The 222,811-nt window shown below is 71.2% G+C and carries 216 protein-coding genes, 4 tRNA genes and 2 rRNA genes (1 of these 222 only partly in view); 144 read left to right on the top strand and 78 right to left on the bottom strand.

Features of this window, described 5'->3' with window-relative positions; all coding sequences use genetic code 11:
* The 9 genes from DTL70_RS21850 to DTL70_RS21810 form a co-directional block, all read left to right on the top strand.
* Window positions 1-86 (top strand): 23S ribosomal RNA (locus DTL70_RS21850); the annotation flags it as partial.
* 85 nt (window positions 87-171) lie between these two features.
* Window positions 172-288, top strand: a 5S ribosomal RNA gene (rrf, locus tag DTL70_RS21845).
* Window positions 289-387: 99 nt separating this feature from the next.
* A complete protein-coding gene (locus tag DTL70_RS21840) occupies window positions 388-1,665 on the top strand; it encodes an MFS transporter (RefSeq protein ID WP_114023641.1) in 1,278 nt (425 codons plus the stop codon).
* Window positions 1,634-2,815, top strand: a complete 1,182-nt coding sequence (locus DTL70_RS21835; RefSeq protein ID WP_114023640.1) for an acetoin utilization protein AcuC — start codon at window positions 1,634-1,636, stop codon at window positions 2,813-2,815. Before DTL70_RS21840 ends, DTL70_RS21835 begins: the two co-directional genes overlap by 32 nt.
* A gap of 738 nt (window positions 2,816-3,553) precedes the next feature.
* Complete coding sequence (locus DTL70_RS21830) at window positions 3,554-3,763, top strand: helix-turn-helix domain-containing protein (protein WP_157846443.1); 210 nt, start codon at window positions 3,554-3,556, stop codon at window positions 3,761-3,763.
* Between the two features lie 182 nt (window positions 3,764-3,945).
* A complete protein-coding gene (locus DTL70_RS21825; RefSeq protein ID WP_003948845.1) occupies window positions 3,946-4,044 on the top strand; it encodes a 30S ribosomal protein bS22 in 99 nt (32 codons plus the stop codon).
* Between the two features lie 168 nt (window positions 4,045-4,212).
* Window positions 4,213-5,310 (top strand): NAD-dependent epimerase/dehydratase family protein, encoded by a 1,098-nt coding sequence (locus tag DTL70_RS21820; RefSeq protein ID WP_114023639.1) that lies wholly within the window; start codon window positions 4,213-4,215, stop codon window positions 5,308-5,310.
* On the top strand, window positions 5,303-6,451 hold the full coding sequence (locus DTL70_RS21815; protein ID WP_114023638.1) for a lysophospholipid acyltransferase family protein: 1,149 nt from the start codon (window positions 5,303-5,305) through the stop codon (window positions 6,449-6,451). The genes DTL70_RS21820 and DTL70_RS21815 overlap by 8 nt, the downstream gene beginning before the upstream one ends.
* A gap of 149 nt (window positions 6,452-6,600) precedes the next feature.
* Window positions 6,601-6,933 (top strand): hypothetical protein, encoded by a 333-nt coding sequence (locus tag DTL70_RS21810; protein ID WP_245979505.1) that lies wholly within the window; start codon window positions 6,601-6,603, stop codon window positions 6,931-6,933.
* A gap of 74 nt (window positions 6,934-7,007) precedes the next feature.
* Here the strand turns inward: DTL70_RS21810 and DTL70_RS21805 are convergent, their stop codons facing one another.
* The 3 genes from DTL70_RS21805 to DTL70_RS21795 form a co-directional block, all read right to left on the bottom strand.
* On the bottom strand, window positions 7,008-8,393 hold the full coding sequence (locus tag DTL70_RS21805; RefSeq protein WP_114023637.1) for a DUF5667 domain-containing protein: 1,386 nt from the start codon (window positions 8,391-8,393) through the stop codon (window positions 7,008-7,010).
* A 304-nt stretch (window positions 8,394-8,697) separates the two neighbouring features.
* Entirely contained in the window at window positions 8,698-9,522 is an 825-nt protein-coding gene (locus DTL70_RS21800) for an ECF subfamily RNA polymerase sigma factor, BldN family (protein WP_114023636.1), read from the bottom strand.
* Window positions 9,523-9,944: 422 nt separating this feature from the next.
* Window positions 9,945-10,889 carry an HAD family hydrolase gene (locus DTL70_RS21795; RefSeq protein WP_114023635.1) on the bottom strand — a complete coding sequence of 315 codons (945 nt, stop codon included), beginning with the start codon at window positions 10,887-10,889 and terminating at the stop codon, window positions 9,945-9,947.
* Window positions 10,890-10,943: 54 nt separating this feature from the next.
* Between DTL70_RS21795 and DTL70_RS21790 the strand changes: the two genes are divergently transcribed.
* The 12 genes from DTL70_RS21790 to DTL70_RS21735 all read left to right on the top strand — a co-directional run bounded on the left by DTL70_RS21790 (window position 10,944) and on the right by DTL70_RS21735 (window position 22,321).
* The gene (locus DTL70_RS21790; protein WP_114023634.1) at window positions 10,944-11,180 is read left to right on the top strand and encodes a glutaredoxin family protein; all 237 of its coding nucleotides are present in this window, start codon (window positions 10,944-10,946) and stop codon (window positions 11,178-11,180) included.
* Window positions 11,181-11,766: 586 nt separating this feature from the next.
* Window positions 11,767-12,555, top strand: a complete 789-nt coding sequence (locus DTL70_RS21785; protein WP_114018766.1) for a redox-sensing transcriptional repressor Rex — start codon at window positions 11,767-11,769, stop codon at window positions 12,553-12,555.
* Window positions 12,552-13,865 carry a glutamyl-tRNA reductase gene (locus DTL70_RS21780; protein ID WP_114023633.1) on the top strand — a complete coding sequence of 438 codons (1,314 nt, stop codon included), beginning with the start codon at window positions 12,552-12,554 and terminating at the stop codon, window positions 13,863-13,865. The genes DTL70_RS21785 and DTL70_RS21780 overlap by 4 nt, the downstream gene beginning before the upstream one ends.
* Complete coding sequence (gene hemC, locus DTL70_RS21775; protein WP_114023632.1) at window positions 13,862-14,872, top strand: hydroxymethylbilane synthase; 1,011 nt, start codon at window positions 13,862-13,864, stop codon at window positions 14,870-14,872. The genes DTL70_RS21780 and hemC overlap by 4 nt, the downstream gene beginning before the upstream one ends.
* Before the next feature lie 62 nt (window positions 14,873-14,934).
* The gene (locus DTL70_RS21770) at window positions 14,935-16,572 is read left to right on the top strand and encodes a bifunctional uroporphyrinogen-III C-methyltransferase/uroporphyrinogen-III synthase (RefSeq protein WP_114023698.1); all 1,638 of its coding nucleotides are present in this window, start codon (window positions 14,935-14,937) and stop codon (window positions 16,570-16,572) included.
* Window positions 16,569-17,570: a porphobilinogen synthase gene (gene hemB, locus DTL70_RS21765; protein ID WP_114023631.1), complete on the top strand. Its 1,002-nt coding sequence runs from the start codon at window positions 16,569-16,571 to the stop codon at window positions 17,568-17,570. The genes DTL70_RS21770 and hemB overlap by 4 nt, the downstream gene beginning before the upstream one ends.
* A gap of 308 nt (window positions 17,571-17,878) precedes the next feature.
* Window positions 17,879-18,235, top strand: coding sequence for a cupin domain-containing protein (locus DTL70_RS33640; protein ID WP_181861016.1), 357 nt, complete (start codon window positions 17,879-17,881; stop codon window positions 18,233-18,235).
* A 250-nt stretch (window positions 18,236-18,485) separates the two neighbouring features.
* Window positions 18,486-20,342: an ATP-binding protein gene (locus DTL70_RS21755; RefSeq protein WP_147266802.1), complete on the top strand. Its 1,857-nt coding sequence runs from the start codon at window positions 18,486-18,488 to the stop codon at window positions 20,340-20,342.
* Window positions 20,343-20,407: 65 nt separating this feature from the next.
* Window positions 20,408-20,824 (top strand): roadblock/LC7 domain-containing protein, encoded by a 417-nt coding sequence (locus DTL70_RS21750; RefSeq protein ID WP_114023628.1) that lies wholly within the window; start codon window positions 20,408-20,410, stop codon window positions 20,822-20,824.
* A gap of 4 nt (window positions 20,825-20,828) precedes the next feature.
* Complete coding sequence (locus DTL70_RS21745) at window positions 20,829-21,206, top strand: DUF742 domain-containing protein (protein ID WP_114023627.1); 378 nt, start codon at window positions 20,829-20,831, stop codon at window positions 21,204-21,206.
* Complete coding sequence (locus tag DTL70_RS21740; protein ID WP_114023626.1) at window positions 21,184-21,774, top strand: GTP-binding protein; 591 nt, start codon at window positions 21,184-21,186, stop codon at window positions 21,772-21,774. Before DTL70_RS21745 ends, DTL70_RS21740 begins: the two co-directional genes overlap by 23 nt.
* On the top strand, window positions 21,755-22,321 hold the full coding sequence (locus DTL70_RS21735; protein ID WP_114023625.1) for a GAF domain-containing protein: 567 nt from the start codon (window positions 21,755-21,757) through the stop codon (window positions 22,319-22,321). Before DTL70_RS21740 ends, DTL70_RS21735 begins: the two co-directional genes overlap by 20 nt.
* A 75-nt stretch (window positions 22,322-22,396) precedes the next feature.
* On the opposite strand, the gene argS is transcribed toward DTL70_RS21735, so the two are convergent.
* Window positions 22,397-24,184 carry an arginine--tRNA ligase gene (gene argS / locus DTL70_RS21730; RefSeq protein WP_114023624.1) on the bottom strand — a complete coding sequence of 596 codons (1,788 nt, stop codon included), beginning with the start codon at window positions 24,182-24,184 and terminating at the stop codon, window positions 22,397-22,399.
* 138 nt (window positions 24,185-24,322) lie between these two features.
* On the opposite strand from argS, the gene lysS reads away from it, so the two are divergent.
* Window positions 24,323-26,068, top strand: coding sequence for a lysine--tRNA ligase (gene lysS, locus DTL70_RS21725; RefSeq protein WP_114023623.1), 1,746 nt, complete (start codon window positions 24,323-24,325; stop codon window positions 26,066-26,068).
* A 22-nt stretch (window positions 26,069-26,090) separates the two neighbouring features.
* Here the strand turns inward: lysS and DTL70_RS21720 are convergent, their stop codons facing one another.
* From DTL70_RS21720 to DTL70_RS21710, 3 genes are all read right to left on the bottom strand, one after another.
* Entirely contained in the window at window positions 26,091-27,635 is a 1,545-nt protein-coding gene (locus DTL70_RS21720) for a DUF2637 domain-containing protein (protein ID WP_181861015.1), read from the bottom strand.
* A gap of 139 nt (window positions 27,636-27,774) precedes the next feature.
* Window positions 27,775-28,491 carry a DUF3558 domain-containing protein gene (locus DTL70_RS21715; RefSeq protein ID WP_114023622.1) on the bottom strand — a complete coding sequence of 239 codons (717 nt, stop codon included), beginning with the start codon at window positions 28,489-28,491 and terminating at the stop codon, window positions 27,775-27,777.
* 224 nt (window positions 28,492-28,715) lie between these two features.
* Window positions 28,716-29,741 carry a hypothetical protein gene (locus tag DTL70_RS21710; RefSeq protein ID WP_114023621.1) on the bottom strand — a complete coding sequence of 342 codons (1,026 nt, stop codon included), beginning with the start codon at window positions 29,739-29,741 and terminating at the stop codon, window positions 28,716-28,718.
* Between the two features lie 494 nt (window positions 29,742-30,235).
* On the opposite strand from DTL70_RS21710, the gene DTL70_RS21700 reads away from it, so the two are divergent.
* Complete coding sequence (locus DTL70_RS21700; protein WP_114023619.1) at window positions 30,236-32,056, top strand: BCCT family transporter; 1,821 nt, start codon at window positions 30,236-30,238, stop codon at window positions 32,054-32,056.
* Between the two features lie 308 nt (window positions 32,057-32,364).
* Here the strand turns inward: DTL70_RS21700 and DTL70_RS21695 are convergent, their stop codons facing one another.
* On the bottom strand, window positions 32,365-32,955 hold the full coding sequence (locus DTL70_RS21695; RefSeq protein WP_245979503.1) for a hypothetical protein: 591 nt from the start codon (window positions 32,953-32,955) through the stop codon (window positions 32,365-32,367).
* Between the two features lie 332 nt (window positions 32,956-33,287).
* On the opposite strand from DTL70_RS21695, the gene hemL reads away from it, so the two are divergent.
* The 7 genes from hemL (at window position 33,288) to DTL70_RS21660 (ending at window position 40,459) form a co-directional block, all read left to right on the top strand.
* The gene (gene hemL, locus DTL70_RS21690; protein ID WP_114023696.1) at window positions 33,288-34,616 is read left to right on the top strand and encodes a glutamate-1-semialdehyde 2,1-aminomutase; all 1,329 of its coding nucleotides are present in this window, start codon (window positions 33,288-33,290) and stop codon (window positions 34,614-34,616) included.
* 101 nt (window positions 34,617-34,717) lie between these two features.
* Complete coding sequence (locus DTL70_RS21685) at window positions 34,718-35,377, top strand: histidine phosphatase family protein (RefSeq protein ID WP_181861027.1); 660 nt, start codon at window positions 34,718-34,720, stop codon at window positions 35,375-35,377.
* Window positions 35,378-35,515: 138 nt separating this feature from the next.
* A complete protein-coding gene (locus tag DTL70_RS21680; RefSeq protein ID WP_114023618.1) occupies window positions 35,516-36,118 on the top strand; it encodes a TlpA family protein disulfide reductase in 603 nt (200 codons plus the stop codon).
* 7 nt (window positions 36,119-36,125) lie between these two features.
* Window positions 36,126-36,920, top strand: coding sequence for a cytochrome c biogenesis CcdA family protein (locus DTL70_RS21675; protein ID WP_114023617.1), 795 nt, complete (start codon window positions 36,126-36,128; stop codon window positions 36,918-36,920).
* A gap of 3 nt (window positions 36,921-36,923) precedes the next feature.
* Window positions 36,924-38,726, top strand: a complete 1,803-nt coding sequence (gene resB / locus DTL70_RS21670; protein WP_114023616.1) for a cytochrome c biogenesis protein ResB — start codon at window positions 36,924-36,926, stop codon at window positions 38,724-38,726.
* Entirely contained in the window at window positions 38,723-39,850 is a 1,128-nt protein-coding gene (gene ccsB, locus DTL70_RS21665) for a c-type cytochrome biogenesis protein CcsB (protein ID WP_114023615.1), read from the top strand. Before resB ends, ccsB begins: the two co-directional genes overlap by 4 nt.
* 60 nt (window positions 39,851-39,910) lie before the next feature.
* The gene (locus tag DTL70_RS21660) at window positions 39,911-40,459 is read left to right on the top strand and encodes an SRPBCC family protein (protein ID WP_114023614.1); all 549 of its coding nucleotides are present in this window, start codon (window positions 39,911-39,913) and stop codon (window positions 40,457-40,459) included.
* A gap of 81 nt (window positions 40,460-40,540) precedes the next feature.
* Here the strand turns inward: DTL70_RS21660 and DTL70_RS21655 are convergent, their stop codons facing one another.
* Window positions 40,541-40,933, bottom strand: coding sequence for a PLD nuclease N-terminal domain-containing protein (locus DTL70_RS21655; protein WP_114023694.1), 393 nt, complete (start codon window positions 40,931-40,933; stop codon window positions 40,541-40,543).
* Window positions 40,934-41,077: 144 nt separating this feature from the next.
* Here DTL70_RS21655 and DTL70_RS21650 point away from each other — a divergent pair, with 144 nt between their 5' ends.
* From DTL70_RS21650 to DTL70_RS21640, 3 genes are read left to right on the top strand one after another with little or no spacing between them, the layout of a single operon-like run.
* On the top strand, window positions 41,078-42,529 hold the full coding sequence (locus DTL70_RS21650; RefSeq protein ID WP_114023613.1) for a menaquinone biosynthesis decarboxylase: 1,452 nt from the start codon (window positions 41,078-41,080) through the stop codon (window positions 42,527-42,529).
* Window positions 42,526-43,446, top strand: a complete 921-nt coding sequence (mqnP, locus tag DTL70_RS21645) for a menaquinone biosynthesis prenyltransferase MqnP (protein ID WP_114023612.1) — start codon at window positions 42,526-42,528, stop codon at window positions 43,444-43,446. The genes DTL70_RS21650 and mqnP overlap by 4 nt, the downstream gene beginning before the upstream one ends.
* Window positions 43,447-43,490: 44 nt before the next feature.
* Complete coding sequence (locus DTL70_RS21640) at window positions 43,491-44,072, top strand: Uma2 family endonuclease (RefSeq protein WP_114023611.1); 582 nt, start codon at window positions 43,491-43,493, stop codon at window positions 44,070-44,072.
* Window positions 44,073-44,090: 18 nt separating this feature from the next.
* Here the strand turns inward: DTL70_RS21640 and DTL70_RS21635 are convergent, their stop codons facing one another.
* Both DTL70_RS21635 and DTL70_RS21630 read right to left on the bottom strand, forming a co-directional pair.
* A complete protein-coding gene (locus DTL70_RS21635) occupies window positions 44,091-44,693 on the bottom strand; it encodes a rhomboid family intramembrane serine protease (RefSeq protein ID WP_114023610.1) in 603 nt (200 codons plus the stop codon).
* 198 nt (window positions 44,694-44,891) lie between these two features.
* Window positions 44,892-46,034 carry a hypothetical protein gene (locus DTL70_RS21630; protein WP_114023609.1) on the bottom strand — a complete coding sequence of 381 codons (1,143 nt, stop codon included), beginning with the start codon at window positions 46,032-46,034 and terminating at the stop codon, window positions 44,892-44,894.
* A gap of 111 nt (window positions 46,035-46,145) precedes the next feature.
* Here DTL70_RS21630 and DTL70_RS21625 point away from each other — a divergent pair, with 111 nt between their 5' ends.
* The 7 genes from DTL70_RS21625 to DTL70_RS21595 all read left to right on the top strand — a co-directional run bounded on the left by DTL70_RS21625 (window position 46,146) and on the right by DTL70_RS21595 (window position 52,241).
* Window positions 46,146-46,832 carry a UbiX family flavin prenyltransferase gene (locus DTL70_RS21625; RefSeq protein WP_114023608.1) on the top strand — a complete coding sequence of 229 codons (687 nt, stop codon included), beginning with the start codon at window positions 46,146-46,148 and terminating at the stop codon, window positions 46,830-46,832.
* A 40-nt stretch (window positions 46,833-46,872) separates the two neighbouring features.
* Entirely contained in the window at window positions 46,873-47,325 is a 453-nt protein-coding gene (locus DTL70_RS21620; protein WP_114018789.1) for an Lrp/AsnC family transcriptional regulator, read from the top strand.
* Between the two features lie 129 nt (window positions 47,326-47,454).
* Window positions 47,455-48,528: a hypothetical protein gene (locus DTL70_RS21615; RefSeq protein WP_114023607.1), complete on the top strand. Its 1,074-nt coding sequence runs from the start codon at window positions 47,455-47,457 to the stop codon at window positions 48,526-48,528.
* 50 nt (window positions 48,529-48,578) lie between these two features.
* On the top strand, window positions 48,579-49,274 hold the full coding sequence (locus DTL70_RS21610) for a UdgX family uracil-DNA binding protein (RefSeq protein WP_114023606.1): 696 nt from the start codon (window positions 48,579-48,581) through the stop codon (window positions 49,272-49,274).
* A gap of 131 nt (window positions 49,275-49,405) precedes the next feature.
* Complete coding sequence (locus tag DTL70_RS21605) at window positions 49,406-49,723, top strand: DUF4229 domain-containing protein (RefSeq protein WP_114023605.1); 318 nt, start codon at window positions 49,406-49,408, stop codon at window positions 49,721-49,723.
* 392 nt (window positions 49,724-50,115) lie between these two features.
* Window positions 50,116-51,465: a dicarboxylate/amino acid:cation symporter gene (locus DTL70_RS21600; protein WP_114023604.1), complete on the top strand. Its 1,350-nt coding sequence runs from the start codon at window positions 50,116-50,118 to the stop codon at window positions 51,463-51,465.
* Window positions 51,466-51,602: 137 nt separating this feature from the next.
* Window positions 51,603-52,241 carry a TetR/AcrR family transcriptional regulator gene (locus tag DTL70_RS21595; RefSeq protein ID WP_114023693.1) on the top strand — a complete coding sequence of 213 codons (639 nt, stop codon included), beginning with the start codon at window positions 51,603-51,605 and terminating at the stop codon, window positions 52,239-52,241.
* 4 nt (window positions 52,242-52,245) lie between these two features.
* Here the strand turns inward: DTL70_RS21595 and DTL70_RS21590 are convergent, their stop codons facing one another.
* The 3 genes from DTL70_RS21590 to DTL70_RS21580 all read right to left on the bottom strand — a co-directional run bounded on the left by DTL70_RS21590 (window position 52,246) and on the right by DTL70_RS21580 (window position 54,921).
* On the bottom strand, window positions 52,246-52,482 hold the full coding sequence (locus DTL70_RS21590; protein WP_114023603.1) for a hypothetical protein: 237 nt from the start codon (window positions 52,480-52,482) through the stop codon (window positions 52,246-52,248).
* 73 nt (window positions 52,483-52,555) lie between these two features.
* Window positions 52,556-53,500: a MaoC family dehydratase gene (locus DTL70_RS21585; protein ID WP_114023602.1), complete on the bottom strand. Its 945-nt coding sequence runs from the start codon at window positions 53,498-53,500 to the stop codon at window positions 52,556-52,558.
* Between the two features lie 26 nt (window positions 53,501-53,526).
* Window positions 53,527-54,921 carry a 3-oxoacyl-ACP reductase gene (locus DTL70_RS21580; protein WP_114023601.1) on the bottom strand — a complete coding sequence of 465 codons (1,395 nt, stop codon included), beginning with the start codon at window positions 54,919-54,921 and terminating at the stop codon, window positions 53,527-53,529.
* A gap of 72 nt (window positions 54,922-54,993) precedes the next feature.
* Here DTL70_RS21580 and DTL70_RS21575 point away from each other — a divergent pair, with 72 nt between their 5' ends.
* From DTL70_RS21575 to DTL70_RS21560, 4 genes are all read left to right on the top strand, one after another.
* A complete protein-coding gene (locus DTL70_RS21575) occupies window positions 54,994-56,313 on the top strand; it encodes an acetyl-CoA C-acetyltransferase (RefSeq protein ID WP_114023600.1) in 1,320 nt (439 codons plus the stop codon).
* Window positions 56,314-56,577: 264 nt separating this feature from the next.
* Window positions 56,578-58,464, top strand: a complete 1,887-nt coding sequence (locus DTL70_RS21570) for an AMP-dependent synthetase/ligase (RefSeq protein ID WP_114023599.1) — start codon at window positions 56,578-56,580, stop codon at window positions 58,462-58,464.
* Window positions 58,465-58,611: 147 nt separating this feature from the next.
* Window positions 58,612-59,604, top strand: a complete 993-nt coding sequence (locus tag DTL70_RS21565) for a hypothetical protein (protein WP_114023598.1) — start codon at window positions 58,612-58,614, stop codon at window positions 59,602-59,604.
* Window positions 59,605-59,725: 121 nt separating this feature from the next.
* Window positions 59,726-60,727 carry a zinc-binding dehydrogenase gene (locus DTL70_RS21560; protein WP_114023597.1) on the top strand — a complete coding sequence of 334 codons (1,002 nt, stop codon included), beginning with the start codon at window positions 59,726-59,728 and terminating at the stop codon, window positions 60,725-60,727.
* Window positions 60,728-60,794: 67 nt separating this feature from the next.
* On the opposite strand, the gene DTL70_RS21555 is transcribed toward DTL70_RS21560, so the two are convergent.
* The 10 genes from DTL70_RS21555 to DTL70_RS21510 all read right to left on the bottom strand — a co-directional run bounded on the left by DTL70_RS21555 (window position 60,795) and on the right by DTL70_RS21510 (window position 69,406).
* A complete protein-coding gene (locus tag DTL70_RS21555; protein ID WP_114023596.1) occupies window positions 60,795-62,084 on the bottom strand; it encodes a lipase family protein in 1,290 nt (429 codons plus the stop codon).
* 160 nt (window positions 62,085-62,244) lie between these two features.
* Entirely contained in the window at window positions 62,245-63,204 is a 960-nt protein-coding gene (locus DTL70_RS21550) for a TauD/TfdA dioxygenase family protein (protein ID WP_181861014.1), read from the bottom strand.
* 342 nt (window positions 63,205-63,546) lie between these two features.
* Window positions 63,547-64,089: a thioesterase family protein gene (locus DTL70_RS21545; protein WP_114023595.1), complete on the bottom strand. Its 543-nt coding sequence runs from the start codon at window positions 64,087-64,089 to the stop codon at window positions 63,547-63,549.
* Window positions 64,086-65,060, bottom strand: a complete 975-nt coding sequence (locus tag DTL70_RS21540) for a 3-hydroxyacyl-CoA dehydrogenase NAD-binding domain-containing protein (protein ID WP_114023594.1) — start codon at window positions 65,058-65,060, stop codon at window positions 64,086-64,088. The genes DTL70_RS21545 and DTL70_RS21540 overlap by 4 nt, the downstream gene beginning before the upstream one ends.
* Window positions 65,061-65,106: 46 nt before the next feature.
* Window positions 65,107-66,000 carry a beta-keto acid cleavage family enzyme gene (locus tag DTL70_RS21535; protein WP_114023593.1) on the bottom strand — a complete coding sequence of 298 codons (894 nt, stop codon included), beginning with the start codon at window positions 65,998-66,000 and terminating at the stop codon, window positions 65,107-65,109.
* An 86-nt stretch (window positions 66,001-66,086) separates the two neighbouring features.
* Window positions 66,087-67,175 (bottom strand): TetR/AcrR family transcriptional regulator, encoded by a 1,089-nt coding sequence (locus DTL70_RS21530; protein ID WP_114023592.1) that lies wholly within the window; start codon window positions 67,173-67,175, stop codon window positions 66,087-66,089.
* A 119-nt stretch (window positions 67,176-67,294) separates the two neighbouring features.
* On the bottom strand, window positions 67,295-67,549 hold the full coding sequence (locus DTL70_RS21525; protein ID WP_114023591.1) for a putative antibiotic biosynthesis monooxygenase: 255 nt from the start codon (window positions 67,547-67,549) through the stop codon (window positions 67,295-67,297).
* A 10-nt stretch (window positions 67,550-67,559) separates the two neighbouring features.
* On the bottom strand, window positions 67,560-67,754 hold the full coding sequence (locus DTL70_RS21520; RefSeq protein ID WP_342776505.1) for a DUF397 domain-containing protein: 195 nt from the start codon (window positions 67,752-67,754) through the stop codon (window positions 67,560-67,562).
* Complete coding sequence (locus DTL70_RS33635; RefSeq protein WP_181861028.1) at window positions 67,751-68,398, bottom strand: DUF5753 domain-containing protein; 648 nt, start codon at window positions 68,396-68,398, stop codon at window positions 67,751-67,753. The genes DTL70_RS21520 and DTL70_RS33635 overlap by 4 nt, the downstream gene beginning before the upstream one ends.
* 42 nt (window positions 68,399-68,440) lie before the next feature.
* Window positions 68,441-69,406 (bottom strand): helix-turn-helix transcriptional regulator, encoded by a 966-nt coding sequence (locus DTL70_RS21510; protein ID WP_114023589.1) that lies wholly within the window; start codon window positions 69,404-69,406, stop codon window positions 68,441-68,443.
* Window positions 69,407-69,506: 100 nt separating this feature from the next.
* Between DTL70_RS21510 and DTL70_RS21505 the strand changes: the two genes are divergently transcribed.
* Window positions 69,507-69,914, top strand: coding sequence for a DUF3224 domain-containing protein (locus tag DTL70_RS21505; protein ID WP_114023588.1), 408 nt, complete (start codon window positions 69,507-69,509; stop codon window positions 69,912-69,914).
* Window positions 69,915-69,970: 56 nt separating this feature from the next.
* On the opposite strand, the gene DTL70_RS21500 is transcribed toward DTL70_RS21505, so the two are convergent.
* The gene (locus DTL70_RS21500) at window positions 69,971-71,287 is read right to left on the bottom strand and encodes an MFS transporter (RefSeq protein ID WP_114023587.1); all 1,317 of its coding nucleotides are present in this window, start codon (window positions 71,285-71,287) and stop codon (window positions 69,971-69,973) included.
* A 116-nt stretch (window positions 71,288-71,403) separates the two neighbouring features.
* The gene (locus DTL70_RS21495) at window positions 71,404-72,189 is read right to left on the bottom strand and encodes a DeoR/GlpR family DNA-binding transcription regulator (protein ID WP_114023586.1); all 786 of its coding nucleotides are present in this window, start codon (window positions 72,187-72,189) and stop codon (window positions 71,404-71,406) included.
* 148 nt (window positions 72,190-72,337) lie between these two features.
* Here DTL70_RS21495 and DTL70_RS21490 point away from each other — a divergent pair, with 148 nt between their 5' ends.
* The 5 genes from DTL70_RS21490 (at window position 72,338) to DTL70_RS21470 (ending at window position 78,032) form a co-directional block, all read left to right on the top strand.
* Window positions 72,338-73,015 carry an HAD family hydrolase gene (locus DTL70_RS21490; RefSeq protein ID WP_114023585.1) on the top strand — a complete coding sequence of 226 codons (678 nt, stop codon included), beginning with the start codon at window positions 72,338-72,340 and terminating at the stop codon, window positions 73,013-73,015.
* The gene (locus tag DTL70_RS21485; protein WP_114023584.1) at window positions 73,012-74,100 is read left to right on the top strand and encodes a 2-hydroxyacid dehydrogenase; all 1,089 of its coding nucleotides are present in this window, start codon (window positions 73,012-73,014) and stop codon (window positions 74,098-74,100) included. Before DTL70_RS21490 ends, DTL70_RS21485 begins: the two co-directional genes overlap by 4 nt.
* Before the next feature lie 2 nt (window positions 74,101-74,102).
* Window positions 74,103-75,551 (top strand): FGGY-family carbohydrate kinase, encoded by a 1,449-nt coding sequence (locus DTL70_RS21480; RefSeq protein ID WP_114023583.1) that lies wholly within the window; start codon window positions 74,103-74,105, stop codon window positions 75,549-75,551.
* Window positions 75,552-75,633: 82 nt separating this feature from the next.
* On the top strand, window positions 75,634-77,430 hold the full coding sequence (locus tag DTL70_RS21475; RefSeq protein WP_114023582.1) for a dihydroxyacetone kinase family protein: 1,797 nt from the start codon (window positions 75,634-75,636) through the stop codon (window positions 77,428-77,430).
* A gap of 116 nt (window positions 77,431-77,546) precedes the next feature.
* A complete protein-coding gene (locus DTL70_RS21470) occupies window positions 77,547-78,032 on the top strand; it encodes a ribose-5-phosphate isomerase (RefSeq protein ID WP_114023581.1) in 486 nt (161 codons plus the stop codon).
* A 141-nt stretch (window positions 78,033-78,173) separates the two neighbouring features.
* On the opposite strand, the gene DTL70_RS21465 is transcribed toward DTL70_RS21470, so the two are convergent.
* On the bottom strand, window positions 78,174-78,377 hold the full coding sequence (locus tag DTL70_RS21465) for a cold-shock protein (protein WP_114023580.1): 204 nt from the start codon (window positions 78,375-78,377) through the stop codon (window positions 78,174-78,176).
* A 316-nt stretch (window positions 78,378-78,693) separates the two neighbouring features.
* On the opposite strand from DTL70_RS21465, the gene DTL70_RS21460 reads away from it, so the two are divergent.
* The 6 genes from DTL70_RS21460 to DTL70_RS21435 all read left to right on the top strand — a co-directional run bounded on the left by DTL70_RS21460 (window position 78,694) and on the right by DTL70_RS21435 (window position 87,216).
* A complete protein-coding gene (locus DTL70_RS21460) occupies window positions 78,694-79,533 on the top strand; it encodes a menaquinone biosynthetic enzyme MqnA/MqnD family protein (protein WP_114023579.1) in 840 nt (279 codons plus the stop codon).
* A gap of 240 nt (window positions 79,534-79,773) precedes the next feature.
* On the top strand, window positions 79,774-81,570 hold the full coding sequence (locus DTL70_RS21455) for a serine/threonine-protein kinase (RefSeq protein ID WP_114023578.1): 1,797 nt from the start codon (window positions 79,774-79,776) through the stop codon (window positions 81,568-81,570).
* Between the two features lie 98 nt (window positions 81,571-81,668).
* Entirely contained in the window at window positions 81,669-82,874 is a 1,206-nt protein-coding gene (gene mqnC / locus DTL70_RS21450; RefSeq protein WP_245979500.1) for a cyclic dehypoxanthinyl futalosine synthase, read from the top strand.
* 18 nt (window positions 82,875-82,892) lie between these two features.
* Window positions 82,893-83,591, top strand: coding sequence for a demethylmenaquinone methyltransferase (locus tag DTL70_RS21445; protein ID WP_114023576.1), 699 nt, complete (start codon window positions 82,893-82,895; stop codon window positions 83,589-83,591).
* 497 nt (window positions 83,592-84,088) lie between these two features.
* Complete coding sequence (locus DTL70_RS21440; RefSeq protein WP_114023575.1) at window positions 84,089-85,801, top strand: hypothetical protein; 1,713 nt, start codon at window positions 84,089-84,091, stop codon at window positions 85,799-85,801.
* A gap of 101 nt (window positions 85,802-85,902) precedes the next feature.
* Window positions 85,903-87,216, top strand: a complete 1,314-nt coding sequence (locus DTL70_RS21435; RefSeq protein WP_114023574.1) for a geranylgeranyl reductase family protein — start codon at window positions 85,903-85,905, stop codon at window positions 87,214-87,216.
* A 227-nt stretch (window positions 87,217-87,443) separates the two neighbouring features.
* Here the strand turns inward: DTL70_RS21435 and DTL70_RS21430 are convergent, their stop codons facing one another.
* On the bottom strand, window positions 87,444-88,247 hold the full coding sequence (locus tag DTL70_RS21430) for a C40 family peptidase (protein WP_114023573.1): 804 nt from the start codon (window positions 88,245-88,247) through the stop codon (window positions 87,444-87,446).
* Between the two features lie 838 nt (window positions 88,248-89,085).
* On the opposite strand from DTL70_RS21430, the gene DTL70_RS21425 reads away from it, so the two are divergent.
* From DTL70_RS21425 to DTL70_RS21355, 15 genes are all read left to right on the top strand, one after another.
* The gene (locus tag DTL70_RS21425) at window positions 89,086-89,445 is read left to right on the top strand and encodes an NADH-quinone oxidoreductase subunit A (protein WP_114023572.1); all 360 of its coding nucleotides are present in this window, start codon (window positions 89,086-89,088) and stop codon (window positions 89,443-89,445) included.
* A 16-nt stretch (window positions 89,446-89,461) separates the two neighbouring features.
* Window positions 89,462-90,016, top strand: a complete 555-nt coding sequence (locus tag DTL70_RS21420; RefSeq protein WP_027738848.1) for a NuoB/complex I 20 kDa subunit family protein — start codon at window positions 89,462-89,464, stop codon at window positions 90,014-90,016.
* Complete coding sequence (locus DTL70_RS21415) at window positions 90,013-90,750, top strand: NADH-quinone oxidoreductase subunit C (protein ID WP_114023571.1); 738 nt, start codon at window positions 90,013-90,015, stop codon at window positions 90,748-90,750. The genes DTL70_RS21420 and DTL70_RS21415 overlap by 4 nt, the downstream gene beginning before the upstream one ends.
* Window positions 90,750-92,078 carry an NADH-quinone oxidoreductase subunit D gene (locus tag DTL70_RS21410; protein ID WP_114023570.1) on the top strand — a complete coding sequence of 443 codons (1,329 nt, stop codon included), beginning with the start codon at window positions 90,750-90,752 and terminating at the stop codon, window positions 92,076-92,078. The genes DTL70_RS21415 and DTL70_RS21410 overlap by 1 nt, the downstream gene beginning before the upstream one ends.
* An 11-nt stretch (window positions 92,079-92,089) precedes the next feature.
* On the top strand, window positions 92,090-92,809 hold the full coding sequence (nuoE, locus tag DTL70_RS21405) for an NADH-quinone oxidoreductase subunit NuoE (protein ID WP_423835622.1): 720 nt from the start codon (window positions 92,090-92,092) through the stop codon (window positions 92,807-92,809).
* Window positions 92,809-94,206, top strand: coding sequence for an NADH-quinone oxidoreductase subunit NuoF (gene nuoF / locus DTL70_RS21400; RefSeq protein ID WP_114023568.1), 1,398 nt, complete (start codon window positions 92,809-92,811; stop codon window positions 94,204-94,206). The genes nuoE and nuoF overlap by 1 nt, the downstream gene beginning before the upstream one ends.
* A complete protein-coding gene (locus tag DTL70_RS21395) occupies window positions 94,203-96,716 on the top strand; it encodes an NADH-quinone oxidoreductase subunit G (RefSeq protein ID WP_114023567.1) in 2,514 nt (837 codons plus the stop codon). The genes nuoF and DTL70_RS21395 overlap by 4 nt, the downstream gene beginning before the upstream one ends.
* The gene (gene nuoH, locus DTL70_RS21390; protein ID WP_114023566.1) at window positions 96,713-98,110 is read left to right on the top strand and encodes an NADH-quinone oxidoreductase subunit NuoH; all 1,398 of its coding nucleotides are present in this window, start codon (window positions 96,713-96,715) and stop codon (window positions 98,108-98,110) included. Before DTL70_RS21395 ends, nuoH begins: the two co-directional genes overlap by 4 nt.
* A gap of 37 nt (window positions 98,111-98,147) precedes the next feature.
* The gene (gene nuoI / locus DTL70_RS21385; RefSeq protein WP_245979522.1) at window positions 98,148-98,774 is read left to right on the top strand and encodes an NADH-quinone oxidoreductase subunit NuoI; all 627 of its coding nucleotides are present in this window, start codon (window positions 98,148-98,150) and stop codon (window positions 98,772-98,774) included.
* The gene (locus DTL70_RS21380) at window positions 98,771-99,700 is read left to right on the top strand and encodes an NADH-quinone oxidoreductase subunit J (protein WP_114023564.1); all 930 of its coding nucleotides are present in this window, start codon (window positions 98,771-98,773) and stop codon (window positions 99,698-99,700) included. The genes nuoI and DTL70_RS21380 overlap by 4 nt, the downstream gene beginning before the upstream one ends.
* Entirely contained in the window at window positions 99,697-99,996 is a 300-nt protein-coding gene (nuoK, locus tag DTL70_RS21375) for an NADH-quinone oxidoreductase subunit NuoK (protein ID WP_114023563.1), read from the top strand. The genes DTL70_RS21380 and nuoK (DTL70_RS21375) overlap by 4 nt, the downstream gene beginning before the upstream one ends.
* A gap of 13 nt (window positions 99,997-100,009) precedes the next feature.
* Window positions 100,010-101,956, top strand: a complete 1,947-nt coding sequence (gene nuoL / locus DTL70_RS21370) for an NADH-quinone oxidoreductase subunit L (RefSeq protein WP_114023562.1) — start codon at window positions 100,010-100,012, stop codon at window positions 101,954-101,956.
* Between the two features lie 3 nt (window positions 101,957-101,959).
* A complete protein-coding gene (locus DTL70_RS21365; RefSeq protein WP_114023561.1) occupies window positions 101,960-103,618 on the top strand; it encodes an NADH-quinone oxidoreductase subunit M in 1,659 nt (552 codons plus the stop codon).
* Between the two features lie 5 nt (window positions 103,619-103,623).
* Window positions 103,624-105,294 (top strand): NADH-quinone oxidoreductase subunit NuoN, encoded by a 1,671-nt coding sequence (gene nuoN / locus DTL70_RS21360; protein ID WP_114023560.1) that lies wholly within the window; start codon window positions 103,624-103,626, stop codon window positions 105,292-105,294.
* Between the two features lie 146 nt (window positions 105,295-105,440).
* Complete coding sequence (locus tag DTL70_RS21355; RefSeq protein ID WP_114023559.1) at window positions 105,441-105,824, top strand: cupin domain-containing protein; 384 nt, start codon at window positions 105,441-105,443, stop codon at window positions 105,822-105,824.
* Between the two features lie 155 nt (window positions 105,825-105,979).
* Here DTL70_RS21355 and DTL70_RS21350 read toward each other — a convergent pair whose 3' ends face one another.
* Both DTL70_RS21350 and DTL70_RS34810 read right to left on the bottom strand, forming a co-directional pair.
* Window positions 105,980-106,591, bottom strand: a complete 612-nt coding sequence (locus tag DTL70_RS21350) for a hypothetical protein (protein ID WP_181861013.1) — start codon at window positions 106,589-106,591, stop codon at window positions 105,980-105,982.
* A 90-nt stretch (window positions 106,592-106,681) separates the two neighbouring features.
* Complete coding sequence (locus tag DTL70_RS34810; protein WP_114023558.1) at window positions 106,682-107,227, bottom strand: hypothetical protein; 546 nt, start codon at window positions 107,225-107,227, stop codon at window positions 106,682-106,684.
* A gap of 543 nt (window positions 107,228-107,770) precedes the next feature.
* Here DTL70_RS34810 and recQ point away from each other — a divergent pair.
* Window positions 107,771-109,891: a DNA helicase RecQ gene (gene recQ / locus DTL70_RS21340; protein WP_114023557.1), complete on the top strand. Its 2,121-nt coding sequence runs from the start codon at window positions 107,771-107,773 to the stop codon at window positions 109,889-109,891.
* Between the two features lie 87 nt (window positions 109,892-109,978).
* Here recQ and fahA read toward each other — a convergent pair whose 3' ends face one another.
* Window positions 109,979-111,181 carry a fumarylacetoacetase gene (gene fahA / locus DTL70_RS21335; RefSeq protein ID WP_114023556.1) on the bottom strand — a complete coding sequence of 401 codons (1,203 nt, stop codon included), beginning with the start codon at window positions 111,179-111,181 and terminating at the stop codon, window positions 109,979-109,981.
* Between the two features lie 124 nt (window positions 111,182-111,305).
* Between fahA and DTL70_RS21330 the strand changes: the two genes are divergently transcribed.
* Window positions 111,306-113,450: a hypothetical protein gene (locus DTL70_RS21330; RefSeq protein WP_114023555.1), complete on the top strand. Its 2,145-nt coding sequence runs from the start codon at window positions 111,306-111,308 to the stop codon at window positions 113,448-113,450.
* A gap of 25 nt (window positions 113,451-113,475) precedes the next feature.
* Window positions 113,476-114,825, top strand: a complete 1,350-nt coding sequence (locus DTL70_RS21325; protein WP_245979498.1) for a hypothetical protein — start codon at window positions 113,476-113,478, stop codon at window positions 114,823-114,825.
* A gap of 240 nt (window positions 114,826-115,065) precedes the next feature.
* Here the strand turns inward: DTL70_RS21325 and DTL70_RS21320 are convergent, their stop codons facing one another.
* Both DTL70_RS21320 and DTL70_RS21315 read right to left on the bottom strand, forming a co-directional pair.
* Window positions 115,066-117,093: a CocE/NonD family hydrolase gene (locus DTL70_RS21320; RefSeq protein WP_114023553.1), complete on the bottom strand. Its 2,028-nt coding sequence runs from the start codon at window positions 117,091-117,093 to the stop codon at window positions 115,066-115,068.
* Window positions 117,094-117,228: 135 nt separating this feature from the next.
* Window positions 117,229-118,665: a peptide MFS transporter gene (locus tag DTL70_RS21315; RefSeq protein ID WP_245979520.1), complete on the bottom strand. Its 1,437-nt coding sequence runs from the start codon at window positions 118,663-118,665 to the stop codon at window positions 117,229-117,231.
* Between the two features lie 432 nt (window positions 118,666-119,097).
* Here DTL70_RS21315 and DTL70_RS21310 point away from each other — a divergent pair, with 432 nt between their 5' ends.
* From DTL70_RS21310 to DTL70_RS21295, 4 genes are all read left to right on the top strand, one after another.
* The gene (locus DTL70_RS21310) at window positions 119,098-120,111 is read left to right on the top strand and encodes a polyprenyl synthetase family protein (RefSeq protein WP_114023551.1); all 1,014 of its coding nucleotides are present in this window, start codon (window positions 119,098-119,100) and stop codon (window positions 120,109-120,111) included.
* A 331-nt stretch (window positions 120,112-120,442) separates the two neighbouring features.
* Entirely contained in the window at window positions 120,443-121,702 is a 1,260-nt protein-coding gene (locus DTL70_RS21305; RefSeq protein ID WP_114023550.1) for a LolA family protein, read from the top strand.
* 56 nt (window positions 121,703-121,758) lie between these two features.
* Entirely contained in the window at window positions 121,759-122,724 is a 966-nt protein-coding gene (locus DTL70_RS21300) for an ABC transporter ATP-binding protein (protein WP_114023549.1), read from the top strand.
* Complete coding sequence (locus DTL70_RS21295; RefSeq protein ID WP_114023548.1) at window positions 122,711-123,607, top strand: ABC transporter permease; 897 nt, start codon at window positions 122,711-122,713, stop codon at window positions 123,605-123,607. Before DTL70_RS21300 ends, DTL70_RS21295 begins: the two co-directional genes overlap by 14 nt.
* Here the strand turns inward: DTL70_RS21295 and DTL70_RS21290 are convergent.
* The 6 genes from DTL70_RS21290 to DTL70_RS21260 form a co-directional block, all read right to left on the bottom strand.
* The gene (locus DTL70_RS21290) at window positions 123,604-124,596 is read right to left on the bottom strand and encodes a DUF6924 domain-containing protein (RefSeq protein ID WP_181861012.1); all 993 of its coding nucleotides are present in this window, start codon (window positions 124,594-124,596) and stop codon (window positions 123,604-123,606) included. The genes DTL70_RS21295 and DTL70_RS21290 overlap by 4 nt on opposite strands.
* 127 nt (window positions 124,597-124,723) lie before the next feature.
* Window positions 124,724-125,710 carry an EamA family transporter RarD gene (gene rarD, locus DTL70_RS21285; RefSeq protein WP_114023547.1) on the bottom strand — a complete coding sequence of 329 codons (987 nt, stop codon included), beginning with the start codon at window positions 125,708-125,710 and terminating at the stop codon, window positions 124,724-124,726.
* Between the two features lie 247 nt (window positions 125,711-125,957).
* Entirely contained in the window at window positions 125,958-127,088 is a 1,131-nt protein-coding gene (locus tag DTL70_RS21275; protein ID WP_425470389.1) for a 2-oxoacid:ferredoxin oxidoreductase subunit beta, read from the bottom strand.
* Complete coding sequence (locus DTL70_RS21270) at window positions 127,081-129,018, bottom strand: 2-oxoacid:acceptor oxidoreductase subunit alpha (protein ID WP_114023546.1); 1,938 nt, start codon at window positions 129,016-129,018, stop codon at window positions 127,081-127,083. The genes DTL70_RS21275 and DTL70_RS21270 overlap by 8 nt, the downstream gene beginning before the upstream one ends.
* 237 nt (window positions 129,019-129,255) lie before the next feature.
* Window positions 129,256-129,927: a response regulator transcription factor gene (locus DTL70_RS21265; RefSeq protein ID WP_114023688.1), complete on the bottom strand. Its 672-nt coding sequence runs from the start codon at window positions 129,925-129,927 to the stop codon at window positions 129,256-129,258.
* Between the two features lie 230 nt (window positions 129,928-130,157).
* The gene (locus DTL70_RS21260; RefSeq protein ID WP_114023545.1) at window positions 130,158-131,498 is read right to left on the bottom strand and encodes a sensor histidine kinase; all 1,341 of its coding nucleotides are present in this window, start codon (window positions 131,496-131,498) and stop codon (window positions 130,158-130,160) included.
* A gap of 317 nt (window positions 131,499-131,815) precedes the next feature.
* Between DTL70_RS21260 and DTL70_RS21255 the strand changes: the two genes are divergently transcribed.
* The 12 genes from DTL70_RS21255 (at window position 131,816) to DTL70_RS21200 (ending at window position 143,947) form a co-directional block, all read left to right on the top strand.
* A complete protein-coding gene (locus DTL70_RS21255; protein WP_114018848.1) occupies window positions 131,816-132,187 on the top strand; it encodes an NADH-quinone oxidoreductase subunit A in 372 nt (123 codons plus the stop codon).
* Window positions 132,178-132,894 (top strand): NADH-quinone oxidoreductase subunit B, encoded by a 717-nt coding sequence (locus DTL70_RS21250; RefSeq protein ID WP_114023544.1) that lies wholly within the window; start codon window positions 132,178-132,180, stop codon window positions 132,892-132,894. Before DTL70_RS21255 ends, DTL70_RS21250 begins: the two co-directional genes overlap by 10 nt.
* Window positions 132,891-134,153, top strand: coding sequence for an NADH-quinone oxidoreductase subunit C (locus DTL70_RS21245; protein WP_245979496.1), 1,263 nt, complete (start codon window positions 132,891-132,893; stop codon window positions 134,151-134,153). The genes DTL70_RS21250 and DTL70_RS21245 overlap by 4 nt, the downstream gene beginning before the upstream one ends.
* The gene (locus DTL70_RS21240) at window positions 134,153-135,109 is read left to right on the top strand and encodes a complex I subunit 1/NuoH family protein (protein WP_425470388.1); all 957 of its coding nucleotides are present in this window, start codon (window positions 134,153-134,155) and stop codon (window positions 135,107-135,109) included. The genes DTL70_RS21245 and DTL70_RS21240 overlap by 1 nt, the downstream gene beginning before the upstream one ends.
* A gap of 122 nt (window positions 135,110-135,231) precedes the next feature.
* Window positions 135,232-135,921: a 4Fe-4S binding protein gene (locus DTL70_RS21235; protein ID WP_114023686.1), complete on the top strand. Its 690-nt coding sequence runs from the start codon at window positions 135,232-135,234 to the stop codon at window positions 135,919-135,921.
* A gap of 62 nt (window positions 135,922-135,983) precedes the next feature.
* The gene (locus DTL70_RS21230) at window positions 135,984-136,595 is read left to right on the top strand and encodes an NADH-quinone oxidoreductase subunit J family protein (RefSeq protein ID WP_114023685.1); all 612 of its coding nucleotides are present in this window, start codon (window positions 135,984-135,986) and stop codon (window positions 136,593-136,595) included.
* On the top strand, window positions 136,595-137,062 hold the full coding sequence (gene nuoK, locus DTL70_RS21225; RefSeq protein WP_114023542.1) for an NADH-quinone oxidoreductase subunit NuoK: 468 nt from the start codon (window positions 136,595-136,597) through the stop codon (window positions 137,060-137,062). Before DTL70_RS21230 ends, nuoK (DTL70_RS21225) begins: the two co-directional genes overlap by 1 nt.
* Window positions 137,059-139,167 carry an NADH-quinone oxidoreductase subunit 5 family protein gene (locus DTL70_RS21220; protein ID WP_114023541.1) on the top strand — a complete coding sequence of 703 codons (2,109 nt, stop codon included), beginning with the start codon at window positions 137,059-137,061 and terminating at the stop codon, window positions 139,165-139,167. Before nuoK (DTL70_RS21225) ends, DTL70_RS21220 begins: the two co-directional genes overlap by 4 nt.
* A 1-nt stretch (window position 139,168) precedes the next feature.
* Window positions 139,169-140,803 carry a complex I subunit 4 family protein gene (locus tag DTL70_RS21215; protein WP_114023540.1) on the top strand — a complete coding sequence of 545 codons (1,635 nt, stop codon included), beginning with the start codon at window positions 139,169-139,171 and terminating at the stop codon, window positions 140,801-140,803.
* On the top strand, window positions 140,800-142,455 hold the full coding sequence (locus DTL70_RS21210) for an NADH-quinone oxidoreductase subunit N (RefSeq protein WP_114023539.1): 1,656 nt from the start codon (window positions 140,800-140,802) through the stop codon (window positions 142,453-142,455). Before DTL70_RS21215 ends, DTL70_RS21210 begins: the two co-directional genes overlap by 4 nt.
* A gap of 224 nt (window positions 142,456-142,679) precedes the next feature.
* Window positions 142,680-143,546, top strand: coding sequence for a zinc metalloprotease HtpX (htpX, locus tag DTL70_RS21205; protein WP_114023538.1), 867 nt, complete (start codon window positions 142,680-142,682; stop codon window positions 143,544-143,546).
* The gene (locus DTL70_RS21200; protein ID WP_114023537.1) at window positions 143,543-143,947 is read left to right on the top strand and encodes a YccF domain-containing protein; all 405 of its coding nucleotides are present in this window, start codon (window positions 143,543-143,545) and stop codon (window positions 143,945-143,947) included. Before htpX ends, DTL70_RS21200 begins: the two co-directional genes overlap by 4 nt.
* A 70-nt stretch (window positions 143,948-144,017) precedes the next feature.
* On the opposite strand, the gene DTL70_RS21195 is transcribed toward DTL70_RS21200, so the two are convergent.
* Entirely contained in the window at window positions 144,018-144,506 is a 489-nt protein-coding gene (locus DTL70_RS21195; protein WP_114023536.1) for a YajQ family cyclic di-GMP-binding protein, read from the bottom strand.
* A 233-nt stretch (window positions 144,507-144,739) separates the two neighbouring features.
* Between DTL70_RS21195 and DTL70_RS21190 the strand changes: the two genes are divergently transcribed.
* Window positions 144,740-144,821, top strand: a tRNA-Tyr gene (locus DTL70_RS21190).
* Between the two features lie 155 nt (window positions 144,822-144,976).
* Here DTL70_RS21190 and DTL70_RS21185 read toward each other — a convergent pair.
* From DTL70_RS21185 to DTL70_RS21095, 20 genes are all read right to left on the bottom strand, one after another.
* Window positions 144,977-146,353 carry a tyrosine-type recombinase/integrase gene (locus tag DTL70_RS21185; protein ID WP_114023535.1) on the bottom strand — a complete coding sequence of 459 codons (1,377 nt, stop codon included), beginning with the start codon at window positions 146,351-146,353 and terminating at the stop codon, window positions 144,977-144,979.
* Window positions 146,354-146,414: 61 nt separating this feature from the next.
* On the bottom strand, window positions 146,415-146,603 hold the full coding sequence (locus DTL70_RS21180) for a helix-turn-helix transcriptional regulator (protein WP_114023534.1): 189 nt from the start codon (window positions 146,601-146,603) through the stop codon (window positions 146,415-146,417).
* A gap of 166 nt (window positions 146,604-146,769) precedes the next feature.
* A complete protein-coding gene (locus DTL70_RS21175; RefSeq protein WP_114023533.1) occupies window positions 146,770-148,017 on the bottom strand; it encodes a DUF3631 domain-containing protein in 1,248 nt (415 codons plus the stop codon).
* Entirely contained in the window at window positions 148,014-148,379 is a 366-nt protein-coding gene (locus DTL70_RS34395; protein WP_245979495.1) for a hypothetical protein, read from the bottom strand. The genes DTL70_RS21175 and DTL70_RS34395 overlap by 4 nt, the downstream gene beginning before the upstream one ends.
* Entirely contained in the window at window positions 148,376-149,290 is a 915-nt protein-coding gene (locus DTL70_RS21165) for a bifunctional DNA primase/polymerase (protein WP_114023532.1), read from the bottom strand. The genes DTL70_RS34395 and DTL70_RS21165 overlap by 4 nt, the downstream gene beginning before the upstream one ends.
* The gene (locus tag DTL70_RS21160) at window positions 149,287-150,585 is read right to left on the bottom strand and encodes a DNA cytosine methyltransferase (RefSeq protein WP_114023531.1); all 1,299 of its coding nucleotides are present in this window, start codon (window positions 150,583-150,585) and stop codon (window positions 149,287-149,289) included. The genes DTL70_RS21165 and DTL70_RS21160 overlap by 4 nt, the downstream gene beginning before the upstream one ends.
* A gap of 94 nt (window positions 150,586-150,679) precedes the next feature.
* A complete protein-coding gene (ssb, locus tag DTL70_RS21155; RefSeq protein ID WP_114023530.1) occupies window positions 150,680-151,135 on the bottom strand; it encodes a single-stranded DNA-binding protein in 456 nt (151 codons plus the stop codon).
* A gap of 12 nt (window positions 151,136-151,147) precedes the next feature.
* The gene (locus tag DTL70_RS21150; RefSeq protein WP_114023529.1) at window positions 151,148-151,465 is read right to left on the bottom strand and encodes an LLM class flavin-dependent oxidoreductase; all 318 of its coding nucleotides are present in this window, start codon (window positions 151,463-151,465) and stop codon (window positions 151,148-151,150) included.
* 20 nt (window positions 151,466-151,485) lie between these two features.
* Window positions 151,486-151,674, bottom strand: coding sequence for a hypothetical protein (locus DTL70_RS33630; RefSeq protein WP_181861010.1), 189 nt, complete (start codon window positions 151,672-151,674; stop codon window positions 151,486-151,488).
* A gap of 10 nt (window positions 151,675-151,684) precedes the next feature.
* Window positions 151,685-152,155, bottom strand: a complete 471-nt coding sequence (locus DTL70_RS21140; protein ID WP_114023528.1) for a hypothetical protein — start codon at window positions 152,153-152,155, stop codon at window positions 151,685-151,687.
* A 207-nt stretch (window positions 152,156-152,362) separates the two neighbouring features.
* Complete coding sequence (locus DTL70_RS21135) at window positions 152,363-154,546, bottom strand: hypothetical protein (RefSeq protein WP_147266801.1); 2,184 nt, start codon at window positions 154,544-154,546, stop codon at window positions 152,363-152,365.
* 96 nt (window positions 154,547-154,642) lie between these two features.
* Window positions 154,643-156,421, bottom strand: coding sequence for a hypothetical protein (locus DTL70_RS34805; protein WP_147266800.1), 1,779 nt, complete (start codon window positions 156,419-156,421; stop codon window positions 154,643-154,645).
* A gap of 289 nt (window positions 156,422-156,710) precedes the next feature.
* Window positions 156,711-156,929, bottom strand: coding sequence for a hypothetical protein (locus DTL70_RS21125; protein ID WP_114023525.1), 219 nt, complete (start codon window positions 156,927-156,929; stop codon window positions 156,711-156,713).
* Window positions 156,930-156,947: 18 nt separating this feature from the next.
* Window positions 156,948-157,322, bottom strand: coding sequence for an RRQRL motif-containing zinc-binding protein (locus DTL70_RS21120; RefSeq protein WP_114023524.1), 375 nt, complete (start codon window positions 157,320-157,322; stop codon window positions 156,948-156,950).
* On the bottom strand, window positions 157,319-157,819 hold the full coding sequence (locus tag DTL70_RS21115) for a hypothetical protein (RefSeq protein WP_114023523.1): 501 nt from the start codon (window positions 157,817-157,819) through the stop codon (window positions 157,319-157,321). The genes DTL70_RS21120 and DTL70_RS21115 overlap by 4 nt, the downstream gene beginning before the upstream one ends.
* Entirely contained in the window at window positions 157,816-158,820 is a 1,005-nt protein-coding gene (locus tag DTL70_RS21110) for a DUF2637 domain-containing protein (protein ID WP_114023522.1), read from the bottom strand. The genes DTL70_RS21115 and DTL70_RS21110 overlap by 4 nt, the downstream gene beginning before the upstream one ends.
* Window positions 158,817-159,104, bottom strand: coding sequence for a hypothetical protein (locus tag DTL70_RS21105; protein WP_114023521.1), 288 nt, complete (start codon window positions 159,102-159,104; stop codon window positions 158,817-158,819). The genes DTL70_RS21110 and DTL70_RS21105 overlap by 4 nt, the downstream gene beginning before the upstream one ends.
* Window positions 159,104-159,358 (bottom strand): DUF6284 family protein, encoded by a 255-nt coding sequence (locus tag DTL70_RS21100; protein ID WP_114023520.1) that lies wholly within the window; start codon window positions 159,356-159,358, stop codon window positions 159,104-159,106. Before DTL70_RS21100 ends, DTL70_RS21105 begins: the two co-directional genes overlap by 1 nt.
* A 93-nt stretch (window positions 159,359-159,451) precedes the next feature.
* On the bottom strand, window positions 159,452-159,574 hold the full coding sequence (locus tag DTL70_RS34800; RefSeq protein WP_281278715.1) for a hypothetical protein: 123 nt from the start codon (window positions 159,572-159,574) through the stop codon (window positions 159,452-159,454).
* Window positions 159,571-159,888 (bottom strand): hypothetical protein, encoded by a 318-nt coding sequence (locus DTL70_RS21095; RefSeq protein ID WP_114023519.1) that lies wholly within the window; start codon window positions 159,886-159,888, stop codon window positions 159,571-159,573. Before DTL70_RS21095 ends, DTL70_RS34800 begins: the two co-directional genes overlap by 4 nt.
* An 832-nt stretch (window positions 159,889-160,720) precedes the next feature.
* Here DTL70_RS21095 and DTL70_RS21090 point away from each other — a divergent pair.
* On the top strand, window positions 160,721-161,731 hold the full coding sequence (locus DTL70_RS21090; RefSeq protein ID WP_114023518.1) for an NsdA family TPR-like regulatory protein: 1,011 nt from the start codon (window positions 160,721-160,723) through the stop codon (window positions 161,729-161,731).
* Here the strand turns inward: DTL70_RS21090 and DTL70_RS21085 are convergent.
* The gene (locus DTL70_RS21085) at window positions 161,715-162,503 is read right to left on the bottom strand and encodes a GntR family transcriptional regulator (RefSeq protein ID WP_114023517.1); all 789 of its coding nucleotides are present in this window, start codon (window positions 162,501-162,503) and stop codon (window positions 161,715-161,717) included. The two genes, DTL70_RS21090 and DTL70_RS21085, sit on opposite strands and share 17 nt — an antisense overlap.
* 429 nt (window positions 162,504-162,932) lie before the next feature.
* Between DTL70_RS21085 and DTL70_RS21080 the strand changes: the two genes are divergently transcribed.
* Together DTL70_RS21080 and DTL70_RS21075 are read left to right on the top strand one after the other, a co-directional pair.
* Window positions 162,933-163,721, top strand: a complete 789-nt coding sequence (locus DTL70_RS21080) for a GntR family transcriptional regulator (protein WP_114023516.1) — start codon at window positions 162,933-162,935, stop codon at window positions 163,719-163,721.
* 6 nt (window positions 163,722-163,727) lie between these two features.
* Window positions 163,728-164,489 (top strand): glycosyltransferase family A protein, encoded by a 762-nt coding sequence (locus tag DTL70_RS21075; RefSeq protein WP_114023515.1) that lies wholly within the window; start codon window positions 163,728-163,730, stop codon window positions 164,487-164,489.
* Window positions 164,490-164,621: 132 nt separating this feature from the next.
* Here the strand turns inward: DTL70_RS21075 and DTL70_RS21070 are convergent, their stop codons facing one another.
* From DTL70_RS21070 to DTL70_RS21055, 4 genes are all read right to left on the bottom strand, one after another.
* A complete protein-coding gene (locus DTL70_RS21070) occupies window positions 164,622-165,536 on the bottom strand; it encodes an FkbM family methyltransferase (RefSeq protein ID WP_114023514.1) in 915 nt (304 codons plus the stop codon).
* Between the two features lie 171 nt (window positions 165,537-165,707).
* Window positions 165,708-165,899 (bottom strand): hypothetical protein, encoded by a 192-nt coding sequence (locus tag DTL70_RS21065; RefSeq protein WP_114023513.1) that lies wholly within the window; start codon window positions 165,897-165,899, stop codon window positions 165,708-165,710.
* Window positions 165,900-166,104: 205 nt separating this feature from the next.
* Window positions 166,105-166,785 carry an SDR family oxidoreductase gene (locus DTL70_RS21060; RefSeq protein ID WP_114023512.1) on the bottom strand — a complete coding sequence of 227 codons (681 nt, stop codon included), beginning with the start codon at window positions 166,783-166,785 and terminating at the stop codon, window positions 166,105-166,107.
* 90 nt (window positions 166,786-166,875) lie between these two features.
* Window positions 166,876-168,264, bottom strand: a complete 1,389-nt coding sequence (locus DTL70_RS21055; RefSeq protein ID WP_114023511.1) for an amidohydrolase family protein — start codon at window positions 168,262-168,264, stop codon at window positions 166,876-166,878.
* Window positions 168,265-168,483: 219 nt separating this feature from the next.
* Here DTL70_RS21055 and DTL70_RS21050 point away from each other — a divergent pair.
* The 6 genes from DTL70_RS21050 to DTL70_RS21025 all read left to right on the top strand — a co-directional run bounded on the left by DTL70_RS21050 (window position 168,484) and on the right by DTL70_RS21025 (window position 171,236).
* Window positions 168,484-168,556: transfer RNA gene (locus DTL70_RS21050), tRNA-Thr, on the top strand.
* Window positions 168,557-168,596: 40 nt separating this feature from the next.
* Window positions 168,597-168,669: transfer RNA gene (locus tag DTL70_RS21045), tRNA-Met, on the top strand.
* Window positions 168,670-168,757: 88 nt separating this feature from the next.
* Window positions 168,758-168,922, top strand: a complete 165-nt coding sequence (gene rpmG / locus DTL70_RS21040; protein ID WP_019354206.1) for a 50S ribosomal protein L33 — start codon at window positions 168,758-168,760, stop codon at window positions 168,920-168,922.
* A 238-nt stretch (window positions 168,923-169,160) separates the two neighbouring features.
* The gene (locus DTL70_RS21035) at window positions 169,161-169,622 is read left to right on the top strand and encodes a MaoC family dehydratase N-terminal domain-containing protein (protein WP_114023510.1); all 462 of its coding nucleotides are present in this window, start codon (window positions 169,161-169,163) and stop codon (window positions 169,620-169,622) included.
* A 5-nt stretch (window positions 169,623-169,627) separates the two neighbouring features.
* Window positions 169,628-170,059 carry a MaoC family dehydratase gene (locus tag DTL70_RS21030; RefSeq protein ID WP_114023509.1) on the top strand — a complete coding sequence of 144 codons (432 nt, stop codon included), beginning with the start codon at window positions 169,628-169,630 and terminating at the stop codon, window positions 170,057-170,059.
* A gap of 103 nt (window positions 170,060-170,162) precedes the next feature.
* Window positions 170,163-171,236 (top strand): UDP-N-acetylmuramate dehydrogenase, encoded by a 1,074-nt coding sequence (locus tag DTL70_RS21025; protein WP_114023508.1) that lies wholly within the window; start codon window positions 170,163-170,165, stop codon window positions 171,234-171,236.
* A gap of 34 nt (window positions 171,237-171,270) precedes the next feature.
* Here the strand turns inward: DTL70_RS21025 and DTL70_RS21020 are convergent, their stop codons facing one another.
* A complete protein-coding gene (locus DTL70_RS21020) occupies window positions 171,271-171,930 on the bottom strand; it encodes an NAD(P)-dependent oxidoreductase (protein WP_114023507.1) in 660 nt (219 codons plus the stop codon).
* 79 nt (window positions 171,931-172,009) lie between these two features.
* Here DTL70_RS21020 and DTL70_RS21015 point away from each other — a divergent pair, with 79 nt between their 5' ends.
* On the top strand, window positions 172,010-172,600 hold the full coding sequence (locus DTL70_RS21015; protein WP_114023506.1) for a TetR/AcrR family transcriptional regulator: 591 nt from the start codon (window positions 172,010-172,012) through the stop codon (window positions 172,598-172,600).
* Window positions 172,601-172,640: 40 nt separating this feature from the next.
* Here the strand turns inward: DTL70_RS21015 and DTL70_RS21010 are convergent, their stop codons facing one another.
* Window positions 172,641-173,675 carry an adenosine deaminase gene (locus DTL70_RS21010; protein WP_114023505.1) on the bottom strand — a complete coding sequence of 345 codons (1,035 nt, stop codon included), beginning with the start codon at window positions 173,673-173,675 and terminating at the stop codon, window positions 172,641-172,643.
* Window positions 173,676-173,859: 184 nt separating this feature from the next.
* Complete coding sequence (locus DTL70_RS21005; protein WP_181861009.1) at window positions 173,860-175,098, bottom strand: pyridoxal phosphate-dependent aminotransferase; 1,239 nt, start codon at window positions 175,096-175,098, stop codon at window positions 173,860-173,862.
* A 215-nt stretch (window positions 175,099-175,313) separates the two neighbouring features.
* On the opposite strand from DTL70_RS21005, the gene DTL70_RS21000 reads away from it, so the two are divergent.
* From DTL70_RS21000 to tuf, 15 genes are all read left to right on the top strand, one after another.
* A tRNA-Trp gene (locus tag DTL70_RS21000) sits at window positions 175,314-175,386 on the top strand.
* A gap of 124 nt (window positions 175,387-175,510) precedes the next feature.
* Window positions 175,511-175,792: a preprotein translocase subunit SecE gene (gene secE, locus DTL70_RS20995; protein ID WP_114018869.1), complete on the top strand. Its 282-nt coding sequence runs from the start codon at window positions 175,511-175,513 to the stop codon at window positions 175,790-175,792.
* 74 nt (window positions 175,793-175,866) lie between these two features.
* Window positions 175,867-176,787 (top strand): transcription termination/antitermination protein NusG, encoded by a 921-nt coding sequence (nusG, locus tag DTL70_RS20990; RefSeq protein WP_114023503.1) that lies wholly within the window; start codon window positions 175,867-175,869, stop codon window positions 176,785-176,787.
* 186 nt (window positions 176,788-176,973) lie between these two features.
* The gene (gene rplK / locus DTL70_RS20985) at window positions 176,974-177,408 is read left to right on the top strand and encodes a 50S ribosomal protein L11 (RefSeq protein WP_114018871.1); all 435 of its coding nucleotides are present in this window, start codon (window positions 176,974-176,976) and stop codon (window positions 177,406-177,408) included.
* Window positions 177,409-177,481: 73 nt separating this feature from the next.
* Window positions 177,482-178,204, top strand: a complete 723-nt coding sequence (rplA, locus tag DTL70_RS20980; protein WP_114023502.1) for a 50S ribosomal protein L1 — start codon at window positions 177,482-177,484, stop codon at window positions 178,202-178,204.
* 219 nt (window positions 178,205-178,423) lie between these two features.
* Complete coding sequence (locus tag DTL70_RS20975) at window positions 178,424-179,281, top strand: SCO4651 family lipoprotein (RefSeq protein ID WP_114023501.1); 858 nt, start codon at window positions 178,424-178,426, stop codon at window positions 179,279-179,281.
* A gap of 333 nt (window positions 179,282-179,614) precedes the next feature.
* A complete protein-coding gene (gene rplJ / locus DTL70_RS20970) occupies window positions 179,615-180,187 on the top strand; it encodes a 50S ribosomal protein L10 (protein ID WP_114023500.1) in 573 nt (190 codons plus the stop codon).
* Between the two features lie 116 nt (window positions 180,188-180,303).
* The gene (rplL, locus tag DTL70_RS20965; RefSeq protein ID WP_114023499.1) at window positions 180,304-180,693 is read left to right on the top strand and encodes a 50S ribosomal protein L7/L12; all 390 of its coding nucleotides are present in this window, start codon (window positions 180,304-180,306) and stop codon (window positions 180,691-180,693) included.
* Window positions 180,694-181,225: 532 nt separating this feature from the next.
* On the top strand, window positions 181,226-184,708 hold the full coding sequence (gene rpoB, locus DTL70_RS20960) for a DNA-directed RNA polymerase subunit beta (protein ID WP_114023498.1): 3,483 nt from the start codon (window positions 181,226-181,228) through the stop codon (window positions 184,706-184,708).
* Between the two features lie 117 nt (window positions 184,709-184,825).
* On the top strand, window positions 184,826-188,740 hold the full coding sequence (locus DTL70_RS20955; RefSeq protein ID WP_114023497.1) for a DNA-directed RNA polymerase subunit beta': 3,915 nt from the start codon (window positions 184,826-184,828) through the stop codon (window positions 188,738-188,740).
* Window positions 188,741-188,963: 223 nt separating this feature from the next.
* Window positions 188,964-189,431 carry a DUF1707 and DUF4190 domain-containing protein gene (locus tag DTL70_RS20950; protein ID WP_114023683.1) on the top strand — a complete coding sequence of 156 codons (468 nt, stop codon included), beginning with the start codon at window positions 188,964-188,966 and terminating at the stop codon, window positions 189,429-189,431.
* Between the two features lie 355 nt (window positions 189,432-189,786).
* Window positions 189,787-190,158 (top strand): 30S ribosomal protein S12, encoded by a 372-nt coding sequence (gene rpsL / locus DTL70_RS20945; RefSeq protein ID WP_003948652.1) that lies wholly within the window; start codon window positions 189,787-189,789, stop codon window positions 190,156-190,158.
* A gap of 2 nt (window positions 190,159-190,160) precedes the next feature.
* Window positions 190,161-190,631, top strand: coding sequence for a 30S ribosomal protein S7 (rpsG, locus tag DTL70_RS20940; protein WP_114023496.1), 471 nt, complete (start codon window positions 190,161-190,163; stop codon window positions 190,629-190,631).
* 39 nt (window positions 190,632-190,670) lie between these two features.
* Window positions 190,671-192,794 (top strand): elongation factor G, encoded by a 2,124-nt coding sequence (gene fusA / locus DTL70_RS20935; protein WP_114023495.1) that lies wholly within the window; start codon window positions 190,671-190,673, stop codon window positions 192,792-192,794.
* A 256-nt stretch (window positions 192,795-193,050) separates the two neighbouring features.
* Window positions 193,051-194,244 carry an elongation factor Tu gene (gene tuf, locus DTL70_RS20930; protein ID WP_114023494.1) on the top strand — a complete coding sequence of 398 codons (1,194 nt, stop codon included), beginning with the start codon at window positions 193,051-193,053 and terminating at the stop codon, window positions 194,242-194,244.
* Between the two features lie 112 nt (window positions 194,245-194,356).
* Here the strand turns inward: tuf and DTL70_RS20925 are convergent, their stop codons facing one another.
* Entirely contained in the window at window positions 194,357-196,210 is a 1,854-nt protein-coding gene (locus DTL70_RS20925; protein ID WP_114023493.1) for a coagulation factor 5/8 type domain-containing protein, read from the bottom strand.
* A 442-nt stretch (window positions 196,211-196,652) separates the two neighbouring features.
* On the opposite strand from DTL70_RS20925, the gene panD reads away from it, so the two are divergent.
* The gene (gene panD / locus DTL70_RS20920) at window positions 196,653-197,078 is read left to right on the top strand and encodes an aspartate 1-decarboxylase (RefSeq protein WP_114023492.1); all 426 of its coding nucleotides are present in this window, start codon (window positions 196,653-196,655) and stop codon (window positions 197,076-197,078) included.
* Between the two features lie 151 nt (window positions 197,079-197,229).
* A complete protein-coding gene (locus tag DTL70_RS20915; RefSeq protein WP_114023491.1) occupies window positions 197,230-197,646 on the top strand; it encodes a PPOX class F420-dependent oxidoreductase in 417 nt (138 codons plus the stop codon).
* A gap of 118 nt (window positions 197,647-197,764) precedes the next feature.
* Here DTL70_RS20915 and DTL70_RS20910 read toward each other — a convergent pair whose 3' ends face one another.
* Window positions 197,765-199,291 carry an FG-GAP-like repeat-containing protein gene (locus DTL70_RS20910; protein ID WP_114023490.1) on the bottom strand — a complete coding sequence of 509 codons (1,527 nt, stop codon included), beginning with the start codon at window positions 199,289-199,291 and terminating at the stop codon, window positions 197,765-197,767.
* Window positions 199,292-199,393: 102 nt separating this feature from the next.
* Entirely contained in the window at window positions 199,394-199,867 is a 474-nt protein-coding gene (locus tag DTL70_RS20905) for an ATP-binding protein (RefSeq protein ID WP_114023489.1), read from the bottom strand.
* 190 nt (window positions 199,868-200,057) lie between these two features.
* On the opposite strand from DTL70_RS20905, the gene DTL70_RS20900 reads away from it, so the two are divergent.
* Together DTL70_RS20900 and DTL70_RS20895 are read left to right on the top strand one after the other, a co-directional pair.
* Window positions 200,058-200,909, top strand: coding sequence for a helix-turn-helix domain-containing protein (locus DTL70_RS20900; protein ID WP_114023488.1), 852 nt, complete (start codon window positions 200,058-200,060; stop codon window positions 200,907-200,909).
* Window positions 200,906-201,109, top strand: coding sequence for a DUF397 domain-containing protein (locus DTL70_RS20895; protein WP_114023487.1), 204 nt, complete (start codon window positions 200,906-200,908; stop codon window positions 201,107-201,109). The genes DTL70_RS20900 and DTL70_RS20895 overlap by 4 nt, the downstream gene beginning before the upstream one ends.
* Window positions 201,110-201,119: 10 nt before the next feature.
* Here DTL70_RS20895 and DTL70_RS20890 read toward each other — a convergent pair whose 3' ends face one another.
* From DTL70_RS20890 to DTL70_RS20860, 7 genes are all read right to left on the bottom strand, one after another.
* Entirely contained in the window at window positions 201,120-202,247 is a 1,128-nt protein-coding gene (locus DTL70_RS20890) for a hypothetical protein (protein WP_114023486.1), read from the bottom strand.
* The gene (locus DTL70_RS20885) at window positions 202,244-202,492 is read right to left on the bottom strand and encodes a hypothetical protein (RefSeq protein ID WP_114023485.1); all 249 of its coding nucleotides are present in this window, start codon (window positions 202,490-202,492) and stop codon (window positions 202,244-202,246) included. The genes DTL70_RS20890 and DTL70_RS20885 overlap by 4 nt, the downstream gene beginning before the upstream one ends.
* 421 nt (window positions 202,493-202,913) lie before the next feature.
* Window positions 202,914-203,435, bottom strand: a complete 522-nt coding sequence (locus DTL70_RS20880; protein WP_114023484.1) for a riboflavin biosynthesis intermediates N-glycosidase — start codon at window positions 203,433-203,435, stop codon at window positions 202,914-202,916.
* Between the two features lie 86 nt (window positions 203,436-203,521).
* Window positions 203,522-203,932, bottom strand: coding sequence for a hypothetical protein (locus tag DTL70_RS20875; protein WP_114023483.1), 411 nt, complete (start codon window positions 203,930-203,932; stop codon window positions 203,522-203,524).
* Between the two features lie 8 nt (window positions 203,933-203,940).
* Entirely contained in the window at window positions 203,941-208,473 is a 4,533-nt protein-coding gene (locus tag DTL70_RS20870; protein WP_114023482.1) for a putative T7SS-secreted protein, read from the bottom strand.
* Window positions 208,473-209,138, bottom strand: coding sequence for a hypothetical protein (locus tag DTL70_RS20865; RefSeq protein ID WP_114023481.1), 666 nt, complete (start codon window positions 209,136-209,138; stop codon window positions 208,473-208,475). The genes DTL70_RS20870 and DTL70_RS20865 overlap by 1 nt, the downstream gene beginning before the upstream one ends.
* Window positions 209,138-209,677: a hypothetical protein gene (locus tag DTL70_RS20860; RefSeq protein WP_114023480.1), complete on the bottom strand. Its 540-nt coding sequence runs from the start codon at window positions 209,675-209,677 to the stop codon at window positions 209,138-209,140. The genes DTL70_RS20865 and DTL70_RS20860 overlap by 1 nt, the downstream gene beginning before the upstream one ends.
* A gap of 604 nt (window positions 209,678-210,281) precedes the next feature.
* Between DTL70_RS20860 and rpsJ the strand changes: the two genes are divergently transcribed.
* The 24 genes from rpsJ to map form a co-directional block, all read left to right on the top strand.
* Window positions 210,282-210,590: a 30S ribosomal protein S10 gene (rpsJ, locus tag DTL70_RS20855; RefSeq protein ID WP_016909683.1), complete on the top strand. Its 309-nt coding sequence runs from the start codon at window positions 210,282-210,284 to the stop codon at window positions 210,588-210,590.
* 15 nt (window positions 210,591-210,605) lie between these two features.
* The gene (gene rplC, locus DTL70_RS20850; protein WP_114015360.1) at window positions 210,606-211,250 is read left to right on the top strand and encodes a 50S ribosomal protein L3; all 645 of its coding nucleotides are present in this window, start codon (window positions 210,606-210,608) and stop codon (window positions 211,248-211,250) included.
* A gap of 7 nt (window positions 211,251-211,257) precedes the next feature.
* On the top strand, window positions 211,258-211,914 hold the full coding sequence (rplD, locus tag DTL70_RS20845) for a 50S ribosomal protein L4 (protein WP_114023479.1): 657 nt from the start codon (window positions 211,258-211,260) through the stop codon (window positions 211,912-211,914).
* Complete coding sequence (gene rplW, locus DTL70_RS20840; RefSeq protein ID WP_114023478.1) at window positions 211,914-212,336, top strand: 50S ribosomal protein L23; 423 nt, start codon at window positions 211,914-211,916, stop codon at window positions 212,334-212,336. The genes rplD and rplW overlap by 1 nt, the downstream gene beginning before the upstream one ends.
* A 47-nt stretch (window positions 212,337-212,383) precedes the next feature.
* Window positions 212,384-213,220, top strand: a complete 837-nt coding sequence (gene rplB / locus DTL70_RS20835) for a 50S ribosomal protein L2 (RefSeq protein ID WP_114023477.1) — start codon at window positions 212,384-212,386, stop codon at window positions 213,218-213,220.
* Window positions 213,221-213,234: 14 nt separating this feature from the next.
* The gene (gene rpsS, locus DTL70_RS20830) at window positions 213,235-213,516 is read left to right on the top strand and encodes a 30S ribosomal protein S19 (RefSeq protein WP_114023476.1); all 282 of its coding nucleotides are present in this window, start codon (window positions 213,235-213,237) and stop codon (window positions 213,514-213,516) included.
* 43 nt (window positions 213,517-213,559) lie between these two features.
* Window positions 213,560-213,907: a 50S ribosomal protein L22 gene (rplV, locus tag DTL70_RS20825; protein ID WP_114015364.1), complete on the top strand. Its 348-nt coding sequence runs from the start codon at window positions 213,560-213,562 to the stop codon at window positions 213,905-213,907.
* Window positions 213,907-214,734, top strand: coding sequence for a 30S ribosomal protein S3 (gene rpsC, locus DTL70_RS20820; RefSeq protein WP_114023475.1), 828 nt, complete (start codon window positions 213,907-213,909; stop codon window positions 214,732-214,734). The genes rplV and rpsC overlap by 1 nt, the downstream gene beginning before the upstream one ends.
* 3 nt (window positions 214,735-214,737) lie before the next feature.
* Complete coding sequence (rplP, locus tag DTL70_RS20815) at window positions 214,738-215,157, top strand: 50S ribosomal protein L16 (RefSeq protein ID WP_114015366.1); 420 nt, start codon at window positions 214,738-214,740, stop codon at window positions 215,155-215,157.
* A complete protein-coding gene (gene rpmC, locus DTL70_RS20810) occupies window positions 215,157-215,381 on the top strand; it encodes a 50S ribosomal protein L29 (RefSeq protein ID WP_114015367.1) in 225 nt (74 codons plus the stop codon). Before rplP ends, rpmC begins: the two co-directional genes overlap by 1 nt.
* Window positions 215,381-215,665: a 30S ribosomal protein S17 gene (gene rpsQ, locus DTL70_RS20805; RefSeq protein ID WP_114023474.1), complete on the top strand. Its 285-nt coding sequence runs from the start codon at window positions 215,381-215,383 to the stop codon at window positions 215,663-215,665. The genes rpmC and rpsQ overlap by 1 nt, the downstream gene beginning before the upstream one ends.
* A 105-nt stretch (window positions 215,666-215,770) precedes the next feature.
* Window positions 215,771-216,139, top strand: coding sequence for a 50S ribosomal protein L14 (gene rplN, locus DTL70_RS20800; RefSeq protein ID WP_027738919.1), 369 nt, complete (start codon window positions 215,771-215,773; stop codon window positions 216,137-216,139).
* Window positions 216,140-216,141: 2 nt separating this feature from the next.
* Window positions 216,142-216,465: a 50S ribosomal protein L24 gene (rplX, locus tag DTL70_RS20795; protein ID WP_114023473.1), complete on the top strand. Its 324-nt coding sequence runs from the start codon at window positions 216,142-216,144 to the stop codon at window positions 216,463-216,465.
* A complete protein-coding gene (gene rplE, locus DTL70_RS20790; RefSeq protein WP_114015369.1) occupies window positions 216,465-217,028 on the top strand; it encodes a 50S ribosomal protein L5 in 564 nt (187 codons plus the stop codon). Before rplX ends, rplE begins: the two co-directional genes overlap by 1 nt.
* A gap of 2 nt (window positions 217,029-217,030) precedes the next feature.
* A complete protein-coding gene (locus tag DTL70_RS20785; RefSeq protein ID WP_016473415.1) occupies window positions 217,031-217,216 on the top strand; it encodes a type Z 30S ribosomal protein S14 in 186 nt (61 codons plus the stop codon).
* A gap of 164 nt (window positions 217,217-217,380) precedes the next feature.
* Window positions 217,381-217,779: a 30S ribosomal protein S8 gene (rpsH, locus tag DTL70_RS20775; RefSeq protein WP_114015370.1), complete on the top strand. Its 399-nt coding sequence runs from the start codon at window positions 217,381-217,383 to the stop codon at window positions 217,777-217,779.
* 23 nt (window positions 217,780-217,802) lie between these two features.
* Window positions 217,803-218,342, top strand: coding sequence for a 50S ribosomal protein L6 (rplF, locus tag DTL70_RS20770; protein WP_114023472.1), 540 nt, complete (start codon window positions 217,803-217,805; stop codon window positions 218,340-218,342).
* Window positions 218,343-218,345: 3 nt separating this feature from the next.
* Window positions 218,346-218,729, top strand: coding sequence for a 50S ribosomal protein L18 (rplR, locus tag DTL70_RS20765; protein ID WP_114015372.1), 384 nt, complete (start codon window positions 218,346-218,348; stop codon window positions 218,727-218,729).
* Between the two features lie 44 nt (window positions 218,730-218,773).
* Entirely contained in the window at window positions 218,774-219,376 is a 603-nt protein-coding gene (gene rpsE, locus DTL70_RS20760) for a 30S ribosomal protein S5 (protein WP_027738926.1), read from the top strand.
* Window positions 219,376-219,558, top strand: coding sequence for a 50S ribosomal protein L30 (gene rpmD / locus DTL70_RS20755; protein ID WP_114023471.1), 183 nt, complete (start codon window positions 219,376-219,378; stop codon window positions 219,556-219,558). The genes rpsE and rpmD overlap by 1 nt, the downstream gene beginning before the upstream one ends.
* A 1-nt stretch (window position 219,559) precedes the next feature.
* The gene (gene rplO, locus DTL70_RS20750) at window positions 219,560-220,012 is read left to right on the top strand and encodes a 50S ribosomal protein L15 (protein ID WP_114023470.1); all 453 of its coding nucleotides are present in this window, start codon (window positions 219,560-219,562) and stop codon (window positions 220,010-220,012) included.
* Window positions 220,013-220,213: 201 nt separating this feature from the next.
* Window positions 220,214-221,527 (top strand): preprotein translocase subunit SecY, encoded by a 1,314-nt coding sequence (gene secY / locus DTL70_RS20745; RefSeq protein WP_114023469.1) that lies wholly within the window; start codon window positions 220,214-220,216, stop codon window positions 221,525-221,527.
* Window positions 221,527-222,183: an adenylate kinase gene (locus DTL70_RS20740; RefSeq protein ID WP_114023468.1), complete on the top strand. Its 657-nt coding sequence runs from the start codon at window positions 221,527-221,529 to the stop codon at window positions 222,181-222,183. Before secY ends, DTL70_RS20740 begins: the two co-directional genes overlap by 1 nt.
* A gap of 349 nt (window positions 222,184-222,532) precedes the next feature.
* Window positions 222,533-222,811 carry the beginning of a type I methionyl aminopeptidase gene (gene map / locus DTL70_RS20735; RefSeq protein ID WP_114023467.1) on the top strand. 558 nt of this gene lie beyond the right edge of the window, so the window shows 279 of its 837 coding nt (coding positions 1-279); it begins with the start codon at window positions 222,533-222,535; its stop codon lies off the right edge, out of view.

Here is a 222,811-nt window from a genome sequence, read left to right as displayed (position 1 = left end):
TGGAGATGACGGGGTTGATAGGCCGGATCTGGAAGCCCAGTAATGGGTGGAGGTGACCGGTACTAATAGGCCGAGGGCTTGTCCATAGAGGCTCGCGTCCACTGTGTTGGTTCTGAGACAACAACTCGAGCACCCCCTAGGTGGGGTTGTGCCGGTTGTGTTTCATAGTGTTTCGGTGGTCATAGCGTGAGGGAAACGCCCGGTTACATTTCGAACCCGGAAGCTAAGCCTTTCAGCGCCGATGGTACTGCATGCGGGAGCGTGTGGGAGAGTAGGACGCCGCCGAACTATTCGTGAGGAAAGCCCCGTTGGCACACGCCAACGGGGCTTTCTTTTTTGCGTTCTACACCTACCCACGCGTAGCGGGGAGTTCTAGGCTCTGCGCCCATGACGCAGGCTCAGACGCGGCGCTCGCGTGGACGGTTGGCGCTGGCCGCCGCCTTCTTCGTGCAGGGTGCGGTGTTCGCGCTGCTGGTGACGCGCATCCCCGCGATCCAGGACCGGTACGGGGTGTCCGACGCGCTGCTTCCCGTCTTCCTCGCGGCCGTCCCCGTCGTGGCGGGGGTGGGCAGTGTTCTCGCCGAGCGCCTGGTGCGCGGCGTGCGGCCGAGCGGGGTGTTGCGGTGGTCGCAGGCCGCGACGTGCCTGGCCCTGGTCGGGGTGGGCGGCGGTCGCGGGCTCGCGCAACTGGCCTTGGCGCTGGTGGCGTTCGGGCTCGCCGTGGGCATGCTGGACGCGGCGATGAACATGCTCGGCGTCAGCCTGGAGAGGGCGTACGGGCGCAGCATCATGCTGGGTTTCCACGCCGCCTACAGTCTCGGCGGCATCGTCGGGGCGTCGCTCGCCTGGCTGGGGGCGCACGAGGACCTGTCCTTGCTGGTGCTGTACGGGCCGGTGGTGGCCGTGTTGCTGCCGGTGACGCTGGTGGCGAGCCGGTGGTACGTGGATGCCGGGAAGCATCGGGAGGGGCAGCGGCGTCCGGACGGGGAGGGGCACCCGGTCGGGGCGGAGCCGCCCACCGGTGAGGAGCATGCGGGTGCAGGCGCCGCCGGCGGCCCGGTCGAGGGCGCCGTGTCCTGGAGGCTGCTGTTGCCGCTCTGCCTCGTGATGGCCTTCGCCTACATCGGGGACTCGACCGTCTCCAACTGGAGCGCGAAGTATCTGCAGGACGTGCTCGGCAGCTCGGAGCAGTTGGCCACGGTGCCGTACAACGTCTACATGGTGACCACCCTGGTGGGTCGGACGGTCGGTGACCTGGTGGTGCGGCGGCTCGGAGCCGCGTTCGTCGTGCGGGCGGGGTCGGTGGTGGCGGCGCTGGGGTTCGCGGTGGTGACGGTGGCACCGGGGTCGTGGACCGGGATCGCCGGGTTCGCCGTGCTGGGGTTCGGGCTGTGTGTGATCGTGCCGCAGACGTTCGTGGCCGCGGGGCGGCTGTTCCCTGCGGCGTCCGAGGCGGCCGTGGCCCGGCTGAACGTCTTCAACTATGTCGGGTTCCTGGTGGGATCGCCGCTCGTCGGGGCGCTGGGGGGAGCCTGGGACTACCGGGGCGCGATGCTCGTCCCGATGGTGTTGGTGCTGGTGACACTGGCCTGCGCCGGCTCGTTCGCCGGGCGCGGCCGATACGGTGGCGGGCATGAGCGGCCGCGCGCAGTTGATGTGGGATGAGGGCGTCACCGGCTACGACTTCGGTCGTGGGCATCCGATGGACCCCGTACGGCTCGCGCTCACGAAGCGCCTGATCGAGTCGCTGGGGGTGGAGAGCTGTCCGGAGCTGCGTGTGGTCGCGGCCAAGCCGGTCGGGGAGTCGACGTTGCGGCTCGTCCACAGGCCGGACTACATCGAGGCCGTACGGCAGGCGTCCGCTGATCCGGCGTCGGCGGATGAGAGGTTCGGTCTGGGCACCGTCGACGATCCGGCGTTCGCCCGCATGCACGACGTCTCCGCGCTGATCGCCGGGCAGTCGGTGGGCGGGGCCGAGGCCGTCTGGCAGGGAAAGGCGCTGCACGCCGTGAACTTCGCCGGTGGGCTGCACCACGCCATGCCCGCGAGCGCGTCCGGTTTCTGCGTCTACAACGACCCGGCGCTCGCCATCGCCCGGCTTCTGGAGCAGGGTGCGGAACGGGTCGCGTACGTCGATCTGGACGTGCACCACGGTGACGGGGTCCAGGCGGCGTTCTGGGACGACCCACGGGTGCTGACGATCTCCCTGCACGAGCACCCCGGCACGCTGTTCCCCGGCACGGGCTGGCCGGAGGAGTGCGGCGGTGCGGACGCCGAGGGGAGCGCGGTGAACGTGGCGCTGCCGCCCGGCACGACCGACGAGGGGTGGCTGCGGGCCGTCCACGCGGTGGTGCCCGAGCTGCTGGAGGCGTTCCAGCCGCAGTTCCTGGTCTCGCAGCACGGCGCCGACACCCACATCGAGGACCCGCTGGCGCACTTGGCGGTGAGCGTCGACGCGCAGCGGCTGGCCGCGGAGGCCGCGCACGAGTGGGCGCACACGTACGCCCAGGGCCGGTGGCTGGCGCTCGGCGGCGGGGGTTACGCGGTGGTGGACGTGGTGCCGCGGACGTGGACGCACCTGGTGGCGATCGCGGCGGGTACGCCGGTGCCGCGGGAGGCCGAGGTGCCGGCCGAGTGGCGGCAGGAGGTCTTCGCGCGGACGGGCGGCGGAGGAGCCCCGCAGCGGATGACGGACGGGCTCGAACCGCGCTGGCGGGGCTGGGAGGAGGCCGGGTACGACCCGGCGGACCGGTTGGACCAAGCGGTCCGCGCCACCCGCCGTGCGGTGTTCCCGGCCCACGGGCTGCTGCCGTGAGCCGCGAGTCGCGAGGCTGGTTGAGGGGTGCCGGTTGCGGGGTATCGGCAGGTGCAAAGTGGCGCGCCCAGGCGCGTGGGCCCCGCGAAGCCGGGCCGCCCCCGTCGGCCGTCCCCGCCCCCTGGCCGACTCCTGGACAACTACGTCACATTGGCCCCACGCCTGTCGGCGTCTGGACGGCCCGCCTAGCACCGGCGTAGGGGGAACCTGTCGACATAGCGATGCGATTCGGGGTACGTCAGTGCGGCCTCTCCTACGTACGGGGAGTCGCGTCGCCTCGCGTAACCCGCGTGCGGGAAAACGCCCGCGAGCGGGGCGCACGCTCGCGCGCCCCACGCGGTCCCGGCCGTGCGGCAGGGGGGAGCCCCGCTGCCTTCCGGCGGTGACGAAGGGTGGGAAACGGGGGGACGGCTGAGGCGTCGGCGCAGGTCAGTGGCGCGGCGGGGGCGGCGGGCCGAGGGGGGCCGACGGGGTGGCACGCGAGGGCGCGGAGCGGTCGATGAACCCTGGAGGGAGGCCCGCAGGGGCGCTCCGGCGTGACGGTGCGCAGTCCGATTACTACCGCGCGCTTACTCGCTATGTACTCAATCGAGCGTGTCTGTCACGGTAGGCGAGCGAGAGCTACTCCTCTTCATCACTTGCATCACGCGCCCCTGATCCGGGGTAGAGCGCACATGCGAGCAGGAGTCACCGGAGGGGAAGCCGGTGCCCGACATGTGCGGAAGGTTCAGGTGTGACATGGCTGCTGACGAACGCCCTCTGAACGAGGTCGTGTTCCTGACCGTGGCGGAGGTCGCCGCGGTGATGCGAGTCTCCAAGATGACCGTGTACCGCCTGGTGCACAGCGGTCATCTGCCGGCGATCCGGGTGGGCAGGTCCTTCCGGGTCCCGGAGAAGGCCGTCCACGAGTACCTTGAGGAGTCCTACGTGGGGGTGGAGAGCGCTTAGGCCGAGGCCCGGCGCGGCCGCCACCGCGGATGAGGGCGGGCGGCACCCCTCGATTCACATCCACTGTCCGGTGCCGGGTAGGGTGGACCCATGTAGGTCGTGTGGGCTCGGACGCCCCGCACCGAGTATCGAAATGAGTTCGCCCCCACCCCGTGGGGGATGATCCGTGAGCGAGGGTAGTCGTGGGCTCTGTCATCAAGAAGCGGCGTAAGCGGATGGCGAAGAAGAAGCACCGCAAGCTGCTGAAGCGGACGCGTGTGCAGCGTCGCAACAAGAAGTGAGCGAGCGCACCGCACGCCACTGACCGCCGCCTTTCTCCCCGTGCGGGGAGAAAGGCGGCGGTTCTGCTTTGGGCACGCGTCGGAGCCGACGCCGGAGTTCACGTCGCGGCTCACGTCGGGGCTCACGTCGTGCGGGAGGCCGTACCGGGAGCGGCGCAGGGAGGGATCGTGGGCAAGGTCGTACTCGTCACCGGCGTGGGCAGGCCGCTCGGCGCCCGCCTCGTCCGCCGTGTGCGGCGAGAGCCGGGGGTCAGCCGGGTCATCGGGGTGGACACCCACCCGCCGGCCGACCCGCTGGGCGACGCGGAGTTCGTGCGGGCCGACATCCGGCAGCCCGCCATCGGCAAGGTGCTGGCCGAGCACGCGGTGCACACGGTCGTGCACATGGATCTGCACGGCACCGGGCTGACACCCGGCGGCGGTGGGCGCGGCGCGGTCAAGGAGACCAACGTCATAGGGGCCATGCAGCTGCTCGGTGCCTGCCAGCAGACGCCCACCGTCAGCCGGCTGGTGATCAAGTCGACGACGAACGTGTACGGTTCCGCGCCCCGCGACCCGGCCGTCTTCGACGAGGCGACCCCGGTGCGCTCCCTGCCGGGCGGTGGCTTCGCCAAGGACGCGGTCGAGGTGGAGGGCTACGTGCGCGGGTTCGCACGGCGGCGGCCGGACGTCGCCGTGACCGTGCTGCGCTTCGCCCACATCCTCGGTCCCGCCGCCGAGTCGCCGCTCGCCGCCTACTTCTCGCTGCCCGTCCTGCCGACCGTGCTCGGCTACGACCCCCGGCTGCAGTTCGTGCACGACGACGACGTGATCGAGGCGCTGCGCCTGGCGGCGGCCGAGCCCGGCGCCGGAACTCTTCGCGCGGGTACCTTCAACATCGCCGGGGAGGGGGTGCTGCCGCTCTCCCAGTGCGCCAGGCGGCTGGGGCGGCCGACGGTGCCGACGCTGCTGCCCGCCATCCGCTGGGGCGGCGGAGCGCTGCGCGCGGTCGGCCTGGCGGACTTCTCCCCCGAGCAGCTGCGGCTGCTCACGCACGGGCGGGTGGTGGCGACCGGGCACGCCCGCGACGTGCTGGGCTTCACACCGCGCCGTACGAGCGGGCAGACGGTGGAGGCCTTCGCGGGCAACCACCGTCCTGGACTGCTGCCGCCCGCGACCGTGTCGCGGGCCGTCGAGAGGGTCGCTGAGTTGTTGACGGGGAAACCCGTCCCGTCGGGACAGGCCGCCGGGGCGGGGAGCGAGGAGGAGGTGCGCCGGGATGGGTGACGCCAAGGTCATACCCTTCGACGACGACAGGGGCCGCCCGCGCGGCGCGTCCGCCGCCGGTTCGCCCGGCGGGCCGGGCCGGCGGGAGAAGGGTCCTGGCCGATCGTCCGCTGACCGTCCGCCCCGACGCCCGCCACTGACGACCGTCCCGGGCCAGGGGTCGGGAGAGGTCGCGGGGACCGTGCCGGACCAGGGACCGGGAACCGTGCCGGGCCGAGGACGGGGAGAGGCTGCGGGGACCGCGCAGGAGCCGGGCCCGGCGGGCGGTGACGGCGGTGGGCTGCTCCAGCGGGTGCTGGGAGCCGGCTGGGAGGAGCAGGCGGCGCGGGGGCTGGCGTTCCTGCGGCGCCGGGTCACCGGAGAGTACGAGGTCGACGACTTCGGCTACGACGAGGAACTGACTGACCAGGTCCTGATGTCGCTGCTGCGCCCCGTGTTCGAGAAGTACTTCCGCGTCGAGGTGCGGGGCGTGGAGAACATACCGGCCGACGGGGCCGCGCTGGTGGTCGCCAACCACTCGGGGACGCTGCCGCTCGACGGGCTGATGCTCCAGGTCGCCGTCCACGACCACCACCCCGCCGACCGCCACCTGCGGCTGCTCGGCGCCGACCTGGTGTTCATGCTGCCCGTCGTCAACGAGCTGGCCCGCAAGGCCGGACACACGCTCGCCTGTGCGGAGGACGCGCAGACGCTGCTGGAGCGCGGCGAGGTCGTCGGCGTGATGCCGGAGGGCTTCAAGGGGCTCGGCAAGCCGTTCGCCGACCGCTACAAGCTCCAGCGGTTCGGGCGGGGCGGCTTCGTCTCGACGGCGCTGCGGGCGGGCGCGCCCATCGTGCCGTGCTCGATCGTGGGGGCCGAGGAGATCTACCCGATGATCGGCAACTCGCGCACGGTGGCACGCCTGTTGGGTTTCCCGTACTTCCCCCTGACGCCCACCTTCCCCTGGCTCGGGCCGCTGGGCGCCGTGCCGCTGCCGACGAAGTGGACGATCCAGTTCGGCGAGCCGCTGCCCACCGACGGCCACCCGCCCGAGGCGGCGGACGACCCGATGCTGATGTTCAACCTGACCGACCAGGTACGGGAGACGATCCAGCACACCCTCTACAAGCTGCTCGTGCGGCGCCGCTCGGTCTTCTTCTGACGGCAGCGGGGGCAAGGCGGCAAGGCCCCGGCGCGGGCGGCGGACCCTGACGGGTGACAGGTGTGGACGTGCGCGGCGCGCTGATTGCGTGGAGACATCGGCCGGCGAGCAGAGCCGGCCGGGACGACGTCCATCGCTGAATGAGGGAGATGACCATGAAGCGCGTGCTCGCGGCGACCCTGATGGCCGGTGCGGCGACGGTGGTTCCGCTCGCCGGCACGGCGTCGGCTGCGGACGCCCCGCCCGTTTCCGCCGACAACGTGCTGGACTGCAACACCAAGACCACCGGGCGGCAGGGCTGGGCGGCCTGCCGCAACAACACCAGCCAGTCCGTCGCCTTCCGCGTCACCGTGGTGTGCGGGCGGGCTTTCGACGGAGCGGGCAACTGGGTCACGCTGAACCCCGGTGCCACCGGAACCTCGGGATTCGAGTGCGGCCCGGCCAGCACCGGCGCCGGCAGTGCGAGCTGGGAAGAGGGCTGAGCAGGGCGCGGCATGCGCGAGGGGGGCACCGACGAGCAGTCGGTGCCCCCCTCGTCGTGCGCCCGGCGTACGCCTCACTTCTCGCGGTCGTCCAGGCCCAGGCCCGGCAGCACCTCCGGCACGATCGGCGGGAGGGTGATCTCGGGCTCGCCGTCCGGCGTGGCGGAGTTCCCCGAGGCGGAACCCGAACGGGAGCCCGTGGGCTCGTCGCCGCGCTCGGGCTTCTCGGAGGGACCGAGCAGGCCGCCGCCGAGCAGACCCTCACCGTCGCGCCGCTGTGAGTCGGTGGGCGACGGCTCCTCGCTGCGGCGCTCCCGCTGCCCGTGCGTACCGTCCGAGGACGGCGTCGAGGGCTCCGTGGACGGCGACTCCTCGCCCGTACGGTCGCTCGTGCCCCGCTCGCGTTCCTGCGCCCCGTCCTGGGGCCCGCGCGGGAGAAGCGACCGCAGAGGGGTGACGTCCTCGTCCATGGCGTCGAAGACGGAGGTGACCTTCTCGCCCACGTCGCGCAGCTGTACCGGCAGCCGGTCGCGCAGCCGGCTCCAGCCGTCCCTGTGCTCCTTGGTGAAGCTGGACAGCGACCGGATCGGTGCCAGGTCGCCGTCCTGCCGGTAGACCGCGCTCAGCAGGCGGTGCCCCTCCGAGGCGTCGTGCTGCATGCCCGAGAGGGCCCTGCGGACCTCGGCCAGCGACTCGTGGTCGAGCGCGCCCGCGCGGTCCCGCTCCATGAGACGGCGGGCCTCCTTCATGCGGGTGGAGGCGTGGTCCAGCAGGAGGCTGCCGCGGTCGGCGTCGTCGCCGGCCAGGTCGAGCCTGAGGTCCTCCATGCCGCGCTTGAGGCCGTAGAGGTTGTCGCCCGGGAGAGCGTCGGTGCTGGCCGCCGCGGCGCCGCCCAGGGCTCCTGCCGCCACTCCGACGCTCAGGCCGCCCGCCGCCAGCCCCTTGCCCAGCCGGGACCTGGGGCGCAGCTTGCTCAGGGGGTTCGGCGCGCGGTGCGCGCCGCCCCTCCCGGACCGGGAGGAGGCCCGGCCGTCGCGCTGTTCGGGAAGCCGCGTGTCCGGCGCGGCCGTGCCGCCTTCGGCGAAGGCCGCCTCCATGGCGGCGATCAGCTGCGCCCGCTGCACCGTCTTGACCTCGGGGTCCAGCTGCGGCCTGGGCAGCGCGGCCAGTTCACCCGCCAGCGGCAGCAGCGGCCGGTCGGTGCCGCCCGCCCGGTGGCTGTGCGGGGGCGGTGGCGACGCGGAGGGCGGGGGCGGCGACGGGGGAGAGGCCGACGACCGGGACGGCGCGTGCCGTGCCCGTGTCCGCGGCGAAGCGCCCGGTGGGGCCGCTCCGCTTCTCCCCGGGTCCGCGGAGCCCTCGGACCCTGTGTCGGCCGCCGCGCCCGCGTCGCGCTCCTGCTCGTCCAGGGCCTGGGCGAAGGCGATGGCCCGTCGGCTGGTCGGCACGGATCCGATCACCGGCGGCACCTCCTCTCGTCAGCACGGTCGACTCCCCGCCGCACAGGAAGGGGTGCGTGACCGACCGCGTCCGTTCGAGCGTGAACGGGCCCCGGCCGGTCACGGCTGGGGGAGTCTGCAACCCCGACAACGAGCGCAAGCCAGTCGGGTTACGGAGTCCGATGTCACGATGATGTGACCGGTGTTCCGGTGCGCGACGCCCGCGGAAGTGTCCGGGCCCCGTGGGCGTGCCGGGCGCCCCGCGGGACTGCCGGGCGCACGCCGGGCTGCTGGGCGCACGCCCGAGTGCCGGGCGCACGCCGGGTCAGCGCGCGTCGTCGGGGAGGAGCCTGGCGAGGGTGCGCACGGCGCGGTACTGGAGGGTTTTGATCGCCCCCTCGTTCTTGCCCATGACCCGCGCCGTCTCGGCCACCGAGAGCCCCTGCAGAAATCGGAGCGTGACGCACTCCTGCTGTTGGGGGTTGAGCTTACGTACGGCCTCCAGCAGGGCGGCGTTGGAGAGGGACTCCAGAACCGACTCCTCGGGGGAGCGTTCCACCTCGTTGGCGTCGAGCATCTCGCCGGTGGTCACTTCGAGGCGGAAGCGGCTCGACTTGAAGTGGTCGGCGACGAGATTCCGGGCGATGGTCACCAGCCAGGCCCCGAAGTCGCGGCCCTGCCAGGTGAAGGTTCCGATGCGGCGAAGGGCGCGCAGGAAGGTCTCACTGGTCAGGTCCTCGGCGGTCGCCCGGCCGCCGACCCGGTAGTAGATGTAGCGGTAGACGGTGTCGCTGTACTGGTCGTAGAGCCGGCCGAACGCCTCGGCCTCACCGGCCTGGGCCGCTTCGACCAGGTCCATCATCCGGCGGCTGTCGGTGTCCGAGGCGGCGGGGCGCCGGGCGGTGGCGCCCGCTCCCCGGGCGCGTCGGTCACCGGCCGTGGTGGTGCGGGTCGTGGCGCCGGCGGCGCGGTGCGCGAGGGCGTGGCAGGGGCCTGCGGGGACAGGTGCGGCTCCTGCGGGGACAGTTACGGCTGTTGCGGCGAGGGCAGGGACGGCGTACGCGGTGGGGACGAACGCACGCAGTTGGTCGAAGACTGTCGTGCGCAGCGTAGCCAGGCCCGAGGCGTCAACCCCGACGTGTGGGTACACGGGACTCCCAGAGGCAGAGCTTCCATCACGTGCAGTGCGGGACCATTCACCCGGCGTAGGGACGGATGGGTACCGAATTGCGTCTGAGGAGAATAACGCTTCGTACAGGCGGCACTACACGTAGTTGCCAAAATCGTCGATTCGGTTCGCTCTGTTACGGAATGACGCCGCTTTCAGGCGCGATTCGGCCGCCAAGACTGATCATTTTGCTGGCTGGAAATGTCGCCTCGGCGATCATTTGTGACCGACTGAGGGCTGCGGGACTGGCGGGCGACAACGCCGGGTAACACTGCTGGATCGGGTTCCGGCAGGGGCGCACGGACACTTCCGCGCGCCGGAACGTGTCGGGCACGCGCCGCGGGCGTGCCGCGACGCGCGGACGGCCGCCCTCGTGACCAGGCCTACCGGCCCTCGTGGCAGGGCTACCGGCGCCGGCGCTGGACCGCGACGGCGGCCGCGGCGCCACCCGCCAGCGCGCCCACACCGGCAGCCGCCGGAATGCCCACCTTGGCCGCCTTCCGGCCCGTGCGGTAGTCCCGCAGCCGCCAGCCCATTTCCCGCGCGTGCGCCCGCAGTCGGCTGTCAGGATTGATCGCATACGGATGACCGACCAGCGACAGCATCGGAATGTCGTTCGCCGAATCGCTGTACGCGGCACACCGCTCCAGCTCGAGACCCTCCGCCGCGGCCAGCGCCCGCACCGCCTCCGCCTTCGCGGGCCCGTGCAGCGGCTCGCCGACCAGCCGCCCCGTGTAGATGCCGCCCACCGACTCGGCGACCGTCCCCAGCGCGCCGGTCAGCCCCAGGCGCCGCGCGATGATCGTGGCCGTCTCCACCGGCGCCGCCGTCACCAGCCACACCTTCTGGCCCGCGTCCAGGTGCGCCTGCGCCAGCGCGCGCGTCCCCGGCCAGATGCGGCCCGCCATGTACTCGTCGTAGATCTCCTCGCCGATCGCCATCAACTCGTGGACACGGTGGCCCTTGACGATCGACAGGGCGCTCTCGCGGGCGTCCTGCATGTGGTCGGCGTTCTCGGAGCCCGCGAGCCTGAAGTACGCCTGCTGCCAGGCGAACCGGGTCAGTTCGCGCTTGCGGAAGAACTTGCGCTTGTACAGGCCGCGGCCGAAGTGGAAGAGGGCCGCCCCCTGCATGACGGTGTTGTCGAGGTCGAAGAACGCCGCCGCGCGGACGTCCCCCACGACGGGGAACTCGGCCTCCTCGGCGCCCTCGTGCCCCTCGCGCTCGGCTGCCCTGGCCGCCGCTTCCTGCTCCTGCTTGCGCGCCGCCTCCGCGGCGGCCTCGCCGGCGAGCACGCTTCGCGCGGTCGCGGAGCGCTTGCGAGAGGTGAGCCATGCGGGAAGGGCCATGCCGCGAGCATAGCCAGTTTGTTCGGTGGGTCCGTTACGTGCGGAGAATGGGGCATGAAGACTGTGACCCTCATCGGGAAGCCCGGATGTCATCTGTGTGACGTGGCGCGCGACGTGATCGTGCGGGTGTGCGACGAGGTGGGTGCGGCCTGGGAGGAGAAGGACATCAACCAGGACCAGGAGCTCTACCGCGCCTACTGGGAACAGATCCCCGTCGTCCTCGTCGACGGGCACCAGCACGACTTCTGGCGCGTCGACCCCGAGCGCCTCCGCCGCGCGCTCACGGAGTGACCCGGGCGCCCGGACGCACCGGGTGCCCGCCCCGCCCGCGTACCTGACCGCCCACCCCCGTGCCTGGCCCGTCCGCGTGCCTGGCCACGTCCGCGTGCGACGCCGGCCCGGGAGCCTGGCCTGTTCCCGCCGCTCCGGTCCGACCCCGCGGTCCCTCCGGGCCGGACGCCCTCGCGGGGCCGGGGAAAGGGGTGGGCCGAGGGCGAGCCCGGGGCCCGGGCCCCCGGCTCCGCCGCCTGATCCGGCCGGGCCACGCCACCCCGGCGAGGGTGCCGGCTGCCCGCACGGGGCGCCGGTCGAAAACCGTGCAGAACCCGTCGTAAGCGGTCTCGGCGAGTGGGAATGTGGTCGGGGTTCGAGTTGCTTTCGATTAGTATCGAGGGCGTTTTGCCGTCCGGGGGCGTATTGGCGAGGAGTGTGACCGGTGTCCCCGTTGATGCCTGTGGCGCCGGTCACGTTGACCGGACAAAGCGGACACCATCTTTGTGCACGCGTTCACAAAGGCATAGCCTGGTCGGGACGGAGCGGTCCGCGAGGGCACCTCACGTTCGACCGCTCACCGCTTCGCGCAACCGGCAGGAGCACCGTGGCAACTGGCCGAAACCATCGTCCGGCGACGAGTCGGAGCCGAGGAATCCCCGAGGCTACCGTCGCCCGTCTTCCGCTGTACCTGCGGGCACTCACCGCGCTCTCCGAGCGCTCGGTGCCGACCGTGTCATCGGAGGAGCTGGCCTCGGCGGCCGGCGTCAACTCGGCCAAGCTCCGCAAGGACTTCTCCTACCTCGGCTCCTACGGCACCCGCGGTGTCGGCTACGACGTCGAGTACCTCGTCTACCAGATCTCACGCGAGCTCGGTCTCACGCAGGACTGGCCCGTCGTGATCGTCGGTATCGGCAACCTCGGTGCCGCCCTCGCCAACTACGGCGGTTTCGCCTCGCGCGGCTTCCGGGTCGCGGCGCTGATCGACGCCGACCCGGGGCTGTCGGGCAAGCCCGTCGCCGGGATCCCGGTCCAGCACACCGACGAGCTGGAGAAGATCATCGACGACAACGGGGTGTCCATCGGCGTGATCGCCACCCCGGCGGGCGCCGCCCAGCAGGTGTGCGACCGGCTGGTGGCCGCCGGGATCACCTCGATCCTCAACTTCGCGCCGACCGTGCTGTCCGTGCCCGAGGGCGTGGACGTGCGCAAGGTGGATCTGTCCATAGAGCTGCAGATCCTCGCCTTCCACGAGCAGCGCAAGGCGGGCGAGGAGCCCGCCTCGGCCCCCGAGGTGGACACCGCGCCGCCCGCTGCACCGCCCGCCGTGGCCGTCACCAAGCGGCCGCCCGAGTCCGGACCTGACGGGGACCTGCCCGCCGTGATGCCGGCATGAGTCTGCTGGTCGTCGGCCTGAGCCACCGCAGCGCGCCGGTCAGCGTGCTGGAGCGCGCGGCGCTGGAGCCCGGGGAGCGGGGCAAGCTGTTGCAGGACGCGGTGGGCGCCGAGCCCGCCGCCGAGGCGGCCGTGCTCTCCACCTGCAACCGGATCGAACTGTACGCGGACGTCGACAAGTTCCACGCCGGCGTCGCCGAGCTGTCGACCCTGCTGGCGCAGCACAGCGGCGTGAGCCTGGACGAGCTGACCCCTTATCTGTACGTGCACTACGAGGACCGTGCCGTGCACCACCTGTTCTCGGTGGCGTGCGGGCTGGACTCGATGGTGGTGGGCGAGGGCCAGATCCTCGGGCAGATCAAGGACGCGCTGGCCGTCGCGCAGGAGCAGCACACGGCGGGCCGGCTGCTGAACGACCTGTTCCAGCAGGCGCTGCGGGTGGGTAAGCGCGCGCACTCCGAGACGGGCATCGACAAGGCCGGGCAGTCGCTGGTGACGTTCGGTCTGGAGCAGCTCGCGGCCGGAGCGTCCGTTCAGGAGTGGGCGTACGGGAAGCGGGCGCTGGTGATCGGCGCCGGGTCCATGTCGTCGCTGGCCGCGACGGTGCTGGCACGCGCCGGTGCAGGCGAACTGGTGATCGCCAACCGGACGCTGGCCAGGGCGGAGCGGCTGGCCGAGAGCCTTCAGGGGCGTGCCGTGCCGATGGCTGCGGTCGCCGGTGAGCTGGCGGCGGCCGACGTGGTGGTCTCGTGCACGGGCGCGACGGGGCTCGTCCTGACGGCCTCCGACATCGAGGCCGCCGCCGGTGGCCGGCGGCGGGAGGCGGCGCTGGCGGTGCTCGACCTCGCCATGCCCCGTGACGTCGACGTGGCCGTGCACCGGATCGACGGGGTGCGGCTCGTGGACATCGAGTCGCTCGCCGACGCCGAGGCGGACGCGCCGATGGCCGGTGACGTGGAGGCCGTGCGTGCCATCGTCGCCGAGGAGGTGGCCGCTTTCGGCGCCGCCCAGCGGGCCGCGACGATCACGCCGACCGTGGTCGCGCTGCGCACCATGGCCGCCGATGTCGTCGCCGGGGAGCTGGCCCGCCTGGAGGGGCGGCTGCACGGCATGGACGACAAGCTGCGCGCGGAGGTCACGCAGACCGTGCGCCGTGTCGTGGACAAGCTGCTGCACGCGCCGACGGTGCGGGTCAAGCAGCTCGCGGGCGAGCCCGGCGGCGCCGGGTACGCAGACGCGTTGCGTGAACTCTTCGACCTCGACCCGCAGGCGGTCGCCGCTGTCAGCAACCCGGAACAGGAGCGGCAATGAACACCCATGCCACAGCCACCACCCCACTCAGGCTGGGCACCCGCCGCAGCAAACTGGCGATGGCGCAGTCCGGGCTGGTCGCCGAGGAGGTCCGCAGGGTCACCGGGCGTCCTGTCGAGCTGGTGGAGATCACCACGTACGGCGACGTCAGCAAGGAGCAGCTGGCGCAGATCGGCGGCACCGGGGTGTTCGTCAACGCGCTGCGGGACGCGTTGCTCAGCGGCGAGATCGACTTCGCCGTGCACTCGCTCAAGGACCTGCCGACGACGCAGCCCGAGCAGTTCGCGCTGGCCGCCGTGCCGGTGCGGGCGGACGCGCGGGACGTGCTGGTCGGCAGGGACGGGCTGGGCTTCGAGGCGCTGGCGCGCGCCGCCGCGCCGGGCAAGGCGCGGATCGGTACGGGCTCGCCGCGCCGGATGGCGCAGGTGCACGCCTGGGCGCGCGCGCTGGGCCTGGAGATCGAGACCGTTCCGATCCGGGGGAATATCGACACCCGGATCGGGTACGTGCGCTCCGGTGAGCTCGACGCGGTCGTCCTCGCCGCCGCCGGGCTCCAGCGCGTCGGCCGCCTCGCCGAGGAGGCCACCGAACTGATCAGCCCGGACCAGGTACTTCCCGCCCCCGGCCAGGGGGCACTGGCCGTCGAGTGCGCGGCATCCAACGCGCACCTGGCCGCACAGCTCGCGGAGCTGGACGACCCGCACACGCGGGCGGCCGTCACCGCCGAGCGAACCCTGCTCGCCGCCTTGGAGGCCGGCTGCAGCGCACCCGTGGGTGCGCTTGCCGACCTGCTTGTCGAGGGGCAGGTTGTCACCGAAATGCGCCTGCGCGGCGTCGTCGGCACCACCGACGGACGCACGCTGGTGCAGTTGTCCACCACCGGTCCCGTACCGGCGTCCGACGGTGAGATCGTCGACCATGCAGCCTTTGCCCGCATGGGTCAGGAGCTCGCCGACGAGATGCTCGCCAAGGGTGCGGCCGGTCTGATGGGGGAGCGAGCACTTTGAGCCCCACCGCCGCCGACAAGTCGAGCACCGCACGCACGACGGCATTCGCGAAGAGAGCGCACCTGCACGGTGCGCAGGGCCGCGTCACCTTCCTGGGCGCCGGGCCCGGAGATCCGGGTCTGCTGACGTTGCGCGCCGTCGAGGCGCTGGGGCAGGCCGACGTGCTCGTCGCCGACTCCCGCGTGCATGACGTCGTGCGCGTTCACACCCGCCCGGGTGTGGACACACCGCTCCAGCCGGTCACTGACGAGGCGTCAACTGCCTCCGCACCGGCGGGCGATGTGGCCATCGATGCGGGCGAGTCTGCCATAGCCGCCGCGCGCGCGGGCAAGCGGGTCGTCCGTGCGGTCGCGGGTGACCCGGGGATGGATTCGGACGCCGCCAGGGAGATGCTCGCGCTGGCGGGCGAGGGCATCCCGTTCGAGGTCGTGCCGGGCGTCGCCGCGGCCGTGGGCGTGCCGGCCTACGCCGGTGTGCCGCTGCGCGACGGGCAGGGTACGGACGTGCGGTTCGTCGACGCGGCCACGGCGGACGACCGCTGCTGGACCGAGCTGGGCGTCAGCGACGCGACCGTCGTCGTCTCCACGACGCTCCAGGAGGTCTCCGCGGCGGCGGGCGAGCTGGTGGCCGCGGGCCGCAAGCCGGACACCCCGATGACCGTCACGCTGGCGGGCACCACGACCCGGCAGCGCACCTTCGCCGCGACGCTCGGGGGGATCACGCAGACCCTCAAGCAGGCCAAGGTGCTGCCCTCGCCCGACGGCGGGCAGTCCGTCATAGCCGTGGTCGGCGAGCGCAGTGCCCCGGCGCAGCGCGACCAGCTGGCCTGGTTCGAGTCCAAGCCGCTGTTCGGCTGGCAGGTCCTGGTGCCGCGCACCAAGGAGCAGGCGGCCTCCCTCTCCGACCAGCTGCGCTCCTACGGCGCCGTGCCGGCCGAGGTGCCGACGATCGCCGTGGAGCCGCCGCGTACCCCGCAGCAGATGGAGCGCGCGGTCAAGGGTCTGGTCACGGGCCGCTACGAGTGGATCGCCTTCACCTCGGTCAACGCCGTCAAGGCGGTGCGCGAGAAGTTCGAGGAGTACGGGCTCGACGCCCGCGCGTTCGCCGGGATCAAGGTCGCGGCGGTGGGCGAGCAGACCGCGAGGGCGCTGGTCGAGTTCGGTGTGAAGCCGGACCTGGTGCCCAGCGGCGAGCAGTCGGCCGCCGGGCTGCTGGAGGACTGGCCGCCCTACGACCCGGTCTTCGACCCGATCGACCGGGTGTTCCTGCCGCGCGCCGACATCGCCACCGAGACGCTGGTGGCCGGGCTGATCGAGCTGGGCTGGGAGGTGGACGACGTGACCGCGTACCGCACCGTGCGCGCCTCGCCGCCGCCCGCCGAGACCCGGGAGGCCATCAAGGGCGGCGGGTTCGACGCGGTGCTGTTCACCTCGTCGTCCACCGTGCGCAACCTGGTCGGTATCGCCGGCAAGCCGCACAACGTCACCGTCATCGCCTGTATCGGCCCTGCCACGGCCAAGACGGCGGAGGAGCACGGGCTGCGGGTGGACGTGATGGCTCCCGAACCGTCCGTGCACAAGCTGGCCGAGACGCTCGCCGACTTCGGCGCCCAGCGCCGCGCCGCCGCGCTGGAGGCGGGCGAGCAGGTGAAGCGGCCGAGCGAGAAGCGCCCGGCCAGGAGGAGGGCACGCACATCATGAGCGCCTACGGCAGCTTCCCGGCTGCCAGGCCGCGGCGGCTGCGCAGCGTCCCGGCCATGCGCCGGCTGGTCGCCGAGCACCACACCAGGCCGTCCGATCTGATCCTGCCCGCCTTCGTGCGGGAGGGCATCGGCGCGCCTGTGCCGGTGGGCTCGATGCCGGGCGTCGTGCAGCACACCAGGGACACGCTGCGGAAGGCCGCCGTGGAGGCGGCCGAGGCGGGCGTCGGCGGGCTGATGCTCTACGGCGTGCCCGAGGACGCGAAGAAGGACGCGGTGGGCACCGCGGGCACCGATCCGGAGGGCATCCTCCAGGTGGCGCTGCGGGACGTGCGGGCCGAGGTCGGTGACGCGCTGGTGCTGATGTCCGACCTGTGCCTGGACGAGTACACCGACCACGGCCACTGCGGGGTGCTCACCGGGGACGGCCGCGTGGACAACGACGCGACGCTTGAGCGGTACGCCGAGATGGCCCGCGTCCAGGCCGACGCGGGCGCCCATGTGCTGGGCCCCAGCGGCATGATGGACGGCCAGATCGCGTACGTCCGCGCGGCGCTGGAGGAGGCGGGGCACCAGGACGTGGCCCTGTTCGCCTACACGGCGAAGTACTCCTCCGCGTTCTACGGCCCCTTCCGCGAGGCCGTCGGCTCTTCGCTCCAGGGCGACCGCAAGACGTATCAGCAGGACCCGGCCAACGCGCGTGAGGCGCTGCGCGAGCTGTCGCTCGATCTGGCCGAGGGTGCGGACATGGTGATGGTCAAGCCGGGCCTGCCCTACCTGGACGTCCTGCGGGACTTCGCCGAGCGGACCGAGGTGCCGGTCGGCGTCTACCAGGTCTCGGGCGAGTACGCGATGGTCGAGGCGGCGGCGGAGAAGGGCTGGATCGACCGCGAGGCGGCTGTCCTGGAGTCGCTGACCAGCTTCACCCGGGCCGGCGCGAACATGATCCTCACCTACTGGGCGACGGAGGCCGCTGGGCTGCTGCGCGCGCGGTACTGAACCGAGCCGGCCGGCCTCCGAGGGGCCGGCCGGGTTGAGGGCCCCATCCGCCAGGGATGGGGCCCTTGTCGTTGTCCGCTCAATTAACGCCCGTTTCCGTTGTGGGAGCCGGAAGGATCACTTACGCTCTTCGGGCCTTGTTCGAATGGCGCGGCGGCGGGCGAAGTCCCGCCGCCGCCGAGGCAGTTGACGTCATGTCATCGCACTGTGCTGGGCGGCTTGACCCCGCGCGACTTCGACGGCGCACCTCTCCCGTCTCGCGAAGTCCCCTTTGTCGCAGCGCCACCGCAGAGAAAGAGGAGCACATCGTGACGACTTCCGCGCGCCCCGACTTCCATGTGGTCGACGCCCAGGCACTGGAGGGCATCGACCCGATCGAGCTGTACCCCGGGGTGAGCGCCCGGGTGGTCAGCTGGACCAGCCCCGCGGACGGCTCGGACGCGTTGCCGCGCGAGGCCTACGTGCGGTTCGCCCCGGGGTCCGGCTACACCGAGCCCGACCACCACGGCGACAGCAGCGAGATCCTGGTCGTCGTCGAGGGAGAGCTCAGGGACGAGGGCGGCCGCTACCCGGCGGGCAGCCGGGTGCGGGGGGCCAGGGGCTCCACCCACCAGCCGCACAGCGAGCAGGGCTGCCTGCTGTACGCGTTCTTCCCCGAGCGCTGAGGCCCGGGAGGTCCGGCCGATCCCGGTGACCGGGGTCGGCCGGTCTCCGCTCGCATTCGTTCGTTTTCGTATACCTCGCTGTCGAACTCGTCCCAGTTGTGTGGCAGTTGTGACGGGGCCCCGCATCGCGGCCTGCGCCGTAGCACCATGGCTGGACCCACGCCGCCCGGCGGGAGAAGGACCGTTCTCCAGCCGGGCGGGGACGCTCCTTGTTCGCAGCGGAATCGCAGCGGAATCACCGAGGGAATCGATGCCTCAATCTCCAGCGGACGCGGTGGTACGCCGCCGTCTGATACGGCTGGCGACGGTGCCCGCCGTCGTCGTCGCACTCGCCGGCGCCGGAGCCGTGGCCTACCTGTGGAACGCGTGGGAACCCGCCGGGACGGCGGCCGCGCGAACCGGTTTCGACGACGCCGCCGCCGTCGGCGTGCTCGCCGGGGCGTTACTCGTCGCGGCCGCGGCACTCGCCACCGGCCTGCGGACCGCCACCACCCAGGCGCGCACGAGTCAGGCGCGCCACGCCGAACTGCGCCGCGCGGCCGAGCGCGGCCGCGCCGAGACGGCGGCGCAACTGCGCAGGCTCCAGGCGGGCGAACCGCTCACCGCGCCCCGGCCCGCGCCCGCGCCCGAACCCCGGCCCGGCGGCGACCCCCTGGAGCCGCTCGCCCACGAACTGGCCCTCGCGCGGCACGCCGCGCACAGCGCGGTGGCACAGGCCGCCCACCTGGCCGCGCGCGGCGCCACCGGCCACGCGGCGGGCAGTGGCGAGGAAGAGCGGCGGCAGGGGCTCGGCGCGGACGACCGGGTCGCCGTCTTCGTCAACCTCGCCCGCCGGCTCCAGTCGCTGCTGCACCGCGAGATCAAGGTCCTGGACGAGTTGGAGAACCAGGTCGAGGACCCCGACATCCTCAAGGGCGTCTTCCAGGTCGACCACCTGGCTACCCGCGTGCGCCGCTACGCCGAGAACCTGGCGGTCCTCGGCGGCGCCGTCTCCCGGCGCCAGTGGACCCGGCCCGTACCGCTCACCGAGATCCTCCGCTCGGCCACCGCCGAGGTCGAGCACTACCAGCGCGTCAAACTGGTGCCGCCCCTGGAGGGCACCGTGCGCGGCGGCGCCGTCGCCGACGTCATCCACCTGCTGTCCGAACTGGTGGAGAACGCGACGGTCTACTCCGCGCCGCAGACGCAGGTGCTGCTGCGCGCCTCCCACGTGACCGCGGGGCTCGCCGTGGAGGTGGAGGACCGCGGACTGGGCATGACCGGAGCCGAACAGCGCCGCATGAACGCGCTGCTGGCCGACCCCGAGAGCGTCGACGTCGCCGCGCTGCTGTCCGACGGGCGCATCGGCATGTACGTCGTCTCCACCCTCGCCAGGCGGCACGACATCGCCGTCCAGCTCCGCACCAACATCTACGGCGGCATCCAGGCCGTCCTCGTCCTGCCCCACGCCATGCTGGGCGCCCGCGAGGAGCGTCCCAAGGCGGCGGCCGCGCCCCGGCGTTCGGACGCCGGGAACCGTCCGGCAGCGGCGTCCGCGGGCGGGGGCCCGGCCCCCGCGGCCCCGCGGGACCGGGTGTCGGAGCGCACCCTCCCGGTGCGGGCAGGGCGGCACCGCGCCCCCGAGGTGCCGCCCGTATCGCGGCCGGCGCCGGCCCCCGAGCCGAGGCCGGCGCCGCCGCACGAGTCGCGGTCGGCGCCGTCTCACGGGCCGCAGCACGCGCCGGTGCCGCCACCCCCGTTCGGGCCGCCGTCCCCGCAGCCGTCCGCAGGTCCCGGGCCCGGTCCCGGTCCCGGGGGCGACGAGCGGCCCCGGTTGCCTCGGCGGCGCCGTCAGGAGCACCTCGTTCCCGAGCTGCGGGACGCGCCGCCGCGCGCGGCCTCCTCCGGCGTCCGGGCCGACGAACCTGTGCACGACCCGGGGCTGATGGCGGCGTTCCAGCGCGGCACCGTCCGGGCCGAGACGGAAACCGAGGCCGAGACGGAAACCGAGGCCGAGACAGAAGCCGGGGGCGAGGCACGGACCGGCACGGGGGCCGAGGAGCGGGGCCGGGGCGCGCCACCCGGGCCCGCCCCGGCCCCGCCGCACGGCGACAGGCCGGCCCCTTGAGGCGGCGATCCGGCCCACCGACTCCTGGCAACAGCCCGGCCCACCGAGAGGAAGACGCGATCCAGATGAGTGAAGCACCCCCGCGACAGCAGACGGTGAACCTGTCCTGGCTGCTGACAGGACTGGTCGAGCGCGTACCGCATGCGCGCAGCGCCCTGTTGCTGTCCTCGGACGGGCTGGTGAAGGCGGCGCACGGGCTGGAGACCGACACGGCGGACCACATGGCGGCGCTCGCCTCGGGCCTGTACTCGCTGGGCCGCAGCGCCGGGGTGCGCTTCGCGGGCGGCGACGACGTGCGCCAGGTGGTGGTCGAGCTGGACAGCTCGCTCTTGTTCGTCAGCACCGCGGGCCACGGCGCCTGCCTGGCCGTGTTCGCGGGGAGCGAGGCGGACGCGGGCGTGCTCGGCTACGAGATGGCCATGCTGGTCAAGAGCGTCCGCCCGTACCTGGCGACACCGGCCCGGCAGCCTCGCGGCGCCTGACGCCATGCCAGGAGCCCCCGACGAGCCCTGGCTCGACGACGACGCGGGCCGGCTGGTCCGCCCGTACACCGTCAGCGAGGGACGCACCAGGCCTTCGGCCGATCTGGATCTGCTGACGCTGGTGCTGGCGACCGGTGTCCGCCCGGACGGCTACCTGGGTCCCGAGCACAGCCAGGTGCTCGGACTGTGCGGCGGGCCCGTGTCCGTCGCCGAGATCGCCGCGACCGTCCACCTGCCCGCCACCGTCACCAAGGTGGTGCTGTCGGACCTGGTGGACTGCGGCGCCGTCACCACGCGTGGCCCCGTACATCTGCAGGGCCCCGCCACGAACGACCGAGAACTGTTGGAGGCGGTGCTGGATGGGCTCCGTAGAAGACTCTGACCCCTTCCCGACCGCGCTGAAGATCATCGTCGCGGGCGGGTTCGGGGTCGGCAAGACGACCTTCGTGGGGGCCGTCAGCGAGATCGACCCGCTGAGCACCGAGGAGCTTTTGACGCAGGTCGGCGCGGCCACCGACAGCCTGGAGGGGGTGGAGGAGAAGACGACGACCACCGTGGCCATGGACTTCGGGCGCCTCACCTTCGAGGCGGGGTACGTCCTGTACCTGTTCGGCACGCCGGGCCAGGACCGCTTCTGGTTCATGTGGGACGAGCTGTCCGCCGGGGCGCTGGGCGCCGTGGTGCTGGCGGACACCCGGCGTCTCGAAGACTGCTTCCCCGCCGTGGACTACTTCGAGCGGCGCGGCATCCGCTTCGTGCTGGCCGTCAACGAGTTCGAGGGATCCCACCGCTACAACCCCGACGAGGTGCGAGCGGCGATCGACCTCGACCCGGGCGTCCCCGTCGTCCTGTGCGACGCCCGCGCCCCCGACTCCGCCACCGGGGTCCTCATCTCCCTCATCCAGCACCTGATCGACCCGAGGAGCGCGCATGCCGTTCACACCGCTTGACCTCACGGCCCGCCTGCTGGTGACCCCGCAGGACACCGAGGCGCCCGCGCGGGTGGCCCGGCTCAAGGAGTTGGGCATCGGCGAGCGGCCCATACCCGAGTTCGACGCCTTCGCGCGGGAGCTGGCCCGGGTCACGGACGCGCCCTTCGCGATGGTCAACTTCATCGACGAGCGGCGGCAGTACTTCTCGGGCCTGTACGACTCGACGATGGACCCGGAGAAGGGCCCGGTCGACCCGGACGGCGGCGTGGGCCGGGTGATGGAGCGCGACCACGGCTTCTGCGTGCACGTCGTGGCCCGGCGTACCGCGCTGGTGCTGGAGGACGTGCGCGACTTCGCCCGGTTCGCCGTCAACCCCGTCGTGGACGAGGTGGGCATCAAGTCCTACCTGGGCGCGCCGCTGCTCGACCCCTCGGGCATGCCGCTGGGCACGATCTGCGTCGTCGACCAGCGGCCGCGCCCGTGGGGCAGGCAGGGGCTGCGGACCATCAAGACGATGGCCGCCGAACTGCGGGAGGAGATCCTGCGCGGCGTCCACCCGTCGTGACCGCGCGACCCCGCCGGCCCTTCGCGGCCGCGCGGGGTGCGCGGGCCCGGCGCGAGCCGCGCGTCAGGCCCCGGCTCACAGCCGCTCGGGCGTGCGGATGCCGAGCAGCGCCAGGCCCTGGTGGAGGACCTTCGCGGTCATCTCGCACAGGAACAGGCGGTTCTCGGACTGCTCGGGCTCCGCCGGGTCGAGGACGAGGCAGTTCTCGAAGAACCGGCTGTAGAGCGTGGCCAGTTCGTACAGGTACGCCGTCAGCTTGTGCGGCGCGTACTCGTCGGCCGCCGTCACCAGCGTGTCCGCGAAGCCGTCCAGGTGCAGGGCCAGCGTCCGCTCGGCCGGGACCAGCTCCCGCTCCGGGTGCGGCACGGGCTCCAGCCCGCCCGCCTTGCGGAAGATCGAGCGGACCCGCGCGTACGCGTACTGGAGGTAGACGCTGGTGTCGCCCTGGAGGGAGACCATGCGGTCCAGGTCGAAGACGTAGTCGCGCGTCATCGAGTTGGACAGGTCCGCGTACTTGACCGCGCCGATACCGACCTGCTGGGCGCGCCGCTGGATCTCCTCCTCGGTCACGCTCGCGTCGGCCTTCTCGCGGACGACGGCCGCCGCGCGCTCCACCGCCTCGTCCAGCAGGTCGACCAGGCGCACCGTCTCGCCCTCGCGGGTCTTGAACGGCTTGCCGTCCTTGCCCAGCACGGTGCCGAACGGGAGCTGCCTGGCGGCGCCCTCGGGCAGCCAGCCGGCGCGCTGCGCCGTCTCGAACACCATGCGGAAGTGCAGCGCCTGGCGGGCGTCGACCACGTACAGCAGGGTGTCGGCCTTCAGGTCGCCGACGCGGTTGCGGATGGCGGCCAGGTCGGTGGCCGCGTAGCCGAAGCCGCCGTTGGACTTCTGGACGATCAGCGGGGTGGGCGTGCCGTCGGGGCCCTTGACGTCCTCGAAGAAGACGCACAGCGCGCCCTCGGAGCGCACGGCGACCCCGGACTCCTCCAGGTCCTTGACCACCTGCTGGAGGTCGTCGTTGTAGGCGCTCTCGCCGACGATGTCCGCGTCGCGGATCTCGACGTCCAGCTCGTCGTAGACACCCTGGAAGTACGTCTTGGACTCGTCCACGATCTTGTGCCAGAGCGTCAGCGTCTCCGCGTCGCCGCTCTGCAGGGCCGGCACCCGGTCGCGGGCGCGGGCCTTGAAGCCCTCGTCGGAGTCGAAGAGGGCGCGGGAGGACTTGTAGAGCCGGTTGAGCCGGGCCATGGCGGCCTCGCCCGCGTCCTTGGCACCCGCCGTGTCCGAGGCGTGGTCCAGCTCGTGCGGGTGCTCGATCAGATACTGGATGAGCATGCCGAAGTTGGTGCCCCAGTCGCCGATGTGGTGGCGCCGGATCACCGTCTCGCCCCGGTGTTCGAGCAGGTGCACGACGGCGTCGCCGATCACCGTCGAGCGCAGGTGCCCGACGTGCATCTCCTTGGCGACGTTCGGCTGCGAGTAGTCGATCACCGTCGTGCCGGGGTCGTCCGCGTACGGCACGCCCAGGCGCTCGTCCTGCCGGCGGGCGGCCAGGTTCTCGACGATCGCCCGGTCGGCGACGGTGATGTTGAGGAAGCCGGGGCCCGAGACCTCGATCCCGGCGATCACCGCGTTCCCGGCGGCCTCCTCCTGCGCGGGCACCGCCTCGGTGACCTTCGCCGCCAGCTCCCGCGGATTGCCCTTCAGCTGCTTGGCGAGCGCCAGCATTCCGTTGGCCTGGAAGTCCGCCCGGTCGCTACGTCGCAGCAGCGGGTCGGCGGAGGCGGCCTCCGGCAGAGCAGCCGAGAGGGCGTCCGAGACGCGCAGGCGGACCGTAGCGGCGAGAGAGGGGACCGTAGCCATGGAGTGCTGACCGTTCCGTCGGGGTGGCTGGATGCGCCGTCCAGTATCCCACGCGCGCAGTGGGGAGCGCCGCCGCGTTCCGGGGTGGGACAATGGCGGCGCAGGTTTGAAGAGCGCGACGAGAAGGAAGTGCCGGACGTGGCTTTGACCACCCATGAGGCCGACTGGGTCTCCCGTATCGCCGATGACGTCATCGCCGAAGCGGAGCGGCGCGGCCTCAAAAAGATCGTCTGCGCGTCAGGCCTGAGCCCCTCGGGCCCCATCCACCTGGGCAACCTGCGCGAGGTCATGGTGCCCCACTTGGTCGCCGACGAGATCAAGCGCCGCGGTCTGGACTGCGAGCACCTGCTGTCCTGGGACGACTACGACCGGTTCCGCAAGGTCCCGGCAGGCGTCGAGGGCGTCGACGCCTCCTGGGACCAGCACATCGGCCGCCCCCTGACCGCCGTGCCCGCACCCGCCGGCAGCCCGTACGGCAGCTGGGCCGAGCACTTCAGGGCCGCCATGGAGGCGTCGCTGCTGGAACTCGGCGTGGAGTACCGCGGCATCAGCCAGACCGCGCAGTACACCTCGGGCGTCTACACCGAGCAGATCCTCTTCGCCATGCGCGAGCGCGAGCGCATCGACGCGGTGCTGGACCGCTACCGCACGCTGGAGAAGGAAGCCAAGGGCGGCGGCAAGAAGCCCCAGCACAAGCAGCAGAAGCCCGACGAGGCCGAGGTCGAGGCCGCCCAGGGCTCCGGCGCGGCGGCCGAGGACGACGGCTCGGGCGCGGGCGCCGGCTCCGCCTACTACCCGTACAAGCCCTACTGCACCGCCTGCGGCCGCGACCTGACCACGGTCACCGCCTACGACGACGCGACCACCGAGCTGACCTACACCTGCCGGTGCGGCCACGGCGAGACCGTCGAGCTGCGCACCTTCCGCCACGGCAAGCTGGTGTGGAAGGTCGACTGGCCGATGCGCTGGGCGTACGAGGGCGTCGTCTTCGAACCCTCGGGCGTGGACCACCAGTCCCCGGGCTCCTCGTTCGTCGTCGGCGGCCAGCTCGTCAAGGAGATCTTCGGCGGGCAGCAGCCCCTCGGCCCGATGTACGCCTTCGTCGGCATCAGCGGCATGGCCAAGATGTCCTCCTCCAAGGGCGGCGTCCCCACCCCCGCCGACGCCCTCCAGATCATGGAGGCCCCGCTGCTGCGCTGGCTGTACGCGCGGCGCAAGCCCAACCAGTCCTTCAAGGTCGCCTTCGACCAGGAGATCCAGCGCACCTACGACGAGTGGGACGCGCTCGGCCGCAAGATCGCCGACGGCAGCGCACAGCCCGCCGACATCGCGGCGCACACCCGCGCCTCGACCACCGCCCTGGGCCCCCTCACACTCACCGAGCGCCCGCTGCCCTACCGCACCCTCGCCTCGGTCGCCGACATCACCGGCGGCCAGCAGGAGCAGACCCTGCGCATCCTCAGCGAGCTCGACCCCGCCCACCCGGTGCACAACCTGGACGAGGTCCGCCCCCGCCTCGACCGCGCCCACCGGTGGATCACCACCCAGGTCCCCGCCGACCAGCGCACCCGGGTCCGCGACGAGCCCGACGCCGAACTCCTCGCCTCGCTGGACGAGCAGCAGCGCGAGTCGCTGCGGCTGCTCCTGGAAGGCCTGGAGGCGAACTGGTCGCTGGAGGGCCTCACCTCCCTGGTGTACGGCGTGCCGAAGATCCAGGCGGGGCTCGCCCCCGACGCGAAGCCGACCCCGGAACTGAAGGTCTCCCAGCGCGGCTTCTTCGCCCTGCTCTACCGGCTCCTCGTCAGCCGCGAGACCGGCCCCCGCCTGCCCACGCTGCTGCTCGCGGTGGGCGCCGAGCGGGTCCGCAAGCTGCTGGAGGCGTGACACCGGCCGAGTCCGCGGACCGCTACCCCGCGAGCCCCATCTCGGTGTTGTAGCGGTCCTTGAACTCGCGCATGTACGTGCCCAGGTAGGTCTCGCTCAGCAGCCTGCCGTCCACCGTGGTGACCCCGAAACCGTCGTGCAGGGTGCGGGAGAGGTGCCGCGCGGTGGGGAAGGCGCCGTGCGAGGCGACGTAGTGGCGGTACGCCTCGAAGTAGACCTCCTCGCGGGGGATGCCGTCGGGGATGCCGACGGGCTCGTCGCCGCCGTAGGGGTCCTCGTCCTCGAACGGGCCCGGACGCGTGTCCGGGGCCGGGTACGCCTCCGTGCCCGGGTGCGTCTCCGCGCTCGCGTGGGCGTGCGCGCCGGGCTGCTCCGGTCCCTCGTGGGGGGCGGGCTGGGGAGGCGTGGGCTCGATGAACAGCTCCTCGACCGGCGCGGGAGCCGCCGGTGCCGGGGCTTCCGACAGGGCTTCCGACGTGGCCGCCGCCGGCTCCGCCAGGCGCCGGTAGCGGCCGGGAGCCACCGGCACGGGGAACTCCGCCGCAGGGCGCTGGGCCGCGGGCCCCGACGCGGTGTGCGCGCCCTGCCCGCCGGCGGGTCCGGCCTCCGGGGGCGGCGCGTTCCCGGCCTCCGTCGACGGGGCGGGTTCGGCTTCGGGTTCGGCTTCGGGTGCGGTCTCGGGTACGGGCGCGGGAGGGGGAACGGGGGTGACGGAGGCGGCGGGTTCGGGTGCGGTCTCGTGCTGCGGGGCGGGCTCCCACGCGGCCTGCGCGTCGTGCGGAACCTGCGCGGGCGGCGGGCTGTCATCGGGCCCGGCCCCCGTCCCCGTCCCGACCGCGGCCACCGCGGGCGCCGGCTCGGGCAGCCTGGTCGCCTCGGGTGCGGACTCGGGCAGCCTGGTCGCCTCGGGCGCCGTCTCGCGCAGCGGCACCCCGTAGCGGACGAGTTTCAGAGGCATCAGCGCCTCCACGGGCGCCCGGCGCCGCCAGGCACGTCCGTACCGGGCGCGCAGCCGGGTCTCGTAGATGAGCCGGTCCTGCTCCATCCGGATCACCTGGTCGTAGCTGCGCAGCTCCCACAGCTTCATCCGCCGCCACAGCAGGAAGGTGGAGGGGAAGGCCAGCATCCAGCGGGAGAGGCGCACACCCTCCATGTGCTTGTCCGCGGTGATGGCGGCGACGCGTCCGGTGGCGTGCCGCGCCGCTTCCACGGTGACGACGAAGAGCACCGGGATGACCGCGTGCATGCCCACACCGAGCGGGTCGGGCCAGGCGGCGGCGCCGTTGAAGGCGATGGTGGCGGCCGTCAGGAGCCAGGCGGTCTGCCGCAGCAGCGGAAACGGGATGCGGATCCACGTCAGCAGCAGGTCCAGGGCGAGCAGGACGACGATGCCGGCGTCGACCCCTACGGGGAAGAACGGGGCGAAGGCGCCGAAGCCCTTGCGTTCCGCGAGGTCGCGGACGGCCGCGTAGGAGCCCGCGAAGCCGATCGCGGCGATCACCATGGCGCCGGCGATGACGACAGTGATCAGTATGCGGTGTATTCGGGTCAGTTGTACGCCCTGCACTGGAGTTGTCCCCACCCTCTGGAACCCGCCCTCGGAAACTGGCGCGCCCACCTTGGCACACTCCGGACCGCCGGCACGCGCGGAGCCCGGCCTCCGTGCGGACGGGCCGGGCTCCGGGACGCGGTGGGCGACGTGGCGGTCACTTGATCTGCTTGACCGCTTCCTTGGCCGCCTTCTCGGCCTTTTTCTTCACCTCGTCGGCGTCCGGCTTCTTGGCGTCCTCGAAGCCGGCGCCCTCGTAGTCGACGGTGACCACGACGTTGGCGACACGGGTGACCAGGCGTTCGGCCCGGTACTCGGAGGTCTTGCCCTTGGTGTCTTCCTTCTTGGTCTCGTAGGCGACGGCTGAGGCCTCGTCGCCGACGCCGGAGACCTTGAACTCCTTGAGGTCGCGATTGCTCTTGTCGGCGGCCTTCTCGTCGACCTGCTGCTTGGCGTGGTCCGCGGCGCGCTTGGCGCCCGAGCCGATGGCCGGGTCGGAGTCGAAGCGCTTGAAGGAGAGGGTCAGCTGGCGGTAGTCGTACTTGTCGAGCCCGCTCCACAGGCAGCTGTTGGAGTCGTCGGCGTCACCGGAGCCGACCTTCTTGCCCGACTTGTCGTCGGTGCCGGGCACGACGTCCTTGACGGCGTCCTTGCCGAGGCTCTTGCACGCGTCGGGCAGCTTCTTGAACTTGGCGGGCGCCACGGTGGGCTTCTTGCTCGCCGAGGCCGAGGGGGAGTCCGATTCTTTGCCCTGGTCGGAGTCCGAGGAGCAGCCGGCGACCAGCAGGACGGGGAGCGCCACTGCCGCACAGGCGAGCGTGTTCCTGACGGTTTTACTCCGTCGAGGGGCGTTGCGCGGGGCGTTTCGGTGCATGGTTCCTTCGCTTCCGGGGTCTTCACCAGTTGTGCCGAGCCGGGGGGTGGCAGCGGTGCTGTCGGAACGGTACGCAACCTGTGGGCTCATGTGGGTGTTTCGCGGCACCTTCCGGGGCGTGGGACTGCCCACAGGGTGGGGTCGGCCACAGAGGAGGGCGGGAAAAAGGGGCGAAAGTACCCATAGGGTCGGCCTGGTCGGTCCGGTGAGTCCGGTGGGTCCGGTCAGTCCTCGAACTGTTCCGCGAGGTGGCCGGCGAGCTTCCGTGCCTTCTCCTGGAGCTCCTCACTGTCCGGGATGCGGTGTTTGTCGGTCACCCACTGGTCGTACTCGACGGTGGCGATCACGTTGGCGGTGCGGAAGACGAGGGTGACGTCCCGGTGGATGCCGGAGTCCGCGGTGTGCAGCTCGTCGTCGAGGTAGGCGGCGTCCGCCAGGTCGTCCAGGGAGCGGGGGGCCAGGTCCTCGTCCGGGGTGGGGGTGTCGGACCCGGGGGAGTCCGACGCCCCGCCCTCGCCGTCCTCGCCGCCGTCGTCGCCCGAGCCGCTCTTGCCGCTTTTGCCGCCCTTGCCGTGCTCGTCGGTCCCGGCTGCTCCGTCGCTCTCGTGGCCCTTGCCGGACTCCTCGGTCGGCGAGGCGTGGCCTTCGGGCGTCTTGCCGCCGCTCTTGTCCGGCTCGCCCGACGCGCCCGGGTCCTTGCCGGAGTCGGAGTCGGAGTCGCCGCCCGGGCCGGAGTCCGTGCTGCCGTCGCCCGGCGCGAGGGGGATGTGCGCCTTGCGGGCCTTCTTGACGTACAGCTGCGCGGCCTGTTCGTCGTCGCTGACGGACGGGTCGTAGGAGACCACCCGCTCGAAGTCGATGTTCAGATGGCGGGTGCTGAGGGTGGTGGCGTTCTTCCAGCGGCAGCCGACCCTGCGGTCGGTGTCGTAGGTGGCGCTCGGCTCACCCTCGTAGGGGTCGGCGCTCGGGCTGGGGGCCGCCGTGCCCTCGTCCTCGGCCGCCGCGGCGCCGGGCAGCAGGTCGCGCAGGGTGCCCGTGCCGACGGCGTCGCACGGCTCGGGCAGGGTGCTGTACTTGCCGGGCTCGGCCGCGCTCGGTGAGGCGGAGGAGCCTCCCGGCTTGCCGTCGTTGCCGTCCTCGGTGTCGGAGGAGCCCGTGCAGGCGGTGAGGGCGCCGGCGAGTACGAGGGCGAGTGCGGCCTTGGTCGCGTACGACGCGCGCACGGCGTCCCTCTTTGCCCTCCGCGGCACGGTTGGCCTCCTCGCTGGGTCGTCGTCGGGGGCGTCGCCGTCCGCGCACGCCCGTGAGGCGTTCCGCCGACGCGGCGACGGCACCATGTCTACCGCACGCGCCGCTCAGGCGTCCGGTCGCCTGGTACCTATGTTGCGCAAAGTCAGTCTTTTCCCTTTCGCCGTTCTCCTGGCCTTGTGGGAGGCCCCGCTGTGCGGACGCGCCATGTTCCGGATTGGCAACGACCCCCTGGCCGACGCCTCCGCGGGGGTTCCCGGCGGTGACAGGGGCCCTAGGCTTACCGGGTTCCACTGGTCACGCAGCGTGGTGACGGTTTTCGAGGTACGCACAACGTCCCTGCTGCTGTGGGCAGTTGAGCGGAAAATCAGGCTTTGGAGGGCGCTGATCAGCCGGATTACTTTCATCCGCGCCGGGTAGCGGCCCTGCGAATCCATGTCAGAGACCGCGCGCTTACGAGGACGCGTGTCCTCCGGAGGAAGGGCAATAGTCAAACGTGAAACCTGAGACAGAGGAGGCTCATGCCTCCAGCGGGGGGCTGACCCGGGGCCCCCAGACCGATCGCGTGGTGTTCGGTGTCACGGCACTGCTCACGCTCATCTTCGTCGTATGGGGCGCGGTCGCGACGGACTCGCTGGGCGACGTCTCCAAGACGATGCTCGACTGGACGATGCACAACGGCGGCTGGGCCTTCGTGCTCGCCGCGACCGGCTTCGTGATCTTCTCGCTGTGGCTGGCCTTCAGCCGCTACGGCAAGATCACCCTCGGCAAGGAGGGGGAGCAGCCGGAGTTCAAGACCGTCTCGTGGATCGCGATGATGTTCAGCGCCGGCATGGGCATCGGGCTGATGTTCTACGGCGTGAGCGAGCCGCTGAGCCACTTCAACGACGCCCCGCCCGGCACCGACCCGGCCAACGACGCGGACCGGATGCAGACGTCGCTGGCCACCACGCTCTTCCACTGGACGCTCCACCCGTGGGCGATCTACGCGGTCGTCGGCCTCGCCATCGCCTACAGCTGCTTCCGCCGCGGCAGGCGGCAGACGATCAGCGCGGTCTTCACCCCGCTGATCGGTGAGCGCGCCGCCAACGGCGGTGTCGGCAAGGTCATCGACATCCTCGCCATCTTCGCCACGCTGTTCGGTTCCGCCGCGTCGCTGGGTCTGGGCGCGCTCCAGATCGGCAGCGGCATAGAGGAGGCCGGCTGGGCGAGCAAGGTCAGCACCGGCGTGCTGGTCACCATCATCGTCGTGCTGACGGCGGCGTTCGTCTTCTCCGCCGTCTCCGGCGTGGAGAGGGGTGTCCAGTGGCTGTCCAACATCAACATGGTGCTGGCCGGACTGCTGGTGGTCTTCCTCTTCATCGTCGGCCCGACGATCCTCATGCTCAACATGGTGCCGACCTCACTCGGCAGCTATCTCGGTGACCTGCCGCAGCTGATCGGGCGAACGGACTCCTCGAGCGGTAAGGGCGTGGCCGAGTGGCTGTCCGGCTGGACGGTCTTCTACTGGGCCTGGTGGATCTCCTGGACGCCGTTCGTGGGCATGTTCATCGCCCGCATCAGCCGGGGCCGCACCATCCGCCAGTTCGTCGGCGGCGTGATCCTGGTCCCCAGCGTCGTGAGCCTCATCTGGTTCGCCATCTTCGGCGGCACCGCCATGAAGCTCCAGTCCGACGGCACCAACCTGGGCGACACCCAGGAGGCGCAGCTCTTCAACGTGCTGAACGAGTACCCGATCGCCAGCGTCACCGGGTTCATCGTGATGCTCCTGGTCGGCATCTTCTTCGTCTCCGGAGCGGACGCCGCCTCGATCGTGATGGGCACGCTCTCGCAGCGGGGCACGCTGGAGCCCAGCCGCGGCGTCGTCATCATCTGGGGTGTCCTCACCGGCGCCGTCGGCGCGGTCATGCTGATGATCGGTGGTGGTGGGGACGAAGCGCTGGAAGGCCTGAAGAACCTCACCATTCTGGTGGCGGTGCCCTTCACGGTCGTGATGATCGGCTTGTGCATCGCCCTCTCGAAGGACCTGCGCAGGGACCCGCTGATCATCCGTACCGAGCGGGGCGAGGAGGCCGTGGGCAGCGCGGTGGTCGCCGGACACGAGCAGTACGGCGGCGACTTCGAGTTCCAGATCGCGCCGGTCGACCCGGACGCGCCCAAGCTGGACGCGGAGATCCTGGACGCCGAGGTGGCCCAGGCCGTGGCCGACGCCGTGGTGGCCGACGACTCCGGTCAGGCGGGCGGTGCGTCGAACGGCAAGGCCTCGGGTGACTCGGCCGCCTCGGGCCGGGTGAGCACCGACAAGGGCGAGGACTGAGAGAAGGTCCCCACCCGACGACGACGGGCGCCCCGCCACCGTGCCAACGGTGGCGGGGCGCCCGTCCGTCGTGGGCGGTCGTGCCGCGCCCGCGCTCCTGGTGGGCCGTCAGCTCGCCCGCTGCCGCCGCTCGTACACCCAGGCGGGCCGGTGTCAGCCGCGGCACCCGGTGTGTGACCTCGCCCACCGTCTCCGCGAGGCGCGCGGTGACCCGCGCGGTGCGGTCGGCGGACGCGATGAGCCGCAGGCGCGGCGGGGCGGGGCGGCGTGACGGCTGCCCGCGCGGTGGGCGGGAGCTGGACGGGTGTCTACGGCCACACCAGGCAGTAGGCCTGGTGGCCCGCCTCGTGGAGGCGGTCGGAGAAGTCCTGCCAGCGGTGCAGGAGCTGGTAGACGTTGAAGGCGTCCTGCGGTCCCGCCCGGTCGGGGACCGTGGACCAGATGAACGCCGCCGCGCCCACCGTCTCGTCACCGACGCCGCGCAGCGGGTCGACGACCGTCATGGGGAGCTTCACCACGGCGTAGTCCGGGTGCAGGACGACGAGTTCGAGCGGCGGGACCCGGTGCAGCGGTATGCCCTCGATCCCCGTCAGCACCATCGCCGCCATCGTCTCGGGCTTGATCTTGGTGAACATGCCCTGGCCCAACTCGTCCCCGCCCAGCTCCTCGGGGCGCATCGAGATGGGAACGCGCGCGGCCGTGGCACCGTCCGGTGCCCCGAAGTACTTGTAGGTCACCCCCACTCGGCCGCCACCCCTGCTGCTCCTGATCTTCGCCGTGCTGCCGATACCCGCGAGCCCCGCGCCCTGGCCGAGGCCGCCGCCCCGCACGAGTCCGCTGCCGCTCGTCGTCCCGTCCTCCGCCACCGGGCCGTTCGGCCCGGCGCCGCCGTGTCGCATGCCGTCGTGTGCCGTGCCGCCGTGCTGCCCGGCACCGCCGTCCGGTCTGCCGCTGTGCCCCGTACCGCTGTGTGTTCTCCCCGCCGTGGTTCCGCTCTCGGTCTCCGCCGCAGTGCGCCTGTGGCGCCCCTGCGCACGCTCCGGGCCAGTCTCCGAGGGGCCGGGCCCCTCTCCCAGTCCGCCACCGCGATGCATGTCACCACCCGACTGCTCATCCGGGCCGCACTGCCGTCCCCGTGCGGCCCGATCATCGTGTCAGAGACCTCCCCGTCCCACGGAGCGTGAAACGCCCCGAAGGCCCCGCACACGGGCCTGATGACACCATGGCTTTCGTGACTTACTCGTACAGTGCACCAGTATCGCAGTCGCTCTTCGACCGCGCCGCCGCCGTGACACCAGGAGGCGTGAACTCGCCGGTCCGCGCCTTCCGCGGGGTGGGCGGAACGCCCCGGTTCATGGTGTCGGGCTCCGGCCCCTACCTCACGGACGCGGACGGGAGGGAGTACGTCGACCTCGTCTGCTCCTGGGGCCCGACGATCCTCGGCCACGCGCACCCCGAGGTCACCGCGGCCGTGCGGCAGGCCGTGGAGCGCGGCACCTCCTTCGGCACCCCCGTCGAGGACGAGGTGGCGCTCGCCGAGGAGATCGTGCACCGGATCGACCCCGTCGAGCAGGTACGCCTGGTCTCCTCCGGCACCGAGGCGACCATGTCGGCGATCCGGCTGGCGCGCGGGTTCACCGGCCGCCCCAAGGTCGTCAAGTTCGCCGGGTGCTACCACGGGCACGTCGACGCGCTGCTCGCCTCGGCCGGGTCCGGCATCGCCACGCTGGGCCTGCCGGACACGCCGGGGGTCACCGGGGCGCAGGCCGGCGACACGATCGTGCTGCCGTACAACGACCTGGACGCGGTCCGCGAGGCGTTCGCCGCGCACCCCCGCGAGATCGCCTGCGTGATCACCGAGGCCGCGCCGGGCAACATGGGCATCGTCCCGCCGCGCGACGGCTTCAACCAGGGGCTCAAGGACCTGTGCGCCGCCGACGGCGCGCTCTTCATCTCCGACGAGGTCATGACCGGCTTCCGGGCGGGACCGCGCGGCTGGTACGGCATCGACGGTGTCGCACCCGATCTGATGACCTTCGGCAAGGTGATGGGCGGCGGCTTCCCCACCGCCGCGTTCGGCGGCCGCAAGGACGTCATGGACCACCTCGCCCCGGCAGGCCCCGTCTACCAGGCCGGCACCCTGTCGGGGAACCCGGTCGCCACCGCCGCGGGCCTCGCCCAGCTGCGGCTGCTGGCCGCGGACGACTTCGCCGCGCACGCCGTGGTCGACTCCGCGGCCCGCCAGGTGCGCGAGCTGGCCACCGAGGCGCTGACCAAGGCGGGCGTGGCGCACACCGTCCAGACGGCGGGCACCATGTTCTCCGTCTTCTTCGGCGACTACGGCGACGCGGGGGTCCGCACGTACGACGACGCCAGGAAGCAGGAGTCCTTCCGCTTCACCGCGTTCTTCCACTCGATGCTCTCCCAGGGCGTGTACCTGCCGCCGTCCGGCTTCGAGATCTGGTTCGTCTCCGCCGCGCACGACGAGCGCGCCATCGAACGGATCGCCGCCGCGCTGCCGGCCGCAGCCCGCGCCGCCGCCGAGGCGGTGCCCGCGTGAGCCAGGGCGAGGACGTGAGCGAGAACACCGGCAGCCAGGCGCTCGACGGAGGGGAGACCGGGGCCCGCAAGGACGACAAGACCGTCACCGTCGTCCACGTGATGCGGCACGGCGAGGTCCACAACCCCGAGGGCGTCCTGTACGGACGCAAACCCGGCTACCACCTCTCCGACCTCGGCCGCCGCATGGCCGACCGCGTCGCCGAGCACCTGGAGGGCCGCGACATCACCCACGTCGCCGCCTCCCCGCTGGAGCGCGCCCAGGAGACCGCGACCCCCGTCGCCAAGGCGCACGGGCTCGACCTGGCCACCGACGCACGGCTGATCGAGGCCGGCAACGTCTTCGAAGGCAAGACCTTCGGCGTCGGCGACGGCGCGCTGCGCCGGCCGGAGAACTGGCGCCACCTGCGCAACCCCTTCCGCCCCTCCTGGGGCGAGCCGTACCTCGAACAGGTCGTGCGGATGCGCGCCGCGATCGAGACCGCGAAGGACGCGGCGCGCGGACATGAGGCGGTGTGCGTCAGCCACCAGCTGCCGATCTGGATCCTGCGCAGCTTCGTCGAGCACCGCAGGCTGTGGCACGACCCGCGCCGCCGCCAGTGCACGCTCGCCTCGCTGACGAGCTTCACCTTCCTCGGCGACCGCATCGTCTCCGTCGGCTACACCGAACCGGCCCGCGACCTGGTGCCGGCGCACCTGCGCGGTGGGGCGAAGCGGGGCCGCGGCGGCAAGGGTGCCCAGGGGCGCAGCGCGGGAGCCTAAGGTTGTGGGCAGGCGTTCCGCGGGGCTGGGGGCACCTCCCGGCCGGAGGCTGGGGGAGCAGACTGCCCAAGCGCAGCGGGGTACGCATGCGGTGGGGGGCGCGAAAGATCGCGGAGGCGCGCATGCGAAACTTTTCACATGAGCCAGACCCGCGCCTCCCGCCGCCGCACCACCCTGCTGGCCGCCGGGGTCGCCGCCGGCGCGCTGCTGCTGTCCGCGTGCAGCGGCGAGCAGCCCGGCTCGTCCTCCGGCGACACGAAGTTCGTGAAGGGCACGGGTGAGATCACCGAGGTGCCCGAGGGCAAGCGCACCGAGGCGCCGGATCTGGCGGGCACCTCGGTGGACGGGAAGAAGCTGAAGCTCTCCGACTACGAGGGCAAGGTCGTCGTGCTCAACGTGTGGGGCTCGTGGTGCAGCCCCTGCCGCGCGGAGGCTCCCAACCTGGCCAAGGTCGCCCACGACACCGAGGACAAGGGCGTCCAGTTCCTCGGCATCAACACCCGCGACCTGGACAAGGCGAACGCGCAGGCGTTCGAGCGCAGCTACGACGTCGACTACCCGAGCTTCTACGACCCCAGCGGCAAGCTCATCCTCAAGTTCCCCAAGAACACCCTCTCGCCGCAGGCCATCCCCTCCACCCTCATCCTCGACCAGGACGGCAAGGTCGCGGTGCGGGCACTGAAGTCGCTGAGCGAGAAGGAACTGCGCTCGGCGCTCGACCCCCTGATCGACGCGAAGTGACCGCCTCATGACCTCCCTCGCGGCCGGCCCCGTCGTCTCCCTCGCGTCCTCGGGCATGAACGACACCGTCCTCGGCGGCGCCCTGCTGCTCGCGCTGCCCATCGCGCTGCTGGGCGGACTGGTCTCCTTCTTCTCGCCGTGCGTGCTGCCGCTGGTGCCCGGCTACCTCTCCTACGTCACGGGGGTCAGCGGCACCGACCTGGCCGAGGCGCGGCGCGGCCGGATGTTCCTGGGGGCCGGCCTGTTCGTGCTGGGCTTCACCGCCGTCTTCGTCTCGGGCGGCGCCCTCTTCGGCGGCTTCGGTGCCACTCTCCAGGAGCACCGGGACGTCATCTCCAAGGTGCTGGGCGGGCTGACGATCCTGTTGGGGCTCGCCTTCATGGGTGTGCTGGGTCCGCTGGCGCGCTTCACCCAGCGGGAGGTGCGCATCCACAAGCGGCCCGCGATAGGGCTGGCGGGCGCTCCCATGCTGGGGGTGCTGTTCGGTATCGGCTGGACGCCCTGCATCGGGCCGACCCTCGCCGCCGTCCTCACGCTCTCCTCGGACCAGGGGAGCGCGGGCCGCGGTGCGCTGCTGACGGTGGCCTACTGTCTGGGGCTGGGCGTTCCTTTCGTCCTCGCCGCCCTCGCCTTCCGCCGTGCGCTGGGCGCCTTCGGCTGGGTGAAGCGGCACTACGCGTGGGTCATGCGGCTCGGCGGCGGGATGCTCGTCGTCGTCGGTGTCCTGCTCGTCACAGGCATCTGGGACCGGATCGTCTACGAGATCACGGTCTGGTCGTCCGACTTCACTGTGGGGATCTGATCCATGAGCACGACCGATACCGGCAAGGACGTCGGTACCGAGACAGGGACCCAGGGCGCGGGCGCCGCGGGCGAGTCCGAGGCGGCCAAGGAGCGGGAGGCCGCGGCGCAGCTGTCGACGGCGCCGAGCGAGGAGAAGCTGAACGTTCCCTCGCTGGGGCCGCTGGGCTGGGCGCGGTGGTTCTGGCGGCAGCTGACGTCCATGCGGGTGGCGCTGATCCTGCTCTTCCTGCTGTCGCTGGGCGCGATCCCCGGTTCGGTCATCCCGCAGACCCCGGTGGACGCGCTCAAGGTCGAGAAGTTCCGTGCGGACCACACCACGCTGGCGCCGCTCTACGACAAGCTCCAGCTGTTCGACGTCTACACCTCGGTGTGGTTCTCGGCGATCTACATTCTGCTGTTCGTCTCGCTGATCGGCTGCATCGTCCCGCGCACCTGGCAGTTCGTCGGCCAGCTGCGGTCGCGTCCGCCGCGCGCCCCGCGCCGTCTCGACCGGATGCCCGTCTACACCACCTGGCGCACCGAGGCCGCGCCCGATCAGGTGCTGGGCGCCGCCAGGACGCTGCTGCGGCGCAGGCGGTTCCGCACCCATCAGGAGCAGGACGACGGCGGACCGTCGAGGGGCGCCGTCGCCTCGGAGAAGGGCTATCTGCGGGAGGCCGGCAACCTGGCCTTCCACATCGCGCTGATCGTCCTGCTGCTGGCGTTCGCCTCCGGGCAGTTGTTCAAGTCCGAGGGCCGCAAACTGATCGTCCAGGGCGACAGCTTCTCCAACGTGCTGACCCAGTACGACGACTTCCAGTCGGGCTCGCTGTTCACCTCCGACATGCTCGACCCCTTCTCCTTCCGGCTGAAGGACTTCCACGCCACGTATGAGACGAGCGGCCCCAACAAGGGCACCGCGCGCGACTACCGGGCCGAGATCACGCACACCGAGGGCGGCACGTCGGAGGGGACCGAGAGCACGATCAAGGTGAACCATCCGCTCCAGGTCGGTTCCTCCAAGGTCTACCTGATCGCGAACGGCTACGCGCCCGTCGTCTCCGTCAAGGACGGCAAGGGCAACCTCGCCTACCGCGGTCCCGTGCCCTTCCTCCAGCAGGACAACAACCAGACCTCCAGCGGCGTCGTCAAGGTTCCCGACTACGTGGACGCCAAGGGCCGCAAGGACCAGGTCGGCTTCCAGGGCTTCTTCGTCCCGGACTTCCAGCCGGACAGCGGCACCATGTTCTCCCAGTCGCCCCTGCTGAAGAACCCGGCGATGTTCCTGACCGCCTACCACGGCAACCTCGGCGTCGACGGCGGTCCCGCGCAGAACGTCTACCAGCTCGACACCGACAACATGGAGAAGTTCAAGGAGAAGGACGGCAGCCCCTTCGCCAAGAAGCTCACCCCCGGCGACACCATGACCCTGCCGAACGGCGCGGGCTCCCTGGAGTTCGAGGGCGTCAAGGAGTGGGCGAACTTCCAGGTCTCCCACCAGGTGGGCAACGGCTGGGCCCTCGGCGGTGCGCTGGCGGCCATCGCGGGGCTCGCCGGGTCGCTGTTCATCCAGCGCCGCCGCGTGTGGGTGCGGGCGTACGCGGGCGACGACGGCCGCACCGTCGTCGAGATGGCGGCACTGGGCCGCAGCGAGTCCGCTCGGCTGCCCGACGAACTCGCCTCCCTCGCTACCGATATGCAGGACGCGGCACCCGTCGCGTCCGAGACGAGTGCCGACGCCGCCGACGAGGCCGCCACCGATGAGGCGGACGCGTCGAAGACACCGGCCGATCCTGCCCAAGCCCCCGAAGGAGCAGGCAAGTGAATCTCCTGGCAGCCGAGCCCAACGAGCAGCTCGCTCAGATCAGCAACTATCTGATTTATTCGGCGATGGCCGTCTACGTGCTGGCCTTCTGCGCGTACATCGCCGAGTGGACGTTCGGCTCGCGCAGCAAGGTGGCCCGCACCGCCGCAGCCCTGACGAAGAAGCCCGGCGCCGACGACGCCGTGCCCGCCCAGTCCGGCGGCGTGTCCGTACGGGCCAAGGCGGCCGAGGGCGGTACGGCCGTGCTGGAGAAGCCCGCTCCGCCGAAGACCCCGAAGATCGTCACCCGCTCCGGCAGCGGCAAGCGCGGCGACCTGCCCGACGGCCCCGGCGCCGCGGCGGGCGACCAGCAGGGCGACATGTACGGACGCATCGCCGTCTCCATGACGGTGCTCGCCTTCCTGCTGCACTTCGCCGGAGTGCTGACCCGCTCCCTGTCGGTGCAGCGCGCCCCCTGGGGCAACATGTACGAGTTCTCGACGGCCTTCTCGATGGTCGCCGTCGCCGGGTACCTGGGCTTCCTGATCGCCAAGAAGAACGTCCGCTGGATGGGGCTGCCGCTGGTCACCACCGTGCTGCTGGACCTCGGCCTGGCCGTCACCGTCCTGTACACCGACAGCGACCAGCTGGTGCCCGCGCTGCACTCCTACTGGCTGTGGATCCACGTCTCGCTGGCCATCATCTGCGGTGCGCTGCTCTACCTCGGCGCCGTCGGCTCGCTGCTCTACCTCTTCCGCGACTCCTACGAGACGAAGCTGCTGGGCGGCGGCAAGCCCGGAGCCGTGGGCACCTCGATCCTGGAGCGGCTGCCCTCGGCGGCCTCCCTCGACAAGTTCGCCTACCGGATCAACGCCACCGTCTTCCCGTTCTGGACCTTCACCATCGTCGCGGGCGCCATCTGGGCGGGCGACGCCTGGGGCCGCTACTGGGGCTGGGACCCGAAGGAGGTCTGGTCGTTCATCACCTGGGTCGCCTACGCTTGCTACCTGCACGCACGCGCCACGGCGGGCTGGAAGGGACGCAAGGCCGCGTACCTCGCGCTCCTCGCCTTCGCCTGCTTCCTGTTCAACTACTACGGCGTGAACATCTTCTTCAACGGCAAGCACTCCTACGCGGGCGTCTGAGCACCCGCCCCTTCGCACAGCACAGGGTTCACGGCGCGGGACGAAGGTGAAGGTGGAGCCATGAGCACCGACAGCGCGCAGGCGGCACCCGGTGGGGTGCCCTACGGAAGCGCACGCAGCAGCGCCGACGGCGCCGCCCACACCGTCGGCTTCGAGCTGTCCTTTCCGCACCCGCCCGAGAGCGTCTGGGCGGCGGTCGCCACCCCAGCGGGACTGCGGGGGTGGCTGGCCGCGGCCGACCCCTTCGAGCCGGGACCCGGCGGAGCGGTGACGCTGCGCTGGCTGGACGGGGGAGCGGACGCCGATCCGCGCCCGACGTCGCCCGGCCGGATCACCGCCTGGTCCAGGCGGCGACTCGCCGAGTACACGGTCGACGCGCGCGGCTCCTTCGGCTTCACCCTGCGCGGCGCGCTCGACGAGGAGGGCACCCGCGTCCGCTTCCGCAACGACTTCACCGGCGATCTGGGCCGGCTGCTGGACACCCTCGCCGGCTGGCACCAGCACTTCGAGCTGCTGGGCGAGGAGCTGCGGGGGCGTCCGGCGGACTGGGACGCCTGGACGCCGGCCCGCTTCGCCGCGCTGCGCGCGCAGTACGCCGACCGCGTGTGAGCCTTCGGGCTCCCTTACCGCGGGAGCGGCTCGCCTTCCGCCGAGAAGAAGGCGGGAGGGGAGTGCCGCCAGGAGGGTCGGTCAGGACTCGTCCTGGTTGCGGTCCGGGCGCTTGTCGCGCAGCTCCTCGTCCGGGTGCCGCGGCTCGGGCGCGGAGTCGCCGCCCCGGCCCCTCTCGTCGTCCCCCTCGGGCGGCCGGCCGCCCTCCAGGGACTTGAGGAAGTCCGGGTTGTCGTCGGGGGCGACCCAGCGGCGTTCGTCGGCACGGACCGCGCCGTAGGGCGTGTTGCGGCGGGGGCGTCCCACCAGGAACCAGGCGACGGGCCCCAGCAGCACCTGCCCGAACAGCAGGATGAGGATGACCCACACCACCTTGGGCAGCTTGCGCACCTCGTTCTCGGGGGTGTTCAGACAGTCGATGAACGCGTAGATCCACAGGGCCAGGATCACGAGGACGGGCAGGAGCCTGATGATCACGCGGAACGCCCCCTGGGTGCGAGATGCCGCCGGACGGATGCGGTGCGGGGCCCGGCGTCCGGGTCCCACGGTGCCAGCGTAATGGGCCGCGCGGAGGCCCCGGCGCTCAGGGCGCGGGCCGCGAGGGAGATACTGAGGGGTATGGCATACGACGATCTCCGCTCGCTCCTGCGGGCGCTGGAGCGTGACCGTGACCTCGTCCGGGTCAAGGCCGAGGTCGACCCGCACCTGGAGGTCGGGGAGCTCGTCGACCGGGTGAACAAGGCGGGCGGCCCTGCGCTGCTGTTCGAGAACGTCAAGGGCTCGGACATGCCGCTGGCCATGAACGTCTACGGCACGGACCGGCGGCTGCTCAAGGCGCTCGGTCTGTCCTCCTACGACGAGATCAGCGACAAGATCGGCGGCCTGCTCAAGCCCGAGCTGCCGCAGGGCTTCGTCGGCTTCCGCGAGGCCTTCGGGAAGCTCGGCGCCATGACGCACGTGCCGCCGAAGAAGGTGAAGGAGGCGCCCGTCCAGGAGGTCGTTCGGCAGGGCGACGAGGTCGACCTGGACCGGCTGCCCGCGCTGTTCACCTGGCCCGGCGACGGCGGCTCCTTCTTCAACCTCGGCCTCACCCACACCAAGGACCCCGCCAGCGGGGTGCGCAACCTGGGCCTCTACCGGCTCCAGCGGCACGACCGGCGCACCATCGGGATGCACTGGCAGATCCACAAGGACAGCCGCAACCACTACCAGGTCGCGGCGCGGCGCGGCGAGAAACTCCCCGTCGCCATCGCCTTCGGCTGCCCGCCCGCCGTCACCTACGCCTCCACCGCGCCGCTGCCCGCCGACATCGACGAGTACCTGCTGGCCGGCTTCCTGCAGGGCAAGCGCGTCGAGATGGTCGACTGCAAGACCGTCCCGCTCCAGGTTCCCGCGGACGCCGAGGTCGTGCTGGAGGGCTGGCTGGAGCCGGGCGAGATGCTGCCAGAGGGCCCCTTCGGCGACCACACCGGCTTCTACACCCCCCAGGAGCCCTTCCCCGCGCTGCGGATCGACTGCGTGACGACGCGGAAGCGACCGCTGCTCCAGTCGATCGTCGTCGGCCGGCCCCCGACCGAGGACGGGCCGCTGGGCCGGGCCACCGAGCGGTTCTTCCTGCCGCTGCTGAAGATCGTCGTACCCGACATCGTCGACTACCACCTGCCCGAGGCGGGCGGCTTCCACAACTGCGCGGTCGTCGCCATCGACAAGAAATACCCCAAGCACGCCCAGAAGGTGATGCACGCCATCTGGGGCGCCCACATGATGTCGCTGACCAAGCTCATCGTCATCGTCGACGCCGACTGCGACGTGCGGAACCTGCACGAGGTCGCCTGGCGGGCCCTGGGCAACGTGGACTACGCGCGCGACCTCACCGTGGCCGAGGGACCCGTCGACCACCTGGACCACGCCTCCTACCAGCAGTTCTGGGGCGGCAAGGCCGGCATCGACGCCACCCGCAAAACCCCCGAGGAGGGCTACACGCGGGACGGCGGCTGGCCGGAGATGATCGAGTCCGACGCGAAGACGGCCGACCTGGTGACGCGCCGGTGGAAGGAGTACGGGCTGTGAGCAGCACCGCCGAGGGCATCGTCGGCCCAGGCCCTGGCGCCGACGTCGGACGCGTCCGCGCCTTCCTGCGCCTGGTGGTCATCGAGCACTCCGTCTTCGCGCTGCCCTTCGCCTACATCGCCGCGCTCACCGCCATGTACCGCGACAGCCGCAGCGTCCACTGGTGGCAGCTGCTGCTGGTGACGGTCGCCATGGTGGGGATGCGGACCTTCGCGATGGCCGCGAACCGGATCATCGACCGCGAGATCGACGCCCGCAACCCGCGCACCGCGGGCCGCGAACTGGTCACCGGCGCGGTCTCCGTGCGCACGGCGTGGACGGGCGCCGCCGTCGCCCTCGTCGTCTTCCTCGGCACCTGCGCCCTGCTCAACCCGCTCTGCCTGGCCCTGGCACCCGTCGCGGCGCTCCCGATGGTCGTCTATCCGTACGGGAAGCGCTTCACCCACTTCCCGCACGCCATCCTCGGACTCGCCCAGGCCATCGGCCCCCTCGGCGCGTGGCTCGCCGTCACCGGCTCCTGGTCCTGGCACGGCGCCGTCCTCGGCCTGGCCGTCGGCATCTGGATCGGCGGCTTCGACCTGATCTACGCGTGCCAGGACGTCGAGGCCGACCGCGACAACGGGGTGAAGTCCCTCCCGGCCCGCTTCGGCACCGCCGCCGCCATCCACACCACGCGCGCCGCCCACCTGGTCACCGTGGCCCTGCTGGTCACCTTCGGCCTGCTGACGGACGCGGGCGTCTTCTACTGGCTGGGCCTCGTCATCGTCACCGCCGCCTTCGGCTACGAGCACACCCTCGTCCGCCCCCACGACCTGACCCGCCTCAACCGCGCCTTCTTCCAGGTCAACAGCTTTATCGGCATCGCCCTGTTCGTGTGCGCCCTGCTGGATCTCGCGGTGCGCGGGCTGAGTGTGTGAGTAGCCTTTCCCTCTACCATCGAGAGCAGGGAAGGGAGAGCGCCGTGACCGTCTCGGAGACCGACCGCCTGCACTCACAGCTCAGCCGTCTGGAAGACCAGTTCCCTGGCTACCGGATGGAGATCGTGGGGGGCAACATCATGATGAGTCCGGTCAAGCCGTTTCATGGCAGGACGATCAGGCTCCTGGAAAACGCCCTCGAGGCCCAGCTCGGGCCCGAGTGGGGCTGCATGTCCGACGTCATCTTCCGCTTCACCGACCTGGACGAGCTCTGCCCGGACTCGGCTCTCCTGCCGATGGCCGAGGTCGACCGCAACCTCAGCGTCTACTCGCCCGACCTGATCGAGCTCGCCATCGAGGTGGTCTCGCCGAGCAGCGTGCACCACGACTACGTCACCAAGGACCGGCTGTACGCCCAGCGCGGCATCGCGCACTACCTGATCTTCGACCCCTACCGCGCCGAGTGCACCGTGCACTGGAACCCGGGGGCGGACGGTTACCGGGGCCGGGACGTCATCCCGTACGGCAAGCCGGTCGAGGTCACCATGGACATCGGCGCGGTGACCATCGAGACCGACGCACTGCCCGTCGACCGGGAGACCCGCACCCAGCCTCTCGACAGGTGAGGCCCCGCACCAGGCGGCTCAGTGCCAGGCCGGTCTGCCCTCGCCCGCCGGGCGGGGCTCGGCGGTCAGGCGGGCGGCGACGACGCCGCCGATGAGGCCGAAGAGGTGGCCCTGCCAGGAGATGCCCGCGTCGGTGGGCAGGACGCCCCACAGGATGGAGCCGTAGAAGACGGCGACGACGCTGCCGAGGGCGACGTCGGTGATCCTGCGGTCCACGAAGCCGCGGGCCAGCAGATAGCCGAACAACCCGAAGATCAGCCCCGAGGCGCCCGCGGTGTTGCTGCCGTCCGGGGCGATGAGCCAGACGCCGAGGCCGCTGACCACGATGATCGTCGCGGCGACGGCCAGGAACCTGCCCACCCCGCGCAGGGCCGCCAGGAAGCCGAGGATCAGCAGCGGCAGCGTGTTCGCGATCAGGTGCTCGAAGCCGAAGTGCATGAAGGCGCTCGGGACCACGTCCACCAGTTCGTCCACGCGGCGGGGCTCGACGCCGAAGGTGTCCAACGCGTTGTCCGTGGCCTGGTCGACGGCCTCCAGCAGCCACAGCAGCGCCACCCAGCCGACGATCAGCTTTCCCGCAGCCATCGCCCTGGTGCCCGAGCCCCCCGAGCCGTTCGCCATGCTCGCCTCCCTCGCGAGGAGCGGTCCCCGCCGTCCCGATGCCCCCAGGACCGACACGCGTCCCGTTGCCCCTACAACGCCGGGCGGGGCCTTTCCGGTTCCCCCGCTTGTCCGGCGGCGGTCCGCCCGCTTCCGGAGGCGGTCCGGGATGCCGGCTCCCCGGGCCGGACGCCCCGGTGCCGCTCTCCAGGATGGCGCCTACAGTCCGCCCGTGCCCAGGGCGCCGAATGCCACGGCCGCCAGCAGGTCCTGCGGTTTCAGCTCGCGGACCCCGTCCGGAGCCTCCACCGAGACGGCGTGGCCGCCGCCGAAGTCCAGCCGCAGCGGCAGGTGCACCTTCTTCGCGTCCTCGCCTTCGAGGAACTGCTCCAGGTCCACGGTGAGGCCGGTGAGCTGGCCGCGCCTGATCTGGAGGTCCGCGCTGACCTTCTTGTCCGGGACCTTGGCCGGGTTCAGCCGCGCCCCCAGGGCCTCCAGTGCCCGCGAGAGGTCCGGCGCCGCCTCGCGTGCCGGCATGGAGACCGTCACGTGCTCGGCGCCGCCCCACTCGCCGGCCTTGTGGAACTCGGCGTGCTCGCCGAGGGTCTTCTCCAGGCCCTCCAGGAACTCCCGCTCGGACTCGCCGTTGAGCGCGCGGCCCGCCGCGGTCGCCCGGCTCAGGCGCTTGCTCGTCTCGTCGCTCTGCTCGGAGACCGCGGGTCCGTGCCGTCCGAACGCGCCCTTCTTCTCGTCCTCGGCGATCTCCTGGGCGGCGCGCGCGAAGTCGTCGAAGGACTCGGGGTCGATCTCCACCCACTTGCCCTTGAGCGCGTCCCTGGCCGAGCCGAGTGTCGTCGGCAGGTCCTTGGCGAGCGAGACGAGCGTGCGGGCGCGCCGCTTGTCCGCGGTGGCGCCACCCGTCTGCGCCACCAGCGAGCGCAGGTTGACCCGCATGTACAGCTTCTCCTCCACCGACTTGGCCGCCAGCACGTCCTTGCCGCCGAAGTTGATCGCCGCCGCGAAGCGGAGCCGCTCCGAGCGGCTCAGTTCCTTCAGCGGGGTCTCCTCTTTGTCGGAGCCCACCGCGAAGGTGAGTTCGCCCCGGGTGAGGAGCTTCGCTGTGTGCCGGGTGGTGTCCGTGTTGGGTGCGCCCGCCGCGCGCAGGAACTTCTCGGCCTCGCTCGTGCTTCCGTCCACGGACATCAGTACCGAGGCCGTCGGCTGCTCGCCGAGTTTCTCGAAGGCGTGTTTCACCTTGAGTCCCGTGGTGAGCCGCTCCGCCACCGAGCATCCGGTGAGGGCGGCGACGAGCGTCGTCGCGCACGTGGCTGTGGCCGTCAGGCGGAGCGGGGTGACACGCATGGCGTCGAGGGTACGCGGGCGCCCCCGTGCCCGCCCCGAGCCTGTCGGGGTTTCCCGGCCCCGGGGCGGACCCGCCCGGCGGGGCGGGAGGGCACAAGTAGGGTCGGGTCCGTGAGTGACACAGGACGGGTGCCATGGATCGTGGGCGTCTCAGGGGCCTCGGGAACGCCGTACGCGGCCGCGGTCGTCCGCGGTCTGCTGAGCGCCGGTGAGGACGTCGATCTGGTCGTGAGCCGCGCCTCCCGCCTCACGATCCTCGACGAGACGGGCCATCCGTTCCGCGACGCGCACGCGGAGGCGGACCTGCGCCGCTGGCTGGCCCGGGGCGCGGACGGCAGCCCGGACGCGTTCAAGGCGGAGCCGGGCGCCGACCCGGCCCGGGTGCGCCACTGGCCGCCGGGGGATCTGGCGGCGGGGCCGTCCTCCGGGTCGTATCCGGTCAAGGGCATGGTGATCGTTCCGGCGAGCACGGCGTGTGTGGCCGGTGTGGCGCTCGGGCTTTCGAAGGACCTGTTGCAGCGCGCGGCGAGTGTGACGCTCAAGGAGCGCCGTCCGCTCGTCGTAGCCGTCCGGGAGACCCCGCTGAGCGGTCAGACGCTGCGGCATCTGGTGACGCTGGACGAGGCGGGCGCCGTCGTGCTGCCCGCCTCGCCCGCCTTCTACGCGGGCGCCCGGCACATCCAGGATCTGGTGGACTTCGTGGCGGGGCGGGTGCTGGACGCGGCGGGTGTGCCGCACCAGTTGTACCGGCGCTGGGAGGGGGAGCTAGGGCGGGGCGGTGTCGGGCCCATGCCTTAGATTCGTGGTTCGGACTTCTACAACGGGAGGCAGCGGCACCATGGACGCGGTGGACAGGCAGCTCATCCAGGCGCTGCGGGAGAACGGGAGGGCCTCCTACGCGGAACTGGGGCGGCTGGTGGGGCTGTCGGGGCCGAGTGTCACCGACCGGATCAACCGGCTGGAGGCGGCCGGGGTGATCACCGGCTACCGCGCCACTGTCGACGCCCCCTCGCTGGGGCTCGGGGTGACGGCCCTCATCGGCATCCAGCTGACCGACGCGACGGACCACGAGGACGTGGCGGGGCGGCTGCGCTCCCTGCACGAGATCGAGGACTGCTGGTTCATCGCCGGTGACGACTCGTACATGCTCAAGGTGCGGGCGGGGGATGTGGACGGGTTGGAGCGCACCATCCGCCGGCTCTCTGGCACCGAGGGCGTCTCCCGCACGCGTACCACGATCGTGCTGTCCACCAAGTGGGAGAACCGGGTGGGCGAGCTGCCCGAGGAGTGAGGCCCCGGCGGCCTGGCGTAGTGTCGTCGGGACGCGCGGAGGCGCCCGGAAGGCCCTCCGGAACGTGAGGGACGCGAAAGGTCAGCACACCGCGACAAGCACCAACGAGGCAGGCAGGTGGCGCGAGGAATGGACGCGGAGCTGCGGCGACGGCTTGCGGACGTCGAGAGGAAGGTCCGCTCCGGTGAGCGGCTGGGGCACGAGGACGGGGTCGCGCTCTTCGCGTCCGACGACCTGGCCTGGCTCGGCGGTCTGGCGCACGAGGCGCGGGCGCTGAAGAACGGTGACGTGGCGTACTTCGCCGAGCACCGCCGCCTGGAACTTCCCGCCGAAGCGGACGCCGTGAACGACACGGACGCCATGAACGACATGGTCGAGGCCGCCACCCGTCTCGCGGCCGACGGCGCCACCGAGCTGCACCTGGGCGCGGCCGGGGACACGAGCTGGGAGCAGTGGGTGCGGGCGCTGCGGGCGCTGCGCGCCGCCCTGCCCGAGGCGGTGGCGCTGCGCGCGTTCACGGCCGCCGACGTCAGCCGTTTCGCCGCCGCCTCGCAGGTGAGCGAGAGCGAGGTGCTCGACGAGCTGCTGGCCGCCGCACCGGCTTCCCTGGGCGAGGGCTTCGAGGGGCCCGGCGCGGAGGCCGCGGACGCCGAGGACGCCGAGGATGTGGCGCGGGAGGCGGAGGGCGCGGGCTGGCAGGACTGGGCCCGGGTGCACAGGATGGCGCACCACAAGGGCCTCACCACCGTCTGCACGCTGCGGTTCGGCTACGGCGAGGAGCTCGCCGAGCGCGTCGACCACCTGCTGCGGCTGCGTGAACTCCAGGACGAGACCGGTGGCTTCCGCGCTGTGGTTCCGCTGCGCCACGAGGGGCCGCAGGGCGCGACCGGCGCCGAGGTCCTGGCGACGTTCGCCGTGTGCCGGCTGCTGCTGGACAACGTGGCGCACGTGGCGGCCCGCTGGGCGGTGCACGGCGCGCAGACGTCCCAGCTGGCGCTCCAGCACGGCGCCGACGAGATGGCGGGCCCGCCGGCCGCCGAGGCCTCGCGGGACGCGGACGTCCTCACCCGGGACGACCTGGTCGAGCTCATCCGCGACACCGGCTTCCGCCCGGTCGAGCGCGACGCCCACCACGGTGTCCTGCGCTCCTTCGACGGGCCGGACCCGGACCGCCGCGAGGCGCCCCAGCCCATGCGGGTGTAAGCCGCAGGCGGCTTGTGACAGCCGCCGGGATGCGGGGTACCGCGAGCCGTATGGCAGCTGACAAGGGTGCGGGACGCAGGACCGGGGCGGACAGGCCCGAGGAGGCGTACGACGCGTCGCCGTTCCTGCCGGAGCGGCCGGGGCGGGGCAACGCGGGGTTGCGCAGGCTGCGGGATGCGGCGGCGGACTGCCGTGGGTGTCCGCTGCACGAGGACGCGACGCAGACGGTCTTCGGCAGTGGGGACGCCCGGGCCCGTGTCCTGCTCGTCGGGGAGCAGCCCGGGGATCAGGAGGACCGCCGGGGTGAACCTTTCGTCGGCCCAGCGGGCCGGATGCTGGAGCGGGCGCTGGATGAGGCGGGGATCGATCCGGCGCAGTCGTATGTGACCAACGCGGTCAAGCACTTCAAGTGGGCGCATGAGCAGGGGCGGGGGAAGCGGCGCATCCACAAGCCGCCGACGCTGCGGGAGACGGCGGCGTGCGGCCCGTGGCTGGCCGCCGAACTGGCGCTGACGGAGCCCGAGGTGCTGGTGGTGCTGGGCGCCACGGCGGGCAAGGCGCTGTTCGGCTCGTCGTTCCGCGTCACCAAGGAGCGCGGTACCTGCACGGAGCGTGAGGTGCGGGGGCGCTCGGAGCGGGTGGTGCCGACGATCCATCCGTCCGCGATCCTGCGCGCCGAGAACCGGGACGAGGTGTACGCGGGCTTCCTGTCCGACCTGCGGGTGGCGGCGCGGTTGCTGGAGTGAGACCGGCGCACCTGAGCCCGGCCGCTCCCCGGGCCGGGGGCGGCGAAGATCGCCGCGGGGCCTGTGCTTGACTGGGAGGATCCGCGAAACGCCCCAAACGTCCACACGTCCGAGAGCAGGGAGAAGATCCCGTGAGCAGCAGCAGGTCGCACGCCACGCTCCGCTACACCACCATGCGGCTTGGCATCTTCGTCGGCTGCCTGGTCGTCGTCGGGCTGCTGGCGCAGTTCGGTGTCATCCCCTCGGGTATCGGCAAGTCGAACCCGATCTGGGTGGTGCTGCTGGCGCTGGTCCTCTCGGCCCCCCTGAGCTATGTGCTGCTGCGCAGGCAGCGGGAGGCGATGTCCGAGCAGATCGTGGGCGGTGTGGGCCGGGCCAAGGAGCGGCTGGCGGCCAACCAGGCCCAGGAGGACGGCGCCCAGCCGCAGGGTGAGTCGCGCACGGTGTAGCCGTGCGGCTCCCGTAGCCGTGTAACCCTCGTCACACCCTCATCGACGCCCCGTCGGGAATGTGCTTCTCCCGGCGGGGCGTTGAGCTGTTCCGTACCTGTCCCCCAAAGCAATGCTTTGGGTAAGCCAAAGACGGAGTGTTAGCGTGACGGCCATGACGAACGCAGCCCCCACTTCCGACGCGCACCGGGGAAGGCCCTCCCTGGCGCTCGTGGCAAGGCTGCACGTCGATCTGTGCCGCTGTATGTCGGCGACCTGTCGCTGACAGCGCGGCCGGACTACCCTCCGGCGCGAATCGACCGCACCGTCCTGCGATCCCTGCTCGCGACGCCCCTTCCAGCCCGAGAGCGCGCCTCCTTCGACGCGCTCGATGACGCCCCCGGAGTAGGTCCGTGTCCTCGTCACCGTCCGATACCGCCACGCCCGCGAAGGGCTTCCGCATACCCAAGGTCCCGTTCTGGGCGCAGATCCTGGCAGGCCTCGTCCTCGGCGTGGTCCTCGGCTGGGTCGCCAACACCTGGGACGTCGCCTGGCTGGGCACCGCGCTCACCAAGATCGGTGAGATCTTCGTCCAGCTGCTGAAGCTGGCCGTCGCCCCGCTGGTCTTCTTCGCGATCACCATTTCGATCACCAACCTGCGCAACGTGCACAACGCGGCCCGGCTCGCCACCCGCACCCTGCTGTGGTTCATGGCGACCTCGCTGATCGCCGTGGCGCTGGGGCTGCTCATCGGCCTGGTCACCAACCCGGGCTCCGGTACGGGGCTGTCCGCCAAGGACGCCGCCGAGCCGGACACCCAGGGCTCCTGGCTGGACTTCCTCACCGGGATCATCCCGAAGGACGTCATCACGCCGTTCACCGAACTGCAGGTGCTGCAGATCGTCTTCATGGCGGTCGTCGTCGGTGTCGCCGCGCTCAAGCTGGGGGAGAAGGCCGAACCGCTGCTCAAGCTGGGCGAGTCCGTTCTGGCGCTGCTCCAAAAGGCGCTGTGGTGGATCATCCGGCTGGCCCCCGTGGGCACCATCGGCCTGATCGGCACCGCCATCAAGGACTACGGCTGGGACCTGATCGGCAGCTACGCCACCTTCACCGCCGACATCTACGTCGGCTGCGCGCTGGTCCTCTTCGGCGTCTACCCGTTGCTGCTGGGCACGGTCGCCAAGGTCAACCCGCTCCAGTTCTTCAAGGGCGCCTGGCCCGCCATCCAGCTGGCGTTCGTCTCCCGCTCCTCGGTCGGCACCATGCCGCTGACGCAGAAGGTCACCGAGCGGCTCGGGGTGCCCAAGGAGTACGCGTCGTTCGCGGTGCCGTTCGGCTCGACGACGAAGATGGACGGCTGCGCCTCCATCTACCCGGCGATCGCGGCCATCTTCGTGGGCGAGTTCTTCCACGTGGACATGGGGCTCAAGGAGTACCTGCTGATCGTCTTCGTCTCGGTCATCGGCTCGGCCGCCACGGCGGGGCTCACGGGTGCGACGGTGATGCTCACCCTGACCCTGTCGACGCTGGGCCTGCCCCTTCAGGGCGTGGGCCTGCTGCTGGCCATCGACCCGATCCTGGACATGATGCGCACGGCGACGAACGTCGCCGGGCAGGTCGTCATCCCGGTCCTGGTCTCCGCCAAGGAGAAGATCCTGGACCGCGAGATGTTCGCCCACGCCCGCAGCTTCAGCGTCGAGGACGCCGACGCGCCCGTCGGGCCCCGCCCGGCCGTCCAGCAGGAGCCGGTCACCACCGGCTGACCTGCCCGCCCGGCTCCGTTCGCGCGCCCCCGGCCCCTGGCCGGGGGCGCGTACGCTTGCGGTGGCGCGGAGTTGACGCGGTACGGGGCAGACGGGGCGACGGGGAAGAGGAGTTGGGCAGCGTGGGGCAGAAGCGGATGCCGCGCGAGGTGCGGGAGCGGCAGATGCTGGACGCCGCCGTGACCGCTTTCGCGCGCCACGGCTACCAGGCCGCCTCCATGGACGACATCGCGGAGGCCGCCGGGGTCTCCAAGCCGCTGGTGTACCTCTACCTCAAGTCCAAGGAGGACCTGTTCACGGCCTGCGTGCGGCGGGAGATCGGCGCGCTGGTGGCGGCGGTGCGCCGGGGCACGCGGGAGCGCGGCGTCTCGGCCGACCAGCAGCTGTGGAACGGGCTGACGGCGTTCTTCGCGCACACCGCGGCACGCCCCGACGGGGTCGCCGTGCTGCACCGTGCCCGCACCCAGGGCGAGCCGTTCGCGCGGGAGGTCGCCGCGATGCGCGTCGAGGTGCTCACCCTGGTGACGGAGCTGCTGGCGCAGGCGGCGCAGGACGCCGGGTGCGACGGCGCACTGGCCGAACGTGAGGTCTCAGGGCTGGCGCACGCGCTGGTCGGCGCGGCGGAGTCGCTGGCCGAGTGGGCCAACACGCGCACGGCGCAGCGAGCCGACGCCGCCCCCTCCGCGAAGGAGACGGCGGCGACGCTGATGAACTTCTGCTGGGCCGGCCTGGAGAACCTCACCAAGGGCGCCCGGTGGGTGCCCGCGCCGAGGTGAGCGGCTACTTCTTCCAGCGGGAGCCTCCGTTCTCGTACTGGGAGAGGGCCAGGCCCAGGCCGAAGAACGTCGGCGCCCACTCGCCGATGAAGATGCCCCACCGGTCGGCCCTGTCCGTGCCGGCCTTCTCCGCCTTGACGGATGCGGCCCAGCTCAGGAAGGAGATGCCGACCGAGGCCAGGGCCGCGCAGTAGGCGTGCTCGGCCCGCAGGCCTGCTTCGTGCAGTTTCGCGACGACCATTACCCGGTCTCCCGTCATAGAGGATCGCTACTCCAGCCACGCAACCACCGGGCCTGTGCCCCCGCTCCTCTTGTTACGCCGAACGGGTGGCGGTTTCGCCGTGGCTCGCGGTGGAGGCGCTGACGCGTCCGGTGAGGTGGAGCCGGGGCCGCTCGCCCGTCCCGCGCAGCTCGAACGCGCCGGTGTCCTGGTCGGCGGCGTGCGCGACCCGGGCCGGGAGGAACACGGGCGCCCTGAAGTCCGCCTCCGCGAAGCCGATGCCGTCGGCCCGGCCGCCGCTGTCCGCCTCGTGGGCCGCCAGGCAGCGGGCGAAGGTCCACATGCCGTGGGCGAGGGCGCGGGGGAAGCCGAGGGCGCGGGCGGTGAGGGCGTGGAGGTGGATGGGGTTGCGGTCACCCGAGGCCGCGGCGTAGCGGCGGCCCAGCCCTGCGGGCAGGCTCCACGTCTCCCCGGCGGGCAGGGGCTCGGGGCTCTGTGGCCGTGCGTCCTCGCCACGTGCGTCCTCGCGGGGCGCGTCCTGTGGCGGTGCGCTCCGGCCGGGTTCGGCGTCCGGGGTGGAGCCGGAGTGCCGGCACAGATACGTGCTGCGGGAGTGCCACACGACCTCGCCGTCGCTTTCCGCGCGCGTGACCACGTCGAAGGTGGTCCCCCTGCGGTGCGCGGCCGGGTTCTCGGTGTGGACGCTCAGCCCGATCCTCTCCGTGCGGGCGAGCGGCCGCTGCTGTGTCAGCTCGATGCGGGTGTGGACCAGCCCGAGGAGCGGGAAGGGGAAGTCCCGGCGCGCCATCAACCGTGTGGCCAGGGGAAACGCCATGACGTGCGGGTATGCGGGCGGGAGCGTGTCCGCGCGCGGGTCGTGGCCGCACACCCGCGCGTAGCGGCGCACGTGTTCGGGGCCGGGGGCTGCGGCCGGGAGGGTGAGCGTGTCCTGCGGCAGGCGGGCGCCGGCGTAGGGGCCCCGCTTGGTGGGCGAGGTGAGCGCTCCCTTGAGCAGGTGCAGCGCCAGTGGTGTCGTCATCGGGGCTCCGTTCAGGTCGCGGCGGCTCAGGCGCCGAGGAGGGACTGGCCGCAGACGCGGACCGTCTGGCCGTTGACCGCGTGGCTGGCGGGTTCGGCGAGCCAGGCCACGGTCTCGGCGACGTCGAGGGGCTGCCCGCCCTGGGAGAGGGAGTTCATGCGGCGCCCCGCCTCGCGGATGACGAACGGCACGGCGGCCGTCATCTTCGTCTCGATGAAGCCGGGCGCCACGGCGTTGACCGTCGTGGCGTGCTCCGCTCTCGCCCGCGGGGCGAGCGCCCGTACGAAGCCGATGACGCCCGCCTTGCTGGCCGCGTAGTTGGTCTGGCCGACGTTGCCCGCGATGCCCGCGATCGAGGCGGTGGCGACGACGCGTGAGCCGCGCAGCGCGCCCGCGGCCAGCAGGTGGTCGGTGGTGCGCAGCACGCTCGCCAGGTTGACGTCCAGCACGCCGGCCCACCGGTCGGCGGGCATGTTGACGAGCCTGCGGTCGCGGGTGATGCCCGCGTTGTGGACGAGGACGTCGAGCCGGCCGTCCGGCAGCGCCTCGACGATGCGGGCTCCCGCGTCGCCGGCGGTGATGTCCAGGGGCAGCGCCGTGCCGCCGAGGCGGTCCGCGACGCGGGTGAGGTCGTCCGCGGCCTGCTCCACGTCGAGGCAGAGGACGTGGGCGCCCTCGCGTGCCAGCCGTCCCGCGATCTGCTCGCCGATACCGCGGGCGGCGCCGGTCACCAGGGCGAGGCGCCGCCCCTCGCCGCTTCCGCTTCCGTCGCCGTTTTCGGTGGTGCCGCCGTCCGCGGTGCCCGGCGCGTGGCCTTCCGCCGTCACCTCGATCACCTGGCCGCTGACGAAGGCCGATCTGGGGGAGAGGAGGAAGCGCAGGGTGGAGGCCGCGGAGTCCACGCGCGCCGGCGGTGCCAGGCGGACCAGGTTCGCGGTGCGGCCCCGTCCCAGCTCCTTGCCGAGCGAGCGGACGAAGCCCTCCAACGCCTGCTGTGCGGCGGCCTGATGGTGGTCGTCCGGCGCGGGGCGGGCTCCGAGCAGCACCACGCGCCCGCACGGCGCGAGCCGGCGCAGCAGCGGGTGCAGGGACGCGTGCACGCCCGACAGTTCCGCGACCGTGCCGAGGGCCGTAGCGTCGACGAGCACGGCGGCGACGCGTCCTTCCCCGTCCGTACGACCGTGTGCGACGTCCGTACGACCGTGTACGACGGGCAGGCCGCAGCCGTCCAGCGCCTCTCGCAGCTCTTTTCGGCCGCAGCCTTCCGTGGCGGTGGCCGTCAGGTGCAGCAGCGGGCCGCCCTCCAGCGTGGGACGCTCCGCGGTCCAGCGGTGCAGTACTTCGGGACGGGGGAGGCCGAGCCGGCGTGTGAGGAAACGGCCCGGTCCTGTGTGCGTCCAACGAAGATAGCGGTCGGCCATTCCCCAACTCCTCCGGCTCGCGTAAATTTACTTCCGAGTAAGGTTACTTTCAGGTCAGGAGTTTGGTCGAGGATGAGTTCCACCGGCCTCATCAGCGCGGACCGTCCGCGCCGCGTCGCCGTCATCGGCGGCAGCCGTATCCCCTTCGCACGCTCGGACGGCCCCTACGCCACCTGTTCGAACCAGGACATGCTCACCGCGGCCCTCGACGGTTTGGTGGAGCGCCACGGGCTGCACGGCGCGCATGCGGTCGACGAGTTCGTCGCGGGCGCCGTCCTCAAGCACAGCCGCGACTTCAACCTCGCCCGCGAGACCGTCCTCGGCTCCGCGCTCGACTCGCGCACCCCCGCCTACGACATTCAACAGGCCTGCGGCACCGGCCTCCAGGCCGTCGTCGCCGTCGCCAACAAGATCGCCCTCGGCCAGACCGAGGCGGGCATCGCAGGCGGCGCCGACACCGCCAGCGACGCCCCGCTCGGCGTGAACGACCAGCTGCGGCGCCTCCTGCTCGCCACGCGGCGCGCGAAGACGCTCAAGGAGCGAGCCCGCGTACTCGCCCGGATCCGGCCCCGCCACCTGGTGCCGGACATCCCGCGCAACGCCGAGCCGCGCACAGGACTGTCCATGGGCGAGCACGCCGCCCGTACCGCGCGCGCGTGGGGCATCGGCCGCCACGAGCAGGACGTCCTCGCCGCCACCAGCCACCAGCGGCTGGCCACCGCCTACGACACCGGTCTGCTCCACGACCTCGTCGTGCCCTACAACGGGCTCGCCAGGGACCAGAACCTGCGCCCCGGCACGACGCCGGAGAAACTCGCCGCGCTTCCACCTGTGTTCGGGCGGGACGCAGGGCGGGACACGGGGAGCGGCGCGACCGAGGCGACCATGACAGCGGGCAACTCCACGCCGCTGACCGACGGCGCCGCGACCGTGCTCCTGGCGAGCGAGGAGTGGGCCGCCGAGCGCGGACTGCGCCCGCTCGCCTACCTGTCCGCCTACGAGACGGCCGCCGTCGACTTCGTCGACGGCGAGGACGCCTGCGACGGACTGCTGATGGCGCCCGCCGTCGCCGTACCCCGCATGCTGGAGCGGCTCGGCCTCGGCATCGAGGACTTCGAACTGGTCGAGATGCACGAGGCGTTCGCTTCCCAGGTGCTGGCCACGCTCGCCGCCTGGGAGAAGGCCGGGCTGGCGACCGTCGACCGGGAACGGCTCAACGTCGCCGGCTCCTCGCTGGCCACCGGGCACCCGTTCGCGGCGACCGGGGCGCGGCTCGTGGCGACCGGCGCCGCGCTGCTCGCCCAGCGGGACGCCCCCGCCGGGGCGAAAGGGCTCATCTCCGTGTGTGCGGCCGGAGGGATGGGGGTGACCGCCGTACTGGAGCGCGCGTAGGCACGTTGTCCCCGATCCCGCCCTTTCACCGTTTCCTGGGGGCCTCCCCCTCCCACGCCCCGGGAGTCGCTTCGCTCGTCCTCAAGTTCCCTGGGACTTCGTCCGGGAGGTGCCCCCAGACGGGCTGAACGGGAGCCCTCCCTCAGCCTTCGGCCCGGAAGTGCCCCCAGGGGCTTGCGGACCGAGAGTCGCGGGCGGAGCCCCAGGAGACGGTGAAAGGGCGGGGCCGGGGATCCCACCCACCGACCACCAAGGAGCCGCACCATGCCGCAGCCGCCCACCCTCACGCCGCCGCGCACCACCGTGGAGGCCGACCGTGTCCGCGAGGTCTCGGTGCCGCCGCTGGCACCGCGGGTGACCACCGGCTCCCTCGCCGACATCCCGGTCACCAACGCCGCCGAGGCGCCCGAGCAGCCGGCGTTCAGCCGCAAGAGCCCCGACGGATCCTGGCAGGCCATGTCGGCCCGCGACTTCGCCGCCGAGGTCCTGGCGATGGCCAAGGGGCTGATCGCGCTGGGCCTCCAGCCGGGCGAGCGGGTCGCCATCATGGCCCGTACGACCTACGAGTGGACGCTGACGGACTTCGCCGCGTGGGCTGCGGGCCTGATCACGGTGCCCGTGTACCCGACGTCGTCGGCCTCGCAGGCCCGGCACATCCTGCAGGACGCGCAGGCCCGCGCCTGCTTCGTGGAGGACGTGGAGCAGACGCGCCTGCTGAGCGCCGAACGCGGCAACCTGCCCGCGCTGGAGCACCTGTGGCAGTTCAGCTCGGGCGCGGTCTCCCACGTGGTGGACGCGGGGCGCCAGGTGCCCGACGCGCTGGTGGCCGAGCGCCGCGCCGACATGACCCCGCAGTCGGTGGCCACGCTGATCTACACCTCGGGCACCACGGGGCCCCCGAAGGGCTGTGTGCTCACGCACGGGAACTTCTTCGCCGAGGTGGACAACGCGATCGAGCTGCTGCATCCGGTCTTCAAATCGGTGACGTCGCAGGAGCCCTCGACGCTGCTGTTCCTGCCGCTGTCGCACGTGTTCGGCAGGATGGTGGCGATCGGCTGCCTGCGGGCGCGGGTGCGGCTCGGGCACGCGCCGAGCATCAAGACGGACGACCTGCTGGCCGACCTGGCCGGGTTCCGCCCGACGTTCCTGCTGGGCATCCCGTACGTGCTGGAGAAGGTCTACAACACCGGGCGGGCGACGGCGGAGAAGATGGGCCGGGCCTCCTCCTTCGACCGGGGGGCGCGGATCGCGCAGCGGTACGGGGAGGCGGTCGAGGCGCAGGAGCACGGGTTCGGCGGCGGCCCCGGGGTCGGGCTGCGGGCGGCGCGCGGGCTGTACGACGCGCTGATCTACCGGCGGATACGGGCCGCGCTCGGCGGGCGCTGCCGCTACGTCATCTGCGGCGGCTCCCCGCTGGGCCACCGGCTGGCCGCGTTCTTCGAGGGCGCGGGCGTGACGATCTACGAGGGGTACGGGCTGACCGAGACGACGGCGGCGACCACGGCCACACCACCGCTCAAACCACGCCTCGGCACGGTCGGCTGGCCCGTACCCGGCACGTCGCTGCGGATCGCGGACGACGGTGAGGTGCTCATCAAGGGGGAGCACGTCTTCCGCGGCTACTGGGACGCGGAGAACGAGAGCGCCGCCCCGCACGCGGACGCCGACGGCTGGATGCCCACCGGCGACCTGGGAGCGCTGGACTCGGAGGGGTACCTGAGCATCACGGGGCGGAAGAAGGACCTCATCATCACCTCGGGCGGCAAGAACCTGGCGCCCGCGCCGCTGGAGGACTGGCTGCGCGCCCACCCGCTGGTCAGCCAGTGCCTGGTGGTCGGCGACAACCGCCCGTACGTGGCGGCGCTGGTGACGCTGGAGCCCGACGGGCTTGCGCACTGGCAGCGGATGCACAAGAAGGAACACCTGTCCATGGCGGACCTGGTGGCCGACGAGGACCTGCTGCGCAACCTCCAGCAGGCGGTCGACGAGGCCAACTCGCAGGTCTCGCGCGCCGAGTCGATCCGCAGGTTCGTCGTGCTGCCGCGGGACTTCACGGAGGAGGGCGGGCACCTGACGCCGTCGATGAAGCTGCGCCGGGCGGCCATCGTGCGGGACTACGCGCAGCAGATCGATCAGCTCTACGGTGGCTGAGGGGTCGCGCCGGGTGCCGGAGGACGGTACGACGGGCCACCCGTCGGTCACCCGTCCGGGGGACGGCGGTACCGTGGCAGGAGTACCAGGGAGAACGAGTCGGGGGATCGGCTTGGTACGCGCCTCCCTCGTGTCGGGAGGAACGGGATGACGACCCCTCCGCAGCCGCCGAGCCAGCCCCCCGGCCCGCAGCCGCAGCAGCCGCAGCAACCCTCGCCCCAAGGCGGCTTCGGCCCGCCGCAGGGGGAGGGGTTCGCAGCGCCCCAAGGCGGCTACGGCCAGTCCGGTGGCAGTGGCTTCGGCCAGCCCGGTGGCGGCTTCGGCCAGTCCGCAGGTGGTTACGGGCAGCCCGGATATCCGGGCGCCGCGGGTCCTGGGGGCCCCGCGGGTCCGCTCGGTCCGTACGGCGGTCCGCCGCCCGGGCCGCCGCCGAACCGGAGCAACAAGGTGGTCGCCCTCGTGGTGGGCGCTGTGCTCGTCGTGGCGCTCGCGGTCGCCGGGACGCTGCTGTTCGTCTCCGGTGATGACGGCGACAAGGGGGACAAGGGGGACAAGGCGAAGTCGGAGCACTCCGAGGCGCCCGCCGACGACACCGAGCCGTCACAGGACGCCGAGGAGCCGACGCCGAGCCCGACCGCCTCGGAGACCGAGTACGAACTGGAGTTCCCCAAGACGCTGGACGGCGGTTCGTACAAGCTCAAGGACGACCTGAGCGACTCGGTCGACACCGGCAACCCGGGGGAGGAGGCCCACCTGGGCTCCTACGCCGACGCCGCCGGCACCTCGCGTCTGCTCTACGGCGCCGCCAGCGGCGAGGACTACGGCGACCCGGAGACGTCGAAGAACCAGATGATGGACGGGATGGAGTCCGGCTCGGCCATGGACGTGGCCGTCAAGCGCCGCGACTACACCCCCACGGGCTCCGGCGACCCGCTGACCTGCGAGGTCCTGGTCAAGACGCAGCAGGGACGGAAGCTGACGATACCCGTGTGCGCCTGGAGCGACCCGGGGACCGCCGCCTACGTCGCCAAGGACAGCCTCGACACCTACTCGGTCGACCCCAAGGACGTGGACCTGCAGAAGTGGGCCGACCGCGTCGACGGCATCCGCGACGAGGTGCGGACGCCGTCGGCCGATTGACCTGAACCTCGGTTGAAGTTGAAGACTTCTTCCCGTTCGGCCCCTCGCGAGGCAACCCGCGAGGGGCGCGGTCTCGACGCGCGGAGCGCGAGCATCCGCCAGCAACAGGGAAGTGGTCACGATGCGCGGTATCACACTGGAGCGGTTCGGCGGACCCGACGTCCTCCGAGCCGTCGACCTGCCCGACCCGGTGGCAGATCCCGGGCAGGTCGTCATCGATGTCGCCTACGCCGACGTGCTCTTCCTGGAGACCCAGGTGCGGCGCGGCGAGGCCCTCTTCACCCCGCCGCTGCCCTACGTGCCCGGCGGCGCGGTCGGCGGGCGGATCACCGCCGTCGGCCAGGACGTGGAACCAGCCTGGCTGGGCAGGCAGGTCGTCGCCAAGACCGTCCCGCCCGCCGGCGCGGGGGCCGGCGGCGGATACGCGCAGCGCGCCCTCGCCCGTGTCGAGACGGTGAGCACCCTGCCGAACGGCGTGAGCCTGCGGGACGCCACCGCGCTGACACACGACGGCCCCACCGCCGTGCGCCTCTTCGACAACGCCGTCGGCGAGGGCGCCCTGCGGCCCGGCGCCTGGGTGCTCGTGCCGGCGGCCGCCGGTGGCCTCGGCTCCCTGCTGGTGCAGCTGGCACGGGCGGCGGGCGCGCGCGTGGTGGCCGCGGCGCGTGGCGAGCGGAAACTGGCGCTCGCCCGCGAGGAACTGGGCGCCCACGCGGCGGTCGACTACACCGAGGCCGGATGGACGGAGAAGGTGCGCGCCGTGGTCGGTGAGCGCGGCGTCGACGTCGTCTTCGACGGCGCGGGCGGCACCCTGGGCGGCGAGGCCTTCGAGCTGACGGCGCGCGGCGGCCGCTTCTCCGCGCACGGCGCGCCCGCCGGCGGCTTCGCGCGACTCCCCCGGGAGGCGGCCGCCGCGCGCGGCGTGGCTCTCGCCGGTATCGAACAGGTCCAGCTCTCCCCCGAGCAGGCGAAACCGCTGCTGGACCGGGCGCTGTTCGAGGCCGCCGGGGGACGCCTCGCGCCCGTCGTCGGCCAGACGTTCCCGCTGGCGGACGCGGCCGGCGCGCACGCGGCGATCGAGGCCCGCGAGACCTTGGGCAAGACGCTGCTGACAGTGGAGTGAGTGCTGACTGTGGAGTGAGCGTGGGGCGTCCAGCCGGGCGGGTGTATCGGCGGGCCCGCCCGCCGGTCTACGCGGGGCAGTCGTCCGGCGCGGGCTCGCCCGCGAAGCGGTCACCGAGCCAGGCCAGCGCCGGGGCGTTGCCCGCGACGGCCGTGCCCACGTGGTCGGAGCCGGGGAACGACCGGAAGCTGACCGCGTTGCCCCTGGCGCACCAGCGGGCGCGCAGCCCCTGGCCCTGGGCGTACGGCACGACCTCGTCGGCCTCGCCGTGGTAGACGAAGGTGGGCGCGGCCGGGGCCCGCTCGCCGAGCGTGTCGGCGGCGAGCCTGACGTGCCAGTCCGGGCGCCGGAGCGGGTTCGTCACGGTCAGCTCGTCCATGCGGGTGCCGGCGGCCGCCTCCAGGATCTCGCTCGCGCACGCGTCGCGGGCCATCGCGGTCAGCCGCCGGCCCTTGTCGTTGAGGTACGTGCCCAGGTGCAGCCCGGGGAAGGCCGCGTCGTGGCCGATCGCCGACATCAGGACGAACCCGGCGTTGTCCCCGCCGTCACTGGCCTCGGCCACCTGGGCCAGATCGGCCGGCACGCCACCGCTGGCCGTGCCCCGCACGTCGAGCTCCGGCGCGTACCAGGCGGCGATCTCGGCGGCCTTCGCACTGGCCTGCCCGCCCTGCGAGTAGCCCATGATGCCGACCGGTGAGCGCGGGCCGACGCCGAGTCCCCGCGCCCCGGGCAGCCGCTGGGCGGCCCGCGCGGCGTCCAGTACGGCGGTGGCCTCGGCGCGGGCCACCGTGTACGTGTGGTCCCCGGGGGTGCCGAGCCCCTCGTAGTCGGTGACGGCCACCGCGTAACCGCGCACGAGCGCCGCGTTGACGAGCGGCGCCTCGGTGGTCGTCCCGTCGGGAAAGCCGGACGAGGGCGCGCACTGGTCGCCCATGCCGACGGTCCCCACGGCGTACGTGACGAGGGGACGTGTGCCGCCCCTGCCGTCGTGCGGCACGAGGACCGTGCCGGAGACCGTGTTGGGCCGGCCGTCCGCGCTGGTGGAGCGGTAGGTGATCTTCCAGGCGGAGGTGTCGGTGGGGACACCGGGCCCGGACCGGAAGCTGGTCGGCTCCGCGCTCAGCACGGAGCCGGGGCCGCCACCGCGCCCGGACGGCTCCGCCGTCCGAAACGCGGTCGCGGCACCGTTCTCGGCTGTCCGCCCCGCCGTCTGTCCGGTTTCCGCCGCCGGCGCCGCACCCGTCAGCGCCACCGCTGCCAGCGCGCAGACCACCGCGCCCGCCGCGGTACGGCCACGACGCCGTGTCCCGCACCTCGCGCCCCGCCCACCAGCCGACGCCGTACGGAACGACTCCATGGCCCACTCCCAACTCAGCGGTGCGCCGGAGCGTGAAGCCGGCTGACTCGACGGTACTGACGCGTCAGGAGTCCACGCCACGGGGCGGAGGGCGAATCGTCCGGAAATCGGCGGCGGAAGGGGCGTGCCGGTGGGAGACCGTCCCGGACGTGCGGTCCGCTCAGAAGGGGCGGTCGCCGACGACGGCGACGCGCTCGGCGACGCGGCGGTGCCCCATGTAGTCGAACAGCGCGTAGTGCTGGGTGGCGCGGTTGTCCCAGAAGGCGATGTCGCCGGGCTGCCAGGCGAACCGCACCTGGTACTCGGGCACGTGCGCCTGACGCACCAGCTCGGCCAGCAGGCGGTCGCTCTCCGCCCGGTCCATGCCCACGATATGCGTGGTGAACGAGGTGTTCACGAACAGCATCTTCCGCCCCGTCTCCGGGTGCGTGCGCACCACCGGGTGCTCGACCGGCGGGAACTCGTCCTGGAGCTCGGCCAGCCGCTCGGCGGAGGTGAAGCGCGCGAAACCCGGGATGAAGTCGTGCATCGCCGTCGCGCCGTCGATCCGCTCCTTCACCCGCGGCGACAGGTTGTCGTACGCGGCGGCCATGTCTGCCCACATGGTGTGGCCGCCGATCGGCGGCACCTCCCGCAGCTGGAGCACCGCGCCCATGGCGGGACGCTCGCGGAAGGTGACGTCCGTGTGCCAGACGTTCTCGTACGTCGGGCGCGTCCCCGCGCTGTCGGCGGCCTTCTCGAAGCGGACGATCTCGTCGCTGGAGCCGCGCGCCAGCAGCGGATTGGTCTCCAGCTCGCCCCAGTGGCGGGCGAACGCGGCCTGCTGCTCGGGCGCCAGGTTCGCGCCGCGGAAGAAGATGACCTTCCACTCCAGCAGCGCCCGGTTCAGCTCCTCGCGCAGCGCCGGGCTCAGCGGCCGCGTCAGGTCGGCGCCGCGGATCTCCGCGCCGATGACCCGCGTCTGCGGAACGACCTCGATCAGCTCGTAACCGCGCTCCTGCCAGTCCTCGGGGTAGGGCCGCAGGGTGCGCACGCCCTCGTAGAGGCCGCCCTCGGGAACGCGGGCGTCACGCAGAGTAGTGGGAGTGGGTGTGGTCGTGCCGGGGGTGGTGATGCTCATGGAAGGGTCCTCCAGAAGGATCCGGTCGGGATGGAAGCGCCGCGGGCGGACATCGCCGCATGGGCGGACATCGCCGCGCGGGCGGGCTGGGGCCGTGGCCCGTGGCTCACCTACGGAGCCGTGCCCCAGCTAGAGACCGGATCGCTCGCACCCACGCCGCCACGGGACGCCGAGGCGTCCGAGCGGGGAAGAGGAGTGCGCGACCATGGAGGTCATTCTGGGAGTGGCGCCCCCGGAACGTCAACACGGCCTCTCGCCCGTCACCTTCCAGGGGACCTTGGTCGGAGGGGGCCCTGGTCGGAGGGGGAGGGGAGCTGCCGCGTCCCCTCCCCCTCCCGCGCGTCAGACGGCGCGCGGCACCGGGCCGATGGCCCGCCCCGCCCACGCGGGGGGCTCCTCCAGCAGAGCGGAGAGCCGTTCGCGCACCGGCTCGGGGAACGGAGCGCTGCCCTGAGCGCCGACGTGCAGCGCGAACAGCTCGATGGTGGCGACCGCTTCCGCGCCGCCGTCCTGCCCGGCCGAGTCCTGCCCGGCGGTGTCCTGCCCGGCGGTGTCCTGCTCGGCCTCCTGGCCGTCGGCCGCTTCACCGGCGTACATCTCGTGGGCGAAGCGCAGCTTCTTGCCGTCCACGCCGAGGATCCGCGTCCGCACGGCGAGCGGGGTGCCCTCCGGCACCTCCTTCAGGTACCGCACGTGCGCCTCGACCGTGTAGAGCGAACAACCGGAACGCTCCCGGTACGCCGGATCCAGACCGACGGCGTCCATCATCGTGTCCGTCGCGTGGCCGAACACCAGGACGTAGAAGGCCTCGCTCATGTGGCCGTTGTAGTCGATCCACTCAGGGCGGACCGTCTGGCGGAACAACGGCAGCGAGCTGCCCGTCATTCGGCTCCACCCTTTTCGGCCTTCGGCAGCCGGCCGGTCGCGCGCAGCACGTCGATGACGCCCTGATCCCGCTCGGCGACCAGATCCGCGATCGTGCGGCCCTCCGCCGCCTCGTCGCAGCCGTCCACCATCGCGTCCCGCAGCGCCCCATCCAGCTCAGGCGCCTCCAGGCGGGTCCACGGCGACTTCAGGGAAGGCCCGAAGTGGTCGAGCATGTGGCCCATTCCGCCCTCGCCGCCCGCGAGCGCGAAGGTCAGGCACGGCCCCATGAACGCCCAGCGCAGCCCAGGACCCTCGGTGATCGAGTCGTCGATCTCCTTCACCGTGGCCTCGCCGTTGGCCACCATGTGCAGCGCCTCCCGCCACAGCGCCTCCTGGAGGCGGTTGGCGATGAAGCCGGGGACCTCGCGGTCCATCGTGATCACCGACTTGCCCGCCACCTCGTAGAACCGCGAGGCCCACGCGACGGCCTCGCCCGCGGTGCGCTCGCCGCCCACCACCTCCACCAGCGGGATCAGGTACGGCGGGTTGAACGGGTGCCCGACCAGCAGCCGGCTCGGGTCGGCCGCCTCGGTCTGCATGTCCGTCATGGGGTAGCCCGACGTCGAGGAGGCGATGACGACGCCCGAGGGGGTCGCCGCGTCGAGCTGGGCGAGCAGATCCCGCTTGAGGTCCAGCTTCTCCGGGGCGCTCTCCTGTACGAACTGCGCTTCGGCGCACGCCTCTTCGAGCGTGCCGGCGATCGTCAGCCGGTCACGGGAAGCGCCCTCGTCCAGACCGAGCTGGGTCAGCGCGGGCCAGGCGGCGTCCACCAGGCGGCGCAGCTTCTCCGGCGCGTCGGGCGCCGGGTCCCACGCGGTCACGTCGTAACCGCGCGCCAGGAAGTGGGCGACCCAGCCGCCGCCGATGACACCCGCGCCGATGCAGGTGACCTTGGTGACGTCGGTGGGCTCCGTGGGAGGGAGGGTCATGGGTGGTGCTCCTGAGGTGGGAGGGGTGGGGGAGGGGTCGGGCGCGTCAGGCGCGGGGCTTCAACCTGAGCTGTTCGCGCGCCTCGTCGGGCGAGGCCACCCGCGCCCCGAGGGACTCGGTGATCTGCACGGCACGCTCGACGAGCTGCGCGTTCGTCGCCTTCACACCCCGCGACAGGTACAGGTTGTCCTCCAGACCGACCCGCACGTTGCCGCCGAGCAGGATCGACTGCGCCACCCACGGCATCTGCATGCGGCCCAGCGCGAAGGACGCCCACTGCGCGCCGGACGGCAGGAAGTTGACCATCGACTGGAGCACGCCCGGGTCGGCGGGAGCGCCCCACGGGATGCCCATGCACAGCTGGAAGAGGGTCGGCTCATCGAGCAGTCCCTCGTCGAGCAGCTGCTTGGCGAACCACAGCTGCCCGGTGTCGAAGATCTCCAACTCGGGCCGCACGCCCAGCTCCTGGATACGGCGCGCGCCCTTGCGCAGCATCTCGGTGGTCGAGATGTAGAGCTGGTCGCCGAAGTTGAGGGAGCCGCAGTCCAGAGTGCAGATGTCGGGCAGCAGGTCCTCGACGTGGGGGAGCCGGTCGAGACCGCCCACCAGGTCGGTGCCGTCCAGCGCGCCCTTCTCCAGCGGCTGGTCGGCGTCGAGCACGAGGTCGCCGCCCATGCCGGCCGTCAGGTTGATGACGACGTCGGTACCCGTCTCCTTGACCCGCTCCAGCACCTCGCGGTACAGGTGCCGCTCCCGGGAGGGCTTGCCCGTCTCGGGGTCGCGGACGTGGATGTGCACGACGGCCGCGCCGGCCTCGGCCGCCTCCACGGCCGAGGTGGCTATCTGCTCCGGAGTGACCGGCACGTGCGGGCTGCGCCCGACGGTGTCACCGGCGCCGGTGAGCGCCGCGGTGATGATGACGTTCTCGGTGATGGACATGGCGATACCTCCGTAGGGACGGTTGAGGACCGTATGGACGGTTGGGGGTGGGGGTGAATGTCTCGAAAAGGGTGCCGAAGGGGGCGTCAGAACTCGACGGAGCTCGCGTCGGCGTCGACCTCGACCTCGGCCTCGGCCTCAGCGTCGGCATCGGCCTCGGACAGCAGCTCGGTGCGGACGTGGGCGAGCAGCGCCGCGTACATGTCGTCGGGGCCGGTGTCGGGGCGGGCGCCCGCGCCTGAGGTGTCCTCCGCGCCCGCGGTGTCCTCCGCGCCCGCGGCGCTGGCCAGGACCTGCGAGGCGAGGCCGTCGATCAGCGCGGTCAGGCGCAGGGCGCTGAACTCGGGATCCGCGTCCCGGAAGACGCCCTGGGCGATGCCGCGCCGGATGACGTCGGCGACAGTGGTGCGCCACTGGCGGTAGTAGTCCACGTGCAGCCGGCCGATCGCCGTCGACCGCGCCGCCTCCGCCCACAGGTCCAGCCACACCAGCCACTGCCTGCGCTGCTGAGCGGTGCGCGGCGTCTGCAACGCGAGGAGTTCGCGCAGCTCGACCGCGGCGTTACCGGCACCCGCCTCGGCGATGCGCGTCGCACGGCTGGCGGTGTCCTCGTCCATGCACCACCGCACGGCCGCCTCCAGCAGCTCCGCGCGGCCGGGGAAGTGGTAGTGGATCGCGGCGGTGCTCGCGTCGCAGGCGGCCGCGATGTCGGCGACCCGCACAGCGTGGAACCCGTGCTCGGCGATCAACCGCACCGTCTCCCGCACGATCTGCAACGGGCGCCCCGCGGAGGGGAGTAGGGGCTCCCTCGACGTGACGGAAGACGGTGCGGTGGCTGGAGCGGCGGTGACCGCCTGTGGGGAGGCGGTCACCGTGCCGGGGGAGGTCGCCGCCGCGCCGACGGAGGTCGCGTCCGCGCCTGTGGAGGTCGCGTCCGCGGTTGCGGAGCCGAGCAGCCACCCGGCGTCCACCTCACCCGCGTCGGCGATACGGGCGAGCTCCGCGACGGTGAACCGGCGCGTGCCGCTGAGCGCGCGCGACAGCTTGGACGGGTCCATGACGACCCGCCGGGCGAACTCCCGCTGGGTGCACCCGGCAGCCTCGACGACCTTCCGGACCCGCTCGGCGACCTCGCCCGCGCTGTCCTCGATCCTGTCGCCCGCTGTGTGCCGCATGCCGACCACCGTAGGGATGCATTGAGATAACCGCAATGACGTGCTGAGTGTTACGTGCCCTTTTGTTCGGTTAACTCCCGGAAAATCCAGGGCGTTGCGCCCCCTGACTGATGCGTTAGTCAGGAGCGCAACACGCGGGCGGCGAGGCGATTCAGCGCCGGTAGCAGCGCGTACGCGGAGACGGGCACCACGACCGCGGTGAGGGCCAGGGCGCGCAGGGGCAGCGGTATCCCGGCCATGGCCGGGCCGATCAGGCCGGGCGTGACGGTGATCGTCGGGTAGACGGCGAGCCGGGTGATCAGCGCGCCGACGGTGTGTGGACACGGACGCGGACGCGGATGAGGGGCCGGGGACAGGTGGCCCCGGCCCCTCATCGAGCCGTGCTCAACCGCCGAGTCGTTCCTGCCGGAGAGCGCTGACGAACGCGGCCCAGGCGGCTGTCTCAAAGGCGAGGTGGGGCCCGTCCGGTGTTTTGCTGTCGCGGACGGGGACGAGGGCGGGGAGGTTGGCGGCCATCTCGACGCATTCGCCGCCGTCCTGGTTGCTGTACGAGCTCTTGCGCCACGCTGCGGTGTTCAAGTCGGTGAGTCGCACTGGGTTTCCTCCAGCATCTGCGTAATGAACTGCCGCGATTCGGTGGGCGACAGGGCGAGATCGCGCACCGAATCGTACTTGAGTTGCAATTGCTCCACAGATGCCGTGTCTTCGGCAAGGACGCCCGAGTAGCCGGTCTCCACCCACGCCACCGTGCGACCGTCTGGGGTTCGCAGAAACATGGTGTGGGCGTTCGTCAGTCCGTGGAGGCCGGACCTGTGCGGTACGACGTGCATGACGACGTTCTTGCGCTCGCCCATCGCGAGCAGGTGCCGCAGTTGTTCCTGCCAGGCTTCCGCGTCCGGCAGAGGGGTCCTCAGCGCGGCTTCCGACAAGATGGTGCGGAAGCGTGGAGGGTTGTCCCGCTCCAGGAGTGCGCGGCGCCCTACACGGGCTTCGACCTGCCGTGCCAGCTCCTTGTCGGCGAGCCCGCCCTCGGTGAGGAGCGCCCGTGCGTACTCGGGAGTCTGCAACAGACCGGGAAGAGCGCTGACCGCGTAATGCCACAGGCTGAGGGCCTCAGCCTCCAACGTCATGTAGCGGCGATACTTCTCGCGGAACTGTGAAGGGTCCGCGAGGGCGAGTTCCCAGAGGGTGAGGAGGAGGTCCCCTGGCGGGAGCATCGACATGAGTGCAATTCGCCATAAGCGGGGCCATTTTGCGGAAAGCGCTCATATCGCATAGTGCGCGGACAGGGCCGTGACGGCCTCGGCCATCGCGGTGCGGAGGGCGGGTGGGCCCAGGACCTCGGCTTCGGGGCCCAGGCTGAGGAGGTCGGAGACGGCGACGGGCTGGGACTCGACGTCCAGGTCGGTCTCGATCCAGCCGGTTTCGTCGGGTGCGCCCGCTTGGGAGAGGGCGCGGACGCCGGCCGTGCCGAATTTGGCGGGGAGCAGCCGTTGGGCTTGCGGGGAGAGGCGGACGCGGGCGATGTTCTGGCGCAGCCGGGATTCCAGGTGGCGGGCGGAGTCGGCCCAGTAGGCGGGCAGGTCGAAGCCGGTGGGGCGGTCGAACGTCTCGTCGCCGGGGACGACGTCGGCGAAACGGGAGATCCGGTAGGTGCGCACGGCGCCGTCGGCCTCGGCGACGGCGTACCAGATGCCGCCCTTGAGTACGACGCCCAGCGGCCGCAGCTCGCGCCGTACCTCGCCGCGCCAGCGCTGGTAGCGCACCCGCAGCACCCGCTGTTCCCACACCGCGCGGGCGATCTGCGGCAGGTGCGGTACCGGTTCTGCGTCCCGGAACCAGCCGGGTGCGTCGAGGTGGAAGCGGTCCTGGATGCGCCGGGTGTGCTCGGCGGGGGCGGTGGGCAGTGCGGCTCGCACCTTGAGCTGGGCGGTGGTCAGGACGGCGCCGATGCCCAGTTCCTCGGCGGCGCCGGGGAGTCCGGACAGGAACAGGGAGCCCGCCTCGGTGTCGGTCAGCCCGGTCAGCCGGGTGCGGTAGCCGTCCATGAGGCGGTAGCCGCCGGCCGGGCCGCGGTCGGCGTAGACGGGGATGCCGGAGGCGCTGAGCGCGTCGATGTCGCGGTAGACGGTGCGTACGGAGACGGCGAGTTCGGTGGCGAGTTCGGGTGCCGTCATCCGGCCGCGGTTTTGGAGGAGCAGGAGCAGTGAGAGGAGCCGGTCGGCGCGCATGGCGCCATTGTCTGCGGTACCTGACATGAGGTGTCAGGTACCGCAGACAGGATGCCGGTCAGGCCGTTCAGGCCGCCACCGCACTGCGAAAGGGCATCTGATGGGTTCGCGTACCACCTCCGCCACGTTCACCCCCGTCTCCTGGGACGAGAAGGAGGTGCGGGCCACGGAGGGTCCCCGGCTGGCCCGGGCCTCCGTCGTCAACGACTACGCGGGGGGTATCGAGGCCGGCGGCAGCGCCTGCGAGTACGCGCTGGTGTACGTGACGGAGAAGACCGGTGTCTTCTCCGGGATGGAGGTGCTGACGGGGGCGGTCGACGGCCGGGAGGGCACGTTCGTCGTCCGGCAGTCCGGCACCTTCGACGAGGACGGCACCATCCGCTGCACTTTCGACGTCGCCCCCGGCTCAGCCACCGGCGCGCTCACCGGTTTGACCGGTGACGGCTCCTACGAGGTCCGCCTCGGCGCGGAGAAGGTCGCGGTGACCTTCACCTACTCGCTGGCCTGACCCCTCGCACGCAAGTCAGGGCCCCGCCGCGGGCGCGGCGGGGCCCTGACTGCACGTCACACCGCCGTGGTCGCCTGCGGTTGCGGCGAGGCGTCCTGCTCGTCCTTCGCACTGCCCTGTTCCTCCGGCATCTTGAGGAACAGGGTCAGTACGAGGGCGACCAGGTAGAGGGCGAGGAAGACGATGGTCACGCCGCCCGCGCCGACGAGGGGGAGGAAGAGGGAGGCGATGGCGGGGCCGACGAAGGTGGCGCCGCCCGCGCCCAGGTTGAGGAGGGCCATGGCGCCGCCCTTGTTCTCGGGGGCCATGTTGGGGATGAGTGCGGAGATCGGCACGAAGCCGGCCAGCGTGGCGCCGTAGAGCATGCCGGCCAGGACGGCGACCCAGTAGTAGTCGGGGCCGAGCCAGGTGGGTACGAAGTAGAGGACGGTGACGCTGATGGCGCAGCCGAGGGCGCCGAATCCGGCGATGGTGGTCCGCCAGCCGATCTTGTCGGAGAGGGCGCCGAAGATGAGGTTGAAGAAGATGTTGGTGCCGTAGATGATCGCCAGCAGCTGGAGCCACTTGTCGGTGCCGAAGCCGACGTCGTCGGAGAAGATGCGCGGCAGGTAGACGAGCATGCCGAACTCGGGTGCGGTGTTGATGACCCGCACCAGGCAGCCGACCAGGACGCGCGGGTGGGTCCACACGATGGAGACGCTGTTGTAGAGGGACTGGCCCGTGGTGACGCCGGGCTCGGCCAGCCGTTCGCCGCCGCCCCGCTTCTTGGCGCCGAGCAGCGCGATGGCGCCGCCGATCAGGATGAGGCCGAGCGCGGTCCACAGGGTGCCCATCTCGCCGATCTGCGGGATGGTGAAGCTGGACCACAGGGAGCCGAGGGTGGGCAGGCCGCCGGTGAAGGCGAAGTAGAACCAGCCGACGGCGGTGCCCAGCCGGGCCTTGGGTGCGCTGCCGGTGATCCACACCAGGAAGCCGAAGGCGAACAGCGGGTAGCCGAAGCCGCGGATGCCGTAGAAGAGCAGCATCAGCGGGAAGTTCTCGGTGCCGAGCGCGAAGAGCAGGTAGAGGGCGTCGAAGACCGCCCAGATGCCCAGGCCGACCCACATGACCTTGCGCGGGCCCCACACCTGGGAGAGCGCACCGGAGAACCAGGACGCCAGCATCACGGCGACGCCGTAGACGGTGATGACGTAGCCGGCCTTCACGTCGGTGCCGGCGCCGTGGTCGGCCATGTACGGGGCGATGAAGCCGCTCTCGACGCCGTCGCCGATCATGAACAGCAGGACGCCGATGTACCCGAGTATCAGGGGTTTGGGCAGCCCTATGCGATCGAGCAGCCCCCTGTCGGGCACACGCGTCGCTGCATCCGTCATCGGGGGCCTCCGCTCTGAGGTAACCAGTTGGTGCACCGCAGATCCTCAGCCCGGCCGCGAGAAATATCAAGAGGAGTGTTAAAGGTAACGGAATCTTTTGTTACGTCGTTACGTCGTTACGTCGTTACCAGGCGTACGTCGGTCAGCTTCCGCATCTCGGCCACCGGCTCGTCGTCGACGGGGCCCGTCAGTACGACGTGGTCGAAGGTGTCCACCGGGTCGAGCCGGTGCAGCGCGCTCCGGCCCACCTTGCTGTGGTCCATCAGCAGCACGCTCACCGAGCCCGCGAGACGCATCGCCCGCTTGAGCGCGACGATCTCCTGCTCTTGGTGGTAGGTCATCGTGCCGGTCATGGCTGAGGTGGAGACCAGGGTCAGGTCGACGGAGAAGCTCTTGATCATCTCCAGTGCGGAGAGCCCGATCCAGGAGTCGTGGGTGCGCGAGTACTCGCCGCCGATGCCGATCAGCCTGATGTCGTCGGCGGCCCGCAGCTCCTCGGTGATCAGCCGGTAGTTGGTGACCACCGTCAGCGGCCCGACCTGCGGCAGCAGCTTGGCCAGCGCCAGCGCGGTGGTCGAGTCGTCCAGCATCAGCGACATCCCGGGGGTCACCAGGTCGAGCGCGGCCCGGGCCAGCGCGTCCTTCTCGCCGGTGTGCGCGTGCAGCCGGAAGTCGGAGCTGGACTCGAAGACGGTGGAGGGCTGGGCCGAGACGCCGCCGTGGTACTTGCGCAGGATGCCGCGGTCGGCCAGCTCGGCGATGTCGCGGTGCACCGTCATCACGCTGACGCCGGTCAGCTCGGTCAGCTCCGCCACCGCGGCGTCGCCCTTGGCCAGCACGTGGTCGACGATCTGCTGCTGACGCTGTTGGCGCGAGGCGCGCGCTGCTCCCTGGGCGGTCATACGGACCATCCTGCACCCGGCGCCGCGCCCGTCGGCCCTCGGACCGCTCCGAGCCACACATCCGCTCTGGGACGCGTATCAGGTCACAAGTGACAGATAACAAAACCGGTGTTAATTTGCTGGGAGCCGAATGTGAGGAGTTCCGGCCGTGGCCGATGCAGTGGTATTTGACATGGACGGCGTGCTCGTCGAGAGCGAGCATCTCTGGGAGCGGCTGTGGAGCGCGTTCGCCGCCGACCGCGGCAGGCAGTGGGGCCCGGAGCAGACCAAGAGCTGCCAGGGCATGAGCGCCCCCGAGTGGGCCGCGTTCCTCACCGACTTCGCCGGCGGGGGCGACAGCGTCGCCGAGACCGAGCGCTCCGTCGTGGACGGCATGATCAAGGCGCTGGAGGACGGCGAGATCGAGCTGCTGACCGGCGCCCGCGAGATGATCACCGACGCCGCGGCCCTCGGCCCCATCGCGCTCGCTTCGTCCGCGCCGCGCCGCGTCATCGACGCCGTGCTGACCCACCACGGGGTCGACCACCACTTCAAGGCGACCGTCTCCAGCGCCGAGGTCCCTCGCGGCAAGCCCAGCCCCGACGTTTACCTCGCGGCCGCCGACAAGCTCGGCGTCCCCGCCACCGACTGCCTGGCGGTCGAGGACTCCAGCAACGGGCTGCGCGCCGCCGCCGCTGCCGGGATGACCGTCGTCGCCATCCCCAACCCCGGCTACCCACCGGCCGAGGACGCGCTGGCGGGCGCCGCCTACTGTGCCACGGAGCACGACGCCGTACGCCGCTACCTGCTCGGCAAGCTCAAGGAAAAGGAAGGTGACCGGGCATGACGGACCCCAAGCCCGCGGGCGCGACCGGCGCCACCGGCGCGACCACGGTTCTCGCCTCCGGCGACCACTTCATCGCCCCGCAGCTGTTCGTCGACGCGCTCAGGGCCGCGGCACCCGGCGCGGAGCTGGCCTTCCGCACCCAGACCACCCCGTGGCCGCACACGCCCTTCGGGCCCGTCGGCAACGTCAAGGAGGCGTCCGGCACCGAGGACGAGCTGCTCGAAGCCCTCGGCGACGCCGAGATCGCCCTCGTGCAGATGGCGCCCTTCACCGATCGCGTCATCCGCGAAGCCCCCCACCTGAAGCTGATCGCGGTCGCCCGCGGCGGCCCCGTCAACGTCGACGTCGAGGCCGCCACCCGCGCCGGCATCCCCGTCACCTTCACCCCGGGCCGCAACGCCGCCGCCGCGGCCGAGTTCGCGCTCGGTCTGATGCTGGCCGCGCTGCGCCGCATCCCCGCCTCCGACGCCGAGCTGAAGAAGGGCACCTGGCGCGGCGACTACTACGCGATCGAGAACGCCGGCATCGAACTCGACGGCACCACCGTCGGCCTCGTCGGCTACGGCGCCATCGGGTCCATCGTCGCCCGCGTGCTGCGCGCCTTCGGCTCCCGCGTCCTGGTCGCCGACCCCTACACCGACCCGGCCAAGGCCGCCGCGGACGGTGTGGAACTGGTCGCCCTCGACGACCTGCTGCGCCGCAGCTCCGTCGTCAGTCTGCACGCCCGCGTCACCCCCGAGACGCGGCACATGCTGCACGCCGACAACCTCAAGCTGCTGCCCAAGGGCGCCGTGCTCGTCAACTCCGCACGCGGCGAACTCATGGACTACGCGCCGCTGCCCGCCCTGCTGGAGTCGGGACACCTGGGCGCGCTCGCGCTCGACGTGTACGACGTCGAACCGCCGCCCGCCAGCTGGCCGCTGCACGCGGCGCCGAACGTCATCACCACCCCGCACCTGGCCGGCGCCACCCGGCAGACCGCCGACCGCGCCGCCGCCATCACCGCGGCACAGGCCGCCGCCCACCTGCGCGGCGAACGCCCCGAGTACGTCGTCAACCCGCAGACCCTCGACGGAGGACGGTAGCCATGATCGTCGGGGTCGACGTCGGTACCTCGGTCACCAAGGCCCAGCTCGTCGCGCGCGACGGGCGGACAGGCCCCGCGCACGAGGCCCGCAGCACCCTCTACACGCTGCCGGGCAACCGCGTCGAGCAGGACATGGACGAGGTCATCGGCACGGTCGTCACCGTCGTGCGGGCCGCCGTCGCCGACGCCGCGCAGTTCGCCCCCGACGAACCCGTCGAAGCCCTCGCCCTCACCGGGCAGGGCGACGGCCTGTGGCTGCGCGACGCGCGCGGCCGCCCCGTCGGCCGCGCGCTGTCCTGGATGGACGGCCGCGCCGCTCCCGTACTGGAGGGCTGGAGCGCCGACGGCACCACGGACGCGGTCTTCCGCCGCACGGGAGCCGGCATGTTCCCCGGCGCGGCGGGCCCCCTCCTGGCCCACCTCGCCGCGCACGAACCCGACCGGCTGGCGGCCGCCGAGACCGCGGGCTACTGCGTGGACGCCCTCACCCAGCGCTTCACCGGCGAACGCACCGTCGACGCCTCGGACGCCTCCGTCCCCTTCCTCGACGTCTCCACCCGCACCTACGACGACGAGGCACTCGACCTGTGCGGCCTCAGCGACTGGCGCGGACTCCTGGCAGACCCCGCACCGCCCGGCACCCTGTTCGGGCTGCTGCCCAAGGTCGCCGCCGAACTCGGCCTGCCCGCGGGGCTGCCCGTCAGCGCAGGACCCTTCGACATCCCCGCCTGCGGATTCGGCTCGGGCCTGGAGAAGACCGGCCAGGGCAACCTCATCATCGGCACCACCCTCGCCTGCCAGGTCCTGGCCTCCGACCCCGCACCGGGCTCGGGCGAACCGGCCGGCATGGTTCTGGCCACCCCCTACGCCGACCGCTACCTGCGCGTCATGCCCGCCATGATCGGCACGGCCGGGCTCGACTGGCTGCTGGGCATGCTCGGCGTCCGCATCGAGGAACTCGACGCGCTGCTCGCCCAGTCCCCCTACGGGGCAGGCGGCGTCACCGCCCTCCCCTTCCTGTCCACCAGCGGCGAACGCGCCCCCTTCGTCGACGCCCGCGCCCGCGGCCGCCTCGACGGGCTCTCCCCGCTCACGGGCCGCGCCGACCTGGTCCGCGCCCTGTGCGAGGCGGTCGCCTACTCCGCCCGCCACTGCCTGGAAACCCTCGGTGTGGCAGGCGAGATCACCGCCTGCGGCGGTGGGGCGCGCTCCGGCGAGTGGGGGCGCATCTTCGCCGGAGTCCTCGGCCGCGACGTCCACGTCCGCGAGGACGCGGTCGGCATCCGCGGAGCGGCCCGCGTCGCCTGGGACGCGCTCGGCACCGCACCCGAGCCCCCCGCCTCCTCCTTCGCCCGCGTCTCCCGCGCCGACCCGGACGCGGTCGCCTTCTACGAAGACGGCTACCACCGCTACCTGGACACCCTCGAAAAGGCCCGCCAGTCCTGGTGACCACCGGCGGGGCCCGTGCCGGGACGCGGCCGGTGCGGCCACGGGTGGGGACAGGGCACGAAGGACGAGCTGGAGCACACACATGACCCGGATATTCAACGACCCCTCCCGCTTCACCGACGACATGGTGAAGGGCTTCACGGCGGCGCACCCCGAGCACGTCAGGGCCGCGCCCGGCGGTGGCGGTGTGGTCAGGGCGGCCCGCCCCGCCACACCCAAGGTCGCGGTCCTCACCGGCGGCGGCTCGGGCCACTACCCCGCCTTCTGCGGCGTGGTCGGCGAGGGCTTCGCCGACGGCTCCGTCATCGGCAACGTCTTCACCTCGCCCTCCGCCGCCCAGGCCCACTCCGTGGCCACCGAGGCCGAATCCGGCGCCGGCGTCCTGTTCATGTTCGGCAACTACGCGGGCGACGTCATGAACTTCGGCCAGGCCGCCCAGCGCCTGACCGACGAGGGCATACCGGCCCGGTGCTTCGCCGTCACCGACGACGTGGCGAGCGCCCCCGCCGCCGACGCCGCCAAGCGGCGCGGCATCGCCGGCGGCTTCACCGTCTACAAGACGGCCTCCGCCGCGGCCGAGGAGGGCGCTTCGCTGGACGACGTCGTCCGCGTCGCCGCACGCACCAACGCGCGCACCCGCTCCCTGGGCGTCGCCTTCGCCGGATGCACGCTGCCAGGCCAGCGCGAACCGCTGTTCACCGTTCCCGAGGGGAAGCTGGGCTTGGGCCTGGGCATCCACGGCGAACCCGGCGTCAGCGAGAGCGCGCTGGCGACGGCCGAGGAACTGGCCGGCACGCTCGTGGAGGGCCTGCTGGCCGAGCGGCCCGCCGAGGCGGCGGACGACAGCCGGGTGGCGGTCCTCCTCAACGGCCTGGGCTCCACCAAGTACGAGGAGCTGTACGTCCTGTGGGCCTCGGTGGCGAAGCGGCTCGCCGACGCCGGACTCGACCTCGTGCGGCCCGAGGTGGGTGAGCTGGTCACCTCGCTGGACATGGCCGGCTGCTCCCTCACCCTCACCTGGCTGGACGAGGAACTGGAACGCCTCTGGCTGGCCCCCGCCGACACCCCCGCGTTCCGCCGGGGCCGGATGAGCGCCCCCCAGACGGCACAGACGGCACAGACGGCGCCGGAGGCGCAGACCCGGGAGGCCGCCCCCGCGCGGCGGACCGCCCGCACAGGCGGCAGCACCCCCTCGTCCGACGCGGCGCGCGGCAGCGGGACCGCGACAGGGGCGGCGCTCACCACCCTGGCCACCGCCGTGGAGGCGTTCCGCGCGGCCCACACCCTCCTGCACGACCAGGAAGAAGTACTCGGCAGGCTCGACGCGGTCGCGGGCGACGGCGACCACGGGCGCGGGATGTGCAAGGGCGTGGACGCGGCCCTCGCCGCCGCCGAGCAGCAGCGCGAACGCGGAGCGGCCCCGGCCGCCCTGCTGGGCGCGGCCGGTGACGCGTGGGCCGCCGAGGCGGGCGGCACGTCGGGGGCGCTGTGGGGCGCGGGCCTGCGCGCCTTCGGCTCGGCGCTGCCCGCAGACCGCGCGCCCGAGCCCGCCGCACTGGTGGCCGGAGCCCGGGCGGCACTGGAGGCGGTCACCTCGCTCGGCAAGGCGGAGCCCGGCGATAAGACGCTGGTCGACGCGCTCGCCCCGTTCGTGACCGCGTTCGCCGAGCGGACCGACGCAGGCGCCTCGTCCGCCGAGTCCTTCGCCGCGGCCGCGGAGACGGCACGTACCGCAGCCGAGGCCACCGCCGAGCTGCGCCCGAAGCTGGGCCGGGCCCGGCCGCTGGCCGAACGCAGCCTCGGCACCCCGGACCCGGGCGCCACCTCCCTGGCCATGGTCCTGACCGAGGTCTCGGCGACCACCCCCCTTTCCGACTGACACGTACCGGCACGGACCGGCGCGGACCGGCGCGGGCCGTGCAACTCGCCGGCGCGCGTCGTCCGACGGACCGCACCGGGCGACGTACCAGACGCTCTCTTCTGGAGGAACGCACCATGAGCACCCACCCCGCAGCGCCCCGGCCGTTCCGCGTCGTCGTCGGCTGCGACGACGCGGGACTCGACTACAAGGAAGCCCTCAAGAAGGACCTGGAGGGCGACGCCCGCGTCGCGGAGGTGACCGACGTCGGCGTCGGCAGCGACGAGCACACCGCCTACCCGCACGTCGCCGTCGAGGCCGCCCGCCGCGTCGCCGAGGGCGAGGCCGACCGGGCGCTGCTCGTGTGCGGCACCGGTCTCGGCGTCGCCATCAGCGCCAACAAGGTGCCGGGCATCCGCGCGGTGACGGCACACGACAGCTACTCCGTGCAGCGCTCCGTGCTCAGCAACAACGCGCAGGTCCTCTGCTTCGGGCAGCGCGTCATCGGCCTGGAGCTGGCCAGGACGCTGGCGGCCGAGTGGCTCGACCACCGCTTCGACCAGAGCTCCGCCTCCGCCGAGAAGGTCGCCGCGATCACGAGCTACGAGCAGGGCGGCTGCTGAGCGCGCCGGCACCGCACACACGGGGGCAACCGGCCCCGCACACGAAGGCACCCGCGCACACGCAGGCAGCAGGTACACACAAAGGCAGGAGCCCCCGCCGTCGGCGGGGGCTCCTTGGGGTGCTGCGTACGTCGCAGGGACCTACTGCGCGGTGACGTTCTCAGCCTGCGGGCCCTTGGGCCCCTGCGTCACGTCGAACGTCACCATCTGGTTCTCCTCGAGCGAGCGGAACCCGGATGCGTTGATAGCGGAGTAGTGGACGAAGACATCGGGACCGTCACCGTCCTGGGCGATGAAGCCATAGCCCTTTTCGGCGTTGAACCACTTCACGGTTCCGGTAGCCATAAGCCCTCCTTGGGCCTATAAGGGTGTCCCTGCTCCCAGAACCCACTAAGAAGCCTGAAAACGACGAGAGCCCGCGGTCACATGCTCCGCAGGCTCTGTACTGCAAGGGAAACCAAACTGCAACTTGCAGCGAGACTAGCACGGGGGCGCCGACGGTGGAAGGGTCGAAGATCACTCGGTTGGAAGCCGCCCTCCTCAGGCCACCCACCGCCCGGTCACCGGCGGGTGCGCAGGCCACCGCGCCCCTCATGCGAAACGCGGAATTCCGGGGCGTACTCTCCGAAGAGTGACTGCTAAACCGGCTGATTCGAGGGATGTGCGCACCCGCCCCCGCGTCGCGCACATCCAGTTCCTCAACTGTCTCCCGCTGTACTGGGGCCTGGTCCACACGCACTCCCTGCTGGACCTGGACCTCACTCGGGACACCCCCGAGAAGCTCAGCGAAATGATCATCGACGGGCGGCTCGACATGGGGCCCGTCACCCTCGTGGAGTTTCTGCGCAACGCCGACGACCTGGTGGCACTCCCCGACATCGCGGTCGGCTGCGACGGCGACGTCATGTCGTGCGAGATCGTCTCCCGCGTACCGCTGGACCAGCTCGACGGCGCCAGGGTGGCCCTCGGCTCGACCTCGCGCACGTCCGTACGGCTCGCCCAGCTGCTGCTGTCCGAGCGCTACGGCGTCCAGCCGGACTACTACACCAGCGAGCCCGACCTCGAGCGGATGATGAAGGAGGCGGACGCGGCCGTCGTCATCGGCGACGTGGGCCTGCGCGCCTACCTGCACAGGCTGCCGGAGGAGGGCCTCCAGGTGCACGACCTGGGCCGGCTGTGGAAGGAGTGGACGGGCCTCCCGTTCGTCTTCGCCGTCTGGGCGGTGCGCCGCGACTTCCTCGCGCGCTCGCCCGAGACGGTGCGCGAGACCCACCGCGCCTTCCTCCACTCCCGCGACCTGGCCATGGAGCAGGTCGACCAGGTGGCCGAGCACGCCGCGCGGTACGAGGTCTTCGACCCGAAGGTGCTGGAGAAGTACTTCACCACGCTCGACTTCCGCTTCGGTGAGCGGCAGTTGGAGGGCGTGTCCGAGTTCGCCCGCCGCACCGGCGCGACGACCGGCTTCCCGCCCGACGTCCGGGTCGAGATGCTGCGCCCCTGAACCGGGAAGCCCGCTCCCGGACCGCGTGAGTCTCTGGCCGCATGGGCCTCTGGCCGCGTGAGCCTCTGGCCGCATGGGCCTCTGGCCGCGCGTGAGCCCGCGCCCCGGCCGTGGGCCCGCGCCCCGGGCCGCCCGCGCCCGGCCGGCTCTCCGGGCTGCGCCTAAGCTGGTGGCGCCCGAGGGGACCCGGAGGGAAGGTGCCCGAGGGGAGGGTGCGGGGCAGCGACCGAGGGGGGCACGATGCAGCCGCTGGAGCCGGAGGACCCGCAGTCGCTGGGCGAGTACCGCCTGCTGCGCAGGCTGGGCGCGGGCGGGATGGGCAGGGTCTACCTCGCCCGTTCGACCAGCGGCCGCACCGTCGCGGTGAAGGTCGTCCACCCGCACCACGCGGTCGACGAGGAGTTCAGGCACCGCTTCCGGCGCGAGGTGGCCTCGGCGCGCAGGGTCGGCGGCGCGTGGACGGCACCGGTGCTGGACGCCGACACCGACGGGCCCACCCCGTGGGTGGCCACCGGCTACGTGGCGGGCCCCTCGCTGGCGCAGGCCGTCACCGAGCACGGGCCGCTGCCCGAGTCGACGGTACGGGCGGTGGGCGCGGGGCTCGCCGAGGCGCTGGACCACGTGCACGGCCTCGGCCTGGTGCACCGCGACGTGAAGCCCTCCAACGTGCTGCTCACCCTGGACGGTCCCCGCCTGATCGACTTCGGCATCGCGCGGGCCAAGGACGGGACGGCCTCGCTCACCTCCAGCGGCGTCTCGGTCGGTTCGCCCGGCTACATGGCGCCCGAGCAGATCCTCGGCGAGCAGGTCGCCGGGGCCACCGACGTCTTCGCGCTGGGCGCGGTGCTGGTCTACGCGGCGACGGGCGAGGCGCCCTTCCCCGGGGACAGTTCCGCCGCGCTGCTCTACCACGTCGTACACGGCGAGGCCCGGCTCGACGGCCTGCCGGACGGGCTGCGCGAGACCGTGACCCGGGCCCTGTCGAAGGACCCGGGCGTACGGCCCTCCACCGGTGGCCTCGCCGGGGAGCTGGCGGGTACGGCGGGCGGCGCGGCCGGGCTGGTGCGCAGCGGCTGGCTGCCCGGGCCGATCGTGGAGCAGGTGAGCAGGCGCGCCGTCGAACTGCTGGAGCTGGAGCCGCAGGCCCCGCGGGGTTCGGGTCCTGTGCCGTTCACGACGCCCGCGTACGGGCCTGCCGCGGGCCTCGTGCCGCCGGCCCCCGTGCCGCCGCCGAGCACCCCGCCGGCGGCCGCGCCCGGGGCGGGGTTCGGCCCGCCGGACCCCTCGTTCGGTGAGGCCGTCGCCCACCCCGCCACCGAAGCCGCACCGCCGGGTTCGGCGCCCCCGTCCGCCCCCACCGACCCCGCCGGTCCTCCCTCCGGTCGTCCCGGCCGGGGAGGCCTCGTCATCGAGCGCGGCGCGGGCGCCCCGGCGCCGGGGGAGGACGGGGCAGGAGCGCGGCGCGGGCGGCGGGTCAGCTGCACGCTGGTGCTCTCGCTCGCCTGCGTGGTCGCGGCGGCGCTGTTCGGCACCTACTTCGCGGGCATCCTGCCCGGAACCGGCGGCTCGGGGCACGACAACTCCGCCGAACCGCCCCCGAAGGACGACCCGCCGCAGAAGGGATCGGACGGCGGCGGATCGAGCGGGGGCTCGGACAAGGATCCGCCGGCCGGCGGGGGCGGCCCCGCCACCGTGCCCAAGGGTTTCCTCGGCAAGTGGCGCGGTGACCTCTACTCCGAGCGCGGCATCCCCGTGGGCACGCTGACCGTCACCATCAAGCAGGGCGGCAAGGGCGACACGGTGGCCACCGGGACCGCCGAGCTGGGCGGGACCGAGTGCTCCTCGGAGTGGGTCCTCGTCTCGGCGTCGGGCAAGCGCATGGTGGCCGACGCCTCCGGCAGCGAGCCCACCTCCCCGCTGTGCGCACCGGGCAGCCCCGACGAGGAGTTCACGCTGCGCGAGAACGGCCGGCTGCGCCTCCAGACGCACGGTGACGGCAACGGGGACGCCTCGGGGACACTCCGCAAGATCGGCTGAGAACCCCTGGCGTAGGCTGGTCGGGCGCCGCTGTGCTGTGGTAAGCGGCGAGGTGTATCGAAATGTGCGAAACGCGCGACCTTTGGAGGGACGCCACGGTGACAGCGCACGCGTCGGAAGCCGACCTGCTCTCCGCCCTCGACCGCGCCGCCACCGGCGGACGCGTCACCCCCGAGGAGGCGCTCGACCTCTACCGCCGCGCGCCCCTGCACGCCCTGGGCGCCGCCGCCGACAAGGCGCGACGGCGCCGGTACGCGGGCACCGAGCACATCGCCACGTACATCATCGAGCGGAACATCAACTACACGAACTCGTGCGTGACCGCGTGCAAGTTCTGCGCCTTCTACGCCTCGCCCAAGAGCGACAAGGTGTGGATCCGCGACCTGGACGACATCCTGCGCCGCTGCGCCGAGACGGTGGAGCTGGGCGGCACCCAGATCATGTTCCAGGGCGGCCACCACCCCGACTTCGGCGTCGAGTACTACGAGGAGCACTTCGCCGCCATCAAGAAGGCGTTCCCGCAGCTGGTCATCCACTCCCTGGGGGCCAGTGAGGTGGAGCACATGGCGCGGATCTCGGGCGTGAGCCCCAAGGAGGCGATCGAGCGCATCCACGCGGCGGGCCTGGACTCCTTCGCGGGCGCCGGTGCCGAACTGCTGCCCGCGCGGCCCCGGAAGGCCATCGCGCCGCTCAAGGAGTCGGGCGAGCGCTGGCTGGAGATCATGGAGATCGCCCACGAGCTGGGCGTGGAGTCCACCTCCACGATGCTGATGGGCACGGGCGAGACCAACGCCGAGCGGATCGAGCACCTGCGGATGATCCGCGACGTGCAGGACCGCACGGGCGGCTTCCGCGCGTTCATCCCGTACACCTACCAGCCCGAGAACAACCACCTGAAGGGGCGGACGCAGGCGACGGTCCTGGAGTACCTGCGCATGATCGCCATCGCGCGGATCTTCCTCGACAACGTCGCCCACATCCAGGGCTCCTGGCTGACCACGGGCAAGGACATCGGGCAGCTGTCGCTGCACTACGGCGCCGACGACCTGGGCTCGGTGATGCTGGAGGAGAACGTCGTCTCCTCGGCGGGCGCCCGGCACCGCTCCAACCGGATGGAACTGATCGACCTCATCCGCAAGGCGGGCCGCGTCCCGGCGCAGCGTGCCACCACCTACGAACACCTGGTGGTGCACGACGACCCGGCGAACGACCCGGTGGACGACAAGGTCGTCTCCCACCTGTCCTCCACCGCCATCGACGGGGGCACCGCGCACCCCGAGCTGGCCCTCATCGACGCGAACTGACAGGCGGACGAGACGACAGTGACCCGGGCAACCCTGGACAAGAAGCCGCACGAGGTCGCCGCCATGTTCGACGACGTGGCGGCCAGGTACGACCTCACCAACGACGTGCTCTCGCTCGGCCAGGCGCGGCTGTGGCGCAGGGCCGTCGCCGACGCGGTGGGCGCGCGTCCCGGCGAGCGGGTGCTCGACCTGGCCGCCGGTACGGCCACCTCCTCGCTGCCGTTCGTGGAGGCGGGCGCCTTCACGGTGCCCTGCGACTTCTCCCTCGGGATGCTGCGGGAGGGCAAGCAGCGCCACCCCTGGATGCCGTTCACGGCCGGGGACGCGACCCGGCTCCCGTTCGCCGACGGCGCGTTCGACGCGGTGACGCTCTCGTTCGGGCTGCGCAACGTCAGCGACGTCGACGCGGCACTGGCCGAGCTGCACCGGGTCACCAAGCCGGGCGGCCGGGTGCTCGTCTGCGAGTTCAGCCACCCGACGTGGGCGCCGTTCCGCACGGTCTACAGCGAGTACCTGATGCGGGCGCTGCCGCCCCTCGCCCGGCGGGTCAGCAGCAGCCCCGACGCCTACGTCTACCTCGCCGAGTCCATCCGCGAGTGGCCCGACCAGCCGGGCCTGGCCGCCCGGTTGCAGGACGCGGGCTGGACCCGGGTGGCCTGGCGCAACCTGACGGGCGGCATCGTGGCGCTGCACCGGGGGTTCAAGCCCCGCTCCTGACGCCCCGTCGACGGCGGTCGTTCCCCTACGCGATCGTTCCCCTACGCGGTCGTTCCCCTACGGGTTGCGCTTGGATAAATTCCCTTCCGGCTGACGCGCGCACGGGCAACCATGGGTGTGCACCGCGTGTCCGTACGTACACGCGCGGTGCACTCTTCCGCCGCCCCGTCCCCGGAACGCATCGGAGCGCCATGTCGTCGCCGCCGTCCCCCTGCCCGCGCTGCGGGGCCGCTTCGCCCGCCGAGGCCAGGTTCTGCATGTCCTGCGGAGCCCCGGCGGCCCCCACAGCCCCGCCCGCCCCCGCGTCGGCTCCGCCTCCACCACCCGCGTCTGCCGCGCCGCCGCCAGGACCACCGTCCACGGCTCCGACAGCGCCGCCGGGGGCACCCGCAGCGCCGCCGGGGGCACCCGCTGCGCCGCCGGGGGCACCCGCAGCGCCGTCAGGCGCCCCCGCACCGCCGTCAGGCGCCCCCGCACCGCCGCCCGGGGTTCCGCCGGTGCCCCCGCCGTTCGTCCCTCGGCAACAGGCCGCGCCCGCTGCGGGCGCGGCGCCCGCCCAGCCGACGCCGTTCGGGCTGTTCATGGTGCGCACCGTCAAGGGGGACTGGCTCGGTGCGCTGCGGGTCGCCGCCTGGCCGCTGGCGCTGCTGTTCGTCGCGGCCTGCGCCCTGGGCATCTGGTCCAACCAGGACATCGACGACCTCGACATCGGCTGGGGCACCCGTATGCGGGTCGCGCTGGCCGCTCTGTTGCAGGGCGTCGGCGGCGGCTTCGGCGTCTCCTCCGACGGCACGTCCGACCTCGGCGGCGCGGCCGTCGTCGGCGAGGCCGAGGTGTCGGGACTGCCGCTGCTGGCCACCGCCGTGTGGATCGGCGCCCTGGTGCTCGCGGCCCGCTCCGAGCGGCGGCGCCTGCCCCGGCCCACCCTCTCGGCGGGCTGCGAGGCCGCCCTGCGGATCGGCGCGGTCTGCGGGCTCGGCGGACTGGCGCTCGGCCTGTACGCGAGCCCCTCCTACGAGGGGTTGGAACTCGACTCGGCGCCCGGGCTCACCCTGCTGTTCTCGTTCCTGCTCTCCACGTTCGTGGCCGCGCTCGTCCTCACCCGCGGCGAGACCGACGCGTGGCTGGCGGGGCGGCCCGCTTCCGGCCTCAGGACCGCCGCCGGCGCCCTGCGCACGGCGGCGCTCGCGCTGGTGAGCGTGGTGGCGCTGGCGTCCGTGGTGGCGTGCGTCGTCCTGCTGGCCGCCGAGGAGGAGATCAGCGCGGGCGAGGTGGGGAGCCTGCTGGCGCTGCTGCCGAACGTCGGCGCGCTCGCCCTCGCGTTCGCCTGGGGCGCCCCGCTCGACGTGAAGTGGAACATCAGCGACTGGGACGCGGGGCACGAGTCGGCCGGGTACGGGGAGCTCGCGGAGGCGGCGGGCGGCTGGGCCGTCGTCGGTACGCTCGCCGGAGGGCTGGCCTGCGCGCTGCTGCTGGGCGTGCTGGTGGCCCGCCGCAGCACCAGCCGCGCCGAACAGCTGTGGGCCGCGGGTTTCTTCGTGCTCGGCGTGCTGCTGCTGGCCGCGGTGGCGGGCGCGGGCTTCGAGGCGCGCTCCCACGAGGCCTCGAACTCCCTGGAGGACCCTGGCTACTCCACGGGGCCAGGACTCACCGGTGAGAGCTTCACCTCCAGCGCCGAGGTCGCGGCGGGCTCGGCCGAGCTGCTGCTCTTCGCCCTGCTGTGGTCGTTCGGCGGCGCGCTGCTGGTGCCGCTGCTGCGCGCGCAGTTCGGCAAGGGCGGCCCGGGGCGTACGGGGTTGGGCCCCGACAACGGCCAGGGGGCGTACGTACGGCCCGGGTACGGGCAGCCGTACTCCCCGGGGTACGGCCCGCAGGGTTACGGACAGCCCGGATACCCGGGCGGACACCCGGGCCAGGGGCAGCCGACGGCTCCGGGGCACGGGCAACCCGGGTACGGGCAGCCGGGGTACGGACAACCGGGCTACGGGCAGCCGGGATACCCGGGCCAAGGACAACCGCCGTACGGGCAGTCCGCACCCGGGCAGGCGGGCCATGAGCAGGCGGGCCAGGGCAAAGTAGGGCAGAGCCAAGCGGGCCAGGGCCAGAGCCAAGCGGGCCAGGGGCAAGGGCCGGGCGCGCCCGGAGCCGAGGCGCCCGGCCCGCACCCGCCCCACCCGACGGGTGGCGGCGGCACCGCACCGCAGCCGTAGTGCGGGCGGGGGGCCGGGCCGGGGGGCGGTCCGGGGGGCGCCCCGAATGCCCGCATAGACTGGCCCGGTCAGCCGACCCAGCCAGCATCGCGGGAGTCCTCGTGGCCGATCCCCAGCACAAGGCCGATCCCAGGCCGACACCAGCCTCCGAGCGGTCCGCCGATGTGATCGTCGTCGGGGCGGGCCCCGCAGGCTCGACGACGGCCTACCACCTGGCCCGCAGCGGTATGGACGTGCTGCTGCTGGAGAAGACGGCCTTCCCGCGCGAGAAGGTGTGCGGTGACGGTCTCACCCCGCGCGCCACCAAGCAGTTGGTGGCCATGGGCATCGACATCTCCGAGGAAGCGGGCTGGCTGCGCAACAAGGGTCTGCGCATCATCGGCGGTGGCCAGCGGCTCCAGCTGGACTGGCCCGAGCTGGCCAGCTACCCCGACTACGGGCTGGTCCGCAAGCGCGACGACTTCGACGAGCAGCTCGCCCGCCAGGCCGAAAAGGCGGGCGCGCGGCTGTACGAGCGCTGCACCGCCGGCGACCCGATCGTGGACGAGCGCACGGGCCACATCACCGGCGTGCACGCCAAGCTGGGTGAGGAGAAGACCCCGGTCACCTTCCACGCCCCGATCGTCGTCGCGGCGGACGGCAACTCGACCCGCCTGTCGCTGAAGATGGGCCTGCACCGCCGCGAGGACCGCCCGATGGGTGTCGCGGTGCGCACGTACTTCACCTCGCCGCGGCACGACGACGACTACCTGGAGTCGTGGCTGGAGCTGTGGGACCGGCGCGGCGAGCAGGAGAGGCTGCTGCCCGGCTACGGCTGGGTCTTCGGCATGGGCGACGGCACCTCCAACGTGGGGCTGGGCGTGCTCAACACCTCCTCCTCGTTCAAGGAGCTGGACTGGCGCGAGATCCTCAAGGCCTGGTGCGCCTCCATGCCGTCGGAGTGGGGCTACACCCCCGAGAACATGACGGGCCCGATCCGCGGCGCGGCGCTGCCGATGGCCTTCAACCGGCAGCCGCACTACACGCGCGGGCTGCTGCTGGTGGGGGACGCGGGCGGGCTGGTCAACCCGTTCAACGGCGAGGGCATCGCGTACGCGATGGAGTCCGGCGTCATCGCGGCCGAGACGATCGTGCAGGCGCACGCGCGTGCGACACCGGCGCAGCGCCAGCTGGCCCTGCGACGGTATCCGAAGGTCCTCAAGGACACCTACGGCGGCTACTACACGATGGGCCGCGCCTTCGTGAAGCTCATCGGCAACCCGAAGGTCATGAAGCTGGCCGCCGAACGCGGCCTCTCGCACCCTCTCCTGATGCGCTTCACCCTCAAGATGCTCGCCAACCTCACCGACCCCACGGGCGGCGACGCGATGGACCGCATCATCAACGGCCTGGCCAAGGTGGCCCCCAGGGCCTGAGCCACCGCCCCCGGGCTCCGAAGCCCGGGAGCCCGCACACACCGAAGGGGCCGTCGCCCCGCACACACCGAAGGGGCCGTCGCCCCGCACTCACCGAAGGGGCCGTCGCCCCGCACTCACCGAAGGGGCCGTCGCCCCGCACACACCGAAGGGTCCACCGCCGCGAGGCGGTGGACCCTTCACCGTGAGAGGTGACGTACCGGGAGCGGTACGCGGTACGCGGTATGTCAGAGCACGCGGACCGCGCCGGTGGGCTGGTCGTAGCTCAGGGGACGCTCCACGACGCCCGTGGAGGAGTTCTGGGCGCCGATGAACTTGCCGCCGCCCACGTAGACGCCCACGTGGTAGGCGCTGCCCGCGCTGCCCCAGTAGAGCAGGTCGCCGGGCTGGAGGTTGTCGAGGGAGACGGAGGTGCCGGCGGTCGACTGCGGCTGCGAGGTCCGCGGCAGGTTGACGCCGACCTGCTTGTAGGCCGCCTGGGTCAGGCCCGAGCAGTCGTACGCGGAGGGCCCGGTGGCGCCCATGACGTAGGACTTGCCGACCTGGGCGCGCAGGAAGTTGATGAGGGTGGCCGCGTTGCCGCCCTGCGGCGCGGGGGCGGACGCCGTCGTCAGGGAGTCGCGGTCGGCCGAGCGGGAGGCGGGGGCCTCGTTCTGCTGGGCGGCCTCACGGGCTTTGCGGGCCGCCTCGGCCTTGCGCTTGGCCTCGGCCTTCGCCTTGGCCTTCTCCTTGTTCTCCTTGGCCTGTTCCTTGGCCTGGGAGGCGGCGCTGTCCTGCGCCTGCTGGAGCTGGAACTGCTGCGCCGAGTTCTGGATGGACTCGGCGGCGAGTGCGTTGGAGTCGGCCGTGGAGAGGGTGGGCATCTCGACGGTCTGGTCCGGTGCGTTCTTGTCGGCCGCGAAGGCCGGCGCCGCCGCCGCGGTGAGGGCCATGGTGCCCATGACGCCGCCCGTCACACCCGCACGCAGCGCCGTATTCATCTTGCTGTTGCGGGGCTTCCGGTGGCTGGGTATCTGAGCTTTCGGGGACATGAGGGAATGCCTAGCAGGCGATAAACCCTCCGCTCAACAATCGTGCGATGCGCCACAGTCGTCGCGTACACGGCCAGTTGAGCTCGCCCGGGGTGGGGTGCGGGCCTTTCCGCGACGTGATCATTGCCCAACTACGGGGCTGTGACCATGCAGTTGTCCGCATTGCCGGAATCTCTCGGGCGCATATACCACGGGGGAAAAGGGAGCGCAAAGAAGGCAGTGGCTGCCGGAAAAGGCGCGTGACGCAGCTCACTCCTGCCGACTCAACTTCTCGTGCGAAAAGAACATTGAGGCCCAATCACCCATCTCGCTCGGTCACGGCGCGGACTCGGCCGGATCGCGGGGCGGTCTCGGGTCGGGTGCGGGGTCGTTCCGGTGGTTCGCCGAGGCCGGTTTCGAAGATCACTCCGGGAGGCCGCCCGGAGTCGCGCGGCTTGTGCCGGGCTTCACGAGCGCACGAGGTCAACTGGTTCGCATATACCAGGTGAAACCGTCCAGCGCTAATTTGCCTCTGCATGCGGATGGCTGGTACAGCCACCCGCCTCCGACGGCTGTGAGCACGGATGAATGTCACCTCGGGTGATCACTTAGAGGCTTTGCGTGTGAAGATCAACGCTCATCAGACGGGATGATTGGCCGTCAGGTGGTGGAGATCACAAAGCAGTTGGCGCCCCCCGTGTCGCAGATCACAGAGGGCCGGGCTTAAGATGCCTGCGAACAGGGCTTGTGAACTGCCTCACATAAGAGCGATCTTCGTGGGATCGGTCTTCCCGGGTCGGGGCAGCGGCCCAGCGGTCTGCCGGCAGTCGGAGTCGACGCCTGGAAGGAGACGGGAGCGGTGAACGTCTACACACCAATCCTCGTACTGGGAGCCATCGCGGCGGCGTTCACGGTCTTCTCCGTGGTCGCGGCCTCGATCATCGGCCCCAAGCGCTACAACCGGGCCAAGCTGGAGGCGTACGAGTGCGGCATCGAGCCCACGCCGCAGCCGGCCGGAGGCGGGCGCTTCCCGGTGAAGTACTACCTGACGGCGATGCTCTTCATCATCTTCGACATCGAAATCGTCTTCCTCTACCCGTGGGCCGTCCATTTCGACTCCCTCGGGATGTTCGGACTCGTCGAAATGCTGGTCTTCATCGCCCTCATCGGTATCGCGTACGCCTACGACTGGCGGCGCGGCGGTCTGGAATGGGACTAGGGGCAGGGGTAAAGCAATGGGACTTGAAGAGAAACTGCCGAGCGGCTTTCTGCTCACCACTGTGGAGAAAGCGGCCGGACTCGCGCGCAAATCGTCCATGTTCCCGGCGACGTTCGGGCTGGCGTGCTGCGCCATCGAGATGATGACGACCGGCGCGGGCCGCTACGACCTCGCCAGGTTCGGCATGGAGGTCTTCCGCGGCTCGCCGCGCCAGGCCGACCTGATGATCGTGGCGGGCCGGGTCAGTCAGAAGATGGCCCCGGTGCTGCGCCAGGTCTACGACCAGATGCCCAACCCCAAATGGGTCATCTCCATGGGGGTGTGCGCCTCCTCGGGCGGCATGTTCAACAACTACGCCATCGTGCAGGGCGTCGACCACGTGGTTCCCGTCGACATCTACCTGCCCGGCTGCCCCCCGCGCCCCGAAATGCTGCTCGACGCCATTTTGAAGCTGCACGAGAAGGTCAAGAACACCAAGCTCGGCGTCAATCAGAAGGAAGCGGCCCGCGAGGCGGAAGAGGCGGCGATGAAGGCGCTGCCCACCATCGAGATGAAGGGGCTGCTGCGGTGAGCGCACAGGCGAACGGCAACGGGCCCCAGGAGCCCGACGAGGGCAGCTCCGTCCCCGTCCAGCGGGGCAACACCGGCGAGGTCATCGACGTACGCCACGGCATGTTCGGCGCCCGCAACGGCGGCGACACCTCCGGGTACGGCGGCCTCGTGCGGACGGTACGCATGCCGGGGGCCGCGGTGCGCCCCTACGGCGGATGGTTCGACGAGGTCGCCGACGAACTCGAAGGCGCCCTGGAGGAGCAGGGGCTCGTCCCCGAGCACGTCATCGTGAACACGGTCGTCGACCGCGGGGAGCTGACCTTCCACATCGCCCGCGAGCACCTGCCACAGGTCGCCCGCACCCTGCGCGACGACCCCGCGCTCCGCTTCGAGCTGTGCACCGGGGTGAGCGGCGTCCACTACCCGGGCGAGACGGGCCGCGAGCTGCACGCCGTCTACCACCTGCGCTCGCTCACCCACAACCGGCTGATCCGGCTGGAGGTCACCGCGCCCGACGCGGACCCGCACGTCCCTTCGATCGTGGACGTCTATCCGACCAACGACTGGCACGAGCGGGAGACCTACGACTTCTTCGGTCTGGTCTTCGACGGCCACCCGGCGCTGACCCGGATCCTGATGCCGGACGACTGGCAGGGGTTCCCGCAGCGCAAGGACTACCCGCTCGGCGGCATCCCCGTCGAGTACAAGGGCGCCCAGATTCCCGCCCCCGACCAGCGGAGGTCCTACACCTGATGGCGACCACACACGCACCCGCCGGGGTCCGCGAGACCACCGAGGGCACCGTCTACGACGTCACCGGCGGGGACTGGGACGAGATGGCCGCGCACGCCGCCAAGAGCGACGACGAGCGCATCATCGTCAACATGGGCCCCCAGCACCCCTCCACGCACGGGGTGCTGCGGCTCATCCTGGAGATCGACGGCGAGACGGTGACCGAGGCCCGCGCCGGCATCGGCTACCTGCACACCGGCATCGAGAAGAACCTCGAATACCGCACCTGGACCCAGGGCACCACGTTCGTCACCCGGATGGACTACCTGACGCCGTTCTTCAACGAGGCGGCGTACTGCCTGGGCGTCGAGCGGCTGCTGGGCATCGAGGACGACGTCCCGGACAGGGCCAACGTCATCCGCGTCCTGCTGATGGAGCTCAACCGGATCTCCTCGCACCTGGTCGCCATCGCCACCGGCGGCATGGAGCTGGGCGCCACCACGGTGATGATCTTCGGCTTCCGCGACCGCGAACACGTCCTGGACCTGTACGAGCTGATCACCGGGCTGCGGATGAACCACGCCTACATCCGGCCCGGCGGACTCTCCCAGGACCTGCCGCCCGGCACCGTCGACGCGCTGCGCGAGTTCGTGAAGAAGATGCGCAAGAACCTGCCGGAGTACGACGCCCTGTGCACCGGAAACCCCGTCTTCAAGGCCCGGCTGAAAGACATCGGCTACCTCGACCTGGCCGGCTGCATGGCGCTGGGCGCCACGGGACCGATCCTGCGCTCGGCGGGCCTGCCGCACGACCTGCGCAAGGCCCAGCCCTACTGCGGCTACGAGACCTACGACTTCGAGGTCCCCACCGTCGACACCTGCGACTCCTACGGCCGGTTCCTGCTGCGCCTGGAGGAGATGCGCCAGTCGCTGCGCATCATCGAGCAGTGCATCGACCGGCTGGATCCTGGCCCCGTCATGGTCGAGGACAAGAAGATCGCCTGGCCCGCGCAGCTGGCCCTGGGCCCCGACGGGCTCGGCAACTCCCTCGACCACATCAAGAACATCATGGGCACCTCCATGGAGGCCCTCATCCACCACTTCAAGCTGGTGACCGAGGGCTTCCGGGTGCCACCCGGCGAGGTGTACACGGCCGTCGAGTCGGCCAAGGGCGAGCTGGGGGTGCACGTCGTCAGCGACGGCGGCACCCGCCCCTACCGGGTGCACTTCCGCGACCCCTCCTTCACCAACCTGCAGTCCATGGCGGCGATGTGCGAGGGCGGCCAGGTCGCCGACGTCATCGTCGCCGTCGCGTCCATCGACCCCGTGATGGGAGGCGTCGACCGGTGAGCAACGTCGATATGGGCATCCCCGCGATGCCCGCACCCGACTACCCGGCCGAGGTGCGCCGGCGGCTGGAGTCCGACGCGCGCGAGGTCATCGCCCGCTATCCGGACAGCCGCTCCGCGCTGCTGCCGCTGCTGCACCTGGTGCAGTCGGAGGAGGGGCACGTCACCCGCACCGGGCAGCGGTTCTGCGCCGAGATGCTGGAGCTGACCACCGCCGAGGTCAACGCGGTGGCCACCTTCTACTCCATGTACCGCCGCAAGCCCTCCGGGGACTACCAGGTCGGCGTGTGCACCAACACGCTGTGCGCGGTGATGGGCGGCGACGCCATCTACGCCTCGCTCCGCGAACACCTGGCCGTGGGCGACGGGGAGACCACCGAGGACGGCAAGGTCACCCTCGAACACATCGAGTGCAACGCGGCCTGCGACTTCGCGCCCGTCGTGATGGTCAACTGGGAGTTCTTCGACAACCAGACCCCCGCCTCGGCCCGCGCCCTCGTCGACGACCTGATCGCCGGGCGCGAGGTCGCCCCCACCCGGGGCGCCCCGCTGTGCACCTTCCAGCAGACCGCGCGGGTACTGGCCGGCTTCCCCGACGAGCGCGAGGGCGCCACCGACGCGTCCGGCAGCGCGGGGCCCGCCTCGCTGGCCGGGCTGCGGCTCGCCAAGGGCGAGAGCACACCCGGCGTGGTGGCACCGCGCGGCGCAGCGGCCGACGAGGAGGGGAAGTGATGACGGTGGCAGCACACGACGGCGGCCAGGACGAGGCCTCGCAGCCGAGCACCCACGGCGACGCCGACCCGCAGAAGCTCCTCGCGCCCGTCCTGTCCGCGCACTGGGACGAGCCCGACTCCTACACGCTGGCCGGCTACCGGCGGCACGGCGGCTACCAGGCGCTGCCCAAGGCGCTTGCCATGGACCCGGACGACCTGATCGCCTACGTCAAGGAAGCGGGCCTGCGCGGCCGCGGCGGCGCGGGCTTCCCCACGGGCATGAAGTGGCAGTTCATCCCGCAGGGCGACGGCAAACCGCACTACCTCGTCGTCAACGCCGACGAGTCCGAGCCGGGGACGTGCAAGGACATCCCCCTGCTGTTCGCCAACCCGCACTCCCTCATCGAGGGCATGGCCATCGCCTGCCACGCGATCCGCTCCAGCCACGCCTTCATCTACCTGCGCGGCGAGGTCGTCCCCGTGCTGCGCCGCCTCCAGCTGGCCGTCAAGGAGGCGCAGGAGGCCGGCTATCTGGGCACCGACGCGCTCGGCCCCGGCAAGGACCTCACCCTCACCGTGCACGCGGGCGCGGGCGCCTACATCTGCGGCGAGGAGACGGCGCTGCTCGACTCCCTGGAAGGCCGCCGTGGTCAGCCAAGGCTGCGTCCCCCCTTCCCGGCCGTCGCCGGCCTGTACGCGTGCCCCACCGTGGTGAACAACGTCGAGTCCATCGCCTCGGTTCCCGCCCTCATCGACCGCGGCAAGGACTGGTTCCGCTCGATGGGCAGCGAGAAGTCCCCCGGGTTCACGCTCTACTCGCTCAGCGGCCACGTCGCCCGCCCCGGCCAGTACGAGGCACCGCTGGGCATCACCCTGCGCCAGCTCCTCGACATGAGCGGCGGCATGCGCCCTGGGCACCGGCTGAAGTTCTGGACCCCGGGCGGCTCCTCCACCCCGCTGCTGACCGACGAACACCTGGATGTGGCCCTCGACTACGAGGGCGTCGGCGGCGCGGGCTCCATGCTCGGCACCAAGGCGCTCCAGTGCTTCGACGAGACGACCTGCGTGGTGCGGGCCGTCACCCGCTGGACCGAGTTCTACGCGCACGAGTCCTGCGGCAAGTGCACCCCCTGCCGCGAGGGCACCTACTGGCTCGTCCAGCTGCTCCGCGACATCGAGGCCGGCAAGGCGCAGGCCACCGACCTGGAGAAGATCGCCGACATCGCCGACAACATCAACGGCAAGTCCTTCTGCGCGCTGGGCGACGGCGCGGCGTCCCCCATCTTCTCCTCGCTGAAGTACTTCCGCGAGGAGTACGAGGCCCACCTCGGCGGCCGTGGCTGCCCCTTCGACCCCGAGAAGTCCACCGCCTGGGCCGCGAACCCCCACTCCGCTCACCTGGAGGTGAACGCGTGACCGTCACCGCTACTGGCACCTCCACCGGCGGCGGGGAGGCAGCCCCGCCGCCCGAGGAGACGGTGTCGCTGACCGTCGACGGCGCCCAGCTCACCGTCCCCAAGGGCACGCTGGTCATCCGTGCCGCCGAGCAGCTCGGCATCGACATCCCCCGCTTCTGCGACCACCCCCTGCTCGACCCGGCCGGCGCCTGCCGCCAGTGCATCGTCGAGGTGGAGGGCCAGCGCAAGCCGATGGCGTCCTGCACCATCCAGTGCACCGACGGCATGGTCGTCAAAACGCACCTGACCTCGGATGTGGCGAGTAAGGCGCAGCGCGGCGTGATGGAGCTGCTGCTCATCAACCACCCGCTGGACTGCCCCGTCTGCGACAAGGGCGGCGAGTGCCCGCTGCAGAACCAGGCCATGTCGCACGGGGACGCCGACTCCCGCTTCGAGGGCAGGAAGCGCACCTACGACAAGCCCGTCGCCATCTCCACGCAGGTGCTGCTGGACCGGGAGCGGTGCGTGCTGTGCGCGCGCTGCACCCGCTTCTCCAACCAGATCGCGGGCGACCCGATGATCGAGCTGATCGAGCGGGGCGCGCTCCAGCAGGTCGGCACCGGGGAGGACACCCCCTTCCAGTCGTACTTCTCCGGCAACACCATCCAGATCTGCCCCGTCGGCGCGCTGACCTCGGCGGCCTACAGGTTCCGCTCCCGCCCCTTCGACCTCACCTCCTCGCCGGGCGTGTGCGAGCACTGCTCCGGCGGCTGCGCGATCCGCACCGACCACCGGCGCGGCAAGGTGATGCGCCGCCTCGCCGAGAACGACCCCGAGGTCAACGAGGAGTGGATGTGCGACAAGGGACGCTTCGCGTTCCGCTACGCACAGCGCCCCGACCGGCTGCACACCCCGCTGGTCCGCGGTGAGGACGGCACGCTGGCCCCGGCCAGCTGGCCCGAGGCGCTGGAGGCCGCCGCGCGCGGACTCGCCGGCAAGCAGGAGCGCACCGGCGTGCTGACCGGCGGACGGCTCACCGTCGAGGACGCGTACGCCTACGCCAAGTTCGCCCGCGTGGCGCTGCGCACCAACGACATCGACTTCCGCGCACGGGCGCACTCCGCGGAGGAGGCCGACTTCCTCGCCTCCCACGTGGCCGGCCACGGCCGGGACCTGGACGCGGCGGGCCTGACCTACTCCGCGCTGGAGGCCGCGCCCGCCGTGCTCCTCCTCGGCCTGGAGGCCGAGGAGGAGGCGCCCGGCGTCTTCCTGCGGCTGCGCAAGGCCTGGCGCACCCGCGGCCAGCGCACCTGGGCACTGGCCACGCACGCCACCCGCGGCCTGCACAAGGCGGGCGGCACGCTGCTGCCCGCGGCCCCCGGCACCGAGACGGAGTGGCTGGACGCGCTCGCGGGCGGCGTCGGCCTGGACGAGGAGGGCGCGGCGGCCGCCGAGGCGCTGCGCGGTGACGGCGCGGTCATGCTGGTCGGCGAGCGGCTGGCCACCGTGCCGGGTGCGCTCACCGCGGCGCTGCGCACGGCGGTCGCCACCGGCGCCACCCTGGTGTGGGTGCCGCGCCGCGCGGGCGAGCGCGGCGCACTGGAGGCCGGGTGCCTGCCCGGACTGCTGCCGGGGGCCAGGGCCGTGGCCGACGCCGGCGCGCGCGCCGAGGTGGCCCGCGCCTGGGGCGTCGCCGAACTGCCCACAGCGCCGGGGCGCGACACCTCCCAGATCATCGAGGCCGCCGCCACGGGCGAGCTGTCCGCGCTGGTCGTCGGGGGCGTCGGTATGGAGGACCTGCCGGATCCGGCCCGCGCCCGCGAGGCGCTGGAGGCGGTGGACTTCCTGGTCAGCCTGGAGCTGCGGCCCAGCGCCGTGACCGATCTCGCCGACGTCGTCCTGCCCGTCTCGGCGGCCCCGGAGAAGTCCGGCACCTTCCTCAACTGGGAGGGCCGCCTGCGGACGTTCGACGCGGCCCTCAAGCCGGACCAGATGACCCGCCGCCACGTCCAGCCCGACGCCCGCGTCCTGAACATGCTCGCCGACGCGCTGGACGTCCACCTGGGACTGCCGGACGTGCGCATGGTGCGCGGCGAACTCGACCGCCTCGGCCACCGCACGGGCACGGCCCGGCTGGAGGCCCCGATCCCCGGGGCCCGTACCGCGCCGCAGCCCGCCGCCGGAGAGGCCGTGCTGGCCGGGCACCGGATGCTGCTCGACCAGGGCCGTCTCCAGGAGGGGGACGAGGCGCTGGCCGGCACCCGGCACGCGGCGTACGCGCGGCTGTCGGCCGCCACCGCCGCCGAGATCGGCGCCGCGGACGGCGAGACGCTGGCCGTCGCGGGACCGCGCGGCGAGGTGCGGCTGCCGCTGTGCGTCACCGAGATGCCCGACCGGGTGGTGTGGCTGCCGCTCAACACGGTCGGCGGCGGCGTCGCGGCCGACGCCGGGGCGCTCCCCGGCGCGCTGGTGCGGATCGCGCCCGGCAGCGTCGGCGTCAACCAGACCCCGCAGGAGGTGGGCGCATGAACGGGCCGGTGCAGCACCTCGCCCAGGAGGACCTGTCGATGTTCGGCACGGATCCGTTCTGGCTCGTGCTGATCAAGGGCGTCTTCTGTTTCGCGTTCCTGATGGTGACGGTGCTGCTCTCCATCGTCTTCGAGCGCAAGATCGTGGGCTGGATGCAGCTGCGCGTCGGCCCCAACCGGCACGGGCCCTGGGGCATGCTCCAGTCGCTGGCCGACGGCGTGAAGCTGATGTTCAAGGAAGACATCATCGTCAAGGGCAGCGACAAGCTGGTCTACTTGCTGGCTCCGGTCATCGGCGCGGTGCCGGCCTTCATGGCGATCGCGGTCATCCCGTTCGGTCCGGCGGACAACCAGATCTCGATCTTCGGGCACCGGACGGCGATGCAGCTGACGGACATGCCCGTCGCCGTCCTCTACATCCTGGCCACCGCCTCCATCGCCTCCTACGGCGTGGTGCTGGCCGGCTGGTCGTCCGGGTCGACGTATCCGCTGCTGGGCGGCGTGCGCGCCACGGCGCAGATCATCAGCTACGAGATCGCGATGGGCCTGAGCTTCGCCGCGGTCTTCCTCTACTCGGGCTCGATGTCCACCTCGGCGATCGTCGGCGAGCAGGCGGACGGCTGGTTCGCCTACCTGCTGCCGGTCTCCTTCCTGATCTATCTGATCTCGATGGTCGGCGAGGCCCACCGGGCGCCGTTCGACATGCCGGAGTCCGAGGGCGATCTGGTCGCGGGCTTCCAGACCGAGTACAGCTCGATCAAGTTCGCGATGTTCATGCTGACCGAGTACGTCCACGTGGTGACGGTCTCCGCGCTGGCGGTCACGCTCTTCCTGGGCGGCTGGCGCGCCCCGGCGCCGATCTCCACCTGGTGGGAGGGCGCCAACCACGGCTGGTGGCCCATCCTGTGGTTCACCGCCAAGCTGCTCGTGCTGATCTTCTTCTTCATCTGGATCCGCGGCACGCTGCCCCGCGTGCGCTACGACCAGTTCATGAAGCTGGGCTGGAAGGTGCTCATCCCCATCGCCCTGGTGTGGCTGATGCTGGTGGCCACCGTCCGCGCGATGCGCAACGAGGGCTGGGACTACAGCTCGGTCGTCTACTGGGTCGCTGGCACGGCGCTGGCGCTGCTGCTGATCTCCTTCGTCGTCGACTTCTTCCGCCCCGGCCCCGAGGAGGAGGAAGTGCCCGAGCGGGACAAGCCCTTCGACCCGATGGCCGGCGGATTCCCCGTACCGCCGCTGCCGGGGCAACAGGTGCCGCCGGTGCCGCGGCGGCCCTCGCGCGCGCCGCGTGAGCGGGAGCGCGAGCCGGTCGGTGCCGGTGCGGGCGGGCCCGGCACTCCTGGCGACGCAACTGACGCAACCACCGAGAGCAAGGGGGCTGACGGTGCCTGAAAACCCCGTGGCCGGCTTCGGCGTGACCTTCAAGGACATGTTCAAGAAGCGGCTGACCGAGCAGTACCCCGAGTACAAGAAGCCGACGGCTCCCCGCTTCCACGGCCGCCACCAGCTCAACCGGCACCCGGACGGGCTGGAGAAGTGCGTGGGCTGCGAGCTGTGCGCCTGGGCCTGCCCCGCCGACGCCATCTACGTCGAGGGGGCCGACAACACCGAGGAGGAGCGGTACTCGCCCGGCGAGCGCTACGGCCGCGTCTACCAGATCAACTACCTGCGCTGCATCCTGTGCGGCCTGTGCGTCGAGGCCTGCCCCACCCGGGCGCTGACCATGACGAACGAGTACGAACTGGCCGACTCCTCCCGCGAGTCCCTCATCTACACCAAGGAGGAGCTGCTCGCGGGCCTGGAGGAGGGCATGGTCGACTCCCCGCACGCCATCTTCCCCGGCATGACGGAGAAGGACTACTACCAAGGCCTGGTCAGCGAGGCCGCGCCCGGCACCGTGCAGCAGCACGCCACCGACACCGGGGCGCCCCAGGAGTCCGCCGACACCTACGGCGCGGACGAACCCGCCGCGGGTGAGGCCACCACGGGCGAGGCCGCGGCGTACGGGCCCATGACGCACGGCGTCGTCACGGCCGGCGGGGAGGGGGAGCGATGAACGCACTCGCCGCCACCGCCACCGCCACCTCCACGGGCGAGGCCGTCCAGTTCTGGGTGCTGGGCACCGTCGCCGTCCTCGGCGGCCTCGGTACGGTGCTGCTGCGCCGCGCCGTGCACAGCGCGCTCTGCCTGGCCGGGACAATGATCATCCTGGCGCTCTTCTACCTCGCCAACGGCGCCTATTTCCTCGGCGTCGTGCAGATCGTGGTCTACACCGGCGCGGTCATGATGCTGTTCCTGTTCGTGCTGATGCTCGTCGGCGTCTCCCACGCCGACTCGCTGCGCGAGACGTTGAAGGGGCAGCGCTGGCTCGCCGCGGCCTGCGCACTGGGCGTCGGCATCCTGCTGATCACCGGCATCGGGCAGGTCTCGGTGGGCGGCTTCAACGGGCTCGGGGCCGCCAACGCCGAGGGCAACGTCCCGGCGCTGGCCTCCCTGCTGTTCACCAAGTACGTCGTCGCCTTCGAGGTGGTCGGCGCCCTGCTGACCGTCGCCGCGGTCGGCGCCACGCTGCTCACCCACCGCGAGCGCGTCGAGAAGAACAAGTCGCAGCGCGAGCAGGCCGAGGAGCGTGTGCGCGAGGGCAAGCAGGTCACCCCGCTGCCGGCGCCCGGCGTCTACGCCCGCCACAACGCCAACGACCGTCCCGCGCTGCTGCCCGACGGCACGCCCTCCGAGCTCAGCGTCAGCCGCACGCTGCGCGACCGCGGCCAGATCCGCGAGGTCAACGCCGAGCAGCTGGCGCAGCTGGCCGCGATCGAGCAGCGCACCGCCGAGTACCAGGGCCGCGCCACCTACCCGGGCCCCAAGGACCCGGGCGAACGGGCCGCCGACCGGGCCCAGGACGCGGCCGACCGTGCCGAGGGCGGCGGCCAGGACACCGCCGCCGGGCAGGCCAGCGAGCGTGAGGAGGCCACCAAGTGAGCCCGATCAACTACGTCTATCTGGCAGCGCTGCTGTTCACCATCGGCGCCGCCGGAGTCCTCATCCGGCGCAACGCCATCGTGGTGTTCATGTGCATCGAGCTGATGCTGAACGCCGCCAACCTGACGCTGGTCGCCTTCTCGCGGATGCACGGCAACCTCGACGGCCAGATCATGGCGTTCTTCGTCATGGTCGTCGCCGCCGCCGAGGTCGTGGTGGGTCTGGCGATCATCGTCATGCTCTACCGCTCCCGCCACTCGGCCTCGGTCGACGACGCCAGCCTGATGAAGCTGTAAGGGGTACGTACCAGTGGAGTCAATGATCGGACTGCTCGTCGGAGTGCCCCTGCTCGGCGCCGCCGTGCTGCTGTTGGGCGGGCGGCGCCTGGATCGGAGCGGGCACTGGCTGGCGACACTGCTGGCCGCGGTGTCCTTCGTGATCGGGGCCGTGCTGTTCGCCTCGATGCTGGGGGAGGACGCCGAGAGCCGGGCCATGCACAGCAAGCTGTTCTCCTGGGTGCCGGTGGAGGGCTTCCAGGCGGACATGGCCTTCCAGCTCGACCAGTTGTCGATGACGTTCGTCCTGCTGATCACCGGCGTGGGCACGCTCATCCACCTGTACTCGGTCGGCTACATGGAGCACGACCCGAAGAGGCGCCGCTTCTTCGCCTACCTGAACCTCTTCCTCGCGGCGATGCTGCTGCTCGTCCTCGCCGACAACTTCCTGCTGCTGTACGTCGGCTGGGAGGGCGTGGGTCTCGCCTCGTACCTGCTGATCGGCTTCTGGCAGCACAAGCCGAGCGCGGCGACGGCGGCGAAGAAGGCGTTCCTGGTCAACCGTGTCGGTGACGCGGGCCTGGCCATCGCCATCTTCCTGATGTTCACCACCTTCGGCACCTTCGCCTTCGCGCCGGTCCTCTCCGCCGCCGGCGAGGCGAGCGAGGGCAAGCTGACGGCGATCGGCCTGATGCTGCTGCTGGCGGCCTGCGGCAAGTCGGCGCAGGTGCCGCTCCAGTCCTGGCTCGGGGACGCCATGGAGGGCCCCACCCCGGTCTCCGCGCTCATCCACGCGGCGACGATGGTGACCGCGGGCGTCTACCTGATCACCCGCTCCGGCGCGATCTTCAACGGGGCGCCGGACGCGCAGCTGGTCGTGGTGATCGTCGGCGCGGTCACGCTGCTGTTCGGTGCGATCGTCGGTTGCGCGAAGGACGACATCAAGAAGGCGCTGGCCGGCTCGACCATGTCGCAGATCGGCTACATGATCCTGGCCGCGGGGCTCGGCCCGATCGGCTACGCGTTCGCCATCATGCACCTGGTCACCCACGGCTTCTTCAAGGCCGGGCTGTTCCTCGGCGCCGGGTCCGTGATGCACGGCATGAACGACGAGGTCGACATGCGCCGCTACGGCGGACTGCGCAAGCACATGCCGGTCACCTTTGTCACCTTCGGCCTCGGCTATCTCGCCATCATCGGCTTCCCGGGACTGTCCGGGTTCTTCTCCAAGGACCAGATCATCGAGGCCGCCTTCGGCAAGGGCGGCACCGAGGGCTGGATCCTGGGCGCGGTCACCCTGCTGGGCGCGGCCATCACCGCGTACTACATGACGCGGGTGATGCTGATGACCTTCTTCGGCGAGGAGCGCTGGCGCAAGGCGCCCACCCCGTCCCCGGCCGAGCCCGACGTCGAGCCCGCGGCCGAGACGCGGGGCGCGTACGCGCCGCCCCACCCGCACGAGTCCCCGAAGATCATGACGATCCCGATGATCGTGCTCGCCTTCGGGTCCGTCTTCGCGGGCGGCCTCTTCAAGGCGGGCGAGTCCTTCGTGGGCTGGCTGGAGCCGGTCACCCAGTTCGAGCACGGGCACTCCCCGGTCTCGGCGACCGCGGTGACGGCCGCCACGATCGTGGCGCTCGTCCTCGGCGTGGGCGCCGCGTACCTCCAGTACGGGCGCAAGCCGGTGCCCGCGCTCGCCCCGCGCGGCAGCCTGCTCACCCGCGCCGCCCGCCGCGACCTGCTCCAGGACGACTTCAACCACGTGGTGCTGGTCAGCGGCGGAACGCACCTGACCCGCAGCCTGGTCTACGTCGACAACAAGGTCGTCGACGGCGCCGTCAACGGCACGGCCGCCTCCTTCGGCGGTCTGTCGGGGCGGCTGCGGCGGCTCCAGAACGGTTTCGCCCGCTCCTACGCGGTCTCGATGTTCGGCGGCGCGGCAGTGCTGATCGCCGCGACCCTGCTGATGAGGGCGGTCTGAGTCATGTCATTTCCTCTGCTGACGGTCACGGCGGCGCTGCCTGCCGTCGGGGCCGTCGCCACCGCCGCCGTCCCGGCGGCCCGGCGCACCGCGGCCAAGTGGCTGGCGCTGCTGGTCTCGCTGGCCACGCTCGTGCTGGCCGCCGTGGTGCTGATCCGCTTCGACCCGGACGGCGCCCGCTACCAGCTGACCGAGTCGCACGCCTGGATCTCCGACTTCGGGGTCCGCTACGAACTCGGCGTCGACGGCATCGGCGCCGCCCTGATGGCGCTGACGGCGCTGCTCATCCCGTTCGTCATCGGCGCGGGCTGGCACGACGCCGACGACGCCGACGACCGCGCGGACGAGCAGGCCAACCGCCGCTGGCGGCCCACCCAGGGCTTCTTCGCCCTCATCCTCGCCGTCGAGGCGATGGTGCTGGTCTCCTTCGCCGCCACCGACGTCTTCCTCTTCTACATCTTCTTCGAAGCGATGCTCATTCCGATGTACTTCCTCATCGGCGGCTTCGGGGACCGGGCACACGCGGCCGGTGAGGAGGAGGGCGCCAAGCAGCGCTCCTACGCGGCCGTGAAGTTCCTGCTCTACAACCTGGCCGGCGGGCTGGTCATGCTGGCCGCCGTCATCGGGCTGTTCGTCGTCAGCGCCGACTCCCTGGGCCAGGGCACCTTCTCGCTGCCGGAGCTGCTCAAGGCGCGGGCGAGCGGCGACCTGACGATGGCGACGTCCACCGAGCGGTGGCTCTTCCTCGGCTTCTTCGTCGCCTTCGCCATCAAGGCGCCGCTGTGGCCGCTGCACACCTGGCTGCCCAACGCCATGGGCGAGTCCACGGCGCCTGTCGCGGTGCTCATCACGGCCGTCGTCGACAAGGTCGGCACCTTCGCGATGCTCCGCTTCTGCCTGGGCCTCTTCCCCGAGGCCAGCTCCTGGGCCACCCCGGTGGTGCTCGGACTGGCGCTGGTCAGCGTCCTGTACGGGGCGCTGCTGGCGGTCGGGCAGCGGGACATCAAGCGGCTGGTGGCGTACGCGTCCATCTCGCACTTCGGCTTCATCATCCTGGGCGTCTTCGCGATGACCAGCCAGGGCCAGGGCGGCGCGACGCTCTACATGGTCTTCCACGGCATCTCGACGGCCGCGCTGATGCTGGTGGCAGGCTTCCTCATCTCGCGCCGCGGCTCGCGTCTGATCGCGGACTACGGCGGGGTGCAGAAGGTGGCGCCCGTGCTGGCCGGCACGTTCCTGATCGGTGGCCTGGCCACGCTCTCGCTGCCGGGGCTGGCGCCGTTCGTCAGCGAGTTCCTCGTCCTGGTCGGCACGTTTGAGCGCTACCCCGTCGCCGGGATCATCGCCACCGTCGGCATCATCCTCGCCGCGCTGTACGTGCTGGTGCTCTACCAGCGCACGATGACCGGGCCGATCCGCAGGCCGGAGATCGAGAAGATGCCCGATCTGAAGGTGCGCGAGGTCGCGGTGGTGGCGCCGCTGGTGGCGCTGCTGCTCTTCCTCGGCGTCTTCCCCAAGCCGCTCACCGAGATCGTGAACCCCGCCGTGGAGCACACCCTCTCGGACGTACAGAAGAAGGACCCGAAGCCGCAGCATCCCGTCGCGGAGCACGCGGGGTCCGACGACAAGCCGGCCGGGCACGGCGGAGGTGACCACGAGTGACTGGCATGATCGACGTCGCGTCGGCGGGAGGCGCTCCCGGCGTCCACAGCCTGTGGACGGTCGCGGCCGGCGCGGGCGACAAGCTCCAGGCGCCCAGCATCGAGTACGGGAAGCTCTCCCCGACGCTGATCGTCCTCGGTGCGGCGGCCCTCGGCGTCCTCATCGACGCCTTCGCGCCCCGCAGGGCCCGCTACGGCGCCCAACTGTTCGTGGCGCTGGTGGGCCTGGCCGCCGCGTTCGCCGCCGTCATCGGACTGGCGGCCTCCGGCGCGGGCACCACCGAGGCGCAGATCGCCGGAATGGGCGCGCTGGCCGTGGACGGGCCCGCGCTCTTCCTCCAGGGCACCCTGCTGCTGGTCGGCATCGTGGGCGTCTTCACCTTCGCCGAGCGGAAGCTGGAACCCTCGGCGCACGGCTCCAGGGTCGACTCGTTCGCCGCGCAGCCCGCCTCGGTGCCGGGCGGCGAGGGCGAGACCCAGGCCGTCAAGGCGGGCTGGACCACCACCGAGGTCTTCCCGCTGCTGATGTTCGCGGTCGGCGGCATGCTGCTCTTCCCGGCAGCCAACGACCTGCTGACCCTCTTCATCGCGCTGGAGGTCTTCTCCCTCCCGCTGTACCTGCTGTGCGCGCTCGCCCGCCGCAGGCGGCTGCTCTCCCAGGAGGCGGCCGTCAAGTACTTCCTGCTGGGCGCGTTCTCCTCCGCCTTCCTGCTGTTCGGCACCGCGCTGCTGTACGGCTACGCCGGCACCGTCAGCTACTCGGGCATCGCCCGCGTCGTCTCGGGGACCGACGCCATCAGCGACCCGGTGCTGGCCCAGACGGCCGGCAACGACGCGCTCCTGCTCATCGGCGGCGCGCTCGTCGTCATGGGGCTGCTCTTCAAGGTCGGTGCCGTCCCCTTCCACATGTGGACCCCGGACGTGTACCAGGGCGCGCCGACGCCCGTGACCGGCTTCATGGCGGCCGCCACCAAGGTCGCCGCCTTCGGCGCGCTGCTGCGGCTGCTGTACGTGGTGCTTCCCGGGCTGCGCTGGGACTGGCGGCCCGTCATGTGGGGCGTGGCCATCCTGACGATGCTCGCCGGCGCCATCGTGGCCATCACCCAGACCGACATCAAGCGGCTGCTGGCCTACTCCTCCATCGCCCACGCGGGCTTCCTGCTGGCGGGCGTCATCGCCACCTCCAAGGACGGCATCTCCTCGGTGCTGTTCTACCTGGGCGCCTACTCGTTCGTGACGCTGGGCGCGTTCGCCGTCGTCACCCTGGTACGGGACGCGGGCGGCGAGGCGACGCACCTGTCCAAGTGGGCCGGACTCGGGCGGCGGTCGCCCCTGCTGGCGGCCGTCTTCGCCGTCTTCCTGCTGGCCTTCGCCGGCATCCCGCTCACCTCGGGCTTCGCGGGCAAGTTCGCCGTGTTCAAGGCGGCGGCCGAGGGCGGAGCGGGCGTACTGGTCGTCATCGGCGTCCTCGCCTCGGCCATCGCCGCCTTCTTCTACCTGCGCGTCATCGTGCTGATGTTCTTCAGCGAACCGCAGGCCGACGGGCCGAGCGTGGCCGTACCCAGCGTCATGACGACCTCGGCCATCGCCATCGGCGTCGTGGTGACCGTCGTCCTCGGCGTGGCACCGCAGTACTTCCTCGACCTGGCGGGCCAGGCCGGAGTGTTCGTCCGGTGAACCACATACCGCTCCTCGACCCCCCGCCCTAGCTGTACGAAGCGCCGCCAGAGGCCCCAACGGGACGCATCTGGCGGCGCTTTGTAATGAGCACTGTCCGATGCACCCGTGACAAGACGTGTGCGGAAACGGTAGGAACTCGAAGCATGGGTTGTGTAATTCTCCGCCAGGAAAAAGGCGGATACCAAGGAAAACAGGGCGGAATCTTCACAGAAGGGGTCTCCGCCGAATCGGTGGGCGCCAAGGGTCTGTGTCTGCACGTCCTGCACATCCCGGCGAACTCGAAGGGGGAACCACACCTGCACGCGGGCCACGAATCGGCCATCTACGTCGTCAACGGGGTGCACGAGATGTGGCACGGGGAGGACCTGGAGAACCGCGACACCCTCCACCCCGGCGACATGGTCTACGTGCCGGCGAACATGCCGCACATGCCGGTCACCGGCGAAGAGCCCGTCACCGTCGTGGTGGCGCGCACCGACCCACGCGAACAGGAGTCCGTCCACCTGCTCTCGCCGCGCGACCCCTGAGGGGCCCCGCCGGGCGCCGACGGGCCCAGGGCCCACCGCGGCGAGACCGGGACGCCCGCACGCGGTGACACGGACCGCGGGCCGGGCCCGGACCCCGAAAGGGCCGGGCCCGTGGTCCCCGGCTGCCCGGATCAGCCGCGGTCGCAACGGGCGGCTCAGCCGCCGGGATACTCGCGGACCTTGCGGTCGCTGCCCGAGCTCTCCGTCTTCTCGTGCGGCGGCTCGGTGACGTCGTCCAGCTTGTCGGGGAGGTTCTCGGGCAGCTTGTCGGGCAGATCACCGAGCTCGTCGGGGTCCTTGGGCAGCTTCGCCGGAGCGTTCGCCGCCCTGGTGTAGGTGTCGGTGGCCCCGCCGTTCCAGGTGACCTTCAGCGAGTCCGCCGTCACCGAGCCGACCTTGCCCGTGGCGCGCTCCTCACCGACGCCCGCCGGGCACTTGAGAACCAGCGACTTCTCGGCGCCCGCCGCCATGACGCGGCCCGTGCACACCTTCTTGTCCTTGCCCCGCAGCAGGGACGCGGCGTCGTCGACGACGGTGAGCGTCAGCTTCTGGCCCTCCGCGTCCGCCGTCCAGACGCCCGGCAGCCGCCCCTCGCCCGCCGGCTCCTCGCTCTTGTCCGGCGCTGGCGCGGCGGACTTCTTCTCATCGCCCTTGGCCTTGCCGCCGTCGTCGCCCTTGCCGTCGTCGCCGCTGCCGCAGCCACCCACCAGCAGCGCGGCGGCCGCCGCCGCGACCACCGCCCCCGTCCTCCGCGCTGACGTGCGCACTGTCCCTCCTCGGTCGTCCCGCCCTGGTCGTTTGCAGGGTCACGACAACCTAGCAGGGGCTCTGTCCGCCCCCTCCCGTCTCCCGACGCCTCAGAACGGGTCGTCGGCCGACGGGAAATCCGTGGGGAGATCCGGCGGCGGAGAGGCCAGTTCCGGATCGGAGGACTTGCCCAGCTCCACCGTCCGGCCCGACTTCCACTTCACGGTCATGCTCTTGCCCGAGACGCTGGTCACGGTGCCGCTGGTGTAGTCGGTACCGCCGCCCTCGCAGGTCAGATCCAGCGCGGTGCCGTTAGCCTTGCCGTCGCAGCGGTCGGGCAAGATCATGAACACCCGCTTGTCCGGCGAGATGCTGAACACGACCGACTCGCCGTCGGCCGCGGGGTGGGTCGCCCAGGCGCCGACCATCGCCGACGGGTCGACGGAGCCGTCCCCGCCCCCCTCCCCGTTCCCTTCGGAGCCGTCGGCCGCTTCTCCCGGCGGCCCCGAGTCGCCAGGCTCCTCGCTGAGGTCGGGGTGCTTGTCGCCGGGATCCGCGATGCTCGTGCCACCCCCGTCGCCTCCGCAGCCGCCCACCAGAAACGCCAGGGCCGCCGCCGCGGCGACCGCCCCCGAAATCCGCGCCGATCTGCGCACGTCCGTCCCCCTCCGTCGGTTCCTCACGCCCCGCCACGGACGCCTGGGTGGCGGGGCCATGGCAACCTAGCAAGCTCCCCACCCCCAAACCACCTCGAATCCCCCCAACTCCACCCCCACCTTGGCGCTGAGTGCCAAGCCCTCCCACCCCCCTCTCCTCACCGCAACGGCGGCGCCCCCCCACGAGGGCCCGACGGCCGTGGGGGCCGCCCCCTCGTTCCCGCCGCGACGACGGCGGGGTGTGGGGCCGCCGACCCCTTGTTCCCGCTGCGACGGTGGCGGAATGTGTGGGGGCTGGCCCCCTCTTCCCGCCGCGACGGTGGCGGAATGTGTGGGGGCTGGCCCCCTCTTCCCGCCGCGATGGTGGCGCGCCACGGCGGCGAGGGTCCGGCGGAATGGGCGGCGGCCGGTGGGGAGCGCGGGGTGTCGCCCGGGCCCGCAGGGGCGCGGGACCGGGCCCGCGGCCACGGAGCGCACCACCGGTGGGGGACTTATCCACAGGCGGGGCCGCACATGTCACCGGCCCCGCCTATCGTGGCGGGCATGCTTCAGGAGAGTGCCGAGGGATCCGGCGGGGCGTCCGAGACGGCCGCGCTGCGAGTGCTGCGCAAGGTTTTCGGATACGACGCCTTCCGCGGCCGGCAGGAGGCCGTCATCGAGCACGTCGCGCACGGTGGTGACGCGGTCGTGCTGATGCCGACCGGTGGCGGCAAGTCGCTGTGTTACCAGATCCCGGCGCTGGTGAGATCGGGTACGGGTGTGGTGATCTCGCCCCTGATCGCGCTGATGCAGGACCAGGTGGACGCGTTGCGCGCGCTGGGTGTGCGTGCGGGGTTCATCAATTCCACGCTCGATTTCGATCAGCGGCGCGTGGTGGAGGCCGAGTTTTTGGCGGGGGAGCTCGATCTGCTCTATCTGGCGCCTGAGCGGCTGCGTCTGGAGGCGACGACGGCGTTGCTGGAGCGCGGCGAGGTGTCGCTCTTCGCGATCGACGAGGCGCACTGTGTCGCGCAGTGGGGCCACGATTTCCGCCCCGATTACCTCTCGCTCTCGATGTTGGGCGAGCGCTGGCCCGAGGTGCCGCGGGTCGCGTTGACGGCCACCGCGACCCGCGCCACCCATCAGGAGATCGTGCAGCGGCTGGGTCTGGAGCAGGCGCGGGATTTCGTCGCGAGCTTCGACCGTCCCAATATCCAGTACCGGATCGTTCCGAAGCGGGATCCGAAGAAGCAGTTGCTGCGTTTCCTCAAGGAGGAGCACGCGGGCGACGCGGGCATCGTCTATTGCCTGTCGCGCAATGCGGTCGAGCGGACCGCCGAGTTCCTGTGCCGTAGCGGTGTGGAGGCCGTGCCGTATCACGCGGGGCTGGACGCGGGCACGCGCGCCGCGCATCAGGCGCGGTTCCTGCGGGAGGACGGCCTGGTGGTGGTGGCGACCATCGCTTTCGGTATGGGGATCGACAAGCCGGACGTGCGCTTCGTCGCCCATCTCGATCTGCCGAAGTCCGTGGAGGGCTATTACCAGGAGACGGGCCGCGCGGGCCGGGACGGGGAGCCGTCGACCGCCTGGCTGGCCTACGGCCTGCAGGACGTCGTGCAGCAGCGCAAGCTGATCGAGAACGGCGAGGGCGACGTGGCGTTCCAGCGGCGGGCGCGCAGCCATCTGGACGCGATGCTGTCCCTGTGCGAGACGGTCCGCTGCCGACGGGCCCAGCTGCTGGAGTATTTCGGTCAGGAGTCGGCTGCGGGCGCGGCGCAGGTGGCCTGCGGCAACTGCGACACGTGTCTGACGCCGCCGGAGTCGTGGGACGGCACGGTCCCGGCTCAAAAGGCGCTGTCGACGGTGGTGCGGCTCAAGCGGGAGCGGGGGCAGAAGTTCGGTTCGGGGCAGATCGTCGACATTCTGCTGGGCCGGAAGACGGCGAAGGTCATCCAGTTCGACCATGACGCGCTGTCGGTGTTCGGTGTCGGCGCGGAGTTGGGGGAGGGCGAGTGGCGGGGTGTCGTCCGTCAGCTGATCGCCCAGGGGCTGCTGGAGATCGAGGGGGAGCACGGCACGCTGGTGCTGACGGACGCGAGTGCGACGGTGCTGCGCGGGGAGCGGGAGGTGCGGCTGCGCAAGGATCCGGTGCCGGACCGGGCGTCGGGCTCCCGGTCGGGTTCCGGCGCGGGTTCTCGGGGTGGTGGGGCGAAGCGCCAGGCCCCGGCTGATCTCCCCGAGGAGGCTCAGCCGCTCTTCGAGGCGCTGCGTGCCTGGCGCACGGAGCAGGCGCGGGAGCAGGGCGTGCCGCCGTACATCGTCTTCCATGACGCCACGCTGCGGGAGATCGCCGTGCAGCGTCCCGGCTCGCTGGGTGAGCTGGGCGGTGTGGCCGGGGTGGGCGAGAAGAAGCTCGCGACGTACGGCGAGGGCCTGTTGGCCGCGCTGGTGGCGGCGGGGGAGGCCGACGCGGTGGTGGCAGAGGGCTCAGGGGCCTCCGCGGCACAGGAGGGCCGGGCGGACGACGGTGCCGAGTCGGCGGAAGACGGCGCGGAGCCCGTGGTCGACGGCGCGGAGCCCGTGGCCGGGGTTCTTGCCGGCTCCGGGGCCGCGCCGGATGAACCGGGGGCGGAAGCCGACTCCGGGCCCCTGTGGGCGGGAGTCGATGCTTCGCCGCGGTCCTGACGCAGGGTGGTGGCCGTCACCGGCGGTCGCCACCGGAGCCGGATGACGGCCACCGGGCGGCAGCCGTCATCCGGGGGCGGGGGGGCGTCACTCGGCGGGTGTCACCCGGCCTGTCACGTCGCCGAGACCGATGCGGGTTCCGTCCGGCCCCGGTGCCCACGCGGTGAGGGTCACCTCGTCGCCGTCCTCCAGGAACGCGCGCTTGCCGTCGGGGAGTTCGAGGGGTTCGCGGCCGCCCCAGGTCAGCTCCAGCAGCGAGCCGCGCTGGGCGGGTTCGGCTCCGCTGACGGTGCCGGAGGCGTACAGGTCGCCGGTGCGCAGTGAGGCGCCGTTGACCGTCATGTGGGCGAGCTGCTGGGCGGCTGTCCAGTACATGGTGGAGAAGGGCGGTTCGGCGAGGGTGTGGCCGTTCAGTCGCACGGTCATGTGCAGGTCGTAGCCGCCGGGTTCGATGCCGTCGGCGGAGTCGTCCAGGTAGGGGAGGAGGGGGAAGTCGCGCGGGGGCGGGGTCACTCGCGCGGCGTCGAGGGCGTCGAGGGGGGTGATCCAGGGGGAGATCGTGGTGGCGAAGGACTTGCCGAGGAAGGGGCCCAGCGGGACGTACTCCCAGGCCTGGATGTCCCGCGCCGACCAGTCGTTGAGCAGGGTCACGCCGAAGACGTGCTCGCGGAAGCCGGCCAGCTCGACGGGGCTGCCCATGGCGCTGGGGGTGCCGACGACGAACCCGACCTCCGCCTCGATGTCCAGCCGCTGCGAGGGGCCGAAGGCGGGGACCGGCTCGCCGGGGGGTTTGCGCTGTCCTCGCGGGCGGGGGACGGGCGTGCCGGAGACGACGACGGTGCCGGCCCGCCCGTGGTAGCCGATGGGCAGGTGTTTCCAGTTGGGGGTGAGTGCGTCGCCGTCGGGGCGGAAGATGCGGCCGACGTTGGTGGCGTGGTGTTCGCTGGCGTAGAAGTCGACGTAGTCGGCGACGTCGAACGGCAGGTGGAGGCGCACCTGGTGGAGGGGCAGCAGGTGGCGCGCGGCGGTTTCGCGGTGCGTCTCGTCGGTCAGCCAGGCGCGGACCTCGGCGCGTACGGCCTGCCAGACGGGGCGTCCGGCGGCCATCAGCGCGTTGAGCGACGGCGCTCGCAGCACCTCGGTGTGGGGGGAACCGAACGTGGCGGCGGCCGCGCCCAGGTCGAGCACGTCGTCGCCGAACCGGACGCCGAGTCGGCGGTGGCCTGGCGCGTCCGGTGTGCTGAAGAGGCCGTACGGAAGGTTGTCCGGGCCGAAGAGAGTGTCACTCATGGAGGTCACACTATGAGGGAGGGCGGCGCGGGAACACCGGTGCGCGAGCTCGTCGGGCGGTCCCTGCCCCGTGTCCGGCGAGCCCCGCCGCCTAGGATGCTCGCGAAGGTGTGAGGGGGCTGCCGTGCGACGCGTCATTCTGGCCGCGGCCGTCCTGTCGCTGGGCGCGGTGCTCGGTCCCGGGCAGAGTGCCGCGACCGCGGCAGCAGCCGGGGGCTCCGCAGCACTCGAAGGCGCGGCAACCACCACCGCCGGCTCAGCCGCAGGTGCGGCAACGCCCGCGGGTGCGGCAACGCCCGCGGGTGCGGTAACCACCGGCGCTTCGGGGGAAGGGCAGGCGCCGGCGGGCCAGGAGGCCGACGGGCCGGCGCGGCAGGCCGCCTGGTTCGCGGGGCGACTTCGTGCGGACCCGGTGCACGTCTCGGACCAGATCCCGTTCGCCCACCCCCGCTCGGCCGCGTCCCGCTTCGCCGCGCAGGCCGCGCGCACCGGCGTTCCGACCTACGTCCTCGTGGTCCCCTTCCACACCGCTCTCGACGCGCGCGAACTCCTTGACGCCGTCCACCGGGAGTTGGACCGCAGGGGCCTCTACGTCCTGGTGGACGGCACGTCCGGCGACGAGGTGGAGGCCGTGGCCCGCGGGGTGTCCGTCCCGGCCGCGGACGCGGCGCGGGCGGCGGAGTGGGAGATGCCCTCGGATGCGACGGCGCTCGACGTCTTCACCCGGTTCGTGGACATCGTGGGGCTGAGCGGGGCGAAGGCCGCCGCGCGCGCGTCGGAGGCGGAGGAGAGACGCCTCGTCGACGAGAAGCGTTCCGAGCCGTTCTACACCACGCGCGAGGCAAGGTCCGTCAACTCGGGTGTGGCGGGGGCCCTGGCGGGCGGGGTGCCGCTCCTCGTCCTCGCCGTCGGCTGCACGGTCTGCCGGCGCCACCGCGGTCACGGCCGCCGTGCGCTCGTGGGCTACGGGGTGCCGCTCGTGTGCGCGATCGGCGCCGCCGTGCTCGTGCACGCGGGCGCGGTGGCCTTCGCGCAGGGGGAGAAGGCCGTTCCGTCGGCCCGGCCGACCGCGCACGATCTGCAACTGCGCGCGGACCGGGTCGCGGAGGGGCTGCGCCGGGGGCCGGTCTACCAGGATCCCGAGTCGCCCGCCGCGCTCGACGGCAGCGACCTGACCGCCGTGCGGGAGCGGTTGTCCGGGCTGGAGGTGCCCGCCCGGCTGGTGGTTCTTCCGGCGCTGGCGAAGGAGGACGAGTCGGGCGGCGACGAGGACCTCTTCCTTCAGCGGCTGCACAAGAGCCTCGGCGAGGACGGTCTCTACATCCTCGCGGGAGGCGACGGCTTCGACGGGTACGAGGTCACCGTCGCCAACTGGGGTGTGAAGCTCGCCGCCAAGGAGCTGGACGACTACGGCGACTGGATCCGCTACGGCCCCGAGGACAGTGACGAAGAGCCGGCGCTGGGACGCCGGATCACCGCACTGGCCCGGCACGTCGAGGGCGTGCCCCAGGGCCCGCCCGGCCATCCCGAGGACGCGGGGCGGGTGGACGAGCCCGCGGACACGTCACTGGCACCGATCGACTCCGGTGCCTACCGCCCCGCGGCCGGCGGCGCGGCCGGGCTGGTACTGGCCGGGTGGGGTGCGCTCGCCGCGCGGCGGCGGATACGCGAGGGCGGACGTCTCACCGCCTCACTGCCGTGGGTTCCGGCGGCCCGGGCCGCCCCGGAGGCGGGAGGGCGGGACGCGCCCTCCCGTCCGCGCCGCCGGTGGCTCCGCCGGGCCGCGGGGCGGGAGCTGGAAGAACTCACCGCCGCGTTCGACGCCGCCGGGGGGCGCCTCGACAAGGCCGCCAGGGGCCATGTGTGGGCCTGTCTGGACGCCGCGGTGCTCCTGCTCGACCGGCAGGGCGACGGACGGATCGACGCGGACGCGGACACCGGCGACCTGGCGGCCGCGCTCGCGCTCGTCCGGGCGGGCCGCGCGGCGCTCGGCGTGAGCGGGCGGCACGCGGTGCGGCGCCGGCTGTGCTCCGTCAACCCGCTGCACGGTACGCACGAGCCCGCCAAACGTGCGGCCGGGTGTGCGGCCTGCCGCACGGCGGCCGCCGGGTCCGCACGGGCGCGCGGCCTGCTGCTGCCGGGGGCCGACGGCAGTCCGGTGCCGTACCGCGAGTCGCCGGGCCCACTCGGCCGCGCCGCCACCAGTGAGGTCCGGCACCTCATCCACCACGTCAGGGAGCGCTTCCATGTGTCCGACGTCTCCGGCTGACCGCTGCCGCCGGGCGGGCGCTGTCGTGGCGGCGCTTTCCGTTACGGCCCTCGGCTCGCCCGCGCACGCGTGGGCCGCTTCGCCTCAGGGCGCGTCGGGCGACCGGATCGCGGCCGCTCTGCGCTCCTCCCCGGTGCACGTCGCCGACTCCTACAGGGCGCGGATGTCGCGGGCCCAGGAGCGTGCGCTGGAGAGGCGGATCGCCGGGACCGGGCTGCCCATCAAGGTCGTCCTGATGCCCTTCACGGACAAGGGGGGCACGGGGCCGGACGCCTGGCGCGGCTCGGCCGAGCAGCTCGCCGCCGTCATGCACGAGGAGTTGGCGCGCGGCGGCGAGGAGTTCATCCTGCTCACCAACTCCGGCTGGGACGACGACCGGTCCGTGGAAGGCCACGAGTGGCCCGATGAGGAGCGGTACGAGGCCCGGTACGCGGCCTTGGCCGTCGGTGAACTCGACGGCATGCGGACGAAGGGCTTCGCCGCGCGCTTCTCCCGCGCCGTCGACCTCACGGCCGAGGGCAACGGCATGCGCGTCTACGAGAAGGCGCGGGAGAAGGAGGCGGCACGGGGCGTGGGCCACGGCGAAGGGCCGGGTGCGGCGCAGAACGGGGGCGGGGACGCGGCGCCGTCCGGGAAACCGGCGGCGGACGGCGGGAGCTTGGGGGTCCCCGCTTCCGCGGCCTTCCTCGCGGGAGGGGTGAGCGCACTGGTGCTCGGCGTGGTCGCTGTGCTGTGGTGGCGGCCCCGGCGGGCTGCCGTGCTCCCCGCGGCGGGGGCGCGGTCGGTGTTCGCCACCGCTCGTGGCGAGCAGGTCGGTGCGCTGCGCGAACGGGCACGCGAGGAGGTCGTCCGCCTGGGGGAGGACGTGTCCGGGCGCGAAGCGGCGGACGGTGGCGCAGACGGGATGCGTCGCGCCCTGGACGCGTACGAGGCGGCCACAACGGTGCTGGACGCCGCCGAGGGACTCGCCGACCTGGCAGGGGCGCTCGCGCTGGTCGAGGAGGGCCGGGCCGCGCTGCGGGCCCCCGCCAAGCGGGGCGCGCGGGCGGCCAGGAACCGTGAGGCGCTGCCGCTGTGCTTCTTCCATCCGCTGCACGGGCGTGGCGTGCGGCGGATCCGCTGGCGTCCGCTCGGGCAGCGCGATCCGCTGCGCGTGGCGGCGTGCCGGGAGTGCGCCGAGGCGGTCCGGGCGCACCGCCCGCCCGAGGTGCTGAGGGCACGGGACGGCGACAGCGAGGTGCCCTACTTCGAGGTCCCGCCGGAGCGGAGCCTGTGGGCCGCCACCGGGTACGGCTCGTTGACGGCCGACCCGCTGGCCGTCCGCGTCCAGCGGGGCGACTTCACCCGCGCGGCGGCGAACCGGGCCCGTGCCTAGCACACCACTCGTCGGGCGAGGTCGACCGTCCTCCACGTGCGCGGGACGGCCGAGGTCCCGTCCGGGTGCCGTGGGCATCCGGTACCGGGCCTTACAGCGCTGTTCGACGTCACGCGCGGCGGGATGGTTCACCGGGAGCGACGAGGTTTTCGCACGGACGGGCCGGGCCGTTGCCGTTGCCTTCGCCGTCGTCGGCGCAGGCGTCCGCCCCGGCCGGTGGCCGGGGCGGACGGCAGAGGGTCAGCCGGCTGTACGCCTGATCCGCCGCTCCCACGTCCGGGAGAACACCTCGGTCTCGCCGTCCCAGCAGGTGACCTCGTTCACGGCGATGAAGTCGCTCTCGTCGGCGCGGAGTTCGGAGCGGGTGCGCAGGCGGGCGTGCCAGCCCGGGGCCGGGCGGCGCAGTCCGACCTCCCACTCGGAGACGGCGCGGGCGCTGAGCGGGTCGCCTTCGTCGATGACGTAGGTCTCCAGGGCGTTCTCGGTGAACTCCAGCCCGTCCGGGTAGATGCGGGTGCCGCCGTAGCGGGGGTCGACCTCCAGCCGCCACCGGCCGGCGGCGACGTCGCGCACCACGCGCCTCTCGGGCCGCTGGGTGCCGGTCTCGGCGTCCGGGTAGCGCACGCCGAGGGGTTCGGCCTGCTCGGGTTCCCCGAACCGGATCGCGGGGGCGCCCTCGTCGGCCGCCGGGTTCCGTACGGGCAGTTCCAGGGTGCTGTGTGAGGGGTCGAGCACCCAGCCCGCCTCGCTGCCCGGCTGGGGCCAGATCCAGGGCCAGTAGGCCGAGGAGAGCGCGATCCTGATGCGGTGTCCCGCGGGGAACGCGTGGCCGATTCCGTTGAGTTCGAAGCCGACGTCCTCCGTCGCTCCGGGCTCCCACTCCACCACGCGGTCGCGCCCGTGCCGGGCCGAGAGGTTGAGTACGCCCCGGGTCACCAGGGTGGAAGAGCCGTCGGGCGCCACGTCGCACACGCGCGCGACGACCTGGCCGCGGGGGACCTGGCAGGTGAGGCGCAGCCGCACCCGCGGCCGTCCCAGCACCTCCACGCGCCCGTCCAGCACCGCGGAGTCGAAGCAGACGGACCGCCCGTCCTCCTCGCGCTGGTCGGGCGGCAGGTCGGCCTCGTTCCCGAACGGGAAGAAGCGTCCCGCGTCCACCCCGGTGTGCTGCGGTGAGCGCACCACGAACGGGCCGCTGCCCGGCAGCTCGTACGGCGTCATGGTGACGGCGGGGGAGGGCCACTGGGAGTCACCCACCCAGCGCCCCTCCAGCTGCGGGTAGACCGTCGCGGGCGGGTGCGACTCGCTGATCCACGAGCGCAGCAGCGGCTCGTCCATGACGCCGGTGTCCTCGTCCTTGAGCCACCGGTCCCACCAGCGCAGCGTCTCCTGGAGGAAGCCGATGGCGGGCCCCGGCGGCAGGCCGCGGTCCGGGTACTGGTGCGACCAGGGGCCGATCAGCCCGCGCACCGGAGCGCCGCTCTGCCTGGGCAGGTGTTCGACCAGCCGTAGCACGGTGTCGCGGTAGGGGTCGTGCCAGCCGCCGACCGCGAGGACGGCCGCGTCGACGGCGGCGTAGTTCTCGCAGGCGCTGCCGTGCCGCCAGTAGTCGTCGCGGGTCTGGTGGTCGAGCCAGGTGTGGATGAACGGGTCGAGCGCCTCCAGGCGGCGCAGCCACATGTCCCGCCAGCCGTCGCCGACCTGCGCGGGGTCCGGCGGGCGTGAGGCGAAGGCGAGCATGGTGGAGGCCCAGGCGTGCATGTCCACGGCCAGCACGGAGCCGCCCATGTAGTGCACGTCGTTGTCGTAGCGGTCGTCCGAGGAGCAGACGGTGACGATCGCCTTGAGGGCCTCGGGGGCGCGGGCGGCCAGCTGGAGGCTGTTGAAGCCGCCCCAGGAGATGCCGAACATGCCGACCCTGCCGCTGGACCAGGGCTGGGCGGCCAGCCAGGCGATGACGGCCTCGCCGTCGGCGAGCTCGCGCTCGTCGTACTCGTCGCCGGGCAGCCCCTCGGCGTTGCCGTGGCCGCGTACGTCGACGCGGACGGAGGCGTAGCCGTGCCCGGCGTACCAGGGGTGGCGCTGGGCGTCGCGCGGGGCCGTCCAGTCGCTCAGCCGGTAGGGGAGGTACTCCAGGAGCACGGGCACCGGCTCCTCGGTGACGGGCCGCCACACGCGCGCGTACAGGTGTTCGCCGGTCGGTGTGGGGATCCACAGGTCCTCACGGACGACGCGGTACGGGAACTCTTCAGGGGTGCGGATGTGCATAGCTGTAAATCTTCGGACATGTGCGGAAGGTTTCCGGGCACCGGGGGGTCCGCCGGGCGACGCGCTCGGCGATTCGGGCGCACGGGGCGGGGTGGCGGGCCCGTGCGCGCTCAGTGGATCGGGTGCCGGGCGCGCTCAGTGGATCGGGTGCATGGTGCGGCGCAGCCACGGGGCCACGGCGAGGACGGCGAGCCCGACGACGACGGCGACGGCACCGTTGAGCGTGAAGTAGAGGCTGTCCGCGATCCGGCCGTAGAACTTCACCGTCTGCGCCTGGACGCCGGTGGCCAGGGCGAGTGAGAGGAACCACAGGGCGAGCGCCTGGCTGCTGAAGGCGGCCGGTGCCAGCTTGCTCGTCGCCGACAGCCCGGTGGACTCCAGCAGCACGTCACCGACGCCGATGAACAGCACCGCCAGCACGATCCACACCAGGCTGATCTGCCAGCCGTCCCCCGACTTGCCCAGCAGGACGGGGACGAGCACGAGGAAGCCGAGACCGCCCAGCAGCACGCCGAACGCCAGCTTGTTCGAGGCCTGCGGCTGCCGCGGCCCCATCCGCTGCCAGGCGCCCGCGATGAACGGCGCGGAGAGCACCGAGACGGCACCCAGCGCCGAACTGATCCAGCTGGAGGGCGCGTGGTAGCCGAAGACGCTGGTGTTCACATGGTTGTCCGTGAGCAGCACCAGGACCGTGTACGACTGGAAGAGCACGAAGTTGAACGCCACGGAGGCCAGCCACAGCACGAGGAAGGGCCGCAGCCTGCCCCGCTCCTGCGGCGTCACCCGGGGGCTGCGCCACATGACGGCGAAGTAGGCGACGGGCGCCGCCATCGACACGTACGTCAGCGCGTCCACGAAGCCCGACAGTGTCAGCGCGCCCCCGAGCGACAGCGCCACGCACGCCCCGGCCACCACCACGAGACCGGCCGCGATCAGCCACACCGCGCGGCGCATGGCGGCGGGCGGCAGCGCGAACTCGGCGCCCTCCTTGCGTCCCGCCAGGTGCCGGTGTCCTGCGACGTACTGGATGATGCCGAACGTCATGCCGACCGCCGCCGCGGAGAAGCCCCAGTGCCAGTCGACGTCCTCGCCCAGCAGCCCCGTGACGATCGGGCCGAGGAAGGCGCCGATGTTGATGCTCATGTAGTAGAGCGAGAAGCCGGCGTCCCTGCGCTCGTCGGTGGCCGAGTAGAGCTTGCCGACCATGGCGGCGACGTTCGGCTTGAGCATGCCCGTGCCGGCGCTGATCAGCCCCAGGCCGATCCACGTGGAGGCGGCGGCCGGAATCGCCATCGCGTAGTGGCCGCAGGCGATGAGCAGGGCGCCGTAGAGGACCGAGCGGTAGGAGCCGAGCATCCGGTCGGCGATCCACCCGCCCGCCACCGACAGCAGGTAGACCAGGGTGCTGTAGCCGGCCGCGACGGAGGCGGCGGCGCCGGGCTCCATGCCCAGACCCCCGTCGGCCGCGGTGGCGGAGAAGAAGAGGACCAGGATGGCCTGCATGCCCAGGAACGAGAAGCGTTCCCAGACCTCCAGGCCCGACAGGGGGAGCAGCCCGCGGGGGTGCCCCAGGAAGTCACGCCCGGTGGGCGCCGCGTCGCCGGCGGACCCCGCGGTGTCCGCGGGCCCGTCGGGGGACGTAGGGTTTGCGCCTCCGTCCTGTCCGTGCGGCGTCGGGTCCTGGCTGGATCTGGGGGACACGGGTGGTGCTCCTGACACGTTCGGCGATTCGAGTGCCTCTGCTGTCCCGGACGCTCGCTTGCAAACCGCACCTAACGGGTGACGTGCAACATATCCCGTATATCTCCGCATTGCGCGCCAAGAACGTTCTGCTGGGCAGGCGCCGACCGTGATCGTTATGTGACCGGTTACGCTGCCAGGAGAGAGCGGAGGGTGGCCCTCGGCCCACGCGTGCCACCCGCGGTCCGCAAGCGCGACAGCAGTCGAGCAGCAGTAGGCCATCCGTACCTGTTCGTTCCACGTACGCAGACAGGAGTACCCCTCGTGACCGTCGTCGGGCCCTTCGGGCTGAGCGTGCGGGACCAGGCTCTCGAAGCCGATACCTTGTCGGGATTGGCGGCCGTCGAGGAGGGCCTCATCGAGGCCACCAAGAGCGACGTGCCGTTCATAACGGGCGCGGCCCAGCACCTGGTGCGGGCCGGAGGGAAAAGGTTCCGGCCGCTGCTGGTGATGCTCGGGGCGCAGTTCGGCGATCCGCACGCGCCCGGTGTCGTCCCTTCCGCGGTCGTCGTCGAGCTGACCCACCTCGCGACGCTCTACCACGACGACGTCATGGACGAGGCCGACGTGCGGCGCGGGGTGCCCAGCGCCAACGCCAACTGGGACAACTCGGTCGCCGTCCTCACCGGTGACTTCCTCTTCTCCCGCGCCTCCCACATACTGGCCGACCTCGGCCCCGAGGCCGTCCGCATCCAGGCCGAGGCGTTCGAACGCCTGGTCACCGGGCAGATCCTGGAGACGGCGGGCCCCGCCGAGGGCCACGACGCCATCGACCACTACCTCGAGGTCATCGCCGGCAAGACCGGCTCCCTGATCGCCGTCGCGGGCCGCTTCGGCGCCATGATGTCGGGCGCCGACGAGCGGACCGTCTCGGTGCTCACGCAGTACGGCGAGCGCGTCGGTGTCGCCTTCCAGCTCGCCGACGACGTGCTCGACATCGCCAGCGACGAGCACGAGTCGGGCAAGACCCCCGGCACCGACCTGCGCGAGGGGATCGCCACACTGCCGGTCCTCTACGTCAGGGCCCGCGCCGCGCGCCCCGAGGCGAGTCGCGAGGACCGCGAGCTGTGCGCCCTGCTCGACGGGGACCTGTCCGACGACGCCCGGCTCGCCGACGCGCTGGCCCGGCTGCGCGCCCACCCGGCGCTGGAGCAGGCCAGACGCACGACCGTCCGCTACGCCGACGAGGCCCGCGAGATGCTGGCGCCGCTGCCGGACAACGCCGCCAAGGAGGCCCTGGCGGCACTGTGCACCGCCGTGGTGGACCGGGCGGGCTGACGGCTTCTCACCTTCTGACGGCCCTCGGGCGGATGTCCGACGGCCCTCGGGCGGGCTTGTGCGGGCCTCGGGCGGGCTTGCGCGGGCCTCGTGTGGGCCGAACTGCACCGTGCCGACCCTGAGATGACTCGTGCGGGCGGCAACCGAAAGGCGGAGGGCGCGTCATCCCGGGGGAGTAGCGGGATCTGCCTCCGGCGGTTGACGCGGCGGAGCGGGGGATTTGTTGCCATAGGAGCAGCCCACCCCGCACCGATTCGGGTGAGAATGGCGGCGAGGGGTGGACGAGTGCGACCTTTTCAGCCGCCGCCGATCACGGAGGTAGGACAGACAGATGGCACAGATCCAACCGAGGAGTTCCCGGCGCAGGATGGTGCGCTACGGCGTGCCGGTCGCGGTCGCCGGGGTGGCCGCCGCGACCGTCGGCCTGGTGCCCGCGCTCGCCAGCTCTGGCGATCCCGACCTGCCCAAGATCAGCGCGGAGGAGCTGGTCGCCAAGATGACCAAGGCCAACGTCGAACACCTGTCCGGAACGGTGAAGGTCAGCACCGATCTGGGTCTGCCCTCGCTGCCGGGCGGCTCTGACGGCGGCTCGGGCGGCGGCTTCGGCGGTCCGCACGGCTCGGGTGACCGCGCCGAGAACGACAAGAGCGAGAAGCCCGACGTCTCCCCGGGCTCCGAGCTGACGAAGCTCGCCTCCGGGGAGCACACCCTCCGCTTCGCCGCCGCAGGACCCGACAAGCAGCGCGTCTCCGTCCTGGAGTCCACCGGCGAGTACAGCCTCATCCACAACGGGCGCCAGCTGTGGGCGTACGACAGCGCGGCCAACGCCGCCTGGCACTCCACGGTGCCGAAGGGCGCGCACGGCAAGAAGGGCAAGGGCGACGACGCGGCCGGTCCGGCCTCCGGTGCGACGCCCGGGTCGCTCACCCCGCAGCAGGCCGCGAAGCAGGCGCTCAAGGCCGTCGACACGTCCACCTCCGTGACGGTCGACGGCACCGCGAAGGTCGCGGGGCGCGACGCCTACCAGCTCGTCATCAAGCCCAAGGGGGCGCCGGAGTCCACGGTCGAGTCCGTCCGGATAGCCGTCGACGCCGACAAGGGGCTGCCGCTGAAGTTCACCCTCACCCCCAAGGAGGGCGACGAGCCGGCCGTCGAGATGGCCTACACCAAGATCGACTTCGGTAAGCCCGACCCGGCCGACTTCCGCTTCACGCCGCCCAAGGGCGCCGACGTCACCGAGGCGAAGCCGCACCAGGGCTCCGCCCCGAAGGCGCCCGAGGGACTGGCCGGGCTCTCCGGGGCGAAGATCGTCAACGAGGGTGCCGGCGACTGGTCCAAGGTCGCCAGGATCGACACCGGGATGCCGGGCGGTCTCGGCCCCGCGGCGGGCGCAAAGCCCGGCGGCGGGAGCGGCGAGCAGGCCCAGAAGCTGCTGGACGGCTTCACGAAGGAGGTCAAGGGCGACTTCGGCACCGGCAGGGTCATCAGCACCCGCCTGGTCAACGCCCTGCTGACCGACGACGGCGACCTCTACGTCGGAGCCGTCACCAAGGAAGGTCTCGTGAAGGCCGCCAACCAGGCGGCCCGGTAACCGGTCCTGACGGCCGACGGCCATCCGCGAAGCGACGGCACCAGCGAAGGGGGCACATGAGCGAGCCGACCGCCGCACATCAGGAGCAGGGCGCCGTGATCTCCACCCAGGGGCTCACCAAGCGCTACCGCGGCGGTCAGCTCGCCGTCGAAGGCCTCGACCTGTCCGTGCCGCGCGGCAGCGTCTTCGGCTTCCTGGGCCCCAACGGCTCGGGCAAGACGACGACCATCCGGATGCTGCTCGGCCTGATCGAACCCACCGACGGCGCCGCCCACGTCCTCGGCGCGCCGATGCCGGGCTCGGCCCGGCGCGTCCTGCCCCGCGTGGGCGCCCTCATCGAGGGTCCTGCGCTCTACGGCTTCCTGACCGGGCGGGAGAACCTGCTGCGCTACGACGCGGCCGACCCCACCGCCGACCCGCGCACCCGCGCCGCACGCGCCGACCGGGCGCTGGAGCGGGTGGGCCTGGCGGCCGCGGCCGCCAAGAAGGCGCGCGCCTACTCGCTCGGCATGAAGCAGCGGCTGGGGCTGGCCGCCGCGCTGCTCCAGCCGCGCGAGCTGCTCGTCCTGGACGAGCCGACCAACGGCCTCGACCCGCAGGGCATGCGGGAGATCCGCTCCCTGGTACGGGAGCTGGCCGACGACGGCATCACCGTCTTCCTCTCCTCGCACCTGCTCGACGAGATCGAGCAGGTCTGCACCCACACCGCCGTGATGCACCGGGGGCGCCTGGTCACCCAGGGCACGGTCGCGCAGATGTCGGCGGGCGCACGCGGCAGGCTGGCCGTCACCACGCCAGACCCCGGCGAGGCCGCCAGGGTGCTCAAGGAGGCGGGCGTGGCCGACCTGGTCACCGACGGGGAAGAGGTCAGCGGCGAGCCGCCGCCCGCACGCGATCTCGCGGACCTCAACGCGGCGCTGGTGCGCGCCGGGGTCCGCGTCCGCTCATTCGGGCTGCGGCGCGCCTCGCTCGAAGACGTGTTCGTCTCGCTCACCGGGGAGGGCTTCGATGTCGCAGGCTGAGACGGCGACCGGCGGCCTGGCGCCTCACTCCCCGACGCGGCCCGCCCGTGCGGTGTGGACACTGGGGCTCTTCCGCAGCGAGCTGGCCGTCACCTTCCGGCGCTGGCGCACCCTGGCACTGCTGGCGGTGCTGGCCGCCGTACCGGTCCTCGTCGGCATCGCGGTGAAGATCGAGACCGGCGACGGCGGGTCGATCGGCGGCGGCGAAGGAGGACCCGCCTTCCTCTCCCAGGTCACCGGCAACGGGCTGTTCCTGGTCTTCACCGCCCTGGCCGCCACCCTGCCGTTCTTCCTGCCGATGACCGTCGGGGTGATCGCGGGAGACGCCGTGGCGGGCGAGGCCGGCGCGGGCACCCTGCGCTACCTGCTGGTCGCCCCCGCGGGCCGCACCCGGCTGCTGCTGGCGAAGTTCTCAGCCGTCCTGGCGTTCTGCCTGGCCGCGACGGCGACGGTCGCCGTGTTCGCGCTGGCGACCGGAGCGCTCCTCTTCCCGACCGGGCAGGTCACCCTGCTGTCGGGCACCTCCGTCTCCTTCGGCGAAGGGCTGTTGCGCGCCGCGGCCATCGCCGTGACGGTCGCGCTCAGCCTCGTCGGCCTCGCGGCGCTCGGCCTGTTCATCTCGACGCTCACCAACAGCGGCGTCGCCGCCATGGCGGCGACGGTCGGCCTGCTGATCACCGTGCAGATCCTGGGCGCGATCCCGCAGCTGGACGAGATCCACCCGTTCCTGTTCACCCACTACTGGCTCAGCTTCGCCGACCTGCTCAGAGACCCCGTCTACTGGGACGACCTGCTCAAAAACCTCGGCCTCCAGGCCCTGTACGCCGCCGTGTTCGGCTCGGCCGCCTGGGCGAGGTTCGGCGCCCGGGACATCACCGTCTAGTCCATGAAGTCCTCGACGCTCATGTTGCCGATCGCCAGATTGCTCACCATGCTCCCGACCTGCTCGGGTATCACCCGGAAGGCGTGCCCGATGGGTCCCTCCAGGGGCACGGCCAGGACGCGGTGACCGGGGTCGCGCATGGTGGCCCCGTCGGCGATCAGAACGAGGTCTGCGGTCATCTGCCCTGAGTCCTCGCTGTCGCGGACCAGCGCCATGAGCTGCTCCGGGCTGCAGCCCTCGAACGCCGGGTCGTCCACGGTGTCGACGCAGTCGCTGAAGTCCTCGACGGGGTCGTCATAGCCGGGCCCCGGGCGGTGGATGGTGTCCAGGAACGAGGACCAGGCGGCGTCCTCGGCGAAGTCGGTACGCACGAGCAGACCGAAGTTCTCCTGGGTGAGCAGGGGCAGAGCCAGGGTCGGGGGTTCGTAGCGCGGTGGCGGGTTCAGCGACTCCAGGCAGGTCCCCACAGGATCGGGGAGGTCGTCCTCCTCGCCCGCCGCGGTCTCGTCCTCGTCGGGTCCGGCGGGGGCCTCCTCCTCGAAACGCTCCAGGGTGAATTCCTGGTACGGGCGGTGCAGCACCAGGTGGGTCAGGGCCGCTTGGCGGGGCGTGATCCGGAACGCGCCCCCGTCGGTGCCGCGGAACGCCAGCAGCGGACGCAGGTGGGGGTCGGCCGTGGTGCCCTCGTCGGCCATCAGGACCAGGTCGGGTATCCACGTCCCGCCGCCGTCCAGGGCCTCGCCCACCTCCTGCGCGGTGGTGCCCTGCCAGGCGCGGTCGTCCACCACGACCAGGCGCCGGGGAATGGGCTCCCGCACCACCGCGTGGGCCTCGCCCGGCGGGCGCGGCGCGACGAGACCAGGCAGTGCGCCCATACGGGAGAGCACGTCACGCCAGGCGTCGTCGTCGCCGTGGTGGGTGCGCAGCAGCAGCATGCCGAACACTCGCGGACCGCCATCGGCCGGAGGCAGGGGCAGGGCAGGACGCATCAGGGGTACCTCGTGAGCATCGCGGTGGACTGTCAGTCGCTCAGTTCTATCCGCCGGCTCTGACAACGCCCGGTTCTCCTGTCCTGCCCCCGGGCACAGGTCCGCCTCCACGGGGAGCGGGGACGGTTCACGCGTGCGGGGACGCCTCCGTGACGGCGGGAGTAGCGCTCTCCTCGTCCTCCTCGCCCTGTGCGCGGGCGCGTGCCGCCGCGGCGCGCAGAGCGGCGCGGCCCTTGTGGGCGTTGCGCAGGGCGTCCCATGTCAGCAGGCACAGCGCCACCCACACCAGGCCGAAGCCCGCCCAGCGCTCGGGCGGCATCTCCTCGTGGAAGACGGTGAGGCCCAGGACGAACATGAACGCCGGGGCGAGGTACTGCAAGAGGCCGATCGTCGAGAGCGGCAGCCGTACGGCGGCGCTGCCGAAGAAGATGAGCGGCAGCGCGGTGGCCACGCCCGCGCAGGCCAGCAGCAGCGCGTGGCCGAGGCCCTCCGTGGTGAAGGAGGAGTCGCCGCGGGCGCCGAGGAAGAGCAGGAAGCCCAGGGCCGGCAGGAACTGCACGGCGGTCTCGGCGCTGAAGCTCTCCACCCCTTCGAGTTTGATGTGCTTCTTGATCAGGCCGTAGGTGGCGAAGCTGAACGCCAGGCAGAGGGAGACCCACGGCAGCCTGCCGTAGGCGGCGGTCATCACGACGACGGCGAGGGCGCCGATGCCGACGGCGACCCACTGGGCGACGCGCAGCCTCTCGCGCAGCAGCAGCACGCCGAAGGCGATGGAGACCAGCGGGTTGATGAAGTAGCCCAGGGACGACTCCAGGACCTTGTCGGCGCTGACCGACCAGATGAACAGTCCCCAGTTGACGGAGATCACGGTGGCCGCCAGCACCAGCAGACCGAGCGTTTTGGGCTGCCGCACCAGCGCCGTCACCCACGACCAGCGGCGCAGCAACGCGAGGATCACCAGGGCCGTGGGCAGCGACCACACCATGCGGTGGGCGAGCACCTCGCCTGCGCCGGTGTCGGCGAGGGCGTGCCAGTACAGCGGGAGCAGCCCCCACAGTCCGTACGCCGCGAAGCCGAACAGCAGGCCTGTGCGCTGCGCGCTCGGTGCTCCCATGAGCCCTCCCCGCCTTCTGGTCCAGGTGTGGTGTGTCGGCCTCTCGAAGGTAGCCGGAGGGCTCCCTTCTTGTCATTTCCGTACTGAATTATGGTCCTGTCGGTCCTGTCGGTCCTGTCGGTCCTGTCGGTCCTGTCGGTCCTGTCGGTCCTGTCGGTTCCGCCGGTCCTCGGAGGGGCGGGTGAGACGCGGCAGGGCCCGGCACCGCGGGGTGCCGGGCCCTGCCGGGAGGCGGAGCGGGGTGGGCTCAGCCCACGACCGTCCAGGTGTCGTTGCCGTGCAGCAGCGCGGACAGATCGCCCTTGCCACCCTGTTCGGCCGCGTGTTCGAGCTGGCTGGCCATCTCGGTGTCGTAGACGGGCCGGCGCACATCCCGCAGCACACCGATCGGGGTGTGGTGCAGCGTGTCCGGGTCGGCGAGCCGGGAGAGCGCGAACGCCGTCGTGGGCGTCGCGGCCTGCGCGTCGTGCACCAGAACGCCCTCGGTGCCCTCCTCGGTCACGTCGATGATCCGCAGGTCGCCGGTGGCCGGATCCCGCACGACGCCCCGGGAGCCGAGACCGTCCTCGGCCGGCGCGCCGAACCTGATCGGCCGGCCGTGCTCCAGCGGAATCACGGCTTCCTGCGCCTGTTCCTTGTCCTTGAGCACCTCGAAGGCGCCGTCGTTGAAGATGTTGCAGTTCTGGTAGATCTCCACCAGCGCCGTGCCCGGGTGGTCGGCGGCGGCCCTCAGCACGCTCGTGAGGTGCTTGCGGTCCGAGTCGACCGTACGGGCGACGAACGAGGACTCCGCCCCCAGCGCCAGCGACACCGGGTTGAACGGCGTGTCCAGCGACCCCATCGGCGTCGACTTGGTGATCTTCCCGGCCTCGGAGGTCGGGCTGTACTGGCCCTTCGTCAGCCCGTAGATCCGGTTGTTGAACAGCAGGATCTTCAGGTTGACGTTGCGGCGCAGCGCGTGGATGAGGTGGTTGCCGCCGATGGACAGCGCGTCGCCGTCACCGGTGACCACCCACACGCTCAGATCGCGCCGCGAACTGGCCAGGCCCGTGGCGATGGCCGGGGCGCGGCCGTGGATGGAGTGCATCCCGTAGGTGTTCATGTAGTACGGGAAGCGGGATGAGCAGCCGATCCCGGAGACGAAGACGATGTTCTCCTTCGCCAGCCCCAGCTCCGGCATGAAGCCCTGGACGGCCGCCAGGACGGCGTAGTCACCGCACCCGGGGCACCAGCGCACCTCCTGGTCGGACTTGAAGTCCTTCATCGACTGCTTGCCCACGGCGCGGGGCACCAGCGACAGCGCCTCGGGCGCCGGCGGCGCCCCGGCCGACTGGGCCGGGGCGGTCTCCTGCGCGAGACCGGGGGACGTCTCAGCCATGTGCGAGGGCCTCCTTGAGTGCGGTCGCGAGCTGCTCGGCCTTGAACGGCAGACCGCGCACCTGCGTGTACGACTGCGCGTCGACCAGATACCTGGCGCGGATCAGGGTGGCGAGCTGGCCCAGGTTCATCTCCGGGATGACGACCTTCTCGTAACGCCCCAGCACCTCGCTCAGATTCCGCGGGAACGGGTTGAGGTGGCGCAGATGGGCCTGCGCGATCTCGTCACCGGCGGCCCTGACCCGGCGCACCGCGGCGGTGATCGGCCCGTACGTCGAACCCCAGCCCAGGACGAGCAGCTTCGCGTCCCCGCTCGGGTCGTCGACCTCCGTGTCGGGGACCTCGACGCCGTCCACCTTCGCCTGGCGGGTGCGGACCATGAAGTCGTGGTTGGCCGGGTCGTAGGAGATGTTGCCCGTGCCGTCCTGCTTCTCGATACCGCCGATGCGGTGTTCGAGACCGGGGGTGCCGGGCACCGCCCACGGCCGGGCCAGCGTGTGGGGATCGCGCTTGTAGGGCCAGAAGACCTCGGTGCCGTCGTCCAGCTCGTGGTTGGTGCCCGAGGCGAACCGCACGCGCAGGTCGGGCAGGTCGTCCACGTCCGGGATCCGCCACGGCTCGGAGCCGTTGGCCAGGTAGCCGTCCGAGAGAAGGAACACCGGCGTCCGGTAGGTGAGCGCGATGCGCGCCGCGTCCAGCGCCGCCGTGAAGCAGTCGGCCGGGGTGGACGGCGCCACGATCGGCACCGGCGCCTCGCCGTTGCGCCCGTACATCGCCTGGAGCAGATCCGCCTGCTCCGTCTTGGTCGGCAGGCCCGTGGAGGGACCGCCGCGCTGGATGTCGATGATCAGCATCGGCAGTTCCAGCGAGACGGCCAGCCCGATCGTCTCCGACTTGAGCGCCACGCCCGGGCCCGACGTAGTGGTCACCGCGAGCGAACCGCCGAACGCGGCACCCAGCGCGGCGCCGATGCCCGCGATCTCGTCCTCGGCCTGGAAGGAGCGCACCCCGAAGTTCTTGTGCTTGCTCAGCTCGTGCAGCACGTCGGACGCCGGAGTGATCGGGTACGAGCCCAGGAACAGCGGCAGGTCCGCCTGCTGGGAGGCGGCGACCAGCCCGTAGGAGAGGGCCAGGTTTCCCGAGATGTTGCGGTAGGTGCCCGGGGGAAAGGCGGACGAGGCCGGCGCGACCTCGTAGGAGACCGCGAAGTCCTCCGTCGTCTCGCCGAAGTTCCACCCCGCGCGGAACGCCCCGATATTCGCCTCGGCGATGTCCGGCTTCTTCGCGAACTTCGACCGCAGGAAGGCCTCGGTCTGCTCGGTGGGCCTGTGGTACATCCACGACAGCAGACCGAGCGCGAACATGTTCTTCGACCGCCCGGCCTCCTTGCGGCCCAGCTCGAAGCCCTTGAGCGCCTCGACGGTCAGCGTCGTCAGCGGCACCTGGTGCACGCGGTAGCCGTCCAGCGAACCGTCCTCGAGCGGGCTGCCGGCGTAGCCGACCTTCGCCATCGCCCGCTTGGTGAACTCGTCCGTGTTGACGATGATCTCGGCGCCGCGCGGCACGTCCGCGATGTTCGCCTTCAACGCGGCCGGGTTCATCGCCACCAGCACGTTGGGCGCGTCACCCGGCGTGAGGATGTCGTGGTCGGCGAAGTGCAGCTGGAAGCTGGAGACGCCCGGCAGCGTGCCCGCGGGGGCGCGGATCTCCGCCGGGAAGTTCGGCAGCGTCGACAAGTCGTTGCCGAACGAGGCCGTCTCCGACGTGAAGCGGTCTCCGGTGAGCTGCATGCCGTCGCCGGAGTCGCCGGCGAACCGGATGATCACCCGGTCCAGGCGCCTGACCTCTTTACTGCCGGCGTCCCGTCCCAAGCCCTGGCCCCCTCCGGGGCCGGACTGGGGCCCGGCTGGGCTTTCGACCTGACTGGTCACGGTGGATCGGACCTCCCTCAAGGCGGCGGCTCGTCAGCCATCGTACGTTGCTAAGGGTTGCCTTCCCGCAGCTGTTCCCATCGTGGACACATTTGTGAGACGGGCGCGGGCATCCGGGCGTCGTGGGCCCTCCGCGTGGACAGCGCCGCACCCCGGCACGCCCGCACCTGCCGCCCTCCCACCCGCTCCGACCAGCGGGAAAGCACCTCCTCGCGCAGGCACGCCCGCCGCCGGACCCTAGGAGTCCAGGTAGCGCAGCACCGCCAGCACCCGACGGTGATCCGCGTCACTCTGCGGCAGACCCAGCTTCGCGAAGATGTTGCTGACGTGCTTCTCGACCGCCCCGGGGCTGACCACCAGCTCACCCGCGATCGCCGCGTTCGTCCGCCCCTCGGCCATCGCGGCCAGCACCTCACGCTCCCGCGGCGTCAACCCGGCCAGCGCGTCCTGTCTGCGGCTGCGCCCCAGCAGCTGGGCCACCACCTCCGGATCCAGCGCGGTGCCGCCGTCCGCGACCCGCGCGACCGCCTCCACGAACTCCCGCACGTCCGCCACCCGGTCCTTGAGCAGATAGCCCACCCCGCGGCTCGACCCGGCCAGCAACTCCGTCGCGTACTGCTCCTCCACGTACTGCGAGAGCACCAGCACCCCAAGCCCCGGATGGCGCGCGCGCAGCCGGACCGCGGCCCGCACGCCCTCGTCCGTGTGCGTGGGCGGCATCCGCACGTCCGCGACCACCACATCGGGTGCCCGCCCTGCCGCGGCCAGCTCCTCCACCGCGGTGACGAGCGCTTCGCCGTCCGAGACGCCGGCCACCACCTCGTGCCCCCGGTCGGTCAGCAGCCGCGTCAGCCCCTCCCGCAGCAGAACGGAATCCTCGGCGATCACCACGCGCACCGTGCGCTCCACGCTGTTCTCCCCGATGGTCTCCCCCACGTTCCTCCCCACGCCCTTCCCCCACGCCCCCGGCCGCCGGCTCGGCGACGCCCCCAGCATCCCAGATCGCGGGCTCCGTTTCCCTTTTCGCCCTGCTCGCCCCGCCCTCGCGGGCACGCCGCCAGGGCAGCTCCCTGCCGCCAGGGCAGCTCCCCGGCCACCGCCAGGGCAGCTCTACTGTCACCGCCGGGGCGGCTCCGCCGTCACCGCCAGGGCAGCTCCGCCGTCACCGTCGTGGGGCCGCCGGCCGGCGAGTGCACCATCAGCAGCCCGTCCACCGCGCTCAACCGGTCGGCGAGCCCGGCCAGCCCCGAACCCCCCGCCACCGACGCACCGCCTCGCCCGTCGTCCGCCACCTGGAGGAGCAGCCGCTCACCGCTGCGCCATATCTCCACCGACGCCTGGCGCGCGCCGCTGTGCTTGCTGATGTTCTGCAGCAGCTCCGAGACGGTGAAGTAGGCGATCCCCTCGATGGCGGCCGCAGGCCGTTGCGGCAGCTCCACGGTGACCGCGACCGGAACGGTGCAGCGCGCCGCGACCGCCGACAGCGCCGGGCCCAGCCCCCGGTCGGTGAGGATCGCCGGATGGATCCCGCGCGCCAGGTCGCGCAGCTCCCCGAGCGCCAGCTTCACCTCCTGGTGCGCCTCCTCGACCACCGTGGCCGCGCCCCCGGGATCCTCACCCAGCTTCTCCTTCGCCATCCCGAGCCCCATCGCCAGTGACACCAGGCGCGCTTGCGCCCCGTCGTGCAGGTCCCGCTCGATGCGGCGCAGGTCGGCCGCCGCCGTGTCCACGACCACGCCGCGGTCCGTCTCCAGCTCCGTCACCCGCGCCGCCAGCCACGAGGGGCCCAGCAGGCCGCCGACCAGCACCTTGTCGACCTGCACCAGACCGCGGACCAGCCACGGCGTCAGCAGGACGACCAGCAGCCCGCACCCCGCGACCATCGCCAGCCCAACGGGGCCGTCCAGCGACCTGGCGTGCGCCGGCCACCGGGAGCCGAGGACGATGCCGTCGCTACCGACCTGGAGGGCGGGACGGTCGGCGTACCGGGGGAAGAGCCACTCCCAGGCGGGGTAGGTCAGCAGCGCCCAGCCCGAGCACCAGCTCGCCCCGGCCGCCAGGCAGCTGAAGAACGACCAGGGCAGGTGCAGCAGCGCGTAGAGCAGGTGCCGCCAGGACACCCCGCTGCGCAGCAGGGCGCCTATCCACGACATCACCCCGCTCGACCGCCGCAGCGTCCGCACCGGCTCGGGCTCCTGCACATCGAGCCCCAGCAGACCGCGCGCCCTGGCCCGCTCCAGGTGCCCCAGAGCCCGGCACCCCGCCAGGCCGGCCGCCAGCACCGGCAGCCCGACGAAGGTGATGAGCAGGGCGGCGCCGAACGCGAGCGCCCCGAAGGCATAACAGAAGGCGATGCACGCCAGCGGCAACCCCGTGGCCACGTACGTGAGCTCGCGCATCGACTGGCGGGCCAGCGGCGCCCGCAACAGGACGAGCCACCAGGGGCGGGGGAGAGGGGTCACCGTGGTCACCGTGGTCATGCCACAAGGATCCTCCGCTCCGGCGCGGCGGGTAATCCTGCGCACCGCAGTCCTGTGACGGGGGTTAACCCCACCCCGGGCCCGTGCTGCGGACCCCTGCTGCGGACCCCTGCTCCGGCGCCGTGCTCCGGCGTCCTCGCGGGCTCCGCCCGGCACTGTTCCGCGTACTGCCAGGGCGCCGGGTGCGGGACCGTCCCGGAGTGTGACGCTGCTGTCCTTCGGGAGTGCGGCAGGGCCTACACTCCGTGCGTACAGAACGTCGAAGGCAGACACCGAAAGCAACCGCCGAAAGCAACCACCGACACGGGACGGGACAGGTGCCGGACTACTTCCACGGCTACGCGGTCGTCGGGCTGGTGGCCGTCGTCGGTGTGCTCTTCGTGGGCGTGGCCTTCTCGGCCGGCCGGCTGCTGCGGCCCGTCGTCCCCACCCGCGAGAAGATGCTGACCTACGAGTGCGGCGTCGACCCGGTCGGCGAAGGTTGGGCACACACCCAGATCCGCTACTACGTCTACGCCTTCCTGTACGTCATCTTCGCCGTCGACTCGGTCTTCCTCTTCCCCTGGGCGACGGTCTTCGACGCCCCGGGCTTCGGCGGGATCACACTCGCCGAGATGTTCGTCTTCCTCGGCTTCCTGACCGTCGGGCTGCTGTACGCGTACAAGAAGGGCGTCCTGGAATGGACGTAACGCACACCCCTGACCCCGCACCGGCCCCGCGCCCCGAGGGCCGCCCCCGGCTCGGCCTGCTCTCGCGGCTGGCCCCCGAGCCGATGAAGGTGGTCCTCAACTGGGGCCGCCGCTACAGCCTCTGGGTCTTCAACTTCGGGCTGGCCTGCTGCGCCATCGAGTTCATCGCCGCTTCCATGGCGCGCCACGACTTCATCCGGCTCGGCGTCATCCCCTTCGCCCCGGGGCCCCGGCAGGCCGACCTGATGGTCGTGTCCGGCACGGTCACCGACAAAATGGCTCCCGCCGTCAAACGCCTGTACGAGCAGATGCCGGAGCCCAAGTACGTCATCTCCTTCGGCGCCTGCTCCAACTGCGGCGGCCCCTACTGGGACTCCTACGCCGTCACCAAGGGCGTCGACCAGATCATCCCCGTCGACGTCTACGTGCCCGGCTGCCCGCCCCGCCCCGAAGCGCTGCTCCAGGGCGTACTCAAACTCCAGGAGAAGATCGCCGCCGAGTCGACCGCCGACCGCTACGCCCACGCGTGCGGCCACGCCCGCGACACGGACCCGGGCCCCTCGGCCGCGGCCCTCACCAGCGACCTGGTGACCCCACCCGCGCGCCCGGTATCCGGCAACGCGGGCACCGGTGGCTCGGGTACCGGTGGTTCCTCGGCCGACAGCTCGTCCGACGGCTCGGCCGAAGCCGAGGAGGGGGAACGGTGACCGTGCCGCCCGAGCACCCCGGCTGGCTGCCGCGCCCGCCCGGCGAACTGTTCGGTGACGGCGCGAGCGCCGCGGAGGCGTACGGCCTGCTCACCGTCGACGTGCCCGCCGACTCCTGGATCCCCGCGCTCACCACGGCCCGTGACGAACTCGGCTGCACCTTCTTCGACTGGCTCAGCGCGGTGGACGAGCCCGGCACCGGCTTCCAGGTCTGCGCCCACGTGGCAGCCCTCCACCTGGCGGGAGCCGGCGTGCGCGGCCTGCTCCTGCGCACGACGGTCCCGCACGAGGCGCCCGCCCTGCCGACCGCCACCGGCGTCTACGCCGGTGCGGCCTGGCACGAACGCGAGACCCACGAGATGTTCGGCGTCGACTTCACCGACCACCCCCACCTCGAACCGCTGCTGCTGCCCGAGACCTTCGAGGGGCACCCGCTGCGCAAGGACTTCGTGCTGGCCGCGCGGGTCGCCAAGGCGTGGCCTGGCGCCAAGGAGCCCGGCGAGTCCGGGCACGGCGGTCCCAAGCGCCGCCAGATGCTGCCGCCCGGCGTCCCCGACCCCAACGAGTGGGGCCCCCTCAAGGGGCAGCTGCCCCCGGCCCCCACCCGAGAGCGCTCCCGCCGCGCCGCGGGCGACACCCCGCGGCGCGCGCGCAGCGCGGGCACGGGATCGGCCTCCCAGCGCGCGGACTCGTCCGGCACACCGGAGGGCACCGAAGCCGCCCCCGCGGCATCCGCCGCTCCGCGTCGCCCCCGCCGCAACCGCTCCGCGAGCGCCGGATCGGCCTCCCAACGCCCGGCGGCCCCGACGGAGTCGGCCTCGACGGAGGCGGCGCCAACGGAGTCTGCCCCGACGGAGGAGGCCTCGACGGGGCAGACCGAGCCCGCCGCGAAGCAGCCCGAGAGCGACCGCCCGGCGACCACCGAGTCGCCGTCCGGGGCTGGGCCCCGGTCCACGACCGAGTCGCCATCCGGGACCGAGCCCCGGCCCGGGACCGAGGCACCGTCCGCGCCGGAGCCGCCCCGTTCCGCCGACGCCCCGTGGCACCACGCCCGCCCGGCGCACGGCAGCGGGTCCGAGGACGCCGATTCCCGCACCGATGCGGGCGCTGATTCCCGCACCGATGCGGGCGCCGATTCCCGCACCGATGCGGGCGACGAGCCCCGCACCGAGGAAGACCGCAGCGACGGCGACGGAGCCGACCGCGGTGACGGCCGCACAGGCGACCGCAGCGACGACCGCGGGGAGGACGGAGCCTGATGGACGCTCTCGACGTGACCGTCCGGATCGTCGCCGTCTTCCTCGCCTTCCTCCTGCTGCCCTTGCTGGTGGGGCAGACCGAGCACAAGGTCATGGCCCACATGCAGGGCCGGGTCGGGCCCATGTACGCGGGCGGTTTCCACGGGTGGGCACAACTCGTGGCCGACGGTGTGAAGTTCGCGCAGAAGGAGGACGTCGTCCCCGACGGCGCCGACCGGCGGGTCTTCCAGCTGGCGCCCGCACTCGCGTTGATCCCCTACCTGCTGGTGCTCGTCGCGATCCCCGTCGCGCCGGGCCGGGGAGTGGTCCAGGCGCTGGATGCCGGGATCTTCTTCGTGCTGGCGGTGATGGGCGTCGGTATCCTCGGCTCGCTGATGGGCGGTTGGGCGTCGGCCAACAAGTTCTCCCTTCTGGGCGGTCTGCGCACCGCGGCCCAGCTCATGGCCTACGAGCTGCCGATGCTGCTCGCCGCCGCCTCCGTCGCGATGGCGGCCGGCACTCTCTCGCTTCCGGGCATCCTCGGGGTCTGGGAGTGGTGGTGGCTGCCGTGGCAGCTCGTCGGCGGTGTCGTCTTCTTCACGGCGGGCCTCGCCGAGCTGCAACGGCCGCCTTTCGACGCGCCGATCGCCGACTCGGAGATCATCTTCGGTGCGTACACCGAGTACACGGGGTTGCGGTTCGCACTGTTCCTCCTCGCTGAGTACGCGGGCATCGTCGTTCTCTCCGCGCTCACCGCCGTGCTCTTCCTCGGCGGCTGGCACGGTCCGTCCGCCGACGGCCTGGGCTGGCTGTGGATGCTGCTGAAGACGGGCGTGCTCGCCTTCGGCGTGATCTGGCTGCGGGTCAGTTATCCGAGGCTGCGCGAGGACCAGATCCAGCGGCTTGCGTGGACCGCGCTCGTCCCGCTCGCCCTCTTCCAGATCGCCCTCACCGGCGTCGTCAAGGTGGTGATGTAGCCGTGTCCCCCACGCCCTCCGAGCGCACGCCCTCCGAGCGCACGTCCGAGGAGCGGGGCCGGACCACGCGCGGGGTCTTCGGCTCCGGGCTGGCCAAGGGCCTGGCCGTCACGCTGCGCACGATGACCCGGCGGTCGGTCACCGAGCACTACCCGGACGTGCAGCCCGATCTGCCGCCCCGCACCCGGGGCGTGATCGGCCTGTTCGAGGAGAACTGCACCGTCTGCATGCTCTGCGCCCGCGAGTGCCCGGACTGGTGCATCTACATCGACTCCCACAAGGAGACGGTTCCTCCTGCCGCGCCGGGCGGCCGCGAGCGCAGCCGCAACGTGCTGGACCGGTTCGCCATCGACTTCGCGCTGTGCATGTACTGCGGTATCTGCATCGAGGTGTGTCCTTTCGACGCGTTGTTCTGGTCGCCCGAGTTCGAGTACGCGGAGACCGACATCCGGGAACTCACCCACGAGCGGGACAAGCTGCGGGAGTGGATGTGGACCGTTCCCGAGCCGCCGGGGCTGGACGAGCGTGCCGAGGAGGCCAAGGAGCTGGCCGCGGCCCGCAAGGCGGCGGACAAGGCCGCGCAGACGGCCGAGGCCGAGCGGCTCGCGGCCCACCGCGAACAGCCCCCGCAGGAGACCGCTCCCGCCCACGAGTCCCCCTCCTCTCAGGAGGCCGCCTCCGGCGAGTCGGCCCCTGGTGGTGCGGCGACCGGCGAGTCGGCCTCTGGTGAACCGGCCCCCGGAGGATCGCTCCCCGGAGGGTCGACCCCCGGCGCGGCACGGGACGAGGACCGACGGGACGGTGACGCGTGAGCCCCGCGACCACGGCCCTGGCGCACGCCGAGCCCCTCCAGCACCCCCACAGCCTCCAGCACCTGAGCAGCCTCCAGCCGCTCGCCGCCGGGCACCCCGGCTTCCTCTCCCCCACCGGGGTGGAGATCATCTTCCTCCTCGTCGGTCTCGTCACCCTCGGCGCCGCCGTGGTGACCGTCGTCACCAGGCAGCTGGTGCACGCGGCGCTGTGGCTGGTGGTCGCGCTCGGCGGGGTCGCCGTCGAATACCTCCTGCTCACCGCCGAGTTCATCGCCTGGGTACAGGTGCTGATCTACGTCGGTTCCGTCGTCGTCCTCATCCTCTTCGGCCTCATGCTGACCAGAGCCCCCATCGGGCGCTCGCCCGACGCCGATTCGGGCAACCGCTGGGTGGCGCTCGTCGTCTCCCTCGCCGCCGCGGGGACCCTCGTCACCGTCGTCGTCGACGCCTTCCGTGCCACATGGATCGACCTGGAGCAGCCCGTGGGCCCGGGCGAGGGCTCCTCCGAGGTGACCGGTATGGCGCTCTTCCGGCACTGGGTGCTGCCCTTCGAGGCGCTGTCGGTCCTCCTTCTCGCGGCGCTGGTCGGCGCCATCGTGCTGTCCAGACGGCAACAGGCCGCCCGGGCGGGCACCGGCGGCAGCGGCGCGCCGGGCAAGGCGGGTGGGAACTGATGCATCTCGCCTATCCCGCCACTCTCGCCGTCCTCCTCTTCTGCGTCGGCCTCTACGGCGTCCTCGCGCGCAGGAACGCCATCCTCGTCCTCATGGCCGTCGAGCTGATGCTCAACGCCGTCAACCTCAACCTCGTCACCTTCGACGTCTGGCTCCGCGACACCCTGCACGCGGGCCAGGCGCTCACCCTCTTCACCATCGCGATCGCCGCGGCCGAGATCGGCATCGGCCTGGCCATCGTCCTGCTCGTGTACCGCAACCGCGGCAGCTCCGACGTCGACAGGCTCCGGGACCTGAAGGAGCGCGACGATGCCCAAGCCGGTGCCCAAGCCGGTGCCGAAGCCGGTGTCCGCGGCGCCGGTTCACGCGATGGGAAGAGTCTGGCACCCGCCACTGACAACGACGCCGACGGCGGCTCTGACCAGGCACGTCAGGGCAGTTCGGACGCAGGGAGGCGCCCCGCGTGAGCACCACGATCCTCGCCGCTCTCGTCCCGGCCCTTCCCGCGCTCGGTGCGCTCGCGGGCCTCCTGCTCGGCCGCCGCGCGCCCGGCTTCGTCCGGCCGCTGGCCGTGCTGCCCACCCTCACCGCCGCCGTCCTCGCGGTCGTCGTCGCCGTGGGCCAGGGCGGCGGCGCCCCGGTGCGGGCCGCGACCGAGCTGGCACCCACGGGCAACGACGCGCTGCCGATCCATCTCGCCCTCCACCTCGACGGCTTCGCCGTGCTCGTCGCGGTCCTCGTCGGACTCGTCGCCACCTGCGTGCAGCTGTACTCGACGGGCTACCTGCGCGACGACCCCCGCTACGCCTCGTACGCGGCGCTCGTCTCCCTGTTCACGGCCGCGATGTTCCTGGTGGTCTACAGCGACGATCTGATCGTGCTGCTGGTCGGCTGGGAGGTCATGGGCATCTGCTCGTACTTCCTGGTCGGGCACTACTGGCAGACCCCGGCGGCCAGGTCGGCCTCCCTCAAGGCCTTCCTGGTCACCAAACTGGGTGATGTGCCGTTCCTCATCGGCATCCTGGCGCTGGCCTCCGAGGCGGGCAGCTTCCGCATCAGCACCGTCGTCACCCGGCTGACGTCGTCGCTGTCGGGCTTCGAACTGACGCACCCGACGCTGATCGCCCTGCTGCTGCTCGCCGGGGTCGCGGGCAAGTCGGCGCAGTTCCCGCTGCACTCCTGGCTGCCGGACGCGATGGCGGGCCCGACGCCCGTCTCCGCGCTGATCCACGCGGCGACGATGGTCGCGGCCGGCGTGTACGTGGTGGCGCGGCTGCTGCCCGTCTTCGCCGCCTCCACCGCCGCGCTGGTCGTGCTCGCGGTCGTCGCCGCCGTCACCATGACGGGCTCCGCACTGGCCGCGTTGGCCCAGGACGACATCAAACGGGTGCTCGCCTACTCGACGATCAGCCAGCTCGGCTACATGGTCGCGGCCCTGGCCGTCGCCGACCGGGGTGCCGCCGTCTTCCACCTGCTCACCCACGGCGCGTTCAAGGCGCTGCTCTTCCTCGCGGCCGGGGTGGTCATCCACGCGGCGGGCACCAACTCGCTGACCGTCATGGCGCGTACCGGCGGCATCGCCCGCCGTGCGCCCGACGCGTACTGGACCATGAGCATCGCGCTGCTCGCGCTGGCCGCCATCCCGCCGTTCTCCGGCTTCTTCTCGAAGGAGGCCGTGCTCGCCGGAGCCGAACACGCCGCCTTCGGGGGCGCGCACGCCCCGTTCGACGGGGCGCACGTCGTGCCCGCGAGCGCCGGATGGATCGTCCTGGTGGCCGGCCTGGTCACCGCGCTGCTGACCGCGGCCTACGCGACGCGGCTGTGGCTGCTGGCCGCAGCACCCCAGCGGCTGCGGGGAACCGTCAGCCGCAGCGACCAGGCAACCGAGATGACGGCCCACGGCACCGACACGGCGGCGCCGCTCGTCGTCGGACCGGAGAAAGCCGCAGAGCACGTACCCGAACAGGTGCCGCAGCAGGCACCGGAGACGGACCTGGCCACCCCGGAGCCGGCGAGGGACAGCGCCGACGGGCACCACCGCCTCCCCGTCGTCATGAACGCCGTCCTGTGGGTGCTCGCCGTGCCCTCCCTCGCCCTCGGTCTCGTCTTCCCCGTGCTGCCCCACTGGTTCGACGGCGCCTCCCTCACGCCCACGCCGACGACCTCCGTACTCGCCACAGGCGTCGCCCTGGTGGGCGGCCTTGTCACCTACGCCACCTGGCGCCACAGCACCGCACTCGCCGCGCTCCACCCGCAGCACGACGCCGACCCCGGTGTGCTGCTGCTCGGGCCGCTGCACCGGCACGCCGCCGCGGGCTTCCACCTGGACGCCCTCTACGACGCCGTCGCCGTACGCCCCCTCGTGGGAGCCGCCCGGCTGGTGCGCTTCGTGGACCGCGAGGTCGTCGAGGCCTACGTGAACGGGGCCGGACGCGGCGCCCGGCTGCTGGGCGCGGCCGTGCGGCGCGCCCAGACGGGCAACGTGCAGACCTACCTCGGTGCGCTGCTGACGGGCTCCCTCGTGCTCGCCGTCATCGCCGTGGTGGCCGCGACCGGAAACGGAGGGGCGTGACGTGATCCCGCTCGACGACACCGTCCTGCAGGCGCTCCTCGTCGCCGTCGTCGCGCTGCCGCTGCTCGGCGCCGTGGCCGCCCTGCTGCCCGCACCGCCGGGGCTGCGCGGCCGCGGCCCCGACCAGGCGGTGCTGCGGCACGGCGTGACCGTCACCGGCGTCGTGCTGCTCGCCGCCGTCGTGCTGGCGCTCGGCTTCGATACCGACCGCTCCGGCACCATGCAGGCCGAGTCGGACGTCAGCTGGATCCCGGCGCTGGACGTACGGCTGCACTTCGGTATCGACGGCATCTCCCTGCCGCTGCTCGTCCTGACGGCACTGCTGGCGTTCCTGTGCGCCCTCTACAGCTACGCCAGGATGCCCGCGGGGCCGAGCCCGAAGGCGTTCGTGGCGCTCATCCTGCTGCTGGAGTGCGGCACGCTCGCCACCTTCGCGGTGCTCGACCTGATGCTGTTCTTCCTGGCGTTCGAGATGGTCCTCGTCCCCATGTACTTCCTCATCGCCCGGTGGGGCGGTCAAGGCAGGGGACCGGCGGCGTGGAAGTTCATCCTGTACACGCTGCTCGGCTCCGTGGTGATGCTGCTCGGACTGCTGCTCCTCGGGCTGAACGCCGGCACGTTCGACATGGCCGCGCTCGCCCGGCAGCACGGCGCGGGGCTCGGCCACACCACCCAGGTGCTCGCCGCCTTGGCCATCGGCCTGGGGCTGGCCGTCAAGGCACCCATGTGGCCGCTGCACAGCTGGCTGCCCGGCGCCCACACGGCGGCGCCCACCGTGGGCTCCGTCCTGCTGGCCGGTGTGCTGCTGAAAATGGGCACCTACGGGTTCGTACGGATCGTCCTGCCCAGCGTGCCGGAGGGGGCGCACGCTTTCGCGCCGTACCTGGCGGCGTTCGCGGTGGTCGGCATCGTCTACGGATCGCTCGCCTGCCTGGCCCTCGCCCTCCCCTCTTCCGACCGCTCATGGAGGCGTTTCGCGCCCCAGTCGTCCCCGGGCGCGCAGGGCGACCTCAAGAGGCTGATCGCGTACTCCTCCGTCGGGCACATGGGCTTCGTCCTGCTGGGCATCGCCACCCTCACCCACACGGGCGTGAACGGTGCCCTCTACGCGAACCTCGCGCACGGCCTCGTCACCGGCCTGCTGTTCTTCCTCGTCGGCGCCCTGAAGGACCGTGCGGGCACCAGTGACCTCGACGCCCTCGCCGGCACCACGGGAGCAGCGCTCTACGGCAGGGCACCGCGGCTGGGAGGCCTGTTCGCCTTCGGCGCCGTCGCCTCACTGGGGCTGCCGGGGCTGGCCGGCTTCTGGGGGGAACTGCTCGCCCTCCTGGGCGCCTACCATCCGGCGGCCGGGCTCAGCAGGCCCGCCTTCCTTGTCTTCCTCGCCCTCGGCGCCCTCGGGACGCTCCTGACGGCCGCGTACATGCTCCTGGTCGTACGCCGCGTGTGCATGGGCGACCCGGCCGCCCCCACGTCGGTCCCGGGCCTGACGAAGGTGCCCGACGTCCGAGGTGTCGAGTGCGCCGCCTGGACCCCGCTGGTGGTCCTCACCGTCCTCGCCGGACTGTGGCCCGCGGCCCTCCTGGGACTGATGGACCCGGCCGTGCAGAGCCTCCTGCCAGGAGTGACCCGATGACGCTCCACACCGCCGTCCTCCACGGCCCCCACGCAACCGCCCCGAACGTCACCGCTCAGGGCGCGCACGATCTTGTGCACAGCGGGCACGCTCTCGTGCACAGCGCGGCCGCCCAAGGGACGCAGGGGGCGCAAGGGGTGCACCAGCTCGTCCAGAACGTCGACTGGGCCGCCATCGCCCCGCCGGCGATCGTCGCCGTCGCCGCACTCGTCGTCCTGCTGGCCGACCTGTTCCTGACGGAGCGCCGCAAGAGCCTGCTCGGGCCGCTGTCCGCCGTGGCGCTCGCGCTCGCCGCGCTGTCGCTCCTCCCTCTGGTCGGCGAGGACCGGCACACCTTCTGCCTCACGGCCGGTCCGCGCGCGTGCAGCTACGTCGCCGACCCCTTCGCCCTCTCCCTCCAGCTGCTCGTCCTGGGCGGCGCCCTGGTGACCGCCCTGCTGTCGATGACACCGGTACGGCAGGAGCGGCTGCCCGCCGGCGAGTTCTGGTTCCTGCTGCTGTCCTCGGCCTCCGGCGCCGCCCTGCTGCCCGCCTCACGCGACCTGGCGACACTCGTGGTCGCCCTGGAGGTCGCCTCCCTCCCGGCGTTCGCACTGGTCGGACTCCGGCGCGGACAGCGGCTCTCCTCCGAGGCCGCGCTGAAGTTCTTCCTCTCGTCCGTCGCCGCCACCGCTGTGATGCTCCTGGGAGTCAGCTTCGTCTACGCCGCCACCGGCAGCATGCACCTGGAGACCATCGCCGAGGCGCTGCCCCGGGTCGACAGCCGGCTGGGCACCCTCGCGGCGACAGGCGTGGCGCTCACCCTGGTCGGCTTCGCCTTCAAGACGGCCGCCGCACCCTTCCACTTCTGGGTTCCCGACACCTACGTGGGCGCGCCGGTCCCCGTCGCCGCCTACCTGTCGGTGGTCGGCAAGGCGGCCGGCTTCTCCGGGCTGATCCTGGTCACCGTCCGGGCGTTCCCCTCGTACGCGGACGCCTGGGGGCCCGTGCTCGCGGTGCTGGCCGCGCTCACCATGAGCGTCGGCAATCTGGGTGCACTGCGCCAGCGGACCGACCGTGCGCACGGGGCGGTCAGGCTGCTCGCCTGGTCCTCCGTCGGACAGGCGGGCTACCTGCTGGTCCCGATCGCCGCCGCCGGTGTGGCGGGCCAGGACGGACGCGCGGTCGGCGCGACGGTCGCCTACGCGCTCATGTACGCCGTCGTGAACCTGGGCGCCTTCGCCGTCGTCGCCGCACACCGGCCGCCCGGCAAAGACGGCAGGCTCGACGACTACCGCGGCCTCGCCCGCACCCACCCGTGGGCCGCCGCGGCACTCGCCTTCTTCCTGCTGTGCCTGGCGGGCCTGCCACCGGGGATCGTCGGACTGTTCGCCAAGGTCACCGTCTTCTCCGCGGCCGTGGACGCCGGGCTGGGCTGGCTCGCCGTGGTGATGGCCGTGAACGTCGTGATCGCGCTCGTCTACTACCTCACCTGGACGGCGCTGCTCTTCCGCCCGTCCGCCCGGCAGCCGGCCGGCGCGGGCACCGCGCCCGCGCCGGTGGCCATCCCGCTGCCGCTGACCGTCACCGTGGCACTGACCTCGGTACTCGCCCTCGCCACCTCCGGCGCTCCCCAGCTGCTCCTCCGGTTCGCCGACCTCGCGCTGTTCTGACGCGCGGCCCGCCCGGGGCCTCCAGGCCTCTCTCCGCCCCCCACCGGGCGACCCGTACCCGCTTCCGGTGCCGTCCGGAGGGGTACCGGGAACGCGTCGGCCGCCGGGGAACCGAGAACGTGCGCTCTCCGTTGACGGGAAAGGGAGGGTCCACATGACGGGGCCGTCGACGGCGGAAGGTCCGCCCGGCTCGGGGCCCCGCAGCACCATCTGGAGGGCGTACCGTGCACCGCCGGCACAACGGGCTGAGGACAGCTCTGCTCCTCGGAGGACTGTCCGCTCTCATCGTCGTCATCGGGAGCTTCTTCGGCACGACGGGCCTGCTGATCGCCCTGCTGATCGCGCTGGGTACGAACGCGTACGCGTACTGGAACAGCGACAAGCTGGCGCTGCGTGCCATGCGCGCCCGCCCGGTCAGCGAGTTCGAGGCCCCGCAGCTCTACCGCATGGTCCGTGAACTGTCGACGGCCGCGCGGCAGCCCATGCCGCGGCTCTACATCTCGCCCACCCAGGCACCGAACGCCTTCGCGACCGGCCGCAACCCGCGCAACGCCGCGGTGTGCTGCACGGACGGCATCCTGCGCCTCCTGGACGAGCGGGAGCTACGCGGCGTCATCGGCCACGAGCTCAGCCACGTCTACAACCGGGACATCCTCATCTCGTCCATCGCCGGGGCCCTCGCCTCCGTGGTGCTCTTCCTGGTGAACTTCGCCTGGCTGATCCCCCTGGGCCGCTCCGACGACGACGAGGGGCCGGGGCTGGTCGGCATGCTGCTGATCATGCTGCTGGGCCCGGTCGCCGCCTCCCTCATCCAGCTCGCCGTCTCCCGCTCCCGGGAGTACGAGGCGGACGCCTCGGGCGCTCAGCTCACCGGTGACCCTCTGGCGCTCGCCTCCGCGCTCCGCAAACTGGAGGCCGGTACGGCGCAACTCCCGCTGCCGCCCGAGCCACGGCTGGAGACCGCGAGCCACATGATGATCGCCAACCCGTTCCGCAGGGGCGAGGGCGGCATGACCAAGCTGTTCTCCACACATCCTCCCATGGCCGAACGTGTCGCACGGCTGGAGAAGATGGCAGGCTGGCGAGGGTGAAGACCCTTCTCAACCTCATCTGGCTGATCTTCTCCGGACTGTGGATGGCCCTCGGCTACCTGCTCGCCGGTGCCCTGTGCTGCGTGCTCGTCATCACCATCCCGTGGGGGCTGGCGTGTTTCCGCATCGCGGCGTACGCGCTGTGGCCGTTCGGCAGAACGGCCGTACAGCGGCACGACGCCGGCGCGGCCTCCGGGATCGGCAACATCGTCTGGCTGATCTTCGCCGGTATCTGGCTCACCCTCGGCCACATCACGCTCGGCGTGGGGCTGTGCGTGACCATCATCGGCATCCCGTTCGGCCTGGCCCACTTCAAGATGGTGCCGATCTCACTGATGCCGCTCGGCCGCGAGATCGTCCCCACGGGCACCCCGACGGCGTACCCGCACTACCGCTGGTGAAGCCCGGCCGCCGCCGTCCGGAAGGGTCCGGGCAGCGGCGGCCGGCCTCTCACGGTCGGCGCGGCCCCGCTCAGCGGTAGTTCACGAACTGCAGCGCGAAGTCGAAGTCCTTGCCCTTCAGCAGCGTGATGACCTCTTGGAGACTGTCGCGGCTCTTGGAGGTCACCCGGAGTTCGTCGCCCTGCACCTGCGCCTTGACGCCCTTGGGGCCCTCGTCCCGGATCACCTTCGCGACCTTCTTCGCGTTGTCCTGGGAGATCCCCTCCTGGAGGGACGAGCCGATGCGGTACTCCTTACCGGAGGCCTGCGGGTCGCCGGTGTCGAGCGCCTTGAGCGAGATGCCGCGCTTGACCAGCTTGGACTGGAAGATGTCGAGCACGGCCTCGACCCGCTCCTTGGAGTTCGCCCGCATCTCGATCCGCTCGCCCGACCACGCGATCGAAGCGTCCACACCCTTGAAGTCGTACCGCTGGGAGATCTCCTTCGCGGCCTGGTTCAGCGCGTTGTCGACCTCCTGCCGCTCGACCTTCGAGACGATGTCGAAACTGGAGTCGGCCATGGTGAGTTGGCTCCTCGTACATAGATCCGGCAGAAAGACGGCGGCCGCGTCGAGGCGGCAGCCGTGCGCAAAGCCTAGCCACCCGCGACCGGCCTTCCGCGCTCTCCTCGGCGGCGCCGCGCGGACCACTCGCCGCGGCGAGAACCGGGTGGCGAACCACCCCCGGCCATCGGGTATGGTTTACACCGTTGCCGCGGAGCACCGCCCCAGGCGGGCATCGGGCAGCAATCCCAGGCGGTGTGCCCGAGCGGCCAAAGGGAGCAGACTGTAAATCTGCCGGCTCAGCCTTCCCAGGTTCGAATCCTGGCGCCGCCACAGCGGAGAGAAGGCCCCTCTCACCTCGCGAAACAGCAGGTGAGAGGGGTCTTCTCGTGTGTCGGGCGCGATGTGGTCTCGGCGGAGCCTGTCTCACCGCGTGCCCCCTGAGTCCCACCGTCGGTCAGTACGTGTTCCCCAGGCGTTCCCCGGCCTTACCCCGCCTGTCCCCACTCGCGCAGAGCGTCGTCGATCCGACGGTTCGCGATCTCCTGCGTCCGGGCGAGTACCTTCGCGTACACGCGAAGTAGCACAGCGACACTGTGGCCGGCCCGGCGCGCGCACTCCATCGGGTCCACTCCGGAACTGAGCCAGAAGGAGACTCCCGCGTGACGTAGGTCATACGGGCGGCGAGCCAGGAGAGAAGCGGCTTCCTCCTCCGAGAGAGCCTTCTTCCGCGCCCGCGCCCACACCTCTCCGTAGCCGGTCTCCTGCAAGAGCCCGTCCCGATTGGTCCGGAAGAGCCGCCCGTCCGGCGCGGTGCCGCACCTCTCAATGTGCTGGCGCAGCATCCGCACGAAGTGCGGTGGGATCGGTACGGGGCGTGAGTCCTTCTCGGCTCGGGCCTTGAGGTGCCGCGCTTCGTGGGCCGAACCGTCGTTGGTCCAACTTCGGCCGGCTCGAACGCTGCCCCGCCGCAGGACGAGAGTGCCCCACCCCTTCTCAGGGAGGCGGCACTGTGAGCGTTGCAGCGCGGCAGCCTCGGCGGGACGCATGGCGGCGTGATAGAGGCAACCGAAGAACGCTTCCAGGCGTGCGCCGCGGTCTCCCTGCTCGCGTACGGCTCGCAGGAGCCGCCGCACCTGGTGAGGGTTCGCGACACTCTCCGGGTCGACCTCTTCGACTGACTTGGGCGCCGTCCATTTCACCGCCGTGAGCGGATTCACCGGCGTGGTGAAGTACTGCTGCTCGATAGCAAGGGAGAGAACGTCGCTCAGGCAGGCACGCTTCCGACGGGCAGTGCGCGCCGCCGCGGACTTGCCGTCGAGTTTCAGGCTCAGGGCATTCAGGGCGGTACGAACGTTGCCTGGCTCCTCAAGGGCGGACACCGGCAGGGAGTGCTTCTCAAGCCAGCGCAGCGCCCCTGCCACTTCCGCTGGCGGCTCCTCATCCCAGCGATTTCGGTTGTACGCCCAGCCGTAAAGGGCCTTTCGGAGCAGTGCCATCTCAGGGCGTCCCGCAGTCGTTTTGACGAGAGCAGGAGTGATTGTGGCCAGAGCGTCCGCGTAGTTCTTCCGGGATTTCGCGGGCGCGTTCGCCCACTTCCGGTCTACGTAGTCGCGGGTGTGCTGATACCAGGTGACGGAGCCCTGGCGGGATCTCAGCTCCGACACGGGCAAGCCCGAGTCCACATCGAACTGGTGCCCCTCGCGAAGGGCAGACATCAGCTCGGAGCGGCGCCCGTCGGCCTGCGCCTTGAGCTTGTAGCTCTTCGAGTGCTTCCGCTGCCCGACCAGCCAGTGCAGGCGGTACGGCTTGGGTCGGTCTTTCCGCGTCTCGATCGAGTAGACGCGTACGTCGTATGTGAGCATGCCTCTCCATGCCGAAGGGGCCCGCGCGGGGCCCCTTCGGCGGTATTCGTGGACAGTGAGGTCAGGCGGCGTCTTCTTCGTAGCGGCCCCACCAGTCGTCGAGGTCGCTGCGACGGACGCGAAGCTGGCCGTTCGGCAGCTTGATGAGCTTCGGTGCCTGGCCACGTGCGCGCATGCGGTAGAAGGCGGCGCGACTCATGCCGATCTCTTCGAGAACTTCCAAGAGCTTGAGCATCTGGGGGCGGGCCACGGTGCGACTCCTTCGCGGTGTCGTCGTTTCTCCGTCTGGGGAATCCGCAACATCCGCCACGCCGCAACATTGCAGGTCAGCGGCCTTAAATCTGTGGCGGATGTGTTTCTGTTGCGGATAGGGGCCGCCAGGCGGGGGCCTGGCGGCGTCTGCCGCGTGGACGGTGTCAGCCGACGCTGCGGAGGGTGCGTGTGTCGGTTTCCGCGTGCATGTGGCGGGTCTCGGAAGGGCCTTCCGCCACAATTTCACCCCGGTTGACCTGCGGTGTTGCGGCTGTTGCGGCTGTTGCGGATTTCTGGGGGTCCGGGGGGCAGTAGCGGGTCCAGGCGTCTTGGAGGTCTTCCGCGTAGTACCCCTTGGGGGTGGTGCTGCCGACCCGAATGCCTTTGGGCTTGATCGGGGTGTTGTCGGGGCGCACGTACTGGCTCAGGAGCTTGGACAGTCGGCGGGCGGTGAGGGGCTTGATGGCCTGTCCGTCCTCGCTCAGGTCGTCCCAGGGGGAGTCGTCCAGGGAGAGGAGGACTTCAAGGATGGCGGCGGTGGGCATCCGATCGACGCCGCAGAACACGCGGTCGCGTAGATCGGTCAACAGCCTTACTCCGAGGGAGGCTTCGTCGCCCGCGCTGGCGGCCTTGATGAGCGCCAGGCAGGCGGCGCGTCCCCGCTCGGGCCAGTGGCCGCCGGCCGCGTCGGCGACCGCGAGCAGTGGCTCCCACACGTCGGCCGGGCGGTCGACGACGCCTTCGGGCATCTCGGGCCAGGCGTCGATGATTCGGTCGTGCAGGGTGCTGGTCCACTCTGCGAGCTGGTCGCGCAGTGCGTGACCCTGCTTCTCGTGGAGGCGGCGTCGGTAGGGTTCGCACGTTTCGTTGGGGGCCTTTTTCCGCATCCGGATGATGACGGAGCGGGTCAGGATCGTGTCCGGCAGCGATCCGAGTCCGGCCATGGCGACCGCGCAGAAGGAGGGGAGGAAGGCGGCCTTCTGGTCGGTGCCGTCCCCGACGCAGCGCAGGGACTTGGCGCCGCGGCGATAACCGGAGTTGAGGAAGCCACGCACTTCCTCGTTTCCGCCGGCCTTGGGGCCGAAGACGGTGTCGATCTCGTCGAACAGGAGCGTCGGTGTGCCCTCCTCTGCGGAGACGAGCCGGAACAGCGCGTTCGCGGACGCGTTGACGGTGGTCGCAGCGCGTGGGGTGAGGGTTTCCACGATCTCCAGCGCGCGGGACTTCCCTGACCCCGGTTCCGGGGAGAGGAAGGCCAGGCGGGCGGTGCCGTCGAGCGCGTCCATGAGGTGCGCGTGCGCGTCCCACAGGGTGACGGCGACGTAGGCGGCTTCGGTGGGGAAGACGTTGAAGCGGCGGTGGAAGTGCTCGACCTGGTCGAGCAGTGCGGCGCCGTCGATGGGCTCGGTCATGCGGCGGCCCTCCCTTCGGTGCGGGTGAGCGTCGGGCAGGTGGTGCGGTGGGTGGTGTGGTCCTCGATCAGGGTGAGGACCTTGCGGTGGCCGACGGCGCTGCGGTCACGGCCGCAGGCACAGCGGGAGGTGGCGGTCGGGGTGGCGCCGCGGCCGGGTGCGGTGATGTGCAGCCAGGCGACTGGGCGGCGCCCATCGGCCCCGGCCTGCTGCTCGGCCAGGGTGGTGAAGGGAAGAGCTGAAAGGACGGCCTGCCGGCCGCCCTGCTCCATGCCGCCGCCGGCGTCGTGCTGCGGCTGCCGGGCGGCCGGTCGTCCCGCATCACGGGTGGGGAGGCTCTTAGTGGAGGGGGGTTCGGTCACGCTGCCCGCCTCCCGGATGTCGGGTTGTGGGTGATGGACCAGTCCAGGCCCCGGCGGATCACGTCGTCGTAGTAGCGCTGCGACTGTGTGGCGTTGGCCGCCGCCCCCCTACTAAGAGCCTCTTCGACCTCCCCCCGGTCGAGGTCGCCGGACGCGACCAGCCGCCCCAGAGCCCGCGCGGCCCGCAGCAGCGTGGCGTTGCGTGTGCCGTCCGCAGCGCCCGCCACGTTGGCCACCTCGCCCCGCAGCGCAGCCGCGGCGTACCCGCCCGCCCTGGTCACGACCGGCCCGGCTGCCGGCCGCGCGGGCCGCTGGGGTGGCTTGAGTGCGTCGTGCAGCCAGCCGGGCAGCGGTGTGGGCTCCTGGTCGTCGAGGACGGTGTAGGTGCCGTCGGGGGTGGTGCTGCCGGGGGCGACGACGTAGCCGCCCCACCCGCGGGTGTCGATCCGCCTGGCCAGACGGCCTGCGGTGTTGTGCAGGTGGGTGCCGGGCGGCTGGGTGAAGTACAGGTGTTCCCCGCCGCTGGGGGTCCGCACCCGGAAGGTGGCAGGTCGTGGCTGGTCGGCGCGCTCGCAGAGCGCTTGGAAGGAGTCCGCGCCGTCAGGCGCGTCCTTCGAGTCTTTCGGTTTGCGCGTGTCCAGGTCGACCACCAGCAGCCCGGACGGGCCCGTGGCGACGCCGACGTTGTAGGGCTGCTGGGACCACGCAGCCACCAGCAGGTCCTTGTCGGTGGTGGCGCGCTGCTCGGGCGTGCGGTGCCCGTCGGCGCAGCGGCCGGTGCGAGGGCAGTGCTTGTCGGCGTGGCCGGCGGGACGCTTGTCGCCGGGGCGTAGAGGGAAGACGTGCCACCCACGCCGTGCAGCCTCCAGCGCCCACGCGAGGAGTGCCAGGTTGCAGCTCGGGGCGTTCATGCGGCGGCCTCCCCGTCGGCGTCCGTGGCCTGGCTGGCGGTGAGGAGTTGCCGGTAGGCGTGGGCGGCTTGGTGGATGACGACGCCGTTGCCGAGGATTTTGAGTTGGTCGGAGCGGGAGAGGCCCAGGTCGGGGGAGGTGACCCAGCCCGGGTCGGCGCCCATCATCCATTCGACGAATGCCGGGGAAAGGCGCCGGTTGCCGCGCGTGCCCGGCTCGGTGGGCTCGGGTGCCCGGCGGCCCAGGACCGTCTCCCAGCGGCGGATCGCGGGACCGTAGTCGGTGCCGTTGGTGGCCACCCACGTGCGGTCATCGAGCCGCACGGCCTGGCCGGGCAGGTAGTAGCGTCCCGCCGCGTCCCGCTGGTTCGGCCCGCCGTGCGGCCCGTCGCTGGCCTTCGGTGTGGGCAGCAGGTTGACGACCACTTCGTTCAGCGGCCTGCTGTTGGTGCCCAGCAGGTTGGAGGCGCCGGACTTCCAGTCCCGCGCGGCCGGGGTGGGCAGCAGGGTGACGGCGGTACGCAGGTTCATCCCGCCCCTGCGTTTGGGGGAGGTGCCCGGCCCGCCCGTGCCGTCGGCGGCCGACGGCGTGGGCAGCAGCCTCAGCCCTCCCCCCGCTCCCGCTGCTGTTCCGGCTCGCGGGTGGGCAGCAAGAACACCACTTCGTCCTCCAGCGTCGGCCCGTGTCCCCCGGCTTTGCGTTTGTCCGGGTGCTGCGGTCCGCCGTTCCTGCCGAGCTGGGAGGTGGGGGTTTTCAGCAGCGGGATGGGCGAGGGCGAACCACCGGTCGCGGCGGTGCGGGGCGCCGACGTCGGGGTCTCCAGCTCGTAGGCACATCCACCGCGCGTCATACCCGAGCGTGGCCAGGTCCCGGGCGACGACGTCGAGTCCCCGGGAGCGGATGGCCGCGACGTTTTCCAGGAACAGGAGTCGGGGTCGAAGGTGGCGAACAGCCTCGACGATCGTGGTCCACAGTCCGGAGCGGTCACCGGCGATCCCCTTCCTGGGTCCGGCGTTGGAGATGTCCTGGCAGGGGAAACCGGCGATCAGAGCGGCCGGGCGGGGCAGGCCGGCGGCGATGGCGGGCCAGTCGACCGCCGTGATGTCGCCGAGGTTGGTGGCGTGCGGCAGCCGCGCGGCCAGCAGCCGGGAGGCGGCCTTGTCCTTCTCGCCCACGACACGGACCGGCAGACCGGTGACCGCTTCCACGGCCAGGTCCAGCGCCGCAGATCCGGTACACAGACTCACCGCGAACGGCTCGTCCTCGTGTGGTGTCGACGGGGTGGGTTGGGTCATCCTGGAGACCTCCAGTGCTCGCTGTTGAGTTGGTGCTGGTTGGGCAGGGGCGGCCCCGGATTCCTTTGGCGAGGTGGGGCCGCCCCTGGCGTGTCTAGAACGGCGGCTCGTCCCCGGCGGCCGGGCGGTTGCCGCCGGTGTTCCAGGCGTCGTCGGCGGGCGCCGCCGCCTTCTTCGTCTCGCCGGTCGCCTTGACCGGCTGGGCGGTGGCGAAGCGCAGGGACGGGCCGATCTCATCGACCTCCATGGCGAGCATGGAGCGGTTGTCGCCTTCCGGGGTCTGCCAGTTGTGCTGCCGCAGCCGTCCGGAGACGACCACGCGGTGCCCCTTGGCCAGCGAAGCCGCGATGTTCTCGGCCAGGCCGCGCCAGGCCGAGCAGCGCATGAACATCGCGGTGCCGTCCTTGTACTGGCCGGACTCGCGGTCGAACTGCCGCGGGGTGGAGGCGACGGTGAAGCGGGCCAGGGCGGCGCCGGAGGTGGTGAACTTCAGCTCGGGGTCGTCGGTGAGGTTGCCGATGATCGTGATGGGGGTGTCTCCCATGGCCATGGGTGATTCCTTTCAGAGGAAGTCGACGAGGGTGACGGGGTTCGGGGTGGGGGTCTGGGTTGCTTCGGGGTGGGTGGTGCGACAGCCGCAGTCGGCGGGGTCCGGGCACGGGACGGGACGGGCGTAGAGGTGCTGCGGCTGGCCGGGGGTGTAGGTGCGCAGGGGGTCGTTCCAGACGATCCGCGCGCGGGCGTTGAGTGCGGCCCACACGATGCGCTCAGGCAGGTGGCCGGGGAAGACGACGGCGGTCACGTCGTCCCATCCCCAGTCCTCCGCCTCGTCGACGAGGCGGAGGTAGCCGGTCTGGCCCCTGGGGGCGGTGTCGGTCATAGCGTGCGTTCTCCTTCCGGTCAGCCGCCGAAGTCGTTGGCGGTGTTGGTGATGGAGGAGACGAGGTTGTTGATGGTGGAGCGGGCGTCGGTGCTGGCGGTGTAGAAGCCGAGGAGGAAGACGGCTATCGCGGCCCAGGTGCCGACGGAGCGGGAGCGCAGCAGGAAGAAGACGACGGCAGCGAGCAGGACGAACAAGGAGACGGTCACGGCGTGCTCCTCAGTGGTGGTTGATGGTGCCGCCTGCGCGGCTCATGAAGCCGTGGGCGGTGATGTTCTGTGTGATGTGGGCGGGGGCGCGGTTGCGCCAGCGGCCCAGGAGGAGGGCGGCGCCGCCGCATCCGGTGGCGATCAGGGCGACGGCGGCCCAGAGGGCGTTGGTCATGGCGATGACTCCGGGTGCGGCGTAGGAGAGGCCGAATCCGCCGGCGCCGATTCCGGCGCCGAGGGTCGGGGCGAGCAGCGCGGTTGTCTTGGCCCAGCCGGGGACCCCGGATGACGGCGCGGCGGCCAGCGGGGGGGCCGTGGCGGGCGCCTGGGTGTAGGCGAGGGTGCGCCGTCCGTCGGGCAGGGTCACCAGCTCCACCCCCGGCGGGATCTCGGCCGGGCCGAGTGGGGCCCGCACGAGGTGTGCGGGCGGGTTGGTCTGGTCGGTGCGGGTGAGGGTGGTGATCTCGTAGGGGGTCTCCACAAGACGCCTCCAGACGGGGAAGAGGCGGCCCGCGGGCCGCCTCGGTGGTCACGCACTGTGGTTCTACTGGGTAGTGGGTACTGGGTAGCGGGTAGTGGGGTGCGACTGACAGACGCTGGTGAAGGTGCCCTGCGCGGGTGTTGAGAGGGTTAGTGGGTAGTGGGGTGCGGCCCCACTACCCACTAACCAGTAACCGTGAGTGAGCTGTCAGGCGTGGTCGGGGTGGACGTAGACGGAGTGCGGCCCGCGGTCCCGGTAGACCAGCTCGCCCCGCTCGACGGCGGCTTTGAGTCCTTCGCGGACCGTCTTGCGGTCGCGCTTGACGATGCCCGCGACGGCTGCGGGCTTGAGTCCGGCGGCCCCGGCGGACTCCACGGCGTGGATGGCCGCGGGAAGCCACTCGGGACCGTCGGCGCCGTCGTTTCCGGGCGCCTGTTCGGCGTCTTGGGCGGTCGCGGCCTGTTCGGTGATCCGCTCGAACTCTTCCAGCGCCCGCGCGATGGCCGCGGCCGTCTGCGGGTCGTCCGGCCCTTCCCCCGAGCCGCCGCCCCCCTCCGGCGCCTGGGGACGCTCGGGAGGCTGCTGCTCGGTCGGCTGGCTCTTGGCCTTCTGGACGTAGTAGTCGAGCGGCTTCATCGGCGTGAGCGTCCCCAGCCCGGCCGACCCGCCCGCCTCCCGCGAGGGCGGGCCGTCCTGAGCGGCGGTCGTCTGCCGCGGGGTGGTGGCGCCGGCGGGGCGCGGCATGTCAAGGGATTCACATAGCCACGCCACGCGGTTGGGGTCGGTCCACCGGTTGGCGTAGCCGAAGGGGGCGGCGTCGGTTTGGGCGGCTTGGTCGAGGTCGGGGCGGATGTCCCACCGGGCGACGGACAGTAGCTCGATGTCCTCGCAGCGGGCGCCGTCCTCCCGTTCGTCCTCGTCGTTGGCGAAGTACGCCTTGGCCCGCTCGGGGCCGGTGCCGCCGACGGCGGCGCGGGCGCCGTCGAGGATGTAGAGGGAGCCGTTGCCGGGGAGGGTTGCGACGTTGACCTGCTGGTAGTGGTCGGGGAAGACGAACTGTCCCTCGGCCTTCTCCCGGAACTTCATCCCGATCACGGTGTCGTACTGGGAGGCGATCTCCCCGCCGCCCGTGTTCGGCCCGGTGCCGCGCTGTACCGCGTCGATGTAGTCGACGGCGGCCTTGCGGCCCTTCTTCACGCCGCGGGTCTTGGCCTTGAGCGCGTCGGGTGTCCAGGCCATCAGGTCGCTGTTCTCGTCGGAGACGACGACGATGGCCGGCTCGGACTCCTTGGGCTGGATCTTGCCGCCCTTCATCCGCAGTGCACGGCCGTCCCCGACCGCGTGTGCGGCCTTGTAGAGGCGGACTGCCTCGTCGGGGGTGGTGGCCACCCAGTCCAGGATGGGCCGGTCGATCAGGTTCCCGTCGCGGTCCTTCCACTGCTGGGCCCAGGGGCGCAGCCACCGCTTGGCGGTGTTGCCCTGGGCCATGTCCACCATCCAGATCACCACGTCCACACAGCGGGTGAGGGCGGCGATGATGACGTGCAGCAGCACCGACTTGCCCGACCCCTTGGCCCCGGCCACCAGCACGGAGTTCTGCCGGAAGAGGATCTCCAGCGGCTCACCGGACTCCAGGTCCCCGAGGGTGAGCGGCTTGCGGATCGTCAGGGGGTGGTCGTCCGCCGGGAGGTGGATCGTCTCGGCCAGGACATCGCGGGTGGTCACGTGCAGCCACGCTTCGTTCGCTTGCGGCGTGCTCTCCAGCCGCAGAGCGCCGGTGCGCACTCCGGCCCTCACTTCCAGGGTCGGCAGGAGGGTGCGCAGGTGGGCGGTGGTGCTGCTGGCCAGTGTCAGCAGCAGCTTGTAGCCACCGCGGGTGGGCTGCTGCTTGGACACCTCCACCCCGCGGGCGCCGGCGTCGGCCAGGTGCTGTTCCCACGCGGCCGTGTCCGCGTTCTTGGCGCCGCTCTCGGTTGCCCACTGCGCCGCGATCTCCTCGGCGCGCAGGCCCCGGTCGATGGCGTAGAACGGGGTGAGTGCCGTGGTGGCGGCGGTCAGCGCGGCGGCGGATGCCATGGTCCACGGGGTGCCGTGGGCGGCCCAGTTGACCCACGCGGCGGTGGCGCTGGTCCAGGCGGTGGTGAACCCGGTGTGGAACCAGCGTCGGTAGCGGCCCTGGCCACTGGTGCGCACCCAGCGGGAGACCGCCGCGGCGGCGATACCGGTCATCGAGCCGACGCCGATCCAGCCGAGCGGAAGGGCGGTTCCGGCGTCCTGGGCCAGGCCGAGGGTGAGGCTTCCGGCGTAGACGGTGGCGGCGGTGAACAGCGGCGTGCTGACGACGCCGTGCCGCCAGGGGATGGGTTCATGGCTGCGCGGACGGCTCAGCATGATGAAGACGTCTCCGATCAACGCGAACGGGCGGGCAAGACGGCGGGGCGGGCCGCACCTGCGCGGCCCGCCCCGGGGGATGCTGCGAGGGGCGGGTTACTGGTTGTTGGCCGACTGGTCCCACTTGGCGCCCTGCGGCGTGGGGTTCTCGATGTTGTCGATCTGCTCGGCGTGGATGATCCGGTACAGCGTCGGGATCGACTCCAGGCGTCCGGCCAGCGCGTGCGCGTAGACGGAGGTGTCCTCGTACGCCTCGGGGATGGCCTGGTTGACCTTGAAGTTCTCCCGCGCGTTCATCGCAGCGGCCCGGATCACGTCCCCGATGGCGGACTGCACCTCGGTCAGGGCGTGCATGGTGGCCTCGAACCCGACCATGTTCTCGGCCGGGTTCATCAGCAGCAGGGCACCTGCGTTGCGGACGGTCTCGGCCGCGTACCGCAGCGGCAGGGTGGGTTCCAGAGCAGACACGGGAGCTCCCTTCGAAGCAGTGGAGGAGGACGTGAGAACCGCCGGGCTGGCCACCGGCCGGTGCGGCGCCGTGGCGGCCGTGCGTCGGCCGCGGGAGGCCCCGGCGGGCGTGGTGGTGGGGGTGGTTCCGGCGCTGGTGTGCTTGTACATCCAGGTGTTGAGCCAGCCCAGCGTTCCGGCCCAGGCCACCGCACGGGCGGCGGGCGTGGCCAGAGTGTGGAAGAGGCGGGCAAGGGGGCGCAGCCAGTTCGGGCCGATGGTGGAGAACCGCACGTTGCCCAACGCCATGTGGCCGTGCAGAACGGCGCGGCTGCCGTAGCGCCACGCGCGGGCCAGCAGCGGCGACCCGTACCGCGCCACCCCGCGCGCCGTTGCCCGGAGCGGGGCGGCCGCGGTGCGCAGACGCCGACGCGTTGACCTGGTGGTGTGCTTGCGCAGCTTGCTGCCCGCCGCATAGGAGAGACGGCGAGCCGGGCTCATCGGCGCCGACCGCACCCGCGCACGCTCCCTCCGTCCAGGCTTCGCGCGCTTGTCCAGAGCCTTGGGCGAAGCGGTGGACGGCTTCGTCTTCGGCTTCCGCAACCGCCACTTGCCGCCCTTGGCCTTGGAGCCGCCGGCCGGGGCGTTCTTGGGCTTGGGCCTGGCCTTGAGGAAGCCGGGCCGCAGCCGCCCGCCGCTGCCGGTGTGCCCCGCATTGGCCCGAGCCGCTTTCGCGGCCTTCCGCGCCGACTTCGGCGACGCCCCACCAGAACGAGGACCCAGGGAACCGCCACCAGATCGGGAACCACCACCGAGCGAGGAACGGCGACCGGCGGCACCAGCCCGGTTGAGCCCGGCAGCGGTCTTGCTGGTCAGCCCCTTACCGGACCGCCCGCCCGGCCGCAGGCCACTCAGCCCCGAAGCGCCACCACCACGGCCCGCGCGCTGACCAGGCACCCCGCCAGTCCGCGGCGGCGTGCCGCCGCCCGACGCGCCCGCCCGCCCCCCTGACGAGCGGCCGGCAGAAGGCGTCGAGTTGAGCCCGGCGCGCTGCGGCGCCCGCTTGGAAGTGGAAGTGAGCCCGGTGGGCTTGGCCGACGCGGACGTACCGCCCCGGCCCAGCGGCCGCCCGCCGCCCGAGCGGCGCCCACCGGCGCCCCCTATGGTGTTGCGCCCGCCCGAGCCGGCGGGAGACGTACGGCGGCCGGACGCGCTGCCGCCGGGCATCCGGCCCAGGCCGCCCCCGCGTCCCGGGCCTGCGCCGCCCCGGGGCAGCGCACTGCCCCACTTGCTGCGGCTGCGGCCCGAGCGGCGCCGCCCCCGCGCCACAAGGACACCGGTCGCGATCCCCGCGCAGGCCAGCAGCGCGACAACGACCATGCCCAGCCCGAAATGGTGCGTGAGCCAGCAAAACCCGATCAGGGACATCAGCGCCCCACCGGGAACGGCGACCCCGCCCAACGTGCCCTGCGTCCCCGTCGGGGAGCCGTTTCCCGACGGTTTCGACGGCTGGTCGCCAGCGGAAGCTGGCGGGCTGCTCTGCGAACGGGAGGAGTGTGGAGGAGCGGGAGGCGCCTGCGGTGGTGTCGGCGCCGTGGTGCTCTTGGACATACCTGTCTCCAGACACAAGCGTGAGGAACAGCCGCCAGGAAGCTGCCGGGACACCCGCCCGCCCCGCGCGGGGCCGGACGGGGGCGCCCCGGCATGCTTGCCCTGGTCAGAGCTGGTTCGACTCCAGGGAGAAGAAGAGAACGACGCCGTGCGTCAGGTCGGGGAACTCACGGGCGTACTGCTCGCGCAGCCACTCGTAGACGTCGTGGCGTGTGGCCTCGGGCTGGGGTGTGAAGTTCCCGGACCACGTGGCTACCGCGAAGCCGCCCCCGGCTTGCGGCTTCTGGCAGGTCATGACGAAGTGGTGCGTGCCCTGCTCAGGCATGAAGAAGCCCTTTCGGGGTCAGGCGGCCACAGCCGCGGGGGCGTCCGGGCACAGCGCGCAGACGCCCAGGGATCGGGGGATGCGGTAGCCGCGGTCGACGCCGCAGCCGGGGCAGCGACGCTGGGCCGCGTTGGCCTTCGCGAGCGCGGCCCGCTTCGCTGGCGTCATCGGCCGGACGGGCTTGGCCAGGTCCTCGCGGTAGAGGTACGCGACCAGCGGTCCGCGCCGACGGCGGGGCCGCTCGATGACGGCGGCCACGTCCTGCCCGCCGGGGCGCAGGCCCCTCGCGCGCAGCTGGCGGTAGGTGGCCAGCCCGTCTGGGGCCAGACGCCACCGGTAGACGGGGAGGGTGTCTGCGCTTTCGGCCGTGTTGGCCTGCCCGGTGCAGCTCACCGAGCCCCTCCGAAGGGGAGCGGCTGTACCCGCCAAGAGACCTCGGAAGCCGGGGGCAGAGCGGCACCTGGCGTGTGTGTGGTCCATCCCGAGCGGTCCGCGCCCTCGGCCTCGGCTGTGGATTCCGCCGCCTCCAAGGTGGCGTGCACACTGTGCAGCTCCCCGTGGTGGAAGAGGACGTAGACGCGGTCGGCGCGCTGCTTCCTGGCGATGCGCAGCAGCATCCGCAGTGCCTGCCGGTCCTCGTTGTCGAGCAGGGACTGCGCGCGCAGAGCTCCCAGCTCTCCCTCAAGCCGGGCGGTGTCCGCCCGGCTACGGGCGAGCGCTCCCCGCAGCTCTTCGACGGCGAGTTCCGCCCGGGTCGCGGATTCGGCGCTCCTCTGGCTTTCCGCCCGGCGCTGCTCAGCGTCTTCGTGGGCGGCGGCGGTCGCCGCTTCTGCCTCCGAGAGGTCGGAGAGCAGGGAGTTCAGGGTGCGGCGGCGGACAACAGTGATCATGCCGGGGCTCCTTCAAGGGCCGGGGTCGTCGCGGTCTCGCGCAATTCCTGGTAGCGGGTGGAGACCCAGCCGACCGACCAGCCGCACAGCTCAGCCGCCTGGCGCACCGGCAACTCCGCGGCGAACGCAGCCCGCACGGTGTGGCGGGCGGTCTCTTCTCCCTGCTTCTCGGTGGCGGGTCCGGCCGCCAGTAGGGCGAGACGTTCACGCTCCCGCTCGGCCTGTTCACGCTCCCGCTGTTCGCGTTCACGCTCGGCCCGCTCCCGCACCTCTCGTTCACGCCGCTGGGCCTCCTCGCGCTCACGGCGTTCACGCTCGGCCCGGACCTGTTCACGCTCCCGCTGCTGGCGTTCACGCTCCTGCTGCTCGGCCCGCTCCCGGGCCTGCTCGCGTTCGCGCTCCTCCCGCCGCACCCGCTCTTCGCGTTCGGCCGCCTCACGCGCCAGACGGGCCTCGTGTTCACGCTGTTCACGCGCCATCAGGGCCGTGTGCTCCCGCTCCTCGCGGGCCCGCCGTGCAGCGGCCTCACGCCGCTCTGTGGCGGCCTGCTCCCGCTCGGCCTGCTCGGCCCGGCGCTGGGCCTCCAGGGCCGTCACAGCGGCGGTGATGGCCCTGCGGTAGGCCAGGCCGGTCTCTGCGGTCACGATCAGCAGCAGCGGCGCCACCGCGTGCACCGCGACACCCACCAGGTCCCTGTTCAGGGCCGAGTCGGCCACATTCAGGGCAAGGGTCATGCCGCCGGTCATCCACCGCAGCACCACCGGCCAACGGCCCCCATGGCCGCCCAAGCGGGCCATCACGGCATCCAAGCGGACGACGATGACGAGAGCCGTATCCACCACCAACGGCAGAATCGGCGCCGTCCAGTCCCACTCATCCGGCGTGTGAGCCGCCGCGAGCGGCGTGACCGTCAGGATCGAGTACAGCATCGCCCCGGCCACGATCAGCCACGTACCAACCGAGAGCGCGCGCTCCGCTGAACGCACATGAACAGCGTTCACCGCGCACCCCCCAGCGCGGTATCGGCCGCGGCGACCTCTTCCACCAGCTCAGCCACCTCAGCCCGCAACCTGTTGGCCGCGGACTCGGCAACGTTCAGCTCCCAGCGCAGCGCACCGATCTCCCGCTGAGCGGCGGCGTGCTCCCGGCCGCGCTCCCGCGCCGCAGCGAACTCGCGGTCTCCGGCGTGCCTGTGAGCTTCCTGGACGGCGGCCAGCTTCTCGCGCAGCCACTCACGTTCGGCCGCCATCTTCTCCAGCCGCTTGGCCGTGACAATGCGGATCATCAGGCACCCACCTCCCGGACGGCACGGTTGGCGACCGCGCGACGCGCGGCCAGCACCCGGCGCTCGGCCCGGCGCAGCCGCCGCGCATCCACCTCCGAGAGCACGCGGTCCAAGACCGCGATCTGCGCGTCGAGCAGCTCCACCTCGGCGAGAACGACGGGCATCTCCGTCTCGATCGCTTCCAGTTCGGCCGCCGACGGGCCATCGTCGTCGTTGGGGACTGCGGCCAGGTGGCGGACAGTACGGTTGGTCATGGGTCGTGGATTCCTTCCAGATTCGAGACGGCCCACAGCGGCCCCGGGGATTGCGCCCCCGGGGCCGCGCCGTCAGTAGGGAGAAAAGCGAGGTCAGCGCGTGTCTTTGGCCCGCGCGGACTGCTCGGAGCGCTTGTTGGCCTCAGCGGCCCTGCGGGCCAGTTCGTCCCGCTCGCTCTCGGTCATCCGGGTCGTCCCGGTCTCGGGCGCGGTCACGAGGTCTGACCGCCGGTGCGGGAGCGCTGCACGTGGTGCAGCCGGTCGGCCAGCAGGCGGGTGGTGACGGTGCCGCGGGTGCAGCCCAGCCGTCCCAGCGCGAGCGCCAGGGTGCGGGCCGCTGCGGCGCGGTCGTTGCCGTGCAGTCGGCGGGCGTAGCGGGCGAGGAACCCGGCCGCGTCGATCCGGGCGGGCACGGCGCCGCGCAGCATGCTGGCCATAAGGCCGTCCGACGCCCAGCGCAGCAGGACATCGACCGGCGTGGCGACAGCGCGTTTGCTCCCCAGGGCGGGAGCGGCAATCATCGTGGACACAGGGCCTCCTACTCAGGTGCCTGTCTGCGTCGCCCGGGTGGCCCCCCGGGCGACGCGCTTTTGGTGGGGCCTTCCTGCTGCCCCACGCCGACGCCCCTCCCGGACGCCCCGAGCAGGGGCGTTGGAGGGGGACGACGTGCAGTGCAGGACTGCTGGTCTCCACGCGGCGGCTGTTCGGGCCCGGTGAGACCGTCATCCCGGGTCGTACTTCCAGCCGAAGGTGTGGCCGCGTCGTTCTTAACGTCGTGAGGGTGCCGACCCACCGCGCTCGCCCGCAGCCATGAGCCCTGCGGGGTCGTCGCACGTGTCGAGCTGCCACCACCTGCGGTAATGGCGCCTCACGACGGATTTCCACTCACCTCGGCCGGCGTTGTCACGGCCGTCTAGCTGTGGTGGATCACGCTGTTCAGTTCAGAACCGACGGACGCTCTCGGGATCTCCCGGACGCCCTTCGCACCAGGGACCGGGCGGAGAACCTCCCGCATCTGGTGCGCACCAATAGAGTGCAACTGGTGCGCACCAGAGTCAAGGGCTCTCACCGTTTCGAGCGAAGCGATCCCGCCCTGGTGCACTCCCAGAAGACAGGTGCGAGACGGTGCGCCGGTAGCCAACAGGCCTTAACTTCGGGCGTGTTAACCCCTGTTGACCTGCGGGAATGTGAGGCATGCTGGGGGAGTCGAGGAGGGGACTCAATGCCGGGTGATGCCCTGTGAGTACTGGACTTCGGAAAGCGCGTGCCGCGCACGGCTGGTCTCAGGAACGACTGGTTCGCGAGATTGAGCAGTACGCCCGACGGCACGCCAGTGACGTAGCCTCAACCGCCAGCCTGCGCGTGTACGTGTCCGAGTGGGAGAACGGCAAGCGCGCCATCTCCGACCGCTACGCAGCGATCCTGCGGCAGCTTCTCGGCGTCACGGACGCGGAACTGCGAGGTGAGCAAGCCTCTACACCGACACTGACCGTGGCCGATGGATACGACGATCTGCTCAGCAGGATCGACTCAGCCGGCAGCGTCAGCGGCTCCATGGTGAAGGCGTTCAACGATCAAACCGAGCTGCTGCGGACCATGGATCGACAGATGGGCGCTTCCGGCCTTGTCGACCAGATGGCTGGGCATCTCTCCGCTCTCGAAGACGCTCTCAACTTCGCCGTGCTCCCCGGGACACGCCGCCCCATCGCGCTCGCTCTCGCAGGAGCGTCCACCTTGGCGGCGTGGCAGGCGATCGACGCGGGGGCGGTGGAACGTGCTTGGCGGCATTACGAGCTGGCCAAGCGCGCGGCGCGCGACGCCGAAGAGCCGATGTACCTCGCTCATGCGATGGGAGAGCAGGCGTACGTGCTGTGCGAAGCGGGTCGGCCCTCTCTCGGGCTTGAGCTGATCCGAGACGCGCAGCGAACCCTCGGGCAAGAGGGCTCGCCACGCCTGCGGGCGTGGCTGCACGCTGCCGAGGCAGAGCTGTGCGCCCACGCCGGCATGCCGGATGACTGCCAGCGCGCGCTCGACGCCGCCTTCAAGGTCATCCCACCTGGCACTGACGACCGCGATCCCGACATGTCGAGCATCTTTTTGAACGGCGCCCACCTGGCGCGGTGGCGCGGCAACGTCTTGGCCCTGCTGGGTGAGGATGAGGCGGTTACCAGCCTGTACGGGGCTCTGGAAGTCGCTGACCCCACCTTCGTCCGGGCGCGGGCCGGTCTCCACGTGGACCTGGCGCAAGCCCACCTGGCGCGCGCTGAATACGACGACGCGAGCACTCAGTTGCGCAAGGCCCGGCTGTTGGCGAACCGTACGGGCTCGGTCCGCCAACGTCGCCGTATCGACCTGCTCAGCGCGCGGGTGTGACGCCGCGCTTACCGCGGTTCGCCAAGATGTGGAGAAGGGCCACGAGCGTGCCGGAACCCATGAGCTGACCCCTTGCCATCAGCCCCGGAATGTCGGCCAACGGAACCCACTCGATGTGTCCGGCCTCTTCCAAATCCGTCGGCTCACCAATTCGTTCGGCGCCGTGGCCGACGAAGATTTCATGAGGTGAGTCGACCATGCCGACCATGGGCTGAAAGGTGACGACGTGCTCAAGCTCTTTGGGCCGCCATCCGGTCTCTTCAACCATTTCCCGCATCGCGGTGTCGTCGGCCTTTTCGCCTTCATCGACGATGCCGCCCGGGAGCTCCCACCCCCACTGCTGAGGCACGAAGCGGTAGCGCCACATCATCAGTACCCGGTCCTCGTCATCAAGGGCGGCGGTGATGGCGACGTGGTGAAGTCTCACGACGTGGTGCTCGAAGCGCTTCATGCCGGGTGGCTCGACATCCCAGAGTTGGAGCTTGACCCAGCGGTTGTCGTAAAGATCCCGCTCACCGTGGATGCGCCACGGCTCCAGGCCATCAGGCGTCGCCACGCTCACGCCGCCGGGCACGCGGTACGAGCTTCTGCCGCGCACCTCCAAGGCGCCCTCAGCGACCAGCCGGGCCAGCACTTGACGTAGCGCCGTTCGACCGATGCCGAGTTCGTTCACCAGCGTCCGCTCGGACGGCAGCTTGTCGCCGGCGGAGTACTCGCCGGAGACGAGCCGCGCGCGCAGCGTCTCGTACACCTTGGCCGTCTTCGGTCCCATCCGCGGAGCACTCTCCGTTCTGAAGTGGTGCGTACCAGCGTAACGAGCGAGGGGTGTGCTTCTGTCAGGTGTCCCACCCGATCTGCCCCCAACCCGTCACGGTTCCCTACCCATCGACGGCCGGGACTTCCCCACGTGTTCCCCAGTTGGGAGCATCGCGGGGAAACGGGCAGGTCAGAGAGGGTGAAAGCGGCCCGCTGTAAATCTGCCGGCTCAGCCTTCCCAGGTTCGAATCCTGGCGCCGCCACAGGAGGAGAAGGGGCCCCTGACCAGCCGTGAGGCCGGGCAGGGGCCCCTTCTGCTGTTGCACCGCTCCCGGACCGCCCCCACCCGTGACCTCCCCGTGTGCCGACACGCTGACCGTTAGTCATCAAGAGGACTTGAGGACTCGTAGGGTGAGGGCCGCACCGGTGACAGGGGATGAGCGCAGTGGCGAAGGCCTACGAGCAGATCGCTGACGACCTGAGAGAGGCCATCCGTGCAGGTGAGCTGAGCCCTGGCGACAGGCTGGCGACCGAGGCGGAGCTCTCGAAGAAGTACCGGAAGACCCCCCCGACGGTCCGGCAAGCGCTCAGCCTCCTCCAGACAGAGGGGCTGATCGAGAAGCGGCACGGCCGGGGCAGCTTCGTGCGCAAGCCCCGGAAGAGGGTGACCCGCAGCAACGAGCGTCACCAGTGGGAGAAGAGCCGTGCGCTGATCCCCGACGAGGAGCGGGCCAGGACGGGGGCGACGGAGCACGACACGGGCCTGGTGATGGACGACCTGCTCTTCCACGCGTACTACCGCGAGGTGCAGGCGAGCGGCGACCTCGCGGCCGTCTTCGGCCTCCCCGCGGGGGCAGCTCTCATCCAGCGGAACTACCGGACGAGGTACCGCCAGGAGGATGCTCCCTTCAACCTCGTGACCAGCTACCTCGTGCGCGACCACATCTCCGGCAACCCCGGGCTGCTCGACGACGCGAACGAACCGTGGCCCGGTGGGACCATGCACCAACTCCGCACGGTCGGCATCGAGATCGACCGCATGGAGGAGCACGTCACTGCTCGGCCGCCGACGGCGGAGGAGGCGGAAGAACTGCGTCTCCTGCCCGGGACCTCCGTGCTCGTCGTCCGGAAGGTCTCGCGCGACGTCGGGGACCGTGCGGTCGAGGTGTCGGACCTCGTGCTGCCGGGCGACCGCACCGAAATAATCTTCACCACACAGCTCGAAAGGTGGTGACCCCTCGTGGGTCGCGTCGTCGTAGTCACCGCGGTGCACGGTCCGTCGGCCTCCCACCTGTCCGACGCGTGGAAGTCGCTCCGGGAGCAGGAGCTTCCCGCCGGATGGGAGTGGCGGTGGGTCGTCCAGGAGGACGGGAAGAGTGACGACGTCGCGCCCCACGTGCCCCGGGACGACCGCGTGTCGTTCGGACAGGGGCGCCAGGGCGGGCCCGGCGTCGCCAGGACACTCGCCCTCTCCCGGGTGGGCCAGGACGTCGACCTGGTGCGCGTGCTGGACGCCGACGACATGCTGACGCCCGGGGCGCTGAGCCGGGACGTCCGTGTCCTGACCTCACGTCCGCACCTCGGCTGGACCACCGCGCGGGTACTCGACCTGCTTCCCGACGGCTCGAGAGTCGGTTTCGACCAGGATCCGCCCGAGGGGGTCGTCGAACGCGGCGCGGTTTTGGAGCACTGGCAGGCGCACGACTACAGGGCGCAGGTGCATCCCGCGTCCCTGTGCGTACGCCGGGACCTCCTCGCCGCGCTCGGCGGTTGGACCGCGCTTCCGGCCTCCGAGGACACCGGTCTCCTCCTGGCCCTGAACGCCGTCGCGGAGGGCTGGTTCCACGGTGAGGCCGGTCTCCTCTACCGGAAGTGGCCTGGCCAGGCCACGAGCTGGCCGGACCATACCGAGACGGTGGAACGGAACGCGCGCATGGCCGTCGTGGAGGCCAGGGCGAAGGCGCTGGGCCGTATGCGCTGGCGGTATCCGGGAGGCGAGTAGGCGGCCGCGGGGCCGAGCCTGGGAAACCCGCGGCGTCGGCCCCGGAGATTCCGGGGCGTCGGCCCCGGAGATTCCGGGGCGTCGGCCCCGGAGATTCCGGGGCGTCGGCCCCGGAGATGCCGGGCGTCGGCCTCAGAGGACCTCGGCGTCGGTCCTGGAGAAGACGAGATCGCTCACTTCGGGCAGTGGGCCGTGCCAGCGCCGAGGCGGGTGCGGCGCGTGGAGGGCCGTCGGATAGCTGCCTGCCCGGTAGCTGTTCGGGAGGCGGTAGGTGTGGAAGCCGTACCCGCGCATCGTGCGCAGCAACTCGGCGGCGTCGTCCCCGAGCTGGGCCATGCGCTCCGGAGCGACCTCGACCGCTATCTCGGCGTCCGGGCGGAGCCGGCCGAGTACGGGCTCCAGGCCGCGGACGGCAGCCCCTTCGCCGCCCTCGACGTCGATCTTGATCACGCGGGCTGCCTCGATCTCGTCCGGCCGCAGCAGCCGCGCCAACGGCTCGGCGTCCGCCTCGAAGGAGGACGCCGCCGGCCCGTCCCACGGAACCGCGCTGTTGGCACCCAGGTTGCGTGACGACGCGAGCGTGAAGCGGAGCGTCTCGTGCTCGGCGGCGACCGCGGCGTTCACGGCGCGCACGTTGGTGCAGCCGTTGAGCCGGAGGTTGCGCAGGGTCTGGTGATGGAACTGCGGGGAGGCTTCCAACGCCGTGACCGCACCGGTTCTTCCGACCAGATGTGAGGCGAGGACGCTGAAATAGCCGATGTTGGCTCCCACGTCGACGAAGCCGTCTCCGGGGCGCAGCCGACGCGTGAGCCAACGCGTCATGTGCGGCTCCCACACGCCGAACAGGTGGAGGTAGCGCTGGATGAGGTCCTCGGTGTCCACCTCGAAGACCGCGCCTGTCCGAGTCGTCACGGTGCGACGGACCGGCCTTTGGGCGAAGTACTGGTTCAGCAGGCGGGAGAGAGACGGCTTCTCCAGGCGGCCAGGGGCGTACCGCACGTACCACCGTGCTGCCTCTGCCAGAAACTCCGCGGCCCGTCTCCCCATCCGGGAACGATAGCCCCGCAAACGGGAACGGGAGACCTGCGTTTGGGAACGGTAGCCCCGCGGCGTGACGACTCCACTTCGTGGATCCCTCCGCACCCCTCCGCGCCAGGACGGGGGTGGCACGACAGGGGTGACGCGACAGGGGCTACCGGGCTACCTGCGGGCGGGGTGTCACTGCCCGCAGCTGATGCTTCCGCCGAGGAGCGCCGCGGCGTTGGTCGCCGAGTCGCAGGTGGAGTGCGCCAGGCCGTTGAGGTGCGAGGTGGGGGGTGCGGGTTCGGCTGCCGCCGCGGCGGCGCCGGTTCCGCCGAGCAGGCCGGCGGCGGCCAGGGCGGAGGCCGCGAGGAGGATCCGTGCACGCATGTCGAGCTCCCTCGGTCACAGGGGGTGGGCGCTCCATGCGATCTCCCGCTCGCGCGCGGAGCAACCCCGCTCCCTCCGACGGGTGAGAGGAACCACCCCGGGGGAGGGGCGGGCGGCCTCGTGTTCGACGGATCCTGGCGAACACGACGTCACGTGGGCTGGTGAACGTGGGGTGGCGAAGGTGACGTCGGGGCAGAGAGGGAGCTCAGCTGCCCGCCACGCCCGCGACCTCGTCGATCGCCTCGGGGATCGGCATGCGGCCGCCCACCAGCTCCAGCGTCAGGCCCGCGGTGCGCGGCTCGTCGAGCAGGGCCGTCAACACGGCAGCGACGTCGTCCCTGGTCACCTCGGCGTGTCCGGTCTCGGGGGCCAGGTGCACGCGGCCGGTGCCGGGATCGTCGGTCAGCCGTCCGGGCCGCAGCACCGTCCAGTCCAGGTCCGTGCGGGCGCGCAGGTCGTCGTCCGCGGCTCCCTTGGCGCGCAGGTAGTCGGCGAAGACGGGGTCCATGCCTTCGGGCGTGCCCGCCAGGGAGGCGTCGGCGCTCATCGCGGAGACCATCAGGTAGCGCCGTACGCCCGCGGCCTCGGCGGCGTCCGCGCAGAGGACGGCCGCCCGGTGGTCCACCGTCTGCTTGCGCTCGCTGCCGCTGCCGGGACCGGCTCCGGCGGCGAAGACGACCGCGTCGGCGCCCTCCAGGTGCCGGGCGAGTTCCTGGACGCTCGCCGACTCCAGGTCGCACACGACGGGCTCGGCGCCTGCCGCCAGCAGGTCGCTCGCCTGTTCGGGGCGGCGCACGATGCCCGCCACCCCGTCTCCGCGCCCGGCGAGCAGCCGCTCCAGCCGCAGCGCGATCTGACCGTGTCCACCAGCGATGACTGTGCGCATGCACCGACCGTACGCCCCCGGACACACCAGCTCACGGACCCCACCCCACCCGGTGCCCTGAGCGCGCCTCGGGGCCGGGGTGCCAGGGGCTCAGCCCTGGGACTGGCGCGGCAGGCCCGGTTCGCGGGCGCCGGCCAGGTCGCAGTACTCGCGCACGGCGCTGGTCCGTGCCACCACGCGTCCGCGGTGGACGACGATCCTGCTGTAGGCGAGGGAGAGCGCCCCGGCCAGCTCCGTGGCGCGCACGGCCAGCAGTTCGGCGGGGAAGCCCGCCTCGACGCGTACCCGGGGGAGTCCCATCGCGGACCGCGCCCGCGCGCTGATCGCCTCGTAGGCCTCGTCCGGGCGGGCCTCCCCGCTGGAGGCGAGCAGGTAGGCGGCTTCGAGCGGGTCGCCGCGGCCGACCTGGTTGGCCGCGTCCCGCAGCGCTCCGCTGCCCGCCGTGACCGCGACCCCCGCTGCCGTCAGCATGCGGACGGGCGCCATCCGGGATGGCGCGGTGGGGGTGGGCCGTTCGAGGACGCCGCAGTTGCCCTGGGGGAGGGACACGACGGTCACTCCCGCGGCGGCCAGCTGTCCCGCGGCGCGCTGGGCGACCTGGTGCGGCAGCCGTGCGAGACCGCCGCAGGGGCCGATGGCGACGCGGGGGCGCAGTCCGCCGGCCGCGGCGGCGAGCCGGGCGAGCCGGGCCGGGTCGCCGCCGTCGGTGTGCAGGTCGACCGGGCAGCCGTGTTCGGCGGCGACGTCCAGGACGGCCTCGACGTAGCCGCCTGGGTCGGGGTCGAGGTCGGGGCAGCCGCCGACGGCCGTGGCGCCTCTCTTCACGGCGTCCCGCAGCATCGCCAGCCCTTCGGCGCCCGCGACGCCCGTCAGCAGTCGCGGTACGGCCACGGTGTGCAGGTCGACCATGCCGCTCAGCGCCCGCCCGGCCTGGAGCACCGCGTCCAGCGACCGCAGTCCGGCGACGTCGCCGATGTGCACGTGGGTGCGCAGCGCTGTGGCGCCCTGGCCGAGTTGGAGGAGGGCGGCTTCGGTGGTGCGCCGCTGGATGTCCTCGCGGGGGAGGGCGTCCGCCTCGCCGGCCGTGTCCTGACGACCGTCCGCGGCCCCGCCCGGGGCACCGGCAGCGATCCCGTCCGTGTCGCCCGGGCGGCGCTCGGGGTGGCGTGGGCGGGGCGGTTCGGCCGTCGGTGCCGTCAATGCGCTGTCGTAGTGCGCGTGGGGTTCGGCGGGTGCGGGGAGCAGGAGGTAGCCGGTGAGGTCGAGCCGGGTGCCGGACTCGCGGGCGCCGCCGAGGCTGCCCGCCGTGCCGACGGCCTCGATGCGTTCGCCGACGAGGCGTACGTCCACCGTGCGGCCGTCCGCGAGCCGTGCGCCGCACAGCACGAGAGAGTGGGCCGGGCGGGCGGAACGCCGGGGGGCGGCGTCGTGGAATTCGTGCCCCGTTCTCCCCGGTTCCTGCGGCTCGCTGTCGGTCATCTCCGCTCCCCCGTCCTGGCTCCCACGTCGAGGTGGGGACGAGCGTAGGACGCGTGGCCGGTGGCGGCGGGGAAGAGACGAATAGTCGTACCGGTGTGGTGTACGGGGAGGCCGGGGCGGCCGTGGTCCCAGGGCTCTCACCAGGCGGCCCAGGGCACGCGGGGGGCACCCATACCGATTTCACGTTTGGCGGCGGGACGTGTAATGTCTTCATCGCTCGCCCCAATAGCTCAGTCGGCAGAGCGTCTCCATGGTAAGGAGAAGGTCAACGGTTCGATTCCGTTTTGGGGCTCTGATGTGAGAGGTCTTCCGTCGGGAGATCACCGCATCGTGGCGGTGTAGCTCAGTCGGTAGAGCAAGCGGCTCATAATCGCTGTGTCACCGGTTCAAGTCCGGTCACCGCTACTTCACCGACAGTAGCCGGTTGTGGGGTCTGTCCTTCGATCGGCTACTCTTTCTGCGTTCATCCGTCCGTTCGTCAAGGAGCACTCACGTGGCTGCCACAGACGTCCGCCCGAAGATCACGCTGGCCTGCGTGGAGTGCAAGGAGCGGAACTACATTACGAAGAAGAACCGGCGCAACAACCCGGACAGGCTTGAGATGAAGAAGTTCTGCCCGCGCGACAACCGGCACACCGTGCACCGCGAGACGCGCTGACTTCTTCTCTGCGCTGAGGCCGTCCCCGCCCGTCGGGGTCGGCCTCGTGCTGTGTCCGGCCCCACGGGCCCGGTCCGGGCCGGTTTCCACGGGTTCAGCCTCCCGCGGGTCTCCTGGGTGCAGCGCCTCGCCGCGTCGCCGTCGAGCCACGGCGTCGCGACACCACGACGCCCACGCCGCCAGGCCGGGCAGTCGGGAAGCCGTGAACCCGCCACCACTGCCCCAGGAGGCGCCGCCGATGGCACTCGACCAGTCCTTCGTCGGGCGGACGTACCCGCCCAGCAGGCCGTACGAGGTCGGCAGGGAGAAGATCCGCGAATTCGCGGAGGCCATCGGGGACGGCAATCCGGCCTACACGGACGTCGAGGCCGCGCAGGCGCTCGGTCACCCGGACGTGATCGCGCCGCCCACGTTCGTGTTCTCCCTCACCTTCCGCGAGGCGGAGCGCGTGGTGCGCGATCCGAAGCTGGGTCTGGACTGGGGCCGTGTGGTGCACGGTGACCAGAAGTTCGCCTACCGCCGTCCCGTCCGCGCGGGGGACCTGCTCTCGGTCGGTTCGACCATCGAGTCGATCAGGTCGATGGCGGGCAACGAGATTCTCGACATCCGCGGTGACGTGCTGGACGAGGCGGGCGAGACGGTGGTCACCGTCCACTGCAAACTGGTGGCGCGTGCGGTCGAAACGCCGGAAGGGGAGTGACCCGGATGACAGCGCGGGTCGGTTACGACGACGTGGAGCCGGGCACGGAGCTGCCCGCGCGCAGCTTCCCCGTGGACCGGGAGCGGCTGGTGCGCTACGCCGGCGCTTCGGGGGACTTCAACCCCATCCACTGGAACGAGCGGTTCGCCAAGAGCGTCGGGCTGCCCGACGTCATCGCGCACGGCATGTTCACCATGGCCGAGGCCGCCCGTGTCGTCACCGACTGGACGGGTGACCCGGGTGCGCTGGTGCAGTACGGCGTGCGGTTCACCAAACCGGTCGTCGTGCCGGACGACGAGGGCGCCGTCATCGAGGTGGCGGGCAAGGTCGCCAAGAAGCTGGACGACGAGGCCCGCACGGTGCAGGTCGACCTGACGGTCACCAGCGCGGGCACCAAGGTTTTGGGCATGTCCCGGGCCGTGGTCAAGCTGGGCTGAGACAGCGGCAGGCGGCCGGTGGCCGACGACCGGCCCGCGCCGTGGCGGGGCCCGCCGCGAGTGTGGGGCGGCCCGGGTCGCGCACACCCGTAGGCTGGAGCGCGTGCAGGAACTCTACGTTGACCCCGGTGTCCCCACGGCCTCGCTGGCCCCGCTGACGACGCTGCGCCTCGGCGGGCCCGCCGAGCGGCTGGTCGTGGCCACCACAGACGACGAGGTGATCGCCGCGGTCCGCGAGGCGGACGACAGCGGGACGCCGCTGCTGATCATCGCGGGCGGCAGCAACCTCGTCATCGCGGACGAGGGTTTCCAGGGCACCGTCCTGCGCATCGCGACCCGCGGTCTCTCCCTGTCGGGCAGCAGCCTGGAGTTGGCCGCGGGCGAGAACTGGTCGGACGCCGTGGCCCGTACCGTCGAGGCGGGCCTGGCGGGCGTCGAGTGCCTGGCCGGCATTCCGGGCTCGGCGGGCGCCACACCCGTGCAGAACGTCGGCGCCTACGGCCAGGAGGTCTCCAGCACCCTCACCGAGGTTGTCGCCTACGACCGGCGGGCCCGCCAGGTCGTCACCCTCACGAACGCGGAGTGCGGTTTCTCCTACCGGCACAGCCGCTTCAAGGCCGATCCGGGACGCCACGTCGTGCTGCGGGTCCGTTTCGCGTTGGAGGACGCGGAGGGCCTCTCCGCGCCGATCAGGTATCCGGAGACCGCGCGGCTCCTCGGCGTGGAGGCCGGCGACCGGGTCCCCGCGGCGCGGGCGCGCGAGGCCGTGCTGCGGTTGCGGGCGGGGAAGGGCATGGTGCTCGACCCCGCCGACCACGACACCTGGTCGGCCGGTTCCTTCTTCACCAACCCGATCCTGGACGACGAGCAGTTCGCGGCCTTCGTCGACCGGGTGCGGGAGCGGCTGGGTCCCGAGGTGGCGCCGCCCGCCTTCCCCGCGGGGGAGGGGCGCACCAAGACCTCGGCCGCCTGGCTCATCGACAAGGCGGGCTTCACCAAGGGCTACGGCACCGGTCCTGCCCGGATCTCGACCAAGCACACGCTGGCACTCACCAACCGGGGTTCGGCCACCACGGCCGACCTGCTGGCGCTGGCACGCGAGGTGCGCGACGGGGTGCGGGACGCGTTCGGCGTCACTCTGACGAACGAGCCGGTGACGGTCGGCTGCGCCCTGTAGGTGCCGGCTCCCGCGGGGCCGGGAGCCGGCGGGTTCAGTAGGCGACGCTCACGTTCCGTTCGACGGTGGCCGGGTCTGCGGCGGCGGCGAGCATCGCGTGGGCGACGTCGGCGCGCCCGATGAGGCGACCGCCCCGCAGGTTCACCTCGTGCGCCGTGCGGTAGGTCTCCCGCAGCGGCCCGTCCCGCAGCATGGGGGGCCGCACCACCGTCCACTCCGTCGCGCTGCGGTGGATGGCCTCCTCCATGACGCGCAGGTCGTCGTAGACCGGTTTGAGGAAGCGGGAGACGAGCGGCATCGCGATCCGCCGGGAGACGAACGTCTGGTCGGCCGGCTCGCTCGCGAGCGGTGCCGCGCTGACGGCGACGAAGCGCGGCCGGTCCCCGTCAGGCCGGGTGCCGGCCGTCTCCAGCGCGCGCAGCACCACGTCGGTGACGCGTGCTGCGACGCCCTGACGTGCCTGCGCGTTGCTGGAGGCGCCCAGTCCGGAGAAGACCGCGTCACGGGCGGCCACGGCGGAGCCGAGGGCGCCGGGTTCGGTGAGGTCGGCGGTGACGATCTCCAGCCGCTCTCCGGTGACGGGCAGCCGCGCCGGGTCGCGGACGACGGCCGTGACGGCGTGCCCGGCTTGCAGCGCCTGACGGACGATTTCCCGGCCGACGCCGCCGGTCGCGCCGAAGACGGTGAGGTGCACGGTGACTCCAAGGGTGGGTGAGTGTTCACTTACCTCTATGGTGGGTAAGTACTCACTCTCCCGTCAAGAAGGGACCACGATGACCCCGCAGCCCACCCGGACCCGCATCCTCGACGCCGCACACGCGCTGATGCGCTCGGAAGGACTGCTGCGCACCACCACCAAGGAGATCGCCAAGGCGGCGGGCTGTTCGGAAGCGGCGCTCTACAAGCACTTCGCGAGCAAGGAGGAACTGTTCATCGGCGTGCTGAGCGAGCGGCTGCCGCGGCTCGGCGCCACGTTGGAGAGGCTGCGCGGCGACCCGGGCGCGGGCACCGTCGAGGAGAACCTCGCCGAGGTCGCCCGGCACGCCGCCGTCTTCTACGCCGAGACGTTTCCCATCGCCGCGTCCCTCTTCGCCGACCGCCGCCTCAAGGACCGGCACGAGCGGGCCATGCGCGAGAGGGGCGTAGGGCCACACGTGCCGATCAGCCGGCTGGACGCCTACCTGCGCGCCGAACAGGAGGCCGGCAGGATCAGGGCGGACGCCGACACCTACACCGCCGCCGCGCTGCTGATGGGCGCCTGCGCGCACCGGGCCTTCGCCTACGGAGCCGTCGACGGACCGCCTGCTCCGCTGGAGGACTTCGCGGCCACGCTCGCGCGCACCGTACTGGACGGTATCGGCTGAGCGCCCCGGCCGGACGGGCGTCGGGCGGCGGCGCCCGCTCTCACGCCGCGGGCGCCAGCCAGGCGTCGATGTCCGCCAGTACCCCGGCGCGTACGTCCTCGGGCATCGAGGCGCCCCGTACCGACTGGCGGGCCAGCTCGGCGAGTTCGGCGTCCGTGAAGGCGTGCGCGCGGCGCACGAGGTCGTACTGCGCGGCCAGCCGTGAGCCGAACAGCAGCGGGTCGTCGGCGCCCAGGGCCATCGGCACCCCGGCGTCCCACAGCGCCCGCACGGGTACGTCCTCGGCCTTGTCGTAGACGCCCAGCGCCACGTTGGAGGCCGGGCAGACCTCGCAGGTCACCCGGCGTTCGGCGAGCCGGGACAGCAGCCAGGGGTCCTCCGCGGCGCGCACGCCGTGGCCCACGCGGGAGGCGCGCAGGTCGTCCACGCAGTCGCGGACGCTGCCGGGACCCGACAGCTCGCCCCCGTGCGGCGCGGCCAGCAGCCCGCCGTCCCTGGCGATACCGAAGGCGCGGTCGAAGTCGCGGGCGAAGCCCCGCCGTTCGTCGTTGGACAGGCCGAAGCCGACGATGCCGCGGTCCGCGTACCGCACCGCCAGGCGCGCGAGTGTACGGGCCTCCAGCGGGTGCTTCATGCGGTTGGCGGCCACCACCACGCGGATGCCGAGCCCGGTCTCGCGCGAGGCCGTCTCCACCGCGTCCAGGATGATCTCCAGCGCGGGGGAGAGACCGCCGAGCCGCGGCGCGTAGGAGGTCGGGTCGACCTGGATCTCCAGCCAGCGCGAGCCGTCCCGCACGTCCTCCTGGGCGGCCTCCCGCACCAGCCGCTGGATGTCCTCCGGCGCCCGCAGACAGGAGCGGGCGATGTCGTAGAGCCGCTGGAAGCGGAACCAGCCGCGCTCGTCCGTCGCCCGCAGCCGGGGAGGCTCACCGCCCTTGAGCGCGTCCGGCAGGTGCACGCCGTACTTGTCGGCCAGCTCCAGCAGCGTGGAGGGCCGCATAGACCCGGTGAAGTGCAGGTGCAGGTGGGCTTTGGGCAGTGCGCGCGTGTCCCGCTCTCCGGAAGAGTGCAACATCCCAAGATCCTGCCGTACTGGGGCGGGTGACCGGTAGCGGGTTCCCCGAAGGGGACGTCCCGAACAGAGAGCCGGGTGCGGCGGAACGGGCGCCGGCGGGCGCCAGAGCGATACCCGAAAGCGTGAGCGGGCCGGGGCGCCGTGCCCCGGCCCGCTCACGCGGTGTGCTCGCTGCGTGTGCGCGTCAGTCCCGCGCCTCGGCCAGCAGCTTCTGGATCCGCGAGACACCCTCCACCAGGTCGTCGTCGCCCAGCGCGTAGGAGAGCCGCAGGTAGCCGGGGGTGCCGAACGCCTCGCCCGGGACGACCGCCACCTCCACCTCCTCCAGGATCAGCGCCGCCAGCTCGACCGAGGTGGAGGCACGCTTGCCGCGGATCTCCTTGCCCAGCAGGGCCTTCACCGACGGGTACGCGTAGAAGGCGCCCTCCGGCTCGGGGCAGACCACGCCGTCGATCTCGTTCAGCATCCGCACGATGGTGCGGCGGCGGCGGTCGAAGGCGGTGCGCATCTCGGCGACGGCCTCCAGATCGCCCGAGACGGCGGCCAGCGCGGCGGCCTGCGAGACGTTGCTGACGTTGGAGGTGGCGTGCGACTGGAGGTTCGTCGCGGCCTTGACCACGTCCTGCGGGCCGACGACCCACCCCACGCGCCAGCCCGTCATGGCGTACGTCTTGGCCACACCGTTGACGACCACGCACTTGTCGCGCAGCTCGGGCACCACCACGGGCAGCGACGAGAACTCCGCGTCCCCGTAGACCAGGTGCTCGTAGATCTCGTCGGTGAGCACCCACAACCCGTGCTCCAGCGCCCAGCGGCCGATCTCCTCGACCTGGGCGCGCGGGTAGACGGCGCCGGTCGGGTTGGACGGCGAGACGAACAGCACGACCTTCGTCTTCTCGGTGCGCGCGGCCTCCAACTGCTCGACGCTCACCCGGTACCCGGTCGTCTCGTCGGCGGTGACCTCGACCGGGACGCCGCCCGCCAGCCGGATCGACTCCGGGTAGGTCGTCCAGTACGGGGCCGGCACGATGACCTCGTCGCCCGGGTCGAGCAGCGCGGCGAACGCCTCGTAGATCGCCTGCTTGCCGCCGTTGGTGACCAGCACCTGCGACGCCTCGATCCGGTACCCGGAGTCGCGGAGCGTCTTGTCGGCGATGGCGGACTTCAGTTCGGGGAGTCCGCCCGCGGGGGAGTAGCGGTGGTTCTTCGGGTCGCGCGCGGCGGCCACGGCGGCCTCGACGATGTAGTCGGGCGTCGGGAAGTCGGGCTCGCCGGCGCCGAACCCGATCACCGGGCGCCCGGCGGCCTTCAGCGCCTTGGCCTTGGCGTCCACGGCCAGCGTGGCGGACTCGGAGATCGCGCTGATACGCGCCGACAGGCGGCGCTCGGACGGTGGCTGTGCAGGGGGAGTCGCTGCGGTCATACAGGGCATGTAACCAGACCCGCCCGAGCGGCGGCACAGCGGTTTGACGGGCGCGGGAGGCGATCTTGTCCGCGGCGGGGGCGGATCGTGTTCGACGCCAGGACGCTGAGCACGTACACTCACACGTCGTTGGCCTTCGACCTGTCGATCACAGTGCGTTGCCGGTGCACACGCCGCGCGACCGTGTGAATGCGGTAGGTTGAGGGAAACAACAAAGGGTCGTAGCTCAATTGGTAGAGCACTGGTCTCCAAAACCAGCGGTTGGGGGTTCGAGTCCCTCCGGCCCTGCTACACACACGTCGCCAAGGTGTGTGCGTGCGTACGTGTTGCAGCGACTGAATGCACTGACATTGCACCGCCGTGCGGCCGGGCCGGACGCCGCAGGGCAACGACCCGGATCAGGTGAGGACGAGTGACGGAGATCACGGATACCACCGAGGTCCCCGAGCCCGGAGGGTCGTCCGAGGGCAAGAAGCCCCGTAAGGGCGGAAAGCGGGCGAAGAAGGGGCCTCTGGCTCGCCTCGCCCTTTTCTACCGTCAGATCGTCGCGGAGCTTCGCAAGGTCGTCTGGCCGACGCGGCAGCAGCTCTCCACGTACACGAGCGTGGTGATCGTCTTCGTCGTCATCATCATCGCCCTGGTGTTCGTGATTGACTATGGGCTGACCGAAGTCATGAAACACGTCTTCGGCTGACCACCCGCGCGAAGCCCCCTCCGCGGGGGCTTTCCGCATGTTCGACCCCTTGAAGTCAGGAAGAAGCAGCCACCGTGTCTGAGCCGAACATGAACGATGCCGTCGAGCCCGAAGCGGGCGACGACACGGCGCGCGACATCGTCGAGGCGGCGGACAGCAGCGTCGACCGGGCGGAAGCCGCCGAGGCCGCTGCCGGTGAGCCCGCCGAGGTGGCCGCCGTCCGTGACGAGGACGACGGCGCGGCCCTGCCGGCCGACGACGTGACCGCGGCCGAGGCCGCCGGCGACGTCGCCGCCGAGGACGCCGACGATTCCGAGGCAGCGGCCGCCGCGGGCCAGGAGGCCGCCGAGGCCGCCGAGGAGGAGACGGTCGACCCGGTCGCCCAGCTCCGCGAGGAGCTGCGCTTCCTGCCGGGCGACTGGTACGTCATCCACACCTACGCGGGCTACGAGAAGCGCGTGAAGGCCAACCTGGAGCAGCGCGCCGTCTCGCTGAACGTCGAGGACTTCATCTACCAGGCCGAGGTCCCCGAGGAAGAGATCGTCCAGATCAAGAACGGCGAGCGCAAGAACGTCCGGCAGAACAAGCTGCCCGGCTACGTGCTCGTCCGGATGGATCTGACCAACGAGTCCTGGGGCGTCGTGCGCAACACCCCGGGCGTCACCGGCTTCGTCGGCAACGCCTACGACCCCTACCCGCTCACCCTCGACGAGATCGTCAAGATGCTCGCCCCCGAGGCCGAGGAGAAGGCCGCCAAGGCCGCCGCGGCCGACGAGGAGGGCAAGCCCGCGGGCACGCCAGGACGCAAGGTCGAGGTCCAGGTGCTCGACTTCGAGGTGGGCGACTCGGTCACCGTCACCGACGGTCCGTTCGCCACCCTGCAGGCGACGATCAACGAGATCAACGCCGACTCGAAGAAGGTCAAGGGCCTCGTCGAGATCTTCGGCCGCGAGACCCCGGTCGAGCTGAGCTTCGACCAGATCCAGAAGAACTGACCGTCGGCCCGCCTCGCGGGCCGGTGGAACAACCAGCTTCCGGACAGGTCAGGAAGAGCCCTCGGGCCCTTCCTGACCTGCTCGGTTTCGAGCCGCGGAACGGTACCGGCTATCGTTGTGCGGTATGCCTCCGCCCGGGTGAAGGGCGGAGGGATGAATCACTCTCACCAGGACCCGGAGAGAAGCATGCCTCCCAAGAAGAAGAAGGTCGCGGGGCTGATCAAGCTCCAGATCCAGGCCGGCGCCGCCAACCCGGCTCCGCCGGTCGGCCCGGCGCTGGGTCAGCACGGCGTCAACATCATGGAGTTCTGCAAGGCCTACAACGCCGCGACCGAGTCGCAGCGCGGCTGGGTGATCCCGGTGGAGATCACGGTCTACGAGGACCGCTCCTTCACCTTCATCACCAAGACCCCGCCGGCCGCGAAGATGATCCTCAAGGCCGCGGGCGTGGAGAAGGGCTCCGGCACTCCGCACACCACCAAGGTCGCCAAGATCACCCGCGACCAGGTGCGCGAGATCGCCACCACCAAGATGCCCGACCTCAACGCCAACGACCTGGACCAGGCGGAGAAGATCATCGCCGGTACCGCCCGCTCCATGGGCGTCACGGTCGAGGGCTGACCCCCACCCTTTCCTCCCCGTGGCAGGGCCAGGCGCTGGCCCGCACCACGACTCCATACCGTCAGGAGCAGCAGTGAAGCGCAGCAAGACCCTCCGCGCGGCGGACGAGAAGATCGACAGGACGCGGCAGTACGCGCCCCTGGAGGCGGTCCGTCTCGCCAAGGAGACCTCCACGCAGAAGTTCGACGCGACCGTCGAGGTCGCCATGCGCCTGGGCGTCGACCCGCGCAAGGCCGACCAGATGGTCCGCGGCACCGTCAACCTCCCGCACGGCACCGGTAAGACCGCCCGGGTCCTGGTCTTCGCGACCGGCGACCGTGCTGCGGCGGCGGAGGCCGCGGGTGCCGACATCGTCGGCTCCGACGAACTGATCGAGGAGGTCGCCGGCGGCCGGCTCGACTTCGACGCCGTCGTCGCGACCCCGGACCTGATGGGCAAGGTCGGCCGCCTCGGCCGCGTGCTCGGTCCGCGTGGTCTGATGCCGAACCCGAAGACCGGCACCGTCACCCCGGATGTCGCCAAGGCCGTCACCGACATCAAGGGCGGCAAGATCGAGTTCCGTGTCGACAAGCACGCCAACCTGCACTTCATCATCGGCAAGGCGTCTTTCGACGAGCAGCAGCTCGTGGAGAACTACGCCGCTGCCCTTGAGGAGATCAACAGGCTGAAGCCGTCGGCGGCGAAGGGCCGGTACATCAAGAAGGCCGCCTTCACCACGACGATGGGTCCCGGTATCCCCGTCGACTCGAACCGCACCCGCAACCTCCTCGTCGAGGAGGACCCGGCCGCGGTCTGATCCGCGACCGGCCCGCAGGCGCCGAAACACAGGCCGGTGCCCGCCCCTCTCCCGGGGCGGGCACCGGCCTTCGCCGTTGGCGGGTCCAGCGGCTCAGTGCTCCACGTGCTCCGCAGAGGCGGAACCCCTTCCCCCACTCCGGTCGTCTCTGCCGTTGCGTAAGGTTCCGATAAAAAGCGGGCCCCACGGGTCCGTGCACAGACGAACAGGGGGAGTTCCATGCGCAGCACGCGGATGGCGGCCGTGGCGGCGGGTGTCGCATTGATGACGGGCCTGACGGCCTGCGGCAGCGAGCAGGCCGACGGTGGGGGCGGGGACGAGGCGAAGGGCGGCGGCTCGGCGGTGCAGGGCGCCCTGGCGGCGCTGAAGAGGGCCTCGGCGGCCACGGAGGGGAAGAACTCCGCCGCCGCCGACGGCGTCCAGAAGACGACCACGCAGGGCAAGACCATGTCCAGCGAGCTGAAGGGCGCCTTCGACTGGTCGTCCGGCGGCATCCAAGGAGAGGTGGAGGCCACCGCCGACGGCTCGGCGACGACGATCCGCTACCTGTCGGACGCGATGTACATGAAGCTCCAGAAGCCGATGCAGGGCAAGCAGTGGGTCAAGACCGACTACGAGACCATGGCCGAGCAGAGCGCTTCCGGCGCGATGCTCAAGGACCAGATGCAGAACAACAACCCGGCACGCTCCGTGCAGCTGCTGCTGGCGAGCGGCAAGGTGAAGTCGGCCGGGACCGAGACGGTGCGCGGGGCCGAGGCCACGCACTACAGCGGTACGTTGACGCCGTCCGAGCTGGTGCGTATGCAGTCCAAGGACCTCAAGGAGTCCGACAAGAAGGCTCTGGAGCAGCAGTTCGAGAAGCAGGGCATCACGGAAGAGAAGATCGACCTGTGGATCGATGAGAACGACCTGCTGGTCAAGAAGGAGGAGTCCTTCGAGACGAAGGACGGGTCGAGCTCCGAGAACACGGTCTTCTACTCGGACTACGGCACCGAGGTCGAGGTGAGCGCCCCGCCGGCCTCGCAGACCCTGGAGTCCTCGCGGATGAAGGCTTCGGGAGGCGCGGAACTCAGCTGACGCGGCGGTAAGGGGCGGTAAGCGGCGGTAAGCGGGGGGAAGCTGCCGCAGAGGCCCGCGGGCCCCGGGAGGCCGGATTTGGTGCTCCGGGGCCCGCTCGCGTATTCTCGTGTGCGAAGCCAAAGACCGCTGGTCGTCGTCGTGCGCGCTCAGAGCGCCGATGGCCGAAGGATCCGCTCGCTGCGGACGACCCGCGCAGGTGACTTGAGGAACACACTCCCGACGTGCCGTGTGCGTGTCGGTCGAGTCGACGCCCCATGCGCCTGCGCTGGGGCGTTTGTCGTGTTCAGCCCCTTCCGAGCGGTCCTCATCACCGGAAGGAGGCCGAGGCTCATGGCGAGGGAACAGGTCGCGCCTGACAAGATCGCAGCCGTCGATGAGATCACGAACAAGTTCCGTGACTCGAACGCCGCTGTGGTCACCGCGTACACCGGACTCTCCGTGGCCCAGCTCAAGCAGCTGCGCCGTGCGCTCGGTGACAACGCTCAGTACCGTGTGGTGAAGAACACGCTGACCAAGATCGCGGCCAACGAGGCCGGGATCAACGAGCTGGACGAGTTCCTGACGGGCTCTTCGGCTGTCGCCTTCGTGACCGGTGACCCGGTCGAGGCGGCGAAGGGTCTTCGTGACTTCGCCAAGGAGAACCCCGCCCTCGTGATCAAGGGCGGCATCGTCGACGGTGCCCTGTACGCCGCCGACGACCTGAACAAGCTCGCGGACGTCGAGTCCCGCGAGGTGCTGCTCGCCAAGCTGGCCGGTGGCATGAAGGCGTCCATGGCCAAGGCCGCGGCGACCTTCCAGGCCCCGCTCTCGAAGTTCGTCCGCACCGCGGACGCGCTTCGCAGCAAGGTCGAAGAGCAGGGCGGTGCCGACACCACGGCTCCCGCCGAGGCCGAGGCCGAGTAGTCCGCTTGGCCCCCGACGGGGGCAGGCGCAGACGCTCCGTACCCGGTCGCAGCGGGCCGTAAGCCCGCCGACACATCGATACGGCACCAGCCGACTAAGTGGAAGGACCCGCAACCATGGCGAAGCTCAGCCAGGACGAACTGCTCTCCCAGTTCGAGGAGATGACCCTGATCGAGCTCTCCGACTTCGTGAAGAAGTTCGAGGAGAAGTTCGACGTCGAGGCCGCCGCCCCGGCCGCCGCCGTCGTGCAGGCCCCGGCGCAGGGTGGTGGCGGCGAGGCCGCCGCCGAGGAGCAGGACGAGTTCGACGTCGTCCTGACCGGTGCCGGCGACAAGAAGATCCAGGTCATCAAGGTCGTGCGTGAGCTGACCTCGCTGGGTCTGAAGGAGGCCAAGGAGCTCGTGGACGGCACCCCGAAGCCGGTCCTCGAGAAGGTCGCCAAGGACGCCGCCGACAAGGCCAAGGAGTCCCTCGAGGGCGCCGGCGCCTCGGTCGAGGTCAAGTGACCCACGGCTCGGCGGGCCCTGGGTCCGGCGAGTCATCGCGGTACACCGTCCGCCACCCCGCGGGGGGAGGCGGACAAACGGAGGGCGATCACCCAGACGGGTGGTCGCCCTTCGGCGTTGCCGGACGGTCGCACCGTGTGCCGGTGGTGGCGGGTATGGTGATCTTCGTTGCTCCTGGGGGCCTTGACGAACGGCACACAGCGCGCAATTCTCGGGACGCGTCGTCACACTGATCCGGTTTCCGAGGCATGGATCGAGGACGAAGCGGGAAGTGTTGCGGCAGGCACGCAGCACCGCAGCCGAGCACATCCGTCCCGGCGAATCGAGGCCGCCGGGGGCGGGGGCGGAACGAGAAGAACAATCAACAGGAGGTGGAGACCGGGGCGTGAGCCGGTTTCCTGTCATCCGTATTGGACATCAGTGGGTCATGTGGCTACACTGACCCTTTGCGCTGCCTATTAGCTGCCCCCTGCCCGTCACCAGGGGTGCCGGTATGCGTGTAGAGAGTCCGAGCCCTCGGAAGGACCCCCTCTTGGCCGCCTCGCGCACTGCCTCGACTGCCAATTCGAACAACGGCGCCAGCACTGCCCCGCTGCGTATCTCTTTTGCGAAGATCAAGGAACCGCTGGAGGTTCCGAACCTTCTCGCGCTCCAGACCGAGAGCTTCGACTGGCTGCTCGGCAACGACGCCTGGAAGGGACGCGTCGAGGCTGCGCTGGACAGTGGACAGGATGTTCCCACCAAGTCCGGTCTGGAGGAGATCTTCGAGGAGATCTCCCCGATCGAGGACTTCTCCGGCTCGATGTCGCTGACGTTCCGCGACCACCGCTTCGAGCCCCCGAAGAACTCCATCGACGAGTGCAAGGAGCGCGACTTCACGTACGCCGCGCCGCTCTTCGTCACGGCGGAGTTCACCAACAACGAAACCGGTGAGATCAAGTCCCAGACGGTCTTCATGGGCGACTTCCCGCTCATGACCGACAAGGGCACCTTCGTGATCAACGGCACCGAGCGTGTCGTCGTCACGCAGCTCGTCCGCTCGCCGGGCGCCTACTTCGACAGCTCCATCGACAAGACGTCCGACAAGGACATCTACTCCGCCAAGATCATCCCGTCCCGGGGTGCCTGGCTGGAGATGGAGGTCGACAAGCGCGACATGGTCGGTGTGCGCATCGACCGCAAGCGCAAGCAGTCCGTCACCGTGCTGCTCAAGGCGCTCGGGTGGACGAACGAGCAGATTCTCGAGGAGTTCGGCCAGTACGAGTCGATGCGCGCCACCCTGGAGAAGGACCACACCCAGGGCCAGGACGACGCGCTGCTCGACATCTACCGCAAGCTGCGTCCTGGCGAGCCGCCGACGCGCGAGGCCGCGCAGACGCTGCTGGAGAACCTCTACTTCAACCCGAAGCGCTACGACCTGGCCAAGGTCGGCCGGTACAAGATCAACAAGAAGCTCGGTGGCGAGGAGCCGCTGAACTCCGGCGTGCTCACCAGCGCCGACATCATCGCCACGATCAAGTACCTGGTGAAGCTGCACGCCGGTGAGACCGAGTCGACCTCCGCCGAGGGCGACACGATCATCATCGAGACCGATGACATCGACCACTTCGGCAACCGCCGTCTGCGCAACGTCGGTGAGCTGATCCAAAACCAGGTCCGTACGGGTCTCGCCCGTATGGAGCGTGTCGTCCGCGAGCGGATGACCACGCAGGACGTCGAGGCGATCACGCCGCAGACGCTGATCAACATCCGGCCGGTCGTCGCCTCCATCAAGGAGTTCTTCGGCACGAGCCAGCTGTCGCAGTTCATGGACCAGACGAACCCGATCTCGGGTCTCACCCACAAGCGCCGCCTCAACGCGCTGGGTCCGGGTGGTCTGAGCCGTGAGCGGGCCGGCTTCGAGGTCCGCGACGTGCACCCCTCGCACTACGGCCGGATGTGCCCGATCGAGACGCCGGAAGGCCCGAACATCGGTCTGATCGGCTCGCTCGCCTCCTACGGCCGCGTGAACGCGTTCGGCTTCGTCGAGACGCCGTACCGCAAGGTGGTCGGCGGTGTCGTCAGCGATGAGGCGCACTACCTCACCGCCGACGAGGAGGACCGCTTCGTGATCGCCCAGGCGAACGCGCCCCTCACCGAGGAGATGCGCTTCGCCGAGGACCGGGTCCTCGTCCGCCGCCGTGGCGGCGAGGTCGACCTGATCCCGGGTGACGAGGTGGACTACATGGACGTCTCGCCGCGCCAGATGGTGTCGGTGGCGACGGCCATGATCCCCTTCCTGGAGCACGACGACGCCAACCGCGCCCTGATGGGCTCGAACATGATGCGGCAGGCCGTGCCGCTCATCAAGGCCGAGTCGCCGCTGGTGGGCACCGGCATGGAGTACCGCTGCGCGGTCGACGCCGGTGACGTCATCAAGGCGGAGAAGGACGGTGTCGTCCAGGAGGTCTCCGCCGACTACGTCACGGTGGCCAACGACGACGGCACCTACACCACCTACCGCGTCGCCAAGTTCACCCGCTCCAACCAGGGCACCTCCTTCAACCAGAAGGTGCTGGTGGACGAGGGCGCCCGCGTCATCGAGGGGCAGGTGCTGGCCGACGGCCCGTCCACCGACGAGGGTGAGATGGCGCTCGGCAAGAACCTGCTCGTGGCGTTCATGCCGTGGGAGGGCTACAACTACGAGGACGCGATCATCCTCAGCCAGCGGCTGGTGCAGGACGACGTCCTCTCCTCGATCCACATCGAGGAGCACGAGGTCGACGCCCGTGACACCAAGCTGGGCCCCGAGGAGATCACCCGGGACATCCCGAACGTCTCCGAGGAGGTCCTGGCCGACCTCGACGAGCGCGGCATCATCCGCATCGGTGCCGAGGTCGAGGCGGGCGACATCCTCGTCGGCAAGGTCACCCCGAAGGGTGAGACCGAGCTGACCCCCGAGGAGCGGCTGCTGCGCGCGATCTTCGGTGAGAAGGCGCGTGAGGTCCGTGACACCTCGCTGAAGGTGCCGCACGGCGAGACCGGCAAGGTCATCGGCGTCCGCGTCTTCGACCGCGAGGAGGGCGACGAGCTGCCTCCGGGCGTCAACCAGCTGGTGCGCGTCTACGTCGCGCAGAAGCGCAAGATCACCGACGGTGACAAGCTCGCGGGCCGGCACGGCAACAAGGGCGTCATCTCCAAGATCCTGCCGGTCGAGGACATGCCGTTCATGGAGGACGGCACCCCGGTCGACATCATCCTCAACCCGCTGGGTGTCCCCTCCCGGATGAACCCGGGCCAGGTCCTGGAGATCCACCTGGGCTGGCTGGCCTCCCAGGGCTGGAAGGTCGAGGGTTCCGAGGAGTGGATGGAGCGGCTGAAGGCGATCGGCGCGGACGAGGTGGCGCCGGACACCAATGTGGCGACGCCGGTCTTCGACGGCGCCCGTGAGGACGAGATCGCCGGTCTGTTCGAGTCCACGATGCCCAACCGCGACGGTGACCGCATGGTCCAGCCGTCCGGCAAGGCGCACCTGTTCGACGGCCGCTCCGGCGAGCCGTTCCCGGACCCGATCTCCGTCGGCTACATGTACATCCTCAAGCTGCACCACCTGGTCGACGACAAGCTGCACGCCCGCTCGACCGGTCCGTACAGCATGATCACCCAGCAGCCGCTGGGTGGTAAGGCCCAGTTCGGTGGCCAGCGCTTCGGTGAGATGGAGGTGTGGGCCCTGGAGGCGTACGGCGCCGCGTACGCGCTGCAGGAGCTGCTCACCATCAAGTCCGACGACGTCACCGGACGCGTGAAGGTCTACGAGGCCATCGTCAAGGGCGAGAACATCCCCGAGCCGGGTATCCCCGAGTCCTTCAAGGTGCTCATCAAGGAGATGCAGTCGCTCTGCCTCAACGTCGAGGTGCTGTCGTCGGACGGCATGTCGATCGAGATGCGCGACACCGACGAGGACGTCTTCCGCGCGGCGGAGGAGCTCGGAATCGACCTGTCCCGGCGCGAGCCGAGCAGCGTCGAAGAGGTCTGACGGAGTCGGCCGGGGCGCGCGCCCGCGTCCCGGCCCTCCCCGCGACCCCGTTCAGACCATGAACCTGCCCCTGTACCGCCGCGGCGGGGGGCACGACCCTGAGAGGGATTGACGAGAGTGCTCGACGTCAACTTCTTCGACGAACTGCGAATCGGCCTGGCCACCGCTGACGACATCCGTCAGTGGTCGCACGGCGAGGTCAAAAAGCCGGAGACCATCAACTACCGCACCCTCAAGCCCGAGAAGGACGGACTCTTCTGCGAGAAGATCTTCGGTCCCACCCGGGACTGGGAGTGCTACTGCGGCAAGTACAAGCGCGTCCGCTTCAAGGGCATCATCTGTGAGCGCTGCGGCGTCGAGGTGACCCGCGCCAAGGTGCGCCGTGAGCGGATGGGCCACATCGAGCTGGCCGCGCCCGTCACCCACATCTGGTACTTCAAGGGCGTGCCGTCCCGCCTGGGTTACCTGCTCGACCTGGCGCCGAAGGACCTGGAGAAGGTCATCTACTTCGCGGCGTACATGATCACGTACGTCGACGAGGAGCGCCGCACCCGCGACCTGCCCTCCCTGGAGGCGCACGTCGGCGTGGAGCGCCAGCAGATCGAGCAGCGCCGTGACGCCGACCTCGAGGCCCGCGCCAAGAAGCAGGAAGGCGACCTGGCCGAGCTGGAGGCCGAGGGCGCCAAGGCGGACGTGCGCCGCAAGGTGCGCGAGGGCGCCGAGCGCGAGATGAAGCAGATCCGCGACCGCGCCCAGCGCGAGATCGACCGCCTCGACGAGGTGTGGAGCCGCTTCAAGAACCTCAAGGTCCAGGACCTGGAGGGGGACGAGCTGCTCTACCGCGAGCTGCGCGACCGCTTCGGGACCTACTTCGACGGCTCCATGGGCGCCGCTGCCCTGCAGAAGCGCCTGGAGACCTTCGACCTGGACGAGGAGGCGGAGCGGCTCCGTGAGGTGATCCGCACCGGCAAGGGCCAGAAGAAGACCCGTGCCCTCAAGCGGCTCAAGGTCGTCTCCGCGTTCCTGCAGACCAGCAACAGCCCCAAGGGCATGGTGCTGGACTGCGTGCCGGTCATCCCGCCGGACCTGCGTCCGATGGTGCAGCTGGACGGTGGCCGCTTCGCGACCTCCGACCTGAACGACCTGTACCGCCGCGTCATCAACCGCAACAACCGGCTGAAGCGTCTGCTCGACCTCGGTGCGCCCGAGATCATCGTGAACAACGAGAAGCGGATGCTCCAGGAGGCCGTCGACGCGCTGTTCGACAACGGCCGGCGCGGCCGTCCGGTCACCGGGCCCGGCAACCGTCCACTCAAGTCGCTGTCCGACATGCTCAAGGGCAAGCAGGGCCGCTTCCGCCAGAACCTGCTCGGCAAGCGTGTCGACTACTCGGCGCGTTCGGTCATCGTCGTCGGCCCGCAGCTCAAGCTGCACCAGTGCGGTCTGCCGAAGGCGATGGCGCTGGAGCTGTTCAAGCCGTTCGTGATGAAGCGCCTGGTGGACCTGAACCACGCGCAGAACATCAAGAGCGCCAAGCGGATGGTCGAGCGCGGCCGCACGGTCGTCTACGACGTGCTGGAAGAGGTCATCGCGGAGCACCCGGTTCTGCTGAACCGTGCGCCGACGCTGCACCGCCTGGGCATCCAGGCCTTCGAGCCGCAGCTGGTCGAGGGCAAGGCCATTCAGATCCACCCGCTCGTGTGCACCGCGTTCAACGCGGACTTCGACGGTGACCAGATGGCCGTGCACCTGCCGCTGTCCGCGGAGGCGCAGGCCGAGGCCCGCATCCTGATGCTGTCCTCGAACAACATCCTCAAGCCGGCCGACGGCCGTCCCGTGACGATGCCGACGCAGGACATGGTCCTGGGTCTGTTCTTCCTCACCACGGACGAGGAGCAGCGCGTCACCAAGGGCGACGGGCGGTCGTTCAACTCGACCGCGGAAGCGGTCATGGCGTTCGACGCCGGGGAGCTGTCGCTCCAGGCGAAGATCGACATCCGGTTCCCGGTCGGCACCACCCCGCCGCTGGGCTGGACGCCGCCGGTGCCCGAGGAGGGCGCCGAGGGCGAGTTCGCCGCCGAGTGGCAGCCGGGCGACCCGTTCCGGCTGCACACCACCCTGGGCCGCGCGCTCTTCAACGAGCTGCTGCCCGAGGAGTACCCGTACGTCGAGTACACGGTGGGCAAGAAGCAGCTCTCCCAGATCGTCAACGACCTGGCGGAGCGCTACCCGAAGGTGACGGTCGCCGCGGCGCTGGACAACCTGAAGTCGGCCGGTTACTTCTGGGCGACCCGTTCGGGTGTGACGATCGCGATCTCGGACGTCGTCGTCCCGGACGCCAAGCCGGAGATCATCGCCGGTTACGAGGCGCAGGACGAGAAGGTCCAGAAGCAGTACGAGCGCGGTCTGATCACCAAGGACGAGCGCACGCAGGAGCTCATCGCGATCTGGACCAAGGCGACGAACGACGTCTCCGAGGCGATGAACGAGAACTTCCCGAAGACGAACCCGATCTTCATGATGGTGGACTCGGGCGCCCGAGGGAACATGATGCAGATGCGTCAGATCGCGGGTATGCGCGGTCTGGTGTCGAACGCGAAGAACGAGACCATCCCGCGGCCCATCAAGGCGTCGTTCCGCGAGGGTCTCTCCGTGCTGGAGTACTTCATCTCCACGCACGGTGCCCGTAAGGGTCTCGCGGACACCGCCCTGCGTACCGCGGACTCGGGTTACCTCACCCGTCGTCTGGTCGACGTCTCGCAGGACGTGATCATCCGCGAGGAGGACTGCGGCACCGAGCGCGGCCTCAAGCTGTCGATCGCCTCCAAGGGCGCCGACGGCGTGCTGCGCAAGGCGGAGGACGCCGAGACCAGCGTGTACGCGCGCTGCCTCGCCGAGGACATCGTCGTCGACGGCATGGTGCTGGCCCCGGCCGGCACCGACCTGGGCGACGTGCTCATCGACGAGCTGGTCAGGCACGGTGTGGAGACCGTCAAGACGCGGTCCATCCTCACCTGCGAGTCCCAGGTGGGCACCTGTGCCATGTGCTACGGCCGCTCGCTGGCCACCGGCAAGCTGGTGGACATCGGCGAGGCCGTCGGCATCATCGCGGCCCAGTCGATCGGTGAGCCCGGCACCCAGCTGACGATGCGTACCTTCCACACCGGTGGTGTGGCGGGTGACGACATCACCCAGGGTCTGCCGCGTGTCGTCGAGCTGTTCGAGGCCCGTACGCCCAAGGGCGTGGCGCCGATCTCCGAGTCGGCGGGCCGCTGCCGCATCGAGGAGACGGAGAAGACCAAGAAGGTCGTCGTCACCCCGGACGACGGTTCGGACGAGACCTCCTACGCCGTCTCCAAGCGCGCCCGTCTGCTGGTGGGCGAGGGCGATCACGTCTCGGTCGGCCAGAAGCTGACCGTCGGCACGGAGAACCCGCACGACGTGCTCCGTATCCTCGGCCAGCGCGCGGTGCAGGTGCACCTGGTGGGCGAGGTCCAGAAGGTCTACAACTCGCAGGGTGTGTCGATCCACGACAAGCACATCGAGATCATCATCCGGCAGATGCTCCGCCGTGTGACGATCATCGAGTCGGGCGACGCCGAGCTGCTGCCCGGCGAGCTGGTGGAGCGCACCAAGTTCGAGGGCGAGAACCGGCGTGTGGTCCAGGAGAGCGGCTCCCCGGCCTCCGGCCGTCCGCAGCTGATGGGCATCACCAAGGCCTCGCTGGCCACGGAGTCCTGGCTGTCGGCGGCGTCCTTCCAGGAGACGACCAGGGTCCTGACCGACGCGGCGATCAACGCCAAGTCGGACTCCCTGATCGGCCTCAAGGAGAACGTCATCATCGGTAAGCTCATCCCGGCCGGTACGGGCCTGTCTCGCTACCGCAACATCCGGGTCGAGCCGACCGAGGAGGCGAAGGCCGCGATGTACTCGGCCGTCGGCTACGACGACATCGACTACTCGCCCTTCGGCACGGGCTCGGGCCAGGCGGTTCCGCTGGAGGACTACGACTACGGTCCGTACAGCGCGTAAGGCACGGGTCGGCCGCTGAGGCCGGCCGGGCGCGCACACGGGGCGGTCACCGACGACGGTGGCCGCCCCGTCGCCGTATCGGAGCGCGGGTGAACCGGTCACAGGCGGTCGGCGTCATGGATGATGGAGGGACTGCAAGCGAGCTGGGAGGTGGGGGCCAGTGGCGTTCGGACCGTGGAATCCCGAGGGCGTGCCGAGCCGGGGGGAGCAGCAGGTGGGTGCGATGCGCGCGTCGCACACGGACCGGGAACGGGCCATCGACGTGCTGAAGGCCGGTTTCAGTGAGGGCCGGCTGGGCCAGGCCGAGTACGAGCAGCGGCTGACGAGGGCCTCGCAGGCGCAGACGTACGCCGAGTTGCAGATGCTGCTGGCGGATCTGCCGCAGGGGCCTGTGCCGATGCCGCCCGTGCCGCAGCCGCCCCCGGCCTACCAGCCGGTGCCGCGTACCTTTCTGCCGGCCCCGCCGCCGAGGACCAACGGCATGGCCATCGGGGCGCTGGTGTGCGGCATCCTCACCCCGATGTACGGGGTCACGGCCCTGCCCGCGGTGATTCTGGGGCACCTGGCGAAGGCGCAGATCCGCAGGTCGGGGGAGGAGGGCTCCGGTTTCGCGACGGCGGGCCTGGTGCTGGGCTGGCTGGCCATCGGGTTCACGCTGGCGCTCATCCTCGCGGTGGTGGCCTCGGTCTGAGGCCTGCCGGGTCCCCTGCGGGGCCCGGTCCGGCACGCCGGGCGGGGTGTCGGGTGAGGCGCTCTTCTTCTCGCAGGTCGGGGAGGCTATGGTGGCCGGTCGCTGTTGTTTTGACCCAGGCCGATGAGGTAGGTACCCTCGTTCTCTGTGCCTGGGGTGTCCCCTGCGCAGTTGTCCTCCGCGAGAGCGGGCAAGGGCCGCGCGGCCGGTGACACCGGGATCTGCATGCTTCTCACCACGGAGAAGTCTTCCGCCTTCAACGCGGATCTGCAGTCTTCGACACACCCGACCTCGTGGGTCGGGGCGTGGCCCAGGTTAGCTTTACCGAGACTGGCACACAGAAACCGGAGAAACGGTGCCTACGATCCAGCAGCTGGTCCGCAAGGGCCGGCAGGACAAGGTCGAGAAGAACAAGACGCCCGCACTGGAGGGTTCGCCCCAGCGCCGCGGCGTCTGCACGCGTGTGTTCACGACCACCCCGAAGAAGCCGAACTCGGCCCTGCGCAAGGTCGCCCGTGTGCGCCTGACCAGCGGGATCGAGGTCACTGCCTACATTCCGGGTGAGGGCCACAACCTGCAGGAGCACTCGATCGTGCTCGTGCGCGGTGGCCGTGTGAAGGACCTGCCGGGTGTTCGCTACAAGATCATCCGCGGCTCCCTCGACACGCAGGGCGTCAAGAACCGCAAGCAGGCTCGCAGCCGCTACGGCGCCAAGAAGGAGAAGTAAGAATGCCTCGTAAGGGCCCTGCCCCGAAGCGCCCGGTCATCATCGACCCGGTCTACGGCTCTCCTCTGGTGACCTCCCTCATCAACAAGGTGCTGCTGAACGGCAAGCGCTCCACCGCCGAGCGCATCGTCTACGGCGCCATGGAGGGGCTGCGCGAGAAGACCGGCAACGACCCGGTCATCACCCTCAAGCGCGCGCTGGAGAACGTGAAGCCGACCCTCGAGGTCCGCTCCCGCCGCGTCGGTGGCGCCACCTACCAGGTTCCGGTCGAGGTCCGCCCCGGCCGTTCCTCCACGCTCGCGCTGCGCTGGATCGTGGGTTACTCCCGCGCCCGCCGCGAGAAGACCATGACCGAACGCATCATGAACGAGCTGCTCGACGCCTCGAACGGTCTCGGCGCCGCCGTCAAGAAGCGTGAGGACACGCACAAGATGGCCGAGTCCAACAAGGCCTTCGCGCACTACCGCTGGTAGTCGCTTTCCCCATCGAGACCGAGAGAAGACTGAAGCCTTATGGCTACCACTTCACTTGACCTGGCCAAGGTCCGCAACATCGGGATCATGGCCCACATCGACGCGGGCAAGACGACGACCACCGAGCGGATCCTCTTCTACACCGGTCGCAGCTACAAGATCGGTGAGGTCCACGACGGCGCTGCCACGATGGACTGGATGGCGCAGGAGCAGGAACGCGGCATCACCATCACGAGCGCCGCGACGACCACTCACTGGCCGCTCAACGGCGTCGACCACACCATCAACATCATCGACACCCCGGGCCACGTCGACTTCACCGTCGAGGTGGAGCGCGCGCTGCGCGTGCTCGACGGCGCGGTCACGGTGTTCGACGGTGTGGCGGGTGTGGAGCCGCAGTCGGAGACGGTCTGGCGGCAGGCCGACCGCTACGGCGTTCCGCGCATCTGCTTCGTCAACAAGCTCGACCGCACCGGCGCCGAGTTCCACCGCTGCGTCGACATGATCAGTGACCGCCTGGGCGCGGTGCCGCTGGTCATGCAGCTGCCGATCGGCACCGAGGCTGACTTCCGCGGCGTCGTCGACCTGGTGACGATGAAGGCCCTCGTCTGGTCCCCCGAGGCCAAGATGGGCGAGATGTACGACACCGTCGACATCCCGGACACCCACGCCGAGGCGGCCGACGAGTGGCGCGGCAAGCTGCTCGAGGCCGTCGCGGAGAACGACGAGGAGATGATGGAGCTGTACCTGGAGGGCGAGGAGCCTTCCGAGGAGCAGCTCACCGCGGCGATCCGCCGGGTCACGCTGGCCTCCACGGGCGCCGAGGGCACCATCACGGTGACCCCGGTGTTCTGCGGTACCGCGTTCAAGAACAAGGGCGTGCAGCCCCTGCTGGACGCGATCGCCCGTTACCTGCCGTCACCGCTGGATGTCGAGGCCATCGAGGGTCACAACCCGAAGGACTCCGACGAGGTCATCAAGCGTCGTCCGTCCGAGGACGAGCCGATGTCCGCGCTCGCCTTCAAGATCGCCAGTGACCCGCACCTGGGCAAGCTGACCTTCATCCGCGTCTACTCGGGCCGGATCCAGACCGGTTCCCAGGTGACGAACTCGATCAAGGGCCGCAAGGAGCGCATCGGCAAGATCTACCGGATGCACTCCAACAAGCGGGAGGAGATCGAGTCGGTGGGTGCCGGCGACATCGTCGCCGTCATGGGTCTCAAGCAGACCACCACCGGTGAGACGCTCTGCGACGCGGGCAACCCGGTCATCCTGGAGTCGATGGACTTCCCGGCCCCGGTCATCGAGGTCGCCATCGAGCCCAAGTCCAAGGGCGACCAGGAGAAGCTGGGTGTCGCCATTCAGCGGCTGGCCGAGGAGGACCCGTCCTTCCAGGTCAAGACCAACGAGGACACCGGCCAGACGATCATCTCGGGTATGGGCGAGCTGCACCTCGACGTGCTGGTCGACCGTATGAAGCGCGAGTTCAAGGTCGAGGCCAACGTCGGTAAGCCGCAGGTGGCCTACCGCGAGTCGCTCCGCAAGAAGGTCGACAAGGTCGATTACACCCACAAGAAGCAGACCGGTGGTTCCGGTCAGTTCGCGAAGGTGCAGATCTCTGTCGAGCCGCTTGAGGGCGACGGCTACGAGTTCGTCAACCAGGTCACCGGTGGCCGCATCCCGCGGGAGTACATCCCGTCCGTGGACGCGGGCTGCCAGGAGGCCATGGAGTTCGGCGTGCTGGCCGGCTACCCGCTGACCGGCGTCCGTGTGACGCTGCTCGACGGTGCCTTCCACGACGTCGACTCCTCCGAGATGGCGTTCAAGATCGCGGGTTCCATCGCGTTCAAGGAAGCCGCTCGGAAGGCGAGCCCGGCTCTGCTCGAGCCGCTGATGAAGGTCGAGGTGACCACGCCCGAGGACTACATGGGCGACGTCATCGGTGACATCAACTCGCGGCGCGGCCAGGTCCAGTCGATGGAGGAGCGCGGCAACGCGAAGCTCGTGACCGGCCTGGTACCGCTGTCGGAGATGTTCGGCTACGTCGGAGACCTGCGCAGCAAGACCTCCGGTCGTGCGACGTACTCCATGCAGTTCGACTCCTACGGTGAGGTTCCCAAGAACGTCGCCGAGGAGATCATCGCGAAGGCCAAGGGCGAGTAACGCACTCGCTCGGGGCGGGCAGGAGTTTCGAGCTCACCCCTTAGGCTGGAGCAAAGGCATTCGGGGCACTCCGGTACATAACCGCTCGGACCGCTTGGTCACTGTGCGGTCGTGCCGGAGGAGCCCCGTCCGCCGGCCCACCCAAGCGAACAGGTCAAGGGCATCCCCCTCGGGGTCCTGACCGGTTCGGTACGACCACCTGAGACCCTCCGCAAAGTGTGGAGGGTGTACAGCACCAGTCCACAGGAGGACCCCAGTGGCGAAGGCGAAGTTCGAGCGGACTAAGCCGCACGTCAACATCGGCACCATCGGTCACATCGACCACGGCAAGACCACTCTTACCGCGGCGATCACCAAGGTGCTGCACGACGCGTACCCCGAGCTCAACCAGGCCTCGGCGTTCGAGAACATCGACAAGGCGCCCGAGGAGCGCCAGCGCGGTATCACCATCTCCATCGCGCACGTCGAGTACCAGACGGAGAACCGTCACTACGCCCACGTCGACTGCCCGGGTCACGCGGACTACATCAAGAACATGATCACCGGTGCTGCCCAGATGGACGGCGCCATCCTCGTGGTCGCCGCCACCGACGGCCCGATGCCGCAGACCAAGGAGCACGTGCTCCTGGCCCGCCAGGTCGGCGTTCCGTACATCGTCGTCGCCCTGAACAAGGCCGACATGGTGGACGACGAGGAGATCATGGAGCTCGTCGAGCTCGAGGTCCGTGAGCTGCTCTCGGAGTACGAGTTCCCGGGCGACGAGGTTCCGGTCGTCAAGGTCTCCGCGCTCAAGGCGCTCGAGGGCGACAAGGAGTGGGGCGAGGCCATCGTCAAGCTCATGTCGGCCGTCGACGAGGCCATCCCGGCCCCGGAGCGCGACACCGACAAGCCGTTCCTGATGCCGATCGAGGACGTCTTCACCATCACGGGCCGCGGTACGGTCGTCACCGGCCGTATCGAGCGCGGTGTGCTGAAGGTCAACGAGAACGTCGACATCATCGGCATCAAGGACACCAAGACCTCGACCACGGTCACCGGCATCGAGATGTTCCGGAAGCTGCTGGACGAGGGCCAGGCCGGTGAGAACGTCGGTCTGCTGCTTCGCGGTATCAAGCGCGAGGACGTCGAGCGCGGCCAGGTCATCATCAAGCCGGGTTCGGTCACTCCGCACACCGAGTTCGAGGCGCAGGCCTACATCCTGTCGAAGGACGAGGGTGGCCGCCACACCCCGTTCTTCAACAACTACCGCCCGCAGTTCTACTTCCGCACCACCGACGTGACCGGCGTCGTGACCCTCCCCGAGGGCACCGAGATGGTCATGCCGGGCGACAACACCGAGATGAGCGTCCAGCTCATCCAGCCCGTCGCCATGGAAGAGGGCCTCAAGTTCGCCATCCGTGAGGGTGGCCGGACCGTGGGCGCCGGCCAGGTCACCAAGATCCTCAAGTGACCTCGCCGCGTTGAGCACCCCTCGCGGGGTGCTCGGCGCACGGCCTGAAAGAGGGCCCGTACGGCTTACCGCCGTACGGGCCCTCTTTCCGTGGGGGCGCCTGCCCGCGGGGTCAGGGGTAGGAGACCACCGTGGAAGGCGTCGTCGTGTCGCCCGAGGTGGGGGAGCCGATGTCGTTGATGACCCGCTCGTACTGGCCCTTGCCGCCGAGCGAGACGACCAGCAGGTCGTGGAAGGTCACCCCCGCGTGGTCCGGTGCCGCGAACCCGTGGTGCTGCACGATCGTCGGGTCGACGTTGTAGAAGCAGTAGCTGCCCAGGCCCCACCCCTCGTGCGCCGTCACCTCGTCGCCGACGCGGTAGGCCGCGAAGCCCTTGACCGAGCCGTTCTGGATGGCGGCCTGGTTCGGCGCGTCGTACGCCTTCTCGTTCTGGAAGAAGATCGTGCGCCCGCGCTCTCCGAACCACTGGACGTCGTACTTGTTGAAGTGCTCGACGAACAGGCCCGTGGCCAGTACGTCGTCGCCGTTCACGACGACGCCGTAGTCGGCCCGGTTGGTCTCCCAGCCGACCCCGTCCCCGTGGTCGGCCCGCCACACCCAGGTGTGGTCGATGATCGTGTGGCGGCTGTTGACGACGATGCTGGTGGTCGCCTTGCCCGGGCCAGCGCCGCCGATCCGCACGAACACGTCCTGGACGGTGATCGGATCCGCGGCATGGTCCGCGGAGGCCCCCTCGGGCCCCACCTCAAGCAGGGTCTCGGAGTTGTCGGGGCCCGCGTCGATGAGGAAACCGGCCAGCCGCACACCGTCGACGTCGGCCACCTCCACCGCCGCCGCGCCCCCCTCGGGGATGAGCGTGGCGTACCCGAGGCCGAGCACGACCGAGCCGGCACGCTCGACCTTGACCGGCTGGTCGAGGCGGTAGACGCCCGGTGTCAGCAGCAGGTGCAGCCCCTGTTCCAGCGCCTGGTTGAGGGTGGAGGCCGCATCCGAGGGCTTCGCCACGTAGAACTCCGACAGCGGCAGCGAGGTGCCGCGCGGTGTCCCGTTGCCCCAGGACACCCCGCGGGCGTCTGTCCGCTTCTCCGGCAGGAAGACCCGGTACTCCTCCCCGTCGAGGTAGAGGAACGGCTTCTCCCGGGACACCGGTGTGGTCTCCAGTGTGGTGTACGGCGGGTCGGGGAAGCTCTGCCCGGGCGCCCCCTCCACACCGGAGAAGACCATGTTCCACACCGCGTTCTGCCAGCCGCCGACCGCGCTGTCCCGGGTGTACCACTGCTGCTGCGAGTACGGCCCGACCTCGCCGTCGATCCGGCTGTCCGCGATGTAGCCGCCGCTCGCCCAGCCGTAGCCGTCGGGGGAGAGGTTCAGGCCGCCGCGTACGTGCATCCTGCGGAACGGCGCGGCCTGGGCGACGGCCCACCTGTCGGTTCCGCTGACGGGGACGAGCGCGAGGTTCTCGGCCGAACGCCAGAAGTTCTGAGTGGCGTTCCCGTCGAACCAGCCCGCGTCCACGGTGACGTCGCCGTTGATCGTCGTGTCGTCCGGGGACAGCCCGAGCCCCGCGATGGAGGTGTAGAAGCCGAGTTGGGCGTTGAGTCCGCTGTAGCTGCCCGGCTTGAACAGCAGCGCGTAGCGGCCCTCGCCGAACTGCGCCGACTCCTGCTGCGCGAAGATCTCGTCCAGCTTGGCCTGGATGCCGGCGGTCGAGGGATCGAAGACGATGACGTTGGGGCCGAGGTCGCCGCCGCCCGGCAGGTCCTTCGCGTCCCGCGTCGTGTCGCGGGCGGGGGCGGCCGACGCGGGTGCCGCCAGGCCGAGCAGAGCGGGCGCCGCGGCCGCGCCGACCGCCGCCGCGCCGACCGCGGCGGCGGTGAGGACGGTGCGGCGATTGGGCGTGCGGTGCTCCGGCTCGGGGGCGTCCGGGCCGGGGGAGGGGTCGGGGGACGGGGATGTGGGGGGCATGGGCGCTTCTCCTTGTTCATCAGGTGAACGATGTGGGGGCGATGAGTGCGCTCTTGCCGATGCATGCTTCAACGGTGTGAACCCGGCGTCAAGAGGTGCGACGCAAGCATGGCGTGTTCATGGCATGTTCGCCACGTCCCTCGCCAACTGGGCATTTACGCAACGTTGTTGCAGAACGCGGGCCGATCAGGGGGCGGGTGAGGAGGGGATGACCGCTGGGGCGGCCGCGAGGGCGGCGCGGAACGGGGCGCGGAACGGGCGCGGGCCCCTCGGAGCCGAGAGGGGCGCCTTCTCTTCATTTCCTGGAGACGCTGGTTACTTCCCGGAGACGCTGGTTGCTGCTCTCGACCTCCCTTCGGGGCCGCGTAGTAGTCTCGAGCGACCTGATGGAACGCCCTTGACCCGCGTGACGGGCAGGGAGCACACATTCCGGAGTGACGCGATGCTGCGCACCATGTTCAAGTCCAAGATCCACCGGGCCACGGTCACCCAGGCCGACCTGCACTACGTCGGCTCGGTGACCATCGACGCCGACCTGATGACGGCCGCCGACCTGCTGCCCGGCGAACTCGTCCACATCGTCGACATCACCAACGGCGCCCGCCTGGAGACCTACGTCATCGAAGGCGAGCGCTCCAGCGGCGTCCTCGGCATCAACGGAGCCGCTGCCCACCTCGTCCACCCCGGGGACCTGGTCATCGTGATCAGCTACGCCCAGGTGGACGACGCCGAGGCACGGGCACTGGCGCCCCGCGTGGTCCACGTGGACGCCGAGAACCGGGAAGTGGGCGTCGGGGCCGACGTGGGAGAGCCCGTGCCGGGCTCCCCCACCTCACGGGCTCCCCACGCGGTGACGGCTGCCGGGTAGCCGGCCCCACGGCGGCCGGATCCGCTGCGGCGGAGGAGAACGGGTGGTTCGCGGTTGACTTCACGTGCGGTTCACGTCCCAGTCTGGTGCCGACGTACCGATCCCGGTGCCCCCTCCGCCGCGACGCGGCCGGCCCGACAGGAGCTGATCAGTGCCCCTCACCGACGTCGAACGCACCTACCTGAACGGACAGATGCTCGGCCGCCTCGCGACGGTCGGCCCCGACGGCACCCCGCAGGCCCGTCCCCTCGGCTTCCGCCTCAACGGCGACGGCACCATCGACCTCGGCGGCCCGTGGCTCGCCCGCACGCAGCGCTACCGGAACGTGCTGCGCAACCCGCGGGTGAGCTTCGTCGTGGACGACCTGACCCCGAACGAGCCCGGCCAGGTCAAGCCCGGTATGGGCCGCGGTGTGGAGATCCGGGGCCTGGCCGAGGCCACACGGGCGGACATCCCGCCCGTGAACCCCGCCTGGCCCCAGGACATCATCCGCGTCCGCCCCACGCGGATCCTGAGCTGGCACATCGACCCGGACAACCCGGACGGTGACAGCCGGGACGTGCGCTGACCCGCGCCCCGCGCTTGTACCGGGGCCGGGGTGCCCCTGTCCGTGGCGCGCGGGCCGCGGGTGGGTGGCGGCTGGTCGCGCAGTTCCCCGCGCCCCTGCGCTGGCGCCGCGGGGCGCGTCAGTGGTCGAAGACCTCGCCGAAGCGCAGGCCGGCAGCGCCGGTGAAGCCGAAGTCGGTGGCGTCGAACGAGGCGACCCCTGACGTCGTCAGGCCCGACGAGGCGCCGCGCAGGACCCAGACCGCGCCCGCGTCCGTCACTGTCCCGATGTCCTCGCCCTCGGCCGCGGCGAACAGGTCCGCCCTGCCGTCGCCGTCGATGTCCGCGAGATGCACGCCGGAGCCGAAGCGGTCGCCGTCCTCCGCGGCACCGGGGACGCCGGTGGTCTCCTGGTGGAACAGCTGCGCCCCGGTGGCGGACACCCCGTCGGCTGAGCCCTTGAGGAGGACGACGGCGCCCGCGTCGGTGCCGCGTACGACCTCCGAGGGGACGCCCACGGCGATGTCCGCGTAACCGTCACCGGTCACGTCGCCCACGGACACATCGGCGCCGAAGCGGTCGCCGTCCTCGGCGGTGCCGGGGACCCCCGCGTCGGTCTGGTCGTAGCCGACGGGCTCCCGGCCGGTCCCCAGACCGCCCGGCGCGCCCCACCAGACGGTGACCGAGCCCGACCCGTCGCCACCCGCCTGCTCGCCGGTGACCAGGTCGGTCGCGCCGTCCTTGTCGATGTCGCCGGCCGCGACCGACCGCGTCGTCCCGGCGCCGCCGTCGGACAGGACGTCGTGGTGGTAGCCGATGTCGCCGGGACCGCCGCGGAACGTCGCCAGATAGTCGCCCCCGCCCCCGCCCGCCCCGTCGCCGCTCCCGCGCTTGCCGTACACGACGTAGTCGCTGTTGCCGTTACCCGAACCGCCCGAGAAGTGGCCCGCGGCGACACCGTCCAGCTGCACGTCATCGGGGAGGAAGTCGTCCTCCAAAGGCAGCGGCACGTCGCTGCCGTCCCCCTGGGGCGGCACCTCCGAGTACCACCAGAAGTGGCGCCCGCTGACGACCTGGAGCTGCGCGGTACCGTCCCCGTCGAGATCGCTGAAGGAAGCGCCCTCACCGAAGTTCCGGTCCTCGGCGGTGGGAGCGCCCAGCGCGATGCCGCCGCTCGTGAGCCCCTTGGCGCCGCCCCAGACGATCGAAAGGCTGCCGTCCGGCTTGCCGTCGACCTTCTCGTGCGGCGCGCCGACGATCAGATCGGCGTACCCGTCGTGGTTCACATCGCCGCTGGTGACGTTCTCCCCGAACTGGTCACCCGCCTCCGCCACCCCCGGCACACCGGCGGTGTCCTGCGTGACGCGCACCGAACGGGACGGGGAGACCCCGGACGCCGACCCGTACGTCACCACCACGGCCCCCGCCTTCCCGCCGGCCTCCGGCACGCCGATGGCCACGTCGGCGTAGCCGTCCCCGTTGAAGTCCTCGCGCGCGGTCTTCTCGTCCTGGGGGGAAGGGGTGGTGGCTGCCGCGGGCCCGGCTGCCGCGGGCTCGGCTGCCGCGGGCCCGGCTGCCGCGGGTCCGGCCGCCGCCAGGGGGACCACGAGACCGCCGGCCGCGAGAGCCGTCAGGGTCGCTGCTGTGACGAGTGTGCGCTGACGCATGCGGTGTCCTCTTCTGCTGACTGCTGAGGCCTGTTCCGACTGCGGACCCGGAGCTCCGAAGTCGAAGACCCAGACGGCCCGGAAGCGTCAAAGGTTGTGGCGTCAGGGGCAGTTGGTGCGCCGACCGTACGGGGCTTCCACGAGTCGGCGCGGGGGAGAAACGCCGACCAGGGCGACCTCCGCCCAGACCGTCTTGCAGGGAAACGGCCCGTGTGTGACGCCCCACCGCTCGGCCAGCGCTTCGACGAGGAGCAGGCCGCGCCCCGACTCCGCATCGGGGCCCACGGGCAGTGTCGCCAGGCGCGGGGCCCGCTCGCCCAGCGCGTCGGTCACTTCGATGCGGAGCGAGCCGGGCACAGGACAACTGGCCCTCAACCGGAAGCTGCGCCCCGGCACCCGCCCGTGCAGCGCCGCGTTGGCGGCCAGTTCACCGACGACATGCGCGGCGGTGTCCGTCGGCAACCCCCGCGAGGCCAACTCCGCGACGGTCAGTAGCCGCGCCAGGCGCGCCCCGCGCCGCGTGCAGGACAACAGGACGGTCAAGTGCATGCCGTCGGCGTGCGTCTCGTCACTCATGTCACCCAGCGTGATTGCGCGGGGACACGAGCGACAGTGTCGGCAGCTGAACGGCCGCCGTTTGTCCGGGTGCGGCAGCGAACAGTACGGGCAGTACGCCGTGACCAGGCCGCCTTTCCGCATTTTGTGACAGGGAGAAGCGCGGCGCGCCTACGGTGCTGCGCAACAGAATGCGAAAAGGCGGACGCGCATGACGGAGAACGGCAGCGACGAATGGGACGGACCCGACCCGGGGGACGACGAATCCAGCGCGGTGATGCGGGCGGTCAGCCGCCAGATCAGACTGTGGCGCGAGGCGGCGGACCTCACCCAGGCGGAGTTGGGCGCCGCCATCGGATACGGGGAGGAGATGATCTCCGCCGTCGAGCGGTGCAAACGGCTTCCGAAGCCGGAGTTCCTCGACAACGCCGACACGGTACTCGGCGCGGGCGGCAAGCTCTCCGCGATGAAGGAGGACGTCCAGCAGGCGCGATACCCGAAAAAGGTGCGGGACTTGGCCAAGTTGGAGGCCCAGGTGGTGGAGCGCGGCGCCTATGGCGACCACAACATCGACGGGCTCTTGCAGACGGAGGAGTACGCCCGAGCGCTGTTCGCGATGCGGCGCCCGGCGTACAGCGAGGAGGAGATCGATCGCCATGTGACAGCCCGCCTGGCTCGCCAAAGCATGTTCGAGCGACAGCCCGCGCCGACGCTTACCTTCGTGCAGGAAGAGGTGACGTTGCGGAGGCCGCTCGGCGGCCGGCCGGTGTTCCGGCGGCAACTTGAGCACCTTCTGGAGGTGGGGCGATGGCGGCACGTAGAGATTCAGGTGATGCCGACCGAGTGCGAAGAGCACGCGGGCATGGCAGGCGAGCACCGAGTGCTGAAGTTGCAGGACGGTAAGACGCTGGGACTCTCGGAGGCCCAGCTCACGAGCCGCCTGATTGCGGACCCCAAAGAGGTTCAGGTCCTCGAGATGAGGTATGGGATGATCCGATCGCAGGCGCTCAATCCCCGTGAGTCGTTGGCATTCATCGAGAAGCTGCTGGGAGAGACAGGATGACGAAGCGTGCCCCAGAGGCAGACACCGGTCTTGCTTGGATCAAGAGCAGCTACAGCAGTAACGACGGACCCGACTGCGTCGAGGTCGCGGCCGCGCCGGGGCGGGTGCACGTCCGTGACTCGAAGGACGTGACGGGTCCCGCGCTCGCCGTCGCCCCCGACGCCTGGTCGGCCTTCGTCACACACGCCGTCACACGCTGAGGCGACCCCGTCAGCCGTTCCCCGAGGGGGTGGGGCTGGGCGGGTTCCTCGGCGCCGGTGTGACCGGGCGCAACGGGGGCACAGAAGGGTCGGGTGGCCGCACCGGCTTCGCGGGCGTGGGGTTCACCTTCCAGGGGTCCTTGGGCAGAGCGGCGTTGAGGAACTCCTCGTTCCTGCTGGCCCACTCCGCCATCGGATTGCCGATTTGGGGTGTACGCCAGTTGCCTTCCTTCTGCCTCGTGCCCAGGTTCTGTTCCCACTGTTTGAGGTCGCTGCCCTGGTACAGCTGGGTGAGCATCGGCACGTTGTAGCGGATGCTGTACCGCTCGGGGCCTTTCCAGCCGTCCTCCGTGACCTTCGAGTACGCGCCCATGATGGCGGCGATGTACTGGATCGACCCCTCATCGGTGCTGAGCAGCTTCTCGCGCTCCGGAACGCTTCTGCGCGGCAGGTAGCCCCGGTCCTCGATCTGCTGGACGAGCGGGAAGTCGACATGGACCTTTCCCGGCCCGAACGACGCGTTCGGCACCGCCGTGCCGACCCCTGTTCCGGCGAGCATGTCGGCCGGAATGTGCTTCACGTTCTTCATGGCCTCCCAGGCGATGGCGGCGGCGATCGCCTGGGGGGAGACGTTCCACTTCCGGGCTTCCGCGATGATGCTTGCCCGGTGCACGTCTATCCAGCTCAACACCGCGTCCTCCTCGGGGGAGAACGGCGTACCGTCGGGGCGCAGCCGGCCGGCGCGGGGCAGCAGATTGGCTTCCGACAACTCTATGGAGAGCTTCGCCGGATCGGTGGGGGCAGGCTCGCCCGGCTGCGGTGTGGGCGTGGGCGACTCGGACAACTCCCAGAACGTGCCCTCGACGGTGCACAGTTTCGCGCCCGTCTTCGTCCGCTGCATGTGGTGCACCCGGCTCTGACGCGTCTGCAACTCCGACGCCTGGCTGCGGGCACGCTCGGCGAGCGTACGGATGCGCAACGCGGGCGACGGGTCGACGCGCATCCTGGTCAGCTCCTCCCACAGGTCCCCCGCGAGCTGTTCGAGCAGAAACGCGGCGCGGGCGTGGCCGCTCACCAGGGTGTCGAAGGCCGGCGTCTTGGCACCGGAGAAGTTGGGGTCGCCCGCGGGGAAACTCATGGCTTGCCCGGCATGGTCGCGAGCTTCGCCTGTGCGTCCTGCACGGCCTTGGTCAGCTGGGCCTGCAACGTGCGCTGGTCGGCACGTACGGCGTCATGGAAGCGCCGGGCGACAGGCCCGACCCACGCGTCGTCGTCCATGCTCCGGCACGACGCGTCCAGCGCGTGCCAGCAGTCGTCCGACAGGCGCTGTATGCGCTGCACAGTGCGTTGTGCCTCTTGATAGGCGTTATCGGTCATCTGCATCCCCCTCCTCCCGGAGGCTATGACGGTCGTACCTCGCCGTCATCCCTCACTGGTTCGACAGTGCCCCCAACTTTCGCGGTATGCGGCGTCGTTGGTCGTGCCGGTAGAGGGTCGGCCGGGCCGGGGGCCTCACCGTTCGGTGTAGCGCAGGCACGCGAGGGGTGCTGCCCCCTGAGCGTGCTCACCTTCTCGCCCCCGCCGGCAACGAGTCGCACGCTGCCCGGGATGCCGGCGACGCGGACGCCGTGCAGCGAGTGGGGCTCACGAAGTGAGGTGGGGAGTGGGGGGATCAAACCGCAAGGGCGAGGGCGTCTTCAGCGCCTCGGCCAGCTGGCGGAGCGCTTCATACCTCTCGGATTCGTCAGCGTCCATGCCGCATATGGTCCTGGATCGGCCACGGATATGCTGTGCGGTGCCGCGTTCACTCACCTGCAAGCGCTTCTCGGGCCTCCATGAGGGCGAATCCCAGCAGGTTGAGCCCTTGCCACGAGGCGGGTGACGATGCGCGTTCGTCCGTTCTGGCCAAACCGATGCCCCAGATCCGGTCGAGCGGACTCGCTTCGACCAGCACACGGTTTCGAGTTCTCAGCAGGAATTCCCGCATCTCTGCATCTGCCGAGAACTTGGCAATACTTCCGCGTAGTACAATTTCGTACCGATGCTTTTCCCAGGTGTATTCATCGAAGCCTTCAACCACTCGGCCAAGCTTCTTGGCCTCGCCAGGGTGGCGTGCTTCCAGGATGTTCTCAGCCGTCTCGTGGTCCTCGAACAGCCACGCCTTGTGGGCCATCATGTAGTGCTCTGACGAACGGAATGTGTACCCATCCGCCGAGAACGCACTTTCCCACCACTGGCTGAGGCACCCGCGTCCGACGCTGCCGTCAGTTTCCCGCCGGTTACCCCAGAAGAAGAGGAACCGTAGAGGGTGACCTGACCGCTCCATGGCCACGCTTTCTTCTACTGATCGCGGAAGAGTGATCGACGGGTTCAGGTGAGGCGTTGTCGGGGACTGACCTCTCTTTGTGTCGTTCATTGGTTCGGCTCGCCCTCGGTTCGGGCTTGCGGAGAGGAATCGATCTCCTCGCGGAGCGAGTTCAGGTCGGCCTCGCCGGGGGTGAACGGGGCTGCGCAGACCCTCAAGAACTCCACCTTTTCCTCGTCGCTCCATGTCGGCCAGGCTGTCAGGGCCGTCGCGTAATGAAAAATCAGAGTCCGCTCGTATTCACGCCCTTGCCAGTCACGCCACTTCTCCCACCGTGCGGCCCGACCCAAGTCTCCTTTCTCTCTGCTTGCCGTGATGATCGATCGCAGAATCCGATCATGGGCGGCGGCGAAATAGTGGCTACCGAAGAATGGCTCTGAGGGCGGATCCTCGAACTTCAGACGTGTCAGCGCTGCCGAGAGCACTTCCAGCTCACTCACCGAGAAGTCAATTTCCATCTCTGTCCTTAGCCGAATGGGTTGGGCCCTGCGTAGATTACGTCCTCAGGGCGGAAACGGAGCGAACCTTGATGGATGAGCTCGTTCGGTTGCTCGCCAACACGGAGAAGGGTGCCCTCGGGCGTCCTTATGGCCATCATGTATTCTCCCCTGCCCGCGTATGCCGGGTTCCCGGCGAACAGGACGTTACTCACGTCTCCTGAGGACACCAACTCCTGTGTGACATACGCCCGTCCCTTTGCGTCCGCCCGGACAGTTCCCGAGTCCAATATCCCCTCGTATCCAGCCCTGTTCGAGTAGTGGAAGACCACGTCATCATCGAGGTTGTCGAGTAGCGAGTCGACGCTTCCCACGTCGGGCTCCCCGCCCTTGGGACATCCGTCAACAGGAGCCAGCCCGAGTGGGTCTGTCCGAACGAGCGGTGCGTGGACGTACGTGGCGGGGTGGGGAGCTCCCGCGAGCCCGAGTTGATCCGGGGACACGTACCGCGCCGTCTCCGGGTCGTAGTACCGGAAGTAGTTGTAGTGCAGGCCGGTTTCGGGGTCGTAGTACTGGCCGGGGAAGCGGAGTGGGGTGTAGGCCGTGCTCTCTGTGTGCCAGGTGGTGGTGCCCCACAGGGTGGAGCGGGTGCGCCAGGCGATCTCGCCCGTCTCGGAGACGAGTTCCGTCGGGGTGCCGACGAGGTCGGTGACGATGGCGTAGAAGCGGGAGTCGATCTCCTGCTGGGTCGCCTCGGCGGTGAGGCGTTCCGTCTGGGTCAGGGGCGTGAAGCCCGCGTGGTTCCAGGTGAGGGTGACGGGGTGGGGGAGGGCGGGCGCGGTCGTGGTCTGTTCGATGAGGGTGGGGCCGTCCCAGGTGAAGGTGACGGTCTCCGCGCGCTCCTCGCCCGCCATGCGGTGTTTGGCGACGCGGCGGCCCAGGGGGTCGTACGCGTAGCGCCACACCGTGCCGTCCGGGGTGGTGGCCTCGGTGAGGCGGTCCTCCGCGTCCCACGTGTAGTGCCAGGTGTCCGGCTTCTTGGAGAGGCGGGCCTTCTGGCGGAGGGTGATGCGGCCCGCGTCGTCGTGTTCGTAGCGGACCTTGCCGGCCGACGTGATCCGGGTGCCCTCGTAGCGGCGGGGGCCGATGGCTTCGGGCGCCGCGTGGGTGGTGGGCCAGGTGGCTTCGGTCTGGTTGCCCGCCTCGTCGTAGGCGTACCGCTCGGTCCAGCCGCGGGCGTGGACGGCGGTGACGCGGCCGATCTCGTTCAGGTCGTAGGTGGTGCGGCCGGAGAGGAGGTCGTCGACCTCCGTCAGGTAACCGTCAGGGCGGTAGGTGTACTCCCTGTGCTGGACGACCGGCCCAGCGGCCGGGGACCGCGCGGTCAGGGACTGCGCGGTCAGGCGGCCCGCCGGGTCCCAGACCTGGGAGAGGGTGAGGCCGTCCGCCCCGATGCGGCGTTCCGTCTCGCGGCCCGCCGCGTCGTGCGTGAAGTCGAGCGTGTGGCCGGACGCCGTCAGGGAGGTGCGGTTGCCCGCCGCGTCGTACGCGCTGGTGGAGACGGCGCCGGTCGGGGTGACGCGGCGCGTGCGGCGGCCCAGCGGGTCGTAGGTGTGCGTGAGCGCGCGGCCGTTGACCAGCTCCGTCTTGACGCGGCCCAGTTTGTCGCGCTGGTAGCGCAGCTCCGTGTCGGGGCCGACGGCTTCGATCAGGCGGCCCGCCGGGTCGTACGCGTACGTCGTCACCGCGCCCGCCGCGTCCTTGCGGAGCGTACGGCCGAGCGCGTCCCGCTCGTAGGTGATCTCCTCGCCCAGCGGCGTCGTACGGCGGACGAGGTTCCCAGCGTCGTCCAGCTGGTACCGCTGTGTGCGGTCGTCGAAGTCCGTCTCCGCGACGAGGCGGCCCGCGGGGTCGTAGGTGTAGTCCCAGGTCAGGCCCTGCGGGTTGGTGACCCGGGTCATGCGCAGTTCGGCGTCGTAGGCGAACTCGTAGCGCACGCCGTCCGGGCCCGTGCGGGCGTCCAGCATGTCGAAGTGGGTGTACTCGTAGCGGGTCTCGCCGCCCGCCGCGTCGATGTGGCGGGTGCAGTTGCCCTCGCCGTCCCACTCCCAGCGTTCGCTCGCGCCGTCGGCGGTCGTTCGGGAGGACAGGCGGCCTTCGGGCGTCCAGGTCAGCTCCGTCCGGGCGCCGAGGGGGTCGATGACCGCGACCGGGCGGCCGAACGCGTCCCGCTCGTAGCGGGTCCTCGCGCCCAGGGGGTCGGTGATCTCCACCGGGAGTCCTGCGGCGTCGCAGTGGACCCGCGTCGTGGCTCCGAGTGCGTCCGTGACCGCGGCCAGGTGACCGCGCCCGTCGTACGTGAACCGTGTCGTGTGGCCCGCGGGGTCGGTCAGCGCCGTGCGGTTGCCGTCCGCGTCCCACTCCTGGTGCCAGACGGCGCCGTCGGGGCCGGTCGTCCGGACGGGTAGGCCCATAGTGTTGTGGGTGGCCGCGAGCCTCGTGCCGTCGGGTCGGGTTACCGCAGCGACCCGGCCCGCCTCGTCGTACGTGAAGGTCGTCGTGCGGCCTACCGCGTCCGTGTGGGACAACGGGCGGTTATACGCGTCCCGCTCCGTCCGTGTGCGATGTCCCAGTGGGTCGATCTCGCCGACTGTCCGGCCTCGCTCGTCGAACAGGTGACGCGTTGCGTGCCCAGCAGAGGTCGAAACCGTCGTGACCTTGTGTCCCGTCGCCTCGTCCACACCGTCGTAGTCGATGCGGACCTGCATGTGGCCCGCGGTGCCGCCCTCCGCGATGACCCGGTGCAGGTTGTCGTAGACGTAGTCGTAGCGGCGGTCGTTGGTGTCGGTCCAGGACACGACGCGCTGTTCCTCGTCGTACTCGAACTCAAGCGGTACGCCGGATGAGTCGAGGACCTCCGTGAGGTTGCCGTCGGTGTAGCCGTAGCGCAGCACCGTCGTCTCGGCATCCGCACCGACGACGGACAGTGCGGTGATCCTGTCGCCCTCGACCGTCAGCTCCACCACGTAACCGCCGTCGTGGACCAAGCGCCCGGGCGCGCCCGTCTGGGCGTCGTACTCGAACGTGATGCTGTGGCCGTTCCTGTCCGTGATCTGCTCGATCCGAGCGGTACCGTCCTGGCCGGAATCAGGTCCGGCCTCCGGCGGGGCGAAGTGCCGGACCCGCCCCGTGTCCGGTTCCGTCAGTGTGTAACCGCCGTCCGGGGTGCGCTCCAGCGGCATGCGGGACGACCCCGCTGACGGCAGGGTGGGCAGGCCCGGCGCCGGGTGCGGGAACGTCAGCAGGCGGCCGTCCTCGGCGACGAAGACGACGCCCTCGGTGTCGATCTCCAGGCGCTGGTCCACGGTCGAAGCCCAGGACGGCCCGAACCAGCGGCCGAGCCGGTAGCCGGACTCGACGTGACGCGTGAAGGCGAGCGGCAGCGCGCCCGGGAGCTCCAGGTCCGTCTGCGGCAGGAACATCAGTCCTGTCGCCAGGTCGACGGGGTCGGTGCCGTTGGCGCACTTCTCCTTCGGAGGGGTGGCGCTGTTGGCGGGGCCCTTGGTTTTGGCGGCCCTCCGCGCGTCCGCCGCCACCTTCCCCGCCCGTCCCGCCTTCGTCGCCGCGCCGACGCCCTTGGTGCCGAGCAGTTCGGGGATGAGGCGGCCGAGGCCCTCCGCGGGGTCCTTCTTGAAGCCCTCCAGCATGGCCTTGCCGGTGCCGACGGGGTCGTTGGCGGCGCGCATGATGCCCGTCACCGTCGAGTTGAGGTTGGTGACGTACTCGGCGGGGTGGGTGATGTTGTAGGGGTCGGTGGGGTTGACGCTGCGGGCGAAGTTGACGAGGCCTGCCGTGCCCTTGACGATGCCGCCGGAGACGTGGACGGCGTCCAGTTTCAGGCCCTCCAGGCCGTCCATGGCCTGTTCCGAGTAGTCGGGCTTGGGTGGGGCCGCGTCGCGGGCGGCCTTGACGGCGGTCTGGGCCCGCCCGGCCGCCGTGTTGCGCTGGGAGCGGGCCTCTCTCAGCTGGTCCTCGGCGTCGTCCTTCTTGTCGTCCTTGTACTTCTTGACGGCCTCGCCGGCCTGCTTCTGGGCCCACTCCACGGTCCCGGCGAAGTCCTCCAGCGCTCCGGCGGCCTTCTCGCAGGCGTCGGCGGCCTTGACCCACTTCGCCGGCTCGAGACCGACCTTGTCCCAGAAGGCTTCCGCGGCCTTCCCCTTCAGCGAGCCCTTGGGCAGCTTCTTCAAGCCGTTCGCCACGTTGGTGAAGGCTGTCTTGAAGTCCTTGAGGTGCCCGGCCGTGGAGCGGATCGTGCTGGGGCTGCCGTAGACGAGCCGCTTGGGGTCGTCGGTCTGGTCGAGCTGGAGCTCGTCGGTCTCCGCGCCGAGCGTGTTGGCGACCGAGCGGGACTTGTCGCGCGTCCAGTCGGCGCCGCTCTCCCAGCCGACGTCGTCCATCCGGTCGGCGGTCCAGTTGCCGAAGCTCTCCGCGCCGTCGCCGATCTTCTCGGTGACCTGCTCGGCCTTGTCCTCCCAGGAGTCCGGTATCAGATCCCAGCCCATCAGCCCTGGCCCCCCTGTGTGCCGCCCTGCGCACGCTGCTGTGCCGCCGCCCGCTCCTCGGGGGAGGGACCGAAGTACTCGTCCTGCTGGGCGGCGAGCTGCTCGTCGCTGACGCCGGTGACCTCCTGGGCGGCGTCCATGTACATGCCACCGCGCCCCTTGGTGGTCAGCTCCCGGCCGGTGTCCTGCCAGTCCTGTTTGATGTCGTGGCCGGCCTTCTCCCAGGACTCCCCGCTGTAGTCGGGCGCGTCCGGCGTGACGATGTCCCCCCAGCCCTGCTGGACGACCTCTTCCTCGGTCGCGTGCGGGTTCCCGGTCAGGGAGTTCAGGCCGACCTTGAGCGCCCCGGCCGCGTACTGGTCCTCCTCGTAGGCCATCCCCGCCGACAGGCCCAGCTTCTGGGCCAGCGCGTTGGCGTTCTGCACGAGGGCGCGCACGCCCCACTCCCACTTCTCGCAGAAGTCCTCGAAGTCGACCGAGAGGCCGTGGTGGCCCATCTCCATGCCGGTGAGGGAGAGTTCCTCGAACCCCGAGCCCTGGAGCGCGTCGGTGGCGCCGCCGCCGGACTCCTTCAGCTCGTCGATGGCGCCCTTGAGCCCCTTCTCGATCAGGTCGAGGGACTCCTTGTTCCAGTTGACGCCGTCGCCGCCGTTGCCGTCGCCCATCAGGCGCCCTCCCCGCCGGGGCCGGGGCCGGGGCCGGTGCCGGGGCGGGTGTCGGTGTCGACGGCCACCCCGTCGGGCACGATGCCCCGTACGGGCGGGAAGAGCATGGAGCCGTCCCCGTCCGCGGCGTTGACCGCCACCCCGGCGGGGCCGCCCAGCGCGGGGATCACCGCGTCGAGGAGGCGTGCGCCGAGGACGGAGACGTAAGTCCACGGTTCCCCGGCCGCCGGCTCGCCGTGGCGGCCGGGCGCGCCCTCCCGTGCTGCCGCGCGCTCCTCGGTGAAGCGGGCCAGCGCCGCCTCGTCGGTGAACGCGAAGATCCAGCGGACGCCTCCGTAACCGGCCGACATCAGCCGGTCTCCGTCGAGCCGCCCCTCGTCGGGCGGCCCCACGTCGGGCGGTCCGGCGTCCAGCGGTCCTGCGCCGCCCGCAGGGCTTACAGTGGGCACCAGCACGGCCGTGCGACGGAACTCGCCCACCAGTGCGGCGGGGTCACCCGTTCCGGCACGCGTCGCGGCGATCTCGTCCGGAAGCTCCATCCCCCACCTCGTTCGCCACCGGTATGTCCGTTGCGTGAGCAGTCACCACGATACGCGTGACCGTCGGTGCGCGGACAAGGCCATCGTCGCTGATCACGGCGGTACGACGGGGTGGAGGGGCCCGGGGCCGCGGCGAGCGGGCGGGGCGGATCGCCGACGGCGGGGCAGCGGGCGTGTGGGGGCCGACCCGTGATAATGCCCGGATTGGCCAGCGCCAATCCCGCTGTGGCACACTGTCCAGGTTGCTCGGTTGAGTGCCGATGCTGCGCGCCTCCCGCCGGGAGGACTGGAAGCGAGTCCCAGGTATTCGTCGCCCCTCATCAGGGGCGGAAGTACGGGAATCTTCCGGGAAGCGCAGGAGGGGCTTCCAGCCAGGCACCCGGTGGGTTTCTCCCCCCGGCTTCTTCCTTTTGCGGGACCTTCGAGGGTCCGCTGCGGTTCGCCGCGGCGCCCGGCGCGGATCCCCTGCGGAGTCGTACGCCTGCGTACGGCGGACGTACGAGAAGCAAGCCGACACGCCCGACCGCGTGGGTCGGAAGTGGAAGCGGGACGGGAAACCCACGGGGTTCCAGAGCGTGACGAGAGACAGGACTACGAAGTAGCCATGGCGGGACAGAAGATCCGCATCAGGCTCAAGGCCTACGACCACGAGGTCATCGACAACTCGGCGAAGAAGATCGTCGAGACGGTGACGCGTACTGGCGCGTCGGTCGCCGGCCCGGTGCCGCTGCCCACAGAGAAGAACGTGTACTGCGTCATCAAGTCGCCGCACAAGTACAAGGACGCGCGCGAGCACTTCGAGATGCGTACCCACAAGCGTCTGATCGACATCCTCGACCCGACCCCCAAGACCGTTGACTCGCTGATGCGCCTGGACCTCCCGGCCGGCGTCGACATCGAGATCAAGCTCTGAGGGGTGTCGTAGAAGATGGCTAAGCAGATCAAGGGCGTCCTGGGCGAGAAGCTCGGCATGACCCAGGTCTGGGACGACAACAACCGCGTCGTGCCCGTGACCGTCGTCAAGGCCGGGCCGAACGTCGTGACCCAGGTCCGCACCGCAGACAGGGACGGCTACGAGGCCGTCCAGATCGCCTTCGGCGAGATCGACCCGCGCAAGGTGAACAAGCCCCTCAAGGGCCACTTCGCCAAGGCCGACGTCACTCCCCGTCGCCACCTCGTGGAGATCCGCACCAACGACTCCGCCGAGTACACCCTCGGCCAGGAGCTGGGCGCGGACACCTTCGAGTCCGGCGTCAAGGTCGACGTGACCGGCAAGTCGAAGGGCAAGGGCTTCGCCGGCGGCATGAAGCGCCACGGCTTCCACGGTGCCCGCGCCTCGCACGGTGCGCACCGCAACCACCGCAAGCCGGGCGCCATCGGTGGCTGCGCCACCCCGGGCCGTGTCTTCAAGGGCACCCGCATGGCCGGCCGGATGGGCAACGAGCGGGTCACCACCCAGAACCTGACCGTCCACGCCGTTGACGCGGAGAAGGGCCTGCTGCTCATCAAGGGCGCAGTTCCCGGTCCGAACGGCGGCCTCGTCCTGGTCCGTACCGCGGCCAAGGGGGCTTGAGGAACCGATGAGCACCATTGACATCCTTTCGCCGGCCGGCGACAAGACCGGGACCGTCGAGCTCCCCGCGGAGATCTTCGACGCGCAGGTCAGCGTTCCGCTGATCCACCAGGTCGTCGTCGCCCAGCTGGCCGCTGCCCGCCAGGGCACGCACAAGACCAAGACGCGCGGCGAGGTCCGCGGCGGTGGCAAGAAGCCGTACCGCCAGAAGGGCACAGGCCGCGCCCGTCAGGGTTCGACCCGCGCTCCGCAGTTCGCCGGCGGTGGCGTCGTGCACGGTCCCGTCCCGCGGGACTACGCGCAGCGGACCCCGAAGAAGATGAAGGCCGCCGCCCTGCGCGGTGCGCTCTCCGACCGGGCCCGCCACAGCCGCGTCCACGTCGTCTCCGGCGTGGTCGACAGCGCCGACGGCGTGGCCTCCACCAAGGCGGCCAAGACGCTGCTGGGCAAGGTCAGCGAGCGCAAGCACGTGCTGCTCGTCGCCGAGCGCAGTGACGAGCAGACCTGGCTGTCCGCCCGCAACCTGCCCCAGGTGCACATCCTGGAGCCGGGCCAGCTCAACACCTACGACGTGCTCGTCTCCGACGACGTGGTCTTCACCCAGGCCGCGCTGGAGTCCTTCGTTGCTGGCCCGAAGGCCCACACCGAAGGGAGCGACGCCTGATGGCTACGCGACACCCGAGCATCGCCTCCAAGGCAGCGAAGGCCGCGAAGGCCGCCCGCGTCGCCAAGGCCGCCCGTCGCGCGGCCGAGGGCCCGGGCGAGCTCGCGCCGGCCGAGCCGAGCAAGACGTTCTCCGACCCGCGCGACCTGCTCCTGCGGCCGGTCGTCTCGGAGAAGAGCTACGCGCTGCTGGACGAGAACAAGTACACGTTCATCGTCGACCCGCGGGCGAACAAGACCCAGATCAAGCAGGCCGTGGAAGAGGTCTTCTCGGTCAAGGTCGCCGGCGTCAACACGATCAACCGTCAGGGCAAGCGCAAGCGCACCCGCACCGGTTACGGCAAGCGCGCCGACACCAAGCGCGCCATCGTGACCCTCGCCGAGGGCGACCGTATCGACATCTTCGGCGGCCCGGCCTCCTGACGGAGGCGGGGACGTTCTGAAGTCCGGAATATTCCGAGGACTGAGAAATGGGTATCCGCAAGTACAAGCCGACGACTCCTGGCCGTCGTGGCGCCAGCGTCGCCGACTTCGTCGAGATCACGCGGGACACGCCGGAGAAGTCGCTGGTCCGCCCGCTGCACAGCAAGGGCGGCCGTAACAACGCCGGCCGTGTGACCGCACGCCACCAGGGTGGTGGCCACAAGCGCGCCTACCGCGTGATCGACTTCCGTCGGCACGACAAGGACGGCGTGCCGGCCAAGGTCGCGCACATCGAGTACGACCCGAACCGCACCGCGCGCATCGCGCTGCTGCACTACGTGGACGGCGAGAAGCGCTACATCCTCGCCCCCCGCGGCATCCAGCAGGGCGACCGGATCGAGAACGGCCAGGGCGCCGACATCAAGCCGGGCAACAACCTGCCGCTGCGCTACATCCCGGTCGGTACGACGATCCACGCGATCGAGCTGAACCCGGGCGGCGGCGCCAAGTTCGCGCGCTCCGCCGGTGCTTCGGTGCAGTTGCTGGCGAAGGAGGGCCGCATGGCCCACCTGCGCATGCCGTCCGGTGAGATCCGCCTGGTCGACGCCCGCTGCCGCGCCACTGTCGGCGAGGTCGGCAACGCCGAGCAGTCGAACATCAACTGGGGCAAGGCCGGCCGTATGCGGTGGAAGGGCGTTCGCCCGACCGTCCGCGGTGTGGTCATGAACCCGATCGACCACCCGCACGGTGGTGGTGAGGGTCGTACCTCCGGTGGCCGCCACCCGGTTTCGCCGTGGGGTCAGAAGGAGGGCCGTACGCGCTCGCCGAAGAAGGCCAGCAACAAGTACATCGTCCGCCGCCGCAAGACGAACAAGAAGCGCTAGGAGGCGGGTTTTAGATGCCGCGCAGTCTCAAGAAGGGGCCTTTCGTCGACGACCACCTTGTGAAGAAGGTGGACACCCAGAACGACGCGGGCACCAAGAACGTCATCAAGACCTGGTCTCGCCGCTCGATGATCGTCCCGGCGATGCTGGGCCACACGATCGCGGTGCACGACGGCCGCAAGCACGTCCCGGTGTTCGTCACCGAGTCGATGGTCGGCCACAAGCTCGGCGAGTTCGCGCCGACCCGCACCTTCCGCGGCCACGTCAAGGACGACCGCAAGTCGCGTCGTCGTTGACGGGCGGGGTGTGTAGATCATGACTGACACCGAAGGGACAACCATGGAAGCCAGGGCCTCCGCGCGCTATGTGCGCGTCACGCCCATGAAGGCCCGCCGGGTGGTGGACCTTGTCCGTGGCCTCGACGCCACGGAGGCTCAGGCGGTCCTGCGTTTCGCCCCGCAGGCCGCCAGCGTGCCGGTCGGCAAGGTGCTGGACAGCGCCATCGCCAACGCCGCGCACAACTACGACCACACGGACGCCGACAGCCTCTACATCTCCGAGGCCTACGTCGACGAGGGCCCGACCCTGAAGCGGTTCCGGCCGCGCGCCCAGGGCCGTGCCTACCGGATCCGTAAGCGGACGAGCCACATCACCGTGGTCGTGAGCAGCAAGGAAGGAACCCGGTAATGGGCCAGAAGGTAAACCCGCACGGGTTCCGGCTCGGTGTGACCACCGACTTCAAGTCGCGTTGGTACGCCGACAAGCTCTACAAGGACTACGTCAAGGAAGACGTCGCGATCCGCCGCATGCTCACGCAGGGCATGGAGCGGGCCGGCATCTCCAAGGTGGAGATCGAGCGCACGCGTGACCGCGTCCGCGTCGACGTCCACACCGCCCGTCCCGGCATCGTCATCGGCCGCCGCGGCGCCGAGGCCGACCGCCTGCGCGGCAACCTGGAGAAGCTGACCGGCAAGCAGATCCAGTTCAACATCCTCGAGGTGAAGAACCCCGAGACGGACGCGCAGCTCGTGGCCCAGGCGGTCGCCGAGCAGCTGTCCTCCCGGGTCTCCTTCCGCCGCGCCATGCGCAAGAGCATGCAGACGGCGATGAAGGCCGGTGCCAAGGGCATCAAGATCCAGTGCGGCGGTCGTCTCGGCGGTGCCGAGATGTCGCGCTCGGAGTTCTACCGCGAGGGCCGGGTGCCGCTGCACACCCTGCGCGCCAACGTCGACTACGGCTTCTTCGAGGCCAAGACGACCTTCGGCCGCATCGGTGTGAAGGTGTGGATCTACAAGGGCGATGTCAAGAACATCTCCGAGGTCCGCGCCGAGAACGCCGCTGCCCGTGCCGGCAACCGCCCCTCGCGCGGCGGCGGTAACGACCGTCCCCGTCGGGGCGGCGAGCGTCGCGGCCGCAAGCCGCAGCAGAACCAGCAGGCCGAGGCTCCCAAGGCGGAGTCCGCGGCGCCCGCCGGTGCTGCCGCCGAGCCGAGCGCTTCTGGAAAGGAGAGCTGACCCATGCTGATCCCGCGCAGGGTCAAGCACCGCAAGCAGCACCACCCGAAGCGCACCGGCATGGCCAAGGGTGGCACCGAGGTTGCTTTCGGTGAGTACGGCATCCAGGCCGTCACCGCCGCCTACGTGACGAACCGGCAGATCGAGGCAGCTCGTATCTCCATGACGCGTCACATCAAGCGTGGCGGCAAGGTCTGGATCAACATCTACCCGGACCGCCCGCTCACCAAGAAGCCCGCCGAGACCCGCATGGGTTCCGGTAAGGGTTCGCCGGAGTGGTGGGTCGCGAACGTCAAGCCTGGTCGCGTGATGTTCGAGCTGTCCTACCCGAACGAGAAGATTGCCAAGGAGGCGCTCACCCGCGCCGCCCACAAGCTTCCGATGAAGTGCCGCATCGTGCGGCGCGAGGCAGGTGACGCGTGATGGCGGCCGGAACCAAGGCGTCCGAGCTGCGTGAGCTGGGCGACGAGGAGCTTGTGGCCAAGCTCCGCGAAGCCAAGGAAGAGCTGTTCAACCTCCGCTTCCAGGCGGCGACCGGGCAGCTTGAAAACCACGGCCGGCTCAAGGCCGTCCGCAAGGACATCGCCCGGATCTACACCCTGATGCGTGAGCGCGAGCTGGGCATCGAGACGGTGGAGAGCGCCTGATGAGCGAGACGAACGTGACTGAGAAGACAGAGCAGCGCGGCTTCCGCAAGACCCGGCAGGGTCTGGTCGTCAGCGACAAGATGGACAAGACCGTCGTCGTCGCCGTCGAGGACCGCGTGACGCACGCGCTGTACGGCAAGGTCATCCGCCGTACCAACAAGCTCAAGGCGCACGACGAGCAGAACGCTGCCGGTGTCGGCGACCGCGTTCTCCTGATGGAGACCCGGCCGCTGTCCGCCACGAAGCGCTGGCGCATCGTCGAGATCCTCGAGAAGGCCAAGTAATTCCTGGGGCTCGTCCCGAGTCCACAGGTCGTTCCGCCAGGCTCGGCAGGGGACGCCCGATGAGGGGTCCCCTGCCGGGAACCGGCAGACATACAGGAGATAGACGTGATCCAGCAGGAGTCCCGGCTTCGCGTCGCCGACAACACGGGTGCGAAGGAAATCCTCACCATCCGTGTGCTCGGCGGTTCGGGCCGGCGCTACGCGGGCGTCGGTGACGTCATTGTCGCTACCGTCAAGGACGCGATCCCCGGTGGGAACGTGAAGAAGGGCGACATCGTCAAGGCCGTCATCGTGCGCACCGTCAAGGAGCGCCGTCGCCCGGACGGTTCGTACATCCGGTTCGACGAAAACGCCGCCGTCATCCTCAAGAACGACGGCGACCCTCGCGGCACCCGCATCTTCGGCCCCGTGGGTCGTGAGCTGCGCGAGAAGAAGTTCATGAAGATCATCTCGCTCGCGCCGGAGGTGCTGTGACCATGAAGATCAAGAAGGGCGACCTGGTCCAGGTCATCACCGGTAAGGACAAGGGCAAGCAGGGCAAGGTCATCAAGGCCATGCCCCGCGAGGACCGCGTCCTGGTCGAGGGTGTCAACCGGGTCAAGAAGCACACCAAGGCCGGTCAGACGGCTCGCGGTTCGCAGACCGGCGGCATCGTGACGACCGAGGCCCCGGTCCACGTCAGCAACGTTCAGCTGGTCGTGGAGGCGGACGGCAAGAAGGTCGTGACCCGCGTCGGGTACCGCTTCGACGACGAAGGCAACAAGATCCGCGTTGCCAAGCGGACCGGTGAGGACATCTGATGACTGCCACCACCACGCAGGCCCCGCGCCTGAAGCAGCGCTACCGCGAAGAGATCCAGGGCAAGCTGCAGGAGCAGTTCTCCTACGAGAACGTCATGCAGATCCCCGGCCTGACCAAGATCGTGGTCAACATGGGTGTGGGCGACGCCGCCCGCGACTCCAAGCTGATCGAGGGCGCCATCAAGGACCTCGCCACGATCACCGGCCAGAAGCCGGCCGTCACCAAGGCCCGCAAGTCCATCGCGCAGTTCAAGCTGCGTGAGGGCCAGCCGATCGGCGCCCACGTGACGCTGCGCGGCGACCGGATGTGGGAGTTCCTGGACCGCCTGCTGTCCCTCGCGCTGCCGCGCATCCGCGACTTCCGCGGTCTGTCGCCCAAGCAGTTCGACGGACGAGGCAACTACACCTTCGGTCTCACGGAGCAGGTCATGTTCCACGAGATCGACCAGGACAAGATCGACCGGGTCCGGGGCATGGACATCACCGTGGTCACCACGGCGACCAGCGACGACGAGGGCCGTGCCCTGCTTCGTCACCTCGGCTTCCCGTTCAAGGAGAACTGACCATGGCGAAGAAGGCTCTGATCTCCAAGGCCAGCCGCAAGCCGAAGTTCTCGGTGCGTGCCTACACGCGCTGCCAGCGCTGCGGCCGTCCCCACTCCGTGTACCGCAAGTTCGGCCTGTGCCGTGTGTGCCTCCGTGAGATGGCGCACCGCGGCGAGCTGCCGGGCGTGACCAAGAGCTCCTGGTAACCCTTTCGGGTAACTCCGGGATCTCTCGGTAAGCTGAACAGTCGCTTACTACGCCGTAGGTCCCCCGCGACGCACCCGTCCCGTCGTCGGCCGTCAGGCCGGCGGACGGGGAGAGGGACGACGCAGACAGGGAAACCCCGGCGAGAGAGGCCGAAGGCCATCACATGACCATGACCGATCCCATCGCAGACATGCTCACGCGTCTGCGGAACGCGAACTCGGCGTACCACGACTCCGTCGAGATGCCGCACAGCAAGATCAAGTCGCACATCGCGGAGATCCTCCAGCAGGAGGGCTTCATCACCGGTTGGAAGACCGAGGACGCCAGGGTCGGCAAGAGCCTGGTGCTCGAGCTGAAGTTCGGCCCGAACCGCGAGCGCTCGATCGCCGGCATCAAGCGGATCTCGAAGCCGGGTCTGCGGGTCTACGCAAAGTCCACCAACCTGCCGAAGGTGCTCGGCGGCCTCGGCGTGGCGATCATCTCCACGTCGCACGGTCTCCTCACCGACAAGCAGGCCAGCAAGAAGGGTGTGGGCGGGGAAGTCCTCGCCTACGTCTGGTAACGGAAGGGAACGGAGGTAAAGCCATGTCGCGAATCGGCAAGCTCCCCATCCAGGTTCCCGCCGGTGTGGACGTCACCATCGATGGCCAGACGGTCGCCGTGAAGGGCCCCAAGGGCTCCCTCGCGCACACCGTCGCCACGCCCATCGAGATCGCCAAGGGCGAGGACGGCGCGCTCGTCGTCTCCCGTCCGAACGACGAGAGCCGGAACAGGGCCCTGCACGGTCTGTCCCGCACGCTGGTGGCGAACATGATCACTGGCGTGACCCAGGGATTCACCAAGGACCTCGAAATCAGCGGTGTCGGCTACCGCGTCCAGGCCAAGGGCTCCAACCTGGAGTTCTCGCTGGGCTACAGCCACCCGATCCTGGTGGAGGCCCCGGAAGGGATCTCCTTCAAGGTCGACACTCCGACCAAGTTCACGGTCGAGGGCATCGACAAGCAGCGGGTCGGCGAGGTCGCCGCGAAGATCCGCAAGCTGCGCAAGCCCGACCCCTACAAGGCCAAGGGCGTGAAGTACGCAGGCGAGGTCATCCGCCGCAAGGTCGGAAAGGCTGGTAAGTAAGCCATGGCATACGGCGTGAAGATCGCCAAGGGCGACGCCTACAAGCGTGCCGCCGCCAAGCGCCGTCACATCCGCATCCGCAAGAAGGTCTCGGGCACTTCCGAGCGCCCCCGTCTTGTGGTGACGCGCACCAACCGCGGGATCACCGCCCAGGTGATCGACGACATCGCGGGCCACACGCTGGCCTCGGCGTCGCACCTGGACGGCACCGTCCGCGGTGGTGAGGGTGACAAGAGCGCCCAGGCCCAGCAGGTCGGGGCCCTGGTCGCCGAGCGCGCCAAGGCCGCGGGGGTCGAGACTGTGGTGTTCGACCGCGGTGGTAACAAGTACGCAGGGCGGATTGCCGCTCTGGCTGACGCCGCCCGCGAGGCCGGGCTCAGGTTCTGAGCCCCGGTTCCGTGAGCTAGCGGACAAAGAGAGAGGTAATTCCAATGGCTGGACCCCAGCGCCGCGGTGGCGGCGCCGGTGGCGGCGAGCGGCGGGACCGTAAGGGCCGGGACGGCGGCGCTGCCGCCGAGAAGACCGCGTACGTTGAGCGCGTAGTCGCGATCAACCGCGTCGCCAAGGTTGTGAAGGGTGGTCGTCGCTTCAGCTTCACCGCGCTGGTCGTGGTGGGCGACGGTGACGGCACCGTGGGTGTCGGATACGGCAAGGCCAAGGAGGTGCCGGCCGCCATCGCCAAGGGCGTTGAGGAGGCCAAGAAGCACTTCTTCAAGGTCCCGCGTATCCAGGGCACCATTCCGCACCCGATCCAGGGTGAGGAAGCCGCGGGTGTCGTGCTGCTCAAGCCGGCCTCGCCCGGTACCGGTGTGATCGCCGGTGGCCCGGTGCGTGCCGTGCTGGAGTGCGCGGGCATCCACGACGTGCTGAGCAAGTCGCTCGGCTCGGCGAACCCGATCAACATCGTGCACGCCACGGTGGCGGCGCTCCGCGGGCTTCAGCGCCCGGAGGAGATCGCGGCCCGCCGTGGTCTGCCGCTCGAGGACGTTGCACCCGCCGCTCTGCTGCGGGCGCGTGCAGGGGTGAGCGCGTAATGGCTCAGCTCAAGATCACGCAGACGCGTTCCGTGATCGGGACCAAGCAGAACCACCGTGACACGCTGCGGACCCTCGGTCTCAAGCGCGTCAACGATGTGGCCGTCCGCGAGGCCAGCGACATCGTGCGCGGGCAGGTGCACACCGTGCGCCACCTCGTGACGGTCGAGGAGGTCGACTGACATGGGTGACAACCCGCTGAAGGTCCACAACCTCCGTCCGGCCCCCGGGGCCAAGACCGCCAAGACCCGCGTGGGTCGTGGTGAGGCCTCCAAGGGCAAGACGGCGGGTCGTGGCACCAAGGGCACGAAGGCCCGGTACCAGGTTCCGGAGCGCTTCGAGGGTGGGCAGATGCCGCTGGTCATGCGGCTGCCCAAGCTCAAGGGCTTCAACAACCCGGCGCACAAGCAGTTCCAGGTCGTGAACCTGGACAAGCTGGCCGCCCTCTACCCCGAGGGTGGCGAGGTCACGGTGGCCGACCTGGTCGCCAAGGGCGCCGTACGCAAGAACGAGCTGGTCAAGGTGCTCGGCTCCGGCGACATCTCGGTGGCGCTGACGGTGACCGTCGACAAGGTCTCCGGCTCCGCCAAGGAGAAGATCACCGCCGCCGGCGGCACCGTCACCGAACTCATCTGAGTTCGTTGACCACGTGAACGACAGGCCGGGGATGTCCCAACGGGACATCCCCGGCTGGTCGTTTGCCCGGCAGTTCTTTCCCGGGCTGGTCGTTTCTACCAGGTGCCGTCGCCGGTAAGGTGGCACCACCGTTGATATCTGTCGATCCTCAAGACCGTCACCTCTCGCGCACTCAACACCGCGGGGGGCGCAGGAGGCACCGTGCTCACCGCGTTCGCCCGGGCGTTCCAGACGCCCGACCTGCGCAAGAAGCTGCTCTTCACGCTCGGCATCATGGTGCTCTTCCGGATCGGAGCGCACGTCCCGGTGCCGGGCGTCAGCTATGAGAACGTCCAAGCGTGTATGGACGAGGCCAAGGGCGCGCAGGGGCTCTTCGGCCTGGTCAACATGTTCAGCGGCGGCGCGCTGCTTCAGATCACCATCTTCGCGCTCGGGATCATGCCGTACATCACGGCGAGCATCATCCTGCAGCTGCTGGTCGTGGTCATCCCGCGGCTCGAGGCCCTGAAGAAGGAAGGGCAGTCGGGCCAGGGGAAGATCACGCAGTACACGCGTTATCTGACCGTCGCGCTCGCCATCCTCCAGGCCACCGGCCTCGTCGCCACCGCACGCAGCGGCACCCTCTTCCAGAACTGCAGCGTCGCCAGCCAGATCATCCCCGACCAGTCGATCTTCACCACCGCCGTGATGGTCATCACCATGACCGCCGGCACCGGCCTGATCATGTGGCTCGGTGAGGTCATCACCGACCGCGGCATCGGCAACGGCATGTCCATCCTGATGTTCGTCTCCATCGCGGCCGGTTTCCCCGGCGCGCTGTGGGCCATCAAGAAGCAGGGCAAGCTCGCCGACGGCTGGATCGAATTCGGCGCCGTCATCATCTGCGGCCTCGCGATGGTCGCCCTCGTGGTCTTCGTGGAACAGGCACAGCGCCGCATTCCGGTGCAGTACGCGAAGCGGATGATCGGGCGACGCAGTTACGGCGGAACCTCGACCTACATTCCGCTCAAGGTCAACCAGGCGGGTGTGATTCCCGTCATCTTCGCGTCCTCGCTGCTCTACATTCCGGCGCTGATCGTGCAGTTCAGCGGCTCGCAGGCAGGCTGGGCACAGTGGATCCAGTCGCATTTCGTCAAGGGTGACCACCCCCTCTACATTGCGACCTATTTCCTGCTGATCGTCTTCTTCGCCTTCTTCTACGTGGCCATCTCCTTCAACCCCGAAGAAGTGGCCGACAACATGAAGAAGTATGGTGGCTTCATCCCGGGCATCCGGGCTGGTCGTCCCACCGCGGAGTACCTGAGCTACGTGCTGAACCGCATCACGTGGCCCGGCTCTCTGTACCTGGGTCTGATCGCACTGGTGCCGACCGTCGCGCTGATCATGTTCAACGCCAACCAGAACTTCCCGTTCGGCGGAACGAGCATCCTGATCATCGTGGGCGTCGGTCTTGAGACCGTGAAGCAGATCGAGAGCCAGCTTCAGCAGCGCCATTACGAAGGGTTCCTCCGCTGATGCGTATCGTCCTCGTCGGACCGCCTGGTGCGGGCAAGGGAACACAGGCCGCCTTCCTCGCGAAGAACCTGGCCATCCCGCACATCGCCACCGGTGACCTCTTCCGCGCCAACATGAGCCAGGGCACTCAGCTCGGCCAGAAGGCCAAGGAGTACATGAGCGCCGGACAGCTCGTGCCGGACGAGATCACCATCGGCATGGCCAAGGACCGGATGGCGCAGCCGGACGCCGAGAGCGGATTCCTGCTCGACGGTTTCCCCCGCAACATCGCCCAGGCCAGGGCCCTGGACGGCTACCTGGACGAGACGGACCAGAAGCTGGACGCCGTTCTCGACCTGGAGGTCCCCGAGGACGAGGTCGTCAAGCGGATCGCCGGACGGCGCATCTGCCGCAACGACAGCAGCCACGTCTTCCACGTGGAATACAGCGCTCCCAAGACCGACGGCGTCTGCGACGCGTGCGGCGGCGAGCTCTACCAGCGCGAGGACGACCGCGAGGAGACGGTCCGCAAGCGCCTCGAGGTCTACCACAGCGAGACCGAGCCGATCATCGACCACTACAAGGCGCAGGGGCTCGTGACCACGATCCCCGCGCTCGGCGCGGTCGGCGAGGTGACGGAGCGGGCGATGAGTGCGCTGCAGCGTACGCGCGCCTGACCGTCCCCAATGGCGCGGCGGTCACCCGCGGCGACTCCTTCCTGATGTGGGGGCCGGGCACCGCCCGGCCCCCACATCCATGCGCCCCCTCAGACTCACCCCCCGGCCAGGGGGAGGACGCCCAGGGGCGCGGGGAACTGCGCGGGCGGCCAGGGCGGTCGAACACGCAGTCACCGGCGGCACGGGGCACCCCGGGAGCCCCCACACACTCGGGGCCGAGCCACCGCGAGGCCCCGATCGCAGCGACAGAGCGACCGGCCCCGGCGAGGGGCCTGGCAGACTTGACAGGTAGCAGCAGAACATTCGGTCGGCACCGGCTCAGCGCCGGTCAGGGAAGGCGGAAGGCGTCATGGTCGAGATCAAGACCCCGGAGCAGATCGCGAAGATGCGCGAGGCGGGGCTGGTCGTCGCCGCGATGCACGAGGCCTGCGCGGCCGCCGCCGTCCCCGGCGCGACGACGAAGGACCTGGACGAGGTCGCGGCGAAGGTCCTCGCCGACCACGGAGCGAAGCCGAACTTCCTCGGCTACGGCGGCTTCCCCGGCAACATCTGCACCTCGGTGAACGACGTCGTCGTGCACGGCATCCCCAGCAAGGAGACCGTCCTGAAGGCGGGGGACCTGCTGTCC

The sequence above is a fragment of the Streptomyces diacarni genome (assembly GCF_003323715.1).
Classification (GTDB): Bacteria; Actinomycetota; Actinomycetes; order Streptomycetales; family Streptomycetaceae; genus Streptomyces; species Streptomyces diacarni.
This window is presented reverse-complemented; position numbering and strand designations above follow the sequence as displayed.

What these genes read in the sequence shown, in the direction of transcription:
- DTL70_RS21840 (WP_114023641.1), top strand. Translation starts at nt 388, where the DNA reads ATGACGCAGGCTCAGACGCGGCGCTCGCGTGGACGGTTGGCGCTGGCC.
- DTL70_RS21835 (WP_114023640.1), top strand. Translation starts at nt 1,634, where the DNA reads ATGAGCGGCCGCGCGCAGTTGATGTGGGATGAGGGCGTCACCGGCTAC.
- DTL70_RS21830 (WP_157846443.1), top strand. Translation starts at nt 3,554, where the DNA reads ATGGCTGCTGACGAACGCCCTCTGAACGAGGTCGTGTTCCTGACCGTG.
- DTL70_RS21815 (WP_114023638.1), top strand. Translation starts at nt 5,303, where the DNA reads ATGGGTGACGCCAAGGTCATACCCTTCGACGACGACAGGGGCCGCCCG.
- DTL70_RS21810 (WP_245979505.1), top strand. Translation starts at nt 6,601, where the DNA reads ATGACCATGAAGCGCGTGCTCGCGGCGACCCTGATGGCCGGTGCGGCG.
- DTL70_RS21795 (WP_114023635.1), bottom strand. Translation starts at nt 10,889, where the DNA reads ATGGCCCTTCCCGCATGGCTCACCTCTCGCAAGCGCTCCGCGACCGCG.
- DTL70_RS21790 (WP_114023634.1), top strand. Translation starts at nt 10,944, where the DNA reads ATGAAGACTGTGACCCTCATCGGGAAGCCCGGATGTCATCTGTGTGAC.
- DTL70_RS21780 (WP_114023633.1), top strand. Translation starts at nt 12,552, where the DNA reads ATGAGTCTGCTGGTCGTCGGCCTGAGCCACCGCAGCGCGCCGGTCAGC.
- hemC (WP_114023632.1), top strand. Translation starts at nt 13,862, where the DNA reads ATGAACACCCATGCCACAGCCACCACCCCACTCAGGCTGGGCACCCGC.
- hemB (WP_114023631.1), top strand. Translation starts at nt 16,569, where the DNA reads ATGAGCGCCTACGGCAGCTTCCCGGCTGCCAGGCCGCGGCGGCTGCGC.
- DTL70_RS21755 (WP_147266802.1), top strand. Translation starts at nt 18,486, where the DNA reads ATGCCTCAATCTCCAGCGGACGCGGTGGTACGCCGCCGTCTGATACGG.
- DTL70_RS21750 (WP_114023628.1), top strand. Translation starts at nt 20,408, where the DNA reads ATGAGTGAAGCACCCCCGCGACAGCAGACGGTGAACCTGTCCTGGCTG.
- DTL70_RS21745 (WP_114023627.1), top strand. Translation starts at nt 20,829, where the DNA reads ATGCCAGGAGCCCCCGACGAGCCCTGGCTCGACGACGACGCGGGCCGG.
- DTL70_RS21740 (WP_114023626.1), top strand. Translation starts at nt 21,184, where the DNA reads ATGGGCTCCGTAGAAGACTCTGACCCCTTCCCGACCGCGCTGAAGATC.
- DTL70_RS21735 (WP_114023625.1), top strand. Translation starts at nt 21,755, where the DNA reads ATGCCGTTCACACCGCTTGACCTCACGGCCCGCCTGCTGGTGACCCCG.
- argS (WP_114023624.1), bottom strand. Translation starts at nt 24,184, where the DNA reads ATGGCTACGGTCCCCTCTCTCGCCGCTACGGTCCGCCTGCGCGTCTCG.
- DTL70_RS21715 (WP_114023622.1), bottom strand. Translation starts at nt 28,491, where the DNA reads ATGCACCGAAACGCCCCGCGCAACGCCCCTCGACGGAGTAAAACCGTC.
- DTL70_RS21695 (WP_245979503.1), bottom strand. Translation starts at nt 32,955, where the DNA reads ATGCGACACGGCGGCGCCGGGCCGAACGGCCCGGTGGCGGAGGACGGG.
- DTL70_RS21685 (WP_181861027.1), top strand. Translation starts at nt 34,718, where the DNA reads ATGCGGCACGGCGAGGTCCACAACCCCGAGGGCGTCCTGTACGGACGC.
- DTL70_RS21680 (WP_114023618.1), top strand. Translation starts at nt 35,516, where the DNA reads ATGAGCCAGACCCGCGCCTCCCGCCGCCGCACCACCCTGCTGGCCGCC.
- DTL70_RS21675 (WP_114023617.1), top strand. Translation starts at nt 36,126, where the DNA reads ATGACCTCCCTCGCGGCCGGCCCCGTCGTCTCCCTCGCGTCCTCGGGC.
- resB (WP_114023616.1), top strand. Translation starts at nt 36,924, where the DNA reads ATGAGCACGACCGATACCGGCAAGGACGTCGGTACCGAGACAGGGACC.
- DTL70_RS21660 (WP_114023614.1), top strand. Translation starts at nt 39,911, where the DNA reads ATGAGCACCGACAGCGCGCAGGCGGCACCCGGTGGGGTGCCCTACGGA.
- DTL70_RS21650 (WP_114023613.1), top strand. Translation starts at nt 41,078, where the DNA reads ATGGCATACGACGATCTCCGCTCGCTCCTGCGGGCGCTGGAGCGTGAC.
- DTL70_RS21635 (WP_114023610.1), bottom strand. Translation starts at nt 44,693, where the DNA reads ATGGCGAACGGCTCGGGGGGCTCGGGCACCAGGGCGATGGCTGCGGGA.
- DTL70_RS21630 (WP_114023609.1), bottom strand. Translation starts at nt 46,034, where the DNA reads ATGCGTGTCACCCCGCTCCGCCTGACGGCCACAGCCACGTGCGCGACG.
- DTL70_RS21620 (WP_114018789.1), top strand. Translation starts at nt 46,873, where the DNA reads ATGGACGCGGTGGACAGGCAGCTCATCCAGGCGCTGCGGGAGAACGGG.
- DTL70_RS21615 (WP_114023607.1), top strand. Translation starts at nt 47,455, where the DNA reads ATGGACGCGGAGCTGCGGCGACGGCTTGCGGACGTCGAGAGGAAGGTC.
- DTL70_RS21610 (WP_114023606.1), top strand. Translation starts at nt 48,579, where the DNA reads ATGGCAGCTGACAAGGGTGCGGGACGCAGGACCGGGGCGGACAGGCCC.
- DTL70_RS21595 (WP_114023693.1), top strand. Translation starts at nt 51,603, where the DNA reads ATGCCGCGCGAGGTGCGGGAGCGGCAGATGCTGGACGCCGCCGTGACC.
- DTL70_RS21590 (WP_114023603.1), bottom strand. Translation starts at nt 52,482, where the DNA reads ATGGTCGTCGCGAAACTGCACGAAGCAGGCCTGCGGGCCGAGCACGCC.
- DTL70_RS21585 (WP_114023602.1), bottom strand. Translation starts at nt 53,500, where the DNA reads ATGACGACACCACTGGCGCTGCACCTGCTCAAGGGAGCGCTCACCTCG.
- DTL70_RS21580 (WP_114023601.1), bottom strand. Translation starts at nt 54,921, where the DNA reads ATGGCCGACCGCTATCTTCGTTGGACGCACACAGGACCGGGCCGTTTC.
- DTL70_RS21575 (WP_114023600.1), top strand. Translation starts at nt 54,994, where the DNA reads ATGAGTTCCACCGGCCTCATCAGCGCGGACCGTCCGCGCCGCGTCGCC.
- DTL70_RS21570 (WP_114023599.1), top strand. Translation starts at nt 56,578, where the DNA reads ATGCCGCAGCCGCCCACCCTCACGCCGCCGCGCACCACCGTGGAGGCC.
- DTL70_RS21565 (WP_114023598.1), top strand. Translation starts at nt 58,612, where the DNA reads ATGACGACCCCTCCGCAGCCGCCGAGCCAGCCCCCCGGCCCGCAGCCG.
- DTL70_RS21560 (WP_114023597.1), top strand. Translation starts at nt 59,726, where the DNA reads ATGCGCGGTATCACACTGGAGCGGTTCGGCGGACCCGACGTCCTCCGA.
- DTL70_RS21555 (WP_114023596.1), bottom strand. Translation starts at nt 62,084, where the DNA reads ATGGAGTCGTTCCGTACGGCGTCGGCTGGTGGGCGGGGCGCGAGGTGC.
- DTL70_RS21550 (WP_181861014.1), bottom strand. Translation starts at nt 63,204, where the DNA reads ATGAGCATCACCACCCCCGGCACGACCACACCCACTCCCACTACTCTG.
- DTL70_RS21545 (WP_114023595.1), bottom strand. Translation starts at nt 64,089, where the DNA reads ATGACGGGCAGCTCGCTGCCGTTGTTCCGCCAGACGGTCCGCCCTGAG.
- DTL70_RS21540 (WP_114023594.1), bottom strand. Translation starts at nt 65,060, where the DNA reads ATGACCCTCCCTCCCACGGAGCCCACCGACGTCACCAAGGTCACCTGC.
- DTL70_RS21535 (WP_114023593.1), bottom strand. Translation starts at nt 66,000, where the DNA reads ATGTCCATCACCGAGAACGTCATCATCACCGCGGCGCTCACCGGCGCC.
- DTL70_RS21530 (WP_114023592.1), bottom strand. Translation starts at nt 67,175, where the DNA reads ATGCGGCACACAGCGGGCGACAGGATCGAGGACAGCGCGGGCGAGGTC.
- DTL70_RS21525 (WP_114023591.1), bottom strand. Translation starts at nt 67,549, where the DNA reads ATGAGGGGCCGGGGCCACCTGTCCCCGGCCCCTCATCCGCGTCCGCGT.
- DTL70_RS33635 (WP_181861028.1), bottom strand. Translation starts at nt 68,398, where the DNA reads ATGTCGATGCTCCCGCCAGGGGACCTCCTCCTCACCCTCTGGGAACTC.
- DTL70_RS21510 (WP_114023589.1), bottom strand. Translation starts at nt 69,406, where the DNA reads ATGCGCGCCGACCGGCTCCTCTCACTGCTCCTGCTCCTCCAAAACCGC.
- DTL70_RS21505 (WP_114023588.1), top strand. Translation starts at nt 69,507, where the DNA reads ATGGGTTCGCGTACCACCTCCGCCACGTTCACCCCCGTCTCCTGGGAC.
- DTL70_RS21500 (WP_114023587.1), bottom strand. Translation starts at nt 71,287, where the DNA reads ATGACGGATGCAGCGACGCGTGTGCCCGACAGGGGGCTGCTCGATCGC.
- DTL70_RS21495 (WP_114023586.1), bottom strand. Translation starts at nt 72,189, where the DNA reads ATGACCGCCCAGGGAGCAGCGCGCGCCTCGCGCCAACAGCGTCAGCAG.
- DTL70_RS21485 (WP_114023584.1), top strand. Translation starts at nt 73,012, where the DNA reads ATGACGGACCCCAAGCCCGCGGGCGCGACCGGCGCCACCGGCGCGACC.
- DTL70_RS21480 (WP_114023583.1), top strand. Translation starts at nt 74,103, where the DNA reads ATGATCGTCGGGGTCGACGTCGGTACCTCGGTCACCAAGGCCCAGCTC.
- DTL70_RS21475 (WP_114023582.1), top strand. Translation starts at nt 75,634, where the DNA reads ATGACCCGGATATTCAACGACCCCTCCCGCTTCACCGACGACATGGTG.
- DTL70_RS21470 (WP_114023581.1), top strand. Translation starts at nt 77,547, where the DNA reads ATGAGCACCCACCCCGCAGCGCCCCGGCCGTTCCGCGTCGTCGTCGGC.
- DTL70_RS21465 (WP_114023580.1), bottom strand. Translation starts at nt 78,377, where the DNA reads ATGGCTACCGGAACCGTGAAGTGGTTCAACGCCGAAAAGGGCTATGGC.
- DTL70_RS21455 (WP_114023578.1), top strand. Translation starts at nt 79,774, where the DNA reads ATGCAGCCGCTGGAGCCGGAGGACCCGCAGTCGCTGGGCGAGTACCGC.
- DTL70_RS21430 (WP_114023573.1), bottom strand. Translation starts at nt 88,247, where the DNA reads ATGTCCCCGAAAGCTCAGATACCCAGCCACCGGAAGCCCCGCAACAGC.
- DTL70_RS21420 (WP_027738848.1), top strand. Translation starts at nt 89,462, where the DNA reads ATGGGACTTGAAGAGAAACTGCCGAGCGGCTTTCTGCTCACCACTGTG.
- DTL70_RS21410 (WP_114023570.1), top strand. Translation starts at nt 90,750, where the DNA reads ATGGCGACCACACACGCACCCGCCGGGGTCCGCGAGACCACCGAGGGC.
- nuoE (WP_423835622.1), top strand. Translation starts at nt 92,090, where the DNA reads ATGGGCATCCCCGCGATGCCCGCACCCGACTACCCGGCCGAGGTGCGC.
- nuoF (WP_114023568.1), top strand. Translation starts at nt 92,809, where the DNA reads ATGACGGTGGCAGCACACGACGGCGGCCAGGACGAGGCCTCGCAGCCG.
- nuoH (WP_114023566.1), top strand. Translation starts at nt 96,713, where the DNA reads ATGAACGGGCCGGTGCAGCACCTCGCCCAGGAGGACCTGTCGATGTTC.
- nuoI (WP_245979522.1), top strand. Translation starts at nt 98,148, where the DNA reads ATGTTCAAGAAGCGGCTGACCGAGCAGTACCCCGAGTACAAGAAGCCG.
- DTL70_RS21380 (WP_114023564.1), top strand. Translation starts at nt 98,771, where the DNA reads ATGAACGCACTCGCCGCCACCGCCACCGCCACCTCCACGGGCGAGGCC.
- DTL70_RS21365 (WP_114023561.1), top strand. Translation starts at nt 101,960, where the DNA reads ATGTCATTTCCTCTGCTGACGGTCACGGCGGCGCTGCCTGCCGTCGGG.
- nuoN (WP_114023560.1), top strand. Translation starts at nt 103,624, where the DNA reads ATGATCGACGTCGCGTCGGCGGGAGGCGCTCCCGGCGTCCACAGCCTG.
- DTL70_RS21355 (WP_114023559.1), top strand. Translation starts at nt 105,441, where the DNA reads ATGGGTTGTGTAATTCTCCGCCAGGAAAAAGGCGGATACCAAGGAAAA.
- recQ (WP_114023557.1), top strand. Translation starts at nt 107,771, where the DNA reads ATGCTTCAGGAGAGTGCCGAGGGATCCGGCGGGGCGTCCGAGACGGCC.
- fahA (WP_114023556.1), bottom strand. Translation starts at nt 111,181, where the DNA reads ATGAGTGACACTCTCTTCGGCCCGGACAACCTTCCGTACGGCCTCTTC.
- DTL70_RS21320 (WP_114023553.1), bottom strand. Translation starts at nt 117,093, where the DNA reads ATGCACATCCGCACCCCTGAAGAGTTCCCGTACCGCGTCGTCCGTGAG.
- DTL70_RS21305 (WP_114023550.1), top strand. Translation starts at nt 120,443, where the DNA reads ATGGCACAGATCCAACCGAGGAGTTCCCGGCGCAGGATGGTGCGCTAC.
- DTL70_RS21300 (WP_114023549.1), top strand. Translation starts at nt 121,759, where the DNA reads ATGAGCGAGCCGACCGCCGCACATCAGGAGCAGGGCGCCGTGATCTCC.
- DTL70_RS21295 (WP_114023548.1), top strand. Translation starts at nt 122,711, where the DNA reads ATGTCGCAGGCTGAGACGGCGACCGGCGGCCTGGCGCCTCACTCCCCG.
- DTL70_RS21290 (WP_181861012.1), bottom strand. Translation starts at nt 124,596, where the DNA reads ATGCGTCCTGCCCTGCCCCTGCCTCCGGCCGATGGCGGTCCGCGAGTG.
- rarD (WP_114023547.1), bottom strand. Translation starts at nt 125,710, where the DNA reads ATGGGAGCACCGAGCGCGCAGCGCACAGGCCTGCTGTTCGGCTTCGCG.
- DTL70_RS21275 (WP_425470389.1), bottom strand. Translation starts at nt 127,088, where the DNA reads ATGGCTGAGACGTCCCCCGGTCTCGCGCAGGAGACCGCCCCGGCCCAG.
- DTL70_RS21260 (WP_114023545.1), bottom strand. Translation starts at nt 131,498, where the DNA reads ATGACCACGGTGACCACGGTGACCCCTCTCCCCCGCCCCTGGTGGCTC.
- DTL70_RS21250 (WP_114023544.1), top strand. Translation starts at nt 132,178, where the DNA reads ATGGACGTAACGCACACCCCTGACCCCGCACCGGCCCCGCGCCCCGAG.
- DTL70_RS21240 (WP_425470388.1), top strand. Translation starts at nt 134,153, where the DNA reads ATGGACGCTCTCGACGTGACCGTCCGGATCGTCGCCGTCTTCCTCGCC.
- DTL70_RS21235 (WP_114023686.1), top strand. Translation starts at nt 135,232, where the DNA reads ATGACCCGGCGGTCGGTCACCGAGCACTACCCGGACGTGCAGCCCGAT.
- nuoK (WP_114023542.1), top strand. Translation starts at nt 136,595, where the DNA reads ATGCATCTCGCCTATCCCGCCACTCTCGCCGTCCTCCTCTTCTGCGTC.
- DTL70_RS21210 (WP_114023539.1), top strand. Translation starts at nt 140,800, where the DNA reads ATGACGCTCCACACCGCCGTCCTCCACGGCCCCCACGCAACCGCCCCG.
- DTL70_RS21195 (WP_114023536.1), bottom strand. Translation starts at nt 144,506, where the DNA reads ATGGCCGACTCCAGTTTCGACATCGTCTCGAAGGTCGAGCGGCAGGAG.
- DTL70_RS21185 (WP_114023535.1), bottom strand. Translation starts at nt 146,353, where the DNA reads ATGCTCACATACGACGTACGCGTCTACTCGATCGAGACGCGGAAAGAC.
- DTL70_RS21175 (WP_114023533.1), bottom strand. Translation starts at nt 148,017, where the DNA reads ATGACCGAGCCCATCGACGGCGCCGCACTGCTCGACCAGGTCGAGCAC.
- DTL70_RS21165 (WP_114023532.1), bottom strand. Translation starts at nt 149,290, where the DNA reads ATGAACGCCCCGAGCTGCAACCTGGCACTCCTCGCGTGGGCGCTGGAG.
- DTL70_RS21160 (WP_114023531.1), bottom strand. Translation starts at nt 150,585, where the DNA reads ATGACCCAACCCACCCCGTCGACACCACACGAGGACGAGCCGTTCGCG.
- ssb (WP_114023530.1), bottom strand. Translation starts at nt 151,135, where the DNA reads ATGGCCATGGGAGACACCCCCATCACGATCATCGGCAACCTCACCGAC.
- DTL70_RS21150 (WP_114023529.1), bottom strand. Translation starts at nt 151,465, where the DNA reads ATGACCGACACCGCCCCCAGGGGCCAGACCGGCTACCTCCGCCTCGTC.
- DTL70_RS21135 (WP_147266801.1), bottom strand. Translation starts at nt 154,546, where the DNA reads ATGCTGAGCCGTCCGCGCAGCCATGAACCCATCCCCTGGCGGCACGGC.
- DTL70_RS34805 (WP_147266800.1), bottom strand. Translation starts at nt 156,421, where the DNA reads ATGTCCCTGATCGGGTTTTGCTGGCTCACGCACCATTTCGGGCTGGGC.
- DTL70_RS21125 (WP_114023525.1), bottom strand. Translation starts at nt 156,929, where the DNA reads ATGCCTGAGCAGGGCACGCACCACTTCGTCATGACCTGCCAGAAGCCG.
- DTL70_RS21115 (WP_114023523.1), bottom strand. Translation starts at nt 157,819, where the DNA reads ATGATCACTGTTGTCCGCCGCCGCACCCTGAACTCCCTGCTCTCCGAC.
- DTL70_RS21105 (WP_114023521.1), bottom strand. Translation starts at nt 159,104, where the DNA reads ATGATCCGCATTGTCACGGCCAAGCGGCTGGAGAAGATGGCGGCCGAA.
- DTL70_RS21100 (WP_114023520.1), bottom strand. Translation starts at nt 159,358, where the DNA reads ATGACCAACCGTACTGTCCGCCACCTGGCCGCAGTCCCCAACGACGAC.
- DTL70_RS21085 (WP_114023517.1), bottom strand. Translation starts at nt 162,503, where the DNA reads ATGGGACCGAAGACGGCCAAGGTGTACGAGACGCTGCGCGCGCGGCTC.
- DTL70_RS21070 (WP_114023514.1), bottom strand. Translation starts at nt 165,536, where the DNA reads ATGGGGAGACGGGCCGCGGAGTTTCTGGCAGAGGCAGCACGGTGGTAC.
- DTL70_RS21065 (WP_114023513.1), bottom strand. Translation starts at nt 165,899, where the DNA reads ATGCGTGCACGGATCCTCCTCGCGGCCTCCGCCCTGGCCGCCGCCGGC.
- DTL70_RS21060 (WP_114023512.1), bottom strand. Translation starts at nt 166,785, where the DNA reads ATGCGCACAGTCATCGCTGGTGGACACGGTCAGATCGCGCTGCGGCTG.
- DTL70_RS21055 (WP_114023511.1), bottom strand. Translation starts at nt 168,264, where the DNA reads ATGACCGACAGCGAGCCGCAGGAACCGGGGAGAACGGGGCACGAATTC.
- DTL70_RS21035 (WP_114023510.1), top strand. Translation starts at nt 169,161, where the DNA reads ATGGCACTCGACCAGTCCTTCGTCGGGCGGACGTACCCGCCCAGCAGG.
- DTL70_RS21030 (WP_114023509.1), top strand. Translation starts at nt 169,628, where the DNA reads ATGACAGCGCGGGTCGGTTACGACGACGTGGAGCCGGGCACGGAGCTG.
- DTL70_RS21015 (WP_114023506.1), top strand. Translation starts at nt 172,010, where the DNA reads ATGACCCCGCAGCCCACCCGGACCCGCATCCTCGACGCCGCACACGCG.
- DTL70_RS21010 (WP_114023505.1), bottom strand. Translation starts at nt 173,675, where the DNA reads ATGTTGCACTCTTCCGGAGAGCGGGACACGCGCGCACTGCCCAAAGCC.
- DTL70_RS21005 (WP_181861009.1), bottom strand. Translation starts at nt 175,098, where the DNA reads ATGACCGCAGCGACTCCCCCTGCACAGCCACCGTCCGAGCGCCGCCTG.
- rplK (WP_114018871.1), top strand. Translation starts at nt 176,974, where the DNA reads ATGCCTCCCAAGAAGAAGAAGGTCGCGGGGCTGATCAAGCTCCAGATC.
- DTL70_RS20975 (WP_114023501.1), top strand. Translation starts at nt 178,424, where the DNA reads ATGCGCAGCACGCGGATGGCGGCCGTGGCGGCGGGTGTCGCATTGATG.
- rplJ (WP_114023500.1), top strand. Translation starts at nt 179,615, where the DNA reads ATGGCGAGGGAACAGGTCGCGCCTGACAAGATCGCAGCCGTCGATGAG.
- rplL (WP_114023499.1), top strand. Translation starts at nt 180,304, where the DNA reads ATGGCGAAGCTCAGCCAGGACGAACTGCTCTCCCAGTTCGAGGAGATG.
- DTL70_RS20950 (WP_114023683.1), top strand. Translation starts at nt 188,964, where the DNA reads ATGCGCGCGTCGCACACGGACCGGGAACGGGCCATCGACGTGCTGAAG.
- rpsG (WP_114023496.1), top strand. Translation starts at nt 190,161, where the DNA reads ATGCCTCGTAAGGGCCCTGCCCCGAAGCGCCCGGTCATCATCGACCCG.
- fusA (WP_114023495.1), top strand. Translation starts at nt 190,671, where the DNA reads ATGGCTACCACTTCACTTGACCTGGCCAAGGTCCGCAACATCGGGATC.
- DTL70_RS20925 (WP_114023493.1), bottom strand. Translation starts at nt 196,210, where the DNA reads ATGCCCCCCACATCCCCGTCCCCCGACCCCTCCCCCGGCCCGGACGCC.
- panD (WP_114023492.1), top strand. Translation starts at nt 196,653, where the DNA reads ATGCTGCGCACCATGTTCAAGTCCAAGATCCACCGGGCCACGGTCACC.
- DTL70_RS20910 (WP_114023490.1), bottom strand. Translation starts at nt 199,291, where the DNA reads ATGCGTCAGCGCACACTCGTCACAGCAGCGACCCTGACGGCTCTCGCG.
- DTL70_RS20905 (WP_114023489.1), bottom strand. Translation starts at nt 199,867, where the DNA reads ATGAGTGACGAGACGCACGCCGACGGCATGCACTTGACCGTCCTGTTG.
- DTL70_RS20900 (WP_114023488.1), top strand. Translation starts at nt 200,058, where the DNA reads ATGACGGAGAACGGCAGCGACGAATGGGACGGACCCGACCCGGGGGAC.
- DTL70_RS20895 (WP_114023487.1), top strand. Translation starts at nt 200,906, where the DNA reads ATGACGAAGCGTGCCCCAGAGGCAGACACCGGTCTTGCTTGGATCAAG.
- DTL70_RS20890 (WP_114023486.1), bottom strand. Translation starts at nt 202,247, where the DNA reads ATGAGTTTCCCCGCGGGCGACCCCAACTTCTCCGGTGCCAAGACGCCG.
- DTL70_RS20885 (WP_114023485.1), bottom strand. Translation starts at nt 202,492, where the DNA reads ATGCAGATGACCGATAACGCCTATCAAGAGGCACAACGCACTGTGCAG.
- DTL70_RS20880 (WP_114023484.1), bottom strand. Translation starts at nt 203,435, where the DNA reads ATGGAGCGGTCAGGTCACCCTCTACGGTTCCTCTTCTTCTGGGGTAAC.
- DTL70_RS20875 (WP_114023483.1), bottom strand. Translation starts at nt 203,932, where the DNA reads ATGGAAATTGACTTCTCGGTGAGTGAGCTGGAAGTGCTCTCGGCAGCG.
- DTL70_RS20870 (WP_114023482.1), bottom strand. Translation starts at nt 208,473, where the DNA reads ATGGGCTGGGATCTGATACCGGACTCCTGGGAGGACAAGGCCGAGCAG.
- DTL70_RS20865 (WP_114023481.1), bottom strand. Translation starts at nt 209,138, where the DNA reads ATGGGCGACGGCAACGGCGGCGACGGCGTCAACTGGAACAAGGAGTCC.
- DTL70_RS20860 (WP_114023480.1), bottom strand. Translation starts at nt 209,677, where the DNA reads ATGGAGCTTCCGGACGAGATCGCCGCGACGCGTGCCGGAACGGGTGAC.
- rpsJ (WP_016909683.1), top strand. Translation starts at nt 210,282, where the DNA reads ATGGCGGGACAGAAGATCCGCATCAGGCTCAAGGCCTACGACCACGAG.
- rplC (WP_114015360.1), top strand. Translation starts at nt 210,606, where the DNA reads ATGGCTAAGCAGATCAAGGGCGTCCTGGGCGAGAAGCTCGGCATGACC.
- rplD (WP_114023479.1), top strand. Translation starts at nt 211,258, where the DNA reads ATGAGCACCATTGACATCCTTTCGCCGGCCGGCGACAAGACCGGGACC.
- rplW (WP_114023478.1), top strand. Translation starts at nt 211,914, where the DNA reads ATGGCTACGCGACACCCGAGCATCGCCTCCAAGGCAGCGAAGGCCGCG.
- rplB (WP_114023477.1), top strand. Translation starts at nt 212,384, where the DNA reads ATGGGTATCCGCAAGTACAAGCCGACGACTCCTGGCCGTCGTGGCGCC.
- rpsS (WP_114023476.1), top strand. Translation starts at nt 213,235, where the DNA reads ATGCCGCGCAGTCTCAAGAAGGGGCCTTTCGTCGACGACCACCTTGTG.
- rplV (WP_114015364.1), top strand. Translation starts at nt 213,560, where the DNA reads ATGGAAGCCAGGGCCTCCGCGCGCTATGTGCGCGTCACGCCCATGAAG.
- rpsC (WP_114023475.1), top strand. Translation starts at nt 213,907, where the DNA reads ATGGGCCAGAAGGTAAACCCGCACGGGTTCCGGCTCGGTGTGACCACC.
- rplP (WP_114015366.1), top strand. Translation starts at nt 214,738, where the DNA reads ATGCTGATCCCGCGCAGGGTCAAGCACCGCAAGCAGCACCACCCGAAG.
- rpmC (WP_114015367.1), top strand. Translation starts at nt 215,157, where the DNA reads ATGGCGGCCGGAACCAAGGCGTCCGAGCTGCGTGAGCTGGGCGACGAG.
- rpsQ (WP_114023474.1), top strand. Translation starts at nt 215,381, where the DNA reads ATGAGCGAGACGAACGTGACTGAGAAGACAGAGCAGCGCGGCTTCCGC.
- rplX (WP_114023473.1), top strand. Translation starts at nt 216,142, where the DNA reads ATGAAGATCAAGAAGGGCGACCTGGTCCAGGTCATCACCGGTAAGGAC.
- rplE (WP_114015369.1), top strand. Translation starts at nt 216,465, where the DNA reads ATGACTGCCACCACCACGCAGGCCCCGCGCCTGAAGCAGCGCTACCGC.
- DTL70_RS20785 (WP_016473415.1), top strand. Translation starts at nt 217,031, where the DNA reads ATGGCGAAGAAGGCTCTGATCTCCAAGGCCAGCCGCAAGCCGAAGTTC.
- rpsH (WP_114015370.1), top strand. Translation starts at nt 217,381, where the DNA reads ATGACCATGACCGATCCCATCGCAGACATGCTCACGCGTCTGCGGAAC.
- rplF (WP_114023472.1), top strand. Translation starts at nt 217,803, where the DNA reads ATGTCGCGAATCGGCAAGCTCCCCATCCAGGTTCCCGCCGGTGTGGAC.
- rplR (WP_114015372.1), top strand. Translation starts at nt 218,346, where the DNA reads ATGGCATACGGCGTGAAGATCGCCAAGGGCGACGCCTACAAGCGTGCC.
- rpsE (WP_027738926.1), top strand. Translation starts at nt 218,774, where the DNA reads ATGGCTGGACCCCAGCGCCGCGGTGGCGGCGCCGGTGGCGGCGAGCGG.
- rpmD (WP_114023471.1), top strand. Translation starts at nt 219,376, where the DNA reads ATGGCTCAGCTCAAGATCACGCAGACGCGTTCCGTGATCGGGACCAAG.
- rplO (WP_114023470.1), top strand. Translation starts at nt 219,560, where the DNA reads ATGGGTGACAACCCGCTGAAGGTCCACAACCTCCGTCCGGCCCCCGGG.
- DTL70_RS20740 (WP_114023468.1), top strand. Translation starts at nt 221,527, where the DNA reads ATGCGTATCGTCCTCGTCGGACCGCCTGGTGCGGGCAAGGGAACACAG.